General features: G+C 59.8%; 203 protein-coding genes, 1 pseudogene and 1 riboswitch (1 of these 205 cut by a window edge). Of the genes and pseudogenes, 142 read left to right on the top strand and 62 right to left on the bottom strand.

Translation table 11 applies throughout. The features are described 5' to 3' along the window. Positions 1-204 precede the first annotated feature (204 nt). From ACWIKB_RS11420 to speB, 4 genes are all read right to left on the bottom strand, one after another. Entirely contained in the window at positions 205-1,584 is a 1,380-nt protein-coding gene (locus ACWIKB_RS11420; protein ID WP_475266874.1) for a sodium:solute symporter family protein, read from the bottom strand. Between the two features lie 163 nt (positions 1,585-1,747). Next, positions 1,748-3,265 carry a purine-cytosine permease family protein gene (locus tag ACWIKB_RS11425; protein ID WP_475266877.1) on the bottom strand — a complete coding sequence of 506 codons (1,518 nt, stop codon included), beginning with the start codon at positions 3,263-3,265 and terminating at the stop codon, positions 1,748-1,750. A 54-nt stretch (positions 3,266-3,319) separates the two neighbouring features. Further along, entirely contained in the window at positions 3,320-3,742 is a 423-nt protein-coding gene (locus ACWIKB_RS11430; RefSeq protein ID WP_054049160.1) for a YybH family protein, read from the bottom strand. Positions 3,743-3,751: 9 nt separating this feature from the next. Beyond that, positions 3,752-4,702 (bottom strand): agmatinase, encoded by a 951-nt coding sequence (speB, locus tag ACWIKB_RS11435; protein ID WP_054049162.1) that lies wholly within the window; start codon positions 4,700-4,702, stop codon positions 3,752-3,754. 356 nt (positions 4,703-5,058) lie between these two features. Here speB and ACWIKB_RS11440 point away from each other — a divergent pair, with 356 nt between their 5' ends. Next, a complete protein-coding gene (locus ACWIKB_RS11440; protein WP_007945995.1) occupies positions 5,059-5,952 on the top strand; it encodes a LysR family transcriptional regulator in 894 nt (297 codons plus the stop codon). 4 nt (positions 5,953-5,956) lie between these two features. Next, positions 5,957-6,553 (top strand): tRNA-uridine aminocarboxypropyltransferase, encoded by a 597-nt coding sequence (locus tag ACWIKB_RS11445; RefSeq protein ID WP_475266879.1) that lies wholly within the window; start codon positions 5,957-5,959, stop codon positions 6,551-6,553. Positions 6,554-6,692: 139 nt separating this feature from the next. Here ACWIKB_RS11445 and ACWIKB_RS11450 read toward each other — a convergent pair whose 3' ends face one another. The 3 genes from ACWIKB_RS11450 to ACWIKB_RS11460 form a co-directional block, all read right to left on the bottom strand. Continuing rightward, complete coding sequence (locus ACWIKB_RS11450; RefSeq protein WP_475266880.1) at positions 6,693-8,060, bottom strand: HlyD family type I secretion periplasmic adaptor subunit; 1,368 nt, start codon at positions 8,058-8,060, stop codon at positions 6,693-6,695. Positions 8,061-8,069: 9 nt separating this feature from the next. Beyond that, complete coding sequence (locus tag ACWIKB_RS11455) at positions 8,070-10,229, bottom strand: type I secretion system permease/ATPase (protein WP_475266882.1); 2,160 nt, start codon at positions 10,227-10,229, stop codon at positions 8,070-8,072. Between the two features lie 74 nt (positions 10,230-10,303). Beyond that, positions 10,304-11,662 (bottom strand): TolC family outer membrane protein, encoded by a 1,359-nt coding sequence (locus tag ACWIKB_RS11460; RefSeq protein ID WP_475266883.1) that lies wholly within the window; start codon positions 11,660-11,662, stop codon positions 10,304-10,306. A gap of 591 nt (positions 11,663-12,253) precedes the next feature. Here ACWIKB_RS11460 and ACWIKB_RS11465 point away from each other — a divergent pair. The 4 genes from ACWIKB_RS11465 to ACWIKB_RS11480 all read left to right on the top strand — a co-directional run bounded on the left by ACWIKB_RS11465 (position 12,254) and on the right by ACWIKB_RS11480 (position 28,034). Beyond that, complete coding sequence (locus ACWIKB_RS11465; protein ID WP_475266884.1) at positions 12,254-20,878, top strand: retention module-containing protein; 8,625 nt, start codon at positions 12,254-12,256, stop codon at positions 20,876-20,878. Positions 20,879-21,226: 348 nt separating this feature from the next. Continuing rightward, complete coding sequence (locus ACWIKB_RS11470) at positions 21,227-23,176, top strand: hypothetical protein (RefSeq protein WP_475266885.1); 1,950 nt, start codon at positions 21,227-21,229, stop codon at positions 23,174-23,176. 126 nt (positions 23,177-23,302) lie between these two features. Further along, the gene (locus tag ACWIKB_RS11475) at positions 23,303-25,237 is read left to right on the top strand and encodes a hypothetical protein (RefSeq protein WP_475266886.1); all 1,935 of its coding nucleotides are present in this window, start codon (positions 23,303-23,305) and stop codon (positions 25,235-25,237) included. A gap of 352 nt (positions 25,238-25,589) precedes the next feature. Next, positions 25,590-28,034, top strand: a complete 2,445-nt coding sequence (locus ACWIKB_RS11480) for an autotransporter outer membrane beta-barrel domain-containing protein (protein WP_475266888.1) — start codon at positions 25,590-25,592, stop codon at positions 28,032-28,034. 51 nt (positions 28,035-28,085) lie between these two features. On the opposite strand, the gene ACWIKB_RS11485 is transcribed toward ACWIKB_RS11480, so the two are convergent. From ACWIKB_RS11485 to ACWIKB_RS11505, 5 genes are all read right to left on the bottom strand, one after another. Beyond that, positions 28,086-28,478, bottom strand: a complete 393-nt coding sequence (locus ACWIKB_RS11485; RefSeq protein WP_475266889.1) for a hypothetical protein — start codon at positions 28,476-28,478, stop codon at positions 28,086-28,088. Beyond that, positions 28,475-30,415: a cyclic di-GMP receptor LapD gene (gene lapD, locus ACWIKB_RS11490; protein ID WP_475266890.1), complete on the bottom strand. Its 1,941-nt coding sequence runs from the start codon at positions 30,413-30,415 to the stop codon at positions 28,475-28,477. The genes ACWIKB_RS11485 and lapD overlap by 4 nt, the downstream gene beginning before the upstream one ends. 22 nt (positions 30,416-30,437) lie before the next feature. Then, positions 30,438-31,142: a cysteine protease LapG gene (gene lapG, locus ACWIKB_RS11495; protein ID WP_475266891.1), complete on the bottom strand. Its 705-nt coding sequence runs from the start codon at positions 31,140-31,142 to the stop codon at positions 30,438-30,440. Between the two features lie 255 nt (positions 31,143-31,397). Next, positions 31,398-31,793 (bottom strand): YbaN family protein, encoded by a 396-nt coding sequence (locus ACWIKB_RS11500; RefSeq protein WP_475266892.1) that lies wholly within the window; start codon positions 31,791-31,793, stop codon positions 31,398-31,400. Positions 31,794-31,803: 10 nt separating this feature from the next. Continuing rightward, on the bottom strand, positions 31,804-32,391 hold the full coding sequence (locus ACWIKB_RS11505; protein ID WP_030130067.1) for a UPF0149 family protein: 588 nt from the start codon (positions 32,389-32,391) through the stop codon (positions 31,804-31,806). Positions 32,392-32,804: 413 nt separating this feature from the next. On the opposite strand from ACWIKB_RS11505, the gene recQ reads away from it, so the two are divergent. The 3 genes from recQ (at position 32,805) to ACWIKB_RS11520 (ending at position 37,375) form a co-directional block, all read left to right on the top strand. Then, positions 32,805-34,931, top strand: a complete 2,127-nt coding sequence (gene recQ / locus ACWIKB_RS11510) for a DNA helicase RecQ (protein WP_475266893.1) — start codon at positions 32,805-32,807, stop codon at positions 34,929-34,931. 119 nt (positions 34,932-35,050) lie between these two features. Then, a complete protein-coding gene (locus ACWIKB_RS11515) occupies positions 35,051-35,485 on the top strand; it encodes a MarR family transcriptional regulator (RefSeq protein WP_475266894.1) in 435 nt (144 codons plus the stop codon). A 129-nt stretch (positions 35,486-35,614) separates the two neighbouring features. Beyond that, the gene (locus tag ACWIKB_RS11520; RefSeq protein WP_475266896.1) at positions 35,615-37,375 is read left to right on the top strand and encodes a motility hub landmark protein FimV; all 1,761 of its coding nucleotides are present in this window, start codon (positions 35,615-35,617) and stop codon (positions 37,373-37,375) included. Between the two features lie 129 nt (positions 37,376-37,504). Here the strand turns inward: ACWIKB_RS11520 and ACWIKB_RS11525 are convergent, their stop codons facing one another. Then, the gene (locus ACWIKB_RS11525; RefSeq protein ID WP_475266898.1) at positions 37,505-39,694 is read right to left on the bottom strand and encodes a patatin-like phospholipase family protein; all 2,190 of its coding nucleotides are present in this window, start codon (positions 39,692-39,694) and stop codon (positions 37,505-37,507) included. 72 nt (positions 39,695-39,766) lie between these two features. Between ACWIKB_RS11525 and ACWIKB_RS11530 the strand changes: the two genes are divergently transcribed. After that, positions 39,767-40,054, top strand: a complete 288-nt coding sequence (locus tag ACWIKB_RS11530) for an Rdx family protein (RefSeq protein WP_475266899.1) — start codon at positions 39,767-39,769, stop codon at positions 40,052-40,054. Here the strand turns inward: ACWIKB_RS11530 and ACWIKB_RS11535 are convergent. Both ACWIKB_RS11535 and ACWIKB_RS11540 read right to left on the bottom strand, forming a co-directional pair. Then, a complete protein-coding gene (locus tag ACWIKB_RS11535) occupies positions 40,048-40,941 on the bottom strand; it encodes a DMT family transporter (protein ID WP_475266901.1) in 894 nt (297 codons plus the stop codon). The genes ACWIKB_RS11530 and ACWIKB_RS11535 overlap by 7 nt on opposite strands. Positions 40,942-41,108: 167 nt before the next feature. Next, positions 41,109-41,873: an AraC family transcriptional regulator gene (locus tag ACWIKB_RS11540; protein WP_475266902.1), complete on the bottom strand. Its 765-nt coding sequence runs from the start codon at positions 41,871-41,873 to the stop codon at positions 41,109-41,111. A gap of 127 nt (positions 41,874-42,000) precedes the next feature. Here ACWIKB_RS11540 and ACWIKB_RS11545 point away from each other — a divergent pair, with 127 nt between their 5' ends. Next, positions 42,001-42,816, top strand: a complete 816-nt coding sequence (locus tag ACWIKB_RS11545) for a UDP-2,3-diacylglucosamine diphosphatase (RefSeq protein WP_046055974.1) — start codon at positions 42,001-42,003, stop codon at positions 42,814-42,816. Positions 42,817-42,950: 134 nt separating this feature from the next. On the opposite strand, the gene ACWIKB_RS11550 is transcribed toward ACWIKB_RS11545, so the two are convergent. Further along, complete coding sequence (locus ACWIKB_RS11550; RefSeq protein WP_475266904.1) at positions 42,951-43,541, bottom strand: HD domain-containing protein; 591 nt, start codon at positions 43,539-43,541, stop codon at positions 42,951-42,953. Between the two features lie 98 nt (positions 43,542-43,639). Continuing rightward, positions 43,640-43,951, bottom strand: a complete 312-nt coding sequence (locus tag ACWIKB_RS11555; protein WP_475266906.1) for an Mpo1-like protein — start codon at positions 43,949-43,951, stop codon at positions 43,640-43,642. A gap of 160 nt (positions 43,952-44,111) precedes the next feature. On the opposite strand from ACWIKB_RS11555, the gene ACWIKB_RS11560 reads away from it, so the two are divergent. Next, a complete protein-coding gene (locus ACWIKB_RS11560; RefSeq protein WP_475266907.1) occupies positions 44,112-45,173 on the top strand; it encodes an AraC family transcriptional regulator in 1,062 nt (353 codons plus the stop codon). Here the strand turns inward: ACWIKB_RS11560 and ACWIKB_RS11565 are convergent. Then, entirely contained in the window at positions 45,130-46,584 is a 1,455-nt protein-coding gene (locus ACWIKB_RS11565) for a TrkH family potassium uptake protein (RefSeq protein ID WP_475266908.1), read from the bottom strand. The genes ACWIKB_RS11560 and ACWIKB_RS11565 overlap by 44 nt on opposite strands. A gap of 121 nt (positions 46,585-46,705) precedes the next feature. Between ACWIKB_RS11565 and ACWIKB_RS11570 the strand changes: the two genes are divergently transcribed. Further along, positions 46,706-47,272: an NAD(P)H nitroreductase gene (locus ACWIKB_RS11570; protein ID WP_475266909.1), complete on the top strand. Its 567-nt coding sequence runs from the start codon at positions 46,706-46,708 to the stop codon at positions 47,270-47,272. 111 nt (positions 47,273-47,383) lie between these two features. Here the strand turns inward: ACWIKB_RS11570 and ACWIKB_RS11575 are convergent, their stop codons facing one another. The 6 genes from ACWIKB_RS11575 to ACWIKB_RS11600 form a co-directional block, all read right to left on the bottom strand. After that, positions 47,384-48,724, bottom strand: a complete 1,341-nt coding sequence (locus tag ACWIKB_RS11575; protein WP_475266910.1) for a sensor histidine kinase — start codon at positions 48,722-48,724, stop codon at positions 47,384-47,386. A 226-nt stretch (positions 48,725-48,950) separates the two neighbouring features. Continuing rightward, the gene (locus ACWIKB_RS11580) at positions 48,951-49,400 is read right to left on the bottom strand and encodes a Spy/CpxP family protein refolding chaperone (RefSeq protein ID WP_123509089.1); all 450 of its coding nucleotides are present in this window, start codon (positions 49,398-49,400) and stop codon (positions 48,951-48,953) included. 274 nt (positions 49,401-49,674) lie between these two features. Further along, positions 49,675-50,352 (bottom strand): response regulator transcription factor, encoded by a 678-nt coding sequence (locus tag ACWIKB_RS11585; protein WP_123509090.1) that lies wholly within the window; start codon positions 50,350-50,352, stop codon positions 49,675-49,677. Positions 50,353-50,359: 7 nt separating this feature from the next. Next, complete coding sequence (locus tag ACWIKB_RS11590) at positions 50,360-50,773, bottom strand: SH3 domain-containing protein (RefSeq protein WP_475266911.1); 414 nt, start codon at positions 50,771-50,773, stop codon at positions 50,360-50,362. 110 nt (positions 50,774-50,883) lie between these two features. Beyond that, a complete protein-coding gene (locus ACWIKB_RS11595) occupies positions 50,884-51,183 on the bottom strand; it encodes a YciI family protein (protein ID WP_475266912.1) in 300 nt (99 codons plus the stop codon). A gap of 1 nt (position 51,184) precedes the next feature. Next, the gene (locus tag ACWIKB_RS11600) at positions 51,185-51,781 is read right to left on the bottom strand and encodes a septation protein A (protein ID WP_403018033.1); all 597 of its coding nucleotides are present in this window, start codon (positions 51,779-51,781) and stop codon (positions 51,185-51,187) included. 87 nt (positions 51,782-51,868) lie between these two features. Between ACWIKB_RS11600 and ACWIKB_RS11605 the strand changes: the two genes are divergently transcribed. The 6 genes from ACWIKB_RS11605 (at position 51,869) to rluB (ending at position 57,150) form a co-directional block, all read left to right on the top strand. After that, positions 51,869-52,732 (top strand): PHP domain-containing protein, encoded by an 864-nt coding sequence (locus ACWIKB_RS11605; protein WP_054049224.1) that lies wholly within the window; start codon positions 51,869-51,871, stop codon positions 52,730-52,732. A 13-nt stretch (positions 52,733-52,745) separates the two neighbouring features. Continuing rightward, positions 52,746-53,375 (top strand): L-threonylcarbamoyladenylate synthase, encoded by a 630-nt coding sequence (locus ACWIKB_RS11610; protein ID WP_054049612.1) that lies wholly within the window; start codon positions 52,746-52,748, stop codon positions 53,373-53,375. Positions 53,376-53,495: 120 nt separating this feature from the next. After that, on the top strand, positions 53,496-54,194 hold the full coding sequence (locus ACWIKB_RS11615; RefSeq protein ID WP_475267364.1) for a segregation and condensation protein A: 699 nt from the start codon (positions 53,496-53,498) through the stop codon (positions 54,192-54,194). A gap of 11 nt (positions 54,195-54,205) precedes the next feature. Then, positions 54,206-55,228, top strand: a complete 1,023-nt coding sequence (scpB, locus tag ACWIKB_RS11620; protein WP_475266913.1) for an SMC-Scp complex subunit ScpB — start codon at positions 54,206-54,208, stop codon at positions 55,226-55,228. A gap of 281 nt (positions 55,229-55,509) precedes the next feature. Then, positions 55,510-55,701 carry a DUF1289 domain-containing protein gene (locus ACWIKB_RS11625; protein WP_475266914.1) on the top strand — a complete coding sequence of 64 codons (192 nt, stop codon included), beginning with the start codon at positions 55,510-55,512 and terminating at the stop codon, positions 55,699-55,701. A 156-nt stretch (positions 55,702-55,857) separates the two neighbouring features. Continuing rightward, a complete protein-coding gene (gene rluB, locus ACWIKB_RS11630; protein WP_403018037.1) occupies positions 55,858-57,150 on the top strand; it encodes a 23S rRNA pseudouridine(2605) synthase RluB in 1,293 nt (430 codons plus the stop codon). A gap of 218 nt (positions 57,151-57,368) precedes the next feature. Here the strand turns inward: rluB and ACWIKB_RS11635 are convergent, their stop codons facing one another. Beyond that, positions 57,369-58,334: a M29 family metallopeptidase gene (locus tag ACWIKB_RS11635; RefSeq protein ID WP_475266915.1), complete on the bottom strand. Its 966-nt coding sequence runs from the start codon at positions 58,332-58,334 to the stop codon at positions 57,369-57,371. Between the two features lie 68 nt (positions 58,335-58,402). Beyond that, positions 58,403-58,537 (bottom strand): hypothetical protein, encoded by a 135-nt coding sequence (locus ACWIKB_RS11640; RefSeq protein WP_054049237.1) that lies wholly within the window; start codon positions 58,535-58,537, stop codon positions 58,403-58,405. Between the two features lie 929 nt (positions 58,538-59,466). On the opposite strand from ACWIKB_RS11640, the gene ACWIKB_RS11645 reads away from it, so the two are divergent. After that, a complete protein-coding gene (locus tag ACWIKB_RS11645; protein ID WP_475266916.1) occupies positions 59,467-60,888 on the top strand; it encodes an amino acid permease in 1,422 nt (473 codons plus the stop codon). A 229-nt stretch (positions 60,889-61,117) separates the two neighbouring features. On the opposite strand, the gene ACWIKB_RS11650 is transcribed toward ACWIKB_RS11645, so the two are convergent. Further along, entirely contained in the window at positions 61,118-61,960 is an 843-nt protein-coding gene (locus tag ACWIKB_RS11650) for an alpha/beta fold hydrolase (RefSeq protein ID WP_475266917.1), read from the bottom strand. A 373-nt stretch (positions 61,961-62,333) separates the two neighbouring features. Between ACWIKB_RS11650 and arfB the strand changes: the two genes are divergently transcribed. After that, positions 62,334-62,747: an alternative ribosome rescue aminoacyl-tRNA hydrolase ArfB gene (gene arfB, locus ACWIKB_RS11655; protein ID WP_010461917.1), complete on the top strand. Its 414-nt coding sequence runs from the start codon at positions 62,334-62,336 to the stop codon at positions 62,745-62,747. On the opposite strand, the gene ACWIKB_RS11660 is transcribed toward arfB, so the two are convergent. The 6 genes from ACWIKB_RS11660 to phhA form a co-directional block, all read right to left on the bottom strand. Further along, positions 62,744-63,943: an MFS transporter gene (locus ACWIKB_RS11660; RefSeq protein ID WP_475266918.1), complete on the bottom strand. Its 1,200-nt coding sequence runs from the start codon at positions 63,941-63,943 to the stop codon at positions 62,744-62,746. The genes arfB and ACWIKB_RS11660 overlap by 4 nt on opposite strands. A gap of 104 nt (positions 63,944-64,047) precedes the next feature. Beyond that, positions 64,048-64,230: a hypothetical protein gene (locus ACWIKB_RS11665; protein ID WP_123409247.1), complete on the bottom strand. Its 183-nt coding sequence runs from the start codon at positions 64,228-64,230 to the stop codon at positions 64,048-64,050. A 76-nt stretch (positions 64,231-64,306) separates the two neighbouring features. Beyond that, positions 64,307-64,438: a hypothetical protein gene (locus ACWIKB_RS11670; RefSeq protein WP_256207532.1), complete on the bottom strand. Its 132-nt coding sequence runs from the start codon at positions 64,436-64,438 to the stop codon at positions 64,307-64,309. Positions 64,439-64,816: 378 nt separating this feature from the next. Beyond that, positions 64,817-66,010 (bottom strand): amino acid aminotransferase, encoded by a 1,194-nt coding sequence (locus tag ACWIKB_RS11675; RefSeq protein WP_475266919.1) that lies wholly within the window; start codon positions 66,008-66,010, stop codon positions 64,817-64,819. Then, the gene (locus tag ACWIKB_RS11680; protein ID WP_123509107.1) at positions 66,010-66,366 is read right to left on the bottom strand and encodes a 4a-hydroxytetrahydrobiopterin dehydratase; all 357 of its coding nucleotides are present in this window, start codon (positions 66,364-66,366) and stop codon (positions 66,010-66,012) included. Before ACWIKB_RS11680 ends, ACWIKB_RS11675 begins: the two co-directional genes overlap by 1 nt. Positions 66,367-66,436: 70 nt before the next feature. Further along, the gene (gene phhA / locus ACWIKB_RS11685) at positions 66,437-67,228 is read right to left on the bottom strand and encodes a phenylalanine 4-monooxygenase (protein WP_054049250.1); all 792 of its coding nucleotides are present in this window, start codon (positions 67,226-67,228) and stop codon (positions 66,437-66,439) included. A gap of 407 nt (positions 67,229-67,635) precedes the next feature. On the opposite strand from phhA, the gene ACWIKB_RS11690 reads away from it, so the two are divergent. The 68 genes from ACWIKB_RS11690 to ACWIKB_RS12025 all read left to right on the top strand — a co-directional run bounded on the left by ACWIKB_RS11690 (position 67,636) and on the right by ACWIKB_RS12025 (position 142,727). Further along, the gene (locus ACWIKB_RS11690) at positions 67,636-69,195 is read left to right on the top strand and encodes a sigma-54-dependent transcriptional regulator (protein ID WP_403018046.1); all 1,560 of its coding nucleotides are present in this window, start codon (positions 67,636-67,638) and stop codon (positions 69,193-69,195) included. Between the two features lie 310 nt (positions 69,196-69,505). After that, complete coding sequence (locus tag ACWIKB_RS11695) at positions 69,506-70,246, top strand: flagellar basal body rod protein FlgF (protein WP_475266922.1); 741 nt, start codon at positions 69,506-69,508, stop codon at positions 70,244-70,246. A 46-nt stretch (positions 70,247-70,292) separates the two neighbouring features. Then, on the top strand, positions 70,293-71,078 hold the full coding sequence (gene flgG / locus ACWIKB_RS11700; RefSeq protein WP_475266923.1) for a flagellar basal-body rod protein FlgG: 786 nt from the start codon (positions 70,293-70,295) through the stop codon (positions 71,076-71,078). A gap of 52 nt (positions 71,079-71,130) precedes the next feature. Beyond that, positions 71,131-71,826 carry a flagellar basal body L-ring protein FlgH gene (gene flgH, locus ACWIKB_RS11705; protein ID WP_475266925.1) on the top strand — a complete coding sequence of 232 codons (696 nt, stop codon included), beginning with the start codon at positions 71,131-71,133 and terminating at the stop codon, positions 71,824-71,826. 45 nt (positions 71,827-71,871) lie between these two features. Further along, on the top strand, positions 71,872-72,942 hold the full coding sequence (locus ACWIKB_RS11710; protein WP_475267366.1) for a flagellar basal body P-ring protein FlgI: 1,071 nt from the start codon (positions 71,872-71,874) through the stop codon (positions 72,940-72,942). Positions 72,943-72,956: 14 nt separating this feature from the next. Continuing rightward, entirely contained in the window at positions 72,957-74,264 is a 1,308-nt protein-coding gene (gene flgJ, locus ACWIKB_RS11715; RefSeq protein WP_475267368.1) for a flagellar assembly peptidoglycan hydrolase FlgJ, read from the top strand. A gap of 23 nt (positions 74,265-74,287) precedes the next feature. Then, on the top strand, positions 74,288-76,330 hold the full coding sequence (flgK, locus tag ACWIKB_RS11720) for a flagellar hook-associated protein FlgK (protein ID WP_475266926.1): 2,043 nt from the start codon (positions 74,288-74,290) through the stop codon (positions 76,328-76,330). A gap of 13 nt (positions 76,331-76,343) precedes the next feature. Beyond that, the gene (locus tag ACWIKB_RS11725) at positions 76,344-77,921 is read left to right on the top strand and encodes a flagellar hook-associated protein 3 (RefSeq protein WP_475266928.1); all 1,578 of its coding nucleotides are present in this window, start codon (positions 76,344-76,346) and stop codon (positions 77,919-77,921) included. Positions 77,922-78,037: 116 nt separating this feature from the next. Beyond that, on the top strand, positions 78,038-81,634 hold the full coding sequence (locus ACWIKB_RS11730; protein WP_475266930.1) for a glycosyltransferase: 3,597 nt from the start codon (positions 78,038-78,040) through the stop codon (positions 81,632-81,634). Between the two features lie 134 nt (positions 81,635-81,768). Beyond that, positions 81,769-84,378 carry a beta strand repeat-containing protein gene (locus ACWIKB_RS11735; RefSeq protein WP_475266931.1) on the top strand — a complete coding sequence of 870 codons (2,610 nt, stop codon included), beginning with the start codon at positions 81,769-81,771 and terminating at the stop codon, positions 84,376-84,378. A 315-nt stretch (positions 84,379-84,693) separates the two neighbouring features. Then, positions 84,694-85,467, top strand: coding sequence for a glucose-1-phosphate cytidylyltransferase (gene rfbF, locus ACWIKB_RS11740; protein WP_259500671.1), 774 nt, complete (start codon positions 84,694-84,696; stop codon positions 85,465-85,467). After that, positions 85,449-86,531, top strand: a complete 1,083-nt coding sequence (gene rfbG, locus ACWIKB_RS11745; protein WP_475266932.1) for a CDP-glucose 4,6-dehydratase — start codon at positions 85,449-85,451, stop codon at positions 86,529-86,531. Before rfbF ends, rfbG begins: the two co-directional genes overlap by 19 nt. Continuing rightward, positions 86,528-87,088 carry a dTDP-4-dehydrorhamnose 3,5-epimerase family protein gene (locus ACWIKB_RS11750; protein ID WP_475266933.1) on the top strand — a complete coding sequence of 187 codons (561 nt, stop codon included), beginning with the start codon at positions 86,528-86,530 and terminating at the stop codon, positions 87,086-87,088. Before rfbG ends, ACWIKB_RS11750 begins: the two co-directional genes overlap by 4 nt. Beyond that, complete coding sequence (locus tag ACWIKB_RS11755) at positions 87,085-88,311, top strand: methyltransferase domain-containing protein (RefSeq protein ID WP_475266934.1); 1,227 nt, start codon at positions 87,085-87,087, stop codon at positions 88,309-88,311. The genes ACWIKB_RS11750 and ACWIKB_RS11755 overlap by 4 nt, the downstream gene beginning before the upstream one ends. Next, positions 88,308-89,165 carry an NAD-dependent epimerase/dehydratase family protein gene (locus ACWIKB_RS11760; RefSeq protein ID WP_475266935.1) on the top strand — a complete coding sequence of 286 codons (858 nt, stop codon included), beginning with the start codon at positions 88,308-88,310 and terminating at the stop codon, positions 89,163-89,165. Before ACWIKB_RS11755 ends, ACWIKB_RS11760 begins: the two co-directional genes overlap by 4 nt. Beyond that, a complete protein-coding gene (locus ACWIKB_RS11765; RefSeq protein WP_475266936.1) occupies positions 89,155-90,225 on the top strand; it encodes a class I SAM-dependent methyltransferase in 1,071 nt (356 codons plus the stop codon). Before ACWIKB_RS11760 ends, ACWIKB_RS11765 begins: the two co-directional genes overlap by 11 nt. A 17-nt stretch (positions 90,226-90,242) precedes the next feature. Next, entirely contained in the window at positions 90,243-90,980 is a 738-nt protein-coding gene (locus tag ACWIKB_RS11770; protein WP_475266938.1) for a cephalosporin hydroxylase family protein, read from the top strand. Between the two features lie 55 nt (positions 90,981-91,035). Beyond that, a complete protein-coding gene (locus ACWIKB_RS11775) occupies positions 91,036-93,954 on the top strand; it encodes a glycosyltransferase family 2 protein (RefSeq protein WP_475266939.1) in 2,919 nt (972 codons plus the stop codon). A gap of 30 nt (positions 93,955-93,984) precedes the next feature. Continuing rightward, on the top strand, positions 93,985-94,986 hold the full coding sequence (gene pseB / locus ACWIKB_RS11780; protein WP_475266941.1) for a UDP-N-acetylglucosamine 4,6-dehydratase (inverting): 1,002 nt from the start codon (positions 93,985-93,987) through the stop codon (positions 94,984-94,986). Then, entirely contained in the window at positions 94,983-96,140 is a 1,158-nt protein-coding gene (gene pseC, locus ACWIKB_RS11785; RefSeq protein ID WP_475266942.1) for a UDP-4-amino-4,6-dideoxy-N-acetyl-beta-L-altrosamine transaminase, read from the top strand. The genes pseB and pseC overlap by 4 nt, the downstream gene beginning before the upstream one ends. A 133-nt stretch (positions 96,141-96,273) precedes the next feature. After that, the gene (locus tag ACWIKB_RS11790; RefSeq protein ID WP_475266944.1) at positions 96,274-96,894 is read left to right on the top strand and encodes a pseudaminic acid biosynthesis-associated methylase; all 621 of its coding nucleotides are present in this window, start codon (positions 96,274-96,276) and stop codon (positions 96,892-96,894) included. Then, complete coding sequence (pseF, locus tag ACWIKB_RS11795) at positions 96,891-97,592, top strand: pseudaminic acid cytidylyltransferase (protein ID WP_475266946.1); 702 nt, start codon at positions 96,891-96,893, stop codon at positions 97,590-97,592. The genes ACWIKB_RS11790 and pseF overlap by 4 nt, the downstream gene beginning before the upstream one ends. Then, positions 97,589-99,094, top strand: a complete 1,506-nt coding sequence (gene pseG / locus ACWIKB_RS11800; RefSeq protein WP_475266948.1) for a UDP-2,4-diacetamido-2,4,6-trideoxy-beta-L-altropyranose hydrolase — start codon at positions 97,589-97,591, stop codon at positions 99,092-99,094. The genes pseF and pseG overlap by 4 nt, the downstream gene beginning before the upstream one ends. After that, on the top strand, positions 99,087-100,139 hold the full coding sequence (pseI, locus tag ACWIKB_RS11805; protein ID WP_475266949.1) for a pseudaminic acid synthase: 1,053 nt from the start codon (positions 99,087-99,089) through the stop codon (positions 100,137-100,139). Before pseG ends, pseI begins: the two co-directional genes overlap by 8 nt. Before the next feature lie 229 nt (positions 100,140-100,368). Next, positions 100,369-101,295 carry a ketoacyl-ACP synthase III gene (locus ACWIKB_RS11810; protein WP_475266950.1) on the top strand — a complete coding sequence of 309 codons (927 nt, stop codon included), beginning with the start codon at positions 100,369-100,371 and terminating at the stop codon, positions 101,293-101,295. A 206-nt stretch (positions 101,296-101,501) separates the two neighbouring features. Further along, the gene (locus tag ACWIKB_RS11815; protein WP_475266951.1) at positions 101,502-102,794 is read left to right on the top strand and encodes a motility associated factor glycosyltransferase family protein; all 1,293 of its coding nucleotides are present in this window, start codon (positions 101,502-101,504) and stop codon (positions 102,792-102,794) included. Then, entirely contained in the window at positions 102,791-103,057 is a 267-nt protein-coding gene (locus ACWIKB_RS11820) for a hypothetical protein (RefSeq protein WP_475266952.1), read from the top strand. Before ACWIKB_RS11815 ends, ACWIKB_RS11820 begins: the two co-directional genes overlap by 4 nt. Before the next feature lie 244 nt (positions 103,058-103,301). After that, positions 103,302-104,165, top strand: a complete 864-nt coding sequence (locus ACWIKB_RS11825) for a flagellin domain-containing protein (RefSeq protein WP_123409194.1) — start codon at positions 103,302-103,304, stop codon at positions 104,163-104,165. 80 nt (positions 104,166-104,245) lie between these two features. After that, positions 104,246-104,626 (top strand): flagellar protein FlaG, encoded by a 381-nt coding sequence (locus ACWIKB_RS11830; RefSeq protein ID WP_475266953.1) that lies wholly within the window; start codon positions 104,246-104,248, stop codon positions 104,624-104,626. Positions 104,627-104,708: 82 nt separating this feature from the next. After that, positions 104,709-106,130, top strand: coding sequence for a flagellar filament capping protein FliD (gene fliD, locus ACWIKB_RS11835; protein ID WP_475266954.1), 1,422 nt, complete (start codon positions 104,709-104,711; stop codon positions 106,128-106,130). 131 nt (positions 106,131-106,261) lie between these two features. Then, positions 106,262-106,657, top strand: a complete 396-nt coding sequence (gene fliS, locus ACWIKB_RS11840; protein WP_054049312.1) for a flagellar export chaperone FliS — start codon at positions 106,262-106,264, stop codon at positions 106,655-106,657. A 10-nt stretch (positions 106,658-106,667) separates the two neighbouring features. Further along, complete coding sequence (locus ACWIKB_RS11845) at positions 106,668-106,964, top strand: flagellar protein FliT (RefSeq protein ID WP_475266955.1); 297 nt, start codon at positions 106,668-106,670, stop codon at positions 106,962-106,964. Positions 106,965-107,133: 169 nt separating this feature from the next. Then, complete coding sequence (locus tag ACWIKB_RS11850; RefSeq protein ID WP_475266956.1) at positions 107,134-108,609, top strand: sigma-54 dependent transcriptional regulator; 1,476 nt, start codon at positions 107,134-107,136, stop codon at positions 108,607-108,609. Positions 108,610-108,737: 128 nt separating this feature from the next. After that, on the top strand, positions 108,738-109,931 hold the full coding sequence (locus ACWIKB_RS11855) for a sensor histidine kinase (protein WP_475267370.1): 1,194 nt from the start codon (positions 108,738-108,740) through the stop codon (positions 109,929-109,931). A gap of 5 nt (positions 109,932-109,936) precedes the next feature. After that, the gene (locus ACWIKB_RS11860) at positions 109,937-111,322 is read left to right on the top strand and encodes a sigma-54-dependent transcriptional regulator (protein ID WP_475266957.1); all 1,386 of its coding nucleotides are present in this window, start codon (positions 109,937-109,939) and stop codon (positions 111,320-111,322) included. A gap of 228 nt (positions 111,323-111,550) precedes the next feature. Next, on the top strand, positions 111,551-111,880 hold the full coding sequence (gene fliE / locus ACWIKB_RS11865; RefSeq protein ID WP_054049322.1) for a flagellar hook-basal body complex protein FliE: 330 nt from the start codon (positions 111,551-111,553) through the stop codon (positions 111,878-111,880). A 15-nt stretch (positions 111,881-111,895) separates the two neighbouring features. Beyond that, positions 111,896-113,683, top strand: coding sequence for a flagellar basal-body MS-ring/collar protein FliF (fliF, locus tag ACWIKB_RS11870; RefSeq protein ID WP_475266959.1), 1,788 nt, complete (start codon positions 111,896-111,898; stop codon positions 113,681-113,683). Then, on the top strand, positions 113,676-114,695 hold the full coding sequence (gene fliG, locus ACWIKB_RS11875) for a flagellar motor switch protein FliG (protein WP_003184041.1): 1,020 nt from the start codon (positions 113,676-113,678) through the stop codon (positions 114,693-114,695). Before fliF ends, fliG begins: the two co-directional genes overlap by 8 nt. 7 nt (positions 114,696-114,702) lie before the next feature. After that, complete coding sequence (gene fliH, locus ACWIKB_RS11880) at positions 114,703-115,521, top strand: flagellar assembly protein FliH (RefSeq protein WP_475266960.1); 819 nt, start codon at positions 114,703-114,705, stop codon at positions 115,519-115,521. Further along, positions 115,511-116,869 (top strand): flagellar protein export ATPase FliI, encoded by a 1,359-nt coding sequence (gene fliI, locus ACWIKB_RS11885; protein WP_475266962.1) that lies wholly within the window; start codon positions 115,511-115,513, stop codon positions 116,867-116,869. Before fliH ends, fliI begins: the two co-directional genes overlap by 11 nt. Positions 116,870-116,875: 6 nt before the next feature. Further along, positions 116,876-117,325, top strand: a complete 450-nt coding sequence (gene fliJ / locus ACWIKB_RS11890) for a flagellar export protein FliJ (RefSeq protein WP_475266964.1) — start codon at positions 116,876-116,878, stop codon at positions 117,323-117,325. 166 nt (positions 117,326-117,491) lie between these two features. Beyond that, positions 117,492-117,797, top strand: a complete 306-nt coding sequence (locus ACWIKB_RS11895) for an STAS domain-containing protein (RefSeq protein WP_475266966.1) — start codon at positions 117,492-117,494, stop codon at positions 117,795-117,797. Between the two features lie 5 nt (positions 117,798-117,802). Further along, entirely contained in the window at positions 117,803-119,509 is a 1,707-nt protein-coding gene (locus ACWIKB_RS11900) for a SpoIIE family protein phosphatase (protein ID WP_475266968.1), read from the top strand. Positions 119,510-119,540: 31 nt separating this feature from the next. Continuing rightward, positions 119,541-119,888, top strand: coding sequence for an Hpt domain-containing protein (locus ACWIKB_RS11905; RefSeq protein ID WP_475266970.1), 348 nt, complete (start codon positions 119,541-119,543; stop codon positions 119,886-119,888). Positions 119,889-119,993: 105 nt separating this feature from the next. Continuing rightward, positions 119,994-121,349 (top strand): flagellar hook-length control protein FliK, encoded by a 1,356-nt coding sequence (locus ACWIKB_RS11910; protein ID WP_475266972.1) that lies wholly within the window; start codon positions 119,994-119,996, stop codon positions 121,347-121,349. A gap of 219 nt (positions 121,350-121,568) precedes the next feature. Continuing rightward, a complete protein-coding gene (fliL, locus tag ACWIKB_RS11915) occupies positions 121,569-122,075 on the top strand; it encodes a flagellar basal body-associated protein FliL (protein WP_475266974.1) in 507 nt (168 codons plus the stop codon). Positions 122,076-122,084: 9 nt separating this feature from the next. After that, on the top strand, positions 122,085-123,053 hold the full coding sequence (fliM, locus tag ACWIKB_RS11920; RefSeq protein ID WP_475266976.1) for a flagellar motor switch protein FliM: 969 nt from the start codon (positions 122,085-122,087) through the stop codon (positions 123,051-123,053). Between the two features lie 68 nt (positions 123,054-123,121). After that, positions 123,122-123,580, top strand: a complete 459-nt coding sequence (gene fliN / locus ACWIKB_RS11925; RefSeq protein ID WP_475266978.1) for a flagellar motor switch protein FliN — start codon at positions 123,122-123,124, stop codon at positions 123,578-123,580. Further along, complete coding sequence (fliO, locus tag ACWIKB_RS11930; RefSeq protein ID WP_475266979.1) at positions 123,581-124,027, top strand: flagellar biosynthetic protein FliO; 447 nt, start codon at positions 123,581-123,583, stop codon at positions 124,025-124,027. After that, complete coding sequence (fliP, locus tag ACWIKB_RS11935) at positions 124,027-124,785, top strand: flagellar type III secretion system pore protein FliP (protein WP_169371016.1); 759 nt, start codon at positions 124,027-124,029, stop codon at positions 124,783-124,785. The genes fliO and fliP overlap by 1 nt, the downstream gene beginning before the upstream one ends. Next, positions 124,782-125,051, top strand: a complete 270-nt coding sequence (gene fliQ, locus ACWIKB_RS11940; protein ID WP_054049350.1) for a flagellar biosynthesis protein FliQ — start codon at positions 124,782-124,784, stop codon at positions 125,049-125,051. The genes fliP and fliQ overlap by 4 nt, the downstream gene beginning before the upstream one ends. Before the next feature lie 3 nt (positions 125,052-125,054). After that, positions 125,055-125,837 (top strand): flagellar biosynthetic protein FliR, encoded by a 783-nt coding sequence (fliR, locus tag ACWIKB_RS11945; RefSeq protein ID WP_475266982.1) that lies wholly within the window; start codon positions 125,055-125,057, stop codon positions 125,835-125,837. A 3-nt stretch (positions 125,838-125,840) separates the two neighbouring features. Next, a complete protein-coding gene (gene flhB, locus ACWIKB_RS11950) occupies positions 125,841-126,980 on the top strand; it encodes a flagellar biosynthesis protein FlhB (protein ID WP_475266984.1) in 1,140 nt (379 codons plus the stop codon). Between the two features lie 220 nt (positions 126,981-127,200). Continuing rightward, positions 127,201-127,866, top strand: a complete 666-nt coding sequence (locus ACWIKB_RS11955) for a hypothetical protein (RefSeq protein ID WP_475266986.1) — start codon at positions 127,201-127,203, stop codon at positions 127,864-127,866. A gap of 419 nt (positions 127,867-128,285) precedes the next feature. Further along, a complete protein-coding gene (gene flhA, locus ACWIKB_RS11960; protein ID WP_475266987.1) occupies positions 128,286-130,415 on the top strand; it encodes a flagellar biosynthesis protein FlhA in 2,130 nt (709 codons plus the stop codon). Between the two features lie 11 nt (positions 130,416-130,426). After that, positions 130,427-131,761, top strand: a complete 1,335-nt coding sequence (gene flhF / locus ACWIKB_RS11965; protein ID WP_475266989.1) for a flagellar biosynthesis protein FlhF — start codon at positions 130,427-130,429, stop codon at positions 131,759-131,761. Positions 131,762-131,877: 116 nt separating this feature from the next. Then, positions 131,878-132,708 (top strand): flagellar synthesis regulator FleN, encoded by an 831-nt coding sequence (gene fleN / locus ACWIKB_RS11970; protein ID WP_003222917.1) that lies wholly within the window; start codon positions 131,878-131,880, stop codon positions 132,706-132,708. After that, positions 132,705-133,445, top strand: a complete 741-nt coding sequence (gene fliA / locus ACWIKB_RS11975) for an RNA polymerase sigma factor FliA (RefSeq protein WP_007894214.1) — start codon at positions 132,705-132,707, stop codon at positions 133,443-133,445. Before fleN ends, fliA begins: the two co-directional genes overlap by 4 nt. Before the next feature lie 168 nt (positions 133,446-133,613). Continuing rightward, positions 133,614-133,985, top strand: a complete 372-nt coding sequence (locus ACWIKB_RS11980; protein ID WP_003183998.1) for a chemotaxis response regulator CheY — start codon at positions 133,614-133,616, stop codon at positions 133,983-133,985. A 22-nt stretch (positions 133,986-134,007) separates the two neighbouring features. Then, complete coding sequence (locus ACWIKB_RS11985) at positions 134,008-134,796, top strand: protein phosphatase CheZ (protein ID WP_403018090.1); 789 nt, start codon at positions 134,008-134,010, stop codon at positions 134,794-134,796. Positions 134,797-134,849: 53 nt separating this feature from the next. Next, positions 134,850-137,090, top strand: a complete 2,241-nt coding sequence (locus tag ACWIKB_RS11990; RefSeq protein WP_475266992.1) for a chemotaxis protein CheA — start codon at positions 134,850-134,852, stop codon at positions 137,088-137,090. Positions 137,091-137,139: 49 nt separating this feature from the next. Further along, positions 137,140-138,267, top strand: coding sequence for a protein-glutamate methylesterase/protein-glutamine glutaminase (locus ACWIKB_RS11995; protein ID WP_475266993.1), 1,128 nt, complete (start codon positions 137,140-137,142; stop codon positions 138,265-138,267). Beyond that, on the top strand, positions 138,267-139,007 hold the full coding sequence (locus ACWIKB_RS12000) for a flagellar motor protein (RefSeq protein WP_475266995.1): 741 nt from the start codon (positions 138,267-138,269) through the stop codon (positions 139,005-139,007). Before ACWIKB_RS11995 ends, ACWIKB_RS12000 begins: the two co-directional genes overlap by 1 nt. A 15-nt stretch (positions 139,008-139,022) precedes the next feature. After that, entirely contained in the window at positions 139,023-139,913 is an 891-nt protein-coding gene (gene motD / locus ACWIKB_RS12005) for a flagellar motor protein MotD (RefSeq protein WP_475266997.1), read from the top strand. 43 nt (positions 139,914-139,956) lie between these two features. After that, positions 139,957-140,745: a ParA family protein gene (locus ACWIKB_RS12010; protein ID WP_054049373.1), complete on the top strand. Its 789-nt coding sequence runs from the start codon at positions 139,957-139,959 to the stop codon at positions 140,743-140,745. 115 nt (positions 140,746-140,860) lie between these two features. Beyond that, on the top strand, positions 140,861-141,760 hold the full coding sequence (locus ACWIKB_RS12015; protein WP_475266999.1) for a CheW domain-containing protein: 900 nt from the start codon (positions 140,861-140,863) through the stop codon (positions 141,758-141,760). A gap of 88 nt (positions 141,761-141,848) precedes the next feature. After that, positions 141,849-142,334 (top strand): chemotaxis protein CheW, encoded by a 486-nt coding sequence (locus ACWIKB_RS12020; protein ID WP_008155806.1) that lies wholly within the window; start codon positions 141,849-141,851, stop codon positions 142,332-142,334. Continuing rightward, a complete protein-coding gene (locus tag ACWIKB_RS12025) occupies positions 142,335-142,727 on the top strand; it encodes a DUF2802 domain-containing protein (protein ID WP_403018096.1) in 393 nt (130 codons plus the stop codon). A 116-nt stretch (positions 142,728-142,843) separates the two neighbouring features. On the opposite strand, the gene ACWIKB_RS12030 is transcribed toward ACWIKB_RS12025, so the two are convergent. Together ACWIKB_RS12030 and fliK are read right to left on the bottom strand one after the other, a co-directional pair. Next, a complete protein-coding gene (locus ACWIKB_RS12030; protein ID WP_475267002.1) occupies positions 142,844-143,173 on the bottom strand; it encodes an EscU/YscU/HrcU family type III secretion system export apparatus switch protein in 330 nt (109 codons plus the stop codon). Next, the gene (gene fliK / locus ACWIKB_RS12035; protein WP_475267004.1) at positions 143,170-144,735 is read right to left on the bottom strand and encodes a flagellar hook-length control protein FliK; all 1,566 of its coding nucleotides are present in this window, start codon (positions 144,733-144,735) and stop codon (positions 143,170-143,172) included. Before fliK ends, ACWIKB_RS12030 begins: the two co-directional genes overlap by 4 nt. A 210-nt stretch (positions 144,736-144,945) precedes the next feature. Here fliK and ccmA point away from each other — a divergent pair, with 210 nt between their 5' ends. The 10 genes from ccmA (at position 144,946) to ACWIKB_RS12085 (ending at position 152,327) form a co-directional block, all read left to right on the top strand. Further along, a complete protein-coding gene (ccmA, locus tag ACWIKB_RS12040; protein ID WP_475267006.1) occupies positions 144,946-145,581 on the top strand; it encodes a cytochrome c biogenesis heme-transporting ATPase CcmA in 636 nt (211 codons plus the stop codon). After that, positions 145,578-146,246, top strand: a complete 669-nt coding sequence (ccmB, locus tag ACWIKB_RS12045) for a heme exporter protein CcmB (protein ID WP_007980754.1) — start codon at positions 145,578-145,580, stop codon at positions 146,244-146,246. The genes ccmA and ccmB overlap by 4 nt, the downstream gene beginning before the upstream one ends. Positions 146,247-146,339: 93 nt before the next feature. Beyond that, a complete protein-coding gene (locus ACWIKB_RS12050) occupies positions 146,340-147,095 on the top strand; it encodes a heme ABC transporter permease (protein ID WP_133839105.1) in 756 nt (251 codons plus the stop codon). Then, complete coding sequence (gene ccmD, locus ACWIKB_RS12055) at positions 147,092-147,268, top strand: heme exporter protein CcmD (protein ID WP_149657003.1); 177 nt, start codon at positions 147,092-147,094, stop codon at positions 147,266-147,268. Before ACWIKB_RS12050 ends, ccmD begins: the two co-directional genes overlap by 4 nt. Next, entirely contained in the window at positions 147,265-147,720 is a 456-nt protein-coding gene (gene ccmE / locus ACWIKB_RS12060) for a cytochrome c maturation protein CcmE (RefSeq protein WP_475267008.1), read from the top strand. Before ccmD ends, ccmE begins: the two co-directional genes overlap by 4 nt. A gap of 3 nt (positions 147,721-147,723) precedes the next feature. Next, positions 147,724-149,712: a heme lyase CcmF/NrfE family subunit gene (locus ACWIKB_RS12065; RefSeq protein ID WP_475267010.1), complete on the top strand. Its 1,989-nt coding sequence runs from the start codon at positions 147,724-147,726 to the stop codon at positions 149,710-149,712. Continuing rightward, a complete protein-coding gene (locus ACWIKB_RS12070; protein WP_475267012.1) occupies positions 149,709-150,245 on the top strand; it encodes a DsbE family thiol:disulfide interchange protein in 537 nt (178 codons plus the stop codon). Before ACWIKB_RS12065 ends, ACWIKB_RS12070 begins: the two co-directional genes overlap by 4 nt. Continuing rightward, complete coding sequence (locus ACWIKB_RS12075) at positions 150,242-150,712, top strand: cytochrome c-type biogenesis protein (RefSeq protein ID WP_475267013.1); 471 nt, start codon at positions 150,242-150,244, stop codon at positions 150,710-150,712. Before ACWIKB_RS12070 ends, ACWIKB_RS12075 begins: the two co-directional genes overlap by 4 nt. After that, positions 150,709-151,908 (top strand): c-type cytochrome biogenesis protein CcmI, encoded by a 1,200-nt coding sequence (gene ccmI / locus ACWIKB_RS12080; RefSeq protein ID WP_475267015.1) that lies wholly within the window; start codon positions 150,709-150,711, stop codon positions 151,906-151,908. Before ACWIKB_RS12075 ends, ccmI begins: the two co-directional genes overlap by 4 nt. Before the next feature lie 14 nt (positions 151,909-151,922). Next, complete coding sequence (locus ACWIKB_RS12085; RefSeq protein ID WP_265044128.1) at positions 151,923-152,327, top strand: hypothetical protein; 405 nt, start codon at positions 151,923-151,925, stop codon at positions 152,325-152,327. Positions 152,328-152,488: 161 nt separating this feature from the next. On the opposite strand, the gene ACWIKB_RS12090 is transcribed toward ACWIKB_RS12085, so the two are convergent. From ACWIKB_RS12090 to ACWIKB_RS12115, 6 genes are all read right to left on the bottom strand, one after another. Next, a complete protein-coding gene (locus ACWIKB_RS12090; protein ID WP_475267017.1) occupies positions 152,489-153,064 on the bottom strand; it encodes a PIN domain-containing protein in 576 nt (191 codons plus the stop codon). Then, positions 153,061-153,528, bottom strand: coding sequence for a helix-turn-helix domain-containing protein (locus tag ACWIKB_RS12095; protein WP_054049618.1), 468 nt, complete (start codon positions 153,526-153,528; stop codon positions 153,061-153,063). Before ACWIKB_RS12095 ends, ACWIKB_RS12090 begins: the two co-directional genes overlap by 4 nt. An 83-nt stretch (positions 153,529-153,611) precedes the next feature. Further along, positions 153,612-154,499, bottom strand: a complete 888-nt coding sequence (locus ACWIKB_RS12100; protein ID WP_475267019.1) for a LysR family transcriptional regulator — start codon at positions 154,497-154,499, stop codon at positions 153,612-153,614. Between the two features lie 156 nt (positions 154,500-154,655). After that, positions 154,656-155,375, bottom strand: a complete 720-nt coding sequence (locus tag ACWIKB_RS12105) for an SDR family oxidoreductase (protein ID WP_475267021.1) — start codon at positions 155,373-155,375, stop codon at positions 154,656-154,658. Positions 155,376-155,423: 48 nt separating this feature from the next. Beyond that, the gene (locus ACWIKB_RS12110) at positions 155,424-156,080 is read right to left on the bottom strand and encodes a peroxiredoxin-like family protein (protein ID WP_475267023.1); all 657 of its coding nucleotides are present in this window, start codon (positions 156,078-156,080) and stop codon (positions 155,424-155,426) included. A 205-nt stretch (positions 156,081-156,285) separates the two neighbouring features. Further along, positions 156,286-157,491: an MFS transporter gene (locus tag ACWIKB_RS12115; protein ID WP_475267025.1), complete on the bottom strand. Its 1,206-nt coding sequence runs from the start codon at positions 157,489-157,491 to the stop codon at positions 156,286-156,288. 235 nt (positions 157,492-157,726) lie between these two features. Here ACWIKB_RS12115 and ACWIKB_RS12120 point away from each other — a divergent pair, with 235 nt between their 5' ends. Beyond that, positions 157,727-158,356 (top strand): hypothetical protein, encoded by a 630-nt coding sequence (locus tag ACWIKB_RS12120; RefSeq protein ID WP_475267027.1) that lies wholly within the window; start codon positions 157,727-157,729, stop codon positions 158,354-158,356. A 194-nt stretch (positions 158,357-158,550) separates the two neighbouring features. Here the strand turns inward: ACWIKB_RS12120 and ACWIKB_RS12125 are convergent, their stop codons facing one another. The 8 genes from ACWIKB_RS12125 to gcl form a co-directional block, all read right to left on the bottom strand. Beyond that, positions 158,551-159,546 (bottom strand): sulfate ABC transporter substrate-binding protein, encoded by a 996-nt coding sequence (locus tag ACWIKB_RS12125; RefSeq protein ID WP_475267029.1) that lies wholly within the window; start codon positions 159,544-159,546, stop codon positions 158,551-158,553. 158 nt (positions 159,547-159,704) lie between these two features. Next, positions 159,705-160,529, bottom strand: coding sequence for an ion transporter (locus ACWIKB_RS12130; RefSeq protein WP_475267031.1), 825 nt, complete (start codon positions 160,527-160,529; stop codon positions 159,705-159,707). Between the two features lie 21 nt (positions 160,530-160,550). Beyond that, the gene (locus tag ACWIKB_RS12135; protein ID WP_475267033.1) at positions 160,551-161,465 is read right to left on the bottom strand and encodes an urea transporter; all 915 of its coding nucleotides are present in this window, start codon (positions 161,463-161,465) and stop codon (positions 160,551-160,553) included. 174 nt (positions 161,466-161,639) lie between these two features. Next, positions 161,640-163,055, bottom strand: coding sequence for a pyruvate kinase (pyk, locus tag ACWIKB_RS12140; RefSeq protein ID WP_475267035.1), 1,416 nt, complete (start codon positions 163,053-163,055; stop codon positions 161,640-161,642). Further along, on the bottom strand, positions 163,042-164,325 hold the full coding sequence (locus ACWIKB_RS12145; RefSeq protein ID WP_475267037.1) for a glycerate kinase type-2 family protein: 1,284 nt from the start codon (positions 164,323-164,325) through the stop codon (positions 163,042-163,044). The genes pyk and ACWIKB_RS12145 overlap by 14 nt, the downstream gene beginning before the upstream one ends. A gap of 153 nt (positions 164,326-164,478) precedes the next feature. Then, entirely contained in the window at positions 164,479-165,372 is an 894-nt protein-coding gene (locus ACWIKB_RS12150) for a 2-hydroxy-3-oxopropionate reductase (protein ID WP_475267039.1), read from the bottom strand. A gap of 154 nt (positions 165,373-165,526) precedes the next feature. Beyond that, positions 165,527-166,309, bottom strand: coding sequence for a hydroxypyruvate isomerase (gene hyi, locus ACWIKB_RS12155; protein ID WP_475267041.1), 783 nt, complete (start codon positions 166,307-166,309; stop codon positions 165,527-165,529). A gap of 137 nt (positions 166,310-166,446) precedes the next feature. Further along, entirely contained in the window at positions 166,447-168,222 is a 1,776-nt protein-coding gene (gene gcl, locus ACWIKB_RS12160; RefSeq protein WP_475267043.1) for a glyoxylate carboligase, read from the bottom strand. 267 nt (positions 168,223-168,489) lie between these two features. Here gcl and ACWIKB_RS12165 point away from each other — a divergent pair, with 267 nt between their 5' ends. Next, the gene (locus tag ACWIKB_RS12165; RefSeq protein ID WP_475267045.1) at positions 168,490-168,930 is read left to right on the top strand and encodes a GlcG/HbpS family heme-binding protein; all 441 of its coding nucleotides are present in this window, start codon (positions 168,490-168,492) and stop codon (positions 168,928-168,930) included. 215 nt (positions 168,931-169,145) lie between these two features. Next, positions 169,146-169,604 (top strand): REP-associated tyrosine transposase, encoded by a 459-nt coding sequence (locus ACWIKB_RS12170; protein ID WP_475267047.1) that lies wholly within the window; start codon positions 169,146-169,148, stop codon positions 169,602-169,604. Between the two features lie 111 nt (positions 169,605-169,715). On the opposite strand, the gene ACWIKB_RS12175 is transcribed toward ACWIKB_RS12170, so the two are convergent. Further along, positions 169,716-170,324, bottom strand: a complete 609-nt coding sequence (locus tag ACWIKB_RS12175; protein ID WP_046054318.1) for a TetR/AcrR family transcriptional regulator — start codon at positions 170,322-170,324, stop codon at positions 169,716-169,718. A gap of 194 nt (positions 170,325-170,518) precedes the next feature. On the opposite strand from ACWIKB_RS12175, the gene ACWIKB_RS12180 reads away from it, so the two are divergent. The 5 genes from ACWIKB_RS12180 to ACWIKB_RS12200 are packed head-to-tail and all read left to right on the top strand — an operon-like array spanning position 170,519 to position 180,351. After that, positions 170,519-171,640: an efflux RND transporter periplasmic adaptor subunit gene (locus ACWIKB_RS12180; RefSeq protein WP_475267049.1), complete on the top strand. Its 1,122-nt coding sequence runs from the start codon at positions 170,519-170,521 to the stop codon at positions 171,638-171,640. Between the two features lie 13 nt (positions 171,641-171,653). After that, positions 171,654-174,728, top strand: coding sequence for an efflux RND transporter permease subunit (locus ACWIKB_RS12185; RefSeq protein ID WP_475267051.1), 3,075 nt, complete (start codon positions 171,654-171,656; stop codon positions 174,726-174,728). Then, positions 174,725-177,844 (top strand): efflux RND transporter permease subunit, encoded by a 3,120-nt coding sequence (locus ACWIKB_RS12190; RefSeq protein ID WP_475267053.1) that lies wholly within the window; start codon positions 174,725-174,727, stop codon positions 177,842-177,844. The genes ACWIKB_RS12185 and ACWIKB_RS12190 overlap by 4 nt, the downstream gene beginning before the upstream one ends. Continuing rightward, the gene (locus ACWIKB_RS12195) at positions 177,845-179,392 is read left to right on the top strand and encodes an efflux transporter outer membrane subunit (protein WP_475267055.1); all 1,548 of its coding nucleotides are present in this window, start codon (positions 177,845-177,847) and stop codon (positions 179,390-179,392) included. Between the two features lie 44 nt (positions 179,393-179,436). After that, a complete protein-coding gene (locus tag ACWIKB_RS12200) occupies positions 179,437-180,351 on the top strand; it encodes a DUF808 domain-containing protein (RefSeq protein ID WP_475267056.1) in 915 nt (304 codons plus the stop codon). A gap of 190 nt (positions 180,352-180,541) precedes the next feature. Here ACWIKB_RS12200 and ACWIKB_RS12205 read toward each other — a convergent pair whose 3' ends face one another. Beyond that, entirely contained in the window at positions 180,542-181,330 is a 789-nt protein-coding gene (locus tag ACWIKB_RS12205; RefSeq protein WP_475267057.1) for an MlaA family lipoprotein, read from the bottom strand. Next, on the bottom strand, positions 181,323-182,621 hold the full coding sequence (locus tag ACWIKB_RS12210) for a serine/threonine protein kinase (RefSeq protein WP_475267059.1): 1,299 nt from the start codon (positions 182,619-182,621) through the stop codon (positions 181,323-181,325). Before ACWIKB_RS12210 ends, ACWIKB_RS12205 begins: the two co-directional genes overlap by 8 nt. A 224-nt stretch (positions 182,622-182,845) precedes the next feature. Here ACWIKB_RS12210 and ACWIKB_RS12215 point away from each other — a divergent pair, with 224 nt between their 5' ends. Next, the gene (locus ACWIKB_RS12215; protein ID WP_475267061.1) at positions 182,846-183,214 is read left to right on the top strand and encodes a hypothetical protein; all 369 of its coding nucleotides are present in this window, start codon (positions 182,846-182,848) and stop codon (positions 183,212-183,214) included. A gap of 121 nt (positions 183,215-183,335) precedes the next feature. Here ACWIKB_RS12215 and ACWIKB_RS12220 read toward each other — a convergent pair whose 3' ends face one another. Beyond that, positions 183,336-184,931 carry a glycoside hydrolase family 17 protein gene (locus ACWIKB_RS12220; protein WP_475267063.1) on the bottom strand — a complete coding sequence of 532 codons (1,596 nt, stop codon included), beginning with the start codon at positions 184,929-184,931 and terminating at the stop codon, positions 183,336-183,338. A gap of 301 nt (positions 184,932-185,232) precedes the next feature. Here ACWIKB_RS12220 and ACWIKB_RS12225 point away from each other — a divergent pair, with 301 nt between their 5' ends. From ACWIKB_RS12225 to ACWIKB_RS12235, 3 genes are all read left to right on the top strand, one after another. Then, positions 185,233-186,084: a glycine betaine ABC transporter substrate-binding protein gene (locus ACWIKB_RS12225; RefSeq protein WP_475267065.1), complete on the top strand. Its 852-nt coding sequence runs from the start codon at positions 185,233-185,235 to the stop codon at positions 186,082-186,084. A 294-nt stretch (positions 186,085-186,378) separates the two neighbouring features. Next, positions 186,379-186,690, top strand: a complete 312-nt coding sequence (locus ACWIKB_RS12230) for a DUF485 domain-containing protein (RefSeq protein ID WP_008148580.1) — start codon at positions 186,379-186,381, stop codon at positions 186,688-186,690. Next, complete coding sequence (locus ACWIKB_RS12235) at positions 186,687-188,345, top strand: cation acetate symporter (RefSeq protein ID WP_475267066.1); 1,659 nt, start codon at positions 186,687-186,689, stop codon at positions 188,343-188,345. Before ACWIKB_RS12230 ends, ACWIKB_RS12235 begins: the two co-directional genes overlap by 4 nt. A gap of 1,121 nt (positions 188,346-189,466) precedes the next feature. Here ACWIKB_RS12235 and gltA read toward each other — a convergent pair. Further along, a complete protein-coding gene (gltA, locus tag ACWIKB_RS12240; RefSeq protein ID WP_003222994.1) occupies positions 189,467-190,756 on the bottom strand; it encodes a citrate synthase in 1,290 nt (429 codons plus the stop codon). 362 nt (positions 190,757-191,118) lie between these two features. Here gltA and sdhC point away from each other — a divergent pair, with 362 nt between their 5' ends. From sdhC to ACWIKB_RS12300, 12 genes are all read left to right on the top strand, one after another. Then, on the top strand, positions 191,119-191,493 hold the full coding sequence (sdhC, locus tag ACWIKB_RS12245; protein WP_054049451.1) for a succinate dehydrogenase, cytochrome b556 subunit: 375 nt from the start codon (positions 191,119-191,121) through the stop codon (positions 191,491-191,493). Next, the gene (sdhD, locus tag ACWIKB_RS12250; RefSeq protein ID WP_475267068.1) at positions 191,487-191,855 is read left to right on the top strand and encodes a succinate dehydrogenase, hydrophobic membrane anchor protein; all 369 of its coding nucleotides are present in this window, start codon (positions 191,487-191,489) and stop codon (positions 191,853-191,855) included. The genes sdhC and sdhD overlap by 7 nt, the downstream gene beginning before the upstream one ends. A 3-nt stretch (positions 191,856-191,858) precedes the next feature. Next, a complete protein-coding gene (gene sdhA, locus ACWIKB_RS12255; RefSeq protein WP_475267070.1) occupies positions 191,859-193,634 on the top strand; it encodes a succinate dehydrogenase flavoprotein subunit in 1,776 nt (591 codons plus the stop codon). Positions 193,635-193,645: 11 nt separating this feature from the next. Then, positions 193,646-194,350: a succinate dehydrogenase iron-sulfur subunit gene (locus tag ACWIKB_RS12260; RefSeq protein WP_133836531.1), complete on the top strand. Its 705-nt coding sequence runs from the start codon at positions 193,646-193,648 to the stop codon at positions 194,348-194,350. 260 nt (positions 194,351-194,610) lie between these two features. Next, positions 194,611-197,442, top strand: coding sequence for a 2-oxoglutarate dehydrogenase E1 component (locus ACWIKB_RS12265; protein ID WP_475267071.1), 2,832 nt, complete (start codon positions 194,611-194,613; stop codon positions 197,440-197,442). 42 nt (positions 197,443-197,484) lie between these two features. Beyond that, the gene (gene odhB, locus ACWIKB_RS12270; protein ID WP_475267072.1) at positions 197,485-198,708 is read left to right on the top strand and encodes a 2-oxoglutarate dehydrogenase complex dihydrolipoyllysine-residue succinyltransferase; all 1,224 of its coding nucleotides are present in this window, start codon (positions 197,485-197,487) and stop codon (positions 198,706-198,708) included. Positions 198,709-198,806: 98 nt separating this feature from the next. Then, positions 198,807-200,243 carry a dihydrolipoyl dehydrogenase gene (lpdA, locus tag ACWIKB_RS12275; protein WP_475267073.1) on the top strand — a complete coding sequence of 479 codons (1,437 nt, stop codon included), beginning with the start codon at positions 198,807-198,809 and terminating at the stop codon, positions 200,241-200,243. 200 nt (positions 200,244-200,443) lie between these two features. After that, complete coding sequence (sucC, locus tag ACWIKB_RS12280) at positions 200,444-201,610, top strand: ADP-forming succinate--CoA ligase subunit beta (protein ID WP_008148602.1); 1,167 nt, start codon at positions 200,444-200,446, stop codon at positions 201,608-201,610. Beyond that, complete coding sequence (sucD, locus tag ACWIKB_RS12285; protein ID WP_008148605.1) at positions 201,610-202,491, top strand: succinate--CoA ligase subunit alpha; 882 nt, start codon at positions 201,610-201,612, stop codon at positions 202,489-202,491. Before sucC ends, sucD begins: the two co-directional genes overlap by 1 nt. Positions 202,492-202,885: 394 nt before the next feature. Next, the gene (brnQ, locus tag ACWIKB_RS12290) at positions 202,886-204,199 is read left to right on the top strand and encodes a branched-chain amino acid transport system II carrier protein (RefSeq protein WP_475267074.1); all 1,314 of its coding nucleotides are present in this window, start codon (positions 202,886-202,888) and stop codon (positions 204,197-204,199) included. Positions 204,200-204,445: 246 nt separating this feature from the next. Then, positions 204,446-205,183: a DUF599 domain-containing protein gene (locus tag ACWIKB_RS12295; RefSeq protein ID WP_133836535.1), complete on the top strand. Its 738-nt coding sequence runs from the start codon at positions 204,446-204,448 to the stop codon at positions 205,181-205,183. Next, positions 205,183-205,584 (top strand): MAPEG family protein, encoded by a 402-nt coding sequence (locus ACWIKB_RS12300; protein ID WP_475267075.1) that lies wholly within the window; start codon positions 205,183-205,185, stop codon positions 205,582-205,584. The genes ACWIKB_RS12295 and ACWIKB_RS12300 overlap by 1 nt, the downstream gene beginning before the upstream one ends. Before the next feature lie 68 nt (positions 205,585-205,652). On the opposite strand, the gene ACWIKB_RS12305 is transcribed toward ACWIKB_RS12300, so the two are convergent. Beyond that, positions 205,653-205,910, bottom strand: a complete 258-nt coding sequence (locus ACWIKB_RS12305; protein WP_475267077.1) for a hypothetical protein — start codon at positions 205,908-205,910, stop codon at positions 205,653-205,655. Positions 205,911-206,068: 158 nt separating this feature from the next. On the opposite strand from ACWIKB_RS12305, the gene ACWIKB_RS12310 reads away from it, so the two are divergent. From ACWIKB_RS12310 to ACWIKB_RS12325, 4 genes are all read left to right on the top strand, one after another. Continuing rightward, the gene (locus ACWIKB_RS12310) at positions 206,069-206,545 is read left to right on the top strand and encodes a PaaI family thioesterase (RefSeq protein WP_475267078.1); all 477 of its coding nucleotides are present in this window, start codon (positions 206,069-206,071) and stop codon (positions 206,543-206,545) included. Beyond that, entirely contained in the window at positions 206,542-206,994 is a 453-nt protein-coding gene (locus ACWIKB_RS12315) for a PaaI family thioesterase (RefSeq protein ID WP_475267080.1), read from the top strand. The genes ACWIKB_RS12310 and ACWIKB_RS12315 overlap by 4 nt, the downstream gene beginning before the upstream one ends. Positions 206,995-207,075: 81 nt before the next feature. After that, positions 207,076-208,980, top strand: a complete 1,905-nt coding sequence (gene htpG / locus ACWIKB_RS12320; RefSeq protein ID WP_475267081.1) for a molecular chaperone HtpG — start codon at positions 207,076-207,078, stop codon at positions 208,978-208,980. A 61-nt stretch (positions 208,981-209,041) separates the two neighbouring features. Next, positions 209,042-209,770: a dienelactone hydrolase family protein gene (locus ACWIKB_RS12325; RefSeq protein ID WP_475267083.1), complete on the top strand. Its 729-nt coding sequence runs from the start codon at positions 209,042-209,044 to the stop codon at positions 209,768-209,770. Between the two features lie 216 nt (positions 209,771-209,986). On the opposite strand, the gene ACWIKB_RS12330 is transcribed toward ACWIKB_RS12325, so the two are convergent. Both ACWIKB_RS12330 and ACWIKB_RS12335 read right to left on the bottom strand, forming a co-directional pair. Next, positions 209,987-210,850, bottom strand: a complete 864-nt coding sequence (locus tag ACWIKB_RS12330; protein ID WP_475267084.1) for a pirin family protein — start codon at positions 210,848-210,850, stop codon at positions 209,987-209,989. 61 nt (positions 210,851-210,911) lie between these two features. Beyond that, positions 210,912-211,328 (bottom strand): OsmC family protein, encoded by a 417-nt coding sequence (locus ACWIKB_RS12335; protein WP_475267086.1) that lies wholly within the window; start codon positions 211,326-211,328, stop codon positions 210,912-210,914. Positions 211,329-211,638: 310 nt separating this feature from the next. Here ACWIKB_RS12335 and ACWIKB_RS12340 point away from each other — a divergent pair. Then, positions 211,639-212,409: pseudogene (locus tag ACWIKB_RS12340) on the top strand (MCP four helix bundle domain-containing protein); the annotation flags it as partial. Beyond that, the gene (locus ACWIKB_RS12345) at positions 212,401-213,264 is read left to right on the top strand and encodes a methyl-accepting chemotaxis protein (protein ID WP_475267372.1); all 864 of its coding nucleotides are present in this window, start codon (positions 212,401-212,403) and stop codon (positions 213,262-213,264) included. The pseudogene ACWIKB_RS12340 and the gene ACWIKB_RS12345, both read left to right, overlap by 9 nt. A gap of 186 nt (positions 213,265-213,450) precedes the next feature. On the opposite strand, the gene ACWIKB_RS12350 is transcribed toward ACWIKB_RS12345, so the two are convergent. Genes ACWIKB_RS12350 through purM form a run of 3 tightly spaced genes read right to left on the bottom strand, consistent with a single transcriptional unit; the run spans position 213,451 to position 215,881 of the window. Continuing rightward, on the bottom strand, positions 213,451-214,164 hold the full coding sequence (locus tag ACWIKB_RS12350; RefSeq protein WP_475267088.1) for a DUF3108 domain-containing protein: 714 nt from the start codon (positions 214,162-214,164) through the stop codon (positions 213,451-213,453). Positions 214,165-214,172: 8 nt separating this feature from the next. After that, positions 214,173-214,823, bottom strand: coding sequence for a phosphoribosylglycinamide formyltransferase (purN, locus tag ACWIKB_RS12355; protein WP_475267089.1), 651 nt, complete (start codon positions 214,821-214,823; stop codon positions 214,173-214,175). Then, positions 214,823-215,881, bottom strand: coding sequence for a phosphoribosylformylglycinamidine cyclo-ligase (gene purM / locus ACWIKB_RS12360; protein ID WP_008148639.1), 1,059 nt, complete (start codon positions 215,879-215,881; stop codon positions 214,823-214,825). Before purM ends, purN begins: the two co-directional genes overlap by 1 nt. Positions 215,882-216,264: 383 nt before the next feature. Here purM and ACWIKB_RS12365 point away from each other — a divergent pair, with 383 nt between their 5' ends. The 6 genes from ACWIKB_RS12365 to ACWIKB_RS12390 all read left to right on the top strand — a co-directional run bounded on the left by ACWIKB_RS12365 (position 216,265) and on the right by ACWIKB_RS12390 (position 221,618). Beyond that, positions 216,265-217,323, top strand: coding sequence for a DUF2066 domain-containing protein (locus ACWIKB_RS12365; protein ID WP_475267090.1), 1,059 nt, complete (start codon positions 216,265-216,267; stop codon positions 217,321-217,323). Between the two features lie 39 nt (positions 217,324-217,362). Further along, the gene (locus tag ACWIKB_RS12370; protein ID WP_475267092.1) at positions 217,363-218,436 is read left to right on the top strand and encodes an AI-2E family transporter; all 1,074 of its coding nucleotides are present in this window, start codon (positions 217,363-217,365) and stop codon (positions 218,434-218,436) included. A gap of 230 nt (positions 218,437-218,666) precedes the next feature. Further along, on the top strand, positions 218,667-219,371 hold the full coding sequence (hda, locus tag ACWIKB_RS12375) for a DnaA regulatory inactivator Hda (RefSeq protein ID WP_054049492.1): 705 nt from the start codon (positions 218,667-218,669) through the stop codon (positions 219,369-219,371). A 226-nt stretch (positions 219,372-219,597) separates the two neighbouring features. Further along, entirely contained in the window at positions 219,598-220,236 is a 639-nt protein-coding gene (locus ACWIKB_RS12380) for a C40 family peptidase (protein ID WP_475267095.1), read from the top strand. Positions 220,237-220,402: 166 nt separating this feature from the next. Next, positions 220,403-220,942, top strand: a complete 540-nt coding sequence (locus tag ACWIKB_RS12385; RefSeq protein ID WP_475267097.1) for a C40 family peptidase — start codon at positions 220,403-220,405, stop codon at positions 220,940-220,942. Positions 220,943-220,964: 22 nt separating this feature from the next. Further along, positions 220,965-221,618, top strand: coding sequence for an O-methyltransferase (locus ACWIKB_RS12390; protein ID WP_475267099.1), 654 nt, complete (start codon positions 220,965-220,967; stop codon positions 221,616-221,618). A gap of 128 nt (positions 221,619-221,746) precedes the next feature. Here ACWIKB_RS12390 and ACWIKB_RS12395 read toward each other — a convergent pair whose 3' ends face one another. Together ACWIKB_RS12395 and ACWIKB_RS12400 are read right to left on the bottom strand one after the other, a co-directional pair. Next, positions 221,747-223,060 (bottom strand): PQQ-dependent sugar dehydrogenase, encoded by a 1,314-nt coding sequence (locus ACWIKB_RS12395; RefSeq protein ID WP_475267101.1) that lies wholly within the window; start codon positions 223,058-223,060, stop codon positions 221,747-221,749. A gap of 68 nt (positions 223,061-223,128) precedes the next feature. Beyond that, on the bottom strand, positions 223,129-223,713 hold the full coding sequence (locus ACWIKB_RS12400; RefSeq protein WP_475267103.1) for a hypothetical protein: 585 nt from the start codon (positions 223,711-223,713) through the stop codon (positions 223,129-223,131). A gap of 153 nt (positions 223,714-223,866) precedes the next feature. Then, a riboswitch (cobalamin riboswitch) is annotated at positions 223,867-224,098 on the top strand. A gap of 81 nt (positions 224,099-224,179) precedes the next feature. Here ACWIKB_RS12400 and cobO point away from each other — a divergent pair. The 7 genes from cobO to cobU all read left to right on the top strand — a co-directional run. Next, a complete protein-coding gene (gene cobO, locus ACWIKB_RS12405) occupies positions 224,180-224,791 on the top strand; it encodes a cob(I)yrinic acid a,c-diamide adenosyltransferase (RefSeq protein ID WP_054049504.1) in 612 nt (203 codons plus the stop codon). Further along, positions 224,788-226,188, top strand: a complete 1,401-nt coding sequence (locus ACWIKB_RS12410) for a cobyrinate a,c-diamide synthase (protein ID WP_475267105.1) — start codon at positions 224,788-224,790, stop codon at positions 226,186-226,188. The genes cobO and ACWIKB_RS12410 overlap by 4 nt, the downstream gene beginning before the upstream one ends. Then, a complete protein-coding gene (bluB, locus tag ACWIKB_RS12415) occupies positions 226,185-226,835 on the top strand; it encodes a 5,6-dimethylbenzimidazole synthase (protein WP_475267106.1) in 651 nt (216 codons plus the stop codon). The genes ACWIKB_RS12410 and bluB overlap by 4 nt, the downstream gene beginning before the upstream one ends. Continuing rightward, positions 226,832-227,740 (top strand): adenosylcobinamide-phosphate synthase CbiB, encoded by a 909-nt coding sequence (gene cbiB / locus ACWIKB_RS12420; RefSeq protein ID WP_475267108.1) that lies wholly within the window; start codon positions 226,832-226,834, stop codon positions 227,738-227,740. Before bluB ends, cbiB begins: the two co-directional genes overlap by 4 nt. Further along, on the top strand, positions 227,733-228,725 hold the full coding sequence (gene cobD, locus ACWIKB_RS12425; RefSeq protein ID WP_475267110.1) for a threonine-phosphate decarboxylase CobD: 993 nt from the start codon (positions 227,733-227,735) through the stop codon (positions 228,723-228,725). The genes cbiB and cobD overlap by 8 nt, the downstream gene beginning before the upstream one ends. Further along, positions 228,722-230,173 (top strand): cobyric acid synthase, encoded by a 1,452-nt coding sequence (locus tag ACWIKB_RS12430; RefSeq protein ID WP_475267112.1) that lies wholly within the window; start codon positions 228,722-228,724, stop codon positions 230,171-230,173. Before cobD ends, ACWIKB_RS12430 begins: the two co-directional genes overlap by 4 nt. Before the next feature lie 149 nt (positions 230,174-230,322). Beyond that, a protein-coding gene (cobU, locus tag ACWIKB_RS12435; protein WP_475267114.1) for a bifunctional adenosylcobinamide kinase/adenosylcobinamide-phosphate guanylyltransferase crosses the window boundary here: on the top strand, positions 230,323-230,686 show its 5' portion. 158 nt of this gene lie beyond the right edge of the window; 364 of the gene's 522 nt are visible here — the first part of the coding sequence; it begins with the start codon at positions 230,323-230,325; its stop codon lies beyond the right edge, outside the window.

Genomic DNA, 230,686 nt, shown 5'->3' on the forward strand with positions numbered 1-230,686 from the left:
CGCCCCCCACGAAATCAGCTCCGGCCCTCCGGGTTGTGCCTAAAAGCGAGCCAGGCTGCGTTGCAGTCCTTGGCAAGGAAACGACCCTTACCTACGGACTGCGCCTTGCCTGGCTCGCTTTTAGGCGCAACGCGGCGCATGAAATAAGGGAGGACACGCCCGTGCCACACCCGTCGAAGAAAGCATCAGTTCTTTATAGAAAGCTTAGATCGCGCTCGCCACCACTGCCGGGCGACGCGACATCAGACTCACCAGCACAAAACTCACCAGACCCACGCCCAAGCTGTAGTAGATCGGCGTGTTGGAGTCCAGACCATCCTTGAACATGAACACCAGCGCGGTGGCGAAGCCCATGCCCATGCTGGCGATGGCGCCGGCGGTGGTTGCGCGTTTCCAGAAAATTGCACCGATCAACGGGATCAGCATGCCGCCTACCAGCAGGTTGTACGCCAGGGTCAAGGCGCTGATCACGTCATTCACGACCAGAGCGATGCCGAGTACGACGATGCCGGTCAACAGCGTAAACAGGCGGTTCATGCCAAGGCTCGACTGTTTACCGCCACGCAGTTTCGGCAGCAGGTCTTCGGTCAGGGTGGTGGCAGCGGCGAGCAGGCCGGCACTGGCGGTGGACATCATCGCAGCCAGGGCTGCAGCGATCACCAGGCCACGGATACCGTCCGGCAGGGACAGCTTAACGATGGCGGCGAAGGCGTTGTTGACGTTGTCCAGGTCCGGGATCAGCACATGAGCGGCCATGCCGATCAGGGCGCAGGCCAGTCCGTAAAGGATGCAGTAGAAGCCTGCGAATGTACCGGCGACCTGAGCCACTTTGGCGCTCTTGACGGTGAACACACGCTGCCAGATGTCCTGGCCAATCAGGATGCCGAAGAAGTAGATCATGAAGTAGGTGATGATCGTGTCCCAACCGATGGTGGTGAAGCTGAAGGCGCTCGCCGGCAGTTTCAACACCAACTCATCCCAACCGCCGACGCGATACATGCAAATCGGCAACAGGATGAACATCAGGCCCACGGTCTTGATCACGAACTGGACGATGTCGGTCAGGGTCAGCGACCACATGCCGCCGATGGCCGAGTAGATCACCACCACGCCACCGCCGAGCAGTACCGAAACCCAGAACGGCAGACCGAACAGCACCTGCAGCACGGTGCCGATTGCCAGGATCGAGACCACGCCGATCATCAGCGCGTACGCCAGCATGATCACCGCACTCGCCGAGCGGGCCATCGGGTTGTAGCGTTTTTCCAGGACCTGGGTAACGGTGTAGATCTTCAGTTTCAGCAGCGGTTTGGCGAGGAACAGGTTCAGCGCCACGATCCCGCAACCCAGTGCGGCGCACAGCCAGAAACCGGAGATGCCATGCACGTAGCCCAAACGCACGGTGCCGACGGTGGACGCACCGCCCAGCACGGTGGCGGCCATGGTGCCCATGTACAGGCTCGGGCCGAGGTTACGACCGGCGACCAAAAAGTCTTCGTTGGTTTTGGCTTTGCGCATGCCGTAGTAGCCGAGTATCAGCATCGCGGCGGCGTAGATGAGTACGACGAATAAATCCAGTGCCATGATGGCGTGTCTCCGATTGTCTTTTTTATGGTGAAACAAAGGTGTTCTGTGGGGCTGCTCTCTGTGGGAGCGGGCTTGCTCGCGAATGCGGTTTTTCAGTCACATCGATGTTGGATGTGCCGCCGTCTTCGCGAGCAAGCCCGCTCCCACAGGTGGATCTGTGTCAGGCGGGCTGACGGAGTTCAGGCTTTGCGACGGTGTTGGTGCCCTTGCTACGCGCATCCTGCGGCCCAAACACTTCCCGTGGTTCCGGGAACAGGCTCAGCAATGTCAGGTACACCAGCGACGCCAGGCCCAACGTCACCGGCAGGCTGATGTCGATACCGCCGGCCAAATTGCCCAGCACACCGACAAACTGCCCCGGCAGGTTCACGAAGCACAGACCTACCAGTGCACTCGGGATCCAGGCACCCAGGCCACGCCAGTTCCAGCCGTGGGTGAACCAGTAGCGGCCACCTTTCTCGCCACGGGTGAACACTTGCAGGTCATCCGGGCAGTAGAAGCCGCGACGTACCACCAGGCCGATGATCATGATCACCATCCATGGGGTGGTGCAGGTGATGATCAGCACGGCGAAGGTCGACACGCTCTGCACCAGGTTCGCCGCAAAGCGCCCGATGAAGATGAAGGCAATCGACATCACGCCAATCAACAGCGTCGCCTTCACCCGCGACAGCACCCGAGGGAACACGCTGGACATGTCCAGCCCGGTGCCATACAGCGAGGTGGTGCCGGTGGACATGCCGCCGATCACCGCAATCAGGCACACCGGCAGGAAGAACCAGCTCGGCGACACTGCCAGCAGACCGCCAACGTAGTTGTTGGCAGCGATGTAGTCCGGTGCCTTGATCGCCACGATGGTCGCGGTGGCCAGGCCGAACAGGAACGGGATGAAGGTCGCAATCTGCGAGATCACCACCGCCGCCATGATCCGGCCTTTTGGTGTGTCGCGCGGGATGTAGCGCGACCAGTCACCGAGGAACGCACCGAAGGAAATCGGGTTGCTCATCGCCACCAAAGCAGCGCCGATGAATGCAGCCCAGAACCCTGGTTGCCCCATGCTCACGGTGCCGGCGTAGTTCACATCGAAAGGCCCGGCGAAGGCAAAGATGCCCAGCAGGAACAACAGGCTGGCGCTCCACACCGCGATCTTGTTGACCCACAGCAGGAAGCGGAAGCCGTAGATGCAAACGGTCAGCACCAGGATTGCGAACAGACCGTAGGCCAGGCCCAGGGTCAGGTCGGTTTCCGGTAAGCCGATCAGGCGTTTGGCGCCACCGATCAGCGCATCACCCGAACTCCACACCGAGAGCGAGAAGAAGGCGATGGCGGTCAGCAGCGACAGGAACGAACCGACGATCCGTCCGTGAACACCGAAGTGTGCACCGGAGGACACGGCGTTGTTGGTGCCGTTGATCGGGCCGAACAGGCCCATCGGCGCGAGGATCAGCGAACCCAGCAACACGCCCAGCACAATCGCCCAGACACCGGCCTGGAAGGATAGACCGAACAGCACCGGGAAACTGCCGAGCACGGCGGTGGCAAAGGTGTTGGAACCGCCGAAGATCATCCGGAACAAGTCCGTGGGGCCTGCGGTGCGTTCGCTGTCCGGGATCTGTTCGACCCCGTAGGTTTCAATTTGCGTAAGGCTTTGGTCTTTGTCTTTGTTGTTGTTATTCATGATCAGCTCCGATCATAAAGGCGCGCTCATCGTGTGTGAGCGTCACCTGTTTGGCTAAGGGGATGGCAGCCCTTCCGGCATTGCGGACAAATGTTCATGGCAGGCCAGCCATAGGCCTTGTTGTTCTTGGCCAGACGCTTGTTTCTTGAAAACAATCGTCTCGCGCTCCTGGCTGAAGTGTTGCTCCCCTTGCATGCGCAGCTCGGTGGCCACGTCATGGATGAAAATCGCCACGTCACCTTGCAGGCTGACAAAGGCGTTGCTCGACGTGCACGACAGCACTTCGAAGCCATCCTCGGCGCGCCAGTTGTCCCACAACGCCTGATAGGCATCGCGCGACAGCAGGGGCTGTTCGAGGGTGTAGAACACGAAGCTGGCATCGGCGCTGAAGGCGCCGAAGTAGGCTTCGCGATCGTTACGGGCAAAAGCAGTCACCAGATCGGCGGCGGCTTTCAAAACCTGATCGCGTTCGTTCATGACCAATCCTCAGCGGTGGGCCACGCCAGGCAGTACGCAGAGCATTTCGTACAGCAGGTTGGCGGCCAGCAGCGAGGTGTTGCCGGTGGTGTCATAAGCGGGCGAGACTTCTACCAGATCGCAACCGACCAGGTCGAGGCCTTGGCAGCCACGTACGATTTCAATCGCCTGAATGGTCGTCAGACCACCGATTTCCGGGGTGCCGGTGCCAGGTGCCCAGGCCGGATCGATGCCATCGATGTCGAAACTCAAGTACACCGGACCGCCGCCGACTTTTTCGCGAACTTCGGCCATCAGTGGCGCCAGGGATTTGTGCCAGCACTCTTCGGCTTGAACCACACGGAAGCCTTGTTTGCGGCTCCAGTTGAAGTCTTCGGAGGTGTAGCCCTGAGCGCGCAGGCCAATTTGCACCACGCGGTCCGGGTCCAGCAGGCCTTCTTCAACGGCGCGACGGAAGGTGGTGCCGTGGGCGATTTTCTCGCCGAACATGTGATCGTTCACATCGGCGTGGGCGTCGATGTGCACCAGGCCGACCTTGCCGTGCTTTTTATGGATGGCACGCAGGATCGGCAGGGTGATGGTGTGGTCGCCGCCCAGGGTCAGCGGGATCACATCGTGTTCGAGGATGCTGTGGTAGGACTCTTCAATGATCCGCACGGCGTCCAGCAGGTTGAACGTGTTGATCGCCACGTCACCGATGTCGGCGACCGACAGCGAATCGAACGGTGCAGCGCCGGTTGCCATGTTGTATGGGCGGATCATCACCGATTCAGCGCGGATTTCGCGAGGTCCGAAACGGGTGCCAGGGCGCAGGGAGGTGCCGATGTCCAGCGGCACGCCAATGAAGGCAGCGTCCAGGCCGGCAGCGGTAGTCAAATGGGGGAGTCGCATCATGGTGGCGATGCCGCCGAAGCGCGGCATTTCGTTGCCGCCCAGTGGTTGGTGAAGAATCTTGTCCACAGGTATGGCCTCATCGTCGTTGTTTTATTTATGTCAGTGCGCCGTTCACGGAAGGTGCGGGCACCGCTGTGGGCCGATCATGCGAAATGTAGTGAGCGAGAAGAATCGCTACGGGCAAATACTTAGTTCAGATTTTTCTAAACTAATGGCGGGAGCAGAGATAGACTCAGCGGCGATCATAGAACCCTTGTGGCGAGGGAGCTTGCTCCCGCTGGGCTGCGAAGCTGCCCCAAAACCAGTCACCTCATTGTGTCAGGCTGCCCGCGCTGTCAGGTTTACGACTGCTGCGCAGCCCAGCGGGAGCAAGCTCCCTCGCCACAAAAGCAACATGCATGACCTTGTAATCGGAGAACCCCATGGCCAACGCTTTACCCGACCTGAAACTATTGCGCATCTTCGTCAGCGTGGTCCGCCATCAGGGGTTTGCCAACGCCCAGCAAGAGCTCAACCTCTCGACCTCGGCCATCAGCACTTACATGAGCCAGCTCGAAGCGGCGTTGGGCCTGGTGCTCTGTCATCGTGGTCGCGGCGGTTTTAGCCTGACCAGCAAGGGTGAGTTGTTCCATCAGGAAACCCTGCGGCTGTTGGGCGAACTCGAAGGCTTCGAACAGTACGCGGCAGCGCTCAAGGGCGAACTGCGCGGCACCCTGAACCTGGGGGTCATCGACTCCACCGTCAGCGACAAGGCCTTGCCCTTCGCCGAAGCCATCGGCGCTTACAGCCAGGAACACCCGGCGGTGCATTTGCACCTGTCGGTGATGAGCCCGTATGAACTGCAACTCGGCGTGCAAGACAATCGCCTCGACCTGGCCATCGGTGCGTTTTCCACGCGCATGAGCGGACTGGTCTACATGCCGCTGTACCGCGAACAGCACTGGTTGTATTGCAGCAGCCGCCATCCGCTGTTCACAGAGCGGCGCATCCCCGAGCAAGTGATCACCCAGCAGCGGATGGTCGGTCGCGGCTACTGGAGCCAGGCGGAACTGGCGCGTCACGGTTTCAAACACAGCGCCGCCACCGTGGAAAGTATGGAAGCGCAACTGATCCTGGTGCTGTCCGGCGCCTACATCGGCTACCTGCCGGAGCACTACGCCCAGGCCTGGGCCGACAAGGGCGATCTGCGGGTGTTGCTGCCGGCAACGTTCGGTTATCAGGCGCCGTTCTCGATGATCGTGCGCCGTGGTCGCAGCCGCGAACCGCTGATCCAGACCTTCCGCGATTTGCTCAAAGCACAGCTCAACCAGGCTTAAGACTATGTCCAGAATCCAATGTCCACGCTGCCTGCGCCCGCAAACCCATTGCCTGTGCCCACTGATCCCGAGCCTCGACAGCCGCACCCGGGTGTTGCTGTTGCAGCATCCCAGTGAAGTGAGCCATGCGCTGAACACCGCGCGGCTGGCGGCATTGGGGCTGAAGAATGCCGAGTTGATCGTGGGCGAAGTGTTTGAGGATTTACCGGCGTTGTTGAACCGGCCGGGTTATCAGGCGCGGTTGCTGTTTCCTGCTGAGGATGCACAGCCGTTGCAGGCTTACACCTCAACCGATGAACCCTTGCTGCTGGTGGTCCCGGACGGCACCTGGCGCAAGGCGCGCAAGATGCTGCACCTCAATCCGTTGCTGGCGGCGTTGCCCCGGGTGACGTTGGTAGATGGCGGTGTGTCGCGGTATCGATTGCGCAAGGCACCGGGGCCGGGCGCGTTGTCGACGGTGGAGGCGATTGTGCAGGCGTTGCAGACCCTGGAGGCGCCGACCACGTTCGAGCCGCTGTTGAAGCCGTTCGAGGCGTTGATCGAGGGGCAGATTGCGGCGATGGGGGAGGAGGTTTTTCAGCGTAATCATGGGCCGAAATAGTCGGCGGCAGTGAGGGCCTCATCGCGAGCAAGCTCGCTCCCACAGGGGATCGCATTTCCCCAGGAGGAACGCGATCAAAATGTGGGAGCGAGCTTGCTCGCGATGGCGGCGGAACAATCACAGCAAGTTCCGCCAGGAATTACCGTTCCCGCATCGCTTCTGTCCGCGCCTTCAACACCGGTTTCAGCAGGTAATCCAGCACGCTTTTCTCCCCGGTAATAATGTCCACCGTCGCCACCATCCCCGGAATAATCAGCAACGGTTTCACATCCCCGCCCAAGTGGTTCTTATCGGTCCTGACCTGGATCAGATAGAAGCTGTTGCCCTTGTCATCGGTAATAGTGTCCGCGCCGATCAACTCCAGCTTGGCGCTCAGCCCGCCGTAAATCGTGTAGTCATAAGCGCTGAACTTGACCATGGCTTTCTGGCCGGGATGCAGAAACGCCACGTCCTGCGGCCGCACCTTGGCTTCGATCAGCAGGTTGTCCTCCAGCGGCACGATTTCCACCATGTCGCTGCCGGGCTGAACCACGCCGCCGATGGTGTTGACCTTCAACACCTTGATGATCCCGTGCACCGGCGATACCACTGTGGTGCGGGTCACGCGGTCGTCGATGGCAATGCTCGATGCGGTGATTTTCGACAGGTCGGTACGTTTTTCATTCAGCTCTTTGGCCGCATCGGAACGGAAGGACTGTTCCGATTCGTCGATCTTGCTTTTGATCTCGTTGATCGCCGATTCCGCCCGAGGAATTGCCAACGTCGTCGCATTCAACGAACCGCGAATCTCCACCGCGCTGCGTTTAAGCCGCAGGATTTCCACCGGCGACACCGCCCCGGTGCCCACCAGTGGCGCGGACATGTTCATCTCTTGTTGCAGCAACGCCAGGCTCGAACTGAATTGCCCCTGTTTCGAGCGGAACTCCGCCAGTTCCTGGCTTTTTTGATGAAGTTGCTCAGTCAGCGTCCGTTGTTCACTGGCCAGACGCCGTTGCCGTTGTTCGTACAGAGAGCGTTCGTCTTCGGCCACTTGCGGCGCTTTGGCGATCACCTCTTCTGACAGCTTGAACGGCCGCCCCTCAGCTTCGGCCGACAAGCGCTCGACCTTCGCGGTCAACGCATAGCGATCCGCCTCGCTTTCGCCCTTGTTCGACAGAAACCGCGTGTCATCCAGGCGCAGCAGGGTGTCGCCCTTGTTCACCATTTGCCCTTCGCGGACGAAAATCTCGGAGACGATGCCGCCCTCCAGGTTCTGGATCACCTGGACCTTGCTCGACGGAATTGCCTTGCCTTCGCCCATGGTGACTTCCTGCAGCACTGCGAACTTGGCCCAGACCAGCGCCGAAATCAGCAGTCCCGCCGCCAACCACACGGTGATCCGCGACAGGCGCGGAGAATCCTGCAACGCGGCGCCGGCGGTTTCCGGCATGTATTCGCTTTCCGCACTTTTGCTGAAGCTGCCGAAGTAGCCGCGATCCTTTGAGACATCGGACGATGAACGAGCCATGGGCAACTCCTAGACAGCCGCAGAGCCGACACGGCCCTTGCGCAGTGCATCGATGACCGCTTCTTTCGGACCGTCGGCGACGATCCGTCCGTTGTCCAGCACCACCAGCCGATCCACCAGGCTGAGCATCGAGGTGCGGTGGGTCACCAGCAGCAAGGTTTTGCCCTGGACCCAGCTATGGAGTTTTTGCCGCAGAACGTCTTCGCTGCTGTTATCCATGGCGCTGGTGGGTTCGTCGAGCAGCATGATCGGCGGGTCGAGCAACAAGGCCCGAGCGAGCAACACGGCTTGGCGTTGACCGCCCGACAGCAGTTGTCCGCGTTCACCCACGGGCCGATCGAAGCCTTGGGGGTGTTGGCGCGCGAGTTCGGTGACGCCGGTCAATTCCGCCACTTCGAGCATCCGCGAGTCGCTGACATAACGGGCGCCGAGGGTCAGGTTGTCGCGCAGGCTGCCGGCCAACAGCGGCAGGTCATGGGCGACATAACCGATCTGTTGGCGCAGGTCGGCGACGTCGAGTTGCCGCAGGTCCAGGCCGTCGAGCAGCAACTGGCCTTCTTCCGGCGCGTAGAAACCCATCACCAGCCGCGCGAGGGTGCTTTTGCCCGAACCGCTGCGACCGATGATGCCGATCCGTTCGCCAGGTTTGACGCTGAAGCTGATGTTGGCCAACGCCGGCGCGTTCTGGCCGTTGTAGTGGAAAGTCACGCCGCTGACGTCCATCGCGCCTTGCAGTTGCGTGCGCTCCAGTGGCCGTTGTTTGGGATCGCGTTCTTGCGGCAACGACATCAGCGCATCGGTGCTGCGCATGGTCAATTGCGCTTGCTGGTAGCGAGTGATCAACCCGGCGATCTGCCCCAGCGGCGCGAGCACCCGGCTGCCGAGCATGTAGGTCGCCACCAAGGCGCCGACGCTGAGGTTGCCGGCGATGATGCTGTAGACCCCGGCGACGATGGTCGCCATGCCGGAGAATTGCTGGATGAACAACGTGCCGTTGGTGGCCAGGGCCGAGAGGTTGCGCGCATGGCTGTCGAGGCGGGTGAGGGCGCCATGGGTGCTTTCCCATTTGTGCTGGCGCTCGCTTTCGGCGCTGCACGCCTTGAGGGTTTCCAGGCCGCCGAGGGTTTCTATCAGCAGTGCCTGGCGTTCGGCGCCGAGGCTCAGGCTTTTTTGCACGGTGTCGCGCAGACGTACCTGAATCACCATCGCGAAAATGATCGTGATCGGGAACGCCAGCAACGGAATCACCACCAGCCAGCCGCCGAGCAGGCCGATCACCACCAGCATCAGCACGGCGAAGGGCAGGTCGATCAGGCTGGTCAGGGTTACGGCGGTGAGAAATTCGCGCAGGCCCTGGAAGTCATGGATGCTCTGGGCGAAACCGCCGATGGTTGCCGGCCGGGCTTTCATCGCCATGCCGGTGATGCGTTCGAACAGGGTCGCGGAAAGGATCACGTCGGTTTTCTTGCCGGCGGTGTCCAGCAAGTGCGCGCGGACCACCCGCAGGACTAGCTCGAACCCGGTGCCGATCAGCAAGCCGATGGCCAACACCCACAAGGTCGAAGTGGCCTGGTTCGGCACCACCCGGTCGTAGGTCTGCATCACGAACAAGGGCACCATCAGCCCCAGCAGGTTGATCAGGAAACTCGCGAGGATCGCATCGCTGTACAGCCATTTCGATAGTTTCAGCGTGTCGCGGAACCACGCTTCGACGCGCGGTACGAGTGGCGAGCGCAGGTCTTCGAGTTCATGGCGCGGCCGGGCGAATAATGCCTGGCCGCTGTAATTGGCGGTCAGCTCTTCACGGCTGACCCATTGTTCACCGCCCTCGGCTTCGCTGGGCAGAATCAGCAACTGACCGTCATCGCCAAAGCGCCGCAGCACGGCGGTGCGGCCATTGTTGAGGATCAGTAAAACCGGCAGGTTGAGGGCGGAAATATCCGCCAGGTCCCGGCGTAGCAAACGTGCCTGCAAACTTGCCCGGGCGGCGGCGCGGGGCAGCAGGTCCAGGCTCATGCGTTGCTTGTTCAGGGGCAGGCCGGCACTCAGGCTGGCACGGCTGACCGCCGCGCCATGCAGTTTGCAGAGGATCAGCAGACCGTCCAGAAGCGGGTCATCGAAGCTCAGGCGCGGATCGACACCACTGTTGCCGGGTTCCATGCTGGTCAAATTGATCGCTCCTGTTGGCATAGGTAACAACACATCTCCCGACGTAGGAGCTGCCGAAGGCTCCTATGCGGGGGTTACTTCAGTTCAGGCAAGCGTGCTTCGTTTTTCACTTCCGAGGAGGCGACCGCATCGGCGGGCAGCACCACCCGTTGTTTGCTCAACAACTGACCCATGTTCGCCAGCACGCGGTACATCGAGTACTCCTCGGTGTAGCGCACTTCGGTGTAGCGGCGGTTGGCGTTGTAGAGCTCGTTTTCACTGTCGAGCAAGTCGAGCAGGGTCCGTTGGCCGAGGCCGAACTGATCCTGATAGGCCGCCCGCACGCGTTTGGTGGTTTCGGCGTATTCACGCGCCGTCGGGGTTTGTTTCTTTGCATTGACCATGGCGTTCCAGGCCAGGTGAATGTTTTCGTTGAGCTGGCGCAGGGCGTTGTTGCGGATGTCCATCGCCTGGTTGATCTGGTGCGCATCGGAAGCCAGGCGTGCCTTGTCGCTGCCGCCGCGGAACAGGTTGTAGTTCATGATCACGCCGACGCGCCATTCGTTGTCGTGGCCTTCATCGCCCTGCACGTTGTTGTTCGCGCCCACCGCGGCTTCGGCGTCGAAGCGTGGGTAGAACGGCGACTTGGCGACTTCGTACTGGCTCTCGGCCGATTGCACATCAGCCTGGGCGGATTTCAGGTATGGGTTGTTTTCCACCATGCTCTGCTGGGCTTCCGGCAGGCTGGTCGGCAACTCCCCACGAGTCGACGGCGGTGCTTCGAGTTCATCGGGGATGCGCCCGACGACGCTGTAGAAATTCGACTCGGCGTCGGCCAGGTCTACCTCGGCAGTGTCCAGGTTGTTCTGCGCCAGTGCCCGGCGAGCGGTGGACTGATCGGAGTCGGCGTTGCTGCCGACACCGCGCTGGGTACGCAGGCCGATCTGGTCGTTGACCCGCATGTGGGCTTGCAGGTTGTTGGTGGCCAGCGTCACCAGTTCACGGCGCTTGAGCACTTCGAGGTAGACCTCGATGGTGCGCAAGGCCAGATCCTGGGCGGTGCCCTGAGCGTAATAAGCCCGGGAGTTGGACACGCCTTTGGTGCGCTCGACCTCATTGGCGGTGTTGAACCCGTCAAACAGCATTTGCCGCAGACGCAATTCCGACTGGGTGTAATTGAGGATTTCGGTGTGGTGATTGCCGAAGGCTCGGGTGTTGGTGTTATCGCTGTAGCCGCGCCCGTATGCGGCGTTCAAATCCACCGATGGATAGAAGCCCCCTTTGGCGACTTTCACTTGTTCATCTGCCGACAGGCGCGCGTCCACGCGCGATGCAAGTTCGGGGTGCGTCGCGATGGTGCTTTGGATCGCTTCGGTCAATGACATGGCCTGAGCCTGAGAAGTGCAGGCCATGGCCAGCAAAACCGCGCTGCAGAGGGGGGTTAAAAGGCGCATGGGTACTTCTCCCTGGTTCCTGATGGTGCTTAGCTGTCGTCAAATACTTGACGATATTTTTAGGTGAAACCGTTTCACTCTTGTAACAACAGAGCTAAGAACATTCTGGGGAAAACCTAAGAAGTATTTCTCATAAGGGTTATGCCAAAAAAAACTTATGCGCTCTGAAAAATCCAGCACATTGTTCAAAGCGAAAGCCCTTGATTCATGAGCCTTAGGGAGCTTCAGAGGGTTTGAGGAAAGTTCCATCCACTTAGCGACATAGGGCGGAGAAGTGCTGGAGGGGAGGGAAGTGGGACGGTTTTGGAGCGACATTTTTTTGTCACTCGGTTGGTTCAGAACCGTTACGCATCGCTCGCAGGGAAGTTGTTCCGCAGTGGGAACCCGATGCCATTGATTGCATAGGGTTTTATGCCGAGCCGGACAAATGGCCCGCGAGTGACATGCTTGGCGTGAGCGTCGCCAGGGATGCGGTTTACTTCGGTAAACACGCATCCCGGCAGACGATCCGCCAGGCAGCCCGCTTTTCGCCATGAGCACGCTCTTCGCGCAAACAGGTGCCGACAGGTGTTGGCAGCGGAGGAGATGCACATGGCTACGCTCATCGGAATCGTCAGTAAGGTTATTGGTCAGGTGTTCGCGGTTGCGGCCGACGGTACTCGACGTGCGTTGGTCGAGGGCGATCGCTTGTTTGCCGGCGATCAACTGGTCACCGGGGCCGAAGGCGCGGTGGCGGTGCATCTGCAAAATGGCCAGGAACTGACGCTGGGGCGTGACAGCAGCCTGCAAATGACTTCTCAACTGCTTGCGCATCAGGCGCCCCATGTGGACGCCCCCGAGGCGGTGACGCCGACGGAAGCGCAGCTGACCGACGTGCAAAAACTCCAGCAAGCCATCGCCGCCGGCGCCGACCCGACCCAAACCGGTGAAGCCACCGCAGCCGGGCCGCAGGCGACAGGTGCCCCTGGCGGTGCCTTGGGTGGCGGTCACAATTTCGTGCTGCTGGAAGAAGTGGGCGGGCGGGTCGATCCGACCATCGGTTTCCCGACTGCCGGATTCGGTGGCATTCCGGAGATTCCTGAAGAACGGCACAACGCCGATGTTCAGCAAAACGACAACACCCCGCCGGTCGTGCCTCCGGTGAATAACATCGTCACCCTTGGCGGCCTCGACGCCGTGGGCGGTGAACTGACCCTCAACGAAGCCAATCTGCCCGACGGTTCGGCGGCCAATCCCGCAGCACTGACTCAGAACGGCACCTTCACCGTGAACGCGCCCGACGGTTTGCTGAACCTCAACATCGGCGGCATCAGCGTGATCAGTGGCGGGGCGGCTTCGGGCTTCCCGCAATCGATCACCACCCAACTCGGCAACACCCTGACCATCACCGGCTACAACCCGGCCACTGGCGTGGTGAGCTATAGCTACACCCTCAACGGCAACGAAACCCATTCGGCCGGCGATGGCGCCAACAACCTCAGCGAACAATTCACCGTGGTCGCCGGGGACACCAATGGCGATACGGCCACCGGTTCGCTGGACATCAACATCACCGATGACGTGCCCAAGGCTGTGGACGACAGCAACGGCACCGCGTCTGAAACACTGCTGACGTTGACCGGCAACGTGCTGACCAACGATGTGCAAGGTGCGGATCGCGTCGCTACTGGCCCAACCAGCGGCCCGATCACTCCCGGCACCTTCGTGGGGACTTACGGCACCCTGGTGCTCAACGCCAACGGGACCTACACCTACACGCTCAATACCAACGATGCGGACTTCAAAGCCCTGCACGGCGGCGGCAATGGCACGGAAACGTTCGCCTACACCCTCACCGATTCCGACGGCGACTCCAGCACTGCCAACCTGGTGCTGCAAATCCACAACAACGACGATCCGGTGACGATTGGCGGCTTGAACGTCGAGGGCGGCGAACTCACCGTTTTCGAGAAAAACCTGAGCCTGGGCAGTGCGCCGGATGCCACGGCATTGACCCAAAACGGTACTTTCACCATCACGGCGTTGGATGGCGTGCAGACGTTAAGTGTCGGCGGGATCACCGTCGTCAGCGGTGGTGTGGCGTCAGGTTTCCCGCAATCGATTTCCACCGGGTTGGGCAATACGCTGACCATCACCGGGTTTGACAGCGCCACGGGCGTGGTCAGTTACAGCTACACCTTGAACGGCAATGACGCGCATCCAACCGCTGGCGGCGCAAACAATCTGCCTGAGCATTTTGCGGTAACGGTGGTCGATGACAACGGCACCACGGCCAACGGTTCGCTGGACGTCAATGTGATCGACGACGTGCCAAAAGCGGTAGACGACAGCAATGCGAGCACTGCGTCCGAAACCCTGTTGACGCTGAACGGCAATGTGTTGACCAATGACGTGCAAGGCGCGGATCGCGTAGCGACCGGCCCAAGCGCGGGTCCTGTGACCCCCGGCACTTTCACCGGGACTTACGGCACGTTGGTGCTCAACGCCAACGGCACTTACACCTACACCCTGAACACCAGCGACGCGGATTTCAAAGCCCTGCACGGCGGCGGCAACGGCACCGAGAATTTCACCTACACCATCACCGATTCCGACGGCGATGCGAGTACTGCAACGTTGGTGCTGCAAATCCATAACAACGACGACCCGGTCATCATCAATGGCCTGAACGTCGAGGGCGGCGAACTCACCGTCTACGAGAAAAACCTCAGCCTCGGCAGCGCCCCTGACAGCACTCAACTGACCCAAAGCGGCACCTTCACCATCACCGCCCTCGATGGCGTGCAAACCCTCACCGTCGGCGGCATTACCGTCGTCAGTGGCGGCGTGGCCGCAGGCTTCCCGCAATCCATCCCGACCGGTCTGGGCAACACCCTGACCATCACCGGGTTCGATGCGACCACGGGCGTGGTCAGTTACAGCTACACCTTGAATGGCAATGACGCGCATCCAACCGCTGGCGGCGCGAACAATCTGCCTGAGCATTTTGCGGTAACGGTGGTCGATGACAACGGCACCACGGCCAACGGTTCGCTGGACGTCAATGTGATCGACGACGTGCCAAAAGCGGTGGACGACAGCAATGCAAACACCGCTTCGGAAACCCTGCAGACACTGAACGGCAACGTACTGACCAACGATGTGCAAGGCGCGGATCGCGTCGCTACCGGACCGGTAACCCCCGGCACTTTCGCCGGGACTTACGGCACCCTGGTGCTCAACGCCAACGGCACTTACACCTACACGCTGAACACCAGCGATGCGGATTTCAAAGCCCTGCACGGCGGCGGCAATGGCACCGAGAATTTCACCTACACCATCACCGATTCCGACGGCGATGCGAGTACTGCAACGTTGGTGCTGCAAATCCATAACAACGACGACCCGGTCATCATCAATGGCCTGAACGTCGAGGGCGGCGAGCTCACCGTCTACGAGAAAAACCTCAGCCTCGGCAGCGCCCCTGACAGCACCCAACTGACCCAAAGCGGCACCTTCACCATCACCGCCCTCGATGGCGTGCAAACCCTCACTGTCGGCGGGATTACCGTCGTCAGTGGTGGCGTGGCCGCTGGTTTCCCACAATCGATCCCGACCGGGTTGGGTAACACCCTGACCATCACCGGGTTCGATGCGACCACGGGCGTGGTCAGTTACAGCTACACCTTGAACGGCAATGACGCGCATCCAACCGCTGGCGGTGCAAACAATCTGCCTGAGCATTTTGCGGTGACGGTGGTCGATGACAACGGCACCACGGCCAATGGTTCGCTGGACGTCAATGTGATCGACGACGTGCCAAAAGCGGTGGACGACAGCAATGCGAGCACCGCTTCGGAAACCCTGTTGACGCTGAACGGCAATGTGCTGACCAACGATGTGCAAGGCGCGGATCGTGTCGCGACCGGACCTGTGACCCCCGGCACCTTCACCGGTACTTACGGCACTTTGGTCCTCAGCGCCAACGGCACTTACACCTACACCCTGAACACCAACGACGCCGACTTCAAAAACCTGCACGGCAATGGCAACGGCACGGAAACTTTCACCTACACCATCACCGATTCTGACGGCGATACCAGCACCGCCAATCTGGTGCTGAACATCCACAACAACGACGACCCGGTGACCCTCAACGGCCTTGATGTCGTGGGTGGCGAGCTGACGGTCTACGAGAAAAACCTCAGCGACGGCACCAGCCCCAACGCGCCAGCCCTGACCCAGAGCGGCACCTTCACCGTCACTGCACTGGACGGCTTGCAAACCCTCGACGTGGGCGGCATTCATGTCGTGGTCGGTGGCGTGGCGGCGGGCTTTCCGCAATCGATCGTGACACCGTTGGGCAGTACGCTGACCGTCACCGGTTACGACGCGACCACCGGCGTGGTCAGCTACAGCTACACCCTGGTGGGCACCGAAACCCACCCGACCGGCAACGGTGCCAACAGCATCACCGAAAACTTCAACGTGGTGGCCACGGACACCGACGGCAGCACGGCAACCAATCAAATCAACGTCAACATCGTCGACGACTTGCCCACTGCTCACGCGGACAGCGCGTCGGTGGCGGAGGGCGGGACAGTTTCGGGCAACGTGCTGGATAACGACATCGGCGGTGCCGACGGCCCGGCGCTCACAGGTGCCGTGGTCGGCGTTCGCGCCGGTAGCGACACCTCGACGTCGGCCATCGGTGGCCTGGGCTCGAACATCAATGGCACCTACGGTTACCTGACGCTGGATGCCAACGGCAACGCGGTCTATCACAGTAATCCCAACGCGGTGAACGCCCCGGGTGCGACCGATACCTTCGTCTACACCGTGCGCGACGCCGATGGCGATGAAAGCACCACCACCATCACCATCGACGTCTCGAACAGCTGCATCAAAGCGACCACCGATACCGACGTCACCGTCTACGAAAAAGCCCTGGACCTGACCAAAGATGGCCAGGACCTGGCGGCAGGCACTGTGGTCGGCAGCGACCCGACCAGCACCGGCGAAACCGCCAGTGGCACACTGGTTGGCTCGGTCACCGGAGCCATCGGCGCGATCACTTACACCCTGGTGGGCAGCGCCAATGGCAACTTTGGCCAGATCCAGCTGAACCCCAACGGCACCTACACCTACACCCTGACATCGCCGGCGAGCACCACGCCGCATGCCAATGACGGCGCCAATACGCTGACCGAAAGCTTCACCTACCAGGCTACCGATTCGCTGGGCAACATCAGCACCAGCACGATCGTCGTGCAGATCGTCGATGACGTGCCAAAAGCCGTCAACGACAGCAACGTCGGCACGGCGTCGGAGACCGCGTTGACGCTCAATGGCAATGTCCTGACCAACGACCTTCAGGGCGCGGACCTTGTTGCCACCGGACCGAATGCGGGGCCTGTCACCCCCGGCACCTTCACCGGGACGTACGGCACGCTGGTCCTCAATGCCAACGGCACCTACACCTACACGCTCAACACCAACGACGCAGACTTCAAAAACCTGCACGGCGGCGGCAACGGCACGGAGACCTTCGCCTACACCATCACCGATTCGGACGGCGACACCAGCACCGCCAATCTGGTGCTGAACATCCACAACAACGATGACCCGGTCGTCCTCAACGGCCTCAACGTCAATGGCGGCGAACTGACCGTCTACGAGAAAAACCTCAGCGACGGCAGCAGCCCGAACACGCCAGCGCTGACCCAGAGCGGCACCTTCACCGTCACTGCGCTGGATGGTTTGCAAACCCTCGATGTCGGCGGCATTCATGTGGTCGCAGGCGGTGTGGCGGCTGGCTTCCCGCAATCGATCGTGACGCCTTTGGGCAGCACGTTGACCATCACCGGTTACAACGCGAGCACCGGCGTAATCAGCTACAGCTACACCCTGGTGGATAACGAAACCCATCCGACCGCCAACGGCGCCAACAGCATCACCGAGAACTTCAACGTGGTGGCGACAGATACCGACGGCAGCACCGCGTCGGGGCAGATCAACGTCAATATCGTCGATGACCTGCCGACCGCAGCGCCCGACACCGGCACCGTCGCCGAGGGCGCGACCGTCAACATCAGCGTGCTCGGCAACGACGTGCTCGGTGCCGATGGTGCGGCAGCGGGCGGGGCGGTGATCGGCGTGCGCGCCGGTAGCAGCACCGCGACCTCGGCCGTGGGCGGCTTGGGCACCAACATCAACGGCACCTACGGTTACCTGACCCTGGATGCGGCGGGTAACGCCGTGTACCACAGCAACCCGAACTCGGTCGGCGTAGCGGGTGCCGCCGATACGTTTGTCTATACCGTGCGCGATTCCGACGGCGATGAAAGCACCACCACCATCACCATCAACGTTAACGACAGTGGCCTCAAAGCGGTGGTCGATCAGGACGTGACGGTCTTCGAAAAAGCCCTCGACCTGAGCAAGGATGGCCTGGACCTGGCACCCGGCACGGTCACCGGCAGCGACCCGACCAGCACTGGCGAAACCGCCACCGGCACCCTGGTCGGTTCGGTCACCGGCGGCACCGGTCCGTTCACTTACAGCGTGGTCGGCAGCGCCACCGGGACCTACGGACAAATCCTGATTAACCCGGACGGCAGCTACACCTACACCCTGACCTCGGCGCCGAAAACCTCGCCGGGTGCCAACGACGGGCCAAACACCCTGAGCGAAAGCTTCACTTACAAAGCCACCGATGCCCTGGGTAACAGCACCACCAGCACCATCGTGGTGAACATTGTCGATGACGTGCCAAAGGCCATGGCATCAGACCGTTCGGTGACGGCGGTGGAGGTCGATTCCAACCTGCTGCTGGTGATCGACGTCTCCGGCAGTATGGCCGACGCCTCCGGGGTGCCAGGCCTGTCGCGGCTGGAGCTGGCGAAGCAGGCGATCAGTGCCTTACTCGACAAATATGACGACCTGGGCGATGTGAAAGTGCAGATCGTCACCTTCAGCAGCAGCGCCACCGACAAAACCTCGGTGTGGGTTGATGTCGCGACGGCCAAGTCGATCATCGCCGGCCTTAGTGCCGGCGGTGGCACCAACTACGACGCGGCTGTGGCGGCCCTGCAAACCGCGTTCAATACGGACGGCAAACTCACCGGGGCGCAGAACGTCGGGTATTTCTTCTCCGATGGCAAACCGACTTCCGGCCAGGAAATCGGTACGGCGGACGAGACGGCGCTGAAAAACTTCCTCGACGCCAATGGCATCAAAAACTATGCGATTGGTCTCGGTAGCGGCGTCAGCAATGCCAACCTCAACCCGGTCGCCTATGACGGCAGCACCCACACCGACACCAACGCCGTGGTGGTCACCGACCTCAACCAACTCAACTCGGTGCTCTCGGGCACCGTGCAGGGTGCACCGGTCACCGGCACGCTGCTGGAGGGCGGCTCGTTCGGCGCCGATGGCGGCTTTATCAAAACCCTCGTGGTCGATGGCACCACTTACACCTATGACCCAAGAGGCAACAGCAACCAGGGCGCGCTGACGTTCAGTGGCACTAACCACGGCACGTTCAACACGGTGAACAACACCATCAGCATCGCCACCAACAACAGCGGCACGCTGGTGGTGAACCTCGACACTGGCGAGTACACCTACACCTCGCAGAAAACCACGGCAGTGGTGATCACCGAAAATATCGGCTTCACCGTCAGCGACAATGACGGCGACCTGGCCAGCTCGACGCTGACGGTCAAAGTCATCCCCAACTCGCCACCGGTGGCGGTCGATGACCACATCATCACCAACGTGCTGTCGGGCACCATCGTGGTGCCGGGCGAGCTGCTGCTGGCCAACGACACCGACGCCAATGGCGACCCGATGACGGCCACCCCGACCACGTTCAACACCGGTTGGGCCGCCAAGGGCGCGGACTTCGTCGGCACCGGCGCCATCAGCTTCGCCGGCACTGGCAACACCGCCGCCAACCAGGCACTGGCCGATGTGCGCAACTCCTTCGCGGCGAACTCGGCGGCAATGACCGCCGTGCTGGTGATCAGCGGCTACCTGGGCGCAGTTACCACGGCCAACGCCAACGATGAAGACCTCATCACCGTCAAACTGAAACAGGGCGAAACCCTCAACCTGGACCACAACCTGGCGGCCGGTCACGTCACCATGGAGTACTCGCTCAATGGCGGTGCGTTCGTGACTATCGCCGACGGCGGGACCATCACCGCGACGGCCGATGGCACCTACCAGATCCACGTCACCAACATCACCAACACCAGTGGCAGCAACCCCACGGGGTCCGAGAACTATCAGTTGACCATGACCGTCAACTACGCCGGGGCCCACGACCTCACCCCGGATTACCACGGCACCTACACCGCCAACGACAACCATGGCGGCAGCGACACAGCGAACGTGACCATCAGCTACCAGGACGGCCACACCCTCACCGGCACCTCGGGCGATGACGTGTTGGTGGCCGGCACTGGCAATAACATCCTCAACGCCGGCGACGGCAACGACGTGCTCACTGCGGGCAGCGGCAACAACGAATTGCACGGTGGTGCCGGCAACGACTTGCTGTTCAGCGGCCCAGGCAACGACCTGCTCGACGGCGGCACCGGCATCGACACCGCCAGCTATGCGCACGCCACGGCCGGCGTCACCGTCGACCTGAGCCTGCTCACTGCGCAAAACACGATTGGCGCCGGCACCGATACCCTCACGGGCATCGAGAACCTGGTGGGCTCCAACTTCAACGACACCCTGACCGGAGACAATAACAACAACGTGATCAACGGTGGCCTGGGCAACGACGTGCTCAACGGTGGTGGCGGCGATGACATCCTCATCGGCGGCATGGGCAACAACACCCTCACCGGCGGTGCGGGGGCCGACACCTTCCAGTGGCTGGCCGGCAACAGCGGCCACGACGTGGTCACTGACTTCACCCCCGGCACCGACAAACTCGACCTGTCACAACTGCTACAAGGCGAAAACGGCACCACCGCGTCGCTGGATGACTACCTGCACTTCACCGTCACCGGCAGCGGTGCGAGCCTGGTCACCAGCATCAACGTCAGCGCCATGGCCGGCGCCACGCCAACCCAGACCATCGACCTGGCCGGCGTCAACCTGGCCAGCCACTACGGCGTCACGCCGGGAGCGGGCGGGGTAGTCGCAGGCGGGCACGACACGGCGACCATCATCACCGGCATGCTCAACGACCATTCGCTGAAGGTGGACACCGTTTGATGCGCTAGAGCTGGAACGACAAAACCCGCCATTTCCGAAAGGGAGTGGCGGGTTTTTCACATCAAAAAATCTTCCCGTGGCGAGGACCCGCTCTCAAGGCATACACGTCGGCAGATTCTGGCGTAGCGGTGGGCTGCGTCAGTGTCTGGATATATCGATTAAACAGCTCTGTGTCTGTCGTTTCCCAAGCACGACCATACCCCGGTAATCCCCGACGAGCGGTAGCAAAACCTGTAATTTCTGACAGTAGCCAGCTCCTTCCCCCAAGCATTAAATGAAGCCATCAAGTGAGCGCCTACCTGCTGTAGGGCACTCGGTAAATGCGCTCTCATCAGGGAAGGGCTCAACATGGCATCCTCAGATAACTCCGTCGGTTCGCAAGCGCCGGACGATTCACTTTCGCCCGACACCGTTGCAATGGAAGCACCCAAAGTGCCGGCCGTCATTGATCAGGATGATCCTGAAGGTTTGTTGCACACAAATGCCTTGGGCGCGGACCTGGTTGTCAACTTCATGGAATTTAACCGCGGTGTCGGGCCCGGTGAATCCGACCTGGTAGAGTTGGGCTTCATGCCCGCAGGTACCGACTTCTCCGACCGCTATAAAGTCGATGAACGTTGGTACCCAAACACTGACGTTATCCTGTTTCCGCAATCACTTCGTGTTCCCAGAAATTCATTGCTACCGGGCGTCTATGAAGTCTCGGTAATGGTCTACCGTTCAGGGGTCAATGGGGTTGAGTCAGATAGAAAGAAGCTGACCATCGACACCACCCCCCCGGATTTTGGTCGCAAACCGCAACCGGTGATATTTCCGGTCGAGTTGGGGGGCACGATTACCGAAACCTGGTTGAGTGAGCACGGTGAGGTCGTCGTTCAGGTGCCCTGGTACAGCGATATCCGAGCCAAAGACCGTGCAGTGTATTACTGGACGGATCGTGATCCGCCACTTGATAGTGAAACGCCGATTCGGGAGCAGGAGTTCAGTCAGGACGACATCGATAACAGACGATTGCACATTACCGTCTATGCCGACGAGATAAGGTCTCGGTTATCAGGGCCACGATACCTGTACTACTTGTTAAGGGATCGTGCCGGGAACCCGGGGCCTCGATCATTTCTTTCCAAGATTGAAGTAGACCTGACCCCGGCGCCGGGCGCGCTGCCGCCTCCCAGAGTCCCGCTGTCAGCCAGAGGACTGGTTGATCGCCAACAGGCACGCGACGGTGTGCGTGTCGAGATCGACAGGTATGACTTCCCTGATGCCTCGCATTGGGTGGCGATTTTCTGGGACGACGTTGCACTTGATGAGTTTGAGGTCGACCCCAATGCTTTTCCTCTGGAGGCGACCGTGGGCTGGCCCACACTTCATGGCAAGGGCGACGGTCCTTTGCGGGCAAAAATTTATTACAAGATTCGCCAGGGCACTACCTACGGGCCACCCTCGCCGGAGATCTCGGTGGCCGTCAACTTGACGCTGGCCGGCCCGGACCATACCGACGCACCGGCATTGCTGAACCAGGACCTGCTCAAGGTAGAGGTCCGAGGGGCAATATCCGATATTCCCGATAAGTTGCGCACGGTCGATTACGGTTTCGATGCCAAGGCAACCCTGTTGCTGCATGACAATCCGAAGCCAATGGAGTTGATAGAGCTGTTTTGGGGACGCTATCCAGGGGCCGTAGATGTTTATCAAGTCAAGTACACGGATGTATCGGGTCAGCCCATTGAGTTCCAGATTCCGTGGCACGTTATCGACACCGATAAACAGAATCCCGACCTGCCGGTTTATTACACCACCAGCAATGGCGTGAATAAGCAGCAGTCATTGCCTAAGCCGGTGGATGTTTCGATTGTATTGATTGAAGGCCTCAAGGATCCGACGTTTCCTCACCAGGACAGAACCGGAACCCTTCATTGTTGTGCAGTGCCCAGGCTGTGGAACGGCGTTACAGTCCGCATCCCGGCGGACCCACGCTTCGATGAGGGGGACACTCTCACTTTGGTTTGGCAGGGCTGCAAAGGCGAAAATGGAAGCACGCCTATTGTGGGGGCCTATGACGAAATCCCCAAAGTGCTATTGGCATCTGACGTCGGCCACTATGTAGATATTGTCGTGACAGATTACGAAACACTGATTGCACCGATGGTCAATAAAGGTTCTGGCCTGGCTTACTACAAACTTCAAAAACTTGATGGAAGCAGGGGCGAGTCGAAAGCAGACTTTGTCATTATCAATCGCACTATGACTAGCGGTGCAATCTGTTCGCCGACGAATGATCTTTGTCAGGAAAACTAGTTTTAATACGGGTTTCAAATCATTCGTGAAAAGAGTTGTTGGTGTAAAAACAGATAGTCGTCAGTAATAAATACTCAGCCTGTGTCGCGGGTCGCAAAGCCCCGTCTCTAAATAAGGAGAAATGAAATGTCCGATCTGAAAGAAGTATTGCCCGCTGAGCTTGCCCGGCAAAAATTGTCTGAGTTGCGTCGGGCCCTGAGTGGGCCGAGTGACCCTCCAGAAGTGGATAATTTGCTACCGGCCCTACCGGAAGATAATATTGCGAAGTTACAAACGGCTCGTCAGGGGAAAGACTGTAAGGTCAACTTTGGTCATGTGCATATTCCAGATGGTGCACGGCCGGGCGATATTGATATTGTTTTGACAAAAGACGGGGTTGAAGTGTCGGAGTGGATCGAACTCCCGAATCCGGTTCTTCCTAGTTTTAGTATGACTTTGCCCGCATTGCATACTGCGACTCCGGGGCCGTTCAGGTTGGGCTTCTCCCTTCAATATGGAAGTAGTGAAACACCTTCGCCGACATCACTTTTTTATATCGATACGGTAGCGCCAAATCATGGTGCACCCGGTGTGGCTGCAAAAGCGCCGGCTGGAATCGTCGATAATATTATTTCCAGAGAGTACCTGGAGGCCGAAGGCGAAGTGGTCATGGAGATTGAAACTCCAGATGACGTCAAGCAGGGAGATATCGTCCGGGGGTATTATGGCTATAGTATTCCCAGTGTTGAAATTGGCTTTTTCGAGTTTGCTGATGACTTGACGGTGCCGATTACTATCAGTATTTCAAAAGCCGTTATTGAAAGTTCAGGAGAAGGCCCGCGGGTATTTTATTTTCGGTATTATGATCGGGTTGGAAATGTCGGCGACGTGTCAGATGACACCAAATTCACTGTTCAACTGACACCCGTTCCCAGCAATTTACAGCCCCCCGATGTACCAGCAGCATTAGATGGCCTGGTTGATCGTGTAGATGCGACTCCTGTCGTGGCGGTGGTTATCCCGACCTTCGATAACGGTCTGACGGGTGATCATGTGCGCGTAATCTGGGCGGGCCGGCCTCAGGTGTTGATCCCAACCAATGGTACTTCGCAGGTCATCGTCGATGTACCGTATGCAGACGTTGAAAATGGCGGTAATGGGCCTAAAGACGCATTAGTGAGCTATGTGATTGTTCGTAATGGTGTTGACTATCCCGAAACAACGGGCAAGACCGTCCGTGTGGACCTGACAATAGCAGGCCCTGATTTTCCCAACCCGGACCCGGAGGTGGGTAATCCAAATCTTGTTGCAGCCACGGTACAAGGTGCTGACACCACAGAGCCCAACAAACTGAAGGTCGGTGATATCGGTCAAGCCGCAACGGTAACGGCGCCTATCTATACCGGTGCCAAGCTAGGCGATAAAGTTCGGTTGTACTGGAATGGTGTGCCTGTACCGGATCCAGAAGGGCTGTATGAACCTACCGGGACTGAAGTTCCTGGTACGGATGACATGACCTTCAGCATTGCTTCAAGCATTTTTGAGGCAACCAATAACGGTTTTTTTAAAGTTCACTATGTTATTACTAACCCCGCGAATGGCAGTAATGCGAACCCATCGCTCCGTCAAGAAGTGGATGTTTACATTTATCCTGTCACGTTGCCGAATCCCGTCATTCAACATCTGTTTACCACCCCGACGGGAAGGGTCTCTCTGGCGTGTAGTTCGCTGAGAGAGATAGCCGTTATTGGTAAGGCTGCTATTGTTAGAGTGTCGGGGAGTTCACATTTTGCCGCGGATATGGAGCTGAGTTTTACGTGGTCGGGCATTCAATATGCAGCACCTGGTAATCCTGATATTCCAGTAGATGCATATCCGATTCTGAAAAAATTGCAAGGCAACGAGCATGCCGATGGGTTTGAGGTTTATTTGCCCTATAACGCTGCGCTGAAGCCGATTGCAGATGGGGTTGGAAGCATCATTTATATCGCTGAAATAAATGGTCATACGGAAACATCATTGCCACATGAAGTTCGGGTGATTGTGAAGGATACTGACGACAATTATTGCCCGGGTACTTAAGGTAAGTAATCTTGATGAATGCCTCGGGGTGGAGGGCTCAGTCCTCTGCCTTGCAGGTGTTTCTTTCTGTATGGAGTGTTTAATGTATCGAGCTATGCCTTTGTAGGTATTTATGTTGTGCCATGTTTTTTTTGGTTTTTCGTAAAATTAGAGACTATTCCTACAGAAACTCACGGTCGCTTTTCGTATGATGTGCCGGAAATTTTTATGCTTTTTGTTGTATTAAATGATTTTTCCAGTCGGGTTATAAGAGTAAGTTGTTATGAGCGCTGTATTACATTGCTTCCCGTTGTTGCGGCTCACCCATGTCATTTCGTTGGTTACATTCTGCCCCGTCCTGTTGATAAGCCCAATGACGTTCGCATTGACCGAGATCGATGCAGGTCAAACGCTGGACATTGATCAAGCAACAACGGCGGATAATTACCGTGTACGGAATGGCGGGGTGCTGAACGCCAACGGAGCGAATACTTTTGAAGTGCTCATCCAGAGTGGCGCTGTCTTTAATGCCGTGGGGGGAACGTATGCCGGGCGCCTTAGTAGCGCCGGGGTGACGCTCACCAACGCAACTGGCAACCTGACGAACGCAGTGATCACCAGTAACCGCGCCGGACTGTTGGTCAATCGTTTAGCGGGAACCAACAGTGGTTCCCATGCCATTGTCTCCGGCAGTCAGATCACTGGAGGCAGGAGCGGGATTGAAACCGGTGGTGGCAGTCTGATCGAATTGACGGATACACAGGTCACTGGCAGTGGTGCGAGCGGTATCGGGTTGATGTCTTTCGGCGCTGATGTTCGCGTCAACGGCGGGAAGATCATGGGCGCGGCGACCGGAGTTCGATTGAGTGCCGATGTCGAAAATGTCGGGGATGGGGCAAGGCTGATATTGAATAACGCCCAGGTGGAAGGACAAACGGGCGCAGCCATACTCGCCAACTCGGGCGTGACGGCCAGGATTGATGTCCTGAACCACTCCAGTCTGCTGGCCGGAAACGGCATTTTGCTCGACGTACAGGAGGCATCCACGGTGGCCATGAGCGTGGTCAACAGCACCCTTGAAGGCAACGTTCAAGTCGCTGGCAACAGCACCGTAAACCTCACCCTGAATCAGGCCCGTCTAACCGGCACCGTATTGGCAGACAGCGGCTCCTCCGCCAATGTCGTGTTGCAAAACCAATCGGTACTCGAAGGCAATGTCCACCTCACGGGAGCCACGGGCGATGTCACCCTGGATCAAAGCACCATGACCGGTGACGTATTGGCCGACAGCGGCGCCACCGCCGACGTATTGCTGCGCAATCAGTCGCAACTCAGCGGTAACGTGCAACTCATCGGCAATAGCACCGTCAACCTCGACCTTGACCAAAGTCGCATGACCGGTGATGTGTTGGTCGAAAATAACTCCATCGCCAATGTGTTGCTGCAGAACCAGTCGCAACTGATCGGACGTCTGGATGGGGTCAACGGCGTGACGATTAACAGCCAATCCAGCTGGACCCTGACCGACAACGACTCGATCGGCGCCCTGGCCATGAACAGTGGCTCGGTCAGTTTCGGCGCCGCTGGTACCACCACGTTCTACCAGTTGAACGTCGGCACCCTGGCGGGCAACGGCACCTTCGCGATGAAGGGCGATTTTGCCACTGGCGAGCGCGACGTACTGAACGTCACGGGCGTGGCCACCGGTGATTTCGACCTGGCGGTTCGCGCTTCGGGCCTCGATGCGACGTCACCTCAGCAACTGACGTTGGTGAACACCGCAGCGGGCGATGCGCACTTTTCATTGCGTAATGGCCCGGTGGACGTGGGGGCGTTCTCGTACGCACTGTCGAGCATCACCGATGGCGCCGGCGCCACCGAGTGGTTCCTCGATCCCACCACCAAAACCATCAGCCCTGGCGCGCAATCGGTGTTGGCCTTGTTCAATGCCACGCCGACTATCTGGAACAGCGAATTGACCTCGATGCGCAGCCGCATGGGCGAACTGCGGTTGAATAACGGACAGTCCGGCGCCTGGATACGCAACTACGGCAACAAGGTCAACGTCGCCGACGGTGCGGGGCTGGGCTATCAGCAGACGCAACAGGGGATGTCCCTCGGCGCTGATGCGCGGTGGGGCGATAGCCAATGGCTGGTCGGCGTGCTGGCGGGCTACAGCCGATCGGATCTGGACGTCAATCGCGGCACCTCCGGCACGATCGACAGTTACTACCTGGGGCCGTACACCACCTGGCTTGATGCCGACACCGGTTATTACTTTGATGGCGTGCTCAAGCTCAACCGCTTCCAGAACGAAGCGAAAGTCAGCCTCAGCGACGGCAGTCGCACCAAGGGCAATTACAACACCATGGGCGTGGGCGCTTCGGCGGAATTCGGTCGGCATATCAAACTGGACGACGGGTACTTCGTCGAACCGTTCACCCAATGGTCGGCGGTGGTCATTCAGGGCCGGCATTATGATCTGGATAACGGCATGAACGCCGACGGCGACCGCGCGCGCTCGCTGCTCGGCAAACTCGGGGCCACGGCCGGGCGCAGCATTCCCTTGAGCGGGGGCGGCGTTGTGCAGCCCTATGTGCGTGCGGCGATGGTGCATGAGTTCGCCAGGAACAACGAGGTGCAGGTCAACGACAACCGGTTCGACAACGACTTGTCGGGTTCCCGGGCGGAATTCGGGGCAGGGGCGTTGGCGGGGTTGTCCGAAAAGCTGCAGCTGCATGTTGATCTGGATTACGGCAAGGGCGAGCACATTGAACAGCCGTGGGGGGTGAATGTTGGGTTGAGGTATTTTTGGTAGGCATTAATTGAAAGCAAACCCCGCGTCCTGCGGGGTTTTTTTATAGCAGGGTTACCCCGGTACTACTTCGATATCGTCGATTTCGTAGTCATTACCTTCGCCTGTTGAGACATGGCTGAATACATCGAGCGTCACCCGTGTCGTCGTGGCGGTGAAGTATCCAGACAGGGTGATGAAATTGAACGACGTGATAGTGGTAGGACCCGCTACCGTAGCTCCGTCGGCTCTGATTGAAATTCTTGGGAACTCAAATCTTCCATCATGTCGGGCGATCTTGAGGGAGAAGCGATAGCGCTGTAGTGGACGCAAATTTGTCAGCGTTTTTTGGATGATGACGCCATTCGAATTGTTGGTATAGGTGTAGTTATTGAGCCGCCAGACCTGAGGCGTAAGGCGAAACGTGTAGGCGCAAGGCTTGCCCACGATACACGACGGCGAATTCACATCGGCTCGGGCGGCCCGATCAACCGGCCCATCACCCCGAACAATCCCAGCTCCCGAATCACCTCCAATTCCCCCTGCGTCTCGACCCTTTCCGCAATCAGCGGCAAATCGATGCTGTTGGTGGCGCGAAAAATCGCCTCGATGAACAGTCGTTTATCACCCTGTTCATCAATCCCCCGAATGTAGCTCCCATCAATCTTCAAGTACGCCAACCCCAACTGAGTGAGGTTGCCGATCTGGCTGAAGCTACCGCCAAAATGCTGCAAGCCGATGCGGTAACCGGTGCTGAGCAAGCTGTGGCTCAGGCGCTGCAATTCGTCTGGTGGCGGCAGTTGGCGTTCATCGATTTCCAGGACCAGCAGCGGAGCCAGTTCCGGCAGAGAGTCGAGGGTTTGCAGGATCAGTTGCAATGACTGCGGATCACGCAACGTGGTGCCGGACAGGCTCAGTGCGAGAGGCCAGCGGTTGACGGCGAGGTAGTCGAGGGTGGCGTCGAGCATGGCCAGGTCGAAACGGGCCGACCAACCGAGGCGTTCGATCCACGGCAGGAAGTGCCCGGCGGCAATCGCTTCACCGTGCGGGTCGAGCAGGCGCGCGAGGACTTTGTGGTGCAGCACCTGGCTGGTGTCGGCGCACTGCACCACCGGTTGGAAGTACAGCTGCAATTTGCCGTGGGTCAGGGCGTCGTCGATCCAGTTGCGCCAGTCGTGCTGAGACTGGTTCGGCGCGGTGTTGGCGTGATCGAGGTGCACCCACGGCCGCTCGGGATGCTGCTGCGCCTGGGTCAAGGCTTGATCGAGGCGCAGCAGCACGGCGCCGACCGGTTCACCCGGTTGGTAGGCGACGATGCCCAGGTGCGCCACCGGCATGCTGTCGCTGGCACCGGTCAGGCGCAGGTTTTCCAGGGTGGCGCTGATTTCGGCGCACAGGCGCGCGGCATCCTTGTCGTCGAGGCCCGGGGTCAGCAAGCTGAACTCGCCACCGCGATTGCGCGCCGCCAGCCAGGTGCGTCGCTCCGGGAGTTGCGTCAGGCGTCTGAGCAACTCGCCGACGGCACCGATCAAGGCATCGGTGCGCTGGCCGCCCAGGCGCTGGTTGAGGCCCGCGAGGTCGTTGATCCGCAGCATCAGCAAATGGCCGTCGCTGCTCTGTTCGCTGACCAGCAAGTGGTCGGTCAGTTGCTCATCCAGCAAGCGTCGATTTGCCAACCCGGTGAGGCTGTCCTGATAGGAGTCGGCCCGCAGTTTTTCACTGCGCGCCGCCTCTTCGGCAAACAGCGCCTTGAGCTTTTCGACCATCTGGTTCATCGCCAGCACCACCCGTTTCAACTCCGGCGTGCGCGGTAGTTTTGGCAGGCTCAGAAACTCCCGTTTGCTGATGGCCTCGGCCTGCTTGACCATTTTGTCCAGCGGGCGCAATTGCCGCCGCAGCAGCCAGCCGCCGAACATCGCACTGAGCAATCCGCACAGCAGCAACCAGATCAGGCTGCCAAGGGTGCTGTCCCAGAGTTTGGCCAGGGCGAACTGCGGATTGCTCAGCACTTCGACCCGCGCCACTTGCTCCCAGTCGCGCATGATCAACGCATCGCCACCTTGCGCGTGCAGGTTCACCAGGCGCACGAACCAGTCGGGCACGCCTTCGATTCGTGCAGGGGCGTCGCGCTCCACCAGCACCTGTTCATCGGCGATGTTGATGATGCGGATGCTGCTGAAATAACCGCTGTCGAAAATCGAGCTGACCATCAATTCGATCATCGCCGTGTCGTCGATCTGCGTGGTCAGCGACAGTCCCAACGCCGTGGCGGCGTCTTGGGCGTGGGAGCGCAACTGGCCGAGCATTTGCTCGCGGGAGCTTTCCAGGCTGACAAAAAAACTGCCGCTGAACGCCACCAGCAGAAACAGGCAAATGGCGAGAAACAATTGTTTGCGCAGTGACATAAAACGCTCCTTGCTATGGCGGCTAGCCGTCGCCCACGGCGAACCCTTCGGCCTGCATCTTTTTCAACACGTCTTGCCAGCGTGACAATTTTTTCGAGTCGCTGCTGCGCTTGCCGCCATTGGCACCGGGCAAATACAAGCCTTCGGCGTTGAAGGCGTACACCGGCAGCAGGTCTTTGCGTTGGGAAGCGGGACGGATCTCGCCGATCAGGTTGTCCAGCACCAGCGGATCGGCCGTAGGGCTGCTGTAGAAGGTCAGGACCATGTGCGCCTGGTTCTGGGTCAGGGCCTTTACGTAGGTGATGCGCAGTTTCTCGCTGGGAACCCCGAGCTGGCGCAGGCTGAAATATTTCGCCAGGGCGTAGTCCTCGCAGTCGCCGGCGCCCTTGATCAGGGATTCTTCCGGCGTAGCCCAGTAATCGATCTGCTGCCAGATGCGCGTGTCGTCCTGAAAACTCAATTGCTGATTGAAGAAGCGATTGACCGCGTTCAGTTGCTCGCGTTCTGGCTGGTTACGTTCGTTTTGCAGCATCTGGTTCCAGGCCTCGATCCGTCCCTTGGCCGGGCCGAGGGGGCCGTAGCGCTTTTCGGCGATTTGCAGGATCTGCGCGAAATCCCAGTCGGCGCACACACTGCCCAGCCCGGCCAGCAGAAAAACCGCCAGCAGCCAGCCGCCGAACCGAAGTCGGAGCGTTGGCCATCCTGGACGACGCCGACTGCTAGACATGTCTGGCTGCTCGGGTGCAGATGACTGAAGTCTAGGCGCAGTTTCGGGTGGGGGAGGGTTGATTGTCGGACGAGAGGGGTATTGCAAGACTGCTTTTGTGGCGAGGGAGCTTGCTCCCGCTCGGCTGCGAAGCAGTCGCAAAACCAGTCGGTGCGGTGTTTCAGGGGGAAATGGGTTGTCGGGTTTGGGGTCGCTTCGCAACCCAGCGGGAGCAAGCTCCCTCGCCACAAAAGCTCTTTCACCGCAGGAATGGGCTCAGGGTTTTTGCAGGGTTTTCTGTTTGAGGATGTAAATCGTCACCAGCACCGCGCTGGTCAACATAAACCCCCGCGCCCACGGCAGCGGCACCAGGTAGCAGGAGAACAGGATGCTCGCCCACATCAGGCCGATGGCGTAGACCTTGCCCTTGAGCGGAATGCCGTTGCCGTCCAGGTAGTCGCGAATCCACGGCCCAAGCCGCGGGTGCTCGACCAGCCATTGATAGAAACGCGGCGAACTGCGGGCGAAGCAGGCAGCGGCCAGCAGCAGGAACGGCGTGGTGGGCAATACCGGCAGGAAAATCCCGATCACCCCCAACGCTACGCTGAGCCAGCCGATGGCCAGCAGCAGGTAGCGCAACATCAGGGAGCGGTTGCCTATGGGGTGGTCCATAGGCAAAACCTTAGTGATGACGAGGCTTGAGGATCGCCGGTTTTTCGTCGGGTGCCTGGCACAGCAGGTAGAGCGCGGTCAGGGCTTCCGGGATCTGCACGATCATGTCGTCCATCAGGTTGGCGTCCTTGGCGATGTCTTCGAACTCAGGCTGTTCGTCGAACAGACCCGAACCGACCATGATCGGCAGCAGCATTTCGCTGACTTCGTCTTCGGCGGTTTCGAACCAGGCCGCTTCGCGCAGAAACACGCCTTCCATGAAACCGATGCACCAGCCGCGCAGGTCGGAATCATCCGGCTCTTCGCCCAGGTCCAGGTCGCATGGCAGCTCGAACTCTTCGTCGGACGCCAGTTGACGTGCGATGTGAGCCTTGAGGGCCAGCAGGGTGGATTCGATCGCTTCACGCTCGGTGTCGTCGGCGTAATGCGGCTCTTCGGCGAAGAGGGCGTCGATCCATTCACGGTCGGGAACGCTTTCGGAACAGATCGATAGCGCAGTGAGGTAGCCGTGGGCGGCCACGTAGTCCAGCGCCTCGTCATGCAGTTCATCGGCATCGAGGAAGACTTGCAGGCGGGTTAGTTGCTCAGCGAAGGACATTAAAAGCTACCTTGGGGAATTAAACAGATGCGGGAATTCTAGGCCTTCTTGAGCCCTCAGGCCAGCCGCGCGGGATATTTGCCCCATTGCGGCCCCGCGAAACACCGCAATCCCTGTGGGAGCGAGCTTGCTCGCGAAAGCGGTGGGTCAGTCAATGTAAATGTTGAATGTTAAGCCGCCTTCGCGAGCAAGCCCGCTCCCACAGGTCGCGCGCAGTGTTTGTCCTTATGTGTCTTCTCAGCGGCACCCTTTGCAGGGGAGGGGTCGGGTATACTCCCGCGTTTTGTGATGCCCTGCTGGCATCGCGGCTGAGATGTGAAGCGTCATGCAATGCGCACTTACGATTTGTCAGTGCAGCCTGCGTGGTTCTGAACCAGCCTTGCAGGGATGTTTCGGTGATTTTTGGAGTTTTTATGCTCGAACAGGCTCAACGCGTCCTCAAGGACATCTTCGGCTACGACAGTTTCCGTGGCCGTCAGGGTGCAATCATTGAGCGCGTGGCCAATGGCGGCGACGCTTTGGTGTTGATGCCTACCGGTGGCGGCAAGTCCCTGTGCTTCCAGGTCCCGGCGCTGTTGCGTGAAGGCCTGGCGGTGGTGGTGTCGCCGCTGATCGCCTTGATGGACGACCAGGTCGCGACGCTAGAAGAGCTGGGCGTGGCAGCCGCTGCGTTGAACTCGACCCTGAGCGCCGAACAGCAGCGCGACCTGGCCGCACGGATCAAGCGCGGCGAAGTGAAAATGCTTTACCTGGCGCCCGAACGCCTGGTGCAGCCGCGCATGCTGGCCTTCCTGCAAAGCCTTGAAATCGCCTTGTTCGCCATCGACGAAGCGCACTGCGTATCGCAATGGGGCCACGATTTCCGTCGCGAATACTTGCAACTGGGCCAGTTGGCGGAACTGTTCCCCAACGTCCCGCGCATTGCCCTGACCGCCACCGCCGACAAGCGCACCCGCGAAGAAATCGTCGATCGTCTGCATTTGCAGGACGCCGAACGTTTCCTGTCGAGTTTCGACCGTCCCAACATTTTCTATCGCATCGTCCCCAAGGAGCAGCCGCGCAAGCAATTGCTGGCGTTCCTCGCCGAGCGGCGCAGCGATGCCGGTATCGTTTACTGCCTGTCACGCAAAAAAGTCGACGAAGTGGCGGTGTTCCTCAGCGAACAGGGCTTCCCGGCGCTGCCGTACCACGCCGGTCTGCCCAACGAAACCCGCTCCCATCACCAGAAGCGCTTCCTCAACGAGGAAGGCCTGATCATGGTCGCCACCGTGGCGTTCGGCATGGGCATCGACAAACCCAACGTACGTTTTGTCGCGCACCTCGACTTGCCGAAATCCCTTGAAGCGTATTACCAGGAAACCGGTCGCGGCGGCCGTGACGGTCTGCCGGCAGACGCCTGGATGGCCTACGGCCTGCAAGACGTGGTGATGCTCAAGCAGATGCTGCAGAACTCCGAAGGCGACGAGCGCCACAAGCGTCTGGAGCAGCACAAGCTCGACGCGATGCTCTCGCTCTGCGAAGAAACCCGCTGCCGGCGCCAGACGCTGCTGGCCTACTTCGACGAAGACATGCCTGAGCCTTGCGGCCACTGCGACAACTGCGTCGACGGTGTGCAGACCTGGGACGCCACCGAGCCGGCCCGTCAGGCCCTCTCGGCGATCTACCGCACTGGCCAGCGCTATGGCGTCGGCCATCTGGTGGATGTGTTGCTGGGCAAGGACAACGAAAAGGTCCGCAGCTTCGGCCATCAGCATCTGTCGGTCTACGGTGTCGGCAAGGCGATGGGCGAGAGTGAATGGCGTTCCCTGTTTCGCCAACTGGTAGCCCGTGGTCTGGCGGACATCGACCTTGAAGGCTATGGCGGTCTGCGCTTGAGCGACACCTGCCGACCGTTGCTCAAGGGCGAAGTGACCCTGGAACTACGCCGCGACCTCAAGCCGCAAACCACCGCCAAAAGCAGCAAGAGCCAGGCGAGCCAACTGGTCCGTGGCGAAGAGCGCGAACAGTGGGAAGCTCTGCGCGCCCTGCGTCGCAAACTCGCCGAAGAACACGGCGTGCCACCTTACGTCATCTTCCCCGACTCGACGTTGCTGGAAATGCTCCGCAGCCAGCCGACCTCTTTGGCGGAAATGGCCACGGTCAGCGGCGTCGGTGCACGCAAGCTGGAGCGTTACGGCGAGGCCTTCCTCGAAGTGCTCGGCGGCCAGGTCGAGGCGCCGAAAGTGGTGGCCGACGTGCGCCACGAACTGATCACCCTGGCCCGGGCCGGCATGACGCCGCTGCAGATCGCCGGCCAACTGCAATGCTCGGAAAAGAACGTCTACACCATGCTCGCCGAGGCCATCGGCAAGCAGCAATTGTCGTTGGAACAGGCGCTGGATCTGCCGGAAGAGCTGATGGGCGAAATCCAGGACGCGTTCCTCGACGGCGAAGGCGAATTGCCGGCTGTGGCGGAGATTGCCGCGTTGTTTGCCGGTCGAGTGCCGGAAGGGGTTTTGTACTGTGTAAGGGCGGCGCTGCAATCTGAATTTGAAGTTTAAGTGACCGACAGCATAGATGTAACGATTCAGTACAGAGCAAGCCTTGCCTATAGCCAAAGGTCATGCTTAGCTGACTAATAATTAGTTTTTCTCTATTTCAGTCTAATCATGAGTTTTTTATGCCGTTAACCGACCAACACCGCTTTGGCATGCAACTGGCCCAGATGTCTCGTGGCTGGCGCGCCGAACTGGACCGCCGTCTGGCTGGCCTGGGACTGTCCCAGGCTCGCTGGCTGGTGCTGCTGCACCTGGCGCGTTTCGAGGAAGCGCCGACCCAGCGCGAACTGGCGCAAAGCGTCGGCGTTGAAGGCCCGACCCTGGCCCGACTACTCGACAGCCTGGAAACCCAAGGCCTGGTGCAACGCCAATCGGTGCTGGAAGACCGTCGGGCGAAAAAAATCGTGCTCTGTGCCCCGGCCCTGCCATTGATCGAACAAATCGAAACCATTGCTACTCAACTGCGCCACGAGCTGTTCGAAGGCGTCGATGAGGCGGATTTGAAGGTCTGCATGCGTGTTCACGGTCACATCCTGGGTAACCTCGAAAAGTCTTGAGGCAAAACCTTACGTCGTGTTTTTGAGATACCCCGTTGGGCAGACTATAAAGAACTACTAGGCAATATCGTGTTCGTACCGGATGTGCGAATGCGTACAGGTTGGTTCTGCTTAATCTAAGGGATGCTCATGCTCGACAGTTGGCACGTGGTTTTGCGGTATTGCACTCGGCTGCTTCTGGTCGGTGGTGCGGTCACTTACTCGGCATTGGCACCGGCCCTGGGGTTGGGTGACATCACCCTGCATTCGGCGTTGAACCAGCCGTTCAGCGCCGACATCGCCCTGGTGGATGCTGTCGGTCTGGCGGAAGGCGATCTGTCAGTCAGCCTGGCAACGGCCGATGAATTCAGCCGGGCAGGCGTTGATCGAGTGTTTTTTCTCAACAACCTGAAATTCACACCGATCCTGCGGGGCAATCGCACGCTGATCCGGGTGACCTCCAGCAAACCGGTCAATGAACCCTTTCTGAACTTCCTCGTGCAGCTCAATCAGCCCAACGGTCGTTTGCTGCGCGAATACACGGTGTTGATCGATCCACCGGGTTCCCCGGGGATTGTTCCCGCGACTGACGAACCTTCGGCCACCGCCCCTGCCTCCGGATTCCCGAGCGTCGAACCAACTGTTGCGCCGTCACCAGCCCCCAAGAACAAGGCGCCTGCGCCAGCCGCAAGCGTGGCGCCACCGTCGGCCGCGCCAGCAAACGATGAAGTGGCCGAACAACTGGCCGCCAGCGTGCTGCAAAACCAGCAATTGCAAAAAACCATCGACGAGTTGAATGCCAGGCTCAAGACTCAAGACGAGAAAATCGCCGATGAGAGAAAACAGGTCAGCGACTTGCAGACCCGCTTGTCCGAGGTCGCGCAGAAGCCCGTCGCTGCTCCAGTCGCCGTGGCGCCTGCGCCTGCCGTGGTTGAAGAGCCTGAGACCAGCCATTGGCAATTGATGGTCGGGTTGCTGGCGTTGGTGCTGCTGGTGGTGCTCGGTCTGTTTGTCCGCCGCCAACGCCAGCAGACCTTGACCGAAACGCTGTCGATTGCGCCGGAGCGCGATGAGCCTGTACGGGATGTGCAGGCACAGCCTGTCAGCATCGCGCCGGCTTCCGTTCATCGCGAAGAGGCACCCGCTGGCGATGTGCTGGAAGGCGTCGGTATTTACCTGGCTTACGGTCGGTTCTCTGAAGCCGCCGGCCTGTTACGTGAGGCGTTGGCAAAGGAGCCACAACGCACAGACTTGGCGTTGCAACTGCTGGAAGTGCTGGGCAAACAGGGTGACAAGCAGGCGTATGACGCGCAGGAAAGCAGCCTGCGTGACGCCGGGGTTGACCCGCAGCAGTTGGCGGACCTTCGCGCTCGATTTCCGAAACTGGCGAGTGCCGCACCGGTCGCGGCCATTGTGCCGGCCGTCGCGACCGTCGCGGCGGTGGTCCCCGAAGCTCCACCCGGCGATGACTTCCAGTTGAACCTTGACGACTTGTCGATGGATTCCAATTGGGATCTGGTCAGCCCTTTCGAAGATTCACCATCGCCGACGGCTAAACCACCGCTGCCAGACGAGCCTGCATTCACGTCAAACCTGCACGAAATGCCCGATGTCTACGAAATGCCCGACGAACCGGCGTTGGGCGAGCCCGAGCTGGAATGGGACGCCGAACCGGATTCACAATCGCTGGATGACGACTTTCTCGATGCGTTCAACGAGCCCGGCCAGTCGCTTGAACTCGAACCGCTGCCTGCTCCCGTGACCGCTGGTGCCGGCAAACTGGAGCAAGCCCAGACCTGCATTGATGACGGGGATCTGGATAGCGCCGTCGAGTTGCTCAACGAATTGCTCAAGGAAGGCGACGAGCCGCTCAAGCAGACTGCCCGGACTTTGTTGGCTGGTATCCGCTAGCACGGTCATTACATCTCTAATGTGGGAGCGGGCTTGCTCGCGAAGGCGGCTTAACTTTCAACATCTATGTTGACTGACACACCGCTTTCGCGAGCAAGCCCGCTCCCACATTGGCCAGTGGTGCTCGGGCTAAAACGTCTGTCCCAAATTCAGATAAACCGCCTGTTCATCCGCATCATTAAAGCCATAACTGAAGTTCAGCGGCCCCAACGGTGTGTCGAAACCAATGAATACACTGGCGGCGTTGATGTAGCCGCTGTCGAACTCATTGTCGTTGTTCCACGCCCGGCCACGCTCCAGGGAGCCGCCGATGTACAGCGGGAAATCCAGCGGCAGGTACGAGCGCGGTGTCAGGCGGCGGTAATAAACCCCGCGCATCAGGCTGATGTTCTGCCCGGAAATCGCATCCTCGCGAAAGCCTGACAACTGCCGCGCGCCGCCGAGCAAGTAACTTGAAGTCACGACGTTGGCCTCGTCCAGGGTGCGGCCATAACGTCCGCCGAGAATGAAGGTGTCCGGGCCGCTACTCATGGCTTTGTCCAGTTTGAACTCCCATTGGCGGTAACGCTTGTCCGAGCCCAGCCCCGGTTCGAACTGACGGAATGACAGGCCGATATCTTTGCCTTCGTGGGGGAAGTAGACGTTGTCGAACGAGTCGAACGAGTACTTGAGCTCATAGAAGCCCTCATTGAAGCTTTCACTCGGCAGATCCTGATCGCCGATGCGCACGTCAGCCTTGCCCCAGGCTTCGCCGACGCCGAAGCGGATCTCGCCACTGTTGCCGATCTGTCGGCCGACGTTCAGGCCGAAGCCGTAGCGTTCCACCCGGTACTGGGCGATCGGATCGTTATCGAGAATCGACTCAACGTTCTGCGCTTCAAAGGCTGCATAAGGCGCAATGAAGTACCGCGAGCCGACGTCGAGCGGTTGATAGAACTCGCTGTAGAGTTCCTGTTTATCGCCGATCTGCGCCCGGGTCAGCCATTCGGCGCCGAGGCGATTGATGCCGTTGACCCGGTAACTGGCACCGAGATTGAACGCGCTGTCGCCGCGCATATCGTCCGACAGGTTCAAGCCGACTCGCAGGTAATCGGTGCCGCTGCGTTTGCCCCGGGCGCTGATCACCAGGGTGTGATCAGCACCCTTGTGCACCACGCGGTATTGCACCTGCTCAAAATAATCGAGGCCGTAGAGGGTGCCCATGTCGGTTTGCAGGCGACCTATGTCCAGCGGTTCGCCGACGCGTTGGCGGATGTAGTAACGGATCACGTCGTCGCCGACTTTCGAGTCATTTTCCACTTTGATCGCGGTGATGACTGGGGTGCGCTGGCTCGGTGTGCGGGCGGCGGTCAGTTCTGCGTCCAGCGGTTGCGCCGGTTTGAGTTGGGCCAGGCGTGCGTCGAGGATCTTGGTCGCGCGGTAACCGGCGTCGATCATGTCCTGGGCGCGGCCAAAATCGGTCACGCCGAAACTCGCCAGCGACGGCTCGATCAACACGTCGTCCTTGTGCAGGGCGGCGAGTTGTTCTTCGGAGTTGCGCCGGGTCATCAAGGTGATCGACTGGTTCAGCACATCGACCACGGTGGTCAGTTGTTTGCGGTTGCGCAGCGGGGTGCCGATATCGACCACGATGGCGATATCGACGCCCATCTCCCGCGCCACGTCCAGCGGGATGTTGTCGGTCATGCCGCCGTCCACCAGCAGGCGGCCGTTCAGTTCGACCGGCGCGAACACCGCCGGGATCGACATGCTGGCGCGGATCACCTGAGGCAAATGGCCTTTGCGGAACACCACTTTTTCGCCAGTGGAAATGTCCGTGGCGACCGCGCGGAACGGGATCGGCAGTTTGTCGAAGTCGCGGGTGTCACTGGCATGGGCCAGCAGACTTTCCAGCAGCAGCGCCAGGTTCTGGCCCTGGATTACTCCCAGCGGCAGGCCGAGGCTGCCGTCATCGCGGAAACTGAGTTTTTGTTTCACCAGAAAGTCCCGGTCATCCTGCTTGCGCCGGAACGGCACGTCCTCGCGTGGCGGTGCGTCGGACAAAGCTTGTTGCCAGTCGATGTTCAGGGCGAGTTTTTCCAGTTCATCGATCTTGTAGCCCGACGCGTAGAGCCCGCCGATCACTGCGCCCATGCTGGTACCGGCAATCGCATCGATCTTGATGCCCTGTTCTTCCAATGCCTTGAGCACACCAATGTGCGCCAAGCCACGGGCCGCGCCGCCGGACAGCACCAGGCCGATTTTCGGTCGGGGCGCGTCAGCGGCTTGGACGATCAAGGGGAGGAGGCATAGCAACAAGCAGGAGAGCAAACGGCGCATCGTGAATCTCGGGGCGAGCGATAAAGGCGGCTATTATAGCGGCGCCCCTCTGGCTCAGGAGTTTCAGCGATCATGACCATGCAAAAACCGGAAATCGTCATCACCTATTGCACGCAATGCCAGTGGCTGTTGCGCGCCGCCTGGCTGGCCCAGGAACTGCTCAGCACCTTTGGCGATGACTTGGGCAAAGTATCCCTGGTGCCGGGCACGGGTGGGGTCTTTCATATTTTTTGTAACGAGGTGCAGATCTGGGAGCGCAAGGCCGATGACGGTTTCCCGGAAGCCAAGGTACTGAAGCAGCGAGTCCGGGATCAGATCGACCCGGACCGTGACCTCGGCCACAACGACCGGACTCAGTGAGAAGCGGCTTCGGCGGCCACGGTTTTTTTGCTGGAGTTGCCGGATAACCGACTGGACACCACGATGGCGACGATGATCAACGCGCCGCCGAGCAGCATGCGCAGGGTCGGGTTTTCATCGAATAGCAACCACGCCATGGTGATGCCGTAGACCGGTTCCAGGGCAAACACCACCGCCGCGGTCCGCGCCTTGATCACCGCCAGGCTGGCGACGAACAGGCTGTGGGCGACGCCGGTGCAGAACACACCGAGCAGGCCGATCCACAACCAGTCGAGGGCGCGTACCTCGCTCAACTGCGGCGCCGCCACCGGCAGCAGGCACAGCGCGACCACCACGTTCTGGCACAACGCAGCCTGCACCGCCGGGATGCGTGCGGAACTGGCGCGGTTGGTCAGGGACAGCAGGGCAAACAGCAAACCTGAACCCACCGCCCAGAGCAGGCCGACGGTCGCGCCGGTGCCCAGATCGAAGGCCGGCGTCACCAGCACCAGGCCCACGCTGACCAGCACCACCAGGAGGATTTCATTGGCGCGGATTTTCTCGCGGAAAATCAGGCCTTCGAGGATCACGGTAAACGCCGGGAAACTGGCAAAACCCAAGGTCGCAATCGCCACCCCCGCGACTTTTACCGCAATGAAGAAACTCACCCAGTGCCCGGCCAGCAGCAAGCCGCTGAGCAGCAGGCGGCGCCAGTCCACGGCTTCGAGTTTTTGCCAACGGGTGTTGCTGGCGAACCGCGCAAAAAACGCCAGGGCCAGCACCGCGAACGCCGCACGACCGAAAACGATGACCGCCGGGGTGGCGGCCGCGAGTTTGCCGAACACACCGGTCAGGCCAAACATCAGTGCGCCGATATGCAGGGCGCCAAGGGCGGTACGGGGAGTCATTGGAGTCCTTTGGAAAACGTAAAAATCAGGCGACAGATGATCGCCTGCAGGAGCTGCCGAAGGCTGCGATCTTTTGACTTTGTCTTTTTAAGATCAAGATCAAAAGATCGCAGCCTCCGGCAGCTCCTACATTGAACGTGTTAACGCCAGTTATGTCTGTCGGCAAACTATCGACTTTTGTCGCCAGCCTCGCGGCGCAATTTGCCGGGCGATGCGCCAAACTCGCGCAACACCGCCGCCGCAAACGCACTCTGGGAACTGTAACCGACCCGGCTGGCGATCTCGCCAATCGGCAGCGCCGAATCTCGCAACAAGCTAACCGCAATATGCAGCCGCCGACTGCGAATGTAGTCCATCGGTGTTTGCCCGCATTCCGCCATGAACCGCGCGTGCAGGCGAGCGCTGGAGAGATCGGCAATGCGCGCTAGGTCGGCCACCTGCAGCGGATAGGCCGCATGCTGATCGATGTGTGCATTCAGCGCCGCATACGGCAGGCGCCGTCCGCCGATGACGTCCGGTTTGATGTGGTTGAGGCTGGCCAATAACAGCACCGCACCTTGCTGGGCAATCAGCGGGTCGCTCACCGGGCTGCCCGCCAGCCAACTGACCAACTGGCTTTGCCCGGCATCCAGCGGCAACCGCCCGGCGTTGTCGAGCAAGCGGCGGCTGGCGTCGGCGTGTTCCCCCAACGACTGGGCAATCCATTGATCGTCGGGCACATCCAGCACCAGGCAACGACTGCCATGGGGGCTGCCGCAGGCATGGTGCATGCCGGCCGGGATCACCACGAAACTCTGTTGCACCACCTGGCTGCCTCGGCCGTCGACCTCGAAGTCCAGCGCGCCCGACAAGCCGAACACCAGTTGCGCGTGGTCGTGGCTATGGACGATCAGGTCGTGGCTGTAGTGGCGAAGCGTGAGGATCGGTCTCATCGCAGGTCTCCTGGCAAGATGCGGCCAGTCTACACCGGGTGGGCGCTGTCACAGGATTGACTCGTCACTGTCATGGGCAATTAACCCGACCGGCGCAAGCTTGTAAAAACATCCCAGAGGGTTGCCCATGACCAGCGCCGAGCTCGCCAAACCCAGCCGTAAACAACGTGTCCGCACCTTATGGATTTCCGACGTGCATTTGGGCACACGGGATTGCCAGGCTGAGCACCTGTCGCAATTTCTCAAGGGCTATCACACCGACAAGATCTACCTGGTGGGCGACATCATCGATGGCTGGAAACTGCGCGGCGGCATGTATTGGCCCCAGGCCCACACCAACGTGATCCGCCGCTTGCTGACCATGAGCAAGCGCGGCACCGAGGTCATCTACGTCACCGGCAACCATGACGAATTCCTGCGCCGTTATTCGAAGTTGATCCTGGGTAACATTCAGTTGGTGGACGAGGCGGTGCACGTGACCGCCGATGGTCGTCATCTGCTGGTGATCCACGGCGATCAGTTCGACGTCATCACTCGCTATCACCGTTGGCTGGCCTTTCTCGGCGACTCGGCCTACGAGTTCACCCTGACCCTCAACCGCTGGCTCAATCACTGGCGCGCCCGGTATGGCTACGGTTACTGGTCGCTGTCGGCGTACCTCAAGCACAAAGTGAAAACCGCAGTCAGTTTCATCAGCGACTTTGAAGAAGCCATCGCTCATGAATGCGTCAAACGCGAGTTGCACGGGGTGGTATGCGGGCACATTCACCATGCCGAGATTCGCAAGGTTGGTGGGGTGGACTACCTCAATTGCGGAGACTGGGTGGAGTCGTGTACGGCGTTGATCGAGCATTGGGATGGTTCGATCGAGTTGTATCGGTTGGCGGATGCCCAAGCGCGGGAGGCGGAGTTGAAAGCAGTGAAGGTCGCTGAACCGGCGTAACAAATTGGTGGTCACCACAGATCCCCTGTGGGAGCGGGCTTGCTCGCGAAAGCGGTGTGTCAGTCAACGAAGATGTTGAATGTGATACCGCTTTCGCGAGCAAGCCCGCTCCCACATTAGGTTCTGGTGTGTTTTCAGGCCGGCGCGTGTTCTTCCATTGCGGCCTTGTAAATCGAGTTCTTCGGATGGGCAAACAACCGCTCCATCATCGGTTCGAAGAAGCTCAGGGGCAACGTCTCATACGCCGGATCAAACGCCGCCGCATCGTATTTGGCACAGAACTCAATGGTCGCCTGATACTGCGGATGCCCGCTGAATTGCTCGCGCAGATGCCGATCCATGCCCAGGTGATGGAAGAAGTAGTAACCCTGGAAAATCCCGTGTTTCTCCACCATCCATAAATGCTCGGCACTGACGAATGGCTTGAGGATCGCCGCAGCGATGTCCGGGTGATTATAGGAGCCGAGGGTGTCGCCGATGTCGTGGAGCAGGGCGCAGACTACGTACTCTTCATCGCGACCATCGCGCCAGGCACGGGTGGCGGTTTGCAGCGAATGGGTCAGGCGATCCACCGGGAACCCGCCGAAATCACCCTCCAGCAACTTCAGGTGCGCCACAATCCGTGTCGGCAATTGCCTCGCGTAGGCACTGAAGTCTGCGGCGATGATCGCCCAGTCTTCCTGCGTGCCGTCCTGCATGTGTGTGAAGCGGGCATTGGCGTTCATCGGCGATCTTCTTGTTTTTTGCGAGGTGATGGATTGAGTGTAGAACTTGGATCCATTGGCGCACTGGCTGTACAGGACGCATTGCTGGCCCGGGAAGCCTAGAACGGCACGCGGCCCAGAATCATGTCGCGGTACATGACGAAATCGCCGAGCAGGCTGTAAAGCGGATGCTGGAAGGTGGCAGGACGATTCTTCTCGAAGAAGAAATGCCCGACCCAGGCGAAGCTGTAGCCGGCCAGCGGCAGGGCGATCAGCAGCGGCCAGGCTCCTTTGCCAATGGTCAGTGCCAGAATGAAAATAACCAGTGAGGTGCCGATAAAGTGCAGTCGTCGGCAAGTGCTGTTGCTGTGCTCGCTGAGGTAATACGGGTAGAACTCAGCGAAGCTGTTGAAACGTTTAGTGTTTTCCACGACTGCGATCTCTGTGGTTATTGTTCTGACGGCAAGTTGTTCTGCGGGTAGCTTATTTGAGTCTAGAGTGATCATTGGCATCAGCCAGTGACAATAGGCGCCACTTTAGTATCCTTCGGTAATTGGCCGTAGCATGCGGCTCATCATGTAAGTAGACGCCATGAGCGAACGAACGACTTCTGCAAGCTGGGCGATGGGGATTGTCAAAGCACTGGAAATGGACGGCCTGGATTGCCGGGTTCTGTTCAAACAGCTGGGGCTCGACTACGCGGCACTGGATGATCCGGATGCGCGCTTCCCGCAAGATTCCATGACGCGGCTCTGGCAGCGCGCGGTCGAGCTGTCCGGTAACCCGGCGATCGGCCTGAACATGGGCAAAGTGGTGCGACCGGCGTCCTTTCATGTCGCCGGTTATGCGTTGATGTCCAGCCAGACCCTGGCCGAAGGCTTCCAGCGGCTGGTGCGTTATCAGCGGATCATTGCCGAAAGTGCTGACCTGAGTTTCCGGTTGTTGGAAGAAGGTTATGCGCTGATTCTGACGGTCCATGGCGACCACCTTCCGCCGACCCGGCAAAGCGCCGAAGCCTCACTGGCCTGCGCCCTGGCGCTGTGCGGCTGGCTGACCGGGCGCACTCTGCAACCGCGCAAAGTGTTGGTGCAGGGCGACGAACCCGCCGACCTCGAACCCTATAAACAAGCCTTCCACGCACCATTGGTGTTTAACGCGCCTTACGACGCGTTGATCTTCGAGCGTGCCGACATGGAAGCACCGCTGCCGACGGCCAACGAAGCCATGGCGCTGCTGCACGACCGGTTTGCCGGCGAATACCTGGCGCGGTTTTCCGAAAGTCGCGTCACCCACAAGGCCCGGCAAGTCCTTTGCCGTTTGCTGCCTCAGGGCGAACCCAAGCGCGATACGGTGGCGCAGACGTTGCACTTGTCACAACGCACGTTGCAGCGACGCTTGCAGGAAGAAGGCACGAGTTTCCAGACGTTGCTGGATGACACCCGACGTGAACTGGCCGAGCAATATCTGGCGCAGCCAACGATGACCCTGCTGGAAATTGCCTACCTGTTGGGATTTGCCGATCCGAGCAATTTCTTCCGCGCTTTCCGCCGCTGGTTCGACGCTACGCCCGGCGAGTACCGGGCGCGGTTGCTGGACGCGCCAAAGCAGGTCAGTGACGCCAGAACGCCGGAATACACAGAACGAACACCGTAATGATTTCCAGGCGTCCCAACAGCATGCCGAACGAGAGAATCCACTTGGCGGCGTCCGGCAGGGTGGCGAAGTTGCCCGCCGGGCCAATCGTCTCGCCCAAGCCAGGACCGACGCCGGACACGGTGCTCGCGGCACCGGTCAGCGCAGTCATCCAGTCCACACCCAGCAGCGACAGCAGCAGCGCGATCACGCAGATGGTGATGGCGAAGAAGAACGAGAAGGTCAGGATCGAGCGCACGATCTCTTCGTCGAGTCGGTGGCCGTTGTACTTCTGTTTGATCACCGCCCGCGGGTGAATCAACTGGTTAAGGTTGGCCTTGAGCAGGATGTAGGCGACCTGAAAGCGGAAGATCTTGATCCCGCCCGCCGTCGAGCCCGAGCAGCCGCCGACAAAGCCCAGGTAGAAGAACAGCATCAGCGAGAAATTGCCCCACAGGCTGTAGTCCCCGAGTGCAAACCCTGTCGTCGTGACCACCGAGGTCACGTTCAGCGCCACATGCCGCAGCGCATCCAGCCAATGCAGATTGGTGGTCCACCAATACCAGGTGCCGAGCACCAGCCAGGTCACCAGCAACATGCCGAGCAAACCCTGGACCTGCTGATCCTTGATCAGGGCTCTGCGGTTACCGCGTAACGTCGCCACGTACAGGGTGAACGGCAGGCTGCCCAGAATCATGATCACCACCGCGACCCAGTGCACCGCCGGTTGCTTCCAATGGGCCAGGGACTCGTCGGAGGTGGAGAAACCGCCGGTGGAAATCGCCGACATCGCGTGGTTGATCGCATCGAACAGATTCATCCCGGCCCACCAGAACGCCAGGCTGCCGACGATGGTGATGCCGACGTAAGCCGCGACGATCAAGCGCGCCACCATGTGCGAGCGGGGCATGACTTTTTCGGAACGGTCCGAGGATTCGGTCTGGAACAGGCGCATGCCACCGATACGCAGCAACGGCAGAATCGCCACCGCCATGCCGATAAAGCCGATGCCGCCGAGCCAGTGCAGTAATGAGCGCCACATCAGGATGCCGGGGGACATGGTGTCCAGGCCGCTGAGCACCGTAGAACCGGTGGCGGTGATGCCGGACATGCTTTCGAAGAACGAGTCGGTATAGCTGATGTGCTGGGTCAGCAGGAATGGCAGCGCGGCGAAGATGCACACCACCAGCCAACTGCTGACGGTCAGCAGGTACATGTCTCGCGGGCGCAAGTGCACGTGTTCGGGGCGTCCGGGAATGACTAGTGCCAGGCCGGCGACGAAGGTGATCATGCTGGCCCAGAGGAAGGATGGAAGGTCGCTGGTGCGGTCGAAAATCACCAGGGTAGCCATAGGCACGACCATGGCGATGGCCAGGGTGATCAGGAAGATGCCGATGATGAAACCAATGATCCGTAAGGTCGGCAACGCCATGAAGTCCGCTCGGGCTGAAAGGGGGAAGGGCGCCATTCTACCTGCGAGGTCTGCCATGTAAACCGGCAGCCCGGAGCGCTTCTGGCTAGAATAGCCAAACATTTTTTACAGGAGGTGGCCGATGCAGGCTCTCGACGCTTTGCTCAACCGTGTTTCCGTTCCACGACTGCTGGACCCTGCGCCGACTGCCGAGCAACGGGAAGTGCTGTTCGCCGCCGCCATGCGTGCGCCGGATCACGGTCATTTGCAGCCTTGGCGCTTCCTGACCGTCGAAGGCGCGGCGCGTGAGCAAATGGGTGAGTTGCTGGCTGAAGCCGCGAAGTTGCAGGACAGCGAAGTGTCCGAAGCGGCGCTGGACAAAGCACGCAACGGTCCGTTGCGAGCGCCGCTGGTGGTGGTGGTGATTGCGCGGTTGCAGGATCACGTCAAATACCCGAAGTCCGAACAACTGCTGGCGGCGGGCTGTGCAGCCCACGGAATTTTGCTGGCGGCGTATGCCCAAGGGATTGGCGCGGTGTGGCGTACGGGAGACTTGGCTTATTCGGCGCATGTCGCCAAAGGGTTGGGACTGGCGGAAGGGGAGGAGGTGATTGCGTTCCTGTACCTCGGCACACCGCAAAAAGAGCCGCGGGTTGCAGAGAAGGTTGATCTGGCCGAATTCGTCAGCGCCTGGTCTGGTAAAGCTTAAAGATCAAGAGATCGCAGCCTCGTTTCACTCGACAGCTCCTACAGGCGTACACATAACCCCGTAGGAGCTGACGAGTGAAACGAGGCTGCGATCTTTTCGCATCACCCATGTTTACGGCTGAACAACAGCCCCCGGCACCAACGGCAATTCCAGGCTGGCGATAAACCCGCCATCCGGATGATTGGCCAGCACCAGGCTGCCGCCATGCCGTTCCGCGGCTCGCCGTGCGATGGCCAGCCCCAAGCCATGCCCGGCCGCTGTTTGCCCCGGCGCGCGGTAGAACGGCTCGCCCAGCAGGTTCAAGTGCTCGGCCTCGACCCCTGGCCCATGGTCGCGCACGCTCACCACCATCCGCTCGCCCTGGCGTGAAGCCTGCATTTCAATCGGTTGGCCCACCGGGTTGAAGCGCTGGGCATTACGCAGCAGGTTGTCCACGGCGCGCTCGATCATGGTTGGCCAGCCTTTGAGGTTCAACTGCGGCTCGGCTTCCAGGTGCACGGTTTGTTCCGGGTAGCCCAGTTGCGCGTCCTTCTGCAGGGTGTGCAGCAAAGCGTTGAGATCAACCTCTTCGGCACTGGCGTTATCCGCATCGACGCGCGCCAGAACCAGAATTTCGCTGATCAGCGCTTCCAGTCGGTCGCATTCGCGGGTCAGGCGCGGCCAGAGTTTTTCCCGTTCCTCAGGATTGGCCCGCTCAGCCAAGGCCAGGGCAATGCGCAATCGAGCCAGGGGCGAGCGCAATTCATGGGACACGTCCCGCAGTAGTTGCCGCTGGCTACCGATCAGGCTTTGCAAGCGCGCGCCCATGCGGTTGAAATCATTGGCGAGCACGCCGAATTCATCGCGGCGGTTGGCCAGTTTCACCAGGCTGTTCTGCTGATAGGTGGTTTGCCCCAGATCATGCACCGCGCCGCGCAATCGGCTGAGGGGGCGGGTGATCGAGAGCGTCACCAGCAGACTGAACAAGGTCAGCACCACCAACGCAATGCCCAGCGCACTCAACGGCCACAGCAGGCTTTCGCGGTGCCAGGAATCCAGTTCCGGGTGCGGGATGCGGTAGATCAGCAGGTAGGTGTTGCCGGTTTTGTCGCTGGTGTACTCGGCGGTCAGGCGCCGCCATGGCAGGCGACGATCGTCGTCGTTCTGCCGCGCTTCAAACGCCGCCGCCCGACGCGGGAAGGTGCCGCGCACCACCGGGTCGCCGCTCTCGTTGAGCACCTGGACGTCGATGTGATATTGGCGTTTGCGTTGTTCGAGGATGTCCTGGGCGGCGTCTTCGCCCTGGGCTTCGTACGTCTGCGTCCACTCTTCGGCCAGGGTGTTGAGGCCCGGATGGCGGCTGAGAATCCACGCATCCTGGTTGAGCATGTGCCCCAGCAGAATCGAAAGCCCTGCAACCAGAGCGATGGCCAGCCAGAAGCTGGCCAGGATACGCCAGAACAATGAGCGCACAGAAAATCCTCAAGCAAACACAAATCCCATGTGGGAGCGAAGCCCCTCTTGTAGGAGCGAGGCTTGCCCGCGAAAGCGATTTCATGATCAACAGAGATGTTGAATGTTAAATCGCTTTCGCGGGCAAGCCTCGCTCCTACAGGGGTTGGCAAGCTGGCTTGCTTCCACATTGAACAGAATGGCAAAAGACCCAACGGTGATGGCCGTTGGGTCCGGGGTTAACGCATTATTGCGCTTTTTGCGGCTGTTGCGCTTTCCAGGCCTTGAACTCAGCCCACTCGGCGCGGCGCTCGGCCTGTTTTTTCTGGATCTCGTCGAATTTCTTCTGTTGATCCGGTTTCAGCACGGCGCGCACATCGGCCTGGGCTTTCTGATGCTTGGTGGCCATTTCGTCTTTCATGGCTTTCTGGTCAGCCGGGGAGAGTTTCTCCAGGTATTTCTCGACCAGTTGTTTGCGATCATGCATCTGCTCGCCCATGATTTTGCGGATCTGCTCACGCTGTTCGCGGCTCAGGTCCAGCTGGCTGTAGGGGCCGCCTTTACCGTGGTGGTACATCTGACCGCCGTGGCGCGGGCCGTCCATCGGGCCACCCATCGGGCCGGCACCTTCAGGCATGGCCATGGCAACGGTCGGCAGGGCGGCGGCGAACATCAGAGCGATAAGAGTCTTGCGCATGGTGAATCTCCTTGTCTCGTTCCCGGTACGTTCCGGATGAGTTCAGATTACGGAGATCAAGGTCAGCGGCGGTCAGCGGAGCGTAAAGCTTGGGTAAAGACAATTTTGTACCGACCTGACAATTCCACCAAATTCGCCACCGGCCGATTTAACGCGGTCTGCGTAGGAACTGCCGAAGGCTGCGATCTTTTGATTTTGCTTTTAAAAGACAAGATCAAAAGATCGCAGCCTTCGGCAGCTCCTACAGGGATTTTTTGCGTTGGGCAGGTCCCGATCAGAGGCTGTAGTAGTAGCCGCGGCTACGCAGCGCCACGATGCGCGGACGACCGTCGGGGTGCGGGCCGATCTTTTTGCGCAGGTTGCTGACGTGCATGTCCAGGCTGCGGTCGTACAGGGTCAGCTTGCGACCGAGGGCGATCTGCGCCAGTTCCTGTTTATCCAGGGGTTCGCCGGGTTGCTTGATGAGGGCTTCGAGCAGGCGGCTTTCGGAGACGGTGAGGGTGAACTCCTGTTCATCGATGCTGACCACGCCGCGCACCGGGCTGAAGCACAGGTCGCCGAGTTCGAGCTGGCTGGACACCGCCGCCGGATGACTGCGGCGCAACACAGCGCGCAGCCGGGCTGTCAGTTCCCGTGGGTCGCAGGGCTTGGCCAGATAATCGTCGGCGCCGAGTTCCAGGCCGAGGATGCGGTCCAGCGGTTCGCCCCGGGCCGAGAGCATCAGCACGGGCAAGTCCGGATGGTCGCTGCGCAGTTGCTTGAGCAGTTCCAGGCCACTGCCGTCAGGCAGCATCACGTCCAGCACCACGGCGGCCGGGGAGGTTTCGGCCAGCGCACGGCGGGCACTCTGGCCATCGTGACAGGCACGGACCACAAAGCCTTCCTGGCTCAACCAACTGCTCAGGAGCTCGCACAGCTCCTGGTCATCATCAATTAATAACAGCTCGCTCATGACTCACTCAATTTAGCCATTGCCGACGTTTTCGACTTGCTCCACTAGCAAAGATACCGCAGAGCAGGGCCAATAGCGCTACTCCGGCTCCGGTGACGAACCATTGCTGCTGATCAGTCAGCAAGCGCGGCAGCGGACCGTTGGCCAGGGCTTCCTTGAGTTGCAGCTTCAGACGCTGGTTCTCCTGGCGCAACCGGGCCAGCTGGGCGCTTTCACGTTCAGCATCGGCATTTTGCAGTTGTTTGTTCAGCTCTTCTCGTTGCTGCTCGCTGACCTTCAAGCGTTGCTGCAACTCGGCGATCTGGCTGCCGGCGCTCAAGGACAGCGGCGTGGAATTGCTGCCAGTGGCAGCCTCTTCACCGTGTACGGGAGCCACGATCGACAACGTCACCAACATCAGACACAACGGACCCTTGCGCATCACGACTCCTGATTCCAATCGAGTTATTGGGCAAGTTGTCGGCAGGCAAACGAGAATAATGAGCGATTGAGAGCGCGATGAACCGACAAGGTTCATCGCGTAGGGGAAATTTACGGCAGGACTTGCTTGAACGGCTTCACGGAAACGTTGGCGTAGACGCCTGCAGCGACAAACGGGTCAGCCTCGGCCCAGGCCTGTGCGGCAGCCAAAGATTCGAATTGGGCGACGATCAGGCTGCCGGTAAAACCAGCGGCGCCCGGGTCATTGCTGTCGACGGCAGGGTTGGGGCCAGCCAATACGATGCGACCTTCGCTCTTGAGCTGGTTCAGCCGCTCAAGGTGTGCCGGGCGTGCGGCCAGGCGAGCTTCCAGGGAGTTGGCGACGTCTGTAGCAACGATTGCATAAAGCATGTCAGTCCTCGGTTTTTGGCGTAGTGGTATCGGCGTCATGCAGGTGGCGGGACAGGTAGATGCCCTGCGCGACCAGGAACAGCAGCGTCATGCCCAGACTGCCGAAGACTTTGAAGTCGACCCAGTAGTTCTGGAAGGTGAACGCGACGAATAGGTTGGCGGCGCCGCAGAACAGGAAAAAACCGATCCAGGCGATGTTCAGGCGAGTCCAGACCTGATCCGGCAGGGTCAGCGCGTGGCCCATGATGCGCTTGATCAGCAACTGGTCGCCGATGAAGTGGCTGCCAATGAAGGCGAGGGCGAACAGCCAGTTAACCACCGGGGCTTTCCATTTCAGGAAGGTTTCACTGTGGAACGCCAGGGTCAGGCTACCGAAGACCAGGCAGGCGATGAGGGTCAGCCATTGGCTTTTCTCCAGCTTGCGCTGTTTGATGAAGAGCGTGCCGTACACCACCAGGGAGCTGATGATCAACATCGCGGTGGCGCTGTAAATACCGCCTACAGTGACCTCATGACCGGCAATGTCGACGACCCGTGGATCGATTTTGAAGACGATGAAAAACAGCAGAAGCGGGATGAAGTCGATGAATTGTTTCACAGTGGCAGCCAGAAGCAGGATGTGTCGGCATAATAACAAACATATTGGCGCGCGATAGCGCCAGCTGATTTGAGGTTACAAAGCCCTGTGAATGTTGATTTGCACTGCCATAGCACGGCCTCCGATGGCGCCCTGGCGCCTGCGGTACTGGTTGCGCGTGCGTTCGAGAAAGGCGTGCGAGTCCTGGCCTTGACCGATCACGACACCCTTGAAGGCCTCGATGAGGCCCGCAGCGCCGCGACGGCGTTGGGGATGCAACTGGTCAACGGCGTCGAATTGTCCTGCACCTGGGGCGGCGCGACCATTCATGTGCTGGGCTACGGTTTCGACGTCAATGCCGTACCGTTGGTCGAGGCAATCGCCAAATTGCACGATGGCCGCTGGCTACGGTCCGAAGAAATAAGCCGCAAACTGGCGCTCAAAGGTATGCCAGGCGCGATGGACGGTGCCCGCGAGATGCAACAGGCGTTGGGCGACAGCGGCAATGCGCCGGCCCGCCCGCATTTTGCCGACTGGATGGTGCGCGAAGGTTTCGTCAAGGATCGCGCCGAAGCGTTCCGCAAATGGCTGGGTGCCGGCAAGCTGGGGGACGTCAAGCAACACTGGCCGACCCTGGAAGACACCGTCGCCACCCTGCGTGCCGCCGGCGCCTGGGTCAGCCTGGCGCATCCTTGGCACTACGATTTCACTCGCAGCAAGCGTCGTCGCCTGATTGCCGACTATATTCAAGCGGGGGGCCACGCTATCGAAGTGGTCAATGGCCATCAGCCCGCCGAACAGGTCGGCAGCCTGGCCATTCTTGCTCGCGAATTCGGTCTGCTGGTCAGCGCCGGCAGTGATTTTCATGGCCCTGGAGGCTGGTCGGAAATCGGTGAATACCGCCCGGTTCCGGAGGATCTGCCACCGTTATGGTGTCGATTCAAACATGACCCAATTATTGCCGCCGTCTGAACAGGTAGAGAATGTGAGTCAATTTTTCCAGATTCATCCGGAAAACCCGCAAGCGCGCCTGATCAAACAGGCTGTCGAGATCATCCGCAAAGGCGGGGTGGTGATTTATCCCACAGACTCGTCCTACGCCATTGGTTGCCAGATCGGCGACAAGAACGCTGTGGAGCGCGTGCGCCGGTTGCGTCAGCTCGACGACAAACACAACTTCGCACTGATTTGCAGTGACCTGTCGCAGTTGGGGCTGTTCGCCAAGATCGACACCGGCACCTTCCGTATCCTCAAGGCCCATTTACCTGGGCCTTATACGTTTATCCTCAACGCCACCCGCGAAGTGCCGCGCCTGTTGCTGCACGCCAAGAAGCGCACCATCGGCCTGCGGGTGCCGAGCCATCCGATTGCCCTGGCGCTGCTGGCAGAACTCGGCGAGCCGTTGATGAGCGTGACCCTGATCATGCCTGGCGACACCGATCCGTTGAGCGATCCACACGAAATGCGTCAGTTGCTGGAGCATCAGGTGGACCTGATCATCGACGGCGGTTTCGGCGGGATCAAGGCGTCCACGGTGATCAACCTGGCCGATGGCGAACCCGAAGTGATCCGCGTCGGTTGCGGTGATCCGACGCCGTTCATGGCCGAGGCGTAGATGTCTGCAGTAGAACCCGTCGACAGTCAGGCCGGAGCCCAGCAAGAGCTGCCCTTCGCCATGGTCTATGGCCAGGCGGTCATGGAAATGCCGCTGGACCTGTACATTCCTCCGGACGCTCTGGAGGTGTTCCTCGAAGCGTTCGAAGGTCCCCTCGACCTGCTGCTGTACCTGATCCGCAAACAAAACATCAACATCCTCGACATCCCGGTGGCGGAAATCACCCGGCAATACATGGGCTATGTCGAGTTGATGCAGTCGGTGCGCCTGGAACTGGCCGCCGAGTACTTGGTGATGGCCGCGATGCTGGCCGAGATCAAGTCGCGGATGCTGCTGCCGCGCGCGGAAACCATCGAAGCGGAAGAAGACGATCCGCGCGCCGAACTGATTCGCCGCTTGCAGGAATACGAACGCTTCAAGGCTGCGGCCGAGGGCATCGATGGCCTGAGTCGGGTTGGCCGCGACGTGGTGGTGCCCAAGCTCGACGCCCCGGAAGCCCGGGCGCGCAAGCTGTTGCCGGACGTGAGCCTGGAAGAATTGCTGATGTCCATGGCCGAGGTCCTGCGCCGTGGCGACATGTTCGAAAGTCACCAGGTCAGCCGTGAGGCATTGTCCACCCGCGAGCGCATGAGTGATGTGCTGGAACGGCTCAAGGGCGGCGGTTTCGTGCCCTTTGTCGAGCTGTTCACCGCAGAGGAAGGACGGCTGGGCGTGGTGGTGACCTTCATGGCGATCCTCGAACTGGTCAAGGAATCCTTGGTCGAGCTGGTGCAGAATGAGGCGTTCGCGCCGATCCATGTGCGGGCCCGAGCCGAATAACGAGTTGAATCATGAACCTGACTGAACCCCGCGAGCTGGCGCCACTGCTTGAAGCCTTTCTGTTGGCCTCGGGAAAACCGCAATCGCTTGAACGCTTGTTCGAACTCTTCGAAGAAGGCGAACGGCCGGAGCCGCCGGTCTTCAAAAAAGCCCTGACGATTCTGGCCAAGTCTTGCGATGGCCGCGCCTTTGAGTTGAAAGAAGTCGCCTCCGGCTACCGCCTGCAGATCCGTGAGAAGTTTTCGCCGTGGGTCGGCCGCTTGTGGGAAGAGCGCCCGCAGCGTTATTCCCGCGCCATGCTCGAAACCATGGCGTTGATCGCCTATCGCCAGCCGATCACCCGGGGCGAGATCGAAGACGTGCGGGGCGTGGCGGTTAACAGCCATATCGTCAAGACGTTGCTGGAACGCGAGTGGATTCGCATCGTCGGTTACCGCGATGTGCCAGGCAAACCGGCGATGTTCGCCACCACCAAGGTGTTTCTCGATCACTTCAACCTGAAGAACCTCGACGACCTGCCGCCGCTGGCTGAACTTCGGGAAATGGAGCCTGACCCGGTACTCGATTTCGACGATGCGCCGGTCCCGGCCAGGTTGCAGGAACTGGCCGACGCCAGCGCCGAGCCGGAAGAACCCAAGGAAGAAACCAGTTTCCATACGCTGTTGCTGGAGCTGGACACCATGGAGGAGGGGATCAAGACCGACTTCGACGATTTGTTGCGCGATGGGGCGTTGACTGAGACTGAAGAGGTTCAGGAGCATCCCGAGCCGGAGATCGAAGTTGAACTTCAGCCTGCGCCGGAAATTGAAGTTGAACTTCATCCTGAGCCCGAAGCCACAATCGACGAAGAGCCGGAAGAAGAGCTGGAAGACGATGTTCTCGGTGTCGCCGAAGCGCGCGAAAAACTCCTGGCCGCCGTCGCCGCCCTTGAGCAGCAAAAACCCGAACCCGAACCCGAGCTGAGCGACGAAGAAGCCGAAGCCCGCGCCCTCGCCGAAGCGATCGAAGCCGAGCGCCGCGAATTCGACGACTGACCCAAAACCTGCGGTCAACGCAGATCCCCTTGTGGGAGCGGGCTTGCTCGCGAAGGCGGCTTATCATTCAACATAGATATCGCCTGACACTGCGCATTCGCGAGCAAGCCCGCTCCCACAGGGGGTTTGTGATGTTCTCAAAGAACGTGTGCACCTCCGTCCCTCTGTAGGAGCGAAGCTTGCTCGCGAAGACGGCGGCCCATTCAGCATCGATGGGTCAGACACACCGCTTTCGCGAGCAAGCTTCGCTCCTACAGGAAGCGCGTTCACAGGAGTAATTGATGAGCTCAACCAAAGACCCCTGCATCAGCGTCTGCAAATTCACCGACGACATCTGCCTCGGCTGTGGCCGCAGCAAGCGTGAAATCAAGGCCTGGAAGAAACTCGACAAGACCGACAAGCGCACAGTGATGGCCGAAGCGGCGCTGCGATTGATCAAACTGGGTGCCACCGGTCGGCGGAAACACCAGTAAGTCTTCATTCATCAGCTAGTCTCTGATGCGCGAACGCTTGCATGAGCGTATGATTCGCGACCCTTCGGCGATCCCTTCGCCCAAGTACCAGTTTTTACATCGCTTCAGGACCTCACTTCAGAGCTTCCTGAACAGACCACACCGGGAGGTGCCCAGATGAGTATCAACGACCAGAAAGACGACCAGGAAATCGGCCCAGCAGGCGAAAAACTGCAGAAAGTCCTCGCCCGTATCGGCGTCGGCTCGCGCCGTGACGTGGAAGCCTGGATCAGCCACGGCCGCATCAAGGTCAATGGCAAAGACGCCACCCTCGGGCAGCGCGTCGACATGCACGACGCCATCACCATTGATGGCAAGGTGATCAAGCGCGAAGAAGCCGCCGAGTCGGTACGCCGCGTGATCATGTACAACAAGCCCGACGGCGAAATCTGCACCCGCCTCGACCCGGAAGGCCGTCCAACCGTTTTCGACAAGATGCCGAAACCAAAAGAAGGTCGCTGGATCAACATCGGTCGTCTGGACATCAACACCACCGGTTTGCTGATGTTCACCACCGACGGTGAATTGGCTAACCGCCTGATGCACCCTTCCTACGAAATGGACCGTGAATACGCGGTACGTGTACGTGGCGAAGTTGATGACGAAATGATCGAGCGCTTGAAAGCAGGCGTCGTCCTCGAAGACGGCCCGGCCAAGTTCACCGATATCAAGCAGGCGCCGGGTGGCGAGGGTTTCAACCACTGGTATCACTGCGTGGTGATGGAAGGTCGCAACCGCGAAGTTCGTCGTCTGTGGGAATCCCAGGGTCTGGTGGTCAGCCGTCTGAAGCGCGTGCGTTTCGGTCCGGTGTTCCTCAACTCCGACCTGCCGATGGGTCGCTGGCGCGAAATGAGCCAGTACGAAGTCGACATTCTGAGTGCTGAAGTGGGCCTGACGCCTGTGGCCATGCCGCAGATGAACGCCAAGAGCAAAGACAAGCTCGATCGCATGCAGCGTAAATCGTCGCGTCCGATGGGCAAGACCGAGCGCGTGCGTTCGTTGCGTCCAGCCATCGGTAACCAGACCGCTGCTACGCCGCGTGACTCCCGTGAGCCGCAAATCGAAGGCGAGCGTCCAGCCCGCAAACCAGCAGCGCCACGCGCTGATGGCGAGCGCGGTCCACGCACGCCGCGTCCGGCCAACGGTCGCACCGAGCGCGGCGAAGGCCGTGGTGCTCCGTCCGGTGGTCGTAGCGATCGTGGTGCTCCTCGTGGCGAGGCTCGTGGTGATTCGAGTCGCGGTACGCCAGTGGCAGACCGTCCGGCCGACACCAAGCGTCCGGCCAAGCCTGTCGGGAAGAAACGCCCAGGCATCGTGCTGGTCGACAAGGACACGCCATCGGGCAAACGCCGCGGTGCGCCAGCCGGTTCGGGCCAGCGTCCAGGCTTTGGTCGTCGCAAGCCTGAGTAATCGGTAAGCGCCACACGAAAAACGCCAACCTTCGGGTTGGCGTTTTTTTGGGGTCTGGCAAAACCGGTTTTCAGAGTGTGGATGTACCTGTGGCGAGGGAGCTTGCTCCCGCTGGGGCGCGAAGCGGCCCCAAAACCATTCAAATCGTGTCGGCTGGTTTTGCGACTGCTGCGCAGCCGAGCGGGAGCAAGCTCCCTCGCCACAGGGTGCGGTGTTGTTTAAAACACAAACCGCCCATCAAACAACGGCTCATCATCCAGCGCCAACACGCCACTGGAGAAGATCAAATCCAGGTGATGACTGCCCTTGGCTCCGCCGCCCAACCCCAGGTGCAAGCCGCAATGGCGCTCCTCGAAGCCGGCGTTGCGCGCATAGAGTTCCTTAACGCCTTCGTTGGTACCGATACCCAGCTCTTCGATCCGCCGGTTCGATGGATTGGCATCCAGGTATTTGTTGAAGTCATGCTCAAGCCCCGGCACGTCCGTAGCGATTTTGCTGATGGTCGAGTTCTCGATCCACAACTCCAGCGGCGACTCCAGCACCCCGTACTTACGGGCGAAAGGAATGGTGCTGAGGAACGTTCCCATGAACTTCACCCGGCCATTGATCTCCTCGCTGTGGGTCGCAATTTCTCCGGGCGCCAGATCAAAGTTGCCGACACCGTTAATGTCAGTCCACTTCTTGATACTGCTCAGCGGTGTTTCAAACCATGAGCCATGGTCATCTTTGAAACTGAGTGTTGTTGCGTGGGACATGCGCTGGATCAAGTGGCTGTTCAACCCGGCAATGCGTTGCGGGGTGACACTGAACGTGTCGTAAAAGTAATCGCCGTAATCCTTGAACAGCAACGACTTCTTCCAGTTCTCCGCCATCACCCCTTGCAGCGCGCGGACAAACTCCGGGCCGTCGGGACGTGGGTTGGGCAGGGTGGAAGAGTCGTAGAAGAAAATATACAGATCGCTGTCGGTAATTGCCCGGGCCAGCAAATCCGTGGGTTCGAGGTCCAGGCGCATGGCGCTGAAAGTGAACTGTGAGCTGTTGCCGGCCTGTTCGGCGATGGCGCCGGTCAGTGCCTCATAATCAGCGGTGTGGCCGAGCAGGACCTTCGCCGGGTTGATACCGACGAGGGCTGGGTGATGTTCGAGGTAGTAAAGGAAATGCGAGATAGCGCGTTGCTTATCCATGTAGTCCTCCCTGACAAACCGAGAAATGTGGCAGGCACGACCGGCCGGATCGTACCTGCCGGGATGGCTTACAGAGGCCACATCGCCGTGCCGAACGGAACAACCGCGTCGGCTTGCATCATTTCAACGGCGGCTTCATGGGTCGGTGCTTCAAACCAATCGTCCAGTTGCAGTTCAGTTTCCAAGTCTTTGTCCAGTTGCATAGTGAATCTCCTAGATGACTTTTGAGTAAGAACAGCGACGTGTTTTTCAATCAATGAATAACTCGCCAACTTGCCGGTCGATGCGGCTCGGCAAGTCGCTGAAAACCTAGTTCACAGGGTTTTAAAACGCAAAAAAATAATTAAATAAGATTTATTTGAACTATTTATTCCATTTTCGGCAGGCGAACTTCTTAATAAAAAACAAAAAACTAACTCGGCCTTTTCCTTAGGAAGCTTCCTAACGTCAATTTGCAGTCGGCCTACGGAGAGATCTGATTTGGCAAAATTTCGTTACGGTGTGTAACGCATATTTTACGAATTACGCGCTCAATGCCCTTGGAATAAGCTCCCTGTCAGGGCTGTAAGGAAAATCTTCCGCATGCCCATGCCGCAACGATTCCGCAAGGCTCTGGCGCGCTTGTTTCAGTAGCGTATGAAGGGTGAGATGCGCCCATGCCTGTCGTGCAGGTGCATAACAAGAAGGAGGCGCAATGAACGCCGTGACTCATCTCCATCTCTCCCCGTGGGCAGGTTTTTTACTCGCCTGCGTCGATGACCTGCAAAGGTCTGACTTCTTTTTTGCAGCCGCCCGGCACCCCCGAAGCGGACACAGGCAATCCCGGCAACCGACGCGCTGATTCAGCGGTGTCTGGCAGCAGGGGGTTAGCGGTGTACAATGCGCCGCGTTTTAACTGTGACCTCCTGCGCATCAGCGCAAATTTCAAGGCTACCCGTCTTGTTCACTCCGCCGCGCCACAAGCGTGTCGGGTTCGATTTCGTCACAGATAAAAACAAACAGGTGACGCATGACCGTTGTTAATACGCTGAACTCCTGGTGCTTGCGCTGGGGTTTGATCGGCGCTGCTTGAAATTGCAACCGAGCAGCAACGTCTACTGAACATCATCAAACCTTGCGTGAGACCCTTTTCATGAGTGGACAAAACTCGCATTCAGGCGAGCTGAAACGCGGCCTGAAAAATCGCCATATTCAATTGATCGCCCTCGGTGGCGCGATCGGTACCGGGCTGTTCCTCGGCTCGGCGGGCGTTCTGAAATCCGCCGGCCCGTCGATGATCCTCGGCTATGCCATCTGCGGCTTCATTGCCTTCATGATCATGCGCCAGCTCGGCGAAATGATCGTCGAAGAGCCGGTCGCCGGTTCTTTCAGCCACTTCGCGCACAAATACTGGGGCGGTTTCGCCGGTTTCCTGTCGGGCTGGAACTGCTGGATCCTGTACATCCTGGTGGGCATGTCGGAGCTGACCGCGGTCGGCAAATACATCCACTATTGGGCACCGGACATCCCGACCTGGGTCTCGGCGGCCGGTTTCTTCGTGCTGATCAACCTGATCAACCTGGCCAACGTCAAAGTCTTTGGCGAGGCCGAGTTCTGGTTCGCGATCATCAAGGTCGTGGCGATCGTCGGCATGATTGCCCTGGGCAGTTACTTGCTGGTCAGCGGTAACGGCGGCCCGCAAGCGTCGGTGAGCAATCTGTGGTCCCACGGCGGCTTCTTCCCGAACGGTGTGAGCGGACTGGTGATGGCCATGGCGATCATCATGTTCTCCTTCGGCGGCCTGGAAATGCTCGGTTTCACTGCGGCCGAAGCCGACAAGCCGAAAACCGTGATCCCGAAAGCCATCAACCAGGTGATCTACCGGATCCTGATTTTCTACATCGGCGCACTGGTTATCCTGCTGTCGCTGACGCCATGGGACAGCCTGCTGGCGACCCTCAACGCGTCCGGTGATTCCTACAGCGGTAGCCCGTTCGTGCAAGTGTTCTCGATGCTCGGCAGCAGCACCGCTGCGCACATCCTCAACTTCGTGGTCCTGACGGCGGCGTTGTCGGTGTACAACAGCGGCACTTACTGCAACAGCCGTATGCTGCTGGGCATGGCCGAACAGGGCGATGCGCCGAAGGCTTTGGCGAAGATCGACAAGCGCGGCGTGCCGGTGCGTTCGATCCTGGCGTCGGCGGCGGTGACACTGATTGCCGTGCTGCTGAACTACCTGATCCCGCAAAACGCGCTGGAACTGTTGATGTCGCTGGTGGTGGCCACCCTGGTGATCAACTGGGCGATGATCAGCTTCTCGCACTTCAAATTCCGGCAGCACATGAACAAGACCAAACAAACGCCGCTGTTCAAGGCCCTGTGGTACCCGTACGGGAACTACATCTGCCTGGCGTTCGTGGCGTTCATCCTGTGCGTGATGCTGCTGATTCCGGGGATCCAGATCTCGGTGTATGCGATCCCGGTGTGGGTCGCATTCATGTGGGTTTGCTATGGCATCAAGAACAAGCGCAGTGCGCAACACGCGCTGCAGACTGCAAGCTCAAGCGTGAAGTAAGCGCAGAGCGCAGCAACAACAAACCCGGCCATGTGCCGGGTTTGTTATTTCAGGATTTACACAAAACTCCCTGTGGGAGCGGGCTTGCTCGCGAAGGCGTCGTGTCAGTCGATGATGATGTCGTCGGACACTCCCTCTTCGCGAGCAAGCCCGCTCCCACACTGGATTTGTGTTGAACACACTACCCGCGAACACCACCCAACCCCTGTAGGCGCTGTGATGTCAGTGATTACTTTTCATCCAGGAAGCTCTGCACCGACGCATTGAAAAACGCCGGGTCCTGGATAAACGCGAAATGGCTGACATTTGGCAGGATCAGCAGGCCGGCACCGGGGATGGCCGATGCCATGTATTCGGTGTGTTCCCGTTTGATCGCCTCGTCATGGTCGCCATCGACGATCAGTACCGGGCTTTTGATTTTCGCCAGGTCTTCGCTGGTCCAGTTCGGTTGGCTCGCCCACATGTGGCTGATTTGCTCGACGAACGCGTCGTACTCTTTTGGGGTGGGCGACAGCTTCGCGTATTCCTTGCCGGCGCGTTCGATGTAGGCGGCGAAGGTCGGGTTTTTCTCGACACCTTCCTTGACCCCAGAGGTTTGGGTGTTGGCGGCGAAGGCGAACACTTTGCCGACACGCTGCGGATAGCGCATGGCCAGGTCCAGCCCGAGAATCGCGCCGTCACTCCATCCCACGAAGTCGGCACGTTCGATCTTCAGCTTGTCGAGCACCGCGATGACGTCGTCCGCCATCAAGTCATAGCCGAAAGGTCGCGCATCTCGCGAACTGCGACCATGGCCACGGCTGTCGAGGGTGATGACCGTGTGCTTCGCGGAGAGAGCCTTGACCTGGTTGCCCCAGTAATCGGAGTTGGCCAGGCCACCGTGAAGCAGTACGACGGGAGAGCCATGGCCGGTGATTGAGTAATAGAGCTTGATGCCGTTGACGTCGGCGTGACCGGTTTTGGCGCTGGTGATCGGGGCAGGAGTGGCCGGCAGCGTTTCCCATCGTTCGACGGCGTGAGCCGCATTGAATGACAGCAGCAGGCAGAAAGCAGCAAGCAAGCGACGAGGCATAGGTCTCTCCGTTAAAAAGGCCTGATCGGCGTGATCCGGATTCTTTAGCGTAGAACTCAACCGTCAGAAGGCCAGGAACTACGGAGCGCGGGGCTTATGCAAAACCCTGTGGGAGCGTGACTTACCCGCGAAAAGGCCGGCACATTCAACATTGATGTCGACTGACCCACCCCTTTCGCGAGCTAGCCCGCTCCCACAGTGGATTTGTGTTGAACACACTACCCGCGAACACCACCCAACCCCTGTGGGAGCGTGGCTTGCCCGCGAAGAGGCCGGCACATTCAGCATTGATGTTGTCTGACCCTCCGCCTTCGCGGGCAAGCCTCGCTCCTACAGGGTATTCTGGCGACTCTGAATACGGACGCTTTTTTCCATGCTGGTGATATCCAACAACGTGCATCTGCCGGATGCCGAGATCGAATTGACCGCCATTCGTGCCCAGGGCGCGGGAGGGCAGAACGTCAACAAGGTCTCCAGCGCGATGCACCTGCGCTTCGATATTCCGGCCTCATCCTTGCCTGAGTTCTACAAGGAACGGCTGCTGGCGCTGCGCGACAGTCGCATCACCAGCGACGGCGTATTGATTATCAAGGCCCAGCAATACCGCACGCAGGAAGCCAATCGCGCGGATGCGCTGGAACGACTGGTCGAGTTGATCCTCAGCGCCACCAAAGTCGAAAAGAAGCGCCGCCCGACCAAGCCGACCCTCGGTTCGAAGAAGCGTCGGCTGGAATCGAAGACCAAGCGCGGCAGCATCAAGGCCGGGCGCGGTAAGATCGACTTCTAGCGGGGCTCTCTTTCTTCGCGATACTTCGGTGCTTGCCGGTACAGATAAACGCTCAGCGCCAGACCGCTCAGCGCGGCGAGGGCGGCAAACAGGAAGATCGACGCAAAGCCGAATCCCGCCGCAATCGCACCGGCCAGTGGCCCGGTAATCCCCAGCGACAAATCGATAAACAACGAATAGGCCCCAACCGCCGCGCCGCGACTGGAGGCCGGCACCAGGTTGACCGCTTCCACGCCCAGCGCCGGAAACACCAGTGAGAAGCCGAAACCGCTCAGCGCCGCACCGGCCAGTGCCCAGTGGGCATCCGGCGCCAGCCACAGCAGCAACAGCCCCAGGGTTTCCACCGACAGGCAGGCAATCGCCACGCGAAACCCGCCAAGGCGGTTTATCAGGTTGCCGAACAACAGCCGCGCACCAATGAAGCTGGCGCCGAACAGGCTCAGGCAGAGCACCGCGTTCGACCAATGCTGCGTGGCGTAATACAGGGTAATGAAGGTGGCAATGGTGCCGAAACCGATGGAACCCAGCGCCAGGCCGCAGCCATGCGGTAGCACCCGGCCCAGCACATGCATGAAGGGCAGGCGTTCCCCGACCACAATCGGCGCGGCGGTTTTCGGCCACGCTAGCGCCAGGCCCAACACCGCCAGCAGCACAATACTTACGCCCATGCTCCACAAGCCCATTTGGTTGACCAGCAATACGCCCAGCGGCGCTCCAATAGCGATGGCGCCGTAGCTGGCGATGCCGTTCCAGGAAATCACTTTGGCGGTGTTCGCCGCGCCGACCCGGCCGATGCCCCAACCGATCGAACCCGAGCCCACGAGGCTTTCCGCGCTACCCAGCACCAGCCGGCCGATCAACAGGCTGATCAGGCTGAGCATCGGCAGGCTTTGGGTCCAGGCCGAAATCAGCATGAACACACCACTCAAACCGCAACCGGCGAGGCCGTACATCACCGCCAGTTTGCTGCCCTTGTTGTCGATGATGCGCCCGGCGTAAGGCCGGCTGAGCAGGGTGGCCAGGTATTGCACGCTGATTACCAGCCCGGCGATGACCGCGCCGAAACCCAGGTCGCTGTGGACGTAGCCCGGCAATACGGCCAGGGGGATGCCGATGTTGAGGTAGCCGATGAAGGTGAACAGGACGATGGAAACGACTTGCAGCGTGACCGCCAGGGGGCGCTGGTTTTCTGACATGGGTAAAGGTCCACGGGGCAGCAGGATAGATAGGCTGCTTATGATAGCGGCGCGAGGGGCGGGCGGTCGTGGAAAAGTAAAACTATTTGCCGGGCGGGGATGAATCAGGATTTGGCGGGGGCGACCAGTTGCGTGGTGACTAGCGCGGCCAGGGCGTTTTCTTCGCTACCGAAACGGGCGAGCAGAGCGGCTTGTTTTTCGGGGGAGAGGCGATTCCAGATCTCGATCATCTTCTCGGCGGTGCCGATCAGGACGCTGGCTTGCGTTTCGCTAAATTCGTCGGTCATGGCGGGGTGCTCGGGGTTCAGGCGGTGTGGAAAGCGCATGTTAGCGCTTTCCACACGGTCTGGCATTGCAGGTGTTTCAGTCTTCGCTGTCAGCCTTTCGACTGTCAGTGGCTTCTTTCGGCTCAGGCTGTTGGGCACTGGCTTGTTGCGGGGTTGTCTGCTCAGTTTCGTGCAGGCTTGGGAAGGGGAGATTAGGGATCTCGTGCATGTTCGCGCTCCTCGCAAAGTCTGTTGATAGATCTGGTAGATCCGCGCTTTTAAAAAGCTTGGGCAGGATACAGCAGGAGATATGACAAGCAGACTTTTATATCCATTTGTTTCGACGGATGGAGTTGTCTAGACAGGTCAATAGGAGAGACGTGATCGTTCCCACGCTCTGCGTGGGAATGCCTCAATGGACGCTCTGCGTCCGCTTTGGTAGGGACGCGGAGCGTCCCGGACTGCATTCCCACGCAGAGCCTGGGAACGATCAATGTGGGAGCGGGCTTGCTCGCGAATGCGGTGTGTCAGTCAATGTTGATGTCAACTGACACTCCGCTTTCGCGAGCAAGCCCGCTCCCACATAGGGATGTGTAATGGCTCGAGGTTACTTGCAGACTTCAGCAATCGCCTCGGCCAGCAGCGCCAAACGCGTCGCATCAATCCCCGCCACGTTGGCCCGACCGGAATTGACCATGTAAACGCTGTGATGATCACGCAGCTGTTTAACCTGGTCCGCCGTCAGCCCGGTGTAGGAGAACATCCCGCGTTGCACGCCGATGTGCGCAAAACGCTCACGCAAGCCGTGAGGCTCAAGGGCTTCGACCAGACCGCTGCGCAGTTGGGCGATGCGCAAACGCATGGCTTCCACTTCGTCGGCCCACAGGCTTTTCAGCTCCGGGTCGCCGAGGATGGTCGCCACTACCGCCGCGCCGTGATCCGGCGGTGTCGACCACAGGTTGCGAGCGATGTTGGCCAGTTGACTGCGGATATCCACCAACTTCTCGGCGGTTTTCGCGCAAACAATCAGCGCACCGGTGCGGTCGCGGTACAGGCCGAAGTTTTTCGAACAGGAACTGGTGATCAGCACTTCCGGCAACGCGTCGACGAACAATCGGGTGGACCAGGCGTCCTGTTCCAGGCCATCGCCGAAGCCTTGGTAGGCGAAGTCGATCAGCGGCAGCAGCTCGCGGCGGCGGACCACGTCGAGCACCCGGCGCCAATCGTCATGGGACAGGTCGAAACCGGTCGGGTTGTGGCAGCAGGCGTGCAGCAACACCACGTCGCCCTTGGGGGCTTCGTTGAGTACCGCGAGCATTGCTTCGACGTCGAGACGGTTGTCGCTGCCCACGTACGGGTAGTGACTGACTTTGACCCCAGCCGTGGCGAAAATCGTTTCGTGAATCGGCCACGTCGGGTTGCTCAGCCACACGCCACGGCCCGGCAGCATCTGCGCGATGAAGTCTGCGCTCAAACGCAATGCACCGGTGCCGCCCGGGGTCTGGGTGACGCCGGCCCGTTGCTCGGCGATCAGCGCCGAATCGGCACCGAGCACCAGCTCGTTCATGACTTTGCCGAACGCCGGATCGCCATGACCACCGATGTAGGTCTTGGTGGTCTGACGATCCACCAGTCGCGCCTCGGCAAGTTTCACCGCTTGAGGAATCGATGTCAGGCCCTGGGCGTCTTTGTAGACACCCACGCCAAGGTCGAATTTGCGCGGGTTGGGGTCCTGCGCATAGGCCTCCATCAGGCCGAGAATCGGGTCGCCGGGTACTCGGCCGATGGCGTCGAAATGCATTATTTGCGGCCCTCGGCGTCCTTGGCTACGTCGTCAGTGCGTGCGGCCATGATGAAGTCGTTGCGGTGCAGGCCCTTGATGGAGTGGCTCCACCAGGTCACGGTGACTTTGCCCCACTCGGTCAGCAGGCCCGGGTGGTGACCTTCGGCCTCGGAGATTTCACCGACAGCGTTGGTGAAGGCCAGGGCGTGCTTGAAATTCTTGAACAGGAAAACTTTTTCCAGCTGCATCACGCTGTCGCGGACTTCGATGTTCCAGTCAGGGATCTGCTTGATCAGTACTGGCAGTTCTTCGTCGCTGACCTGAGGGGCGCCGGCTTGGCAGGCTTCGCAGTGGGCTTGGTTCAAAGTGGACATGGTCTGTTTCCCGATTCGATTCTTGTTAGACGTTACTATTTTTCAGCGCTGACCGCGACTGCGGGTGCACTCAGGCCGCTTTGGGCTTTGGCGGAAATTTCGGTGCGTGCAAGCCCAACTGCATGCCTTGCTTGACCATGGCCATGATGTCTTCATGGGCCACGTCGAACAGGCGCTTGAGGTTGGGCAGCACAAAGTACAGCGGCTGCAGGATGTCGATGCGATACGGCGTGCGCATGCATTCCAGCGGATCGAAGGCTTGATGCTCCGGCTCGTCCGACATGCAGTAAACGGTTTCTTTAGGCGAGGACAGAATGCCGCCGCCGTAGATGCGCAGACCCTCTGGCGTATCGACCATGCCGAACTCGATGGTCATCCAGTACAGGCGCGCCAGGTACACGCGTTCTTCCTTGGTGGCCTGTAGGCCGAGTTTGCCGTAGGTGTGGGTAAATTCAGCAAACCACGGGTTGGTCAGCAGCGGGCAGTGACCAAAGATCTCGTGGAAAATGTCCGGTTCTTGCAGGTAATCCAGCTCTTCGCGGGTACGGATAAACGTCGCCACCGGAAACTGCTTGTTGGCGAGCAATTCGAAAAAGGTCTGGAAGGGGATCAGCGCCGGAACCCTGGCAACTTGCCAGCCGGTGGTTTCACCGAGGACTTTGTTGATCTCGCCCAGTTGCGGAATGCGGTCGTGGGGCAGACCGAGTTTTTCGATACCGTCCAGGTACTCCTGGCACGCACGGCCTTCGATCACTTTCAGTTGGCGAGTGATCAGCGTGTTCCACACCGCGTGTTCTTCGGCGGGGTAGTCGATAAAACCTTGCGCATCGGGCTCGCGAGCCACGTATTGCGTCTGCTTCATGCTGCTCTCCTGCTAGGGGGAAGTCGTTCTTGTTATGTACAGCTATGGACCTAGAGATACCCCAAGGCGTGCCGTGATGCAGCAGGTGGTTTGGGTCGTGTGTAGGAAAAATCAGCGATTTTCGTAAAGTTTTCGTTACGGATTGACGGTTGTGGCGCAGGTATTGAGTTTTCCGGGTTTGAAAAGCGCTCCGGCTGTCACATAATCGTGACGACTATCTGAGTGTCCTTGCAGAAAAATACCCCCGAGGACACCGCAATCCCCCTTGTGGGAGCGGGCTTGCTCGCGAAGAGGGAGTGTCAGTCGACATCATCATTGGCTGACACGACGCCTTCGCGAGCAAGCCCGCTCCCACAGGGTTATGTGTTTGGCATTCAATTCACTCACCGCTTTTTCAGGCCTTTTATATGCGTATCAAAGTCCACTGCCAAAACCGCATCGGCATCCTGCGTGACATCCTCAACCTGTTGGTGGAATACGGGATCAACGTCGCGCGCGGCGAGGTCGGCGGTGAGCATGGCAACGCGATCTACCTGCACTGCCCGAACCTGATCAACATTCAGTTCCAGGCGTTGCGTCCGAAGTTCGAGGCGATTGGCGGGGTCTTCGGCGTCAAGCGGGTAGGGCTGATGCCCAGCGAGCGTCGGCATATGGAGCTCAACGCCTTGCTCGGTGCCCTGGAGTTTCCGGTGCTGTCGATCGACATGGGCGGCTCCATCGTCGCGGCCAACCGTGCGGCGGCGCAGTTGCTCGGGGTGCGGGTGGACGAGGTGCCGGGGATTCCCTTGTCCCGTTACGCCGAGGATTTCGATTTGCCGGAACTGGTGCGCGCCAACAAGTCGCGGATCAACGGGCTGCGGGTGAAGGTCAAGGGTGACGTGTTTCTCGCCGACATCGCCCCACTGCAATCGGAGCATGACGACAGCGAAGCCATGGCCGGCGCGGTGTTGACGTTGCACCGAGCGGACCGGGTCGGCGAGCGCATCTACAACGTGCGCAAACAAGAGCTGCGCGGTTTTGACAGCATCTTCCAGAGTTCGAAAGTCATGGCCGCCGTGGTGCGCGAAGCCCGGCGCATGGCGCCGCTGGATGCGCCGCTATTGATAGAAGGCGAAACCGGCACCGGCAAAGAGCTGTTGGCGCGGGCTTGTCACCTGGCCAGCCCGCGCGGCCAGTCGCCGTTGATGGCGCTTAACTGCGCCGGTCTGCCGGAATCCATGGCCGAGACCGAGTTGTTCGGTTATGGCCCCGGCGCCTTCGAAGGGGCGCGAGCCGAAGGCAAGCTCGGGCTGCTGGAACTGACGGCCGGCGGCACGTTGTTTCTTGATGGCGTAGGGGAAATGAGCCCGCGCTTGCAGGTGAAATTACTGCGCTTTCTGCAGGATGGCTGCTTCCGCCGCGTAGGCAGTGATGAAGAGGTTTACCTGGACGTGCGGGTGATCTGCGCGACCCAGGTGGACCTGTCCGAGTTGTGCGCGCGCGGTGAGTTTCGCCAGGATTTGTATCACCGCTTGAACGTGCTGTCGTTGCACATCCCGCCGCTGCGCGAATGCCTCGACGGTTTGACGCCGCTGGTGGAGCACTTCCTCGACCAGGCCAGTCGGCAGATCGGTTGCCCTCTGCCGAAACTGGCGCCGGCAGCCATGGAACGGCTCAGTCATTACCATTGGCCGGGTAATGTGCGGCAGTTGGAGAACGTGTTGTTCCAGGCGGTTTCGTTGTGTGAAGGCGGGACGGTCAAGGCTGAGCATATTCGATTGCCGGATTATGGCGTGCGTCAGCCGCTTGGCGATTTCTCGCTGGAAGGCGGGCTGGATGCGATTGTCGGGCGTTTCGAGAAAGCGGTCCTGGAGCGCTTGTATTCCGAGCATCCGAGCAGCCGGCAGTTGGGCAAGCGGTTGGGGGTTTCGCATACGACCATTGCCAACAAGTTGCGCGAGTATGACGTCGGCAAGACTGAGTCATAGCCAATGGTGGCTGGGGCTGTCAGGGCCCCTTCGCGAGCAAGCCCGCTCCCACAGGTGACCGCATCTCCCTGTGGGAGCGGGCTTGCTCGCGAAGGCGGTCGTCCTGGCAACCTACAGATCAATCTTTGCCACTTTCCGGCATAACACCGCCGGTTTTTCGACTTTGACACAATCCCCTAATCCCCTCTAAACCCCTCAAGTCCTTTGTTTACCGGGCCCCGTGCCGCCAGAAAAAAGTTGGTCTGCAAATTGCTTAAGGCTCATCAGTACAGCGGTGGGCGGCAAACGTCCGGCATGCAGAGGATTGAGTGTGGACAAGTACCTTTATGTGGCAATGACCGGCGCCAGCCAGAATGCACTGGCGCAGAAGGCTCATGCGAACAACCTGGCGAACATCTCCACCAACGGTTTTCAAAAGGACCTGGAACAGGCCCGTTCGATGCCGGTGTTTGGTGACAGCTTTCCGGCGCGTGCCTATGCCATGACCGAGCGTCCGGCCACCGACTTCTCCGCGGGTTCGATGGTGGAGACCGGTCGTGACCTCGACGTGGCAGTGACCGGCAACGGCTGGATCGCGGTGCAGAGTCCCGACGGCAGCGAAAGCTACGTGCGCACCGGCAGCCTGAACATTGACGCCCTGGGCGTGTTGCGCGCCGGCAACGGTATGCCGGTGATGGGCAATGGCGGGCCGATTGCCGTGCCGCCCGAGCAGAAAATCGAAGTGGGCGAGGACGGCACCATCAGCATTCGTTCGATGGGTGAAGGCCCGCGAGTGATGGCCGAAATCGACCGCATCAAACTGGTCAACCCTGACCTGAAGAACATGACCAAAGGCCTGGATGGTTCGATCCACACCAAAGACGGCAAGCCGGCGCAAGCCGATGCGGGCGTCAAACTGGTGTCCGGGTTCCTGGAGTCGAGCAACGTCAACGCCGTGGAAGAAATGACCTCGGTGCTGGCTTTGTCGAAGCAATTCGAGCTGCACATCAAGATGATGAACACCGCCAAAGACGATGACCAGGCCATGGCTCGGGTCTTGCAGATCAGCTAATTACCAGAACGTCGCGCCGTAAAACAGGCGCACGAGGAGAATCGAAATGCTTCCGGCTCTATGGGTTGCCAAAACAGGTCTGTCCGCCCAGGACACCAACCTGACCACCATTTCCAACAACCTGGCGAACGTATCGACCACGGGTTTCAAACGTGATCGCGCCGAGTTCCAGGACTTGCTGTACCAGATCAAACGCCAGCCTGGCGCCCAGTCGACCCAGGACAGCGAACTGCCGTCCGGTCTGCAATTGGGTACCGGTGTGCGCATCGTTGGCACCCAGAAAAACTTTTCCGCCGGCAGCCTGCAAACCACCGAGCAGCCGTTGGACCTGGCGGTCGACGGTCGCGGTTTCTTCCAGATTCTGCAACCGGATGGCACCACGTCCTACACCCGTGACGGTACCTTCCACCTCGACTCCAACGGCCAGATCGTGAACTCCAGCGGTTTCGCCCTGGAGCCGGCGATTGTCATTCCGAACAACGCCCAGACCTTCACGGTCGGTACTGACGGCACGGTGTCCATCACTGTTCCCGGCAACGCCGCCTCCCAGGTGATCGGCAACCTGCAGACCGCCGACTTCATCAACCCGGCCGGCCTGCAAGCGGTAGGTAACAACCTGTTCCTGGAAACCGCTGCCAGTGGCGCGCCGCAAGTCGGCACCCCGGGCCTGAACGGTTTTGGTACCACGCTGCAGAACACCCTGGAAGGCTCCAACGTCAGCACCGTTGAAGAGATGGTCAACATGATCACCACTCAGCGCGCTTACGAGATGAACTCCAAGGTGATCTCCACCGCCGACCAGATGCTCTCGTTCGTAACGCAGAATCTGTAATCAAGTCTATGGGGCGACCATGAGGTCGCCAGCAACACCGTGAGGTAGGGTCATGAATCGCTTTGTATCTGTTCTGGCACTGAGTGGGGTGGTCGCGCTCGCGGGCTGCGTCGCGCCGACGCCCAAGCCCAATGACCCTTATTACGCCCCGGTGTTGCCGCGCACGCCGCTGCCGGCTGCCGCCAATAATGGCTCGATCTACCAGGCCGGTTTCGAACAGAACCTGTACAGCGACCGCAAGGCGTTCCGGGTCGGTGACATCATCACCATCACCCTGAACGAGAAGACCCAGGCCAGCAAAGGTGCCAACTCGCAGATCGACAAGACCAGCAAGACCGGCATTGGCCTGACCTCGCTGTTTGGTGGTGGCTTGAACACCAACAACCCGGTGGGCAGTGGTGACCTGAGCCTGGACGTCGGCTACAGCGGCGACCGTGCCACCAACGGCGCCAGCAAGTCCGGCCAGAGCAACAGCCTGACCGGTTCGATCACCGTGACCGTCGCCGACGTCTTGCCCAACGGCATCATCGCCGTGCGTGGCGAGAAGTGGATGACCCTCAACTCGGGCGATGAACTGGTGCGGATTGCCGGTCTGGTGCGCGCCGATGACATCGCTACCGATAACACCGTGTCGTCGACCCGCGTCGCCGATGCACGTATCACCTATTCGGGCACCGGTGCGTTTGCCGATGCGAGTCAGCCAGGCTGGTTCGACCGTTTCTTCCTCAGCCCGCTGTTCCCTTTCTAGGTGGCTACGTTGAATCTTAAACACCTGTTGGTGGCCGCATGCCTGATGTCCGCAGCCTTTGGCGCTCAAGCCGAGCGACTGAAAGACATCGCCAGTATTTCCGGCGTGCGGACCAACCAATTGATCGGTTACGGCCTGGTGGTCGGGCTTAACGGCACCGGTGACCAGACGACGCAGACCCCGTTCACCCTGCAGACCTTCAACAACATGCTCTCGCAGTTCGGCATCAAGGTGCCGCCAGGTTCGGGCAACGTGCAGTTGAAGAACGTCGCGGCAGTGTCGATCAGTGCTGATCTGCCGGCGTTTGCCAAGCCGGGTCAGTTGGTGGATATCACGGTTTCCTCCATCGGTAACTCCAAGAGCCTGCGTGGCGGCACCTTGCTGTTGACGCCGCTTAAAGGTATCGACGGCAACGTCTACGCCATCGCCCAGGGCAACCTGGTGGTCGGTGGTTTCGATGCTGAAGGTCGCGACGGTTCGAAGATCACCGTCAACGTTCCGTCGGCCGGTCGTATCCCCGGTGGTGCGTCGGTTGAACGTTCGGTGCCGAGCGGCTTCAATCAGGGCAACAGCCTGACCCTGAACCTCAATCGTTCGGACTTCACCACCGCCAAGCGCGTGGTCGACAAGATCAACGACATGCTCGGCCCTGGCGTCGCACAGGCTATTGATGGCGGTTCGATCCGCGTCACCGCGCCACTGGACCCGAGTCAGCGGGTCGACTATTTGTCGATCCTCGAAAACCTCGAAGTCGATCCGGGTCAGGCGGTGGCGAAAGTCATCATCAACTCCCGAACCGGCACCATCGTGATCGGCCAGAACGTAAAAGTTTCCCCGGCCGCCGTGACCCACGGCAGCCTGACCGTGACCATTACCGAAGACCCGATTGTCAGCCAGCCCGGCCCTCTGTCCAACGGGCAGACGGCTGTCGTACCGCGCTCGCGGGTCAACGCCCAGCAGGAAGCCAAGCCAATGTTCAAGTTCGGCCCGGGCACCACCCTCGACGAAATCGTTCGTGCGGTGAACCAGGTCGGCGCGGCGCCGGGTGACTTGATGGCCATCCTTGAAGCACTGAAACAGGCCGGCGCGTTGCAAGCCGACCTGATCGTGATCTGAGGACGGCGACCATGGTGGATATGCGCAAAGGCAGCTTGGTCGGTACTGGCGATTCGGGTTCTTACTCGGACCTCAATCGTCTGAATCAGCTCAAGGTCGGCGACAAGAACAGCGACGCGAACATGCGCAAGGTTGCGCAGGAATTCGAATCGCTGTTCCTCGGTGAAATGCTCAAGTCCATGCGCTCGGCCACCGAAGCGTTGGGCAAGGACAATCCGCTCAATACACCGGCCGCCAAGCAGTACCAGGAAATGTCTGATCAGCAGATGGCCGTTTCCATGTCTCGCGAGGGCGGTGGTATCGGTCTGGCGGACGTGCTGATGCGCCAGATGTCGAAGAACAAACCGCTGGCGCCGGGTGAAGCAGCGGCGAATTCGGCGGCCAAGCAGGAAGCGGCGAAAGCCAAGGCTGCGGCAGTCACGACGCCGGTGGCTGCCGGTACGGTCGCCACTAACGGTCCGCTGTCGCGCCTCAACGGCGAGCGTCCTTTGTGGGCCTCGCGCGGGGTCAAGTCGCCGACGGCGACGGCTGCTCACAGCAATGATGTGGCGCTGCTCAATCAGCGGCGCCTGGCTTTGCCGCCGAAACTGGCGGACCGCTTGCTCGCCGGCCTGGTGCCATCCACCGCGACCAGCACCACGACTGCCGCGCCGACCCTCAAGAATGTGTTGCCTGAGCGCGCCACCGCCACGGCGACCGGCGCCGGCCCGCTGTACAACGGCGATTGGCTACCGTCGGCAACGGCATCGGCGTCGAGCGGGCAGATGCAGATTTACGGTCGCGCGATGGCGCAGATTCCTCTAGCACCGGCGAAGAAAGCTTTCAGTTCCGCCGACGAATTCGTCAACACCATGCTGCCGATGGCCAAAGAAGCCGCCGCTCGCATCGGTGTCGATCCGCGTTATCTGGTGGCTCAGGCCGCCCTGGAAACCGGTTGGGGTAAATCGGTCATGCGCGCCCAGGATGGCAGCAGCAGCCACAACCTGTTCGGCATCAAGGCCGGCAGCAGTTGGGCGGGCGATTCGGCGCGGGCAATCACCAGCGAATTCAGGGATGGCGCGATGGTCAAGGAGACGGCCGAGTTCCGTTCCTATGCCTCGTACAAGGACAGCTTCCATGACCTTGTGACTTTGCTGCAAACCAACAATCGCTATCAAGATGTGGTGAAGTCGGCCGATAACCCAGAACAGTTTGTACGCGAGTTGCAAAAGGCCGGTTATGCAACCGACCCGAACTACGCAAACAAGATTTCGCAGATAGCCAAGCAGATGACGAGTTACCAAAACTACGCTGCGGCGGGCGCTTCCACCACGCCTTTATAGGCACAAGGCATAAGGTCTGAACCATGAGTTTGCTCAATATCGGGATGTCGGGTCTGGCGGCTAGCCAATCCTCTCTGGCTGTGACAGGCAACAACATTGCCAACGTCGACACCGCCGGTTATTCACGTCAGCAAACCGTGCAGGGCACCAAGGCCTCGCAGCAGTACGGGAATGTCTTCATCGGTACGGGCACGACTCTGGCGGATGTTCGCCGGGTGTATAACTCCTACCTCGATGCGCAGCTGCGTACCGCCACCTCGCTCAACAGCGAAGCAGCCTCTTACCAGGCTCAGGCTACGCCGCTGGACGCCACGCTTTCCGACACCAATACCGGCCTGACCGGCGTGTTGCAGAAGTTCTTCACTTCGATGCAGGGCGTCTCGACGTCCGCGACCGACGATACTTCGCGCCAGTCGGTGTTGACCGGTGCTCAAGCGTTGAGCAATCGTTTCAACACCATCGCCAAGCAACTGAATGATCAGAACACCACGCTCAACGGCAGTCTTGGAGACATGGCGGCGCAGGTGAATAAACTGGCCACCTCGATTGCCAACCTGAACCAGAAGATTGGTGAAATCTCCACCAGCGGCGGCCAGCCGAACGACCTGCTCGATACCCGTAACGAGACGGTGCGCCAACTGTCCGAGTTGGTCGGTGCGCAGGTCGTCGAGCGCGGTACCAGCTACGACATCTACGTCGGCAGCGGCCAGCCATTGGTGATGGGCAACACCACCAACACCCTGGAAACCGTTCCGACCAAAGATGACCCGTCGCGCATGGGGCTGCAGATGAACCGTGGCTCCAGCACCATCGACATCACCTCGGTGGTCAGCGGTGGCGAAATCGGTGGTCTGCTCACTTACCGCAAAGACGTGCTCGACCCTTCGCTTAATGAACTGGGGCGTGTGGCCCTGGTGGTGGCTGACCAGATCAATAGTCAGCAAGCGCAAGGCATCGACAAGAACGGTGAGTTTGGCGCGGCGATTTTCAACAACATCAACAGCGCCGCAATGCTCAGCCAGCGCAGCGTCGCCCAGCTCAATAACAGCGCCGGTTCTGGCAACCTGGATGTCACCATCAAGGACTCCGGCAAGCTGACCACCAGCGATTATCAGGTGACGTTCACCACCGCCACCGACTACAGCGTCAAGCGTTCCGATGGCACCAATATGGGGGCCTTCAGCACCTTGACCACGCCGCCACCGGTGATCGATGGTTTCAGCCTGGCGCTGAATGGCGGTGCCATGAGCGCCGGCGACACCTTCAAGGTGACCCCGACCCGCGGCGCCGCAGCCAGTATCCAGACCGTGCTCACCGACCCGAAAAAAATCGCGGCGGCAGCTCCATTGAGCGGCGTGGCCAGCTCCAAAGCCACCGGCACGTACACCCAGCCGACGCTGACCAGCACCATCGATATCTACAGTCCGGCGGCCCAGGCTGACATGCAAACCGGACTCAAGTACTCGACGCCGGTCAAGATCACTTTCGGTACTCCAAGCGGTGGCAGCCAGACCTATAAACTGAGCGACGCCCAAGGCAATCCGCTGGGCAGCGGCACTATTGTCCCGGGCCAGAACAACACCCTGAACCTTAATGTCCCGATGGTCGATGCCACTGGCACTGCGATCACGGATGGCGGTACGCCGCCGGTGCAGAAAACCTTCACCGTGCAGACCACCGTGGGTGGTTCACCTGCCGATGGCGAAAGCTTCTCGATGTCCCTGACCGGCGCGGCGTCCTCGGACAACCGCAACGCTCAAGCGCTGGTCGGCCTGCAAACCAAACAGACCGTAGACACCGGTTCGTCGAGCAAGGGCATCAGCCTCACCGACGCCTACAACACGCTGGTGACCAACGTTGGTAGCAAGGCTGCTCAAGGCAAGTCTGACAGTGACGCCACCACGGCGATCCTGACGCAAGCCAAGGGCGCTCGTGATTCGCTCTCCGGGGTCGACCTGGATGAGGAAACCGGCAACCTGGTCAAATACCAGCAGTACTACACCGCCTCTTCGCAGATCATCAAGGCTGCGCAGGAAACTTTCAGCACGCTGATCAACAGCCTTTAAGGAGTCGTAATTCATGCGCATTTCTACCGCCCAGTATTACGAGACAACCGCTGCCAACTATCAGCGCAACTTCAACAAGGCGATCGCGACCAGCAACGAAGCCAGTAGCTTGCAACGCATCAACACCGCTGCCGATGATCCGATCGGCGCCGGTCGTTTGCTGCAACTGGGTCAGCAGAGCGCGATGCTTGATCAGTACACCGGCAACATCAGCACGACCAAGAGTTCGTTGAGCTTGCAGGAAACGACCCTGGACTCCATTGGCACCGCCTTGCAGCGCGCCAAGGAAATCGGCCTCAGTGCCAACAACGGCATTGCCACCGATGATGACCGCAAAGCGTATGCGGCGGAACTGGGCCAGATCCAGCAACAAGTACTGGGCCTGATGAACTCCAAGGATGCGTCCGGCAACTTCCTGTTCTCCGGTTCGAAAACCGACACCCCGCCGTACTCGCAGAATTCCGACGGCACCTACACCTACAACGGTGACCAGACCAGCATCAACCTGGGCATTGGCGATGGTTTGACCGTGGCTACCAACACCACCGGCTGGGACGCGTTCCAGCAGACCATCAATACCAGCCGCACCCAGGCCGCCATGACTGCCCCGGCGGTGGATGATGGTCGCGTGGTCCTGTCCAACGGCCAGGTGAGCAACAGTGCAACGTACGACTCCAAGTTCGCCAGCGGCCAGCCGTACACGGTCACCTTCCTGAGCAGCACCCAGTTGAAGATCACCGACGGACTGGGCAACGACGTGACGACCGAGGCCAGCCAGAACGGTGCGTTCAGCAACAGCAACGGCGCCAACCAGGTGGTCAACTTCCGTGGCGTCGACCTGAACCTGAACATCAACCTCAAGTCGGGCGATGTGCCGGACACGGTCATTGCCGGCCACACCTTCCAGTTGACGGCCAACCCGGACACCATCGGTGCCGTGCGCAGCGCCGGCAACTCGTCTACAGCCGTCATCACCGGTTCCTCCGTGACCAACCCGACAGCCTACAACGCGGCGTTCCCGTCGGGCGGGGCGGTCCTCAAGTTCACCAGCGCCACCGCGTTCGATTTGTACGCAGCGCCAGTGACGGCCGATAGCCGTCCGGTATCGTCGGGCGCTGTTGTGGCCGGTCCTCCCGCCACGGCCACGGCGGCAGGCGTGACCTTCGCCCTGGGCGGCGGCACACCGGCCGCCGGCGACCAGTTCGCCGTGCAGGCCAATGATCACCAGACCCAGAACGTGCTCGACACCTTGGGCAAGATGATCACGGCACTGAAGACGCCGATCGATGGCAACACCGTGGCCAAGCAGCAATTCCAGGCGGCCATGGATTCGGGCCTCGCGAATCTGGACAGCGCCAGCGACCAGTTGGGCGCGGCCGTCACCTCGATTGGTGCGCGCGGTCAGTCGCTGGACGATCAGTCCACGACCAACCAGAGCCTGAGCCTGGCGAACACCGCCACCCAAGGTTCGATTCGTGACTCCGACCCTGCCGAAGTGATGACCCGTCTGACGCTGCAACAGACCATGCTGCAAGCCGCACAATTGGCGTTCAGCAAGATCACGTCATTGGGCCTGTTCAACAAGATCTGACCGTCGCCGGGCGCCCAGGCGCCCGGTGAGTGCTGCCCCTCCAATATCTACTGTCTTTTTCCGCGGTTCAAAGGGCTCGCTTTCCTGGGCGAGCTCTCGCCGCCTGCGAGTCCGCCGTGAATTCACTCCCGCTTGTCAGCCTTGTCATCCCTGCCTTCAATCCGCGCTTTTTCAGTCGGGCGTTGCACAGTGCCGTGAGTCAGGGTTATGGCAATCTCGAGATCATTGTGTGCGACGACAGTCGTGGCACTGAAATCGAAGAGGCGGTCATTTCCGTTTCCGAGCAAACGGGGGTTGCCGTGCGCTATGTGCGCAACCCGCGCACGCTGGGAATGGTGGGTAATTTGCAGGCCTGCCTGGAAGAAGCGCAGGGCGAGTTCATCAAGTTTCTCTGTGATGACGATCATCTGTTCACCGCCTGCATCGAGCAGCAGGCCCATGAGCTGATGACGCGTGATGAAGTGAGTCTGGTGCTGGCCCAGCGTTTGTTCTGGGATGCCGACGATATGCTGCTGCCTTCGCGCCTGGAAAACACGTCGCTCTCGCCAGTAAGTGGCCTGTTCAAGGGCGACGACCTGCTGGCGATTTTCGAGAATTTCCCGGTCAACATCCTCGGTGGTTTCAGCAATGCGCTGTTCCGTCGGGCGGACGTGCTGGAATTGTTGCCAGCGCTGTCCCAGGCGGGCCACTGCTTTGTGGCGACCCTCGATTTTGCCTTGTATGTGTGCCTGTTGCGGCGCGGCAATCTGGTGATGTCCAACAATGTGCTCAGTGTCGAGCGCCTGTACCCGGAGCGATTGAGCGCTCAACAGGCGATGAAAGACGCTGTAGAGGTTGAGCGTGAATGGGTATTGCAGATGCTCAAGGCTCGCAGCGGCGAGTCTGCGCCGGCGCCGGGCTGGGTTCGTTATCTGCCGTTGACCCGGACCGAAGAGTCGCCCCGGGTCTGGGAAGAGTTGCCCTTGAGCCGAACCCTGGGCACCAAGCAAAGTGCTCAGGAATGGCTTGTCGGCATTGCCAGCACGAGTTTTTCCGAGCTCTATGCGCAGTGGCTCGCATGCCGTGTCCTCAACGATGGTCAACGGTTGCTATTGCCGGACACCATTGCCGGCTGGACCCATACCCCTAAAATCGTTCCGGTCATCATCGATGAGCTCGGCAGCCGGTCAGCGCTGGACCTCACACTGCAGTCGCTCGCCGCGCAAGACTTCGCGCCCGAGCTGACACTGGTGTTGTCCGCTTCTTGCACCGAAGCCGTTCTGGATGAACGGGTTTTCCGTTTGCCGTTGCAAGCGGACTGGCTGGCGCAGGTCAATGAACTGTTGCCGCAGTTGCAAGGTGCTGACTGGTTTTACTTGCTGCGTGCCGGTGATCGCCTGGTGGCCCCGGCCTTGCTGGCCATGGCAGAGCGGATTGTCCTGTCGCCCTCCCTGACGTGCCTGTACAGCGACGAAGGCAGCTTGCGTCAGGGGGAATCGGCCGAGCCTGCATTCAAACCCGACTTCAATCTCGACCTGATGCGCAGTTACCCCTACGTGGGGCGAGCCCTGGCATTCGAGCGCGAACGTTTTCTGGCCCTGGGCGGTTTTGACTCGGTGCATGGGGAACTCGCGCCACACGATGCGCTTTGGCGCATGGTTGAGCAGGATGGCACCCAAGTCATCGGGCACATCGCCGAGGTGTTGCTGGAGTCGACGTTCGATCTGGCCAAGTGGCTGGCTCACCCTGACGTGGTGGATAACAGCCCGTTGCTACTGGACGCGCACTTGCAGCGTTTGGGTGTGCGCTATGAAAACCGCAGTGCCAGCGCCGAGCTGATCAACCGTGTCGACTATCAACATGCGGCTCGGCCGTTGGTGTCGATCATCATCGTCAGCAAGGATCAGACCGTCGCTGTGCAGCGCTGCGTCGAAAGCCTGCTGGAGAAAACGGCCTACAGCGATTACGAGTTGTTGTTGGTCGACAATGGCAGCGAAAGTGCCGAAGCGCGTGCCTGGCTGGCCGGTATGGCAGGGCTGGGCAGCGAGCGGATTCGCGTGCTGACGTCTGCGCAGCAAGGCAATGCCGCGGCGCTGTACAACTTCGCGGTGAAGCAGGCCGTCGGTGACTACGTCCTGATGCTCAACCCCTACACGGTGATTACTCAGGGCGACTGGCTGGATGAGCTGCTCAATCACGCCCAGCGCCCGGAAGTCGGCGTGGTCGGTGCCAAGTTGTTCAACCCGGACGGTCGGGTGCTGCACGCGGGTTTGATTCTGGGGTTGCAAGGGCCGGCCGGTGTGCCGTTTTACGGCGAATCCCTGCAGGCGGCGGGCTACATGTTCCGGTTACAGGTCGCGCACAACCTGAGCGCTGTCGGCGGCGATTGCCTGATGGTGCGCAAGGCTGTGTTCGAGGCGGTCGGTGGGCTGGACGAGCAACACCTCGCGCAAACCCTCAATGAAGTGGACTTGTGCCTGCGCATCGGCCAGGACGGTTACCTGGTGGTGTGGACGCCCTACGCCAAACTGGCGCTGGGCGCACGCCCGGTCGTGGCCGCGCAGGACGGTGAGCAGGCGTTGCGCAGGCAGGAACAGGAAGTGTTCTACAAGCGCTGGCTGCCGATTATCGCCCGTGACCCGGCTTACAACATCAACCTGTCATTGCAAGGGGTGGGTGGATCGAGCTTCAGTCTTGAACCGGGTTTGCGTACCGGATGGAGCCCATTTTCCAAGGCGCAGTTGCCGAAGATCCTCGCCGTGCCGATCAATGCCTCCGCCATTGGCCATTACCGCGTGACGCAGCCGATGATCGAGCTGGAAGCCGCGGGCCGGGCCGAGGGGCGCATTCACTACAACATGCCCTCGATGATTGAAATCGAGCGCCAGTCACCTGATGTAATCATCCTGCAGGGACGGTACTCCGAAGGCACGATCAACGAAATCGTGCCGCTGCAAACCTACTCCAATGCCCGACGGATCTACGAGCTGGATGACTATGTCATCCACGTTCCCCATCGCAACGCGCATATCCGCAATATGCCGAACAAGGACGAGATGGAGCGTTTGGTGCGGCGGGCGATCGGTATGTGCGACCGCGTGGTGGTCTCCACCGAGGCGCTGGGTAATGCATTGTCGGACATGCATCAGGACATTCGCGTGGTGCCGAACATGCTGTCTCGGCACTTGTGGAACGATATGCGCAGCCAGCGCCGCACCTCGAAAAAACCGCGGGTCGGCTGGGGCGGCGGCACCAGTCACCACGGCGACCTGGCGGTGATTGCCGAGGTGGTCCGCGAACTGGCGAATGAAGTCGATTGGGTATTCTTCGGCATGTGCCCGGATGATTTGCGCCCGTACATGCATGAGTTCCACGGAGTGATCGGGCTGGATGTCTACCCGGCCAAACTGGCCAGCCTGAACCTCGACCTGGCGTTGGCACCGCTTGAGTTCCACATCTTCAACGACTGCAAGAGCAACCTGCGCCTGCTGGAATACGGGGCTTGCGGTTACCCGGTGATCTGCACCGACACCGAGGCTTATCGCGGGTACTTGCCGTGTACTCGGGTCAAAACCAACAGCACCGATGAATGGCTGCAAGCCATCCGCATGCACCTCGCCGACCCGGACGCCAGCTACCGGATGGGCGATGAGTTGCGCGAAGTGGTCCTGCGCGACTACGTGTTGCGCGGCGACAACCTGCGTTACTGGGAGAACGGTTGGTTGGCGGACTGAGTGTTTCAACCTGTTCTTGAAAAGAAGGCGACCCAGGGTCGCCTTTTTTTTGCCTGCGGGTTCAAGCTTCCGGTTCCAGCAGTCGATAGTTGCCCAAGGATTTGGTTTTTTCACACCAAGGCAAGGAAGAAGACATGGCAGTTATAAACGGAACAAATGGCACGGATACGCTGATCGGTAGCAATGAGGATGACGTGATCAACGGACGGCGCGGCGATGATGTCCTGATCGGCGGCGCTGGCGCGGACACGCTCGACGGTGGCGCAGGGTTCGATACGGCGGATTACTCCTGGTCCTCGGCCGGCATCAATATCGACCTGCGCAGCGGCGTCAGCCGGCCGGGTATCGGCGGTGACGCTGAAGGCGATACGCTGAAGAATATCGAGAAGGTCATTGGCAGTGACTACGACGACACTTTCACCACCACGTTGGCCGGTCGGACTCTTGAAGGCGGGCGGGGCAATGACACCTACATCGTCAATGCCGCTGGCACCAAGATCATTGAAGAGAGCGGCTGGGCAGGTGGTAATGACGATCAGGTGCTGACCGGCCTGTCCCATTACACCCTGGATGCCAACATCGAACGCCTGACCTATACCGGCACCGGCAAATTCACCGGCTACGGCAATGCCAGCGATAACGTGATCACTGGCGGTGCCGGCAACGATGTGTTGTTGGGCGGCGGCGGGGCCGACCATTTGATCGGCGGCGCAGGGTGGGACACCGCGAGCTATACCGACAGCGCCGAGGGTCTGACCCTGGACATTAATCTGAAGTACGGTAACAACAGCTCCGGAATCGCCGCCGGCGATACATTTACCGATATCGAAGCCATTCGCGGCTCCAACCACGATGACGTGTTTTTGGGCGGAACAGCGTTCAAGTCAGTGGACGGCGCCGACGGTTTTGACACGGTGGATTACTCGATGTCGGAGGCCGGGATCACCCTCGATATCCGCAATGGTACGGGTAAGCCGGGCATTGGCGGCGATGCTGAAGGCGTTACGCTGAAAAACATCGAACACGTCGTTGGCACCATCTGGGATGACGTCTACGTTATCAACTCTCGCGGTATCACGATCTCCGAGCGCAACATTCCTGTGGGCAACGACGAGATCCGTACCAGCCTGGCTTCCTACACCATGGACGCTAACATTGAGTCGCTGACCTACACCGGGAAGGGCTCGTTCACCGGTTACGGTAATGTCGGCAACAACACTATTACCGGCGGCGTCGGTAACGATGTGCTGGTGGGCGGGGAGGGCGCGGACCACTTGATCGGCGGTGCGGGCCTGGACACTGCGAGCTATGCCGACAGCACCGAAGGTGTCGCGGTAGACCTGCTGACCGGGCAAATGAGCACAGGCATAGCGGTGGGGGATACCTACACCAGTATCGAGCTGATTCGTGGCTCGAATTTCGACGACTATTTCCGGGCGAATGATGAGCCGAACGGCTTCGATGGCGGGACCGGTTTCGATACCGTGGATTACTCCTGGTCCAATGGCGCGGTGAGCGTCGATATCCGCGAAGGTGTCGGCATGCCCGGCGTTGGCAACGGAGCTGAAGGCGACACCCTGGTCAATGTGGAAAAGGTCATCGGTTCGCTCGGTGCCGACACCTTCACCAGCTCCGTCGGCGGCGTGACGTTTGAAGGTGGCTGGGGCGACGACATCTACAACATCAGTGCCGAGGGCGTGACAATCATCGAGCAGGATTTCCCCGTCGGCAACGATGAGGTGCGCACCAGCCTGGCGGTGAAGACCCTGGAATCATTCATCGAGAACCTGACGTATACCGGCACCGGTGACTTCACGGGTTACGGTAATGATTCGATGAACACTCTCCAGGGCGGCGCGGGTAACGACCTGCTGTTTGGTGGCGCTGGCGCAGACCTTTTCATCGGTGGTGAAGGTGTGGATACCGTCAGTTATGGCGACAGCATTGTGGGGGTCAGCATCGATCAGCAGACGTTGCAGAACTCGGGTATCGCTGACGGTGACCAATATTTTGATATTGAGATCCTGCGTGGCAGTCACTTCAACGACACGCTGACCGGTAGAAACATTGAAAGTAATTACTTTGAAGGTGGCCTGGGCGATGACGTCATCCATGGTGGTTGGGTCGCCGATCACCTCTATGGCGGTTTGGGGCCGGTAAACGGGTCTTCGACCGAGACCGATACGGGCAAAGTTGCTCAGGCCGACATGCTGTACGGCGGCAACGGTGACGACGTTATTGTTACCGCGGTCAATGATCGGGGAAGTTTCGCCTATGGCGAATATGGCAATGACACCATCACGGTCGCCAGTGGAACGGCCGATGGGGGGAGTGAGGACGATGTGTTGACCGGTACGGGCAGCAACTTTGTATTGCTGGGCGGTGAGGGTTACGACCAATTGATCATGAACGCCGGCGGCTTTGCCAATGGCGGGGAGAATGACGACACCTATATCGTCAACACCAGCAATCTGGTGACGATCAGGGATGACGGCCAGGGCTATTTCACCAACGACACGCTGATCCTGAACAACGTCGCCACCGCCGCCGACCTGAATGTCACACGGGTGGGCGATGATCTTTACCTCAGCAGCACCAGCCCTGCGTCCGGAGCAGTTCCGGATAACGGCGTGAAGCTTCAGGATTGGTTCGCCGGTTTCGCCAGCATCGAACACATCCAGACCGCTGACGGCCAGGCCTTCAATTTGCCGACCAGCGCCGATGCTTTCGCCATGCTCGGCTAACAACCTGATCTAAACCCCACCACCATCCCCTGTGGGAGCGGGCTTGCTCGCGAAGGCGGGGTGTCAGGCAACACTTACGTCCCTGACACCCCGCCTTCGCGAGCAAGCCCGCTCCCACAGGTTCTCTTCCCTCTGGGTGGCTTCCAGCCCACAGAGCTGGCGCGTTTCCTGCAAGTCCCCCTTCATATCGCCATAAAACGAGCACTCGCGCCTCGGCGGGCAGTGCACACAGCGGCGTTGAGCGTTTTATCCAGAAGGCCTGCAAAAGCTTGATACAGCTTGGCTGAGCCCTGTGACGAACAAGAGGGGAAGAGGATGAAGGCAGTTATTTTGGCGGGTGGCCTGGGCACGCGAATCAGCGAAGAGTCGCACCTCAAGCCCAAGCCGATGATCGAGATCGGCGGCAAGCCAATTCTCTGGCACATCATGAAGCAGTACTCCGCGCACGGAATCCACGATTTCGTGATCTGCCTTGGCTACAAGGGCTACGCGATCAAGGACTTCTTCGCCAACTACTTCCTGCATACCTCCGACGTCACCTTCGACATGTGCAACAACCGCATGGACGTTCACCAGAATTACAGCGAACCGTGGCGCGTGACCCTGATCGACACCGGTGAAGACACCATGACCGGTGGCCGTCTGCGCCGTGCCGCGCGTTATCTGGAAGGCGAGCAGGCCTTCTGCTTCACCTACGGCGATGGCGTCTCAGACCTCAATATCGGTGCGTTGGTGGACTTTCACCTGGCCCACGGCAAACTCGCGACCGTGACCGCCGTGCAACCGCCAGGCCGCTACGGCGCCCTGGAGCGCGACGGCGACAGCGTCAAAGGCTTCGTCGAGAAACCGCGCGGTGATGGCGGCTGGATCAATGGTGGTTTCTTTGTCCTTTCGCCCAAAGTGCTGCCGTACATCGCCGACGATCAGACCTCTTGGGAATCCGAGCCGTTGGCGGCGCTTGCCAGCGAAGAACAATTGCAGGCCTTCCAGCACGACGGCTTCTGGCATCCGATGGACACCCTGCGTGACAAGAATCACCTCGAAGCATTGTGGTTGAGTGGGGAGGCCCCATGGAAACAATGGGACTGAGCCCGGAATTCTGGCGCGGCAAGCGGGTTCTGGTCACCGGGCACACCGGTTTCAAGGGCAGTTGGCTGACGCTGTGGCTGCAAAGCCTGGGGGCCGAGGTCAGCGGGTTTGCCCTTGACCCGTCTACCGAGCCCAGCCTGTTTGAACTGGCGCGGGTGCATGAAGGCATCAACGATCAGCGTGGTGACCTGCGAGATTTGGGCGCCTTGCTTGAAGTGATCGCCGACACCGAGCCGGAAATCGTTTTGCACCTGGCGGCGCAGCCGTTGGTGCGTGAAGGTTATCGCGACCCGTTGGGCACCTATTCCAGCAACGTCATGGGCACCCTCAATCTGCTGGAGGCGATCCGCCAGGTCGGTTGCGTGCGTGCCTGCGTGCTGGTGACCACCGACAAGGTCTACGCCAACAAGGAATGGCTGTGGCCGTACCGCGAAGACGAAGCCCTTGGCGGTCACGATCCTTACAGCAGCAGCAAGGCCTGCTGCGAATTGTTGGCGCAGTCTTATGCGGCGTCGTTCTTCCCGGCCGACAAGCATGACGAACACGGTCTGGCCCTGGCCACGGCACGCGCTGGCAACGTATTGGGCGGTGGCGATTTTGCCCCGGAACGCTTGATTCCCGACGTGCTGAAAGCCTGGTCCGCCGACGAACCCGTGACCCTGCGCTACCCGCAGGCCGTGCGCCCCTGGCAGCACGCGCTGGAGCCGTTGGCCGGTTATCTGCAACTGGCGGCCGGCCTCTACGAACAAGGCCCGGAGTATGCCGGTGCGTGGAACTTCGGCCCAAGCGAAGCGGACATGTGCAGTGTCGGCGAAGTCGTCGAACTGCTTGCCAACCGCTGGCCGCAAGCCCGTGGTTTGCGCATCGAGCCGAGCGAGTTGCATGAGGCTGGCCTGCTGCGTCTGGACAGCAGCCGCGCCCGTCAATTGCTCGGCTGGCAACCGCGCTGGTCGTTGCAGCAGTGTCTGACCCAGACCCTCGACTGGCACCTGGCGTGGCAAAACGGCGACGACATGCGTGGCGTTACCCTGCGTCAGTTGAACCTGTACCGAGGCGCGTTGTGAGCGAGTTTCTACTGAAAGCGTTGCCGCTGAACGGCTTGTTCAGCGTGCAGCACAAGCGCTTTGAAGACGATCGCGGGCACTTCGCCCGGTTGTTCTGCGAAGGCAGCCTGAGCGCGTTTGGCCAGGCGTTTCATATCCGCCAGATCAACCATTCCTGCACCCGCGCGCGGGGCAGTGTGCGTGGCTTGCATTACCAGAACGCCAACGCGCCGGAAGCCAAGCTGATCACCTGCCTGCGCGGTGAAGTCTGGGACGTGGCGGTGGATTTGCGCCCTGACTCCGAGACCTTCCTGCACTGGCACGCCGAACACCTGCGGGCCGGTGACGGTCGCAGCCTGTTGATCCCGGCCGGGTTCGCCCATGGTTTCCAGACCCTCACCGATGACGCCGAGTTGCTGTACCTGCACAGCGCTGATTACGCGCCGGCGCACGAGGGCGGTTTATCGGTGAACGATCCACGGCTGGCAATCGCCTGGCCGTTGCCTGTCAATAATCTGTCAGCCCGGGACGCCAGCCATCCCGTGCTCGATGAACACTTCGCCGGAGTGCGTCTATGAACTGCCGTGGTTGCGCTACGCCGCTGGCCTTGCCGCTGATTGACCTCGGCACTTCGCCGCCGTCCAACGCCTATGTGCGTGCCGATCAACTGGAGCAGGCCGAGCAGTGGGTGCCGTTGAAAGTCGCGGTGTGCCAGCACTGCTGGCTGGTGCAGACCGAGGATTACACCAGCGCCGATAGCCTGTTCGACGCCGAGTATGCGTATTTCAGTTCGTTCTCCAGCACCTGGCTGGCCCATGCCGAGCGCTATGTGAGCGAGATGGTCGAGCGCTTTGGCTTGAGCGCCGACAGCCGTGTGGTGGAAATTGCCGCCAATGACGGTTACCTGTTGCAGTACGTCGCCGGGCGCGGCATTCCGTGCCTGGGCGTCGAGCCGACCCGCAGCACCGCGCAAGCGGCGCGGGAAAAAGGCCTGGAGATTCGTGAGCTGTTTTTCGGTCGCGACACCGCGGCGCAACTGGTCAGTGAAGGCTGGTCCGCCGACCTGATGGCCGCCAACAACGTGCTGGCCCATGTCCCGGACATCAATGATTTCCTCGGCGGTTTTGCGACCCTGCTCAAACCAACCGGCGTGGCGACCTTCGAGTTTCCGCAACTGCTGACGCTGATGGCTGGCCAGCAGTTCGACACGCTGTATCACGAGCACTATTCCTACCTGTCCCTGACCGCCGTGCAAACCCTGTGCGCGCGCAATGGCCTGGAAGTGTTCGACGTCAGTCAGTTGCCGACCCATGGCGGTTCGCTGCGGGTATTCGTGCAGCGCCTCGATGGTCAGCGTCGTGAGGTGCAACCGGCGGTGCAGCAACAGTTGCAAGCCGAACTCGCTGCGGGCGTGAAAACCCCCGAGTACTACGCGACCCTGGCGCCGGCGGCCGAACGCATCAAGCACGAACTGCTGCGCTTCCTGTTGCAGGCCAAGGCCGACGGCAAACGCGTGGTCGGCTACGGCGCGGCAGCCAAGGGCAACACTTTGCTCAACTACGCCGGAGTCAAGCCAGACCTGTTGGCCTGGGTCGCCGATGCCAACCCGCACAAGCAGGGCAAGTACCTGCCGGGTAGCCGCATCCCGATTGTTTCGCCGGCGCAGATCGACATCGAAAAACCGGATTATGTGCTGGTCCTGCCATGGAACCTGTTGCATGAAGTCAGCCAGCAACTGGCCCAGGTCCGTGAGTGGGACGGCCGCTTCGTGATCGCCGTGCCCGAGTTGACTGTCCTGTGAAGGTACTGGTCACCGGCGCTACCGGGTTCGTCGGCCGGCATCTGGTTGCGGCATTGCTCGCACGTGGCTGCGAGGTCCGCGCCGTGGCGCGCAATGCTGAGACCGCTGCAGGTTTGCCGTGGATCAATGACGTGGAATTCATCGCGGCGGATATTCACGCCGCCGACCTGGATATCCCGGCGTTGACCGAGGGCGTCGATGCCCTGGCGCATCTGGCCTGGCCCGGTTTGCCGAACTATCAGGCGCTGTTCCATTTTGAGCACAACCTGATGGCCGACTACCGGTTCATCAAGGGTGCGGTCGAAGCGGGCGTGTCGCAGGTTTTGGTCACCGGCACCTGTTTCGAATATGGCATGCAGAGCGGGCCGCTCACCGAGCAATCCGCGCCGCAGCCGAGCAATCCCTACGGTTTGGCCAAAAACACCCTGCGTCTGTTCCTCGAAAATTTGCAGCAAACTCAACCGTTCACCTTGCAATGGGCGCGGCTGTTTTACCTGCACGGCGCAGGCCAGAACCCCAACAGTTTGTTGGCGGCGCTGGACCGGGCGATTGATGCCGGGGACAACACCTTCAACATGTCGGCCGGTGAACAGCTACGCGATTACCTGGCCATTGATACCGCTGCCGGTTACCTGGCGGCGATTGTGCAACAGCGGGATTTCAACGGGCTGGTCAATTGTTCCAGCGGCCAGCCGATATCGGTCAGAGCACTGGTGGAGCGGCGACTGCAAGAACGCGGCGCTTCGATCAACCTGAACCTGGGCCACTATCCATACCCGACCCATGAGCCGATGGCGTTCTGGGGCGTGGCGGAGCGTTTGCAACAGCTGTTGGGAGGCAATCATGAAGCATGAGTTGTATCGGGTCGCTGACCTGCCGGTGTTGCAGAATCGCACCTTCGCCGACCCGCAATCGGCTCGGGCTTCTGCCAGCGCCGACATGGTCCTGGTGCAGGATGAACAGAGCGGGTTGGTCTTCAATCAGGCCTTCGATGCCGACAAGCTCAGCTACGATGCCGATTACCAGAACGAGCAGGCGCATTCCGGCCAGTTCCAACAGCACCTGAGCGATGTGGAAGGGATTATTGCCCGTCACTTCAAGGGCCAGGAGCTGATCGAAGTCGGTTGCGGCAAAGGCTATTTTCTCGAACTCCTCAAAGGTCTGGGCTACGCCATCACCGGCATCGACCCGGCCTACGAAGGCAGCAATGCCGACGTGATCAAGGCTCCGTTCACGCGGGGTTTGGGCCTGGCGGCGGACGCCATCGTGCTGCGCCATGTGCTGGAACATATCCAGGACCCGGTGAATTTCCTCGCGCAAATGGCCGAGGCCAATCAGGGCGGGCAGATCTACATCGAAGTGCCGTGCTTGGACTGGATCCTGGAGCACCGCGCCTGGTTCGACCTGTTCTACGAGCACGTCAATTATTTCCGCCTCGATGACCTGCGCCGGATGTTCGGCACTGTGCATGAGGCCGGTCACCTGTTCGGTGGCCAATACCTGTACATCGTCGCCGACCTTGCGACCTTGCGCCTGACTCCGGAACAGCCGGTGCCGCGCCTGGACCTGCCGGACAACTTCACCCGCAGCCTTGAGCGCGCGGTGCAGATCATCCAGGCCAATCCAGAGCAAGGCTCGGCGATCTGGGGCGCGTCGTCCAAAGGCGTGATCTATTCGCTGTTCCTGCAACGGGCCGGCGTGGCGGTGGATCGCGTGGTGGACATCAACCCGGCCAAACAGGGACGTTACCTGCCCCTGAGTGGCGTGCGGGTGTCCTCGCCCCAAGAGACCCTGGATGCCTTGCCTGAAGGCGCCCACCTGTTTGTGATGAACTCTAACTACCTCGAAGAAATCAAGCGGATGACCGGTGGACGCTACGTCTATCACGCCGTAGACAGCGCTTCGTTCCAGTGACTATTGAGACTTTTAAAATGACCGACAACACCATCAATAAAGCCTTCGAAGCCGAGTGCCAGGCAGAAATCGCGCGTCAGGGCGATGACCAGAAACTGACCGGTCTGGCCCGGGATTTCTTCAACGAATCGGCCAAGCACAAGTACAGCTACCACTTCTCGTGGATGGGCCGCCCGATCATCCAGTTGCCGCAAGACATGATGGCGATGCAAGAGATCATCTGGAACGTCAAACCGGACCTGGTAATCGAATGCGGCATCGCCCACGGCGGCTCGATCATCTACTACGCGTCCCTGCTGGAACTGCAAGGCCACGGCGAAGTACTGGGCATCGACCTGGACATCCGCCCGCACAACCGCGAAGCCATCGAAAGCCACCCGATGAGCAAACGCATCAAGATGATCGAAGGTTCGAGCATCGACCCGGCAATCGCCGCCCAGGTCCGCGCTGCGGCCGAAGGCAAGAAAGTCATCCTGGTGCTGGACTCCAACCACACCCACGACCACGTGCTGGAAGAGCTGCGCCTCTACGCACCACTGGTTTCCGTCGACAGCTACTGCGTGGTGATGGACACCGTGGTGGAAGACATGCCGGCCGACTTCTTCCCGGACCGTCCATGGGGCCCGGGCGATAACCCGAAAACCGCCGTGTGGAAGTACCTGGAAGAAAACCAGGACTTCGAGATCGACCAGCAGATGCAAAACAAGCTGCTGCTCACCGTTGCACCGGACGGCTACCTGCGTCGCGTTCGTTAATTTCGGCACATCATTAAAGCGTTAACCAGGCGTTTCGCCGGTTGTGGGAGAGGTTATGCAAGGCAAGTCCGTTTCTGAGCACATGTTGCCGTTGAATGAGCTGCTGACGGTGGTGTTGATTTCCCACAACCGTCCGGCTTTTTTGCGCAGGGCGATGAAGTATTACGGCGACTTGCCTTGCAAAGTGCTGGTGCTCGATTCCGCCACAGAGCATTTCAAGGGCGAGATCCCCGACGTCGAATACCGGCACGTGTCGCAGTTTGCCTACAGTGGCTTCCAGGCCAAAATCGCCTATGGCGTGGAGCAAGTGACCACTCCGTACATGGTGCTGGCAGCCGACGATGACTTCATCGTGCATGAGGCGCTGGCCGAGTCGGTGGACTTCCTGGAAGCCAACGGCGACTACGGGATGTGCCACGGCTATTGCCTGATGTACCTGACCCTCGCCGGCAGCGTCAGCTACTACCGTCGCGACAAAAAGGTGTGCGAGGACTATTCGTCCGAGCGGCCTCAAGATCGCGTGGTCGAGTACATGCGCCAGTACCTGCCGCCGTTCTACGCGGTGACCCGTACCTCGCTGATGAAGTCCTGGTATTCGCTGCTGCCGCCGGGCACCAGTTTCCAATGGCAGGAAATCGGCCACGTCTACTACATGCTGGCATGCGCCAAGGCGCGAATCCTGCCGACCGCTTACGTGGTGCGTGAGATCAACTACGGCAACTCCGAGCACAACACCGAGGTGTATCACTCGCTGACCTACACCGATAGCAAATCGGTGGCCGAGCGTGAGGCCTTTGTCGAGTTCCTGGTCTCCTTGCCAACCGGCATCAAGGACCTCGATCCGGCGCAGGGCAAAGCGTTTGTGCAAGAAAGTTTCGATGCCATGATCGACAGCCTGCAAACCGGCCGGGCCCTGACGGCCGAGTTGATTTTCGGGTCCATCTGGAACAATGCCCTGAAGGAGCCCAAGCGTCGTTTCGGGCCCCAGCAGTACGTTGAGATGCCGTTCTACAATCAGGCCTTTTTCGATCAGTTGACCCGGTTCGAATTCCTGCTTCACACCTTGCCGGCCGGTCGTCTTCAACTCGAAGAGCTGGAAGGCGTATGGGCTCGCCAGGAACATTTGCTGGCCCCGCGCAACAACGACACGCCGGAAAGCGTGGTCGACCGTTTGTGGCAGGCGTACGACGCCAATGCGTTCAACCGTACGGTGGTCAAGCGTCTGGTGGCGCAACTGGAACTGCTGGGCGAAGACGAAGACGCGCAATCGATGCGTGACTGGATCGAGCGCATTGAAACCGTGTCGGTCGACGATCATCACCCGACGTTCGACAAGATGCTGTCGGGTCGCCTGCTCAAGTGGCTGGCACCCCGTCAGCCTGACACCGAACAGGCCGAGTCGATTGCCCGGCACTTGGCGGCCAATGATGGTGGCCCACAGTTCGGCATCTTCCTGCTTGACCTGGATAACAACGTCGACAAATTGCAGATCACCCTCGACAGCTTGCTCGAAGGCCACAGCAAAGCGTTCAAGGTTGTGGTCTTCACCACCGGCGAAGCACCGGCGGCAACCACGGCGCAAAATACCCTGCACTTTGTCCGGGTCACGCAGAGCAATTTTGTCGATAAGCTGAATCTGAGCGCCAACCAGTCGCCTTGCGACTGGCTGCTGCTGGCCGAGGCCGGCGATGAGTTCACCGCCGGCGGCCTGTTGCGCGCGAGCCTGGAGCTGCTGTCCGCCACCGACGTTCGCGCCGTGGCCACCGATGAAATCCAGCGTACCGATAACGGCGCATTGGTGGATGTGTTCCGCCCGGGTTTCAATCTTGACCTGTTGCAGAGCCTGCCGGCCCTGATGGCGCGCCACTGGCTGATCCGTCGGGACGTGTTGATCGATGCCGGTGGCTACCAGCCTGACTTCAGCAAGGCCCTGGAATTTGACCTGCTGTTGCGCATCATCGAAGAGGGTGGCCTGAGCGGCCTGGCTCATCTCGACGAGCCCCTGCTGATCGCCCAGGCCCCGGTGCTGGAAGAAAATGCCCATGAACGCCTGGCGTTGCTGCGTCATCTCGGCAACCGTGGCTACAAGGCCAAAATCACGTCGGCCACACCGGGTACCTACCAGATCGATTACCGCCATACCGAGCGTCCGCTGGTGTCGATCATTATCCCGGCCGGGGACGATCTGGCTGTGCTGCAACGGTGCCTGCAAGGCGTGTTGCTGCGTACCCGCTACACCCGCTACGAAGTGCTGATTGCGGTCAACCCGAATCAGTCGGCCGAGGTCAACGATTGGCTGGGCGCTCATCAGCATCCGAAAGTGCGCGTCCTGTGCGCTGACCGACCGCTGAGCAACGTGGCGCTGTACAACGCCGCCAGTCAGGAAGCAAAAGGCGAATACCTGGTGCTGCTGGCTACGGACGGTGAAGTGGTTAATCCGAACTGGATCGAGTCACTGCTCAACCACGCCCAGCGTCCGGAAGTGGGCATCGTCGGTGCCAAACTGGTTGATCGCGAAGGCAAGGTCACACAGGCCGGTTTGATTCTGGGAATGAATGGTGGCGTCGGTTCGGCCTTTGTCGGCGAACGCCACGACGCCAGCAGCAGCTACTTGCAAAGACTGGTGCTGGAACAGAATTACTCGGCAGTGTCGAAGGTGTGCCTGATGGTGCGCAAAGAACTGTTCGGCGCCCTCGGTGGCCTGGATGATGTGACGTTTGCCCAAGGCTTGAGCGATGTCGATCTGTGCCTCAAGGCAGGTCAGGCCGGTTACCTCACTGTATGGACGCCGCAGGTCCAGGTGATTCACCCGGGCGTGGTGTCACAGGCTCCAGAGGTGCTCGACGCCCTGCGTGAAAAATGGACCGCTGCCTTCGTGCAGGACCAGGCCTACAACGCCAATCTGGCGTTGACCGGCAAGGGTTTTGCCCTGGGTGAAAGTGCCCTGGTGAATTGGGCGCAGTTGCTCGCATAAACCTGGCTGACAGGCAAAAGGACTCAAGGCATGTTCAACGGTAAATCGATTTTCATCTCGGGCGGCACAGGGTCGTTCGGGCGCAACTTCATCCGCCGTTTGCTGGAGCAATACCAGCCCAAGCGCGTGGTGGTGTTCTCCCGTGATGAGCTCAAGCAGTACGAGATGCAGCAGACGTTCAACGCGCCGTGCATGCGCTATTTCCTCGGGGATGTGCGCGACGCCGAGCGTTTGCGCCAGGCCATGCGCGGTATCGATTACGTGGTGCATGCCGCCGCCTTGAAGCAGGTGCCGGCCGCCGAGTACAACCCGACCGAATGCATCCGCACCAACGTCAACGGCGCGGAAAACATCATCGCTGCGGCCATCGACAACGGCGTCAAGCAAGTGGTCGCGCTGTCCACCGACAAAGCGGCCAGTCCGATCAACCTGTACGGCGCGACCAAGCTGCTGTCGGACAAACTGTTCGTCGCCGCCAACAACATCGCCGGCGAACAGCAAACCCGGTTTTCCGTGGTGCGCTACGGCAACGTGGCCGGTTCGCGGGGCTCGGTGGTGCCGTTTTTCAGCAAGCTGATCAATGAAGGCGCCACCGAACTGCCGATCACCGACGAACGCATGACGCGGTTCTGGATCACTCTCGATCACGGCGTGCAATTCGTGCTCGACAGCTTTGCCCGGATGCACGGTGGTGAAGTGTTCGTGCCGAAGATCCCGTCGATTCGTATCGTCGATCTGGCGCGGGGCATGGCCGAGCACTTGCCGCACAAACACGTGGGGATTCGTCCGGGTGAAAAGCTGCATGAGCTGATGGTGCCGCTGGACGATGCGCGCATGACTCTTGAGTTCGCTGATCACTACACCATCCAGCCCTCGATTCGTTTCACCAGCGTCGACGTGGATTTTGCCGTGGACAAGCTGGGCGAGCAGGGCAAGCCAGTGAGCGAAGATTTCGAGTACCGCTCCGACACCAACCCGCATTACCTGTCGGTCGGCCAGATTGCCGATCTGCACGCGGACCTGTCGGCATGATTCCCTACGGTCGGCAGAGTCTCGATCAGGCGGATATCGATGCGGTAGTCGCCGTGTTGCAGTCTGACTGGCTGACCCAGGGCCCGACCATCGAGCGTTTCGAACAGGCCATGGCCGAACGTTGCCAGGCCGATTTTGCGGTGGCGGTGTGTAACGCCACGGCGGCGTTGCACATTGCTTGCCTGGCCGCCGGCCTCGGGCCAGGCGATCGCTTGTGGACCACACCCAATACCTTTTTGGCCTCGGCCAATTGCGGTCGCTACTGTGGCGCCGAGGTGGATTTCGTCGACATCGATCCGCTGACCTGGAACCTTGATGCCTACGCCTTGAAGGCGAAGCTGGAAGCGGCTGAAGACAACGGCACACTGCCCAAAGTGTTGGTGGCAGTAGCGTTCTCCGGGCAGAGCTGCGACATGCGCATGATCGCTGAACTGGCCGAGCGTTATGGTTTCACGGTCATCGAGGATGCCTCGCACGCGGTCGGCGCGTCCTATGCCGGGCGCCCGGTGGGTTGCGGTGAATTCGCCGCGATGACGGTGTTCAGTTTTCATCCGGTGAAAATCATTACCAGCGCCGAAGGCGGCATGGTGCTGACCAATCGCCGCGACCTGGCCGAGCGCCTGCAACGCCTGCGCAGCCACGGCATGACCCGCGACCCCGGGCAGATGACCGAACCCAGCCACGGCCCCTGGTATTACCAGCAAGTGGAGCTGGGCTTCAATTACCGCATCACTGACCTGCAAGCGGCCCTCGGGCTGTCGCAGTTGAACAAACTGGATGACTTCATCGCGCGTCGGCGTGAACTGGTGGCGCGTTATGACCGCTTGCTCGCGTATTTGCCACTGACCTTGCCCAGCCCCCAGCCCGAGGCCGAGTCGGCGTGGCATCTGTATGTGGTGCGCTTGCAACTGGATCGCATCAGCCTCAGCCATCGGCAAGTATTCGAAGGGTTGCGAGCGGCCGGCGTGGGGGTGAACCTGCACTACATCCCGGTGCATTTGCAGCCGTATTACCGCGACCTGGGTTTTGCCGAAGGGGACTTCCCCGAGGCCGAGCGTTACTACGCCGAGGCTATCAGCTTGCCGCTGTTTCCGTTGCTCAGTGATGAACAACAGGATTATGTGGTCGAGCAGCTGCGACGACTGACCGAATAACGCCGTAGCGCCCAATGTGGGAGCGGGCTTGCTCGCGAAAACGTCCTGTCAGCCAACATTAATGTCGCTGATACACCGCTTTCGCGAGCAAGCCCGCTCCCACAGGGTTCAGTGCTTTAAATGAGAGTGTGCAATGCGTGAACTGAGTGAGCAGGAAAAATTCTGGCAGGGCGACTTCGGTAATCAGTACGTTGATCGTAACGTCGGGCAACCGCTGGTGGCCGCCAACCTGGCGTTGTTTGCCAAGGCGTTGACCCGGGCCGGGCGGATTGAAAGCCTGGTGGAGTTGGGCACCAACGCCGGCAACAATTTGCAGGCGTTGCATCAGCTCTTGCCACAGTGCGAGCTGTTCGGTGTGGAGATCAATGCCAGCGCCTGTGCTCAGGCACAGGCATTGGGGATCGCACAGATCTGGCAAGGCTCGCTGTTCGATTTCCCCCGCGAGCGCAGCTTTGACCTGACCCTGAGCAAAGGCGTGCTGATTCATCTGGCGCCGGAGTTGCTGTCGGCAGCCTATGCGCAGCTGTATGAATTGAGCCAGCGTTACATCCTGATCGCCGAGTACTACAACCCGGCGCCGGTCGAGGTCTCGTATCGTGGCAACAGCGGCAAGTTGTTCAAGCGTGATTTTGCCGGTGAGATGCTCGATCGTTATGATGACTTGCAACTGGTGGATTACGGCTTCGGTTACCACCGCGATCCGCAATTCCCGGTGGATGACATCACCTGGTTTCTTCTGGAAAAGCGCCCTTGAATAACGTCGCAATCATCCCGGCCCGCGGTGGCAGCAAACGCATACCGCGCAAGAACCTCAAGCCGTTCGACGGCGTGCCGATGATTGCCCGTTCGATTCAAACCGCCCTCGATTCGGGCTTGTTCGCCCAGGTGGTAGTCAGCACCGACGACGAAGAAATCGCTGACCTTGCCCGGGCTTGCGGTGCGCAAGTACCGTTTATGCGCCCGGCGGCACTGGCGGATGATTTCACCGGCACGGCGCCCGTCATTGTCCATGCGCTGCAAGCGACGCAGGAGCAGGAATTTGATTTCGCCTGTTGCATCTACGCCACGGCGCCGCTGCTGCAAATCCGGTTTCTGCAACAGGGCCTGGAATTGCTGGAGCAGCACCCGGACAAATCCTTCGCGTTCTCGGTCTGCGACTTCGGTTTTGCGGTGCAGCGTGCTCTAACTCTTGATGAAGAAGGCGCCTTGACCGCGTTGTACCCGCAGTTTCGCGACACGCGCTCCCAGGACCTAACTCCGGCTTATCAGGATGCCGGGCAGTTCTATTGGGGGCGCAGCAGTGCCTGGCTGCGTGGCGAGGTGTTGTATTCGCCGCAGAGCCTGCCGGTGTTCCTGCCCAGATACCTGGTGCAAGACATCGACACCGTTGAGGACTGGAAACGCGCCGAGTACCTCTACGCGGCGCTGAAGGCTGGCGGTGAATTGCAATGAGGGTGCTGATTCGTTCCGACGCGTCACCGACTATTGGCAGCGGCCATATCGCCCGTTTGCTGCCCTTGGCCAGGACCTTGCGCAAGCAAGGCGTGCACGTGGCTTTTGCCTGTCGCGAGTTGCCGGGTCATCGACTGGACAGTCTGGCAGCCGAAGGTTTTGAAACGTTGCGTTTGCCCGATCGCTACCCCGACGAGGACCCGCAACAGGCCATCGAATCCATGCTGCCGTGGCAGGCGGACATTGCCGCGTTGGGCCTGGCGCTGGAAAACCACACGCTCTTCGACTGGATCATCGTCGACCATTATGGCCTCGATCATCACTGGCAGACCGCGGCCCGCCGCTGGGCGCCACGGATCGCGGCGGTGGACGATCTGGCGACACGCACTTATGACGTCGATCTGCTGCTCAATCAGAATTTGTCGGGTACGCCAGAAGCTTATGCAGGACTGATTGCCCCCGATTGCCGAACCTTGTTCGGGCCTCGCTTCGCTATGCTGCGCGAAGAATTCTGCTGCCCGGCGATAGACATCAAGCCTCAGGCAAAGCGCGTGCTGGTCAATTTCGGCGGCTTTGATGCGGCGAGACAAACCCATCACGCGATGCTGGCGCTGGCGGATTTTCATGAGCTGGACGTCAACTTCGTCGCCGGTGCCGACAATCCGGCCTGGGACGAGATGCAAGCGCTGGCGACTGATCGTCCGAATTGGCGCCTGCACAGTTTTGTCAGTGAGTTTTATCGATTGATGACCGAGGCCGACCTGTTTATCGGTGCCGGTGGCGGCACCAGTTGGGAACGGGCGGCCATGGGGCTGCCGACGATCTGTATTGCCGTGTCGAATAACCAGCAGGCCAACGGCGAGGTCATGGCGACTGCCGGTGCTCATGTGTTTCTTGGGGCACGTGAGCAGGTCAGCGTCGAACAGTTGCGTCAGGCCATCGGTTTTGTCGCGGGCAATCAGGGTTTGCGCCAGAGCATGGCCGAACGTTCCCGGCAGTTGGTCGATGGCCGTGGTGCGCAACGGGTGGCGGCCGCGCTGGTGGGTGCGGTGTTGCCGGTGCGCGAGGCGACCCTGGACGATGCGCGATTGTTGTTCGAGGGCCGCAATGCCGACGCTGTGCGGCACTGGTCGCTGGACAGCCGCGTCATCGATTGGCCTACGCATCAGGCTTGGTTGGCCGCAAGCCTGGACAATCCGCAGCGGTTGCTGTTGATTGCCGAAGCGGATGACGGCCCGGTCGGTGCGCTGCGTTACGACCTTCACGGCGTTAGCGCAGAAGTTTCGATTTATCTCTTCGAAGGCCGCTTTGGGCTGGGCTGGGGCAGGGCGCTGCTGGCTCGCGGCGAAGCATTCGTGAAGGCCCGTTGGCCGCAGTTGCAAACCATCACTGCTCAAGTATTGCCCGCCAACCAGCCGTCGCTGAGTCTTTTTCGCGAAGCAGGTTTCACCCAGCATGCTTGTGCGTTTACCCGCGCTTTAAAGGATCACCGCGATGACTAGCTTCAAGATTGGCGAGCGCTTGATCGGCGCCGAGGCCCCGCCGTTTATCATTGCCGAGATGAGCGGCAACCATAACCAGTCCCTGGAGGTGGCGCTGCAAATCGTCGAGGCTGCCGCGAAGGCCGGTGCCCACGCCTTGAAGCTGCAAACCTACACTGCCGAGACCATGACCCTGGACCTTGATGAAGGCGAGTTCTTCATCAAGGACCCCAACAGCCTGTGGGCCGGCACTTCGTTGTACGCGTTGTACGAGAAGGCCCATACGCCGTGGGAATGGCACGCGCCGATTTTCGCCCGCGCCAAAGAGCTGGGCATGCTCGCCTTCTCGACGCCGTTCGACGACACCGCCGTGGACTTCCTCGAAAGCCTCGACGTGCCGGCCTACAAGATTGCCAGTTTCGAAAACACTGACTTGCCGCTGATCCGCCGGGTCGCCGCCACCGGCAAACCGCTGATCATCTCCACCGGCATGGCCAGCATCGCCGAGCTCGACGAAACCGTGCGTGCCGCCCGTGAGGCCGGTTGCAAGGACCTGGTGCTGCTCAAATGCACCAGCACCTACCCGGCGACGCCGGCCAACAGCAATGTGCGAACGATTCCACATCTGCGCGAATTGTTTGGTTGCGAAGTCGGGTTGTCGGATCACTCCATGGGCGTCGGCGTTTCTGTCGCGGCGGTGGCGCTTGGGGCGACGGTGGTGGAAAAACACTTCACCCTCGACCGTGCCGCCGGCGGGGTGGACGCCAGTTTCTCGCTGGAGCCGGCCGAACTGGCCAGCCTGGTGATCGAAACCGAGCGCGCCTGGCAGGCCATGGGGCAGGTGCGTTACGGCGTGACCGAGGCCGAGCGCAAATCGCTGGTGTACCGCCGCTCGCTGTACGTCACCCAGGACATGGCTGCCGGCGAAGCCTTCACCGCCGCCAATCTGCGGGCCATCCGCCCGGGCCTGGGGCTGGCGCCCAAACACGCTGAAAGCCTTCTGGGCCGCCGCGCTCGCCAGGCAATCAAGCGTGGCACAGCGCTGGACTGGTCATTGGTCGAATAACCCTTGGCGGGTTGATTCGGCAAAATAGCGTGACCTGTGAGTCATAACGCGCATCTTCACTGTATTGTATTGACCGGGGAGATGGCGCCTGGCCCGTTATCGGGTCCAGTGATAGCCCTTGACGCTTCCCGCTGTCGCCCGTGTCGGGCGGCTGAAAATCTCTGAATGTCGGCGCCCCTCGAATCATTGCGAGCGGTGGTATTGGGCTGTTTATTATTGGGAAGCCGTAATGATTGGCATAAAAAGCATTGCGAGCTACGTTCCTGTAGCCGGCGTGGACAATTACGCACAAGGTGCAAAATTCGAGAAGGATGAAGAGTTCATCCTGGGCAAGATCGGTTCGGCCTTCCTGCCGCGCAAAGACGCTGAGCAAGAAACCTCGGACCTGTGTGTCGAAGCGGCCAATGCGCTGTTCGCCAACAACCCCGATTTGAAACGTGAAGCCGTCGACGTGCTGATCGTCGTCACCCAGAACGGTGACGAAGAAGGCCTGCCACATACCGCCGCCATCGTTCAGGACAAACTGGGCCTGTCGACCAACGTGGCCGCGTTTGATATTTCCCTGGGCTGCTCGGGTTATGTCTATGGCATCTACGCGATCAAGGGCTTCATGGAAGCCACTGGCCTGAAAAACGGTCTGCTAATTACCGCCGATCCGTACTCCAAGATCGTCGATCCGGAAGACCGCAACACCACCATGTTGTTCGGCGATGCCGCCACCGCGACCTGGATGGGCGAGGGCGCGCCGTGGCAACTGGGCAAGGCCAAGTTCGGCACCGACGGTTCTGGCGCGCCGCATTTGAAGGTTTCCGATGGGGTGTTCTATATGAACGGTCGTCAGGTCTTCAACTTTGCGCTGCTTAAAGTCCCGGCGCACTTGCATGAGTTGCTCGATGAGTCTGGCCTGAAAGCCGATGATATCGATGCCTTCTGCATCCACCAGGGCAGTGCGGCGATTGTCGATGCCGTGGCCCGCCGTTTCGAAGGCGAGCCGGAGAAATTCATCAAGGACATGGTCGAGACCGGTAACACCGTGTCGTCGAGCATTCCGTTGTTGCTGGAAAAACACGTCCTGGACTCGGACTGGAAGCGCGTGGCGCTGAGCGGTTTTGGTGTAGGGCTGTCGTGGGGCTCGGCGATCATCTATCGTCCTTGACCCCGCTCTCGTAGGAGCTGCCGAAGCTGCGATCTTTTGATCCTGCTTTTCGGCAACCTTGAAAAGATCAATATCAAAAGATCGCAGCGTGCGGCAGCTACAGGGTTGCACAGTGGTCTTTAAGATCAGAAGAGCCGATACAAAAATAGCGTTCAAGGGTTAACCTTGAACGCTATTTTTTTTGCCTGTGAAAAAAGCGAGGCAGCATGAGCGAAAGCTTTGACGACAATGCTCGGGTGATTGAGCGGCGCTGGCCGGCGCTGCATACGCGGTTGATGCTGGAAGACAGTACTTCGGTCCAGGCTGAACTGTGCGAAGGGCTGGGCTCGACGCTGAGTATCGGCGGCATACAACTCACCAGTCGTCATGATCGTGTCCGCGAAGCCCGTGTTCAGGCGGCCAGCCTGCCGACGGACAAGCCGCAGTTGCATGTTTACGGCACCGGTCTGGGCGACTTGCCGACCGTCCTGCTGGAGCGCGACGAGCTAGAGCGCTTGTATGTGCATATTCTCAATGGCGCGCTGTTTGCGCTGGTGCTGCAGTTGCTCGATCAGCGGCAATGGCTCGATGACCCGCGGGTAGAGCTGTTGTATGCCGGTGATCAAGCGGATATCTACACACCGTTTTTTGCGCTGCCTTGCGAGATGGTGCTGGCAGACGACTTCAACGCGAAGATTCGTGATCGACTGGTCAGCGAAGTGCACCTGAGTTTCAACAACCGCGAGTTCGATCCGCAGTCCCCGATGATTCTCCAGCGTTTGCAGGACAGCCTAGAGCTGCTGCTCGCCGATGATGACGTTGCGCGGCTGTTCGGCACATGCGCGGGCCAGGAAATCTATGTGATCGCCACCGGGCCGAGCCTTGAAAGCCATTTCAAGCAATTGGCGGCGATTCGCGAACAGGCGCAGCGGCCACTGTTCATTTGTGTCGACACCGCCTATCGACCGCTGCGAGAACACGGGATCAAGCCTGACCTGGTGGTGAGCATCGACCAGCGCATCAGCTTCCGGCACTTGCCCTTCGAGGATTCCGACGGCATCCCGCTGGTGTACTTGCCCATGAGCGACCCCCAAGTGTTGAAGGCCTGGAAGGGCAAGCGCTATGGCGGCTACTCGGCCAGCCCGATCTACGCCACGCTGCGTCGCCAGCACGTCCGGGCGCAACTGTACGTGGGCGGCAGCGTGATTCATCCGGCGGTGGATCTGGCCGTGAAGATGGGCGCCGAGCGCATTACCTTGTTTGGCGCCGACTTTGCCTTCCCGATGAACAAGACCCATGCCGGCTGGGGTGACGGTGATCTGGGGCCTGGGGTGAACCTGGCCCGGCACTGGGTGCGCGACGGGCATGGCGAGCGGGTCAGGACGCAGTTGAATTTCCGCAGCTACCTGTGTGAGCTGGAGCGATACATCGCCGGTCACCCCGAGGTGAGTTTCTTTAACAGCAGCCGGGCGGGCGCCATGATCGCCGGCACACAGTTCAATCGGGAATTCGTGCAATGAGTGAGCTTTCGCAATGCATCAATGAATGCCGGCAATGTGCGGGGTTGTTTCGTCTGGGCCGGGATGTCGAGGCGGCATTGACCATGGTCGATGTATTCGATGAGGCGCAGCGCTTGTTATTGACCGCGCCTCAAGATGTGCAACTGAAGTGGGCGCAGGTGCTCACGCAAATGCTGGCCTGCCAGGAACGCCAGGATTGGTTGGGGCTCGCCGACTTTATGGAATATGAAGCGGTGGATTTGCTGGAAAACGTTCAGGTCTGAAAGGCAGGCGACGGCTCTGGTTGGGATGTTTGGGTGTCGGACGGTTTTATGGCGTCATTTTTCGGGTGGCAGGGGGCCGCTAAGCCTTTGTTTTCTAGGGGGTGGCAGTGTGATGGCAATATTTTTTTAAAAAGCCCTCAAGCAACCTGCATTCCCGACGATAACTATTACGAAGGTTCTCTAGGCCATACCCGGCGGTTGCCAGGGCCGGAAGCCGCAGTACCCAACCAACGAGGAATTCGTCATGGCTTTAACAGTAAACACCAACACCACGTCGTTGAACGTTCAGAAAAACCTGAACCGCGCTTCCGACGCTCTGTCGACTTCGATGTCTCGTCTTTCTTCCGGCCTGAAAATCAACAGCGCTAAAGACGACGCTGCCGGCCTGCAGATCTCCAACCGTATGTCCTCGCAGATTCGCGGTCAGAACGTTGCGGTTAAAAACGCCAACGACGGTATCTCGATGGCTCAGACCGCTGAAGGCGCTCTGCAAGAATCCACCAACATTCTGCAACGTATGCGTGAACTGGCTGTACAAGCACGTAACGGCACCAACGGCACTGCTGACCAGACCGCAACCAACGCTGAATTCGCTCAGATGTCTGACGAACTGACTCGTATCGCGGCTTCGACCAACCTGAACGGCAAGCAACTGCTGGACGGTTCGGCTGGCACCATGACCCTGCAGGTTGGTTCCAACACTGGTACCGCCAACCACATCGACCTGACCCTGAGCTCCAAGTTCGACGCCGTCAGCCTGTCGGTAGGTAGCGGTACTGTAGCTCTGACCGGTACTACCGCTGTTTCGGGTGCTGGCTCCGCTGCAACCAACATCGATAACGCGATCACCGCAATCGACGCTGCAATCGCTGCCATCGGTGCAACCCGTGCAAACCTGGGTGCTTCGCAAAACCGTCTGACCAGCACCATCTCCAACCTGCAAAACATCACTGAAAACGTTACTGCTGCTCAAGGTCGCGTACAAGATACCGACTTCGCCGCAGAAACCGCTAACCTGACCAAACAGCAAACTCTGCAACAAGCTTCCACCGCTGTTCTGGCCCAGGCTAACCAGCTGCCATCCGCTGTACTGAAACTGCTTCAGTAATATCGGATTGAGTTTTGGCGGGGGAGTGCGCTTGCGTGCTCTCTCGCTTTTTCCGTTTAAAAGGTTAAGAGGTGATGGTCATGGACATGAGCGTGAAGCTGAACTTGTCTTACCCGGCCCCGAAACCGGCGGTCAGCACTACCGATAAGCCGGCGGATGCGCCTCGCACCGAAGTTCCCCAGGCTGTCGCGGCAACTGCAAAAAGCTCGAATTCAGACAACTCGGACACTTCGGACAACTCGGATAAGTTGAAAATGGCCGTTCAGGAGATCGAAAAGTTTGTTCAGTCGGTCAAGCGTAACCTCGAATTTTCTATCGACGAAACGTCCGGCAAAGTCATCGTCAAGGTGATTGCCAGCGAATCCGGTGAAGTGATTCGACAGATTCCGTCGGCCGAAGCGATGAAACTGGCTGAAAGCCTGCACAACGCCAGTAATGTTTTGTTCGATGCCAAAGCCTGACACTGGCATGAAACGTGTTTGTACGATCATTGACCGCGCATAGTGGTCAAAAGACCGGCGACACATAGATAGGGAGATGCACATGGCAAGTCCAATTCTACCGGGTTCGGGTCTAGGGTCCGGTCTCGACATCGGTGCGATCGTGACCGCGCTGGTCAACTCCGACAAATCGGCCAAACAGACGCTGATCACCAATCAGACGACTATCAACACGGCCAAGATTTCTGCAACCGGTTCGTTGAAGTCGGCTCTGGCAGCGTTCCAGACCGCAATGACCAACCTGGGCAAAAAAGACGCGCCTGCGTTTTCCGGTTTTACCGCGACGTCGAGCGCACCAACGACATTGACTGTCACCTCGGATAACACGGCGGTAAACGGTAGCTATAGCGTTGTAGTAAACAACCTGGCAACCGGCTCGAAAGTGGCCAGTGCGGCATTTGCCGGCGGAGCCACCAGTGCCATTCCGACTGGTACGTTGAAAATCAGTCAAAATGGTATTGATTACCCGGTGACCATTGCTGCAGGCGCCACCCTGCAGACCACTCGTGACGCGATCAACACCACGCTGCAAAGCAAAGGCATCAGCGCCAACATCGTGACCGATGCCAATGGTTCACGATTGGTGATTGGTTCTACGGTGACGGGCGCAGGCTCTGACCTGAGCGTCAGCGGTATTGCCGGCCTGGAAATCGATGGCACCAACAGCCTGGGGAACACTCCAGCTGCCGGTGCTTCCGGCAACATCGGTGGTTTGGCCACGGATGCCAAGGTCACGATCGATGGTTTGACCGTCACCAGCAAAAGCAACACGATCAGCCAGGCGGTCGGTGGTCTCAACATGACCCTGGTAGCGGCCAATGCCACACCGGTTACGGTCAGCGTCGGCACCAACACAGATGGCCTGAAGACGTCGTTGCAGTCGTTCGTCGATGCCTACAACACCGTGATCAACACTCTGACCACGCTCACCAAGCCTAGCCTGGATGATGAGGGCAATCCGACCATCGGCGCGGCCATGACCGGTGACTCCCTGCCACGTAACCTGATCACTGCCGTGCGCAATGAGCTGGTTGCTCCGGGGGCGGGCGGTCAATTGTCGGTGCTGTCGCAGTTGGGTATCCAGACCGATCAGAAGACCGGTACGTTGACCATTGATGCGACCAAGTACGCCAAGGCGATGGCAACCCCGGGGATGAGCAGTTCGGTACAGAACCTGTTCACCGGCACTGACGCAAAAAATGGCCTGCTGGCGCGCATGTCGGCGGCGATCACACCGTACTCCCAGACCGGCGGCATTCTCGATCAGCGCAACACCAGCCTGAGCAAGGTCCAGAAGGACCTGAGCACTCAGCAGACGGCACTGGACCTGCGCGTGACCAACCTTACGGCGTCCCTGACTGCCAAGTACAACGCAATGGACCTGTTGGTCGGCCAGATGAAGGCCACCGCCAGCAACATCACTGGTTTCTTTGCGTCGTTGAACGCTCAGCAGTCCGCCAAGTAGTCATGGGCTGACGACAAAAACCCGGCTTCGCTTTCAGGCGTGCGCCGGGTTTTTGTCTTCTGATCTAAAGTTTTCAGGCTCGCAGACGATACACTGGTCATACGAGTCATTGAGTGGCAATGAGGTAGAACATGAATCCGATGTTAGCCCTTCGGCAATATCAGAAGGTTGGGGCGCAAGCCCAGACGTCCGAAGCCAGTCCGCACCGTCTGGTGCAAATGCTGATGGAAGGCGGCCTGGATCGCATTGCTCAGGCCAAAGGCGCGATGGAGCGCAAGGACATTCCTGGTAAAGGAACGTCGATCAGCAAGGCCATCGGCATCATTGGTGGCTTGCGTGAAGGCCTGGATCTGGAAAAAGCCGCCGATACCGTCGGTGAGCTCGACCGTCTCTACGCTTACATGATGAAGCGCCTCGCCGAGGCGAACATCAAGAGCGATCCGCGGATTCTCGATGAAGTCGCTGGTCTGCTGCGCACGGTAAAAGAAGGCTGGGATGCCATCGCCGCGCCTGGTCCGCAGTTTTAAGGAGATCATCATGAGTCTTGTATTGCAGCGAATCGAACAAACCCGCGAAGCGCTGGTCGGTGCACTGGCCGAGCGCAACTGGGAGGCTATCGGTCAATTGGACCTGGATTGCCGTTCCTGCATGGAAGATGTCTTGAGTGAAGCTTCATTGGACGAGGTGGCATTGCGCGCCAATCTTGAGGAGCTGCTGGGGGTCTACAAGGAGCTTCTTGAGGTGGCGATAGGGGAAAGGCAGGCGATAGTCGATGAGATGTCTCAGATCCACCAAGCACAGAATGCCGCAAAGGTTTACCATCTGTTTGGTTAATCCGCGGTTAATCCAAACATAGTGCGCCATAAATTTGACTGTGCACGGTTTTTTGACTTAACTAGTGGCTGGTTCCAGATTTCAGGCGTCTACAGGCATAACGTGTCTGCAAGCGTCTAGCTTGCCCCCTCATTTCGGGCATTGAGTTGACTAGGGAAGTTGCTATTGCATGTGGCGTGAAACCAAAATTCTGCTGATTGATGACGATAGCGTCCGTCGCCGCGATTTGGCGGTGATTTTAAATTTTCTCGGTGAAGAAAATTTACCCTGCGGCAGCCATGACTGGCAGCAGGCGGTCGGCTCGTTGTCATCAAGTCGTGAAGTCATTTGCGTACTTATCGGGACGGTCAGTGCTCCTGGTGCGCTTTTGGGCCTGTTAAAGACACTCTCAACCTGGGATGAGTTCCTTCCGGTTTTGCTAATGGGCGATAATTCTTCCGTTGACCTGCCGGACGACCAGCGTCGCCGGGTGCTTTCGACCCTCGAAATGCCGCCTAGTTACAGCAAGCTGCTCGACTCCCTGCACCGTGCCCAGGTCTATCGCGAGATGTACGACCAGGCCCGCGAGCGCGGTCGTCACCGTGAACCCAATCTGTTCCGCAGCCTCGTCGGCACCAGTCGGGCGATTCAGCACGTGCGTCAGATGATGCAGCAAGTGGCCGACACCGATGCCAGCGTGCTGATCCTCGGCGAGTCCGGCACCGGCAAGGAAGTGGTCGCGCGTAACCTGCACTATCACTCCAAGCGGCGTGACGCGCCGTTCGTTCCAGTCAACTGCGGGGCGATCCCGGCCGAGTTGCTGGAGAGCGAACTGTTCGGCCACGAGAAGGGCGCCTTCACCGGTGCGATCACCAGCCGCGCCGGGCGTTTCGAACTGGCCAATGGCGGTACGCTGTTCCTCGACGAAATCGGCGATATGCCGTTGCCGATGCAGGTCAAGCTGCTGCGTGTCCTGCAAGAGCGCACCTTCGAACGCGTGGGCAGCAACAAGACCCAGAGCGTCGATGTACGCATCATCGCGGCGACCCACAAGAATCTCGAAAGCATGATCGAGATCGGCACCTTCCGCGAAGACCTCTACTATCGCCTGAACGTGTTCCCGATCGAGATGGCGCCGTTGCGCGAGCGTGTCGAAGACATCCCGCTGCTGATGAACGAGTTGATCTCGCGCATGGAGCACGAGAAGCGTGGTTCGATCCGTTTCAATTCGGCAGCGATCATGTCCCTGTGCCGTCACGGCTGGCCGGGCAACGTTCGTGAGCTGGCCAACCTGGTGGAGCGCATGGCGATCATGCACCCGTACGGGGTGATCGGCGTGGTCGAGTTGCCGAAGAAATTCCGCTACGTCGATGACGAAGACGAACAACTGGTCGACAGCCTGCGCAGCGATCTGGAAGAGCGGGTGGCCATCAACGGGCATACCCCGGACTTCAGCGCCAATGCACTGCTGCCGCCTGAAGGCCTGGACCTGAAGGACTATCTCGGTGGTCTGGAGCAAGGGTTGATTCAGCAGGCGCTGGATGATGCCAATGGCATCGTGGCGCGCGCCGCCGAACGCCTGCGTATTCGCCGCACCACCCTGGTGGAGAAGATGCGCAAGTACGGTATGAGTCGTCGTGATGGTGATGAACAGGCGGATGATTGACGCCTGTTTTTCAAGCCATTAATTTTTAAGCGGTTTTTTTTCGGCACGGGTATTGCTACATCCCTCGCAACGTTCCGTTTCACTGACGGTCAGCCAAGCGAGAGAGCACGATGCCCCAAGCCGCCCAGATGTCTTCTGCCCTTGACGCTCCGGGGCAACCGTCGTCCGTAGAGCAGGCAAGCCGACTCGGCCTCGAGCAGGCGTTTGCCCTGTTCAACCAGATGTCGAGCCAATTGACTGACTCTTACAGCATGCTCGAAGCCCGGGTCACCGAGCTCAAGGGCGAGCTGGCGGTGGTCAGTGCTCAGCGCATGCAGGAGCTGGCGGAAAAAGAACGCCTGGCCAACCGGCTGCAAAACCTCCTTGATCTGTTACCCGGCGGCGTCATTGTTATCGACGCCCACGGCATGGTGCGTGAGGCTAACCCGGCGGCCTGCGAGCTGCTCGGCTTGCCGCTCGAAGGCGAGCTGTGGCGCCAGGTGATTGCCCGCTGCTTCGCGCCCCGTGAAGACGACGGTCATGAAATCTCCCTCAAGGACGGTCGGCGCCTGTCGATCGCCACCCGTTCGCTGGATGCCGAGCCTGGTCAGTTGGTGTTGCTCAATGACCTGACTGAAACCCGTCAACTGCAAGGTCAACTGGCGCGCCATGAACGCTTGTCGTCCCTGGGGCGCATGGTGGCCTCGCTGGCGCATCAGATTCGCACACCACTTTCCGCTGCTCTGCTGTACGCCAGTCATTTGACTGAGCAAGAGTTGCCGGTCGCCACCCAGCAACGATTTGCCGGCCGCTTGAAAGAACGCCTGCATGAGCTGGAACACCAAGTGCGCGACATGCTGGTATTCGCCCGTGGCGAACTGCCGTTGACCAATCGCGTCACCCCCAAAGAACTGATGCAGTCGCTGCAGGCGGCGGCGCTGACCCATGTTCAGGAACTGCCAATCCGCTGGCAATGCGACAGTCATGCCGGGGAGCTGCTGTGCAACCGCGACACCCTGGTCGGGGCGATTCTGAATTTGATCGAGAATGCAATTCAGGCCAGTAACGGTGCAGTACGCCTGAAGGTTCACCTTTATACCCGTGGCAACAACCTGCGCCTGTGTGTAAGCGATAGCGGTAGCGGGATCGATGACACGGTGCTGGCGCGCCTGGGCGAGCCATTTTTTACCACCAAGACCACTGGAACCGGGCTGGGCCTGACCGTGGTCAAGGCGGTGGCACGCGCCCATCAGGGAGAATTGCTGTTGCGCTCACGGCTCGGTCGCGGCACCTGTGCGCTAGTGTCCCTGCCGTTGTTTTCCAGCGCATTGGATGCGGAGTGAAGGACATGGCAATCAAGGTTTTATTGGTCGAGGATGATCGCTCGCTGCGGGAGGCACTGGCGGATACGCTGCTGCTCGCGGGGCATGACTTCAAGGCCGTCGGCTCGGCAGAGGAGGCATTGGCGGCAGTCGGCGTCGAGGCGTTCAATCTGGTCGTGAGTGACGTCAACATGCCGGGCATGGACGGGCACCAATTGCTCGGGTTGCTGCGGGCTCGTCAGCCGCAATTGCCGGTGCTGCTGATGACGGCGCACGGCGCCGTGGAGCGGGCAGTCGATGCCATGCGCCAGGGCGCGGCGGATTATCTGGTCAAGCCGTTCGAGCCAAAGGCCTTGCTCGACCTGGTGGCGCGTCATGCCTTAGGCAGTCTTGGCGCCACCGACGGCGAGGGGCCGATTGCCTTCGAACCGGCCAGTGCGCAATTGCTGGAGCTGGCGGCGCGAGTTGCGCGCAGTGATTCGACCGTGTTGATTTCCGGCGAGTCCGGCACCGGCAAGGAAGTGTTGGCGCGCTACATTCATCAGCACTCCCATCGCGCCAGCCAGCCGTTCATCGCGATCAACTGCGCGGCGATCCCCGACAACATGCTTGAGGCCACGCTGTTCGGTCACGAGAAAGGCTCGTTCACGGGGGCCATCGCGGCCCAGGCCGGCAAGTTTGAACAGGCCGATGGCGGGACCATCTTGCTCGACGAGATTTCCGAAATGCCCATGGGCCTGCAGGCCAAGTTGCTGCGCGTGTTGCAGGAGCGGGAAGTCGAGCGCGTTGGCGCGCGCAAACCGATCACCCTAGATATCCGGGTCGTGGCCACCACCAACCGTGACTTGGCGGGCGAAGTGGCGGCGGGGCGTTTTCGTGAAGACCTTTACTATCGGCTGTCAGTTTTTCCACTCGCCTGGCGTCCGCTGCGCGAGCGAACCGCCGACATCCTGCCGCTGGCTGAGCGCCTGCTGACCAAACACGTCAATAAAATGAAGCATGCGGCGGCCAGACTCTCGCCCGAGGCGCAGGCGTGTCTGATCGGTTATCCGTGGCCGGGCAATGTTCGCGAGCTGGATAACGCGATCCAGCGCGCGCTGATTCTGCAGCAGGGCGGTTTGATTCAGCCGCAGGATTTCTGCCTGTCGGGGCCGGTCGCTTGTGCGCCGTTGCCGATATTGGCCACCGCGCCTGTGCGGGTCGTGGAGGTCGAGGCTGAATCGGCCAGCGCCCTGGGCGACGACCTGCGCCGTCATGAATTCCAAATGATCATCGACACCTTGCGCGCCGAGCGCGGCCGTCGCAAAGAGGCTGCCGAGCGCCTGGGTATCAGCCCTCGCACCTTGCGCTACAAGCTGGCGCAAATGCGCGATGCCGGAATGGATGTGGAAGCGTATTTGTTTGCTACCTGATCCAACTGTGGGAGCGGGCTTGCTCGCGAAGGCGGTGTGTCAGGTACACAAATGTCGACTGACACTCCCTCTTCGCGGGCAAGCCCGCCCCCACAATGGTTTTGCAGTGATTCACGGCCCGGACGGCTTTTGTGAAGCAATGCCACGGAGCTGGCACCCTTGTTGCTAACACCTCAGTACCCGCCGAGTGAGTGTCAAAAAATTGCGGGTCGCCAGAGAGAGTAGACCATGAGCCAAGGTATTGAATTTAATCGATTGATGTTGGACATGCGTTCCATGCAAATGGATGCCATGTCTGCGCCAAAATCGACTGCCGCTGTTCCCGAACTGGGTGGCAGCAGCTTTGCCGACATGCTCGGTCAGGCCGTCAATAAAGTGAACGACACCCAGCAGGCGTCGAATCAGCTGTCCAGTGCCTTTGAAATTGGCAAGAGCGGCGTTGATCTGACGGATGTGATGATTTCCTCGCAGAAGGCCAGCGTGTCTTTCCAGGCGTTGACCCAAGTGCGTAACAAGCTGGTTCAGGCTTACCAAGACATCATGCAGATGCCGGTTTAAGGACGAGATTGAGTCATGGCAGAAGCAGTCGCCGATAATGTTCCGGCCAAGGCCACTCCAATAGACGGCAAACCGCCGCTGTTCGGGTTGTCCTTCCTGGAAAACCTCTCCGAGATGACCATGTTGCGTCAGGTGGGCCTGTTGGTCGGCCTGGCTGCAAGCGTGGCGATTGGCTTTGCCGTAGTGTTGTGGTCGCAGCAGCCGGACTACCGGCCTCTGTACGGCAGTCTTGCCGGTATGGACGCCAAGCAGGTCATGGAAACCCTGGCCGCCGCTGACATTCCTTACACCGTTGAACCCAACTCCGGTGCCTTGCTGGTCAAGGCCGATGATGTGTCCCGTGCGCGGCTCAAGCTCGCAGCGGCTGGTGTCACTCCCAGCGACGGCAACATCGGTTTTGAAATCCTCGACAAGGACCAGGGCCTGGGGACCAGCCAGTTCATGGAGGCGACCCGTTATCGTCGCGGCCTCGAAGGCGAACTGGCTCGCACCATTTCCAGCCTGAACAACGTCAAGGGTGCCCGTGTGCACCTGGCGATTCCGAAAAGCTCGGTGTTCGTGCGTGATGAGCGCAAGCCAAGTGCGTCGATCCTGGTTGAACTGTATTCCGGCCGCTCCCTGGAGCCAGGCCAGGTATTGGCGATCATCAACCTGGTCGCCACCAGCGTTCCCGAACTCAGCAAGTCGCAGATCACCGTCGTCGACCAGAAGGGCAACCTGCTGTCCGATCAGGCGGAGAACTCCGAACTGACCATGGCCGGCAAGCAATTCGATTACAGCCGCCGCATGGAAAGCATGCTGACCCAGCGCGTGCACAACATCCTGCAACCGGTGCTGGGCAACGACCGCTATAAAGCCGAAGTCTCGGCCGACGTGGATTTCAGTGCCATCGAGTCGACCTCCGAGCAGTTCAACCCGGACCAACCGGCGCTGCGCAGCGAGCAATCGACTTCTGAACAACGTACCGCCAGCAATGGCCCGCAAGGCGTGCCGGGTGCCCTGAGCAACCAGCCGCCGTCGCCAGCCTCGGCGCCGCAAACCACCGGTGGCGCTACTGCGTCGGCCGGCATGGTGCAGCCAGGTCAGCCGTTGCTGGATGCCAATGGTCAGCAAATCATGGACCCGGCCACCGGCCAGCCTATGCTTGCACCTTACCCGGCAGACAAGCGTCAACAATCCACCAAGAACTTCGAGCTTGATCGCTCCATCAGCCACACCAAACAGCAACAGGGCCGTTTGAATCGCCTGTCGGTGTCTGTGGTGGTAGATGACCAGGTCAAGATCAACGCGGCCAACGGCGAAACGACTCGTGCGCCATGGAGCGCCGACGAATTGGCGCGCTTCACTCGCCTGGTCCAGGACGCCGTCGGTTTCGACGCCAGCCGTGGCGACAGCGTCAGCGTGATCAACATGCCGTTCTCCGCCGAGCGCGGCGAAGTGATTGCCGATATTCCGTTCTACTCGCAGCCTTGGTTCTGGGACATCGTCAAACAAGTGCTGGGTGTGTTGTTCATCCTGGTGCTGGTGTTCGGCGTGCTGCGTCCGGTGCTCAACAACATCACCGGTGGCGGCAAAGGCAAACAGCTTGCTGGCCTGGGCAGCGACGTCGAGTTGGGTGGCATGGGCGGCCTGGACGGCGAACTGGCCAACGACCGCGTCAGCCTCGGCGGTCCGCAAAGCATCCTGCTGCCGAGCCCGAGCGAAGGCTATGACGCACAGTTGAATGCAATCAAAAGTTTGGTGGCAGAAGATCCGGGTCGTGTGGCCCAGGTCGTGAAAGAGTGGATTAACGCAGATGAGTGATAACCGAGCCGCTGTCGCCAAACTGTCCCGGGTCGATAAAGCCGCGATTCTGCTGCTGTCCCTGGGTTCGACTGACGCCGCCCAAGTGCTGCGCCACATGGGGCCTAAAGAGGTCCAGCGTGTGGGTGTGGCCATGGCGCAAATGGGTAACGTGCACCGTGAGCAGGTCGAGCAGGTGATGAGCGAGTTCGTCGACATCGTCGGCGACCAGACCAGCCTGGGCGTCGGCTCCGACGACTACGTGCGCAAAATGCTCACTCAGGCCCTGGGCGAAGACAAGGCCAACGGCCTGATCGACCGCATCCTGTTGGGCGGCAACACCAGCGGCCTCGACAGCCTGAAGTGGATGGAACCGCGCGCCGTCGCCGACGTGATCCGTTACGAGCACCCGCAGATCCAGGCGATCGTCGTGGCGTACCTCGACCCGGATCAGGCCGGCGAAGTGCTGGGCAACTTCGACCACAAGGTGCGTCTGGACATCATCCTGCGCGTCTCGTCGTTGAACACCGTGCAGCCAGCGGCCCTGAAAGAACTCAACCAGATTCTCGAGAAGCAGTTCTCCGGCAACTCGAATGCCTCGCGCACCACCCTGGGTGGCATCAAGCGTGCGGCCGACATCATGAACTTCCTCGACAGCTCGATCGAAGGTCAACTGATGGACTCGATCCGCGAAGTCGACGAAGACCTGTCCGGTCAGATCGAAGACCTCATGTTCGTGTTCAACAACTTGTCCGATGTCGACGACCGCGGCATCCAGGCGTTGCTGCGCGAAGTGTCTTCCGACGTGCTGGTGCTGGCCCTCAAGGGTTCGGACGAAGGCGTCAAGGAAAAGATCTTCAAGAACATGTCCAAACGAGCGGCCGAACTGTTGCGCGACGACCTCGAGGCCAAAGGCCCGGTGCGTGTCAGCGACGTGGAAACCGCGCAGAAAGAAATCCTCACCATTGCCCGCCGTATGGCCGAAGCCGGAGAAATCGTTCTCGGCGGGAAGGGCGGCGAAGAGATGATCTAAGGTCACTATGTCGTCCAAACATGATGAGTCCAACACCGACCTGATCCGTGGCACCGGGGTCAGTGGTTTCGACGTGTGGTCGTTGCCCAGCTTCGACCCGCATGTGCCCGAGCCCGAGCCGGAACCCGAGCCCGAACCGCCGGAAATGGAAGAAGTGCCGCTGGAAGAAGTCCAGCCACTGACCCTCGAAGAACTCGAAAGCATCCGTCAGGAGGCCTATAACGAAGGCTTCGCCACGGGCGAGAAAGAAGGTTTCCACAGCACCACGCTTAAGGTCCGCCAGGAAGCCGACGTGGCCCTGGCCGCCAAGATCGCCAGCCTGGAACAACTGATGGGGCACCTGTTCGAGCCCATCGCCGAGCAAGATTCGCAGATCGAAAAGTCGCTGGTCGACCTCGTGCAGCACATCACCAAACAGGTGATTCAGCGCGAACTGGCCATCGACTCCACGCAGATCGAAAGCGTCATGCGCGAAGCTCTCAAGCTGTTGCCGCTGGGCGTGGGCAATGTGCGGCTGTACATCAATCCCCAGGATTTCGAACAGGTCAAAGCCCTGCGCGAGCGCCATGAAGAAACCTGGCGCATCGTCGAGGACGAGGCGCTGTTGCCCGGCGGTTGCCGGGTTGAAACCGAACACAGTCGCATCGACGCCACCGTCGAAACCCGCGTTGCCCGGGTCATGGATAAGCTGTTCGATCAGTTGCATGAACAAGCCCTGCACCCGGCCGAGCCGGACATGAGCCTTGAACTGCCCACCGAAGCCAAGCCTGCGGCCGCGCCAGAATCGGAGTTGCCGCCAGAGTTGGACACCCCCGATGCGCCTTGACCGCACCAGTTTCGCCAAGCGCCTGGGCGGCTATGCCGAGGCCACGGAACTGGCGGGCGCACCGATCCTTGAAGGTCGCCTGCTGCGCATGGTCGGCCTGACCCTTGAAGCCGAAGGCTTGCGCGCCGCCATGGGCAGTCGCTGCATGGTCATCAATGACGACAGTTACCATCCGGTGCAGGTCGAAGCCGAGGTTATGGGCTTCTCTGGCAGTAAAGTCTTCCTGATGCCGGTCGGCAGCGTCGCCGGCATTGCGCCGGGTGCGCGTGTGGTGCCGATGGCCGATACCGGGCGCTTGCCGATGGGCATGAGCATGCTCGGTCGGGTGCTCGATGGCGCTGGCCGCGCGCTCGACGGCAAGGGCGGGATGAAAGCTGAAGACTGGGTGCCGATGGACGGCCCGACGATCAACCCGCTCAAGCGCCATCCCATCAGCGAACCGCTGGACGTGGGAATTCGCTGCATTAATGGTTTGTTGACGGTCGGTCGCGGCCAGCGTCTCGGCCTGTTCGCCGGTACTGGTGTCGGTAAGTCGGTGCTGCTGGGCATGATGACCCGCTTTACCGAGGCCGACATTATCGTGGTCGGACTTATCGGTGAGCGGGGTCGCGAAGTTAAAGAGTTCATCGAGCACATCCTCGGTGAAGAAGGGCTCAAGCGTTCAGTCGTCGTCGCCTCGCCGGCGGACGATGCGCCGCTGATGCGCCTGCGCGCCGCGATGTATTGCACGCGCATCGCTGAGTATTTTCGCGACAAGGGCAAGAACGTCCTGTTGCTCATGGATTCGCTGACCCGTTTCGCCCAGGCCCAGCGGGAAATCGCCTTGGCCATCGGCGAGCCGCCAGCGACCAAGGGTTATCCGCCCTCGGTGTTCGCCAAGTTGCCGAAACTGGTGGAGCGGGCCGGTAACGCCGAGAAGGGCGGCGGTTCGATCACCGCGTTCTACACCGTTCTGTCCGAAGGCGATGACCAGCAGGACCCGATCGCCGATGCTGCGCGAGGGGTGCTCGACGGGCACATCGTATTGTCCCGGCGCCTGGCCGAGGAGGGGCATTACCCGGCCATCGACATCGAAGCCTCCATCAGCCGGGTCATGCCGTCGGTGGTCACGCCGGAACACATGATGCGTGCCCAGTATTTCAAGCAGTTGTGGTCGCGTTACCAGCAGAGTCGCGACTTGATCAGCGTCGGTGCCTACGTGGCCGGCGGCGATCGGGAAACCGACCTGGCAATCTCGCTGCAGCCACAATTGGTCCGCTACCTGCGCCAGGGCCTGAACGACAGCATCAGCCTGGGCGAGAGCGAAGCCTACCTCGGTACGATCTTCGCCCCTGCGGCCGGCGGTTAACCGGCCATGGCCCAGAGTCGCGCAGGGCGTCTGGCACCGGTGGTGGAAATGGCCGAAAAGGCCGAGAAAGCCGCGGTCCAGCGTCTGGGGCACTTTCAGGGTCAGGTTCGTCTGGCTGAAAGCAAACTCGCCGACCTTGAAGCCTTTCGCCTTGATTACCAGGAACAATGGATCGTGCGCGGCAGCAGTGGTGTTTCCGGCCAGTGGCTGCTGGGTTATCAAGGCTTCCTGGCGCAACTGGGCACGGCCATCGATCAGCAGCGACAGAGCCTGGTCTGGCACCAAAACAACCTGAACAAGGCGCGCGAGTCCTGGCAGGAGGCATTTGCCCGGGTTGAAGGTTTGCGTAAGTTGGTCCAGCGATACATGGACGAAGCACGCAAGCTTGAAGATCGGCGTGAACAGAAGTTGCTGGATGAATTGTCCCAGCGGTTGCCGCGTCAGGATCCTTATTAAGTCAGATCAGCCACGCAGATCCCTTGTGGTAGCGAGCTTGCTCGCGAAGAGGCCCTCACATTCACCGAGAATGTGTCGATTCACAGACACTTCCCGCCTTGCCCCCGCCCCCGGCAGGTGCTAAACCTTGTACACGCATGTTCGCCAATGACAAGGAAGCCGTTAAATGTCAGTCGTTACAGAAGTCTCCCAAGATGGGCAAAAGCTGACGATTTCGATCAGAGGACGATTCGATTTTGCCAAGCATCAGGAATTTCGCGAGTCCTACGAAAATCTTCAGCCAAAACCCGAGTCCTTCGAAGTCAACCTGAAGGACGCCACTTACCTCGACAGTTCGGCGCTCGGCATGTTGTTGCTGCTGCGTGATCACGCCGGTGGCGAGAATGCCGAGATCACGTTGACCAACGCCAACGCCGATGTTCGCAAGATACTGGCGATCTCCAACTTTGAACAAATCTTCGACGTGGCGTAATCGCCATGCAATCGTTGTTTGAACCGCTGACGATCCTGATCGCCGAAGACAGTGCGGCCGATCGTATGCTGCTGTCGAGTATCGTCCGGCGTCAGGGTCATGAAGTACTGACGGCCGGCAACGGTGCCGAGGCGGTCGAAGCATTCCGTCAGCAGCGCCCGCAACTGGTGTTGATGGACGCGATGATGCCGGTGATGGATGGTTTCGAGGCGGCGCAGCAGATCAAGGCGCTGGCTGGCGAAACCTTGGTGCCAATCATCTTCCTGACGTCGCTGACCGAAAGCGAAGCCCTGGCCCGTTGTCTGGAGGCTGGCGGTGACGACTTTCTGGCAAAACCCTACAACCAGGTAATCCTCGGCGCCAAGATCAAGGCGATGGACCGTTTGCGGCGCTTGCAGGCCACCGTGCTCGAGCAGCGTGACCAGATCGCCAGGCACCACGACTATTTGCTCAACGAACAGCGTGTGGCCAAGGCTGTGTTCGACAAGGTGGCTCACTCCGGCTGCCTGAATGCGCCGAACATCCGTTACCTGCAATCTCCCTATGCACTGTTCAATGGTGATCTGTTGCTGGCTGCGTTTACCCCGGCCGGCGACATGCATGTGCTACTGGGCGATTTCACCGGCCATGGCTTGCCGGCCGCCGTTGGCGCGATGCCCCTGGCAGAAGTGTTCTACGGCATGACCGCCAAGGGCTACGGTTTGTCCGAAACCCTGCGAGAGATGAATGCCAAGCTCAAGCGCATCTTGCCGGTGGACATGTTCTGCTGCGCGACCCTGCTGTGCCTGAGCTTCCAGCGTCGTTCGGTGGAAGTCTGGAATGGCGGGATGCCGGACGGGTACCTGCACAGCAACGCCACTGGCGAGCGCACACCGCTGACAGCACGGCATTTGCCCCTGGGGGTATTGAGCCCGCAAACGTTTGACGATCGCACGGAAGTGTTTCCGATGGCGGTCGGCGATCGGGTGTTCGTGTTGTCCGACGGGGTGATCGACACCTGTGATGCCAGCGAGCAATTGTTTGGCGTGGAGCGTCTGGAGCAGGTGTTTACCGCCAACCGCCAGCCGGATGCGCTGTTCGAAGAGATCGAGCAAGCCCTGCGCGACTTCCGTGGCGAGGCCCGGGACGATGTGAGCATGGTCGAAGTCAGGCTGCTGGACGCGGCGCAATTGAGCCCGCCGGCGCTGGTGTATTCCGATAGCGGTCAATCCTGCCCGCTGGACTGGTCGGTGAGTTTCGAGTTTCGCGCCGCCACCCTCAAGCGCTTCAACCCGCTGCCATATCTGTTGCAATTGCTGCTTGAAGTCCATGGGCTGCGAGCGCAAAGCGGCGCGTTGTATAGTGTTCTGGCCGAGCTGTATTCCAATGCCCTGGAGCATGGTGTGCTGGGGCTGGACTCCAGCCTCAAACGCGATGCTTCAGGTTTTGCGCGCTATTACCAGGAACGCAACACTCGTCTCGATCAACTGCAGGACGGCTATGTGCGCTTGCATTTGCAGGTGACGCCAAAGGGCGAGGGCGGTTGCCTGACGATTCGGGTTGATGACAGCGGCAAGGGTTTTGATGTGGCGCGATTGATGGCCCAGCCCGTGGACGGCGTCCGTCTGTCCGGGCGCGGTGTCAGTTTGATCCGCCAGTTGAGCCGCAAGGCGAGCTGGTCAGACGATGGTCGTAGTGCGCACGTGGAGTTTTATTGGGAGGCTCTGGCATAATCCCGCGAATTCTTGATCAAGGAGTGAACAAGTGGCTGACACACATCTGGATCGCGACGTACTGAGTGCGTTGCAGGAAGTGATGGAGGACGAGTATCCGGTCTTGCTGGATACCTTCATCGCCGACTCCGAAGAGCGTTTGCGCGTTCTGCGAAAGGCAGAAGATGCCGCGCAACTCATGAATGCCGCCCATAGTTTCAAGGGCAGCAGCAGCAACATGGGGGCTATTCGCCTGGCCGAGCTTTGCAATGAGCTGGAGCAACGCGCCAAGCAAAAAAGCCTCGCCGGTATCGAAAAACTGGTCGGGGAAATTGACGGTGAATTCGCCATCGTCCGTCCGCTGTACGAAGCGGAGCGTCAGCGTTCCCTGGCGGAGTAACTCGACCGTCCGGCGCTACATGTGCCTATTGAGCAAACCTGGCTCGACCTTTGCAGATACTTAGATCAACTGTACAAACGATCCCAGTGCAGCGGAGACCGCGTCATGCCCGTTACCCCCAACTCGCTTCTTCAGGCCACTGCAAAGGCCAAGCCTCCAGCCGTCCCTGCCAATACCCCGGTGGTGGCCGCTGAGCCTGGGGATAAGGCCTCCAGCTTCGCCAATGTCTTCGCCAATCAGGCTCAGAAAAAGCCTGCTGTATTGGCTGACGCGCCGCTCAAACCGGCTCGGGACAAGACCCCGGACAGCCCCGCCAAAAAGGACGTGAGTCAGGATAAGCCTGCCGCTGCGGACCAGGCCGTTGCCGATAGCGGCAAATCCTTGCCCGCCGACAAACCGGCGTCGTCTTCAGCGGATGACAAGAGCGCCAGCGATAGCGATGCCGATACTGCCGATACGCCGGTCGCCGTCGATACTCCGCCGGTTGACCCGACGCTGGACCCAGCCCTGATGCAAGCCGTTCAACCGGTGGCGCCCGCGCCGGCACCAGAGGCGCCGCCCGCGGTGGCTATCGCGCAACCGCAAGTCGAGGCGCCGATTGCCGCCGCTGTGGCCGCCGCACCGGTCCAGGTCGCCGCGACCACTGACACGGATTTCGATCCAGAGGCCGATCCCCTTGATGCGCTGCCAGCCTTGCGCATGGCCATGGAGCAAAGCGGTCACGTTTCCGCCACAAGCCAGGCTCAACCCAAAGCGACCCCCGCCCAGGCCTCCGCTGATGGCGATCTGACCTCGGCGCAGAACTTTGCCGCAGGCATGGCGACCATGCTCGACGTGCAAGCCGACAAGAACAGCACCAGTCAGGGCGGTGACAAAGCATTCAGTGGTTTGATCAATGAAGGGCTCAAGGACCTGACGTCCTCCAGCAGCGATACCCGTGTTGATGATTTCGCCAGTCGTCTGGCGGCATTGACCCAGGCTGCCACGCCGAAAACCGCTAATGCGCTGCCGGTCAATCAGCCGATTGCCATGCATCAAAGTGGTTGGACCGAGGAAGTGGTGAACCGGGTTATGTACCTGTCGAGCGCCAATCTCAAGGCGGCCGACATTCAATTGCAGCCGGCTGAACTGGGGCGCCTGGATATTCGGGTGAACATGGTGCCGGATCAGCAGACCCAAGTGACGTTCATGAGCGCTCACCCCAGCGTTCGCGAAGCACTGGACGGGCAAATGCATCGTTTGCGGGACATGTTCGCGCAGCAGGGCATGGGCCAGGTCGATGTCAACGTATCCGACCAGTCCCGTGGCTGGCAGGGTCAAGGCCAGGGGCAGGGCGGTCGTACCAGCGCCAGCGGTGGTCGGGTGGACGCCATGGACGATGAGATTGTGCCGAGCGTTGCCGAAGTAGCCGCCAGCACCACCAGCGTCATCGGCTCCAGCGCCGTCGACTATTACGCCTGACCCCTGTAGGAGCGAGGCTTGCCCGCGAAGAACGGTGATGCGTTTTAACCGATAAACCGCTGCGGCTTCTTCGCGGGCAAGCCTCGCTCCTACATTAATTCCCCACTACTTCAACTCCTGTGATCGTTCCCTCGACTCCTTCCCCGACACTTCTGGCATAACACTTGCTCTTGCCTTGCCGTGCGACTGTGAAAACCTGAATAGTGACGGATTATTGGCATGGCGAAGAGCGAAGCAGCAGCAGCGGTAAAAGACCCTGCAACCAAAGGCAAACTCAAGCTGATCATTGCGATCGTGGTGGCGGTGCTGCTGGCGATCGGTTTGTCCGTGGGGGCCACCTGGTACTTCATGCACAGTGCCCAGAGCAAACCTGCCGTCGCGGCTGAAACGGCCCCGACCGGCAAGCAACCGGCGATTTTCGAGCCCATGGCTCCGGCCTTCGTCGCCAACTACAACCAGAACGGTCGTCAGCGCTACATGCAGGTGAGCATCACCATGCTGGGCCGCAACCAGGCCGATCTGGAGGCGCTCAAGGTGCACATGCCGGTCATCCGCAATAACCTCGTCATGCTGTTCTCGGGCCAGGATTTCGCTACCCTCGCGACGCCGGTTGGCCAAGAGATGTTGCGTCAGAAGGCCACCGCCAGCGTGCAGGAAGTGGCGCAGAAAGAGCTCGGCAAAGTGGTGATCGAACAGTTGCTTTTCACTAATTTCGTACTGCAGTAGGAACACGACATGGCCGTGCAGGACCTGCTGTCCCAGGATGAGATCGATGCGCTGTTGCATGGCGTCGACGATGGTCTGGTACAGACCGATACCGCTTCCGAACCCGGCAGCGTCAAAAGTTACGACCTGACCAGCCAGGATCGGATCGTCCGCGGACGCATGCCGACCCTGGAAATGATCAACGAGCGTTTCGCCCGCTACACCCGCATCAGCATGTTCAACATGCTGCGCCGCTCGGCGGACGTTGCCGTCGGCGGTGTGCAGGTGATGAAGTTCGGCGAATACGTGCACTCGCTGTACGTGCCGACCAGTCTCAACCTGGTCAAGATCAAGCCGTTGCGCGGCACCGCGTTGTTCATCCTCGACGCCAAACTGGTGTTCAAACTGGTGGACAACTTCTTCGGCGGCGATGGCCGTCACGCGAAGATCGAAGGGCGTGAATTCACCCCGACCGAGTTGCGTGTGGTGCGCATGGTGCTGGAGCAGGCCTTCGTCGATTTGAAAGAAGCCTGGCAGGCGATCATGGAAGTGAACTTCGAGTACATCAACTCGGAAGTGAACCCGGCCATGGCCAACATCGTCGGCCCGAGCGAAGCGATTGTGGTGTCTACGTTCCACATCGAACTCGATGGCGGTGGCGGCGACCTGCACGTGACCATGCCGTACTCGATGATCGAGCCGGTGCGCGAAATGCTCGACGCCGGTTTCCAGTCGGACCTCGACGACCAGGACGAGCGCTGGATCAACGCCCTGCGCCAGGACGTTTTGGACGTGGACGTGCCGATTGGCGCTACCGTTGCCCGTCGTCAGTTGCGCCTGCGCGACATCCTGCACATGCAGCCGGGAGACATTATCCCGGTCGAGATGCCGGAAGAAATGATCATGCGCGCCAACGGCGTGCCTGCGTTCAAGGTCAAGATGGGTTCGCACAAAGGCAACCTCGCGTTGCAAGTGATCGAACCGATCGAGCGCCGTTGACCGGCGCTCCAACCCCTATTTGCCAAATGACTGCTTCTGATTGAAGAGTTGCACGCCGAGGACACATGATGAACGACGATATGAACGCCCAGGACGACCAGGCACTGGCTGATGAATGGGCTGCTGCACTGGAAGAAACCGGTGATGCCGGCCAGGACGATATCGATGCTTTGCTGGCCGCTGATACCGGTGGCTCGGCGTCCAACCGTCTGCAGATGGAAGAATTCGGCAGTGTGCCGAAAAACAACGACCCGGTGACCCTCGACGGTCCGAACCTGGACGTGATCCTCGACATTCCGGTGTCGATTTCCATGGAAGTCGGCAGCACCGACATCAACATCCGTAACCTGCTGCAACTCAACCAGGGTTCGGTGATCGAGCTCGATCGTCTGGCCGGTGAGCCGCTGGACGTGCTGGTCAACGGCACGCTCATCGCCCACGGCGAAGTGGTTGTGGTCAACGAGAAGTTCGGCATTCGCCTGACCGACGTGATCAGCCCAAGCGAACGCATCAAGAAGCTGCGCTAAGTGAAAAAGGTTCTGGGGTTGTTGCTGGCGCTGCCATTCAGCGTGCTGGCGGCCGAGCCGGTCGCGACGGCTGCGGCGACGGCTGCGCCGGTGGTCAACAACGGCGTGGCCGGGCAATTGACGCAATTGGTGTTCGGCCTGTTGCTGGTGCTGGGGTTGATCTTCTTCCTCGCCTGGTTATTGCGCCGGGTGCAGCAGGCCGGGCCCGCCGGCAAAGGGCAGGTGATCGAGATCATCGGTTCCCGCGCTTTGGGGCCTCGCGACCGGTTGATGCTGGTGCAGGTCGGCAACGAGCAGATTCTGCTCGGCCTCAGTCCTGGCACCATCACCGCGTTGCATGTGCTCAAGGAGCCGGTGCACGTGCCGAGTGCGACTGAAAAAACGACCCCGGAGTTTGCCCAGCGCCTGATGGAGTTGTTGGGCAAGGATCAGAAGGATAAGAAGTAATGGGTGCGCTACGCATCGTCTTGACGCTGGCCCTGATGCTGGCGGCGCCGCTGGCGTTCGCCGCCGATCCGTTGTCGATCCCGGCAATCACCCTGGGCACCAATGCGCAGGGTGCACAGGAATACTCGGTCAGCCTGCAAATCCTGCTGATCATGACGGCGCTGAGCTTTATCCCGGCGTTCGTCATGCTGATGACCAGTTTCACCCGGATCATCATTGTCTTTTCGATCCTGCGTCAGGCCCTGGGCCTGCAGCAAACCCCGTCGAACCAGATCCTGACTGGCATGGCGCTGTTTCTGACCATGTTCATCATGGCGCCGGTATTTGATCGGGTGAACAACGATGCCTTGCAACCGTACCTGGCGGAGAAGCTCACCGCCCAGGACGCCGTGCTAAAGGCGCAAGTGCCGATCAAGGACTTCATGCTCGCCCAGACCCGCACCAGCGATCTGGAGCTGTTCATGCGCCTGTCCAAGCGCACTGATATCGCCACCCCGGATCAGGCGCCGTTGACCATCCTCGTGCCGGCGTTCGTGACTTCGGAGCTTAAAACCGCGTTCCAGATCGGCTTCATGATCTTCATTCCGTTCCTGATCATCGACCTGGTCGTGGCCAGTGTGCTGATGGCCATGGGCATGATGATGCTGTCGCCGTTGATCATTTCCCTGCCGTTCAAGATCATGCTGTTCGTGCTGGTGGATGGCTGGGCGTTGATCATAGGTACATTGGCCAGCAGTTTCGGAGGTGTTTCGCCATGACGCCAGAAGTCGCCGTAGACATCTTCCGGGATGCGCTGTGGTTGACCACGATGATGGTCGCGGTGCTGGTGATTCCGAGCCTGCTGGTGGGCCTGTTGGTCGCAATGTTCCAGGCGGCGACCCAGATCAACGAACAGACCTTGAGCTTCCTGCCGCGCCTGTTGGTGATGCTGGTGACGCTGATCGTCGCCGGCCCGTGGCTGGTACAGACCTTCATGGAATACATCCAGCGGTTGTACGGCAGCATTCCTATGGTCATCGGCTAAGCCATGTCACTGCTGCAACTGACTGATACCCAGATCAGCACTTGGGTGGCGACGTTCATGTTGCCGCTGTTTCGCGTCGGTACGATGCTGATGGTCATGCCGATTTTTGGTACAACCCTGGTGCCCCGGCGTGTGCGGGCGTACTTCGCCCTGGCGATAACAGTCGTCATCACGCCGGCCTTGCCGCCGATGCCACCGGTCAATCCGCTGGACCTCAGCGGTCTCCTGCTGATCGGCGAGCAAATCATCATCGGCGCGGTGCTGGGCTTCTCCTTGCAGTTATTCTTCCAGGCGTTCGTTGTTGCCGGGCAGATTGTCGCGATCCAGATGGGCATGGGCTTCGCGTCCATGGTCGACCCCACCAACGGCGTGTCGGTGGCGGTGATCGGGCAGTTCTTCACCATGCTGGTGACGCTGATGTTCCTGGGGATGAACGGCCACCTGGTGGTCTTCGAAGTGCTCACCGAAAGCTTCACCACGCTGCCGGTCGGTAGCGGGTTCATGGTCAATCATTTCTGGGAACTGGCCGGCAAGCTCGGCTGGGTGCTGGGGGCGGCGCTATTGCTGGTATTGCCGGCGATCACGGCGTTGCTGGTGGTCAACATCGCATTTGGCGTGATGACCCGGGCGGCACCGCAACTGAACATCTTTTCCATCGGTTTTCCGCTGACGCTGGTGCTCGGGATGTTCATCCTCTGGGTCAGCCTGGGGGATATTCTCAACCAGTATCAACCCATGGCCGTCGAGGCCTTGCAGTTTTTACGCGAACTGGCACAGGCGCGCTGAGTCATGGCTGAGAGCGAAAGCGGTCAAGACAAAACAGAAGACCCCACAGACAAGCGCAAGAAAGACTCTCGCGACAAAGGCGAAGTGGCGCGCTCCAAGGAACTCAACACCCTGGCGATCATGCTCGTCGGTGCCAGCGCGCTGTTGATTTTCGGCGGTGCCCTGGCTCAGGACATGATGGAGTTGATGCGCATCAACTTCTCCCTGCCGCGGGAAGTGATCATGGATCAGAGCTCCATGACCCGTTACTTGCTGCACTCCGGGCAAATCGGTTTGTGGGCGATTCAGCCGATCATGATCTCGCTGGTACTGGCGGCGATCATCGGCCCTATTTCTCTCGGGGGTTGGCTCTTTGCGTTCGGCTCCATGGCGCCGAAGTTCAGCCGCATGAACCCGCTCAGTGGCCTCAAGCGGATGTTTTCCACCAAAGCCCTGATGGAGCTGCTCAAAGCGTTCGCCAAGTTCATCATTGTCCTGTTTGTCGCGCTGGCGGTGTTGTCCTCGGACATCGACGACTTGCAGCGCATTGCCCACGAACCGCTGGAAATGGCGATCATTCACAGCCTGCAAGTGGTGGGCTGGAGCACGTTGTGGATGGCGTGCGGGCTGATCATCATCGCTGCGGTCGACGTGCCGGTGCAGTTGTGGGAAAGCCATAAAAAGCTGCTGATGACCAAGCAGGAAGTGCGCGACGAGCACAAGGATCAGGAGGGTCGGCCGGAGGTCAAACAGCGGATTCGTCAGTTGCAGCGCGATATGTCCCAGCGCCGGATGATGGCGGCGATCCCCGATGCCGACGTGGTCATCACCAACCCGACGCACTACGCCGTGGCGCTCAAGTACGACCCGGAGAAGGGCGGTGCGCCGATGCTGATCGCCAAGGGCAGTGACTTCCTGGCCTTGAAAATCCGCGAAATCGCCGTGGCCAACGAGGTGCTGCTGCTCGAATCGCCAGCCCTGGCGCGTTCGATCTATTACTCCACCGAACTCGACCAGGAAATCCCGGGCGGCCTGTACCTGGCGGTTGCCCAGGTGTTGGCCTACGTCTACCAGATCCGCCAGCACCGCGCCGGCAAGGGCAAGCGCCCGGATCCGCTCAAGGACGACCTGCCGATCCCGCCGGATTTGCGTCGCGATTCTTAAAGGATCGCAGCCTCGTTGCACTCGACAGCTCCTACACAGCTCCCATATGAGATGCGATCCCCTGTAGGGGTTGTCGAGTGCAACGAGGCTGCGATCGATTGACCTTCCAACAACCTCCCGCCTGTCCGAAAAGCCATCGTACCTGTTAGTTCTGACAGTAGACGGCTCTCCTCTTGAGGGATGTCATTAGTCGACATCCATCAAGGCTGGGAGATTGATCATGGCAGCAGTTGAATACAGAAAGCTTCAAGGCATGGAGTTGAAGTTTGTTGCGGGGCGGCTGGAGGAAAATCGCGCAGAGCGGGCTATTGGCTATTCAGTCACCTTCGACATGACCCTGGACTTCACGCACTTTGTGCAGATGGCGAATGTGTACATTGCGCGTTACCTGGACAGCCCGATCAATGCCATTCGGCCAGAGTTGAATGGGTTGGCCTATCACTATTCCTATGACTATTTCTCTGGCGCGGCGGGAAACATTCATAGCAGCAAGGCACTTTGCGACATCTTCACGCGAACCGAGAACTACATGGATGATTGGTCAAGCGGCGACATGGATCACCGTTATGGAAAGCCCGAATTTGCTTTCGTAAACGGAGCGTTGCGAATCACCGCGCGGGCGTACTTTCGATGGGAAGACCCGGCGCGGCAGATTGAAATCGCAGATCTGCCGACCGTCAGCTTTCAATGGGCGCTCAATCTGATGGAGGGGCATTCGAAGACGGATGAAGTGTTGGCGCCCTTCTCTGTGGTGGCGCTTATGTATGCCCATGAGGATCTCGTTGAGGTAGACGGCATTCAGATGTTCAGGGGGATGCGGTACATGAAGGCCCGCGAGCTCAGTTTTGGGCCTATCTCGCCCGAGCAGATTCTGACGGCAGGGTGATTGGCGGGCTTTAACCTGTGGGAGCGGGTTGTGTAGGGCGAGTAAGTGGCTGGAGATGTTTAAAAGCAAAAGATCGCAGCCTTCGGCAGCTCCTACGGGACGGGTTTGCACCGCAACATCGCGGGCAGCGCGCAATCCCTGTAGGAGCTACCGAAGGCTGCGATCTTTTGATCTTTCAGGCCTGCATAAATCTCTATTTTAAGATCATTAAGATCGCTCCCACGCTCTGCGTGGGAATGCCTCTTTGGACGCTCTGCGTTCGGCTTTTGATGGGACGCAGAGCGTCCCGGGCTGCATTCCCACGCAGAGCGTGGGAACGATCATTCAGAACCCGGCAAAAGTTGGAAGGCTTCTTGCAGTAGCCGCTCTGCGTCTGCTTCAGGCGTCAAAAGTTTGCTTTAAAGGAACGGGGAAAACCGGTGGATCGCTCTCAGTTACTCAACAGTGCTCGCACAAACGTCGCCGACTTGAGTCGGGGCAATCTGGGTGTGCCGCTGTTGCTGCTGGTCATGCTGGCCATGATGATGTTGCCAGTGCCGCCGTTCCTGCTGGACGTGTTCTTCACGTTCAACATCGCCTTGTCCATCGTCGTGCTGCTGGTCTGCGTCTACGCTTTGCGTCCGCTGGATTTCGCGGTGTTCCCGACCATTTTGCTGGTGGCGACGTTGATGCGCCTGGCGCTGAACGTGGCCTCCACGCGAGTGGTGATGCTCCACGGTCAAGAAGGGCATGCCGCCGCCGGTAAGGTGATTCAGGCCTTCGGTGAGGTGGTGATCGGCGGTAACTACGTGGTCGGTATCGTGGTCTTCGCGATTTTGATGATCATCAACTTCGTCGTGGTGACCAAGGGCGCCGGGCGGATTTCCGAGGTGAGCGCGCGCTTCACCCTCGATGCGATGCCCGGCAAACAGATGGCCATCGACGCCGACCTCAACGCCGGCCTGATCGATCAGAACCAAGCCAAATTGCGCCGGATGGAAGTCGCCCAGGAAGCCGAGTTCTACGGTTCCATGGATGGTGCCAGTAAGTTCGTGCGCGGTGACGCCATCGCCGGCCTGCTGATTCTGTTCATCAACCTGATCGGCGGTATGGCGGTCGGTATCTTCCAGCACGGCATGAGTTTTGGCGACGCCGGTAAGGTTTACGCGCTGTTGACCATCGGTGACGGTTTGGTGGCGCAATTGCCATCACTGTTGTTATCCACAGCGGCCGCAATCATGGTGACTCGTGCTTCCGGCTCGGAAGACATGGGTAAGCAGATCGGTCGCCAGATGTTCGCCTCGCCGAAAGCGTTGGCGGTGGCCGCAGGTTTGATGGCAGTCATGGGCCTGGTGCCCGGCATGCCGCACTTCTCCTTTCTCAGCATGGCGGCCCTGGCGGCTGGCGGCGCGTACCTGTTCTGGAAGAAGCAGAACGTGGTCAAGGTCCAGGCCCTGCAAGAGGTCAAGCGTCAACAAGAGCTGCTGCCATCCCCGGCCCGCGCCCAGGAAACCAAGGAGCTTGGCTGGGATGACGTGACCCCAATCGACATGATCGGCCTGGAAGTGGGCTATCGCCTGATTCCGCTGGTGGATCGCAACCAGGGTGGTCAGTTGCTCGCGCGGATCAAGGGCGTGCGCAAGAAGCTGTCCCAGGATCTGGGCTTCCTGATGCCGACTGTGCACATTCGTGACAACCTCGACCTGGCGCCCAGCGCTTATCGCCTGACCCTGATGGGCGTGATCCTCGCCGAAGCCGAGATTTACCCGGATCGCGAACTGGCGATCAACCCGGGACAGGTCTACGGTACGCTCAACGGCATTACCGCCAAAGATCCGGCTTTTGGCCTGGAGGCGGTCTGGATCGAAATCAGCCAGCGCGCCCAGGCTCAGTCCCTCGGCTACACCGTGGTCGATGCCAGTACGGTAGTGGCGACCCACTTGAACCAGATTCTGTACAAGCACTCCAGTGAGCTGATTGGTCACGAGGAAGTGCAGCAACTCATGCAATTGCTGGCCAAAAGCTCGCCGAAACTGGCTGAAGAGCTGGTACCGGGTGTGGTTTCGCTGTCGCAACTGCTCAAGGTCTTGCAGGCGTTGCTCGCCGAACAGGTGCCAGTACGCGACATTCGCAGCATTGCCGAGGCCATCGCCAACAATGCCGCCAAGAGTCAAGATACTGCCGCTCTGGTGGCCGCGGTTCGCGTTGGTGTAAGCCGCGCAATCGTCCAAAGCATTGTAGGGACTGAGTCGGAGCTGCCAGTTATCACCTTGGAACCAAGGTTGGAACAAATATTGCTCAATAGTCTTCAGAAGGCAGGACAAGGCTCGGAAGAGGGCGTTCTGCTGGAGCCAAGCATGGCAGAGAAGCTGCAACGTTCGTTGATCGAAGCGGCGCAGCGTCAAGAGATGCAAGGTCAACCGGTGATTCTGCTGGTAGCCGGTCCGGTTCGCGCGATGTTGTCGCGCTTCGGCAGGCTGGCAGTCCCGGGTTTGCACGTGTTGGCGTATCAGGAAATTCCTGACAACAAGCAAGTGACCATCGTTGCGACAGTAGGGCCCAACGGCTGAGGTAGTGGTTTATGCAAGTTAAGCGTTTTTTCGCCGCCGATATGCGTCAGGCCATGAAACTGGTTCGTGATGAGCTGGGGGCTGATGCCGCCATTATTGGCAACCGCCGGATCGCCGGCGGTGTCGAGCTGACGGCTGCCCTGGATTACAAATTGTCGGCGCTGGCCCCGCGCGTTCCGAACATGGAACTCGAGGATGAGCTGCGCAAGACCCAGTCGCGCATCGTCACTGCCCAGGCCGAGCTGAGCCTGCGTGGCGAAGGCGAAACCGACGGTGACAAGACCACCAATCGCCAGTTGTTCGCCGGCCTGCCGTTGACCGCCGCCGAGCCATTGATCGAACCGACTTACGCTCAACCACGCCGTGCGGCGCCGGCCCCTGCGCCAGCCTCCGGTGGTGTTGATCCGCGGGCTTTCGATTCGATGCGCTTCGAGCTCAACAGCCTGCGCGAACTGATGGAAGTGCAACTCGGCTCCCTGGCCTGGAATCAGCTGCAAGGCAGTCGTCCGGCCCAGGCCAACCTGTGGCGTCGCCTGCAACGCATCGGCTTGTCCGGCCCGTTGTCCCGCGACCTGCTGGCGCTGATTACCGATATTGAAGAGCCTCGTCAGGCCTGGCGCATGTTGCTGGCGCACCTGGCGCGGATGATCGCCACACCGGAAGTCGAGCCACTGGAAGAGGGCGGCGTGATTGCCATGGTCGGCCCTGCCGGCATGGGCAAGACCACCACCCTGGCCAAACTCGCGGCCCGTTACGTGCTCAAGTACGGCGCGCAGAACATCGCGCTGGTGAGCATGGACAGCTACCGTATCGGCGCTCAGGAACAACTGAAGACGCTGGGCCGGATTCTCAATGTGTCAGTGACCCACGTCGATCCGGGGCAATCCCTGGTGCAGGCGCTGGACCCACTGCTGCGCAAGCGCGTGGTGCTGATCGATACCGCCGGCCTGCAGGCCAGCGATCCGGCATTGCGCATGCAGCTCGAAAGCCTGGCCGGTCGCGGGATCAGATCGAAAAATTATCTGGTCCTGGCAACCACCAGCCAGAAACAGGTTCTAACCGCTGCTTATCACAGCTACAAGCGGTGCGGGCTGGCCGGCTGCATCCTGACTAAACTGGATGAAACGGCGAGTCTGGGCGAGGTGTTAAGCCTGGCCATCAGTCATGAATTGCCGGTGGCTTACCTCACCGATGGCCCGCGGATTCCAGATGATTTGCATCTGCCACGGCGTCACCAGTTGGTCAGTCGCGCGGTCAGCGTGCAAATGCAGGAAGAACCCAGCGAAGAAGCCATGGCTGACATGTTCGCTGATATTTACCACAGCCCGACCAAGCAGGTTGGCTGAGGTACTAATGAACAGTTTTTGTACCTACATCGATGGTCTGCCATGCATTGTTCAGTTGATGAACGCGCAGCCAGTAATGTGGCCTCCGTCTATGCAAGACAAGGTAAAGAAATAACATGGGCAGCATGCATCCCGTACAGGTGATCGCGGTGACCGGCGGCAAAGGTGGCGTCGGGAAGACTAACGTGTCAGTGAACTTGTCCCTGGCTCTAGCTGAGCTCGGCCGGCGCGTCATGCTGCTGGATGCCGATCTGGGGCTGGCGAACGTCGACGTTCTGCTGGGACTGACTCCCAAACGTACCCTGGCCGACGTTATCGAAGGCCGCTGCGAGCTGCGCGACGTTCTGTTGCAGGGCCCCGGCGGTATTCGTATCGTCCCGGCCGCGTCCGGCACCCAGAGCATGGTTCATCTGAGCCCGGCCCAACACGCCGGCCTGATCCAGGCTTTCAGCGATATCGGCGACAACCTCGACGTATTGGTGATCGACACCGCTGCGGGTATTGGTGACTCGGTAGTCAGTTTTGTCCGCGCCGCCCAGGAAGTGTTGCTGGTGGTCTGCGACGAGCCGACCTCCATCACTGACGCCTATGCCCTGATCAAGTTGCTGAACCGCGATTACGGCATGAACCGCTTCCGCGTCCTGGCCAACATGGCCCAGAGCCCGCAAGAAGGTCGCAACCTGTTCGCCAAGTTGACCAAGGTCACAGACCGCTTCCTCGACGTCGCCTTACAATACGTCGGCGCCGTGCCTTATGACGAAAGCGTGCGCAAGGCCGTGCAGAAGCAACGCGCCGTCTACGAAGCCTTTCCACGCTCCAAGTGCGCCCTGGCGTTCAAGGCGATTGCGCAGAAGGTCGACACCTGGCCGCTGCCGGCGAACCCGCGCGGGCACCTGGAATTTTTCGTCGAGCGTCTCGTGCAACAGACCGCAGGACCCGTCCTATGACAGCCAGTGGCTACAACCTCTACAAGAAATCGGCACGTGATGCGCAATACGAGCTGATCGAGCGTTACGCGCCACTGGTCAAACGCATTGCTTACCACTTGCTGGCGCGTTTGCCGGCCAGTGTCCAGGTGGAAGACCTGATCCAGGCCGGGATGATTGGCCTGCTTGAAGTGTCGACCAAATACGACGCCAGCAAAGGCGCGAGTTTCGAAACGTACGCGGGCATTCGAATCCGTGGCGCGATGCTCGATGAAGTACGCAAGGGGGACTGGGCACCACGTTCGGTCCACCGCAATACCCGCATGGTCAGCGACGCAATTCGCTCGATTGAAGCTAAAACCGGCCGTGATGCTAAAGATCACGAGGTTGCGGCCGAACTCCAATTGAGTCTCGACGATTATTACGGGATTTTGAACGATACCTTGGGCAGCCGCCTGTTCAGTTTCGACGACCTTTTGCAGGACGGCGAACACGAAGGGCTGCACGAGGATGGCGCCAGTGCTCATCTGGAGCCGTCACGCGATCTGGAAGATGAACGCTTCCAGGCTGCATTGGCGGACGCGATTGCCAATTTGCCGGAGCGTGAGCGACTGGTGTTGGCGCTGTACTACGACGAAGAGCTGAACCTCAAGGAAATCGGTGAAGTCCTTGGCGTCAGTGAATCGCGTGTCAGCCAGTTACACAGCCAGTGCGCGGCCCGTTTGCGGGGGCGTTTGGGGGAGTGGCGAGCGCGCTGAAGGCAGTGTGGGGACACTGCGAACGAGGCTGGTGTGGTGTTGAACTGCAGCGGTCTCGATCTGTTGTGCTCCAGACAGTCATTTGAGTGCTTTGCCGGATTGATTGAAATGGCGCGTCCAGGTGCTGGGCGCGTTTAAGACTGCTTGGAGGTCGAATTGGACAAGAACATGAAAATCCTCATCGTTGATGACTTCTCAACGATGCGGCGGATCATTAAAAACCTGTTGCGTGACCTTGGGTTCACCAACACGGTCGAGGCTGACGATGGCACTACTGCCATTCCGGTTCTCAACAGCGGCAGCATCGACTTTCTGGTAACAGACTGGAACATGCCTGGCATGACCGGTATCGACCTGCTGCGCCACGTGCGCGCCGATGAAAAACTCAAGCACTTGCCAGTGCTGATGGTGACCGCTGAAGCCAAGCGCGAACAGATCATCGAAGCGGCCCAGGCCGGTGTTAACGGCTATGTGGTCAAACCCTTCACGGCCCAGGCGTTGAAAGAAAAAATCGAGAAGATTTTCGAACGCATCGGTTGAGCAACTGCGCCACGGGGGAGCTATGGAGCATAACGAATCTTCACAGGGCGATTTTGAATCGACCCTGAAAAAACATGCGGTCGAATTGGTCGAAAGCCTTGAAAAAGGCAGGTTCGGCGACGCTGTGCAACTGATCCATGAGCTCAACCAGACCCGTGACCGCGGCCTGTACCAGGAAGTGGGCAAGCTCACTCGTGAGCTGCATAGCGCGATCGTCAATTTCCAGATTGACCCAAACATGCCGCAAGCCGAGGAAGTCTCGCAGATCACGGACGCCACCGAGCGTCTGGGTTATGTGGTCAAGCTCACCGAGGCCGCTGCCAACCGCACCATGGACCTGGTGGAAAACGCCACACCGCTGGTCAATGGCCTGAGCCAGGAAGCCCAGGCGTTGAGCACCGACTGGGGACGGTTCATGCGTCGCGAAGTCGGGGCTGAAGAGTTTCGCGAGCTGGCGCGGCGGGTCGACGGTTTCCTGACACGCAGCAGCGAAGACAATCGCACGGTGTCGAGCAACCTGAACGACATTCTGCTGGCTCAGGATTACCAGGACCTCACCGGTCAAGTGATCAAGCGCGTGACCCAATTGGTCACCGAAGTTGAAAGCAACCTGCTCAAGCTCGTGCTCATGGCCAGTCAGGTAGACCGCTTTGCGGGTATCGAACATGACCGTGAAGCGATGCTGGCTGAAAAAGATCCGCAAAAACATCTCTCGCAGGGTGAAGGTCCGCAGATTCATGCCGATAAAAGAGAAGATGTTGTGTCCGGTCAGGACGATGTGGACGATTTGTTATCCAGCCTGGGATTTTAGAGTTTTAGAATTTTAGGTTTTTTAGGTTTTTAGACCTTAGGAGCACCCCCTTAATGAGCTTCGGCGCCGATGAAGAGATCCTTCAGGATTTCCTGGTTGAGGCCGGCGAGATTCTAGAGCAACTGTCCGAACAGCTGGTCGAGCTGGAAAGCCGACCTGATGATGCGGACTTGCTCAATGCAATTTTTCGCGGTTTTCACACTGTAAAAGGGGGCGCCGGCTTCCTCCAGCTCAATGAACTGGTGGAGTGCTGTCACATCGCCGAGAACGTGTTCGACATCCTGCGCAAGGGTGAACGACGCGTCGACTCGGAACTGATGGACGTGGTTCTCGAAGCGCTGGATGCGGTGAACGGCATGTTCACCGAAGTCCGCGAACGCAGCCCGATCACGGCTGCCACTCCGCAATTGCTTGAAGCCTTGGCCCGTCTGGCCGAGCCACAAACCGCCGATACAGCAGCCCCGGTTGCTGAAGCGGTGGAACCGACCGCTGAAAGCGAGTCGGGCGACATCACCGATAACGAATTCGAACAACTGCTGGACTCGCTGAACGCCGTCAAGGCTCAGGCAGAAGCGCCGGTAGCTGCGCCAGCCCCGAGCAGCAATGCTGCGGCCAGCGACGAAATCACCGACGCCGAGTTCGAGTCGTTGCTGGATCAGTTGCACGGCAAAGGTCAGTTCGCTGCCGATGCGGTAGCGGCTCCAGCGGCACCGGCTGCCCCGAAAGCGGCAGGCGACAGCTCTGACATCACCGACGACGAATTCGAAGCACTGCTCGATCAACTGCATGGCAAGGGCAACTTTGCCGTCGATGCGTTGGAAACGGCGATTGCCTCGGCACCGGTCCCGGCTGCGCCTACCGCCAAAGTGGCCGGCGGCGATCTGATCTCCGATCACGAGTTCGAATCGCTGCTCGACGAATTGCACGGCAAAGGCAAGTTCACCGAAGTCGGCACCGGCACTGTAGTAACAGCGCCTGCCGCCAAGGCACCTGCTGCTGCACCGAAACCGGCGGCCAAAGCGCCCGAGCCTAAGGCTGAAGCGCCGAAGCCGGCAGCTGCGGCTGCACCGGCACTTGCTCGCGCCGCGCCTTCCGCGCCGCCACCGGAAAAACCGGCCAGTGAAGCCGAGACCACCGTGCGGGTTGATACCGCGCGCCTCGACGAAATCATGAACATGGTGGGCGAACTGGTACTGGTGCGTAACCGCTTGGTCCGTCTGGGCCTCAACAGCGGCGACGAAGCCATGTCCAAGGCTGTGTCGAACCTCGACGTGGTCACCGCCGACCTGCAAACCGCGGTCATGAAGACCCGGATGCAACCGATCAAGAAGGTCTTCGGGCGCTTCCCGCGTCTGGTTCGCGACCTGGCTCGCCAGCTCAAGAAAGAGATCAACCTGGAACTGGTCGGCGAAGAAACCGACCTCGACAAGAACCTCGTCGAGGCCCTGGCCGACCCGCTGGTCCACTTGGTGCGCAACTCGGTCGACCACGGTATCGAAGAGCCGAGCGAACGCGAAGCGATGGGCAAGCCTCGCAGCGGCAAGGTGATTCTGTCTGCCGAACAGGAAGGCGACCATATCCTGCTGTCCATCTCTGATGACGGTAAGGGCATGGATGCCGATGTCCTGCGCGGTATCGCGGTCAAGAAAGGCTTGATGGACAAGGATGCGGCGGACCGTCTCAGCGAGTCGGACTGCTTCAACCTGATCTTCGCACCGGGTTTCTCGACCAAAACCGAGATCTCCGATGTGTCGGGTCGTGGCGTGGGCATGGACGTGGTGAAAACCAAGATCGCCCAGCTCAACGGCACCATCAATATCTACTCGACCAAAGGCAAAGGCTCGAAGATCGTCATCAAGGTGCCGTTGACCCTGGCGATCATGCCGACGCTGATGGTCATGCTCGGCAACCAGGCGTTTGCGTTCCCGCTGGTGAACGTCAACGAGATCTTCCACCTCGACCTGTCGCGCACCAACGTGGTGGACGGTCAGGAAGTGGTGATCGTGCGAGACAAGGCACTGCCCTTGTTCTACCTCAAACGCTGGCTGGTCAGCTCCGCCGCTCACGAAGAGCAGCGCGAGGGCCATGTGGTGATCCTTTCGGTAGGCACACAGCGGATCGGCTTTGTCGTCGATCAACTGGTGGGCCAGGAAGAAGTGGTCATCAAGCCATTGGGCAAAATGCTCCAGGGAACCCCGGGCATGTCCGGCGCCACCATCACGGGTGACGGCCGCATCGCACTGATTCTCGATGTCCCGAGCATGCTCAAGCGTTACGCCGCACGGCGTATTTGATTCTGCCGCGGCGGGGCGACAACGCCCCGCTGCGTCTAACGGAGTGTTTATGGTAGTCAAAGTCCTGGTGGTGGACGATTCGGGGTTTTTCCGCCGCCGCGTCTCGGAAATTCTTTCAGCGGATCCGAACATCCAGGTTGTCGGTACGGCAACCAACGGAAAAGAGGCGATTGATCAGGCGCTGGCCCTCAAGCCAGACGTGATCACCATGGACTACGAGATGCCGATGATGGATGGCATCACGGCAGTGCGGCACATCATGCAGCGCTGCCCGACACCGGTCTTGATGTTCTCCTCGCTAACGCACGAAGGCGCCCGGGTCACCCTGGATGCGCTGGACGCCGGTGCGGTTGACTTCCTGCCGAAGAATTTCGAAGACATCTCCCGTAACCCGGAGAAGGTCAAGCAACTGCTGTGCGAGAAGATTCTGAGCATTTCGCGCAGTAACCGTCGCGCCAGTACCTACAGCGCTCCGGCCCCGGTGGCCGCGCCTGCACCGACGCCTTCGAGCGTCAGCAGCTACGGCAGCAGCGCGCCTGTGCGTCCGGCCCCGGCACCTTTGCCGACCCGTGCGCCAGCGTCTAGCGGCCCGTCGTCGCCAGCCCCGAAACGCAAAGCCTACAAACTGGTAGCCATCGGTACGTCCACCGGCGGCCCGGTTGCCCTGCAACGGGTGTTGACCCAGTTGCCGGCCAACTTCCCGGCACCGATCGTGTTGATCCAGCACATGCCGGCGGCCTTCACCAAGGCCTTCGCCGAGCGTTTGGACAAGCTCTGCCGCATCAACGTCAAGGAAGCCGAGGATGGTGACATCCTGCGTCCGGGCCTGGCGCTGCTGGCACCGGGTGGCAAGCAAATGATGATCGATGGCCGTGGCGCGGTGAAAATCCTGCCGGGTGACGAGCGTCTGAATTACAAGCCGTGCGTGGACATCACGTTCGGTTCGGCAGCCAAATCCTACGGCGACAAAGTTCTGGCGGTCGTACTGACCGGCATGGGGGCCGACGGTCGTGAAGGCGCGCGTCTGCTCAAGCAGGGTGGCAGTGCGATCTGGGCCCAGGATGAAGCCAGTTGCGTGATTTACGGCATGCCGATGGCCATCGTCAAAGCTGACCTCGCGGACGCGATTTACAGCCTGGACGACATTGGCAAGCATTTGGTTGAGGCCTGTATCTGATGGATGTACTGAGCCTTATCGGGATCATCATGGCGTTTGTCGCCATCATCGGCGGCAACTACCTTGAAGGCGGTCATCTCGGCGCACTGGCCAACGGCCCGGCGGCGCTGATCGTGCTCGGTGGGACCATCGGTGCGGCGTTGTTGCAATCGCCAATGAGCGCGTTCAAGCGCTCCATGCAGATCCTTGCCTGGATTCTGTTTCCACCGCGTGTGGATCTGGCCGGTGGCATCGATCGCGTCGTCAACTGGAGCCTCACCGCTCGCAAGGAAGGCCTGCTCGGTCTGGAAGGGGTGGCCGACGCCGAACCGGACAACTACTCGCGCAAGGGCTTGCAATTGCTGGTCGACGGCGCCGAGCCGGAAGCGATTCGCAGCATCCTGGAAGTGGATTTCTACACCCAGGAAAGCCGCGACATCGAGGCCGCTAAAGTCTTTGAAAGCATGGGCGGCTACGCGCCGACCATCGGCATTATCGGGGCGGTGATGGGCCTGATTCACGTCATGGGCAATCTCGCCGATCCATCGCAACTGGGCAGCGGCATTGCCGTGGCGTTCGTTGCGACCATCTACGGCGTGGCCAGTGCCAACCTGGTGTTGCTGCCCGTCGCGGCCAAGCTCAAGTCCATCGCGTTGCGTCAGTCGCGTTATCGCGAAATGTTGTTGGAAGGGATTCTGTCGATCGCCGAAGGTGAAAACCCTCGCTCTATTGAGTTGAAGCTTCAGGGCTTCATGGATTGATGGGAGACATGGACCATGGCACGTCGTCGCCAACCTGAAGAACATGTAAACCATGAACGTTGGCTGGTGTCCTACGCCGACTTCATCACCTTGCTCTTCGCCTTTTTCGTGGTGATGTACTCGATCTCTTCGATCAACGAAGGCAAGTACAAGGTCATCTCGGAAGCGTTGATCGGCGTGTTCACCGACTCGGACCGTGCGCTCAAGCCGATCCCGATTGGTGAAGAACGGCCGGTGACCGTGACCCCGGCCAAGCCGCTGGTCAAGGACAGTGAACAGGTTGACGCCGGTATCTCCGGTGCCAGCGATCCTTTGAAAAGCATTGCCGATGACATCAGTGCCGCGTTCGGCGACTTGATCAAATCCAATCAGATGACCGTGCGTGGCAACGAGTTGTGGGTCGAGATCGAACTCAACTCCAGCCTGTTGTTCACCAGCGGCGATGCGATGCCCAGCGACATGGCGTTCAACATCATCGACAAGGTCGCGGCGATCCTCAAGCCGTTCGACAACCCGATCCACGTCGAAGGCTTTACCGACGATCAACCGATCCGCACCTCGCAGTACCCGACCAACTGGGAACTGTCCTCGGCCCGTTCGGCGAGCATCGTGCGCATGCTGGCGATGCAGGGTGTAAACCCCGGGCGCCTGGCCTCGGTGGGCTACGGTGAATTCCAGCCGGTGGCCAACAACGCCACCGCCGAAGGCCGGGCGCGCAACCGTCGGGTCGTACTGGTTGTTTCCCGAAATCTCGATGTACGCCGCAGCCTGACGGGCACCGGAACCGCGAATGCGAAACCGGATGCCGCGTTGAAGCGTGCTGGCACACAAACTGCACCGACCCCGGTCAAGTCGCCGGGACGAGAGAGCGCCGTCAATTCTCCGTCACCCGCATTAACACATTGAGCTATTTCTCGGTCGAGCTGATCGACCGGGAGGAACAATCCGAATGAGAGTCTGGGCAGTTGCCAATCAAAAGGGTGGTGTTGGTAAAACCACTTCCTCTATCGCTTTAGCCGGGTTGCTGGCCGAGGCGGGCAAGCGCGTGGTCATGGTGGACCTTGACCCGCACGGCTCGATGACCAGCTACTTTGGCTACGACCCCGACAGCCTGGAGCACAGCAGCTACGACCTGTTCCTGCACAAGGGTAGCGTGCCCCAGGGCTTGCCCGGCCAGTTGTTGATGCCCACCAGTCACGAGAATATTTCCCTACTGCCGTCGAGCACCGCGCTGGCGACCCTTGAGCGCCAGTCGCCCGGCCAGAGTGGCCTGGGCCTGGTGATCGCCAAGAGTCTGGCGCAATTGTGGCAAGACTTCGATTACGCGGTGATCGACAGCCCGCCGTTGCTTGGCTTGTTGATGGTCAACGCCCTGGCCGCGAGTCAGCAGTTGGTGATCCCGGTGCAGACCGAGCACTTGGCCGTCAAAGGCCTGGAACGCATGGTCAACACCTTGGCGATGATCAACCGTTCACGCAAACAGGCGTTGCCATTCACTATCGTCCCGACCCTGTTCGACCGTCGCACCCAGGCGTCCCTCGGGACCTTGCGCGTATTGCGCGACAAGTACCCGGAAGAAATCTGGCAAGGCTACATTCCGGTGGATACCCGCCTGCGTGATGCAAGCCGCGCCGGTGTCACGCCTTCGCAATTTGACGGCAAGAGCCGTGGCGTTCTCGCCTATCGCGCGCTGCTCAAGCATCTGCTGACCGCACAACTCGTTCCGGCGGTGGCCTGATGAACCCAATCCCTGTAGGAGCTGCCGCAGGCTGCGATCTTTTGATCTTGCTTTGTGTCACCGTCGAATCCGCCAAAAGATCGCAGCCTTCGGCAGCTCCTACGGTGAAGCACGCATGAACCGCCCGGTAAAAACCACTTCGCGTCCACAATTGGCGCTCCAGTCTTATCTGGACAACCTGTTGATGGAGGCGACTGAAGAGTTGCCGCTGGAAGTCGAAGCGGTGGCGCAAGTCATCGAGGTCGTTGAAACGGTCGAGGTCGAAGCGGCGCTGGACGAGTTCCAGTTGGCGGTGCTCGAAGAACAGGCCCGTGATGCGCGCCCGGCTGCTGCCGTTGCTGCGCCAGAAGTGGCGCCAGAAGTGGCGCCAGTGATTGCGAAAGCACCGGTCGCATTGATCGAAGCCCCGGCACCGATCCTCGCGCCGGTTTCGACCATCGCACCGTTGCTGCAAGCCCTGGTCCCGCCGGTGGTCGAAGTCCACCTGCCGCCGAGCAACACGCCGCCACCGGTGGAAACCGATGGCCGGCCGTCCTGGGCCGCCGAGCCGTTCGAATGCCTGTTGTTCGACGTCGCCGGGCTGACCCTGGCCGTGCCGCTGGTGTGCCTGGGTTCGATTTATTCCCTGGCCGGTCACGAGCTGACGCCACTGTTCGGTCAGCCGGAATGGTTCCTCGGGATTCTGCCGAGCCAGGCCGGCAACCTGAAAGTGCTGGATACCGCGCGCTGGGTCATGCCGGATCGCTATCGCGACGACTTCCGCCAAGGCCTGCAATACGTTATTTCGGTGCAGGGCTACGAGTGGGGACTGGCGGTGCATCAGGTCAGCCGCTCGTTGCGCCTGGACCCGAACGAAATCAAATGGAGAAGTCATCGAGGTCAGCGGCCATGGCTCGCCGGCACGGTGATTGAGCACATGTGTGCATTGCTGGACGTTTCCGCACTGGCCGAGTTGATCGCCAGCGGCGGGGCAAAGCACATGGGCAGCAGCAAGGCGCTACACAAACCGACATAGCTGCCGACATAACAAGTATGCGACGGCGTTGTTGAACGCCGCCAACAGAACACACACCGCCAGAAGCGGTTTTTCGAGGGGTCAGGGTATGAGTAATCAAGCGACGAATGCAAAAGGTTCTGAAGATCCGATCCTGCAATGGGTAACCTTCAAACTGGACAATGAAACCTACGGCATCAACGTGATGCGCGTTCAGGAAGTCCTGCGTTACACCGAAATCGCCCCGGTCCCGGGTGCCCCGAGCTACGTGCTGGGCATCATCAACCTGCGCGGCAACGTGGTCACCGTGATCGACACCCGTCAGCGCTTCGGCCTGATGAACGCTGAGATCAGCGACAACACCCGTATCGTCATCATCGAAGCCGACAAGCAAGTCGTCGGCATCATGGTCGACAGCGTCGCCGAAGTGGTTTACCTGCGTCAGTCGGAAATCGAGACCGCGCCGAACGTCGGTAACGAAGAGTCCGCCAAGTTCATCCAGGGCGTGTGCAACAAGAACAACGAACTCCTCATCCTGGTCGAACTCGACAAGATGATGAGCGAAGAAGAATGGTCGGATCTGGAGAACATCTGATTGATTCTTGAGGTTGCAGTCATTGTCCTGTTCCTGTTTTGGGCAGGCACGCTGGCGATGTTCCTGGCGTACATCCGCGGTCAGCGACTGATCGCGGCGCAACAGGCCGAGGGCGATGCGCTGCGCGATCAGCGCATCAAGGACCTGGCCAAGCGCGTCGACAACTACCAGAGCGGCAACGTGCGCATGGGTGAAGACCTGCACGAACTGCGCGCGGTGGTTTCACCGTTGCCGGACAAACTGGCGCAGCTGGAACAGCGCGACCCGTCGAGCCTGTCGTTTGCCCAAGCGGCGCGACTGGTGGGGATGGGCGCTACGGTTGACGAGTTGACCCAGTCCTGTGGCTTGACCCAGGCTGAGGCGGAGTTGATGCGTAAGTTGCACAAGAACTGAGAAAGATCAAAAGATCGCAGCCTCGTTTCACTCGACAGCTCCTGCATTGGGATTGCATACACCCTGTAGGAGCTGTCGAGTGAAACGAGGCTGCGATCTTTTGCATTCAACACACATCAATAATCATCCCCGCGCTCGGTGATGTCCTTCTCCACCTGCGGCGCATTCGGATCCTGTCCCTCAGGAAACTTGCCCTTCAGGTTCCAGGCAAACGCAATAATCTCCGCAATCGTGCGATACAACTCCTCCGGAATACTGTCCCCCAGTTCCATCTTCGCCAGCAACCTCACCAGTTCGGGGTTCTCGTAGATCGGCACTTCGCATTCGCGAGCAATCTTCAGAATGGCTTCGGCCAGTTCTTCGTCGCCCTTGGCGGTGAGGGTCGGGGCGTGGCTGCCGTCGTACTTGAGGGCGATGGCCTGGCGTGGGGCGTTGGGGTTTCTCATGCGGTTTCGTCGACCCAGCGTTGTTCGAGGCGGGTTTGCGCGCCTTGGGGGGGTGTACCGAGGTGGCAATCCAGATCGCCGACGTTCAGGCCGGACGCCAGCAAGCGCTCGCGCAGGGCGGCCAGATTGCTTTCGATCAGGCTCGCGGTGTATGGCCGTTCGGCCCACAACTGGCTGGACAGGCTGCCCTGGATCAACTGCGCCTGAACCTGCAACGGGCCGAGGGGTTCCATGTCGAACGCCAGCTCGACTCGCCACAGCTGCTGTTTCGGTTCGCGTTCTTCGCGGCGTTCGTTTTGCGGTTGCTTTTCCGGGGCTTCTTCGCGCTGGAACTTGACCTGCAACGGCACGATGTCCTGCATGTTGCGCATCGGGATTTCCAGCTGCCAGGTGCTCATCAGCCGGCCATCGTCGGTGACGCCGGTTTGTTCCAGGCTCGACAGTTGATGGCTTTGCAGGCGCGAAACCGCCGCGGCGGCCAGGCGCAACAAATGCTCGAGATCGCCTTCACCGTCCTGGCTCTGTAACAGCCGGTCAGGCAGCGGAAAACTGGTGGGTGACGGTTTGGCGCTGACCTGACCGAGCATGCCCAGCGCGCTGCGCACGAAACTCGGCATCGCCTGGGCCAGGGTGTTGGCGGCGATGATCGCGGTGAGGTTGGTGTTGGGCGGGGTCAGTTGCGCGATCAGCTTGAGCAGGTCAGCCTTCATGTCCGGGGCCAGCGCCGGGGTCTGGCCGGTCAGCAATTTCGTTTCGAGGAACAGGCCGCTGTTGGCCAACGCCAGGGCCAGGCCCTTGGGCGTGCTCAGTTGTTGCACGTCGGGCAGGCCGGCGAGCAATTTGTTCACGGCGGCTTGCAGGTCGGCGGAGGTCTCGTCGGACTGTGGCAGGTTCTGCAAGGCGCTGAGCAAGCCGTCCAGCGAACCCTGGCGGCTCTGCTGAGTGGTCAGTTGCTGCGACACCGCCAACTGGTCCTGGCGATTGCTCAGCGGCAGGAATTTCAAAGTCTGTGTGTCCTGCACCAAGGCACTCAGCAAGGTGCCGATGCGCAGCGGTTGCGGGCTATCGATGGTCAGGGTGCTGCCACTCAGAGCGGTGTTGAGCAAACTCACCAGTGATCGAAACACCGTGGGCTGGCCCGGCGTCTGCGGCAATACCTGGGAAGTCAGCACTTTGCCTTGCAGCAGGGTGCCGACCGGTAGCTGCGTGGTGTCGATGCGGGTGAGGGTGGCGACACTGGAGGCGATAGCCTGTTGCACCGTGATCGCCAGGTTGCTGGCGGACGGCTGGGTGATCGCCAGGTTGGTGCCAGTGGGCAGCGGTTGCGTGCTGGTGGCCTGGACCGTGGTCTGGCGGCCGCCGTCGACGGTGACCTTGAGCAACAGTTGAAAAGTCTGATCCGCCTGCTTCAGCGACAGCACCTCGGCGCTGGCAGTCTGGCCGGCACTGATCAGGCCCTCCATCGGCGTCAGCAGCTTGAGCAAGTCGCCGCTGACCACCATCGGCCGCGTGGCCGTCGGTGTGGTCTGGGGGACCGGGAGGATGTTCATTTCGCCTGTCATACGCGGTCACAACCTTCGGAAAATGCGCTCTTTAGAGTAAGGCATGGCATGTATAATGCCGCCCGTCTTTGAGAGAGCGGTGAAAACATTGCAATTGTTTTGACGCAGCTCTCTAAAACCGGCCGCCGATGCATCTATGCTGCATCTCTTTAGCGGCCGCGCCACTGCCGACTTGAACCGCCGATTTGAAACGAAAAGGCCCGTGATCTCTTGAACAGTCCAGTCCTGCAAACCGTCGACCTCGCGTGTGAGCGAGACCTTCGGCTGCTCTTCGAAAATCTCGAATTGAGACTGTCCAGTGGCGAAATGGTGCAGATCAGTGGCCCCAATGGCAGTGGCAAGACCAGTTTGTTGCGCTTGTTGTCCGGGTTGATGCAACCGACCGCTGGTCAAGTGTTGCTCAACGGCCAGCCGTTAAATGAGCAACGCAGTGAACTGGCGCGCAACCTGCTATGGATCGGCCATGCCGCCGGGATCAAGGATTTGCTGACCCCGGAAGAAAACCTTAGCTGGCTTTGCGCCTTGCACCAACCGGCAACACACGAAGCGATCTGGCAAGCCCTGGCGGCTGTCGGGCTGCGCGGTTTCGAGGATGTGCCTTGTCACACCTTGTCCGCCGGTCAGCAACGTCGCGTGGCGTTGGCACGGCTTTATCTCGACAGTCCACCGCTGTGGATTCTCGACGAACCCTTCACCGCGCTCGATAAACAGGGCGTGGCGCAACTCGAAGAACACCTGGCCGCCCACTGTGAACGCGGCGGCATGGTGATTCTGACCACCCACCACACCCTGAGCCGGATGCCGGCCGGTTATCGCGACATAGATCTGGGGAACTGGGCCGTATGAGTGTTTTCGGCCTGTTGGTCGCCCGTGAGGCTCGCTTGTTGTTTCGCCGTCCGGCGGAGCTGGCTAATCCGCTGGTATTCTTCGCGATCGTGGTATCGCTGTTCCCGCTGGCGGTAGGACCCGAGTCTCAATTGTTGCAAACCTTGTCTCCGGGACTGGTCTGGGTGGCAGCCCTTTTATCGGTCTTGCTCTCGCTGGACGGGCTCTTCCGCAGTGATTTCGAAGACGGATCCCTTGAACAGTGGGTCCTTTCGCCGCACCCCCTGGCTCTTCTGGTTTTGGCCAAGGTACTGGCACACTGGGCCTTCTCGGGTCTGGCACTGGTTTTGCTCGCTCCACTGCTGGCGTTGATGCTCGGTTTGCCTGCCGCTTGTCTGCCAGTGTTGCTGCTTTCGTTATTGCTGGGTACACCGGTGCTGAGCCTGCTCGGTGCGGTGGGCGCGGCCCTGACGGTCGGATTGAAGCGCGGCGGCCTGTTGTTGGCGCTGCTGATTCTGCCGCTGTACATCCCGGTGTTGATTCTTGGCAGTGGCGCCTTGCAGGCCGCACTCCAAGGCATGCCGGCGACTGGTTATCTCTTGTGGCTTGGTAGCCTGACCGCCCTGGCGATAACCCTGACACCTTTTGCAATAGCTGCTGGCCTGAAGATCAGCGTCGGCGAATAATAATGAGGTCTGGTTATTTTTTAACCGCTTTTTGTTAAAAAAAGCAGACCCTTGGCTCTTCAATAGCGAAGAGCACCCGTGATGGAAACAGTAATGAACTGGACCTGGTTTCATAAGCTCGGCTCGCCAAAATGGTTTTACGGCATCAGTGGCAAACTGCTGCCGTGGCTGAGCGTCGCGGCGTTGCTGCTGATTAGCGTCGGCGTGGTCTGGGGCCTGGCCTTCGCGCCACCCGACTACCAGCAAGGCAACAGCTTTCGCATCATCTATATCCACGTTCCGGCCGCCATGCTGGCCCAGTCCTGCTACGTGATGCTGGCAGTGTGCGGCGTGGTCGGGCTGGTGTGGAAGATGAAACTGGCCGACGTCGCCCTGCAATGCGCGGCGCCCATAGGTGCCTGGATGACCGCCGTGGCGCTGGTCACCGGCGCGATCTGGGGCAAACCAACCTGGGGCTCGTGGTGGGTCTGGGATGCGCGACTTACGTCCATGCTGATTCTGCTGTTCCTGTACTTCGGTCTCATTGCGCTGGGCAACGCTATCAGCAATCGTGACAGCGCGGCCAAGGCCTGCGCGGTGCTGGCGATTGTCGGCGTGATCAACATCCCAATCATCAAATACTCGGTGGAGTGGTGGAACACCCTGCACCAGGGCGCGACGTTCACTCTCACCGAAAAACCGGCGATGCCCGCCGAGATGTGGCTGCCGCTGTTGCTGACGGTGTTGGGTTTCTACTGTTTCTTCGGCGCGGTGCTGTTGCTGCGCATGCGCCTTGAAGTGCTCAAGCGCGAAGCCCGGGCGAGTTGGGTGAAAGCTGAAGTGCAGAACAGTCTGGAGGCTGCTCGATGAGTTTTGCTTCATTCGGCGATTTCCTCGCCATGGGCCATCATGCCCTGTATGTCTGGTCAGCCTATGGCATCTGCCTGGCGGTGTTGGCCTTCAACGTGGCGGCGCCGATCCTGGCCCGCAAGCGGTATCTGCAACAAGAGGCGCGTCGTTTGCGCCGGGAGAACGGCAAGTGAATCCGCTGCGCAAAAAGCGTCTTATCATCATTCTCGCGATCCTGGTCGGTGTCGGCGCCGCCGTCGGCCTGGCCCTGAGCGCCCTGCAGCAGAACATCAATCTGTTTTACACCCCGACCCAGATCGCCAACGGCGAAGCCCCGCAAGACACGCGCATCCGCGCCGGTGGCATGGTCGAGAAGGGCTCGCTGCAACGCTCCGGCGATTCCCTGGACGTGAAATTCATCGTCACCGACTTCAACAAATCCGTAACCATCAGCTATCGCGGCATCCTCCCGGACCTGTTCCGCGAAGGGCAGGGCATTGTCGCCCTGGGCAAACTCAACGCTGACGGCGTGGTGGTGGCCGACGAAGTGCTGGCCAAGCACGACGAGAAATACATGCCGCCCGAAGTGACCAAGGCCCTGAAAGACAGCGGTCAGTCGGCGCCTAGCCAAGCCAAAGAGGGCTAACTGATGACATCAGCAATCTTCATTCCCGAATTGGGCCAGTTGGCCATGATCCTGGCGCTGTGTTTCGCGCTGGTTCAGGCCGTGGTGCCGCTAATGGGCGCCTGGCGCGGTGACCGCTTGTGGATGAGCCTCGCTCAACCAGCGGCCTGGGGTCAGTTCGCGTTTCTGGTGTTCGCCTTCGGTTGCCTGACCTACGCCTTCATGACCGACGATTTCTCGGTCGCCTATGTGGCCAGCAACTCCAACAGCGCATTGCCGTGGTATTACAAGTTCAGCGCGGTGTGGGGCGCCCACGAAGGTTCGTTGCTGCTGTGGGCCTTGATCCTCGGTGGCTGGACCTTCGCGGTGTCGGTGTTCTCCCGGCAGTTGCCGCAAGTCATGCTCGCCCGCGTACTCGCGGTGATGGGCATGATCAGTACCGGCTTCCTGATGTTCCTGATCCTGACCTCGAACCCGTTTGCGCGGATTCTGCCGCAGATTCCGGCGGACGGTCGTGACCTCAATCCATTGCTGCAAGACATCGGCCTGATCGTGCATCCGCCGATGCTGTACATGGGTTATGTCGGATTCTCCGTGGCTTTCGCCTTCGCCATCGCCGCGCTGCTGGGCGGTCGACTTGATGCCGCATGGGCGCGCTGGTCCCGTCCGTGGACCATCGTTGCCTGGGCTTTCCTCGGTATCGGTATCACCTTGGGCTCCTGGTGGGCCTACTACGAACTCGGCTGGGGTGGCTGGTGGTTCTGGGACCCGGTGGAAAACGCATCCTTCATGCCTTGGCTGGTGGGTACGGCGCTGATTCACTCGTTGGCGGTCACGGAAAAACGTGGCGTGTTCAAGAGCTGGACCGTGTTGCTGGCTATTGCTGCGTTCTCGTTGAGCCTGCTCGGGACTTTCCTGGTGCGTTCCGGCGTGCTGACCTCGGTTCACGCGTTTGCCTCCGATCCTGAGCGTGGCGTGTTCATCCTGATCTTCCTGCTGTTTGTGGTCGGTGGTTCGCTGACGCTGTTTGCCCTGCGCGCGCCAGTGGTGAAGAGTCACGTCGGCTTCAACCTCTGGTCCCGGGAAACCCTGTTGCTGGGTAACAACCTGGTGCTGGTGGTGGCCGCGTCGATGATCCTGCTCGGCACCTTGTACCCGCTGATCCTCGATGCAATGACCGGCGCCAAGCTGTCCGTCGGCCCGCCGTACTTCAACGCGCTGTTCATTCCGTTGATGGCGTTGTTGATGGTGGTGATGGCAGTCGGCATGCTGGTGCGCTGGAAAGACACCCCGGTCAAATGGCTGATGAGCATGCTGACCCCGGTATTGCTCGGCAGCGCCGCGTTGGCCGTGGTGGCTGGCGTCGCTTACGGCGATTTCAACTGGGCGGTGATCGCAACGTTCATGCTCGCCGCTTGGGTGTTGCTGGCCGGCGTGCGTGACATTCTCGACAAGACCCGCCACAAAGGCCTGATCAAAGGCCTGCCGACCCTGACCCGCAGCTACTGGGGCATGCAGGTCGCGCATTTGGGGATCGCCGTGTGCGCCCTCGGTGTCGTGCTGTCGAGCCAGAACAGTGCCGAGCGCGACTTGCGCCTGGCGCCGGGCGAGTCCATGGACCTGGCCGGTTACCACTTCATCTTCGAAGGCGCCAAGCACTTCGAAGGGCCGAACTTCACCTCCGACAAGGGCACCATCCGGGTGATCCGCGACGGCAAGGAAGTCAGCGTGCTGCACCCGGAAAAACGTCTCTATACGGTGCAGAACTCGGTGATGACCGAAGCCGGGATCGACGCCGGTTTCACCCGTGACCTCTACGTCGCCCTCGGCGAACCGCTGGGCGATGGCGCCTGGGCTGTGCGCGTGCACGTCAAACCGTTTGTGCGCTGGATCTGGTTCGGTGGGCTGCTGACCGGTTTTGGCGGGTTGTTGGCGGCGCTGGATCGCCGTTATCGGGTCAAGGTGAAAAGCCGCGTGCGTGAAGCACTGGGCATGACAGGAGCCACTGCATGAGACGTTGGTTGATGCTGTTGCCACTGGCGATTTTTCTGGTGGTGGCGGTTTTCCTTTATCGCGGTCTGTACCTGGACCCGGCCGAGTTGCCCTCGGCGATGATCGGCAAGCCGTTCCCGGAGTTTTCCCTGCCAGCGGTGCAGGGTGACAAGACCCTGACCAAGGCCGACATCCTCGGTAAACCGGCGCTGGTCAATGTCTGGGGCACCTGGTGCATTTCCTGCCGGGTCGAGCACCCGGTGCTGAACAAACTGGCCGAGAAGGGCGTGCTGATCTACGGCATCAACTACAAGGACGTCAACGCCGACGCCTTGAAGTGGCTGGTGGAATTCCACAACCCGTACCAACTCGATATCCGCGATGACGAAGGCACCCTGGGCCTGAACCTCGGCGTGTATGGCGCGCCGGAAACCTTCTTTATCGACGCCAAGGGCATCATCCGCGACAAGTACGTCGGCGTGATCGACGAACAGGTCTGGCGCGAAAAACTGGCCGCCAAGTATCAGGCGCTGGTCGATGAGGCCAAACCATGAAGCGCTGGATCGCCGCCGCTGTATTGGGCTTGAGCATGACCGGCATGGCGCACGCGGCCATCGACACCTACGAGTTCGCCAAAGAAGGCGACCGTGAGCGTTTCCGCGAGCTGACCAAAGAGCTGCGTTGCCCCAAATGCCAGAATCAGGACATTGCTGATTCCAACGCACCGATTGCCGCCGACCTGCGCAAAGAGATTTTCCGCATGCTCGGCGAGGGCAAGGACAACCAGCAGATCATCGATTTCATGGTCGATCGCTATGGGGATTTCGTCCGCTACAAACCCGCTCTGAACGCCAAGACCGCATTGCTCTGGTTCGGCCCCGCCGGCCTGTTGCTGGGTGGCTTCGTGGTCATCGCCGTGATCGTCCGCCGTCGTCGCGTGCAACGCGCTGACACCCCGGACACGCTTTCTGCCGAGGAGCGTGAGCGCCTCGACCACCTGTTGGATAAAAACCAAGAATGATTGATTTCTGGCTCGCTGCAGGTCTGCTACTTCTGGTTGCCCTGAGTTTTCTGTTGATCCCGGTTTTGCGCGTTCGTCGCGCTCAACTTGAAGAGGATCGTACTGCCCTGAACGTCGCGCTGTATCAAGAGCGCGTGGCTGAGTTGCAGACTCAGCAGGAAGAGGGTGTGCTCGACGCCGCGCAAATGGACAGCGGTCGTGCCGAAGCGGCGCGAGAGTTGCTGGCCGACACTGAAGGCGTTGCCGCGCCGCGCGTGTCTCGCCTGGGTAAATCGCTGCCGTTGCTGGCGGCGATCCTGGTGCCGGTGTTGGGCCTTGGCTTGTACCTGCATTTCGGCGCCAGCGACAAGGTTGAACTGACCCGGGAATTCTCCCAGGCACCGCAGTCGATGGAAGAAATGACCCGTCGCCTGGAGCGTGCAGTCGCCGCCCAGCCGGATTCGGCGGAAGGCTTGTACTTCCTCGGCCGCACCTACATGGCTCAGGATCGTCCGGCCGATGCGGCGAAGATTTTCGAGCGCACGGTGAACCTCGCCGGTCGCCAACCGGAGCTGCTCGGCCAATGGGCCCAGGCCCAGTACTTCGCGGATGGCAAGAAGTGGTCGGACAAGATCCAGGCCCTGACCGACGAAGCGCTGAAAGCCGATCCGAAAGAAGTTACCAGCCTCGGCCTGCTCGGCATCGCCGCGTTTGAAGCCCAGCGCTATCAGGACGCCATCGACTACTGGAATCGCCTGTTGGCGCAACTACCGCCGGAAGACAATTCCCGTGGCGCACTGCAAGGCGGGATTGCCCGGGCCACCGAGAAGCTCGAAGCCAGCGGCGGCAAGGTTGTTCAGGCGCCGGCCGTCAAAGGCGCGTTGCTCAAGGTCCGTGTGGACCTGGCGGCCGACTTGAAAGCCAAGGTGCAACCGGGTGACAGCGTGTTCATCTTCGCCCGCGCCACCTCCGGGCCACCGGCACCGCTGGCCGCCAAACGCCTGACCGTGGCCGACCTGCCGGCCACCGTTGAGCTGGGCGATGCCGATGCAATGATGCCGCAGTTGAAACTGTCGAACTTCCCTGAAGTCCAACTGGTTGCGCGCATCTCCCGCGCTGGCAAACCGACTGCCGGCGAATGGATAGGTCGCAGCCAGCCCCTGGCCAGCAGCACCACCGCGCCACAAAAACTGACCATCGACAGCCCGGACAAATGACAGGAAGCGCCACCATGACCGCCATCGCTCGTATTACCCTGCTCAGTCTCGTTCTGGGGTTAAGCGCTTGTGCGGTCCAACGGCCACCGCAACAGACCCTGCCGCCGATTCCGCCGTCGCAACCCAGCCCGACGCCGTCCCCGACGCCAACGCCGAGCAAGCCAAGTATTCCGGCCAAACCCGCAAAACCGCTGCCCCGCACCTCCGCCAGCTTCGCCCCGCCACCGGGGGGCAACAGCCATTGGGATGCGAAGATGGGCGTCTACGTCCTCGACGACCAGCCCAACACCTTCTACCGCCAGCGCACCTACTACCGCTGGAACAACGGCTGGAGCCGCTCGATCAGCCCGAACGGGCCGTGGGAAGACACCGACATCCACGGCGTGCCGGGGGGGTTAGGCAGGCAGTTTGGGGAGTGAATAAGAACGGCGATCTTTGGATCGCCGTTTTGCTGTCTGGAATTTAAAAAGATCGCAGCCTTCGGCAGCCCTTACGGTACCGCGTACAACGATGTACCCGGTTTATGTAGGAGCTGGCGAAGCCTGCGAACTTTTGATTTTCGATTGAGCGCACTGAGACATCAAAGAATGCTGCGGTAGTTGGTCAGCGTCTCGACTGACCGAACCAAGCCTTGTCGTGACAGAAGATCGAGATAGGTACTGACATCCATCGGCGGCATTTTCAGTTGTTTGCGTTGCCGTTGAGCTGCACCGACAACGGCTGCCGGGTCCAGATCAAAGAGATTGTCGACGAACTCGTCAGGGTGCTGTGCCTCGACACCAAATGGCTCCAGCGATGTGCAGGGAAAGTCTTTCTGGTTGAAAGTCACGATGACGCTGGCATTGCTGCGAATGGCAGCTGCCAGGACATGGCGGTCATTCATGTCCGGCAACGTTAGTCCTTCAATCAGGTCTTCGTATCCAGAGACATTGGCGTCGGGGATGGCTTGATCCATTAACTCGGAGGTTCGATCCAGTTGTTCCGTGGTCAGGTCTGGACGGTTCTTCAACAGATTGCGCTTCCATTCGTTGTGTATCTCCAGTGACCATCGCGCCCTGAAACGTCCCGAGAGCGCGAGCCACATCAGGAAGTCTCTCAAAGGGGCAGGGTACAAAACACATGCGTCATATACAGCGGTAAACGGGGAGTGCCTCACTCGTATCCTGTCCTTAACGCTTGTGCTTGCTCGGCGAGAAGCGTCATTGCTTGCTCGCTGGCGGTGTCGCGCCGGTTTTTATAATCCATCAAATCGGCAAAGCGCACACGTCGGTGCTTGCCTGTTTTGTGGTAGGACAACTCGCCGGACTCCAGCAGTTTGATGAGGTGCGGACGTGAGACGTTGAGCAGGTCCGCCGCTTCCTGGGTGGTCAGTTCCGCGTGGACCGGGACGACTTTGACAGCGTTGCCTTCGGCCAATGCGGCCAGGATGTCGACCAGTAATCGCAGGGCTGAAGTCGGTAGCTCGACGTTGTGAGCTTCATTTTGCTCGTCGAAAATCTGGATGCGTTGGGTTTCGAATTGCGTCGCGAGATACGCGGAGAGCGCGCGTTGACCTTCGATGGCAGCTTGAACTTCGCGGGCTATGGGCAGGTTGATCGGTGGATGGATGACTAAAGACATGATGGTTTCCAACATTCTGAGTATCGATGCTGGAAGGCTATTCGAATCAAACGAAAATCGCAATAAACGAAACTGAAGCGTGTTTAAGACTCTTTCGCCAATAACGCCTGAACGTAATCCACAAACGCCCGCGCCTTCGCACTGGCCATCCTTCCCGTCGGAAACACCGCCCACAGGTCCTGATTCGGCAACTCCCAATCGCTCATCACTTCTACGACTGCGCCACTGGCCAGTTCCGGCGCGAACATCCACTCGGACGCCATGGTCAGCCCCAGATGAGCCAGCACTGATTCACGCAGGCCTTCGGCGGCGTTGACGCGGATGCGGCCGCTGATGATCACGGGGTGTTCTTCGCCGGTTTTCTTGAACTGCCAGTTGGCACCGCCGCCCAGGCTGTAGACAACCGCCTGGTGTTTGGTCAGGTCGGCAGGGCAGGCCGGTTTGCCGTGTTTCTCGAAGTACTGCGGTGTACCCAGCACTACGCGCCGACACTGGGCGATCTTGCGAGCGGTCAGGCCGGAATCGTTCAGGGCGCCCATGCGCAGGGCCACGTCGACGCCTTCTTCCACCAGGTTGATGTTGCGATCATCGAGCATCAGGTCGATGTTCAGCTCGGGATTCTGATCAAGAAACGGCCCCAGGTGCGGCACGATGTGTTGCCGGCCGAAGGTGACGGCGGCGCAGATCCGCAAGTTGCCGGTCAGCCCGCTGGCGGCACCGCGGGCAGCGTTGTCGGCCTCGTCAGCTTCTTCGATGGCGCGTTTGGCCCGGTCGAAGAAAGCCAGTCCGGCTTCGGTGGGGGTCAGGCCACGGGTGGAACGCAATAGCAGTCGTACGGCGAGCCGGGTTTCCAGTTGCGCAATGGTTTTCGACACGGCGGGCTGGCCGATATTCAGGCGCCTGGCCGCGGCGGAAAACGAGCCGGTTTCCACCACATAGACAAAGGTTTCCATTGCGGCGAGGCGGTCCATCCAAAATCCTTGTGCAAATGTAATGACGTGCGGAGATTCAATGTGGGAGCGGGCTTGCTCGCGAAAGCGGTGTGTCAATCGATACCAATGTTGCTGACATACCGCCTTCGCGAGCAAGCCCGCTCCCACACTGGATTTGTGTGAGATCAAAACGCGTCAAAACGCCGCTTTACCTACCGAAGCACCACCATCGACAAACAGCGTTTGCCCGGTGATGAACCCGCTCTGCTCGGATAACAGAAAGACAATCGCCGCAGCAATCTCTTCAGGTTGCCCCAGCCGGCCCATCGGTACGCCAGCCAGATAACGCGCTTCACCTGCACTGCCAATCGGGTTGTTCGCGCGGAACAGTTCTGTCTCCGTCGGGCCGGGGGCCACGGCGTTGACCGTGATCCCGGTTTGCGCCAGTTCCAGCGCCCAGGATCGAGTGAAGCTGACCATTGCCGCTTTCGCCGCGGCATAAGCGGTGCGCTGGGTAATCCCGAGCACCGTCAGGCTGGAAATATTCACCACTCGTCCCCAGCCCTTGGCGCGCATGTTCGGCAGCAGTGCCTGGGTCGCTTGCAGGGCGGAGTGCAGGTTGACCCGCATCACGTCATCGAAGGCATCGAGGTCAATTTCTCCCAATACCTGAGGACGGACCAGGCCAACGTTGTTCACCAGTCCATCAAACTCATAGGTGCTGGCCAGACCCGCCAGCACTTCCTGGGTTAGCGCCCGGTCGCTGAGGTCCAGTGGGAACAACGTGCCGGGGAACGTCAGGTCGGGTGTCCGGGCAATGCCGACCACGCGATGACCGGCACGGTCCAGGTGCTCGGCCACGGCACGGCCAATGCCTTTGCTGGCGCCGGTGATGAGAAATGTACGTCGGGTCATGACAACTCCTATCAGGACGTGCCGCGGGTAACGCGGCACTTGATCGGTTCAGCCGCGAAGCGCATCCAGCATCGCTTCAGGCTCTGGTCGCTGAGTGTAATCCGGGTTGACCTCGGCGTAACGGATCACACCATCCTGACCGATCACATAACGCGCCGGCATCGGCAGGGTCCAGGACGGATCATCGTTGAAGGTGGGCAGGTCGTTACGCAGGTTCTTGTACAACTCGATCAGGTAATCCGGCAACGCGAAGCGCAGTCCGAAAGCGTCCGCCACATCGTTGTGAGTGTCGCTCAAGATCGGGAACTCCAGCCCATTGGTACGCACCGATTTGCGGCTGTTGGCGGCGATCTGCGGCGAGATCGCTACGAGGCTGGCGCCAACCTCTTGCAACGTCGGCAGGAAGGCCTGCAGAGCTTGCAGCTCCATGTTGCAGTACGGACACCAGACACCGCGATAGAACGTCAGCACCAACGGACCCTTGGCCAGCAGATCGGCGGAGGACACGGGGTTGCCGTCGGGGTCCTTGAGGGTAAACAACGGCGCCTTGTCCCCGACCTTCAGGGCTTTGTTCGCCGCGCCGGAAGCGACCAGCTCGGCGGTGGCACGCTCCATCACCGGATGGATTTCCGCAGGGGCGTTGTAGGGCGGTTTGCCGGCCTTGAAGTCGGCTTTGAAAGCATCGAGTTTTGCTTGCAGGGTCATGATCGTAATCCTTGAAGAGGAAGCCGGTTGGCTGGGATCAATGGTGACCTTGTGCGGGGGAGGGCGGAACGTGGGTGGGGGGCATAGGATTCATTCTTGGGAAGAATGAGGCGCCTGATAAATCGCCTTCGCGGGCAAGCCACGCTCCAACAGGAAATCACATTCCCCTGTAGGAGCAAGGCTTGCCCGCGAAGCTTTTAGGGCTTTACGCCGTAGCCAGCGAACGCTTTTCCGAAACACTCAAAAACCGCAACAACGCCAACAACGGAAACGCGCTACCGACAATCACGATCCACAACCAGCCGCCATGCTCATACACCGCACTGGCCACCGAGGAACCGAATGCGCCGCCGATGAAGATGCTGGTCATGTACAGCGCGTTCAAACGGCTGCGGCTCTTGGCGTCGAGGGCGTAGACCGCGCGTTGGCCGAGGACCATGTTCATCTGCACGCAGAAGTCGAGCACTACGCCAGTGACGGCCAGGCCGATGACGCTGTAGGCCGGGTGGATGAACGCCGGCAGGAAGCTCAGGCTGGCGAACACCAGGGCCAGCAGCGAAGCGATGCGGGTGTGGCCGGCATCGGCCAGGCGACCGGCAATCGGCGCGGCGATGGCACCGATGGCGCCGACCAGGGCGAAGATCGCGATCTGGGTTTGGCTCAGGCCATGATTACGTGCGAGTTCCAGCGGCACGGCGGTCCAGAACAGGCTGAAGGTGGCGAACATGCAACCCTGGTAAAACGCCCGCTGACGCAACACCGGTTGCTGGCGCAGCAAGGTCCACAGCGAACCGAGCAACTGACCATAAGAAGCGCTGTGATCAGGCTGGCGCTTGGGGATCGTCAACGCCAGCACGATGCTGATCGCCGCCATCAACGCGGCGGCAATGATGAACATTGCCCGCCAGCCGAAGTGGTCAGCCACCACGCTGGACACCGGCCGTGCCAGCAGAATCCCCAGCAGCAAGCCGCCCATGATTCCGCCGACGACTCGGCCGCGAGATTCTTCCGGCGCCAGATGTGCGGCCAAGGGAATCAAGATTTGCACCGACACCGAACTGAAGCCCACCAGCAATGAGATCAACAGAAACACGTTTGGCTGATCGGTAAAGGCTGCACCCAACAGGCTGGCAATCGCCACCACAGTGGTGATGATCATCAGCTTGCGGTTTTCCAGCAGGTCACCCAGCGGCACCAGGAAAAACAGGCCCAGCGCATAACCAATCTGGGTCAGCGACACGATGAAGCTGGCCATGGTGCTGGTCAGGCCGATGTCCGGCGCGATCAAACCAATGATCGGCTGGGCGTAATAGATGTTGGCAACGATGGCGCCGCAGCAGAAGGCGAACAGCAGCACCATGCCTTTGGTCATTGTCGTGGCGCCGTGGGGCACCTGGGTCGCTGGGTTCATAACGTGTCTCGCTGAGCAAAAGGGAATGCGCGCAGGCTAATGGGCTGACGGGAACGGCGGAAGAGAGGTTGAAGTGATAGTAATCATTCCATTGCGGAATGAGTGACGGACGAGTGTGATGTCCCCCGATGAACCTGGCGTCAAAACTTTGAGGTCCGATGATACATTCACTTACATCTTGTTCGATAGCGTGCTTATGTTCTCTTTTCACGTTTCATAACAGGAAGGCACTTCCATGAATGCGATGTTCCGTCACCTGATTCGCAGTGCGTCAGTGGTTACCCTGATCAGCTTGTTCACGGCAGGCGCCGCCCAGGCTGCCGAAGCACCGGGCACGCGCATCGGCGTGCGTGGGGAAATTACCGGCGTCAGCGCCGACAGCTTGAAAGTCCACGCCAACAGCGGCGAAAACGTGGTCATCAACCTGACCAAGGACACCAAGGTCCGCGCTGTCACCTTGGCCAATATCGAAGACATCAAACCCGGCAGCTACATCGGTTCGGCGGCCATCCCGCAGGATGACGGCACCCTCAAGGCGCTGGAAGTCCACGTATTCCCGCCAGAACTGGCCGGCAGCGGCGACGGCCATCGGCCCTTTGATCTGGCCAAGGGCAGCAGCATGACCAATGGCAGCGTGGGGGATCTGGTGGTCAGCAATGGCCGGACCCTGACGGTCAACTACAAGGGCGGGCAGCAGAAGATTCTGGTGCCGGAAGATGTGCCGATCGTCAACCTGATGCCGGGGGATCGCAGCTTGCTCAAGGTTGGGGTGAAAATCGTGACGTTCGTGACCCAGAGTGCGGACGGGACGCTGACGGCTCAATCCATCTCTGCCGGCAAGGATGGCGTGACACCACCGATGTGATGACTGGCGATAATCCCCCTGTGGGAGCGGGCTTGCTCGCGAAAGGGGCTTCACATTCAAAAGAGATGTTGAATGACACACCGCCTTCGCGAGCAAGCCCGCTCCCACAGGGGATCTTCAGTGGATACAAATCTGTTGTTCGGGCATAAAAAAGGCGACCTCCGCAGGTCGCCTTTTTCATGGCTGTTTAGCCCTTACTGAGCATAAATCTGATCAAAGATCCCGCCATCATTGAAGTGGGTTTTCTGCACCGTGCGCCAGTCACCAAAAGTCTTCTCTACCGACAGAAAATCTACTTTCGGGAAGCGATCGGTGTACTTGGCCAATACCGCCGGGTCCCGCGGACGCAGGTAGTTTGCCGCGGCAATTTCCTGGCCTTCCGGCGACCACAGGTATTTCAGGTATTCGTCAGCAGCGGCGCGGGTGCCTTTTTTGTCGACGACTTTATCGACCACGGACACCGGCGGCTCGGCCTCGGCGGAAACGCTCGGGTAGATCACTTCAAACTGGTCGCGACCAAACTCGCGGGCAATCATTTCTGCTTCGTTTTCGAAGGTCACCAGTACATCGCCGATCTGGTTGGTCATGAAGGTCGTTGTGGCTGCACGGCCGCCGGTGTCCAGCACAGGTGCTTGTTTGAACAGTTTGCCGACGAAGGCTTTGGCCTTGTTTTCGTCGCCGCCATTCCTCAGCACGTAGCCCCAGGCCGAGAGGTAGGTGTAGCGACCGTTGCCCGAGGTTTTCGGGTTTGGCACGATTACCTGCACGCCGTCCTTGAGCAGGTCGGGCCAGTCTTTGAGGGCTTTCGGGTTGCCTTTACGGACGATGAACACAGTGGCCGAGGTGAACGGCGCGCTGTTGTTCGGCAGACGGGTGACCCAATTGTCCGGGACCAGTTTGCCGTTGTCCGCGAGGGCGTTGATATCGGTGGCCATGTTCATGGTAATGACGTCAGCCGGCAGGCCGTCGATCACCGAGCGCGCTTGTTTGCTGGAGCCGCCGAAGGACATCTGCAGGGTGATGTTTTCGTTGTGCTCGGCTTGCCAGTGTTTCTGGAACGCAGTGTTGTAGTCCTTGTAGAAATCTCGCATCACGTCGTAGGAAACGTTAAGCAGGGTTGGTGCGGCCTGAGCCACGCTGGTCAGTGCCAGGCCAGCGGCCAGAAGTGAGGCGCCAAAAAGTTTTTTCACTGCGCATTCCTTGTTTTGCGTAGGAGCTGCCGAAGGCTCGGGCCGCGTTCGGCAGCTCCTACGGGTTATTTGTTAGTCATTGAAGAAGTGTTGCCACCGTTTTGCCAGCGACTATAGCCGGGCTCGCATAGTCCTTTAAAGATTAAAAAGCACTTTGCTTATTCCAGTTTTTTGAATAACGCATTGCCACACTGCGAGCAAAATGCCGCGCCGTGCTCGTGGCTGTTTTTCTTGCACACCGGGCAGTCGTGTTGCAGTTGTTCGCCGCGCATGGCGTTGGCCAGTTCGGCGGTGAAAATCCCCGTCGGCACGGCGATGATCGAGTAACCGGTGATCATCACCAGGGACGAAATCACCTGGCCCAATGGCGTCTTCGGCACGATGTCGCCGAAGCCCACGGTGGTCAGCGTCACGATAGCCCAATAGATGCCTTTGGGAATGCTGGTGAAACCGTGTTCCGGGCCTTCGATCACGTACATCAAGGTGCCGAACACCGTCACCAGCGTGCAGACACTGACCAGAAACACCACGATCTTCTGCTTGCTGCCGCGCAGCGCCGACATCAGATAGTTGGCTTGCTTGAGGTACGGGCTGAGCTTGAGCACGCGGAAAATCCGCAGCATCCGGATGATCCGGATAATCAGCAAGTACTGCGCATCGGCGTAATACAGCGCGAGAATGCCCGGCACAATCGCCAGCAAATCCACCAGCCCGTAAAAGCTGAACGCATAGCGCAACGGCTTGGGTGAGCAGTACAGGCGCAGGCCATATTCGATGGCGAAGATGATGGTGAAGCCCCACTCGATGTACGCCAGCAGGTTGGCGTAGTTCTGGTGGACCGCATCGATGCTGTCGAGCATCACGATGATGATGCTGGCGAGGATGATCAACAGCAGGATGCCGTCGAAACGCCGCCCGGCCTTGGTGTCGCTCTGGAAAACCATGACGTAAAGCTCTTCACGCCAGTTTTTACTGATGTCCATGGATAACGCCTGAATCGAGAATCAGCGAAGCCTAGGTTGATTCTCCCCAGGAGCGCAAGGCTCACGGGCGACCGCGGCTTTGCCGAGCTTTTGAGTGGCGGCACGAACCAGCCAGCAGGCGAGGATGAACGGCGCGGTTAGCGTGGGCAGACCAATGGCGGCAAACACCGGCGTCAGCAACAGCGCTGCCGTAATGCCGAGCAAAGGCAGCCACGGCTGCTGGCGCTGCGAGCTGAAGGCGAGGGCGGCAAGTACGGCGTTATAGCTGCCGAGCCCCAGCAATGCGCTGTAGAAGTCGTGGTGCAGCAGGCTCCAGCCCATGCCCGTGACGGATGCGAACAACGCCCAGCAGAAGGCGCGGCGATCAGCGATCAGCAAACCGGCGGCAATCATCGAACCGGCCAGTGGATGGCCAAGGAACATCACCTGCCCGAGGCCTTTGAGGGGGGCCACGAGCATGTTTAGCGTGTTGATTTCGATCAAATGTGCCGTGGTCGACGGTGTGGCGAAGCACAGCAGCAACCAGCTCATCCCGACAAAGGGGGTGGTGTAGGCCGGCAAATAACGGCTGACCCGCGCGCGTTTGAGCCACTGTTGAGTCAGCATCGCGCTCAGGCCACCGCAGGCAATGATGACCAAGGGCAACATCGCGGACCAGGGGAAATACAGACTCAGCAGGATGCCAAGCAAAACGCCGTTATAGCTGAACAGCCCGGCCTGGCGATCAACCTTGGCATAGCCGCGGCGTTGCGCGGTGAGCAACCCGGCGACCCCGCCCAGCAGCGCACCGCCGAGCAGCGTCGGCGCGGTAAAAAGAATCGCCAACAGGCACAGCAGACCGCACAGCGGATGGCGCTGGAGGAAGATCTGACTGAAACCGTTGAGCAGGGCAGTGGCCCAGTCGGGGCAGTGGGTGTTGAAGTGGTTGGCAGGCATGAAAGTAAATACCAGGGACTTGCACAAAACCCTGTGGCGAGGGGGTTTACCCCCGTTGGGCTGCGAAGCGGCCCCAAATCGGCGAATGCGGTTTCTCTGTGAAAACCGTCATGCCAAACAGACGACTGCTGCGCAGTCGAACGGGGGCAAGCCCCCTCGCCACAAAGGTTGTTTTTAGATCAAAGTTTCGATTCGCAGTGAGTTAGTCGACCCCGGCTGCCCAAACGGCACACCTGCGGTAATCAACAACGTATCGCCGCGCTGGGCCATGCCCTGTGCCTGGGCAATCTCCAGCGCCGTCGAGCACACCTCATCCACTTGGCGCAGCCGATCATTCACCACCGAGTGCACGCCCCACGCCACGGTCAAGCGGCGTGCGGTTTGCAGGTTGGGCGTCAGGTTGAGGATCGGCACTGTCGGCCGTTCCCGCGCCGCACGCAGACTCGACGTCCCGGACTCGCTGTAATTCACCAGCACCGCCACCGGCAGCACGTTACTGATGCGACGAATTGCGCAGCTGATCGCGTCGGACACGGTCGCTTCAGCCTTCGGCCGGCTCACGTCCAGTTGCGCCTGATAGTCGGGACCGTTCTCCACCTGGCGAATGATCTTGCTCATCATCTGCACCGCTTCCAGCGGGTATTCGCCGGATGCGGTTTCCGCCGACAGCATCACCGCATCCGCACCTTCCGCCACGGCATTGGCAACGTCAGTCACCTCGGCACGGGTCGGGGCCGGGGAGAAACGCATCGATTCGAGCATCTGCGTCGCCACGACCACCGGTTTACCGAGTTCGCGGCAAACGGTGATGATGTTTTTCTGGATCTGCGGCACGCTCTCGGCGGGCACTTCCACGCCCAAATCACCGCGCGCGACCATGATCGCGTCGCTCAATTCGGCGATCTCTCGCAGTTGAGTCACCGCCGACGGTTTTTCGATCTTCGCCATCAAAAATGCTTTGTCACCAATCAGTGCGCGGGCTTCCTCGATATCTTCCGGACGCTGCACAAACGACAGCGCGACCCAGTCCACACCCAGCTCCAGACCAAAGCTCAAATCGCGACGATCCTTGGCGGTCAGCGGGCTCAGGTCGAGCACCGCTTGCGGCACATTCACGCCTTTGCGGTCCGACAATTCACCACCGTTCAACACCGTGGTGTCGATCGCGTCGGCGTACTTGGTCACCACCCGCAGACGCAGCTTGCCGTCATCCAGCAGCAAGTCCATGCCTGGTTCCAGGGCGGCGATGATTTCCGGGTGCGGCAGGTTGACCCGGCGCTGATCGCCCGGCGTCGGGTCGAGGTCCAGGCGCAGGGCCTGGCCGCGATGCAGCTGCACTTTGCCGTCAGCGAACTTGCCTACCCGCAGTTTCGGGCCTTGCAGGTCCATCAGAATCCCGAGCGGGTAATTGAGCTGACGCTCGACTTCACGAATCCACTGATAGCGCTGGGCATGATCGGCGTGATCGCCGTGGCTGAAATTCAGGCGGAAGATGTTGACCCCGGCCTGCACCAGTTCACGAATGTCATCGATGCCGTCGGTGGCCGGGCCGAGGGTGGCGAGGATTTTGACCTTTTTATCGGGCGTCATTTTTTGTGCTCTCGAGGATCAGGATGGCGCGGAAGTCGTTGACGTTGGTGCGGGTCGGCTCGGTGACGATCAGGGCGTCGAGCGCCTCGAAATAGCCGTAGCCATTGTTGTTGTCCAACTCGTCGCTGGCGCTCAGACCGAGGGCGACGGCGCGGGCGTAGCTGTCCGGGGTCATAATCGCGCCGGCATTGTCTTCGGAGCCGTCGATGCCATCGGTGTCGCCGGCCAGGGCGTAGACGCCGGGCAGGCCTTTGAGGCTGTCGGTGAGGCTCAGCAGGAACTCGGCGTTACGCCCGCCGCGCCCATTGCCGCGCACGGTGACCGTGGTTTCGCCGCCAGACAGAATCACGCACGGCGCTGCCAATGGCTGCCCATGCAGGACGATCTGCCGGGCAATGCCGGCGTGGACTTTGGCCACTTCCCGGGATTCGCCTTCCAGGTCGCCGAGGATCAGCGGACTGAAACCGGCCTGACGGCATTTCACCGCCGCCGCTTCCAGGGATTGCTGCGGACGGGCGATCAATTGGAAATGACTGCGGGTCAGGCTTGGATCGCCGGGTTTGACGGTTTCCGACTCGGGGCTTTGCAGCCAGGCACGCACCGAGGCCGGGACTTCGATGCTGTAGCGCTTGAGGATCGCCAAGGCTTCGGCGGACGTACTCGGGTCGGCCACGGTCGGCCCGGAAGCGATGACCGTCGCGAGGTCGCCCGGTACATCGGAAATCGCGTAGGTATAAACGGTTGCCGGCCAGCAGGCTTTGCCGAGTCGGCCGCCCTTGATCGCCGAGAGGTGCTTGCGCACACAATTCATCTCGCCGATGGTTGCGCCGGATTTGAGCAGGGCTTTGTTGATCGACTGCTTGTCGGCGAGGGTGATGCCTTCGGCTGGAAGCGCGAGCAGCGCCGAACCACCGCCTGACAGCAGGAAGATCACGCGGTCGTCTTCGCTCAGGTTGCTGACCAGATCCAGCACGCGTTTGGCCACGGCCAACCCAGCGGCGTCCGGTACAGGGTGCGCGGCTTCGACCACTTCGATTTTTTCGCACGGGGCGCCGTGGCCGTAGCGGGTGACCACCAGGCCGCAGACTTCGCCCTGCCAGCAGCGCTCGACCACTTGGGCCATGGCGGCTGCGGCTTTGCCGGCACCGATCACGATCACACGACCGCTGCGATCTTTGGGTAAATAGGCTTCGAGGACTTGCTGCGGATGGGCCGCGTCGATGGCTGTGGCAAACAGCTCGCGCAGCAGTTGTTGCGGATCGACCGACATGGCGGGCTCCCGGAATTTCTTGTTATTTGGAGGGCAGCTCGGTTCCTTGTGGGAGCGGGCTTGCTCGCGAAAGCGGTGTGTCAGGCGACATCAATAGTGACTGTGCCGGCGCCTTCGCGAGCAAGCCCGCTCCCACAGGGTTTTGTGCAGGGCTTATTTTTTGTCGCGAATCGAGAAATTCGCCATGTGTTCCAGGCCCTTGATCAGCGCCGAGTGGTCCCAGTTGCTGCCACCGATGGCCGCGCAGGTGCTGAACACTTGCTGGGCGTTGGCGGTGTTCGGCAGGTTGATGTTCAGTTCCTTGGCGCCTTGCAGGGCCAGGTTCAGGTCCTTCTGGTGCAGGCTGATGCGGAAGCCCGGGTCGAAGGTGCCTTTGATCATGCGCTCGCCGTGCACTTCGAGGATCTTCGACGAAGCGAAACCGCCCATCAGCGCTTCACGCACCTTGGCTGGATCGGCACCGTTTTTCGAGGCGAACAGCAGGGCTTCGGCCACAGCCTGGATGTTCAGCGCGACGATGATCTGGTTGGCCACTTTCGCGGTCTGACCGTCGCCATTGCCACCGACCAGAGTGATGTTCTTGCCCATGGCCTGGAACAGCGGTAGGGCGCGTTCGAAGGCATCGGCATCGCCGCCGATCATGATGCTCAGGCTCGCAGCCTTGGCGCCGACTTCACCGCCGGACACTGGTGCGTCGAGGTACTGGGCGCCTTTTTCGTTGACCTTGGCGGCGAACGCTTTGGTGGCAGTCGGCGAGATCGAACTCATGTCGATTACGACTTTGCCCTTGCCGACACCGGCGGCAATGCCGTCAGCGCGGAACAGCACGTCTTCGACCTGCGGGGTATCCGGCACCATGATGATGATGAATTCGGCTTCTTGCGCGACTTCTTGCGGGTTGGCCAGGGCGACAGCGCCACCGGCAATCAGATCAGCCGGGGCAGCGTCGTGGTGCGCCGACAGGAACAGGCTGTGACCGGCTTTCTGCAGGTTCAACGCCATTGGGTGGCCCATGATGCCAGTGCCGATAAATCCGATTTTAGCCATGAGAAAATCCTCTTGTTTTTGTGTTGCTCAAGCAAATAGGGGAGTGCTGCTTTGGGTGGGAGCGGGCTTGCTCGCGAATGCGGTGGAACATTCAATATCCGTGTTGACTGAACCACCGCATTCGCGAGCAAGCCCGCTCCCACAGGGATCTGTGTCAGATCGCGTTATGGGTTTTCAGCCAGCCGAGGCCCGCTTCTGTGGTGGTCAGCGGCTTGTATTCGCAACCCACCCAGCCCTGATAACCAATGCGATCAAGGTGTTCGAACAGGAAGCGGTAGTTGATTTCACCGGTGCCCGGTTCGTTGCGCCCAGGGTTGTCCGCCAACTGCACGTGGTTGATCTCGCTCAGGTGCGATTGCAGGGTGCGGGCCAAGTCGCCTTCCATGATTTGCATGTGGTAGATGTCGTATTGCAGGAACAGGTTGGCGCTGCCCACCTGTTCGCGAATCGACAGGGCTTGCGCCGTGTTGTTCAGGTAGAAACCCGGGATGTCGCGGGTGTTGATCGCTTCCATCACCAGTTTGATGCCCGCCGCTTGCAGCTTGTCGGCGGCGTACTTGAGGTTGCTGACGAAGGTTTTTTCCACGGTGGCGTCATCGACGTTTTGTGGACGGATACCCGCCAGGCAGTTGATCTGGGTATTGCCCAGCACCTTGGCGTAAGCGATGGCCAGGTCGACCCCGGCGCGGAACTCTTCGACCCGATCCGGCAGGCACGCGATACCGCGTTCGCCCTTGGCCCAGTCACCGGCCGGCAGGTTGAACAGCACTTGGGTCAGACCGTTGGCGTCGAGCTTGGCCTTGATCTCAGCGGAGCTGAAGTCGTAAGGGAACAGGTATTCGACACCACTGAAACCGGCCTTGGCGGCCGCTTCAAAACGGGCAAGAAAATCCTGTTCGGTGAACAGCATGGACAGGTTGGCTGCGAAACGCGGCATGGTGGTCTCCCGTGTATGTGTGGGGTCCCTTGTGGGAGCGGGCTTGCTCGCGAAAGCGGTGTGTCAGGCGGCATCAATGTTGAATGTGCCGCAGCCTTCGCGAGCAAGCCCGCTCCCACAATGGGGACGATCAGCTGTTAATCCAGCAACGAAATTGCGGTTGGTGCGTCGTTGCCGACCAGCGCCAGGTCTTCGAATTCGTTGACGGCGTTGATCTCGGTGCCCATGGAAATGTTGGTCACACGCTCCAGAATAATCTCGACGATCACCGGTACCTTGAACTCCTCGATCAGTTCCTGGGCCTTGCGCAGGGCAGGCTGGATCTGACCCGGTTCGAACACACGCAGCGCCTTGCAACCGAGGCCTTCGGCGACCGCGACGTGATCGACACCGTAACCGTTGAGTTCCGGAGCGTTCAGGTTATCGAAGGACAGTTGCACGCAGTAGTCCATGTCGAAACCGCGTTGGGCCTGACGGATCAGCCCCAGGTACGAATTGTTTACCACAACGTGGATGTACGGCAGTTTGAACTGCGCGCCCACCGCCAGTTCTTCGATCATGAACTGGAAGTCGTAGTCGCCCGACAGAGCCACAACCTTGCGGGTCGGATCAGCCTTGACCACGCCCAGCGCCGCCGGAATGGTCCAGCCCAACGGGCCGGCCTGGCCGCAGTTGATCCAGTGACGCGGCTTGTAGACGTGCAAGAACTGCGCGCCGGCAATCTGCGACAGACCGATGGTGCTGACGTAGCACGTGTCTTTGCCGAACACCTGGTTCATCTCTTCGTACACGCGCTGCGGCTTGACCGGCACGTTGTCGAAGTGGGTCTTGCGTTGCAGGCTGGCTTTACGCTGCTGGCAGTCTTGCAGCCAGGCGCTGCGGTTTTTCAGCTTGCCGGCGGCTTGCCATTCGCGAGCGACTTCGATGAACACGGTCAGCGCGGCAGCAGCGTCAGACACGATGCCCAGGTCCGGGGTGAACACGCGGCCGATCTGGGTCGGTTCGATGTCAACGTGGATGAACTTGCGACCTTCGGTGTAAACGTCGATCGAGCCGGTGTGACGGTTGGCCCAACGGTTACCGACGCCCAGCACCACGTCCGACTTCAGCATCGTCGCGTTGCCATAGCGGTGCGAGGTTTGCAGGCCGACCATGCCGACCATCAGCGGGTGATCATCCGGGATCGTGCCCCAGCCCATCAGGGTCGGGATCACTGGGATACCGGTCAGCTCGGCGAACTCCACCAGCAACTCGCTGGCGTCGGCGTTGATGATGCCGCCACCGGCGACCAGCAACGGACGTTCGGCCTGGTCGAGCATGGCCAGGGCCTTCTCGATTTGCACGCGGTTAGCGGTGGGTTTGGCCAGCGGCAGCGGTTCGTAGGCGTCGATGTCGAATTCGATTTCGGCCATTTGCACGTCGAACGGCAGGTCGATCAGCACCGGGCCTGGACGGCCGGAGCGCATTTCATAGAAGGCTTTCTGGAACGCATACGGCACCTGGCCTGGCTCCATGACGGTGGTTGCCCACTTGGTCACAGGCTTGACGATGGCGGTGATGTCGACGGCCTGGAAGTCTTCTTTATGCATGCGGGCCCGCGGTGCCTGGCCGGTAATGCACAGGATCGGGATCGAGTCGGCCGAGGCGCTGTACAGGCCGGTGACCATGTCGGTGCCCGCCGGGCCGGAAGTGCCGATGCACACGCCGATGTTGCCGGCCTTGGTGCGGGTGTAGCCCTCGGCCATGTGCGAAGCGCCTTCAACGTGGCGAGCGAGGACGTGATCGATGCCACCGACCTTCTGCAAGGCGGAGTACAGCGGGTTGATCGCGGCGCCCGGGATGCCAAAAGCGGTATCAACCCCTTCACGGCGCATCACCAGAACGGCGGCTTCGATTGCTCTCATTTTGCTCATGGTTTTGGTGCCTCTTACGTTTTGTAATTGTATACAAGTGGCTTTGCGCAGAGTGTATTCACGGCGGACGGCGCAGGTCAATCCATTTTCTCAAGCGTCTGTTTCATTCGTCGGAAGCCTGTTGCGCTGTGGCTTTTCGTCGCATGTGGCGCTTTTCGAGAATTATTGTATACAAATAAATAATCTATTGTGTTCTATTTGTTGCATCGGACTTCTGAACAAAAAGAAGCCCAACAGCTTTCCCAAAAACAAAATGAGGACGGCACCATGAGCGCTTTAACCTTGAAAGACGCAGTCAGCCTGACCACCCAGGCCATCGCCGCAGGGCGTGCAATCTCCGCCGCACCACTGACCATCGCGGTACTCGATGCCGGCGGCCATCTGCTCTCTTTGCAACGCGAAGACGGCGCCAGCCTGCTACGCCCGCAAATCGCCATCGGCAAAGCCTGGGGCGCCATCGCGCTGGGCAAAGGCTCCCGTTTGCTGGCGCTGGACGCTCAGCAACGGCCGGCGTTTATTGCTGCACTCAATAGCCTGGGGCAGGGCAGCGTCGTGCCGGCACCGGGCGGTGTGTTGATTCGGGATCAGGACGGGAATGTGCTGGGCGCGGTGGGTATCAGCGGCGATCTGTCGGATGTGGATGAGCAGTGTGCGATCAGTGCGATTGAAGCGCAGGGGTTGCGGGCGGATGCGGGGGTTACTGCTTAAGATTTTTGTTGATTGATCTGGCGCATTCGCGAGCAAGCCCGCTCCCACAGTGGTTCGGAGGTGGACACAAATTGTGTGAAGACCACAAATCCACTGTGGGAGCGGGCTTGCTCGCGAAAGCAATCTCCCAGACACATCTAGCTAAAAGTCCGCCCCTCGGTCTTCTGTTCTCAGGTCTAGCCTTTTCATGACTTAATCATGAGAGAGGCAAAGGAATGCCTGAACTATCAGCTTCACACCGATTGCGCATCGGCCGCTATGCCGAGCAAAACCGCATTTATCTTCTAACTGCCAACACCCTCAAGCGAGAACCTGTTTTCAGGGATTACACCTTGGGCAGGATGGTCGTACACCAATTCAAACAAGCACAGGATCAGGGGTTTGCCGACACCTTGGCCTTTGTCGTCATGCCTGATCATTTTCATTGGTTGATACAGTTGAAAAAAGGATCGCTGGGTCAATTGATGTGCCAGACCAAATCTCTGAGTGCACGAGCGATCAATGAGGCCTCGGGCAGAACAGGCAGTCTCTGGCAGCAGGGATTTCATGATCGTGCTTTGCGGCGGGAGGAGTGTTTGGTAAGGGTTGCGCGATATGTGGTATCCAACCCGTTGCGGGCGGGATTGGTGGAGCGGTTTGGCGAGTATTCGTTGTGGGACGCCGTTTGGCTTTAGGCTTTGGACTGAGTTGCCTCATTCGCGAGCAAGCCCGCTCCCACACTCGATCTCCGTAACACTGAAGATCCCCTGTGGGAGCGAGCTCGCTCGCGAAGGGGGCACCGCGGTCTACCGATCCGGCTCACATCCCTTCAACACCAACCGAATAATCGTCTGCGCCGCCGCCTCATAATCCGCCTCGTCCAGCTTCGCCTTACCGGTCACCGCCGAGATCTGCCAGTCGAAGTCGGCGTAGGTCTGGGTTGCGGCCCAGATGCTGAACATCAGGTGGTTGGGGTCGATGGGGGCGATTTGGCCGCGGTCGATCCAGGTCTGGATGCAGTCGATGTTGTGCTTGGCCTGGCCGTTGAGGCGTTCGACCAGGTCGGCGCTCAGGTGCGGGGCGCCGTGCATGATTTCGCTGGCGAACACCTTGGAGGCGAAGGGCAGGTCGCGGGAGATGCGGATCTTGGAGCGAATGTAGCCGCTTAGCACTTCGCTGGGCACGCCGTCGGCGTTGAAGGGCGTCGAGGCCTGCAGGATCGGCTCGATGATGCTTTCCAGGACCTCGCGGTAGAGGTTTTCCTTGGATTTGAAATAGTAGTAGACGTTGGGCTTGGGCAATCCCGCCTTGGCCGCGATATCACTGGTTTTAGTCGCAGCGAAGCCCTTGTCGGCAAATTCTTCACTGGCGGCACGCAGGATCAGTTCTTTGTTGCGCTCGCGGATAGTGCTCATAAACCAGGTGGTTCCTTGCCTGTTCTGGCGGTTGCGCATGGTAGCACCGGCCTCGCGCGGCGCTCAAGAATGCGCGGGTCGAGGTACTCGTCGCGTCAGGCTGTCGCCCGGCTGAACAAACTCGCCATCCTTCAGACTCGGAGCAGGGGCGCTGCTAGAGTCTAGGCAGCAATCAGTGCAAGGGGCGGGCGGCCGTGGAGAAACGCAGGCGAGGCAAGTTCGTGCTGATCTTCGGCGTCGTGCTGTTGCTGGTGTTCGCCCTGTGGTTTTACCTGATGGGCAACCAGCACAAGACCAAACCACCGCCACCTGCCGAGCCGGTGGCAGTGGTGGCGGTGAAGTTGCAGGACGTGCCGGTCTACATCGATGCCCTCGGCACGGTAACGCCGACCCGCACCGTCACGGTCGTGAGCCAGGTCGATGGCATTCTCAGTGCCGTGGAATTCAAGGAAGGCCAGCACGTCAGCAAGGGGCAGGTTATCGCCCGAATTGACGACCGCGCGCTCAAGGCGCAACTGGCCGTGGCCAAAGGCACCCTGGCCCACGATCAAGCGGTGTTGAGCAACGATCAGCGCGACCTGACGCGGTTTCGCGAACTGATCAAAGTCGGCTCCACCAGCCAGCAAACCCTCGACACCCAGACCTCCCTAGTCCAGCAACAACAGGGCACGGTCGCGGCCGATCAGGGCAATGTGCAAAACCTCGAAGTGCAGCTGAGTTATTGCACGATCCTGTCGCCCATCGACGGCGTGGTCGGCTTGCGTCTGGTGGACCCAGGCAACTACGTGACCAACGGCAGCACCACCGGGATCGCCGTCATTACCCAGATGAAACCGGCCACAGTGGTGTTCGCCGTGCCCGAGGATGACCTGGGCTCGATCAATCAAGCTTTGTCCCGAGGCTCGGTGACTGTGCTTGCCTACGACCGCAACAAACACAGCCTGCTCGCCACCGGCAACCTGTTGGCCCTCGACAACCAGGTGGACATCAGCACCGGCACGATCAAGGTCAAGGCGCAGTTCGACGACTCGGGTAACGCGCTGTTTCCCAATCAATTCGTCAACGCCCGGCTCAAGGCCGACACCCTGAGCCAGACCCCGGTAGTACCGACCACTGCAATCCAGCACGGCAGCAAGGGGGATTTCCTGTTTGTGGTCAACGGCGACAAGGCCAGCCTGCGCAACATCAAGGTCGGCCCGGCGATGGGCGATGTCACGGCAATTCTCGACAACGGCGTCAAGAACGGTGAGCAGGTGATCACCGAGGGCGGGGACAAACTCGACGATGGCTCGATGGTGAAAGTCGTCGCGCAGTGAGGAGCCGCCCGCCATGAATGTCTCGCGTCCCTTTATCGAACGGCCGGTCGCCACCACGCTGTTGATGATCGCGGTGCTGTTGGTGGGGATGCTCGGCTATCACTTGCTTTCGGTCTCGGCCCTGCCGGAAGTCGATTACCCGACGATTCAGGTGTTTACCCAATACACCGGCGCCAGTCCGCAAGTGGTCAGCTCTTCGATCACCGCGCCGCTGGAGCGACAACTGGGGGAAATGCCCGGCCTCAAGTCGATGAATTCCACCAGCTCCGACGGCGCTTCGGTGATTACTCTGCAATTCGATCTGGCGCTGTCCTTGGACGTGGCCGAGCAAGAAGTGCAAGCCGCGATCAACGCCGCCGGGACCTTCCTGCCGACCAACCTGCCGTACCCGCCGGTGTACAGCAAGGTCAACCCGGCAGACGCTCCGGTGCTGACCCTGTCACTGACCTCCGATGTGCTGCCGCTGACCAAAATAGAAGACTTGGCCGACACTCGTCTGGCGCAGAAAATCTCCCAGATCACCGGCGTCGGCCTGGTCACTATCAGTGGTGGCCAGCGCCCGGCGGTGCGGGTCCAGGCCAACACTTCGGCGCTGAATAATCTCGGGTTGTCGATGGAGGATTTGCGCACGGCGCTGAGCAACGCCAACGTCAATCAGGCCAAGGGCAATATCGACGGCAAGTTCCAGGCGTATTCGATTGGCGGCAACGATCAACTGCAATCCGCCGAGGAATACCGCGACTTGGTAATCGCCTACAAAAACGGCGCGCCGATCAGGTTGGCGCAAATCGCCAGTTCGATGCAGGGGCCGGAAAACCCACGGCAAGCGGCGTGGACTGACCGCACGCCATCGATTGTGCTGAACATCCAGCGCCAGCCCGGCGCCAACGTTATTGACGTGGTCGACCGGGTGCAGCAACTGCTGCCGAAACTGCGCGCCAGCCTGCCGGGCACGCTCAAGGTCGCGGTGCTCACCGACCGCACCCAGACCATCCGCGCCTCGGTCACCGACGTGCAATATGAGTTGGGCGTGGCGGTGCTGCTGGTGGTGATCGTAATTTTCATCTTCCTGCGCAACGTCGCGGCCACGGTGATTCCGGCGGTGACCGTGCCGCTGACCCTGATCGGTACGTTGGCGGTGGCCTACGTTCTGGGCTTTTCCCTGAACAACCTGACGCTGATGGCGTTGACCATCGCCATCGGTTTTGTGGTCGACGATGCCATCGTCATGATCGAGAACATCACGCGCTACATCGAGGCCGGCGACTCGCCGCTGGACGCCGCGCTCAAGGGCTCGGAACAGATCGGTTTCACCATTATTTCGCTGTCCATCGCCCTGATTGCGGTGATGATTCCGCTGCTGTTCATGGGCGATGTGGTCGGCCGCTTGTTCCGCGAATTCGCCATGACCGTGGCGGTGACCATCGTCATTTCCGCGCTGATTTCCCTGACCCTGACACCGATGATGTGTTCGCGAATGCTCAAGGCCAAAACAGGTGAGCGCCGGGTGGATTTTTTCGACCGAATCAACGCTTATTACGTACGCGGACTGGACTGGGTGCTGGTCCATCGCACCCTGACGTTGATCTCGGTGGTGTGCACCGCGCTGCTGACGCTGTTGATCATCGTGATCATGCCCAAGGGCTTTTTTCCCGAGCAGGACACCGGCCTCATCCAGGGGATTTCCCAGGCAGCACCAACCATCTCTTTCCAGCAGATGCAGGTTGAGCAACAACGCCTGGTCGACCGCATCTTGAAGGATCCGGCGGTGGCCAGCCTGTCGTCCTTCGTCGGTATCGACCAGACCAACCCGACGATCAACCAGGGCAATCTGCTGATCAACCTCAAGCCCCGTGGCGAACGCGACAGCAGTGCCGCAGTGATCCGCCGACTGGCGGACGCCAACGCTGATGATTCTGGGATTCGCCTGTACCTGCACGGGGTGCAAGACCTGACCCTCGACGCCACCGTGTCGACCACCAGTTACCGCCTCGGCCTGCAAGCCACCGACCCGGACGTGCTGGAACAGTGGACCGGCAAACTGCTGGCGGCGATCAAGAAAGACCCGATGTTCACCGACGTGCAGAGCCAGGCGCTGCAATTCGGCAATCAGATCCAACTGACCTTCGACCGCGCCACCGCCTCGCGGCTGGGCATCACGCCCCAGGCCATCGACGATGTGCTGTACGACGCGTTCGGCCAGCGCCAGGTGTCGACCATTTATACCCAGCTCAACCAATATCACGTGGTCATGGCCACCGATCATCCGCCGCACAACCTCTCCGACCTGTTGACCGGGCTCTACGTCGACATCCCCGGCGGCGGGGTGGCGCCGTTGTCGAGCATGGCGACCCTGCAAGTGCTGCGCACGCCGATCACGATCAATCGCCTTGGGCAGTTTCCCTATGCCGACGTCTCGTTCAACCTCGCGCCGGGCCAGACCCTCGGCGCGGCGGTCACGCGTCTCAAGGACATCGAAACCCAATTGGCGTTGCCGCTGACGGTGCAGGCGTCTCTCGAAGGCGCGGCGGCGACGTTCGAGGCGTCGTTGTCCAATCAGGTGTTTCTGGTACTGGCGGCGATTGTGGTGGTGTACCTGATGCTAGGGATTCTCTATGAGAGCTTCGTGCACCCGGTGACGATCCTGTCGACGCTGCTGTCGGCGGCCCTCGGCGCCTTGCTGGCGTTGCTGATCACCGGCACGCAGTTCGACATCATCGGCTTGATCGGCATTGTGCTGCTGATCGGCATCGTCATGAAGAACGGCATCATGATGGTCGACTTCGCGTTGGAGCTGGAACGCAAGGGCGGGCTCGACCCGGTGGCAGCGATCCGCCAGGCTGCCGAGCTGCGGTTTCGGCCCATTCTGATGACCAGCATGGCCTCGCTGTTCGGCGCGGTGCCGTTGGCGCTGGGTACCGGGATCGGCTCCGAGCTGCGCCATCCCCTGGGCATCGCGATCATCGGCGGCTTGTTGCTGAGCCAGTTGCTGACGCTGTTTTCCACCCCGGTGATCTTCCTCGCCATGCACTCGCTGGAACGGCGTTTCAGTGGTCGGCGTCCTGCTGAAGCAGAGCCACGGCCATGAACCTCAGCGCGCCGTTCATCCAGCGACCGATAGCGACGACGTTGCTGGCGGCGGGGCTGGCGTTGTTCGGCGCGCTGGCGTTTACCCTGTTGCCGGTGGCGCCGTTGCCGGAGGTGGATTTCCCGACCATCAGTGTGCGCGCCTCGCTGCCCGGAGCCGATCCGAACACCGTCGCAACCTCCGTCGCGACGCCGCTGGAGCGGCAGTTCGGGCAGATCGCCGGGGTCACGCAAATGACTTCGGCGAGCACCTTGGGCTCGACCCGGATCACCCTGCAATTCGATCTGAATCGCGACATCGACGGCGCCGCCCGGGACGTGCAAGCGGCGATCAACGCGGCGCGGACCAACCTGCCGAGCGACCTGTCCGGCAATCCGACCTACCGCAAGGTCAACCCCGCCGATTCACCGATCCTGATCATCAGCCTGACCTCCGACAACGCCACGCCGGGGCAAATGTACGATGTGGCTTCGACGTTGCTGGAGCAGAAACTGTTGCAGACCACCGGCGTCGGTGACGTCACGGTCGGCGGCGGCGCGTTACCGGCGGTGCGCATCGAACTCAATCCTGATCGGCTCAACCATTACGGCGTCAGCCTGGAGCAGGTGCGGGCGGTGATTTCGGCGTCCAACGCCAATCTGCCCAAGGGCTCGGTGGCCATCGGCGCCCAGACCCACGGCATCGCCGCCAACGACATGCTCTACCAGATGCAGGACTACCAGCCGCTGGTGGTCAAGCAAAGCAACGGTGATGTGGTGCACATCGCCGACCTCGGCTACGTGCGTGAAGACGTCGAGGACCTGCGCAATTTTGGCCTGTCCAACGGCAAACCGGCGGTGCTGCTGGTGGTGTTCAAGCAGCCGGGGGCCAACGTCATCGAAGCGGTGGATGCGGTGAAAGCGGCGCTGCCGTTTCTGCAGAGTTCGATCCCGGCCAACATCAGGCTCAACCTGCTGATGGACCGCACCACGACCATTCGCGCCTCGCTGCGTGATGTCGAGATTTCGCTGATCGCCTCGATTCTGCTGGTGACGCTGGTGACGTTCGTGTTCTTCCGCGACTGGCGCAGCACGCTGGTGCCGGCAATTGTGGTGCCGCTGTCGCTGCTAGGAACGTTTGGCGCGATGTATTTTCTCGGCTACAGCCTGAACAACCTGTCGCTGATGGCGTTGACCATTTCCACCGGGTTCGTGGTGGATGACGCCATCGTGGTCGTCGAAAACATCATGCGTCACCTGGAGAACGGTGAAAGCCGTTTACAAGCGGCGTTGGCGGGGGCTCAGGAAGTCGGCTTCACGGTGCTGACGATCAGTGTGTCGCTGGTGGCGGTGTTTATTCCGCTGCTGTTGATGGGCGGGATTGTCGGGCGGCTGTTTCGCGAGTTTTCGATTTCGTTGTCGGTGGCCATCGTCATCTCGATGCTGATCTCGCTGACGGTCACGCCGATGCTGTCCAGCGTGCTGTTGCGCAGCAAGGGCCAGGCTAGCGGCGACAGCGATCATCCGGATTCGCGGTTTCATCGTTTTTATGATCGGACGTTGGGCTGGGTCATTGAGCATTCGATTTTGATGGGGCTGGTCACGGTGTTGGTGATCGTCTTCGCGGGCGTGCTTTACGTGCTGGTGCCCAAAGGATTCTTTCCTCAGGAAGACACGGGACGACTGTCGGGCAGCATTGTGGCGCCGCAGAGTGTTTCCTATGCGGCGATGCAGCAGCAGTTCAGTGAGATCAATCGCAAGGTCATGCAAAACCCGAATGTGCAGACCGTCGGCGGGTTTGTCGGCGGCGGGGGCGGCGGTGGTGGGGCGATCAACAGTGCGCAGTTGTTCATTACCCTCAAGCCGCTGAACCAGCGCAATGACAGCGCCGATCAAATCATTGGTCAAATTCGCCGCACCCTCGGCGACATGCCCGGCACTCGCCTGTATTTGCAGTCGGCCCAGGACATCACCGTCGGCGGCCGGCAGAGCGGGGCGCAGTACCAATACACCATGACTGCCGACGATCAGAGCAGCCTCGATGAGTGGGTGCCGAAAGTGGTTGCAGTGCTGCACACCTTGCCGCAACTGACGGACATCAATACCGATCAACAGGACAACAGCCTACTGGCCAACGTGAAGATCAATCGCGATGCAGCGGCGCGACTCGGCGTCAGCATTTCGGCCATCGACCAGACCCTCTACGACGCTTTCGGCCAGCGTCAGGTCTCGACCATCTACCGCGCCGCCAACCAATATCATGTGGTGATGGAAGTCGCGCCAACCTACTGGACTGACCCGAGCACTCTCGGCTCGATTTATGTGCCGGTGGGCACCGTTGCCGCGACCAAGGGCAGCAGCGCCGCGCCGAACCTGAGTGCCACGGCCAATCCGCAACTGGTGCCGTTGTCGGCGATTGCCGATTACTCGGTGGATCGCACGGCGATTTCCATCAGTCACCAAGGCACATTTCCCGCAGTGACCGCATCCTTCAATCTGGCTCCAGGCGTGTCAATCGGCCAAGCCACAGCGCTGGTGGACAACGCCGTGGCCCAGTTGCGGATGCCCGCCAGCGTGGTCGGTCAGTTTGCCGGCACGGCCCAGGTGTTTCAGTCATCAGTAGCCAGCGAACCGTTGTTGATCGTCGCGGCGCTGCTCTCGGTGTATCTGGTGCTGGGGATTCTTTACGAGAATCTGGTGCACCCGCTGACCATCCTCTCGACCTTGCCCTCGGCCGGCGTCGGCGCGCTGATCGCGTTGCTGCTGACCGGCACCGAGTTGTCGATCATCGCGTTGGTCGGGGTGATTCTGCTGATCGGCATCGTCAAGAAAAACGCGATCATGATGATCGACTTCGCGATTACCGAGCGCAAACAGCAAGGCCTCGGCGCCAAGGACGCGATTCGCCGTGCCTGCCTGATTCGCTTCCGGCCGATCATGATGACCACCCTGGCGGCAATTCTTGGCGCACTGCCGCTGGTGCTGGGTACAGGGTATGGCTCCGAACTGCGCCGGCCCTTGGGTATTTCGATTATTGGCGGGTTGGTGTTCAGCCAGTTGCTGACGCTGTACACCACACCGGTGATCTACCTCTGGCTGGACCGGGCGTCGCAACGCCTGCATGGCAAGGAGACATAAATGAATTGTCGAAACGCTCTTGCTGCCAGTGCACAAGACCCTGTGGGAGCGGGCTTGCTCGCGAAGGCTGCTTCACATTCAACAATGTTGTTGGCTGACCCATCGCTTTCGCGAGCAAGCCCGCTCCCACAGTTGTTTGTGGTGTTTTTGCTTTTTGCGTTCTTGAGCGGCTGCATGGTCGGACCGGATTATCAAAAACCGGCCATCGAGTTGCCGGTGTCGTTCAAGGAAGGCACGCAATGGCAGCGCGCGGTGGCCAACCCGCAAGGGGTGCTGGACAGTCAGTGGTGGCTGGATTATCACGACCCGATTCTCAATGACCTGGTGAGTCGATCGGCCAAGGCCAATCAGTCGATCATCGCCGCAGAGGCGGCTTACCGTTTGGCCCAGGCGCAGGTGGCGTCGAGCCGTGCCGGATTGTGGCCGACGGTGGGCGTCGGGCTGAGCGGGTCGCGAGGTGTCGGCGGCGGGGCGAATGGCAGTAGTTCCAACACGGTTTCTGGCAGCAGCTCCGGCAGTGTTGAACAAACGGTCAGCGCGACGTTGAGCGCCAGTTGGGAGCCTGACCTTTGGGGCGCGGTGCGCCGCAGCATCGAGTCCAGCAAGGCTTCGGCCGAAGGCTCCGATGCGCTGCTGGCGGGTGTGCGGCTGTCGATCAGCGCCAGTGTGGCGAGCAACTACCTGGGGCTGCGGCAGCTCGATATCGATATTGGTTTGTTGGAGCAACAGCAGCGGATCAATCTGCAATTGCTCGACATGATCCAGGTCGATTTCGTCCAGGGCACCGCCTCCAACGATCAACTGTTGGTGGCCCAGGATCAACTGACCACGGTAGTCGCCGCGTTGCAGACCGCCCAGCGTTCACGGGAGCAGTTCGAACATGCGTTGGCGGTGTTGGTGGGCGTCGCGCCGGCGGATTTCACGCTGCCACCCAAAAGTCAGTACGTTTTTATTCTGCCCAAGCCTCCCCTGACGTTACCGTCGGCGTTGGTGCAACGCCGACCAGATGTGGTGGCCGCCGAACGCACGGCTGCGGCGGCGAATGCCCGGATCGGCGTGGCCGAGGCTGCGTTCTTTCCGACCCTCGACCTCACTGCCGAGGTCGGCTTTCGCGGCACAGCCCTCGGCGGTCTGTTCTCGGTGCCCAACCGCATCTGGACCCTCGGTCCCGCGTTGGCGGAAACGGTTTTCGACGGCGGCGCCCGGGAAGCAGCGGTGCAGCAAGCCCGAGCCAGTTACGATCAGGATGTCGCCAATTATCGCGGCACCGTGCTCGTGGCGTTGCAGAACGTCGAGGACAACCTGTCGGCGATCAATCACCTGCAACGCCAGGCCGAGGCGTTCGGGCAGATCTATCAGCGCAATCAGCAATTGTTCGGCAGCCAGGAGGCGCAAAAACGCGCGGGCACGGTCAGCCAGCAAGCGGTGTTGACCCAACAATTGGTGTTGCTGCAAGCCGAGCAAAGTCTGCGCGACACACAAGGGGCGCTCAGTCAGGGCAGCGTCGCGTTGATTCAGAGCTTGGGCGGTGGCTGGCAAACGCCGTGAGCGTTATGCTTCGCGCACTTTTTTTATGTAGGGAAGCCTGACCCATGGCAGGAAGCAGTTTGCTGGTGCTGATCGACGACATCGCCGCCGTACTCGACGATGTGGCGTTGATGACCAAAATGGCCGCGAAGAAGACTGCTGGTGTGCTCGGCGACGATCTGGCGCTCAATGCCCAGCAAGTCAGTGGCGTACGCGCCGAAAGGGAAATCCCGGTGGTCTGGGCCGTGGCCAAGGGCTCGTTCCGCAACAAACTGATCCTGGTGCCGTCGGCGTTGGCCATCAGCGCGTTCATCCCGTGGCTGGTCACGCCGTTGTTGATGGTTGGTGGCGCGTACCTGTGTTTCGAAGGGTTTGAAAAACTGGCCCACAAGTTCCTGCACAGCAAGGCTGAAGATGACGCCGAGCATGCGCAACTGGTCGAGGCTGTGGCTGATCCGGCGACCGATCTGGTGGCGTTCGAACAGGACAAAATCAAAGGCGCGATTCGCACTGACTTCATTCTGTCGGCGGAAATCATCGCTATCACCCTCGGCACCGTGGCCGACGCTTCGCTAACCCAGCAAGTAATCGTGCTGTCGGGCATTGCCATTGTCATGACCATCGGCGTCTATGGCCTGGTGGCCGGTATCGTCAAACTCGACGACCTGGGCCTGTGGCTGACCCAGAAGCCGGGGCAGATGGCCAAAAGCATCGGCGGGGCGATCCTGCGTGCGGCGCCTTACATGATGAAAAGCCTGTCGGTGATTGGTACCGCAGCGATGTTTCTGGTCGGTGGCGGGATTCTTACCCATGGCGTGCCAGTGGTTCATCACTGGATTGAAAGCGTCAGCGCAGGGGCGGGCGGCGCCGGGTTTATCGTGCCGACGTTGTTGAATGCGGTGGCGGGGATTGTGGCGGGGGCTGTAGTGTTGGCTGGCGTCATGATCGCAAGCAAAATCTGGCGCTCAATCAAAGGCTGAACCTGTAGGAGCGAGCCTGCTCGCGAAGGCGGTGTAACAGTCAATATAGATGTTGAATGTAAGGGCCTCTTCGCGAGCAGGCTCGCTCCCACAATGGATCGGTGCTGTTCGGTCTGCCACACATGAAAAAGGCCATTCGACTCGCATCGAATGGCCTTTTTTGTTGCCGCCAGATTGTGTACCGCCAGAGTTACTCGGCGATCTGCAACTTGCGCGACTCGGTGTACACGTAACGCACCTTTTCATACTCGAACGGCGAGTTCAGCTGACCGTAGCGGAAGCTGGTCTGGTAGCGTTTGTCGACGCCGCGCAGGACCCAGATTTCCGGGTGGTTGGAGCTGACTTCGGAGACGTTCAGGAAGTTGACGGCTGCCTCGCCGGTGTAGTCGACCACCAGGCCTGCTGTGTCGCGCAGGTTGGATGGACCGAGGATCGGCAGGACGAAGTAGGCGCCACCCGGTACACCGTAGAAGCCCAGGGTCTGGCCGAAGTCTTCGCTCTGGCGCGGCAGGCCCATGGCGGTAGCCGGGTCCCACAAACCGGCGACGCCGATGGTGGTGTTGAGCAGCAGGCGCGCGGTGGTTTCCAGCGAGCGATGGCCCTTGAGCTGCAACATGCTGTTAAGCAGGTTGGGTACGTCACCCAGGTTGTTGAAGAAGTTGCTCACACCGGTGCGCAAAAAACTCGGTGTGATGTAGCGATAGCCGTCGACCACGGGCAGGAACACCCATTGGTCGAAGCGGTAGTTGAAGTGGTAGACCCGGCGGTTCCACTCTTCCAGCGGGTCGTAGACGGCCAGCGCGTTGAGCGTCGAACGCTCGAACTCGCGCTGGTCCAGGCCCGGGTTGAACTTGAGTTTGCTCAACGGTTCCTTGAAACCGTCATTGTCGATCACGACCGGCGCGTTGGCTTTGCTGTTGTCGGCATTGGCGACGCCTGCACAGAGTAACGCTGCGATAAGCAGGAGATATTTAGCCACGGAAGAACTCCAGCATGGCGTCGCTGTTGACGCGATAGTTAAGGTTGCCGCAATGGCCGCCCAATGGATAAACGGTCAGGCGGTCGCCGAAGGTCCGGCGCAGGAAGCCCAGGTCGCCAGGGCCGAGGATCACGTCGTCGGCGTTGTGCATGACCGAGATTTTCGGGCTGTCGTGCAGATAATCCTTCAGCGCATACAAACTCACCTGATCGATCAGTTGCAGCAGGCTGCCGCCGTCGGTGCGGGCGCGCCACATCGGGATGACTTGCTCGGTGATGTAGCAGTCGAAGTCGCACTGCAGCGCACGCTTGAGGAACGGCGTAAGGCTGGTGCCTTCGGTGATCGGGTATTTCGGCGGCGTGATCAGGCCACGGCGGTTGATCAGGTCCGAGGTAAAGGCAATGTCGGCCGCCGAGAAGCGGAACGAGGTGCCGATCAGCATGGCCATCTGTTCGTTGGTCAGATGCTGCTTGGACTGCTGGAAGTCATAGAGCAAGGCATCGTTGAGGTCGATGTAGCCTTTTTGCTGGAAGTAGCGGGTCAGTTTGTTCAGCACCAGTTCATAGAAAGTGGTGCTGTTGTTGATGCCCTTGACCTCGGTTTGGACCAGCTTGTCGAGGTTGGTGATCGAGGTGTAGAGGTTGACCGGCGGGTTCAGCAGCAAGACTTTCTTGAAGTTGAAGCTGCGACGGGTTTCGTCCAGGTGCGCGACGAACGCGGCATCCAGTGCGCCCAGGCTGTAGCCGGTCAGGTAGTACTCGGTGACTGGCGTTTTCGGGTTTTGCGCCCGCACGGCCTGCATCACCCGGTACATGTCTTCGGCATCTTCCTTGGTAATACCGGGCGTGGCGAAGCGTGAAGCGGCGCTCATGAAGTCGAAGCTGGTGGGCGATGACAACTGCACCACGTGATAGCCGGCCTTGTAGTAGAGCTTTTTCAGGTATTCGTTGAGGCTGCTGTCATAGCGCGCGCCGGTGCCGGCGATCAGGAAAATCAGCGGAGCCGCGTGATCCTGGGTGGCGATGCGGTAGGTGAGTTTCTTCACCGGCCAAAAGTTGTCCGGCAGGCTGAATTCGCGCTCCGGGCGCAAACGCACGCTGCGGTCCTGCTGATGGATGTCTTCGTTGGCCGGCAACTCCGGGCGCAATTCCGGTGGAGTCGTGGCAATGGTCGCCTCGAACGGGTTGGTCAAGGGGAAGCCATAGCTGGCGGCGTCGATGTCGACCGCCAGTGCGGACGCACTCAAAATAAGGCCGCCAAACAGGGCGGCGAAGCGCAAGGAACGGAGCATGACTAAATCCCTTAGAAAAAGGTGCCGAATGAGGTTCGCAGGCTATGACCACGGGGTTTGCGCCAAAGTGCCATGTATCGGCACCAATCAGGGCTAAATTCGGAGTAATAGTAGCTGGACGATACACTTTGCAGCGATTCGTTGCCCAGTTAACTGTTGTTAACGCTTGCACAAGGCCGCCGGGAGATTAAGCTGGCCGCCGTTTTCGTTTATTGGAGTGCTTCATGTCCCGCCGTCTGCCCGTGATTCTGTTGCTTGTTTTACTGCCTTTATGGCTGGCCGCCAGTTATGGCGCGCGTTATGGCTTCATGGAGGATGCGCAATGGGTTGGCCTGTGCGTGGACGAGGCGAGCCGTTGGGAATGCCAGGTTCGCTCCAACCTTGGGCTGATGATTCACTTCAAGGTCTTGGGCTGGAGCGCATTGGCTGCGGCGCTGATCGGTTTTGTCGTACCGGGCCGGGCAGGGTGGTGGCTGGCGGTGTTGGCGCTGGTGCTGGGGTTCCCGGCGTTAGCGTTGTACAACACGACGCTGGCGGTGTTTGCGGTGGTGATTGCGGCTTTGCGGTTGGTGCGGGCGTCTCGTAGCGTCTGACAGTCAGTCTTCGCGGGCAAGCCTCGCTCCTACAGATTTTTGTCATCCACATCATTTGTGTACGGCGTAACACTGTAGGAGCGAGGCTTGCCCGCGAAGAGGCCGGCAGCAGCGCTGAAAATCAGCCCTTGCGAACCCGCAAGCAGCGCCACAACGCAGCCACCATCAACACACTCACCAGCGCCCAGCCCCAGGCCTGCTGGTTCTGCAAGCCTTCACGGAACAGCTGCGGCGCAATGCCGACACCGATAATGAAGGTCAGCACGGCAATCTCCCGACGCGGCACATTCACCGGGCGGCATAGATACACCAGCGCTGGCAGGATGAACGCGACACTCGGGAAACTGCGATAACGCGGATCGAACACCAGCTCCAGCATCATCACCGCCGCGGCAAATCCTGACGCCGCCACTAGCCAGCCGGCCCGACGCTCCAGCAGATTGAACGCACGTTCACGCCAGCCAGTGCGAGCACTCAGCGTCAGCGCGGCATGGGCCAGCACCAGCAGATTCAACGCCGTCAGCAAACCGACCCATAGCCATTCACTGGCAAACCGGGTGGTCACCCGTGCCAGATCGCCCCAAGCCCCGATCGAGCAGGCCGCCAGCGCACCCAGCAGCGGCAGCACCAATGCTGCGCGGGTGCTGCGAACCCGACCGCCCAGCAGCAAGGTGCCGAGGAAGATCAAACCGCCCACCGCCAGCCATTGCGACCAGTAAGGAACGTTCGACACCGGACCTGCCAACACACCTTTGTCCTGGCGATCGGCATCAAACAGCCCCCAATAACCACCGACCGCCCCTTCACTGGCACGCTTCCACGGCTGATCAAAGGCTTCGATCAGGTTGTAATGCCAGCCTTGTTGCTCGGCCATGGCAACAAAACCACGAATGAACTTGGCCTCGTTGACCCGGCTCGGCAGGGCGGTTTCACGCTGACGGCCTTCGCTCGGCCAGCCGGTTTCGCCGATCAGCACATCCTTGGGGGCGAATTTGTTGCCGAATACCTGACGCACTTCGGCCACATGTTGCAGGGCGGCGTCGATGTTCGATGGATCATCTTCCCAGTACGGCAGCAAATGGATGGTCAGGAAATCCACCGCCGGCGCGACTTCCGGGTGCTTGAGCCAGAACTCCCAGACATCCGCATAGGTGACGGGCTGCTTGATCTGGCTTTTGACTTTATTAATCAGCGTCGCCAGTTGCGCGCCGGTGACCTCCTTGCGCAGCAAGGCTTCGTTGCCGACGATCACCGAAGTCACCACGTCCGGGTTGGCGTTGGCTGAGGCAATCAGCAGGTCGACTTCCTTGGCGGTGTCCACCGGGTTGCTGTTGACCCAGGCGCCGATCATCAGCTTCAACCCGTGCTTGCGCGCCAGGTCGGGCAGGGCTTCGAGACCGGTCATGGAATAGGTGCGGATGCATTCGAAGCTTTTGGACAGCAGCGCGAGGTCTGCGTCCATGCGCTCGGGGCGCAGCTTGAACGGCTGATCGAACGGCGACTGGTCTTTGTCGAACGGGGTGTAGGAGGCGCATTGCAGTTTGTGCGACGCGCTGGCCACATCCGGCAGGATCACCGGTTTACCGAGGCCGTACCAGAAGCCACCGAGGGCAAACAGCCCCAGAAGGCAGGCGAAAAGATAAGCCAAAAAAGGAAAGCGTGATGTCGCGGGCATGGTCAGGCCGTCTGGGAGCAAAGGCGCGCATGTTACCTGCATTTGCCTTGGGCTTGGTGGCCTGCATGATTTTGACATGCAAAGTTCGGGCGGATCGGGGCAGGGTGTTTACGCTGGTCACGATTAATGGCGTTCTGATGTCGTTTCTCGATGCCTTGAGGTCGCTGGCAGCACAGGTCGCTGTTGTCGTGAGGTTGATTATCGAAGCGTCAGTGTTCTCATTGATAAACCACGCTGATGATCGAACGAGTTTGCGGTGAGGCGTGATGGGGCGCTTCGCACCATAACAATACGTTGACGCCGCTCGGCATCCGTCGGGCGCAGCACTTTCGGGGAAGTAACGATGAAGATGCGACGACTTTTAGGCGCGAGTGCCGCGTTGGTACTTGCGATTGGCTCCACATTCGCCAATGCCGAGAGCAAAACCCTGAGCATCGGTTACGTTGACGGCTGGTCCGACAGCGTCGCGACCACTCATGTGGCCGCCGAAGTGATCAAGCAGAAACTCGGTTATGACGTGAAGCTGCAAGCCGTCGCGACCGGGATCATGTGGCAAGGCGTGGCCACCGGCAAACTCGACGCCATGCTGTCCGCCTGGCTGCCTGTGACCCACGGCGAATACTGGGCCAAGAACAAGGATCAGGTCGTCGATTACGGCCCGAACTTCAAGGACGCGAAAATCGGCCTGATCGTGCCGGAGTACGTGAAAGCCAAGACCATCGACGATCTGAAAACCGATGACAGCTTCAAGGGCCGCATCGTGGGTATCGACGCCGGTTCGGGCGTGATGCTCAAGACCGATCAGGCGATCAAGGACTACGGTCTGACCAACTACACCCTCAAGGCCAGTTCCGGCGCGGGCATGATTGCCGAGCTGACCCGTGCCGAGAAGAAAAACGAATCCATCGCCGTCACCGGTTGGGTGCCGCACTGGATGTTCGCCAAGTGGAAACTGCGCTTCCTCGACGACCCGAAAGGCGTGTATGGCGCTGCTGAAACCGTAAACAGCATCGGCAGCAAAGATCTGGCGACCAAAGCACCGGAAGTGGCCAAGTTCCTGAAGAACTTCCAGTGGGCGTCGAAAGACGAAATCGGCGAAGTCATGTTGGCGATTCAGGATGGTGCAAAACCTGAAGCCGCCGCCAAGGATTGGGTAGCCAAACACCCGGACCGCGTAGCCGAGTGGACCAAGTGATTTGACCGCAAGCGTCTAGTCAGTACCTCTCAAGGCCCCTTGGCATAAATGCCAAGGGGCCTTTTGTTTTTCCCTGTGGGAGCGAGCCTGCTCGCGAATACGGTGTGTCAGTCATCGGCGATGTTGATTGACCCACCGCATTCGCGAGCAGGCTCGCTCCCACATTGTTTAATACCTGCTGAAAATTGGCGAAACCGTCATGTCGTTCTAATACTAAGGTCGTCTGGAACCCGTCCCGCAGCCGCATAAAGTGGATACGTTCTAACAATAATCTGTGCTGCGAGGATAAAAACAATGAACGACAGCATTTACCTCTCGATTCAAAACAGCCCGCGTTTCAAGGAGCTGGTTAGTAAGCGAGAAAAGTTCGCCTGGATTCTTTCGGCGATCATGCTTGGGCTTTACTCCGGATTCATCCTTTTGATTGCTTACGGGCCGCATATTCTCGGGGCGAAAATCAGTCCTGAGTCTTCGATTACCTGGGGGATACCGATTGGTGTCGGGCTGATTCTTTCGGCCTTTATCCTGACTGCAATCTATGTACGACGCGCCAATGGCGAATTCGACGACCTGAACAATGCGATTCTCAAGGAGGCTCAGCAATGATCCGGCGTCTAATGGCTCTATTGAGCATCGCAGCCTTTGCACCTGGCGCCTGGGCGGCTGAAGCCCTGACCGGCGAAGTGCACAAACAACCCCTCAACGTGTCCGCGATCTTGATGTTCGTCGCGTTTGTCGGCCTGACCCTGTGCATCACCTACTGGGCCTCCAAGCGCAACAACTCGGCGGCCGACTACTATGCGGCGGGCGGCAAGATCACCGGTTTCCAGAACGGTCTGGCGATTGCCGGTGACTACATGTCGGCGGCGTCCTTCCTGGGTATTTCCGCCCTGGTGTTCACCTCCGGCTACGACGGCCTGATCTACTCGATCGGCTTCCTGGTGGGCTGGCCGATCATTTTGTTCCTGATCGCCGAGCGCCTGCGTAACCTGGGCAAGTACACCTTTGCCGACGTGGCGTCCTACCGCCTCGGGCAAACCCAGATCCGCACGCTGTCCGCCTGTGGTTCGCTGGTGGTGGTGGCGTTCTACCTGATCGCGCAAATGGTTGGTGCCGGCAAGCTGATTCAGCTGCTGTTCGGCCTCGACTACTACGTGGCAGTGATCCTGGTCGGTATCCTGATGTGCATGTACGTGCTGTTCGGCGGCATGCTGGCGACCACCTGGGTGCAGATCATCAAGGCTGTGTTGCTGCTGTCCGGCGCGTCGTTCATGGCGCTGATGGTGATGAAGCACGTCAACTTCGACTTCAACATGCTGTTTTCCGAAGCGATCAAGGTCCACCCTAAAGGTGAGGCCATCATGAGCCCGGGCGGGCTGGTGAAAGATCCGGTCTCGGCGTTCTCCCTGGGCTTGGCACTGATGTTCGGTACCGCGGGCCTGCCGCATATCCTGATGCGCTTCTTCACCGTGAGTGACGCGAAAGAAGCCCGCAAGAGCGTGCTGTATGCAACCGGCTTCATCGGTTACTTCTACATCCTGACCTTCATCATCGGCTTCGGCGCGATCCTGCTGGTCAGCACCAACCCGGCCTTCAAAGATGCGGCGGGCGCACTGTTGGGCGGTAACAACATGGCGGCGGTGCACCTGGCTAACGCGGTAGGTGGCAGTATTTTCCTGGGCTTCATCTCGGCAGTCGCCTTTGCCACCATTCTGGCGGTTGTGGCCGGTTTGACTCTGGCGGGTGCTACGGCGGTGTCTCACGACCTGTATGCCAGTGTGATCAAGAAGGGCAAGGCTAACGACAAGGATGAGATCCGCGTTTCGAAAATCACCACCATTGCTTTGGGTGTGTTGGCGATTGGCTTGGGCATTTTGTTCGAAAGCCAGAATATTGCGTTTATGGTTGGTTTGGCGTTCTCCATCGCGGCGAGCTGTAACTTCCCGGTGCTGTTGCTTTCCATGTACTGGAAGAAGCTGACCACTCGCGGTGCGATGATCGGTGGCTGGTTGGGGCTGGTGAGTGCTGTTGGTTTGATGGTGCTTGGGCCGACCATTTGGGTGCAGATTCTGCATCACGAGAAGGCTATCTTCCCGTATGAGTACCCTGCGTTGTTTTCGATGGCGATTGCGTTTGTCGGGATTTGGTTCTTCTCGATTACTGATAAGTCGGCTGCTGCTGATAATGAGCGGGCGTTGTTTTTCCCGCAATTTGTGCGTTCGCAGACTGGGTTGGGGGCGAGTGGGGCGGTTTCGCACTAAGGCTTCTGGCTTTTATATATAAGCTGCGTTGAATGGAAATGCCCCGGTCGAGAGATCGGGGCATTTTTTTGGCTTTGGCTTTGGCTTTGGCTTTGGCTTTGGCTTTGGCTTTGGCTTTGGCTTTGGCTTTGGCTTTGGCTTTGGCTTTTGGACTTTGCTTTTGTAGGAGCGAGGCTTGCCCGCGAAGGCGTCCTTCTGGTTGATCGTATTTTTGGATGGTGTACATATCCGTTTCTGCGGTAACGGCGGCTTAGGGTTTCGCCCTTACGGCGACTCACTTTTTTTTCAAACGCCAAAAAAAAGTAAGCAAAAAAAGGCTCGCCCCGAGCGTCCGGCCCCTCGCTTAGGCTCGGCGTTCCTTCGTTCCGGTATTCATCTGGGGGCATCGCCTACGGTCGGCTTCGCTTCGACCTCCTCTCGATGTGTGCGGCTCCGCCGCACGGCGCTGCGCGCCCACCCCCCAGATGAACACCTCCACTCAGCCTCCCGAAGGGGCGGGCAAAGCAAGATCACGAGCTGCAGGCGAGCTAACGCTCGGCCTGTTGAGTGGTGAAAGGCACGCGGCGCACACACAACCCTGTAGGAGCTGCCGAAGGCTGCGATCTTTTGATCTGGATCTGGATCTGGATCTGGATCTGGATCTGGATCTGGATCTGGATCTGGATCTGGATTCGACCTCAACCTAGCTGTGGCTGTGGCTGTGGCTGTGGCTTTTGACGTTGATTTTGATCTTGATCTCTCGCCCCTTCGGCAGGCCGAGCGTAGGTGTTCATCAGGGGGTTAGGCGCGTAGCGCCGTGCGGCGAAGCCGCACACATCGAGAGGAGGTCGTCGCGAAGCAGACCGTAGGCGATGCCCCCTGAGGGACACCGTAGCGAGGGTACATTGAGCGAAGCGAGATGCCGTACGCCGGGGCGAAGCCTTTTGCTTACTTTTCGGCGTCTGGAAAAGTGAGTCGCTGTAAGAGCGAAACCGCCAGCCGCCATCACCGCAGCAACGGATATACACCCAACCAAAAACCCAGTCGGCCCACAGGCCGCTGAGACCGCACAAACAAAAACGGCCTCTATATAAATAGAGGCCGTTCCCGGTACAACTTAAGACGTTATCGCAAGACAGGTCTTATTTGCGGTCTTCCAGCTTGGTAATGTCACGCGACTCATAGCCGGTGTACAGCTGGCGCGGACGGCCAATCTTGTACGGGCTGGAGAGCATTTCTTTCCAGTGGGAGATCCAGCCGACAGTCCGCGCCAAGGCGAAGATCACGGTGAACATGCTGGTTGGAATGCCGATCGCCTTGAGGATAATCCCCGAGTAGAAGTCGACGTTCGGGTACAGCGAGCGCTCGATGAAGTACGGGTCGGTCAGGGCGATCTCTTCCAGGCGCATGGCCAGTTCGAGTTGCGGATCGTTGTTGATCCCCAGTTCTTTCAGTACTTCGTCGCAGGTCTGCTTCATGACGGTAGCGCGTGGGTCGCGGTTTTTGTAAACCCGGTGACCGAAGCCCATCAGTTTGAACGGATCGTTCTTGTCCTTGGCCTTGGCGATGAACTTGTCGATGTTCGACACATCGCCAATCTCGTCAAGCATGGTCAGAACAGCTTCGTTCGCGCCGCCGTGGGCAGGGCCCCACAGTGCGGCGATACCGGCGGCGATACAGGCGAACGGGTTGGCACCCGAGGAACCTGCCAGGCGTACGGTGGAAGTCGATGCGTTTTGCTCGTGGTCGGCATGGAGGATGAAGATCCGGTCCATGGCCTTGGCGAGTACCGGGCTGATCGGTTTGATCTCGCACGGGGTGTTGAACATCATGTGCAGGAAGTTTTCCGCGTACGTCAGGTCGTTGCGCGGGTACATCATGGGTTGACCCATGGAGTACTTATAAACCATCGCTGCCAGGGTCGGCATCTTGGCAACCAGGCGGATCGCGGAGATTTCGCGATGCTGCGGGTTATTGATGTCCAGGGAGTCGTGGTAGAAGGCCGAGAGGGCACCGACTACACCGCACATGACGGCCATTGGGTGGGCGTCGCGACGGAAGCCGTTGAAGAAGGTCTTCAACTGCTCGTGAACCATGGTGTGGTTCTTCACGGTGCTGACGAACTGGGCCTTCTGTTCTGCGGTCGGCAGTTCGCCGTTGAGCAGCAGATAGCAGGTTTCCAGGTAGTCCGACTTTTCAGCCAGCTGTTCGATCGGGTAACCGCGGTGCAGCAGGATGCCGTTGTCGCCGTCGATATAGGTGATCTTCGACTCGCAAGAGGCGGTCGACATGAAGCCAGGGTCAAAGGTGAAACGGCCCGTGGCCGTCAGGCCCCGAACATCAATTACATCGGGACCAACGGTGCCGGTTAAAATGGGCAGCTCGACGGGGGCTGCGCCCTCGATGATCAACTGCGCTTTTTTGTCAGCCATGTGGCCTCCTATTTATGCTTGAAATCATCAGACAGACCCCCCACGCAGGGCCCGCACCACTATAGTGAGATAAATTCGAATGTCAATTTGCCTAAAGTCTTGCTCCAGAAGGCTTTAACCGGACTTTTTCCTCGAAATTACCTGCCATTTACGCCTTTTATCCGACTTGTGCAATGAGCTATTAGGGGAAGGTGATTGCGTTGTCATTAGTAGCCTAACTGTCTATACTCGGCCACCGACCGCCAGGGGCTTTTGGGCCTGCTTTGCTGGGGGTCGCATCCCTGGGTGGTGGTTACCTGACCAGTGCACTCCCCAACAACTTTGCCCTGATTGTTAGGGGCTCTTCAGTGTGAAAAAAAGCCGTGAAAAGCCAACGACCTGTAAACCTAGACCTAAGGACCATCAAACTCCCCATCACCGGCGTTACGTCGTTTCTTCACCGTGTTTCCGGCATCATCCTCTTCCTGGGCATTGGCTTCATGCTGTACGCATTGAGCAAATCCTTGGGTTCCGAGGAAGGTTTTGCCGACGTGAAGGCAACCTTGACCAGCCCGCTGGCCAAGTTCGTAGCATGGGGCCTCCTGTCCGCTCTGCTGTATCACCTGGTAGCCGGTGTGCGCCATTTGATCATGGACATGGGCATCGGTGAGACGCTGGAAGGCGGCAAGCTGGGCTCGAAAATCATTATCGCCGTGTCTGCGGTGCTGATCGTTCTGGCGGGAGTTTGGATATGGTAACCAGCGTAACGAACCTGTCGCGTTCCGGTCTCTATGACTGGATGGCGCAGCGTGTGTCTGCGGTTGTTCTCGCGGCTTATTTCATCTTCCTGATCGGATACCTCGCTACGCACCCTGGCATTGGCTATGCCCAATGGCATGAGCTGTATGCAAGCAACGGAATGCGTATCTTCAGTCTGCTGGCCCTGGTGGCCCTGGGCGCACACGCCTGGGTTGGCATGTGGACCATCGCGACCGACTACCTGACGCCGATGGCGCTGGGCAAGTCCGCGACTGCAGTACGTTTCCTCTTCCAGGCAGTATGCGGCGTTGCGATGTTCGCCTACTTCGTCTGGGGTGTGCAGATTCTTTGGGGTATCTGATTCATGTCTACTACAGTTAATACGCTTTCGTTCGACGCCATCATCGTTGGCGGCGGCGGTGCCGGCATGCGCGCTGCGCTGCAGCTGGCACAAGGTGGTCACAAGACTGCCGTGGTAACCAAGGTTTTCCCGACTCGCTCGCACACCGTATCCGCTCAGGGTGGCATCACCTGCGCCATCGCGTCCGCTGATCCGAACGATGACTGGCGCTGGCACATGTACGATACCGTCAAGGGTTCCGACTATATCGGTGACCAGGACGCTATCGAATACATGTGTTCCGTAGGCCCGGAAGCGGTTTTCGAGCTCGAGCACATGGGCTTGCCGTTCTCCCGTACCGAACAGGGCCGCATTTATCAGCGTCCGTTCGGCGGCCAGTCGAAAGACTTCGGTAAAGGTGGCCAGGCTGCCCGTACTTGCGCCGCTGCCGACCGTACCGGTCACGCACTGCTGCACACCCTGTATCAGGCCAACCTGAAGGCCGGCACCGTATTCCTCAACGAATACTACGGCGTCGACCTGGTGAAGAACGAAGACGGTGCCTTTGTCGGCATGATCGTCATCTGCATCGAAACCGGCGAAACCTCCTACGTCCGCGCGAACGCCACCGTATTGGCGACCGGCGGTGCAGGCCGTATCTACTCGTCCACCACCAACGCCCTGATCAACACCGGTGACGGCGTCGGCATGGCTCTGCGTGCTGGCGTGCCGGTACAAGACATTGAAATGTGGCAGTTCCACCCAACCGGCATCGCCGGCGCCGGTGTACTGGTTACAGAAGGCTGCCGCGGTGAAGGCGGTTACCTGATCAACAAGCACGGCGAGCGTTTCATGGAGCGTTATGCTCCGAACGCCAAAGACCTGGCTGGTCGTGACGTAGTTGCTCGCTCGATGGTTAAAGAAATCATCGCCGGCAACGGTTGCGGTCCCGATGGCGACCACGTAATGCTGAAACTCGATCACCTCGGTGAAGAAGTTCTGCACAGCCGTCTGCCAGGCATCATGGAACTGTCCAAGACCTTCGCCCACGTCGATCCAGCCGTGTCGCCGATCCCGGTCGTTCCAACCTGCCACTATATGATGGGCGGCGTGCCGACCAACATTCATGGTCAGGCAATCACCCAGGATGCTGAAGGCGTCGACCAGATCATTCCAGGCCTGTTCGCTGTAGGCGAAGTGGCTTGCGTATCGGTTCACGGTGCCAACCGTCTGGGCGGCAACTCGCTGCTCGACCTGGTGGTATTCGGTCGTGCTGCCGGCCTGTTCCTGGAACAGACCCTGAAAGAAGGCGTCGACTACGCTCGCCCACGCCAGTCCGACATCGACGCTGCCCTGGCACGTCTTGACGGTCTGAACGCGCGGACCGAAGGCGAAGACGTCGCCACCCTGCGTAAAGAACTGCAAAGCTGCATGCAGAACTACTTCGGTGTATTCCGTACCGGCGAATACATGCAGAAGGGTATTGCCCAGCTCGCTGACCTGCGTGGCCGCATCGCCAACGTCAAGATCAACGACAAGAGCCAGGCGTTCAACACCGCTCGTATCGAAGCCCTGGAATTGCAGAACCTGCTGGAAGTGGCTGAAGCTACCGCCATCGCCGCAGAGATCCGCAAAGAGTCCCGCGGCGCTCACGCCCGTGAAGACTACGAAGACCGCGACGACGAAAACTGGCTGTGCCACACCCTGTTCTTCCCGGGTGACAAGCGCGTAACCAAGCGTGCCGTGAACTTCTCGCCGAAGACTGTTCCGACTTTTGAACCTAAGATTCGGACTTATTAAGGGTGGCTGCCATGTTGAAAGTCAGTGTTTATCGCTACAACCCTGATCAGGACGCCGCGCCGTTCATGCAGGAATTCCAGGTCGATACCGGTGGTAAAGACCTGATGGTGCTGGACGTGCTGGCCCTGATCAAAGAGCAGGACGAAGGTTTCTCCTATCGTCGCTCTTGCCGTGAAGGTGTTTGCGGTTCCGACGGCATGAACATCAACGGCAAAAACGGTCTGGCGTGCGTCACGCCGCTGTCCGCTGTCGTAAAAGGTAACAAGCTGATCGTTCGTCCGCTGCCAGGTTTGCCGGTAATCCGTGACCTGGTCGTCGATATGAGCATCTTCTACAAGCAATACGAGAAGGTGAAGCCATTCCTGCAGAACGATACGCCGGCTCCGGCCATCGAACGTCTGCAGACCCCTGAAGAGCGTGAAAAGCTCGACGGTCTGTACGAGTGCATCCTGTGCGCTTGCTGCTCGACCTCTTGCCCGTCCTTCTGGTGGAACCCGGACAAGTTCCTGGGTCCAGCTGCCCTGCTGCAAGCGTACCGCTTCCTGGCAGACAGCCGTGACACCAAGACTGCCGAGCGTCTGTCTTCGCTGGATGACCCGTTCAGCGTATTCCGCTGCCGCGGGATCATGAACTGCGTCAACGTCTGCCCGAAAGGCCTGAACCCGACTAAGGCCATCGGACACGTACGTAACATGCTGCTGCAAAGCGGCGTGTGATTCAGGCTGTAAACGCAGCACCGCTGTACCCGTAGATGCTACGGCGCAGGCTTCAACCGGCGCCGTAGTTTTAACCTGAGCAGCAGCTCATAAAGCTGCCGCTCTTATTTTGAAGAAATGAGACAAGCAGGGGCATCCGGGCTGGTACCCGGACTATCAGCGTGATCCTAAGTGGCTTGTTTTGGTCGCTGCATTCGGACTTTTGCAAGTTTGCTCGGTGTCTTCGCCGGTGGTGTTCCCCTAACCGAGGGTGACCAAGCATGCAAGAAAGCGTGATGCAGCGCATGTGGAACAGCGCCTACCTATCCGGTAGTAACGCTGCCTATGTGGAAGAGCTCTATGAGCTCTACCTGCACGACCCTAACGCTGTGCCAGAAGAGTGGCGCACCTACTTTCAGAAGTTGCCTGCTGACGGCAACACTGCCACCGATGTTTCGCACTCGACAATTCGCGATCATTTCGTCTTGCTGGCAAAGAACCAGCGCCGCGCCCAACCGGTTTCCGCCGGCAGCGTGAGCAGTGAGCACGAGAAGAAGCAAGTTGAAGTGCTGCGATTGATCCAGGCCTACCGTATGCGTGGCCACCAGGCAGCCCAGCTTGACCCGCTGGGGCTGTGGCAGCGTCCTGCACCTGCAGACCTGTCGATCAATCATTACGGCTTGACCAATGCCGATCTTGATACGACCTTCCGTGCCGGCGACCTGTTCATCGGCAAAGAGGAGGCGAGCCTACGCGAAATTCACGAAGCGTTGCAGCAGACATATTGCCGCACCATCGGCGCTGAATTCACGCACATCACCGATTCCGAGCAGCGCCAGTGGTTCCAGCAACGTCTGGAAAGCGTGCGCGGCCGTCCGACGTACTCCGCCGACATCAAGAGCCACCTGCTCGAACGCGTCACCGCCGGCGAAGGTCTGGAAAAATACCTGGGTACCAAATACCCGGGTACCAAGCGTTTCGGTCTGGAAGGCGGCGAGAGCCTGATTCCGATGCTCGACGAGCTGATCCAGCGTTCCGGCTCCTACGGCACCAAGGAAATCGTGATCGGCATGGCCCACCGTGGCCGTCTCAACGTGCTGGTCAACACCTTCGGCAAGAACCCGCGCGAGCTGTTCGACGAGTTCGAAGGCAAGAAGAAGGTCGAGCTGGGTTCCGGTGACGTTAAATACCACCAGGGCTTCTCGTCCAACGTCATGACCGCCGGCGGTGAAGTTCACCTGGCCATGGCCTTCAACCCGTCCCACCTGGAAATCGTTTCTCCAGTGGTCGAAGGTTCGGTTCGCGCCCGTCAGGATCGTCGTAACGACCCTACCGGCGAAAAGGTTCTGCCGATCTCCATCCACGGTGACGCGGCATTCGCCGGTCAGGGCGTGGTGATGGAAACCTTCCAGATGTCGCAGACCCGCGGTTTCAAAACCGGCGGCACCGTGCACATCGTGATCAACAACCAGGTCGGTTTCACCATCAGCAACCCGCTGGACTCGCGTTCCACCGAGTACGCAACCGACGTCGCGAAAATGATCCAGGCGCCGATCCTCCATGTGAATGGTGATGATCCGGAAGCCGTATTGTTCGTGACCCAGCTGGCCATCGACTACCGCATGCAGTTCAAGCGTGACGTGGTGATCGACCTGGTCTGCTACCGTCGTCGCGGCCACAACGAGGCCGACGAGCCAAGCGGCACCCAGCCTCTGATGTATCAGCAGATCACCAAGCAGCGCACCACCCGTGAGCTGTACGCTGATCGTCTGACTCAGGCCGGCGTGCTGGACGTAGAGCGTGTTCAGGCGAAAGTCGACGAATATCGCAACGCGCTGGACAACGGTCTGCATGTTGTAAAAAGCCTGGTCAAAGAGCCGAACAAAGAGTTGTTCGTGGACTGGCGTCCGTATCTGGGCCACGCCTGGACTGCGCGTCACGACACGCGTTTCGACCTGAAAACCTTGCAGGAACTGTCCGCCAAGCTGCTGGAAATTCCGGAAGGCTTCGTGGTTCAGCGCCAGGTTTCGAAAATCTACGAAGACCGTCAGAAAATGCAAGTCGGCGGCCTGCCGATCAACTGGGGTTACGCCGAAACCATGGCGTACGCGACCCTGGCGTTCGAAGGTCACCCGATTCGCATGACGGGTCAGGACATCGGTCGCGGTACGTTCTCGCACCGTCACGCTGTTCTGCACAACCAGAAAGATGCGGGCACCTACATCCCGCTGCAACACCTGTACAACGGCCAGCCACGTTTCGACCTGTACGATTCGTTCCTGTCCGAAGAAGCCGTACTGGCGTTCGAATACGGTTACTCGACCACCACGCCTGAGGCGCTGGTGATCTGGGAAGCCCAGTTCGGCGATTTCGCCAATGGTGCCCAGGTGGTTATCGACCAGTTCATCACCAGTGGCGAGCACAAGTGGGGCCGTCTCTGCGGTCTGACCATGCTGTTGCCGCACGGTTATGAAGGTCAGGGTCCGGAGCACTCTTCGGCACGTCTTGAGCGTTACCTGCAACTGTGCGCCGAGCACAACATTCAGGTAGCGGTTCCGACTACGCCGGCTCAGATCTACCACTTGCTGCGTCGTCAGGTTATTCGCCCTCTGCGCAAGCCATTGATCGTTCTGACTCCGAAGTCGCTGTTGCGTCACAAGCTCGCCATATCGACCCTGGAAGATCTGGCCGAAGGTTCGTTCCAGACCGTCATCCCGGAAATCGATGCTCTGGATCCGAAAAAGGTCGAGCGCATTGTTCTGTGTAGCGGCAAGGTCTACTACGACCTGCTGGAAAAACGCCGTGCCGAAGGTCGTGATGACATCGCCATCGTGCGTATCGAGCAGCTGTACCCATTCCCTGAGGACGACTTGAACGAAGTCCTGGCTCCGTACACCAACCTCAGACATATCGTTTGGTGTCAGGAAGAGCCGATGAACCAGGGTGCCTGGTACTGCAGCCAACACCACATGCGTCGCATCGTTGGCAATCACAACAAGGCACTCGTTCTCGAGTACGCCGGCCGTGATGCTTCTGCTGCACCTGCTTGTGGTTATGCATCGATGCACGCTGAGCAGCAGGAAAAACTGTTGCAAGACGCCTTTACTGTTTAACGCCTTCGCGCACCTGAAACCGAATTTAAGGACCCACAGATAATGGCTATCGAAATCAAAGCCCCCACTTTCCCGGAATCGGTTGCCGATGGCACCGTTGCCACCTGGCACAAAAAACCAGGCGACGCCGTCAAGCGTGATGACCTGATCGTCGATATCGAAACCGACAAAGTGGTACTGGAAGTGTTGGCCACCGCCGACGGCGTGCTGGGCGCTATCGTCAAGAACGAAGGCGACACCGTTCTGTCCGACGAAGTCCTGGGCTCCATCGAAGCGGGCGGCGCTGCTGCCGCTCCGGCTGCTGCCGCTGCTGCTCCGGCCGCTGCACAAGCTGCTGCCCCGGCTGCCGAAGGCGAAGACGATCCTGTTGCTGCACCGGCTGCTCGCAAGCTGGCTGAAGAAAACGGCATCAACATCGCTTCCGTTGCCGGCACCGGCAAAGGCGGTCGTGTGACCAAGGAAGACGTCGTAGCCGCTGTTGCCGCCAAGAAAGCCGCTCCGGCTGCCGCACCTGCCAAGGCTGCAGCTCCTGCTGCCGCTGCTCCTGTGTTCGCCGCTGGCGACCGCATCGAGAAGCGCGTACCGATGACCCGAGTGCGGGCTACCGTTGCCAAGCGTCTGGTAGAAGCCCAGTCGAACATGGCGATGCTGACTACTTTCAACGAAGTCGACATGACCGAAGTCATGGCCCTGCGTTCGAAGTACAAGGACCTGTTCGAGAAGTCCCACAACGGCGTACGCCTGGGCTTCATGTCGTTCTTCGTTAAAGCGGCCACCGAAGCGCTGAAACGCTTCCCGGCTGTCAACGCGTCGATCGACGGTGCTGACATCGTTTACCACGGTTATGCCGACGTCGGCGTTGCTGTTTCCAGCGACCGCGGCCTGGTTGTACCGGTTCTGCGTAACGCCGAACTGATGAGCCTGGCTGAAATCGAAGGCGGCATCGCCGCTTTCGGCAAGAAGGCGCGTGACGGCAAACTGTCGATGGACGAAATGACCGGTGGTACGTTCACCATCACCAACGGTGGTACCTTCGGTTCGATGATGTCGACTCCGATCGTCAACCCGCCGCAAGCGGCCATCCTGGGCATGCACAACATTCTGCAGCGTCCTATGGCGATCAACGGTCAGGTCGTTATCCGTCCGATGATGTACCTGGCTCTGTCCTACGATCACCGTCTGATCGATGGCAAAGAAGCTGTGACCTTCCTGGTTACCATCAAGAACCTGCTGGAAGACCCGGCTCGTTTGCTGCTGGATATCTGATAGAAGCAGCTGCAGGTTTCAAGTTTCAAGCTGCAAGCAATTGCAGCTTGGCTTGAGGCTTGCGGCTTCAAGCTTGTTGCCAAAAGAGGATTTTTTGAATGTCGCAGAAATTTGACGTAGTAGTGATCGGTGCGGGCCCTGGCGGCTACGTGGCTGCCATCAAAGCAGCGCAACTGGGTCTCACCACTGCCTGCATCGAGAAATACACCGACAAGGAAGGCAAACTGGCTCTGGGCGGTACTTGCCTGAACGTCGGCTGCATTCCATCCAAGGCGCTGCTGGACAGCTCCTGGAAATACAAGGAAGCCAAAGAAGGCTTCGCGATCCACGGTATCAATCACGCTGGCGTGACCATGGACGTGTCTGCAATGGTTGGCCGTAAAGCCAACATCGTCAAAGGCCTGACCTCTGGCGTTGCAACCCTGTTCAAGGCTAACGGCGTTACTTCCCTGCAAGGCCACGGCAAACTGCTGGCCGGCAAGAAAGTCGAGCTGACCAAGCCAGACGGCACCGTCGAAATCATCGAAGCCGAGAACGTGATTCTGGCTTCGGGCTCGCGTCCGATCGACATTCCACCGGCTCCGGTTGACCAGAACGTGATCGTCGATTCGACCGGCGCGCTGGAATTCCAAACCGTACCTAAGCGTCTGGGCGTGATCGGCGCTGGCGTTATCGGTCTGGAACTGGGTTCGGTCTGGTCCCGTCTGGGCTCCGAAGTCGTGGTTCTGGAAGCGCTGGAGAAGTTCCTGCCAGCCGCTGACGAAGCCGTTTCGAAAGAAGCCTTCAAGACCCTGACCAAACAAGGTCTGGACATCAAGCTGGGCGCTCGCGTCACCGGTTCCAAAGTGAATGGCGACGAAGTCGTTGTGAACTACACCGATGCCAATGGCGAACAGAACATCACGTTCGACAAGCTGATTGTTGCCGTTGGTCGCCGTCCAGTGACCACCGAGCTGCTGGCAGCTGACAGCGGCGTGAACATCGACGAACGTGGTTTCGTTTTCGTTGACGACCAGTGCGCGACCAGCGTTCCGGGCGTTTACGCAATCGGTGACGTGGTTCGCGGCATGATGCTGGCGCACAAGGCATCCGAAGAAGGCATCATGGTTGTAGAGCGCATCAAGGGCCACAAAGCCCAGATCAACTATGACCTGATCCCGTCTGTTATTTATACTCACCCGGAAATCGCGTGGGTCGGTAAAACCGAGCAAACCTTGAAAGCTGAAGGCGTTGAAGTTAACGTCGGCACTTTCCCGTTCGCAGCCAGTGGCCGTGCCATGGCAGCCAACGACACCGGCGGTTTCGTGAAAGTCATTGCTGATGCCAAGACTGACCGCGTACTGGGCGTCCACGTGATTGGCCCGAGCGCTGCAGAACTGGTTCAGCAGGGCGCGATCGGTATGGAATTCGGCACCAGTGCTGAAGACCTGGGCATGATGGTTTTCTCCCATCCGACCCTGTCCGAAGCCTTGCACGAAGCTGCTCTGGCAGTGAATGGCGGCGCCATTCACATCGCCAACCGCAAGAAGCGTTAAGACAAGACAATAAGAAACCACGGCGGAAGGCCCGTCGTGAGCCTTGCGTGCAAGACTCACCGCGGAATGTCCGCCGGACGCAGCCTTGCGTAGTCTCACCGGTTATCCGGAACACCTACGCAAGCAGCAGTCACAGGTGGTGCGGCACTTAAACGAGTGCAGCACCGAATGCGCAGTACCTAACGAAGACGGTAATAAGCATGAATCTTCACGAGTATCAGGGTAAGCAGCTGTTCGCTGAGTACGGCCTGCCAGTATCCCAGGGTTTCGCCGTAGACACCCCGGAAGCAGCAGCAGAAGCGTGCGACAAAATCGGCGGGACCGAATGGGTTGTCAAAGCCCAGGTTCACGCAGGTGGTCGCGGTAAAGCGGGCGGCGTTAAGCTGGTTCGCAGCAAAGAAGACGCCAAAGCATTCGCTCAACAGTGGTTGGGCAAGCGTCTGGTGACTTACCAGACTGATGCCAATGGTCAGCCAGTCACCAAGATCCTGGTTGAATCGTGCACTGATATCGCTAAAGAGCTGTACCTGGGCGCTGTCGTTGACCGTTCGAGCCGTCGCATCGTGTTCATGGCTTCCACCGAAGGTGGCGTGGACATCGAGAAAATCGCTCACGACACTCCAGAAAAAATTCTGAAAGCCACTATCGATCCACTGGTTGGCGCTCAGCCATTCCAGGGTCGCGAGCTGGCATTCCAGCTGGGTCTGGAAGGCAAGCAAGTTGCTCAGTTCGCCAAGATCTTCGTAGGTCTGGCCAAGCTGTTCAAGGATCACGACCTGGCTCTGCTGGAAGTGAACCCGCTGGTGATCAAGGCTGACGGCGATCTGCATTGCCTCGACGCCAAGATCAACATCGACGCCAACGCCATGTACCGTCAGCCTAAGCTGAAAACTTTCCACGATCCGTCGCAAGACGATCCGCGCGAAGCGCACGCTGCCAAGTTCGAACTGAACTACGTAGCACTGGAAGGCAACATCGGTTGCATGGTCAACGGTGCTGGCCTGGCCATGGGTACCATGGACATCGTCAACCTGCATGGCGGCAAACCAGCCAACTTCCTCGACGTGGGCGGCGGTGCTACCAAAGAACGCGTTACCGAAGCGTTCAAGATCATCCTGTCCGACACTAACGTCGCTGCAGTATTGGTCAACATCTTCGGCGGCATCGTTCGTTGCGACATGATTGCCGAAGGCATCATCGGTGCAGTGAAAGAAGTCGGCGTGAAAATCCCGGTTGTTGTTCGCCTTGAAGGCAACAACGCTGAGCTGGGCGCTAAAGTACTGGCAGAAAGCGGTTTGAACATCATCGCTGCTACCAGCCTGACCGACGCTGCTCAACAAGTTGTCAAAGCTGCGGAGGGCAAATAATGAGCGTCCTGATCAATAAAGACACCAAAGTTATCTGCCAGGGTATTACCGGTTCGCAAGGTAGTTTCCACACCCAGCAAGCCATCGAATACGGCACCAAGATGGTTGGTGGCGTTACTCCTGGTAAAGGCGGCACCGAACACCTGGGTCTGCCAGTGTTCAACACCGTGAAAGACGCTGTAGCTGCCACTGGCGCCACCGCCAGCGTTATCTACGTTCCAGCTCCTTTCTGCAAAGACTCCATCCTGGAAGCAGCATTCGGCGGCATCAAGCTGATCGTTTGCATCACTGAAGGCATTCCTACCCTGGATATGCTGGATGCCAAGGTCAAGTGCGACGAGCTGGGCGTAGTCCTGATCGGTCCTAACTGCCCAGGCGTGATCACTCCAGGCGAATGCAAGATCGGCATCATGCCAGGTCACATTCACTTGCCAGGCAAGGTCGGTATCGTTTCCCGTTCCGGCACCCTGACCTACGAAGCTGTTAAGCAAACTACTGACGCCGGTTTCGGTCAGTCGACTTGCGTCGGCATCGGCGGTGACCCGATCCCGGGTTCGAACTTCATCGACATCCTGAAGCTGTTCCAGGAAGACCCGAAGACCGAAGCGATCGTAATGATCGGCGAGATCGGCGGTTCGGCTGAAGAAGAAGCGGCTGCCTACATCAAGGCACACGTGACCAAGCCGGTTGTTTCCTACATCGCTGGTGTGACTGCCCCTGCGGGCAAGCGCATGGGCCATGCTGGCGCAATCATCTCTGGCGGCAAAGGCACTGCAGACGAGAAGTTTGCTGCCCTGGAAGACGCAGGCGTTAAAACCGTGCGTTCGCTGGCAGACATCGGCAAGGCTTTGTCCGAGCTGACCGGTTGGGCGATCAAGTAAGCCTCGCGCTTAGCTTGTAACTCTGCTGACAAAGGCCACCTTCGGGTGGCCTTTGTTGTTTCTGAAGATCAAAAGATCGCAGCCTTCGGCAGCTCCTACAGTTGGAACGCAATCCCATGTAGGAGCTGCCGAAGGCTGCGATCTTTTGATCTTTGCTGTTTTTGATGAAATTTAGATATGTAAACGCGACACGGAAATGTCGCGTATCGGATAGTTCGCCCTCTAACAGTGCGTTCGTCGGGCAAATTCGTTAGGCTAGCAGCCATTTTTGCGTCCGCAGCCCACAAGGCCGCTACGCGCTAACGGGTTGGTCCTATTCGGATCGACAGCATTTCCCTCACCCATAAGGGAAATCCCTCTCTAAATTCCGATTCAGTAGTGTGGTATTTCCTTAATGAAAGTGTTGAAAGGCCAGGACATCCTGGCACTTGGTTTTATGACGTTTGCCCTGTTTGTCGGGGCTGGCAACATCATCTTCCCGCCTATCGTCGGTTTGCAGTCCGGGCCTAATGTCTGGATGGCGGCGTTGGGTTTCCTGATCACGGCGGTCGGCCTGCCGGTGATCACCGTTGTCGCCCTGGCCAAGGTCGGCGGTGCAATGGATGCGTTGAGCAGCCCGATCGGTAAAGTCGCCGGTGGCCTGCTGGCCGCCGCATGCTACCTGGCGGTCGGCCCGTTGTTCGCCACGCCGCGCACCGCCACCGTGTCCTTCGAAGTGGGCCTGGCGCCGCTGACCGGCGAGAGCCCCCTGGCGCTGTTCCTCTACAGCTCGGTGTACTTCCTGCTGGTGTTCTTTATCTCGCTGTATCCAGGCCGCTTGCTGGACACCGTAGGACGTTTCCTCGCACCACTGAAGATCATCGCCCTGGCCGTACTCGGCATCGCCGCGTTCGCCTTGCCGGCCGGTGATATCGGGGTGGCCACGCCGGAATACGTGGCGGCACCGTTCTCCCAAGGCTTCATCAATGGTTACCTGACCATGGATACCCTCGGCGCGCTGGTGTTCGGCATTGTCATCGTTAACGCGATTCGCTCCCGTGGCGTCGAGTCGCCGGCGTTGATCACCCGTTACGCGATCATTGCCGGGATGATTGCCGGCGTCGGTCTGGCGCTGGTGTATGTCAGCCTGTTCCGTCTCGGTTCGGGCAGCCATGAAGTGGCCGCTGGCGCTGCAAACGGCGCGGCCGTCCTGCATGCCTACGTGCAACACACCTTCGGTTCGTTGGGCAGCGGGTTTCTTGCGGTGCTGATCTCGTTGGCCTGTCTGGTGACAGCAGTCGGCCTGACCTGTGCCTGCGCCGAATACTTCAGCCGTGTGCTGCCACTGTCCTACAAGACACTGGTGATCATCCTGGCCGTGTTCTCGCTGTTTGTGTCCAACCTGGGCCTCACCAAGCTGATCGCGTTCTCGATCCCGGTGCTGACCGCGATCTACCCGCCGTGCATCGCCCTGGTCGCCCTGAGCTTCTGCAAGGACTTCTGGCGTGAACAGAGCCGCATCGTCGGCCCGGTGATGCTGGTGTCGTTCATTTTCGGCATGATCGATGCCCTGAAGGGCGCCGTCCTGGCGGACTGGATGCCGACTCAGTTGTCTCATTTGCCGTTGAGCGAGCAAGGTCTGGCGTGGCTGGTGCCATCGGTCATGACCCTCGTCGTGGCCGCCGCGTGTGACCGCATGCTCGGCAAGCGCGACGAAGCCCTGGCGTAAACCTGATCACCCGTCACAAGCGGGCAGTCGGTTAAACAGAAATGCCCCGTATCAATCGATACGGGGCATTTTTTATGGGGATGAGGCAGTGTCTTTTTCCGCGAGCTAACGTCGAACCACTACCTTGTAGGAGCGAGGCTTGCCCGCGAAGGCGGTGTGTCAGTCGACGGATACATCGCATGTGATACCGCCTTCGCGGGCAAGCCTCGCTCCTACAGACTCCACCAACGTCTCACAAGGACCTGCATGTCGTTCATCCACGCCAACCTGATCCACCTTCTCGCCGCGCTCTGGTTTGTTATCTGCTGGGGCGGTTACACCCGTTATGCGACGTGGAAGGGCCGTGATACCGCGTGCCTGGCCAGCGTGCTGCACCTGTATCGCGAAGACTGGATGCGCCGCATGTTGCTGCGCGACAACCGCATCGCCGACGCCAGTGTGATCGGCAATCTGGAGCGCAACGCCTCGTTCTTCGCCTCCAGCACCCTGATTATTCTGGCGGGCATTCTCACGGTGCTCGGGGCTTCCGAAAGGGCGGTGTCGTTGCTGGCGGACATTCCCATGGTCCAGCAAGCGTCTCAGGGCATGTCGGAGATCAAGTTGCTGTGCCTGGCGCTGGTGTTTGTCTATGCGTTCTTCACCTTCAGTTGGTGCATGCGCCAGTACAACTTCGCGGCAATCCTGGTCGGCTCGGCACCGATGATCGGTGAACGGCATGTTTCCGAGCAGGAGCGCAAAGCCTTTGCGGCAAGGGCTGCGCGGGTGATTTCGATGGCGGCCAACCAGTTCAACTTCGGCCTGCGCTCTTACTACTTCGGCATGACCATGCTGGCGTGGTTCGTCAGCCCCTGGTTGTTCATGTTGATGAGCGCCGGCGTCGTGTTGGTGTTGTATCGCCGGGAGTTTCACTCCGACGTTCTCGACGTGATGGTCTATACCCCTACAGAGGCGCCATTGCCCGAAGCCAACAAAGAGGCCGCTTGATGAGTATTCCGTTCTGGTGTGTGTTTATCAGTGCATTGCTGATCTACGTGGCCCGCATGCCCGTGGCCAGGGCCATGAAAGAGCAGGGCGGCTACAACAATCACTTGCCGCGCCAGCAGCAGGCACAACTGACCGGCTTCGGCGCTCGGGCGGTGGCGGCCCATCAGAATTGTTTCGAGGCGTTCATATTATTTGCGGTGGGGGTGTTGATGGCGCACACCACGCAGACGGCAGGGTGGCTGATCGATTCGCTGGCGATCATCTTTGTGATCACGCGCATCATCTACTTACTGTGTTATTGGGCTGATCTTGCCTGGCAGCGCAGTCTGGTGTGGCTCATCGGATTAGTCTGTTCGTTATTGCTGATGATTAGTCCGACTTTTAGAACCGTGTTGCTCTAGTCCACCAACTAACAGGCAAAAGAAAACCCGCACTTGGCGGGTTTTCTTTTATCACGCTAAAAACTGTTTTAGTTTTTAGGTGCTTCGGTAGGAGTGGCCGGAGCGGACTCCTGAGTGGCTGCTTTGTTCGATTCAGCCTGAGCTTTGGCAGCTTCGGCGTTTTCTTTCGCAGCGTCGTTCACTTTATCCTGAGCTTTGTTCATGTCTTGCTGAGCTTGCTCAGCATGTTGGTTAGCATCTTGAGCTTTGTCCTCGGATTTTTTATCGCAGGCAGCGAGACCGAGGGAAGCGGTCAACATCAAGGCAATAGCTAAAGTCTTACGCATGGGGTGTTTCTCCTTATGGAAAATATCTACTGGCCTTTCGAGCACAGCCGTCAGCGATAAGTTCCTCATTTCATACAGATATATAAGTTTTAAACACGACGGAACTTTTGCCTGATTCATCTGAGGCGTTGGCTGGATACTAAGAAGGGATTTATCAAATGGCCGAAAACCCCGTTTTTGAGCGTGCAACACGATTTCTATCAGCGCTGCGGCATTGTCAGGTGCTGGGCTTGCGAATTCACAGCGCGAGTACTGACGGACTAACGGTGATCCTGCCCTACAGCCCGCAAATCGTTGGCAACCCGCAAACCGGTGTCATCCACGGCGGCGCCCTGACGTCGCTGATGGACACCGCATGCGGCATGTCCACCCTGTGCGTGTTGCCGGAATTCGAAGTCTGCCCGACCCTCGATTTGCGCATCGACTACATGCACGCCGCCGAACCCCACAAGGATGTCTACGGCTTCGCCCAATGCTACCGGGTGACCACCGACGTGATCTTCGCCCGGGGTTTCGCTTACCAGGACGACCCGGAACACCCCATTGCCCATGTCGTCGGCACGTTTATGCGCATGGGAAAGAATATAAAAGGCACTAGAGGCTTTGGTGGCGCTATTGCGGGAGGCGCGAAATGACTGACTCTTTCAAGGAGCAACTTCAACAGGCCCACGAGCAAGGAGACTACGCCTCGCTACTGCACCTGATTCCTTATGCCAAGTTGATTGGCGTTGAGTGCTCGAGGGTTGGCGATGAACTGTTGTTTCGCCTGCCGGCCAACAAGGACAACATTGGTAACCCTTTATTGCCGGCGATTCATGGCGGCGTGATCGCCGGGTTCATGGAGCTCTCGGCAGCGTTGCACCTGCTGATTTTCACTGGCTCGCCGGGTGTACCGAAGATCATCGACTTCTCCCTCGATTACCTGCGCGCCGGGCAATTTCGCGATACCTGGGCGCGTTGCCAGGTGTGCCGGCAAGGGCGGCGCGTGGCCAACGTGGCGATTACGGCCTGGCAAACCACCGAAGCCGAGCCGATTGCCACGGCCCGGGGGCATTTCAAAATCGAAGAGCCCTTGAAATCCTGAACTCAGCCCCAAACTCTGATGACAACCCGCCGTCGACCCTGAAGGTCGCGGCCACTGCCATCTGATTGGAGTTTGATGACCATGAGTGTGGAAACTCAAAAGGAAACCCTGGGCTTCCAGACCGAGGTGAAGCAACTGCTGCACCTCATGATCCATTCGCTGTATTCCAACAAGGAAATTTTCCTTCGCGAATTGATCTCGAACGCCTCTGACGCTGTCGACAAATTACGTTTCGAAGCCCTGTCCAAGCCTGAGTTGCTGGAAGGTGGCGCCGAACTGAAAATCCGTGTGAGCTTCGACAAAGACGCCAAAACCGTCACCCTCGAAGACAACGGTATCGGCATGAGCCGCGAAGACGCGATCACCCACCTGGGGACGATCGCCAAGTCCGGCACCGCTGATTTCATGAAACACCTGTCTGGCGATCAGAAAAAAGATTCGCACCTGATCGGTCAGTTCGGTGTGGGTTTCTACTCCGCATTCATCGTTGCCGACAAAGTCGACGTGTTCAGCCGTCGTGCCGGTGCTGCCGCCAGCGAAGGCGTGCATTGGTCGTCCAAGGGCGAAGGCGATTTTGAAGTTGCCACCGTTGAGAAAGCCGAGCGCGGCACCCGTATCGTCCTGCACCTGAAATCCGGTGAAGACGAGTTCGCCGATGGCTACCGTTTGCGCAACATCATCAAGAAGTACTCTGATCACATCGCTTTGCCGATCGAGTTGCCGAAAGAAGTGGCAGCCGCCGAAGGCGAAGAGAAACCGGCCGTTGAATGGGAAACCGTCAACCGCGCCAGCGCCCTGTGGACCCGTCCTCGCACCGAGATCAAGGACGAGGAATATCAGGAGTTCTACAAGCACATCGCCCATGACTTCGAGAACCCGCTGAGCTGGAGCCACAACAAGGTCGAAGGCAAGCTGGAATACAGCTCGCTGCTCTACGTGCCGACCCGTGCTCCGTTCGACCTGTACCAGCGTGAAGCGCCGAAAGGCCTGAAGCTGTACGTGCAGCGTGTATTCGTGATGGATCAGGCCGAGTCGTTCCTGCCGCTGTACCTGCGCTTCATCAAAGGTGTGGTCGATTCCAACGACCTGTCGCTGAACGTGTCGCGGGAAATCCTGCAGAAAGACCCGATCATCGATTCCATGAAGTCGGCACTGACCAAGCGCGTTCTCGACATGCTGGAAAAACTGGCGAAGAACGAGCCTGAGCAATACAAAGGCTTCTGGAAAAACTTCGGCCAGGTCATGAAAGAAGGCCCGGCTGAAGATTTCGCCAACAAAGAAAAAATCGCTGGCCTGCTGCGTTTCGCGTCCACTCAGGGCGAAGAAGGCGAGCAAGTGGTCGGTCTGGCTGACTACCTGGCGCGCGCCAAGGAAGGTCAGGACAAGATCTACTACCTGACCGGCGAAACCTACGCACAGGTCAAAAACAGCCCGCACCTGGAAGTCTTCCGCAAGAAAGGCATCGAAGTGCTGCTGCTGACCGACCGTATCGACGAGTGGCTGATGAGCTACCTCAGCGACTTCGACGGCAAGAGCTTTGTCGACGTGGCACGCGGTGACCTGGACCTGGGCAACCTGGACTCGGAAGAGGACAAGAAAGCCGCGGAAGAAGTCGCCAAGTCGAAAGAAGGCCTGGTTGAGCGTCTGAAAACTGCACTGGGCGATTCTGTCGCTGAAGTGCGGGTTTCCCACCGTCTGACCGATTCCCCGGCGATTCTGGCCATCGGCGAGCAGGACCTGGGCATGCAGATGCGTCAGATCCTCGAAGCCAGTGGGCAAAAGGTTCCGGATTCGAAGCCGATCTTCGAATTCAACCCGGCTCACCCGCTGATCGAGAAACTCGATGCTGAACAGAGTGACGAGCGCTTCGGCGACCTGTCGCACATCCTGTTCGATCAGGCGGCCCTGGCGGCCGGTGACAGCTTGAAAGACCCGGCGGCCTACGTGCGCCGTCTCAACAAGCTGCTGGTTGAACTGTCGGTTTAACTGAGTTGTACAAAAACCCGCTTCGGCGGGTTTTTTCATTCTTGAGACTTAGGAGTTTGAGATGAGCCAAGTCACTGTGCGTTCCGTGGTCTATCAGGTTGATGGCCAGTCCTATGAAAGCCGCCTGGCTTTCGATGCCGCCCATAAAGGCCCGCGCCCGGGTTTGCTGATGGCGCCGAACTGGATGGGTGTCAGCGCCGGCGCCGAGGAGATCGCCAAGTCTGTGGCGTCCAAGGGCTACGTAGTGCTGCTCGCGGACCTGTATGGTCAGTCGGTTCGCCCACAGAACGGTGACGAGGCGGGCGCGGCGATGATGCCGTTGAAGAATGACCGTGGTTTGTTACGCAAGCGTATGCAGGCCGCATTTGATCAGTTGCAGGGGCAGGGTGAGGCGGCGGTCGATACCTCGAAACTGGCGACGTTCGGTTTCTGCTTCGGTGGTTGCTGCGCGTTGGAACTGGCCCGTAGCGGTGCGCCAGTGAAAGCGGCGGTGTCTTTCCATGGCTCGCTGGATACGCCGAACGTCAACGATGCGAAAAACATCAAGGGTTCGGTGCTGGTGTTGCATGGCGCGTCCGATCCGTTGGTGCCGAAAGAACAACTGCCGGCGTTTGAAGCTGAAATGAACGCAGCAGGCGTGGACTGGCAACTGTTGAGCTACGGCGGCGCCGTGCACTCGTTTACCGACCCGCATGCCAATGTGCCGGGCAAGATGATGTATGACGCGAAGACCGCAGGGCGGGCATTTGTGTCGATGCATAACTTGCTGGATGAAGTGTTCCAGCGCTAAACGCGAAAAGCAAAAGCACCCTCACCCTAACCCTCTCCCGGAGGGAGAGGGGACTGACCGAGGTGTTCTTGGAGCTACATCGACCTGAAACACCGAGTCGAACTCAGCCCCTGAGTAACATGAAGATCTGCTCCCTTTCCCCCTCTCCCCTCTGGGGAGAGGGCTGGGGTGAGGGGTGGATTTTCAGTCAAGCACAAACCTCAATGCCAACACACTCTATCGGGGCAATTCGATCCGCTCACTTTCCCCCGGCACCGTCGGCCAATCCCCGGCCGCCCAACGCCGACGCGCCTCATCGATGGCCGCCGGATCGCTTGCCACAAAATTCCAGTTGATCCGCCGTGGCCCATCCAGTGGCGCACCGCCGAACAGCATGACGTGACAATCGCTCTCGGCAAACAACGTCATCTCTTCCCCGACCGGCAACACCACCAGCGAATTCAGCTCCAGCGTCTCGCCATCAAGCTGTGCATCACCGCTCAACACATACAGTGCCCGTTCTTCATGCTCGGTAGGAATCAGCAATGTCGTCGCGGTTTGCAGGTTCAGTTCGGCATACAACGTAGGAGAAAGCACCGGTACCGGTGATTCCAGGCAAAAGCCTGACCCGGCGATCATGCGGATCTTCACGCCGAGGTTATCGCTGATCGGCAACGTGGCCGCCGGGTGATGACTGTAATGTCCCGGACCTTGCTCATGCTCCTTGGGCGACGCCAGCCAGATCTGCAAACCGTGCATCGTGAAGCCGCTGTCTTTCAACGTCTCAGGCGTGCGTTCAACGTGGGCAATCGCGCTGCCCGCAGTCATCCAGCTGACATCGCCGGTGTCCACCACCTGATCGGAACCGAGGCTGTCCTTGTGCTGGATCTGGCCCTGGAACAGGTAGGTGAGGGTCGACAGACCGATGTGCGGATGTTGTCGGATATTCATGCCTTTACCCGCCGGATAGCGGGTTTCGAGCATGTGGTCGAAAAACACGAAAGGCCCGACGCTGCGGCATTTGGCTGACGGCAACGGGCGAAGAATCGGTTGGCCTTCGACATCTTCGGCGCGGGGGCGGATCACGAGAGTCGTGTTCATGCTGCATTCCAGGCTGAGCGGGTGATGCGTGGAGCATAACCCGCCGCTGGCATCGTCGTAATTACTGGCTGTCGAAGCCCTGTGGGGCGTGGGTTTCGATGGTGACGTCGGTGGTGGTCATCAGTTTGTGAATCGGGCAACGGTCAGCGACTCGCAATAACTCCTCACGCTGGGCGTCAGTGAGCACACCCTTGAGCGTGAGGGTAACGTGCAGGACGTATTTGCCTTTCTGCTCTTCGCTATTGTCGCGTTTGACCTCGACACCCACGCCAGTCAGCGGGATGTCTTTCTTCTTGGCGTACATCTTCAGGGTCAGGGCCTTGCAGGCACCCAGCGCGGCGTCGAAGTAATCGTGAGGCTCCGGTGCCGAGCCTTCGCCGCCGGCGGACTTCGGTACATCGGCAAACAGTTCGTGGTCATCGATCTGGACAGTGTGACGAAAGCCTTCGCTGGAAACGGTATTGACGGTAACAGTCATGGGAAACCTCTTCGGCAGTAGGAAAAGTCATTCGAGCAAAAACGGACCATGAAGGTATAGAGCATTCGTGCTGTGCTGCGTTCCTTTAAAAAATCGCAGCCCTCGTCAGCTCCCACCGCGCGCAGGAGCTGCCGAAGGCTACGATCTTTTGACTTTGCTCTTTTGCGCTGAATCGTTCCCGCCCGACGATCGAAGTAGTAAGGCGTTTTGATATCACGTTTTGGTCTTACGCAAATTTTCGCCGGGCCGATACCTTCTAAAGCAACCCGCTGCAGGGATATGCAGTGCATTTTTGGAAGGAACCAAAGCAATGAGCATCCGTAGTCTCAATATTGCGCCGCGCGCGAGCCTGGGTTTTGGCCTGTTGGCGTTGATGGTGTTTGGTTTGGGGGCGTTTGCGTTGGCGCAGATGTCGAACATGCGCGCCCAGTCCGATCAGGTCGATAACAATTGGTTGCCCAGCGTGATGGCGGTCGGGGAAATGAGTCAGGACATGCTGCGACTGCGCGCCCTGACCATGCGCCTGTTGATCAACCGCGATCCCGCAGCGCTGGCGCAGAACGTCGGCAAGCTCAATGAGCTCAAAGGCGTTCTCGGCGATGCGCAGCAGCGCTACAACGCGTTGATCGTGCTGCCCGAGGAGCGCTCGCTGTTCGATCGCTTCAAGGCGTCGGAGCAAAAGTACCTGCAATTTCAGGGGCAGGTGATGAATCTGTCTGCCCAAGGGCGGGTTGAAGAGGCGGCGGTCATCGTCAATGGCGAGATGAGCCCGTTGGCCGATGATATTGCCGTCACCCTCAAAACCCTGGTGGAGTTGAACAAACACAACGCCAATCTGGCCACCGAGGCGGCACGTCTGGTGTTCAGCAACTCGCGGGTGTGGGTCGGGGTGATGGTCGGGCTGGCCGCGTTGATGACCGTCGGCCTGGCCTTGCTGCTGACCCGCAGCATCGTATTGCCGTTGTCCCAATCGTTGCGGGTGGCTGAGGTGGTGGCGGGCGGCGACCTGACCGGCGACATCAGCATCACCGGCAAGGACGAACCGGCGCGGCTGCTGCACGCGCTCAAGAGCATGCAGCAGAGCCTGCGGGAAACCATTCGAAGAATCTCCGATTCCTCCAGCCAATTGGCCTCGGCCTCGGAAGAACTCAGTTGCGTCACGGAAGACGCTACTCGTGGGCTGCATCAGCAGAGCCTGGAAATCGAGCAGGCCGCCACGGCGGTTAATCAGATGACGGCGGCGGTGGAAGAAGTGGCAAGCAATGCGGTGGCCACCTCCGAAGCGTCCCGGGAGTCTGACCGGATCGCCCAGCATGGCCGCGCGCAGGTGCATCAGACGGTCCTGTCCATCGAGTCGCTGGCGGACGATGTCACGGCCAATGCCTCGCAGGTTGAAGACTTGGCGCAGAAGGTCTACGGCATCAGCAAGGTGCTGGATGTGATTCGCTCGATTGCCGAGCAGACCAATTTACTCGCTCTGAATGCGGCAATCGAAGCGGCGCGCGCGGGTGATGCCGGGCGCGGCTTTGCCGTGGTGGCGGATGAGGTGCGGGCGTTGGCCCACCGCACTCAGCAATCGACTCAGGAAATCGAACAGATGATCAGCGGCATCCAGCAAGGCACCGATTCTGCCGTCAGCTCGATGCAGCAGAGCAATAGCCGGGCGCGCTCGACCCTGGAAGTGGCGAAAGGCGCAGGCATAGCGTTGGAAGAGATTGCCTCGGCGTTCACCTTGATCAACCAGCGCAACATCGTGATCGCCAGTGCCTCGGAAGAACAGGCCGCGGTAGCGCGGGAGGTGGATCGCAACCTGATGAACATTCGTGATCTGGCGTTGCAGACCTCGGCGGGGGCGAACCAGACCAGTGCGGCGAGCCAGGAGTTGTCGCGGTTGGCGGTGGATCTGAACAGCATGGTGGCGCGGTTTTCGGTCTGATCCCTTAGTTGAGAGCAACAGTGAACCCTGTGGGAGCGGGCTTGCTCGCGAAAGCGGTGTGTCAGCCAACATCAATGCTTAATGTCACACCGCATTCGCGAGCAAGCCCGCTCCCACAAGGCCCTGCATCTTTTTTCAAGACGAAAAAAAGCCCCGCAATCGCGGGGCTTTTGGTGTGGAGCCGGATCAGCTGCCTTTGACAGCCTTGCCGTTGACCGTACCGTCCAGGAGCATGATGTTGTACTCCTTGCCGTCGGTTTCAACCTGTTGCAGACGGACCAGCAGGTAATCCCAATCCTTGGCGAACCACATGACGGTGATGCGCTTGCTTTGTGTCGGGTCGCGCACGCGCTCGACCTTGATCGCATCGATCTGACCAGCCTTGGTATCGACTTTTTCCGAACCCAGCACGCGGAAGTCATAGGTATCGACTTCGCCGTCATCGACGACCTGGTAGCTCATGCTTTTCTTGCCAGCGGCCACGTCGTGTTGCAGGGCCAGTTGGTAAGTGGATTTGTCGACCATGCCGCGGTTGAGCGGGATCTTGACCGCGTCACCACGATCGGTGCCGGTGACCATTTTGGTGGTCCAGTCGAAGTCCAGGTCAGCCTTCTTGGCTTTGCCCAGGCCCCCTCGTTCGAAGTGGTAGGACTGTGGCAGCAAGGTGTCTTTGTCCAGGGTCAGGGTGCTTTGTTCGGACAGGCTGGCGATCATCATCGACGCCTTGAAGCTGAGTGTCCAAACACCGTTGGCGCCCTTGGTCAGGCTGCGCTCGGCGGTGCCGCTCATGGGCAGCTGTTTCCAGTCGGCGGTGTAGCTGGCGGAGAAGGGTTGAAGGTCTGCGGCCTGTGCCAGAGGCAGGGCGAACAGAGCGCAAGCGAAGAGCAGGGCGCGACGCATAAAATCTCCTAGGTTCGAATCAAGTGGCCGCTGGCCGCGAGTAACTTTTCATCCAGTAAAGCACCTTGTTCGCCGAGTGATAAACGACCTTCGGCAAACCAGCGTACGGCCAGCGGGTAGATCAGGTGTTCCTGAACGTGGACCCGCTGCGCCAGACTCTGCGGCGTATCGTGCAACTCTACCGGTATTACTGCCTGTACGACCAGTGGTCCGCCATCGAGTTCCTCGGTGACGAAGTGCACGGAGCAGCCGTGCTCGGTGTCGCCGGCCTCCAAAGCGCGCTGATGAGTGTGTAACCCTTTGTATTTGGGCAGCAGCGAGGGATGGATATTAAGCAGGCGACCCTGGTAGTGACGCACGAAACCAGCGCTGAGAATGCGCATGAAGCCGGCGAGTACCACGAGTTTGGGGTTGAAGGCGTCGATCAGTTCGATCAGCGCGGCGTCGAAGGCTTCGCGGCCTTCGAAAGCCTTGTGATCCAGGGAGCGGGTGTCGATACCCGCGTCCCTGGCGCGTTGCAGGCCGTAGGCGTCGGCGCGGTTGGAAATCACCGCAGCGATGCGGACCGGGCTGTCGCCGGTCCGCGTGCTGTCGATCAAGGCCTGCAAGTTACTGCCGGTGCCGGAGAGCAGCACCACGACATCACAGGTGGCGGACATTAGTGCGCCTTAAGGTTCTTCAGTTCGACCTGAGCCGCGCCTTCGGCAGCGGTGGAGATCTGACCGATGACCCAAGGTTGCTCGCCGGCTTCACGCAGGACGTTCAGGGCGGTTTCAACGTGCTCTTGAGCAACGCAGATCACCATGCCAACGCCGCAGTTCAGCACGCGGTGCATTTCGTTTTCGTCGACGTTGCCTTTCTCTTGCAACCAGTCGAATACGGCCGGGCGAGTCCAGCTAGCCACGTCAACCACCGCTTGAGCGCCTTTAGGCAGAACGCGCGGGATGTTGTCGAGCAGGCCGCCACCGGTGATGTGGGCCATGGCTTTGACGGCGCCGGTTTCCTTGATCAGCTTGAGCAGCGGCTTCACGTAGATACGGGTCGGGGCCATCAGCAGGTCGGTCAGCGGTTTGCCGTCGAGCTGGATGTTTTCGATGTCGGCACCGGACACTTCGATGATCTTGCGGATCAGCGAGTAGCCATTGGAGTGCGGACCGGAAGACGGCAGGGCGAGCAGGGCATCGCCGGCAGCGACTTTGGAACCGTCGATGATTTCGGATTTTTCCACGACGCCAACGCAGAAGCCGGCCAGGTCGTAGTCTTCGCCTTCGTACATGCCTGGCATTTCAGCGGTTTCGCCGCCGACCAGGGAGCAGCCGGACAGTTCGCAGCCGGCGCCGATGCCAGTCACGACCTGGGTCGCGGTTTCGACGTTGAGTTTGCCGGTGGCGTAGTAGTCGAGGAAGAACAGCGGCTCGGCGCCGCACACCACCAGGTCGTTGACGCACATGGCGACCAGGTCGATGCCGATGCTGTCGTGCTTGTTCAGGTTCAGCGCCAGGCGCAGCTTGGTGCCGACGCCGTCAGTACCGGAAACCAGCACTGGCTGCTTGTAGCCGGCCGGGATTTCGCAGAGGGCGCCGAAACCGCCCAGGCCGCCCATGACTTCCGGGCGCGCAGTGCGCTTGGCGACGCTCTTGATGCGTTCGACCAATGCTTCACCGGCGTCGATGTCTACACCGGCGTCCTTGTAGCTCAGGGAGGGTTGCTTGCTCATGATCCAGGCCTTTAGGGGGGATTCAGGGGTAACGACCGAGTCCATTAGGGCCGCCGAAACAGCGTAGGCGAAAGCCTTGCGCGCTATTCCGACACTGCCCGGCTGTTGCCGGTCTGCGAAGGCGCGCGATTTTATCAGGCTTGAGAGGCAGCGGCCATCCTCGCGCCGACGGCAGGGCCATATCAGGTTAAAAAAACCGTTATTGCCCGTGTTGGTGGCGTCCCTCATGCCTGTATAAGGTATCGCCATTAACCGTCTATCGTTATGACAGTGCCAAAAACTTATCGGGGCCGGGTGAATGTTTTGCCCAGGGCGATGGTCACAGCCTTGCTCAACACGTTCACGCGGCCAGTTCCAGCCGCTCTTGTCGTCAGGAATCTTCCATGCGTTTTTTCTCCAAATATCTAGTTGTGGGTTGTTTGTCGCTTTTCAGCCTGGCGAGTCATGCCGAAACCGTGAAAGGCCTTTATCAGGTCCGTCAGCCAGTCAGCGGCCAGAGTGCCGAGGTACGAGATCAAGCGACCCAGGCGGCGCTGGATACGCTGGTGTTGCGCCTGACCGGCGATCCCAAGGCCGTGCAAAATCCGGGGTTGGCGGCGATTCGCAAGGACCCGCAGCAAATCATCAGTCAGTACGGCTTTGACGCCGGGCCGCCGGAAGTGTTGAAGGTCGATTTCGACCCGGCGACCACCGAGCAGGCGCTGCGACGTGCCGGGCTGTCATTGTGGGGCGCGAATCGGCCGTCGATCCTGGGTTGGTGGCTGAACGACTCCGCCGAGGGGTCGAGTCTGGTGGGCGATGCTCAGGCCACCGCTGGGCCACTGCGTCGCGCGGCCCAACACCGTGGTTTGCCTTTGCGTTTGCCGCTGGCGGATTTGAGTGAGCAGCTGGTCGCTACGGCGCCGAACCTTGAAGGTACGGATGCGGCGCCATTGCGCGGTGCATCGGAACGCTACAACGCGGATGCCTTGCTTGCGGTGCATGCCCGTGAAGAGGGCGGCCAGTGGCAGGCCAAATGGCATTTGTGGCTCGGCGACCAGAAGGAAGCGGGCAGTGTGCAGGGCGCCGATCAAGCCGCAGTGGCCGATGCGGTCATGTTGGCGGTCGCTGAGCGACTGGCGCCACGGTTTGTCGTCAAGGCGGGGGCTTCGGGCGAGCAATTGCTCGAAGTACAGGGTATGAACCTGGAGCGCTATGCGGCGCTGGGGCGATTGCTGGACCCATTTGGCGCGCGTTTGGTCAGCGTCGATGGCGACCATATTGTCTATCGGGTCAGTGGCAGCGCCGAGCAGTTGCGCTCGCAGTTGTCGCTGGCGAAGTTGCAGGAGGTGCCGGCTGGTGAAGCGCCAGCACCCGTCGCACCGGTTCAACCGGCCGAAGGTTCGGCGCCCGTCGTAGCGCCGGCCCCGGCACCGGTGCCGCAATTGCGATTCCGTTGGTAACGGTTTTCTTTCTTTATATAGAAGCATAGGGAGTTGTACATGGCCGATACGCGGCGTTGGTTCTGGTTGGGCGGGGTGGTCCTGCTCTGCGCGTTTGTCTGGCTATTGCATCCGATACTGACGCCATTCCTGGTGGCGCTGTTGTTGGCCTATCTGTTCGATCCATTGGTGGATCGCCTGGAGAGGGCCGGTCTGTCGCGAACCTGGGGTGTGGTGGCGGTGTTTGCGCTGTTTACCCTGATCTTCACAACGTTGCTGTTGGTGCTGGTGCCGTTGCTCGCCAAGCAGTTATTTCGCTTGTATGAACTGGCGCCGCAGATGCTCGACTGGTTGCAGCACACGGCGCTGCCGTGGGCGCAGTCGAAATTCGGGCTGTCGGATAATTTCTGGAAGTTCGACAAGCTCAAGGCGGCGATCAGCGAGCACATGGGCCAGACCACCGACATTGTCGGCGTGGTGCTGAGTCAGGCGACGGCCTCCGGGCTGGCGTTGATCGGCTGGTTGGCGAACCTGGTGCTGATCCCGGTGGTGAGTTTCTACCTGCTGCGTGACTGGGACCTGATGATGGCCAAGATCCGCAGCCTGTTGCCCCGTGATCGCGAAGAGCGCGTGGTGTCGTTGGCCGGTGAATGCCATGAAGTGCTTGGGGCGTTTGTACGCGGGCAATTGCTGGTGATGCTGGCGCTGGGCGTGATCTATGCCGCGGGCCTGATGCTGGTCGGGTTGGAGTTAGGGCTGTTGATCGGCCTGATTGCCGGTCTGGCGGCGATTGTGCCGTACATGGGGTTTGTCATCGGGATTGGCGCGGCGTTGATTGCCGGACTGTTCCAGTTCCATGGCGACCTGTATCCGATGCTCGGTATCGCTGCGGTGTTCATGGTCGGGCAGGCGCTGGAAGGCATGGTGCTGACGCCGTTGCTGGTCGGGGACCGGATCGGCCTGCACCCGGTGGCGGTAATTTTCGCGATTCTGGCCGGTGGCGAGCTGTTCGGCTTTACTGGCGTGCTGCTGGCGTTGCCGGTGGCGGCGGTGATTATGGTGCTGGTGCGTCATGTGCATGATTTGTATAAAGATTCGGATATGTACAGTGGGGCCGATGAGCCCGAGCTTTAAGTCGATCTGATCGCTCCTCGCGGGTGGCCTGGTTTACCGCCAGGCTGGCCCGTTTCCCTCTCGCGGCTGTCACATGCGCCGCCAAAGAATCTGTCATAAAACCAGCGCATTAACGCAAACCTTTGATTTTGCTTGTGGTCTGCTGCATTGTGCGGGCTGCCTCACGGGTATAAACTTCGCAAACTTTACACAGAGGCCACTAACGGTTCCTTTGGAACTGTTCAGTCAGCATGAAACCGATTCAGCTGCCCCTAGGTGTGCGTCTGCGTGATGACGCTACCTTTATCAATTACTACCCAGGCGCCAATGCCGCTGCACTCGGCTATGTCGAGCGGCTATGCGAAGCCGATGCCGGCTGGACCGAAAGCCTGATTTACCTCTGGGGCAAGGACGGGGTAGGGCGCACGCACTTGTTGCAGGCCGCCTGCCTGCGGTTCGAGCAGATGGGCGAACCGGCGGTGTATCTGCCGTTGGCCGAGTTGCTGGATCGCGGCATCGAAATCCTCGACAACCTCGAACAGTACGAACTGGTTTGCCTCGACGACTTACAGGCAGTCGCCGGGCGAGCGGATTGGGAAGAGGCGTTGTTTCACCTGTTCAATCGTCTGCGTGACAGCGGTCGGCGCCTGCTGATTGCCGCATCGACCTCGCCGCGTGAACTGCCGGTGAAGCTGGCGGATCTCAAATCCCGGCTGACCCTGGCGCTGATCTTCCAGATGCGTCCGCTGTCCGATGAAGACAAATTGCGAGCCCTGCAATTGCGCGCATCCCGTCGCGGTTTGCACCTGACGGACGAAGTCGGGCATTTTATTTTGACCCGCGGCACCCGCAGCATGAGTGCGTTGTTCGAGCTGCTTGAACGTCTCGACCAGGCCTCCCTTCAAGCTCAGCGCAAGCTGACGATTCCTTTTCTGAAAGAAACCCTGGGTTGGTAGCGACACCAGTAAATCCAAGGCCTATAGCGGGTTTTGGCATATTCCAGGCGCCAGAAAATCCGCTTTCCTGCAGGGCTGCAGGCTGCGTAAACATTCAAAGTGGGCTTAAGCGCTTAGATGTAAACGAGAAACCGAGAAGTCACAAAAAGATCGATTGAATTTGCAAATGAGGTTGATAGCGGGCATAGTCTCGGCTTCTTTACAACTATCAGCCACGGTCGTGCCCATGCTAAATCGCTTCGCACCCCTCGTGCCTCTCGCACTCGTCACCCTGTTGTTCGGTTGCGCTGCTCACTCTCCAGTGTCCCAGCAAGAGCAACAACAGCAGGTCAAAAACTCTGTTACCGCCCAATCTTCCGTCCTGTATCAGGACACTCTTTTCCAGGAAGAAACGGCCACCGAAAAAGAACTGGCAAGCTTCGCCGACGGCAAGTCTTACCAGCTTCCGGTTCTGGCTGACAGCATCCTCGAACGCGGCATGTCCCTGATCGGTACCCGTTACCGTTTCGGCGGTACCTCTGAAGCCGGTTTCGACTGCAGCGGTTTTATCGGCTACCTGTTCCGCGAAGAGGCCGGCATGAACCTGCCGCGCTCCACTCGCGAAATGATCAACGTGGATGCCCCGCTGGTCGCGCGCAACAACCTCAAGCCCGGTGATTTGCTGTTCTTCGCCACCAATGGTCGTCGCGGTCGTGTCAGTCACGCCGGGATTTACCTCGGTGATGACCAGTTCATCCACTCCAGCAGCCGCAAAAGCGGTGGCGTGCGAGTCGATAGCCTGGGCGACAGCTACTGGAGCAAGACCTTCATCGAAGCCAAGCGCGCACTCGCGATGGCGCCGACCGTGGTCACCGCTCGCAAGTAAGCACACTTTATGTAAGGCGAACTTAAAGTCTTACTTGAAGTTTGGCGCATAGGCGCTAGAATCCTGATCTATTATTGATGGCAAACCGCCTGCGCTCTGCGCAGGCGGTTTTCTTTTCTGTCTTCCCGGCAGAAAAAAGCCGCAGCCAGATCAGGATGCTCTGCTTATGACGATGTCGGCCCGCCTCACCCTGATGCTCTTCGCAGCGCTGCTCAGCGCCTGCGCCAGCCGTACACCGCCGCCGCCCGCGCCGGTGGTTCGAGCGCCGATTATTTTTGGCCCCGCCCAAGCATTCTCCCCTGAAGCGGAAGACGTGTTGTTTCGCGCCCTCGGCCTGGTGGGCACGCCATATCGCTGGGGCGGCAATACACCAGATTCCGGATTCGATTGCAGTGGCCTGATCGGTTACGTCTACCGTGACGTCACCGGCATTTCCCTGCCGCGCACCACTCGCGAAATGATCAGCATGCAAGCGGCCAATGTCGGCAAGGAAGGCCTGCAAACCGGTGACCTGATTTTCTTCGCCACCAATGGTGGCTCCCAGGTCAGCCACGCCGGCATCTACGTCGGTGAAGGCCGCTTTGTTCACGCCCCGGCCACTGGCGGCACCGTGAAGCTCGACAGCCTGTCCAAAGCCTATTGGCAGAAAGCCTATCTGAGCGCCAAACGCGTCTTGCAACCTGAGCATCTGGCGCGTAATCAGTAGGTTTTCCGCGCAAGGGGTTGTGATGACCAATCGCACGCTCAATCTCGACGATTCCCTGTATCAGTACCTGCTCGACGTTTCCCTCAGGGAAACGCCGCTGCTCAAGCGTTTGCGTGACGAAACCCAATCTCTGCCCATGGCTCGCTGGCAAGTGGCGCCAGAGCAGGGGCAGTTCCTCGCCTTGTTGGTCAAACTCACCGGCGCCAGGCGTTTGCTGGAAGTCGGCACCTTCACCGGTTACAGCGCCTTGTGCATGGCGGCGGCGTTGCCGGACGACGGCTCGTTGATCTGTTGCGATATCCCCGGCGACTACAACGCCATCGCGCGGCGATACTGGCAGGAGGCGGGCCTCACTGAACGCATCGACCTGCGTCTGGCGCCCGCGCTGGAAACCCTCGCACAGCTGCAGCAGCCAGAGCAGTTTGATCTGGTTTTCATCGACGCTGACAAAGCCAATTACCCGAGCTATCTGGAACATGCCTTGCGTTTGCTGCGGGTGGGAGGCCTGGCGGTGTTCGATAACACCTTGTGGAGCGGGCGGGTGCTGGAGAGCAATCCCGAGAGTGCGGACACGCGGGCGATTCAGATGCTCAATCGGGCGTTGAAGGAGGATGTGCGGGTGGATTTGTCGCTGTTGCCGATTGGCGATGGATTAACGCTTTGCCGTAAACGCTGATGCTTATAAATGTGGGAGCGGGCTTGCTCGCGAAAGCGGTGTGTCAGTCGACATTATTGTTGAATGACACACCCTCTTCGCGAGCAAGCCCGCTCCCACATTGGGTTTTGGTGTTGGCAGGAAGCGTTTTATTTGGCCGCAGAAACCCGCCAAACTTTGTTCCCTACGTCATCCGCCACCAGCAAGCCTCCTTGATGATCAATCACCACACCCACCGGCCGGCCCATGGCTTTCTCGTCTTTATCGAGGAACCCGGTCAGCACATCCACCGGCTGCCCGGTTGGTTTACCCGCCGCGAATGGCACGAAAATCACTTTATAGCCGCTGTGCGGTTTGCGGTTCCATGAACCGTGCTGGCCAATGAAGGCGCCGTGGGTAAATGGTGTCGGCAGTTTGCTGCCTTCGGCAAAGGTGAAGCCCAGCGAAGCGGTGTGCGGGCCGACGGCGTAATCCGGGGCGATAGCCTTGGCGACCATTTCCGGGTTTTGCGGCTCGACGCGCACATCGACGTGCTGCCCGTAATAACTGAACGGCCAGCCGTAGAACGCGCCGTCCTTCACTGAGGTGATGTAGTCCGGCACCAGGTCGCTGCCGATCTCATCCCGCTCGTTGACCGACGTCCATAACGCGCCGCTGCTCGGTTCCCAGCCCATGCCGTTGGGGTTACGCAGGCCCGAGGCGAAGATTCGGTGATTGCCGGTGGCACGGTCCACTTCCCAGATCGCCGCGCGACCTTCTTCGGCGGCCAGGCCGTTTTCGCCGACGTTGCTGTTGGAGCCAACTGTCACGTAGAGCTTGCTACCGTCCTTGCTGGCGATGACGTTTTTGGTCCAGTGGTGGTTGATCGTCCCGCCCGGCAAATCGACGACTTTGGTCGCTGGCGCGGTGATGGAGGTTTCGCCGTCCTTGTAGGGGAAGCGGATCAACTTATCGGAATCAGCCACGTACAGATCGTTACCGACCAGGGCCATGCCGAACGGCGAGTTGAGGTTTTCCAGGAATACCGTGCGGGTTTCGGCCACGCCGTCGTGGTCCTTGTCCCGCAACAGCGTGATGCGGTTCGGGCTCGGTACGCCGGCACCAGCGCGGCCCATGACTTTCTTCATCACCCAGCCGCGAATGCCGCTGGAGTCATCAGGCTTGGGCGGGGCATTGGTTTCCGCCACCAGCACATCACCGTTAGGCAACACGTAGAGCCAGCGCGGATGGTCGAGCCCTTCGGCAAATGCCGCGACCTGGGTCCCCGCCGCAGCGGTAGGTTTTGCGCCGGCCGGCCAGCCGATCGCCGGGGCAATGTTCACCGTCGGGATCAGGGTTTTGTTCGGTTCTGGCAGCTTGGGCGACGGGCCGGTGCCATCCGAAACTTGCAGGCTGGAAGTCTCGCCGCAGGCGACAAGGCCTCCGGCGAGCGCGATGACGAGAACGAGCTGGGGCTTGCGCATGCTGATCTTCCCTATGAATGCATTGACCTTATCAATAGAGAAGCGCAAACGCGCGATGGTTCAACCCATCAACCACGGGCTTCTTTGAACAGCACCGCGATGCCCGGGTGATACTGGCCACCTTCGTTGCGCAACTTGCGGTAGGCATAGGGGAAATACCAGGCGACGGCGCAGGTGTGTTCCTTTTGCAGGTCGTCGACCATGTCCTGGAGTTCTTCCGGGGTCGCACTTTGCTGGGCCTTTTGCGGGGCGACGAACAGGCAGCCGAGTTTCAGGTCGCTGGCGTAGCTGATTCGCTTGGCGTCGGCGGTGATATCGGCCAGGGCTTGTGTCAGGTTCAAGCTGTTGACCTTTGGCCAACGCTGCGTGGCTTGAAAGTAGGCGCGTTCTTCGGTGGTGGCGATAAACAGATCGGCGCGGGCGTTACGCTCACCTTCTTCGGTCTGTTTACGGGTCGGCGTCTGTTGCAGCGTGACCATTTCCGCCATCCAGGCCGCTGCCGACAGCAGGCCGAGATTGGCCTTTTCGTCAAACCAGTACGGCGTATCGTTATCGCCGCGCACGGCGTTGTAGCGGTCGATACAGTCAAACCAGCGTTCCAGCAGCGGGCGCAGGAATTCCAACTTCGGATTGCTGATGATCATGCCTTGCATGTGGCTCACCCTTGTTATTGTGTTGTGAGATGTGGCTCTTTGATATCACTGCTCGGAGTGTGGCACAAGAATGACGTCGGATAATTGATCGACGGCAGATATTCGCCCGGCGGCGCCCCGGCTTTAATTGACGCTCCACCCCCAACCCTCTAACCTTCGCGACTTGTTTCAGGTGCTCTGTGGCTGCGGTCGACAGAGTGAAACAGGGAAGCCGGTGAGTCCTCTCTTCAAACGAAGAAGTTCACGATCCCGGCGCTGCCCCCGCAACGGTAAATGAGTAAAGGCTGCGCCTTGAGCCACTGTGTCGACTGTCGATATGGGAAGGCGCGCAGTCCGGTGCAAACCGCTCATGAGCCCGGAGACCGGCCTGATCCATCCAGCGGCATCACGGTGGGCGATGCCAGGCTTCTTGCCGTCTATTCTTGTGCCTGCCCGCCGTTATCCAGCCTCAACGGAGAGCTCCCCCATGACTGATACCCCCGATCGTGACGAACGCCACCTGGCGCGCATGTTGCGCAAAAAAGCCGTGATCGACGAACGCATCGCCAACTCGCCAAACGAATGCGGCCTGCTGCTGGTGCTGACCGGCAACGGCAAAGGCAAAAGCAGCTCGGCCTTCGGCATGCTGGCCCGATCCATGGGCCATGGCATGCAATGCGGTGTGGTGCAGTTCATCAAGGGCCGCAACAGCACCGGCGAGGAATTGTTCTTCCGTCGCTTCCCGGAGCAAGTGCGCTTTCATGTGATGGGCGAGGGCTTCACCTGGGAAACCCAGGACCGCCAGCGTGACATCGCCGCCGCCGAAGCGGCGTGGGCCGTGTCCCGCGAACTGCTGCGCGATCCATCGATCGGCCTGGTAGTGCTGGATGAACTGAACATCGCCCTCAAGCACGGCTACCTCGATCTCGATCAAGTGCTCAGCGACTTGCAGGCCCGTCCGCCGATGCAGCATGTCGTCGTCACCGGTCGCGGCGCCAAGCCGGAAATGATCGAGCTGGCCGACACTGTCACCGAAATGAACGTGATCAAGCACGCCTTCCAGGCTGGGATCAAAGCGCAAAAAGGCGTCGAATTGTGAGTCAGCCTCGTCATTGCCCGGCGGTATTGATTGCCGCGCCGGCCTCCGGTCAGGGCAAGACCACCGTCACCGCCGCGCTGGCCCGGTTGCACCGCAATCAGGGGCGCAAAGTGCGCGTGTTCAAATGCGGCCCGGATTTTCTCGACCCGATGATTCTCGAGCGCGCCAGTGGTGCGCCGGTTTATCAATTGGACATGTGGATGGTCGGCGAGCAGGAAAGTCGTCGGCTGTTGTGGGAAGCCGCAGGTGAAGCCGATCTGATTCTGATCGAAGGCGTCATGGGCCTGTTCGACGGCACGCCGTCCAGTGCTGACCTGGCGCGGCATTTCGGCGTACCGGTGCTCGGCGTGATCGACGGCACCGCCATGGCCCAGACCTTTGGCGCGTTGGCGTTAGGGTTAGCGAAGTATCAGCCGGATTTGCCGTTCGCCGGCGTCCTGGCCAACCGCGTCGGCACTTTGCGTCACGCACAATTGCTCGAAGGCAGCCTGACCGAAGGCTTGCGCTGGTACGGCGCATTGTCCCGGGAAACAGGGATCGAATTGCCGAGCCGTCACCTTGGCTTGGTGCAGGCCAGCGAGTTGAACGACCTCGATGTTCGCCTCGATGCGGCGGCCGATGCGTTGGCCAGCAGTTGTGAGGTAGCGCTGCCACCGGCCGTCGAATTCGCCGCCCCGGACGTGATCGCTGCCGAGCCGTTGCTGGCGGGCGTGCGCATCGCCGTGGCCCGTGACGAAGCGTTTGCCTTCACCTACGGCGCGAGCCTGGATCTGTTGCGGGCGATGGGCGCTGAACTGGCGTTTTTCTCGCCGATTCGCGATACCGAATTGCCCGAAGCTGACAGCCTCTATCTGCCGGGCGGTTACCCCGAGCTGCACCACGTCGCCCTGGCGCAAAACACCTCGATGCTGACCGCGATTCGCGCGCATCACGCCGCCGGTAAACCGCTGTTGGCTGAATGTGGCGGCATGCTGTATCTGCTCGATTCGTTGACCGATGTCGACGGTACTCGCGCTGAATTGGTTGGGTTGCTGGCTGGGGATGCGGTGATGCAAAAGCGTCTGGCGGCATTGGCGTTGCAAGCGGTCGAGTTGCCTGAAGGCTTGCTGCGCGGGCACACCTATCATCACTCGTTGACCAGCACTGAACTTGAGCCGATTGCCCGGGGCCTGAGCCCTAATGGCGGGCGCGGGGCAGAGGCGGTTTATCGTGAGGGGCGGATGACGGCCTCTTATGTGCACTTTTATTTTCCGTCCAATCCATCGGCGATTGCCGCGCTGTTTGCGCCTGATCTTGAGGACGCCTTCGCGAGCAAGCCCGCTCCCACAGTTGAAGCTAAATTACCTGAAGAAATGCGATCTACTGTGGGAGCGGGCTTGCTCGCGAAGAGGCCATGACCGACAACGCCTTCTCCGAGGACGAACGCGCCGCCGTCTACCGAGCCATCGCCGAACGCCGCGACATGCGCCACTTCAGCGGCGGCACTGTCGAACCTGAGCTGCTGCGCCGCCTGCTCGAAGCCGCCCATCAGGCCCCCAGTGTCGGCCTGATGCAACCGTGGCGCTTCATCCGCATCAGCGATAAAGCCCTGCGCGGGCAGATCCAGCAACTGGTGGAAGAAGAACGCATCCGCACCGCCGAGGCCCTCGGCGAGCGCACCGACGAGTTCATGAAGCTCAAGGTCGAAGGCATCAACGATTGCGCCGAAGTGTTGGTCGCTGCGCTGATGGACGATCGCGAGCGCCATATTTTCGGCCGCCGCACCTTGCCGGAAATGGACATGGCCTCGCTGTCTTGCGCAATCCAGAACCTGTGGCTGGCCTCCCGCGCCGAAGGGTTGGGGATGGGCTGGGTTTCACTGTTCGAGCCGCAAGCCCTGGCGGACCTGCTGGGTTTGCCCGCCGGCGCCAAGCCGTTGGCCGTTCTTTGCCTCGGCCCGGTCAAGGAATTCTATCCGGCGCCGATGTTGGTACTCGAAGGCTGGGCGCAGGCGCGTCCACTCAGTGAACTGTTGTATGAGAATTTTTGGGGAGTGAGTCAATGAGTGTGGCGTTGTTGAGTGTCGCCGCGGTTGCGCTGGATGCGCTGCTGGGTGAACCCAAACGCTGGCATCCGCTGGTGGCGTTCGGCCGTTTTGCCGATCGCATCGAACAACGTTTCAACTCCGGTGGCCGTGGCTGGCGCAGTCATGGCGTCACCGCTTGGGTGATCGCGGTGTTGCCGCTGACCTTGCTGGCCACGGCATTGTCCTGGGCGCCTTATGTCGGTTGGCTGGTCGAGATCCTGGCGCTGTATTGCGCCCTCGGCATGCGCAGCCTCGGCGAACATGTCGAGCCGGTGGCCAAGGCCCTGCGCAGCGATGATCTGGACGAAGCGCGCAAACGCGTGGGCTATCTGGTCAGTCGCCAGACCAGCGAACTGGACAAGACCGAAGTCGCCCGCGCCGCCACCGAATCGGTGTTGGAAAACGGCAGCGACGCGGTATTCGCTGCGCTGTTCTGGTTTGCCGTGGCCGGTGCGCCGGGCGTGGTCCTCTATCGATTGAGTAACACCCTCGACGCCATGTGGGGTTATCGCAACGAACGCTTCGAACGGTTCGGCTGGGCGGCGGCAAAAATCGACGACGTCCTCAACTACATTCCCGCGCGCCTGGTGGCGTTGACCTACGCACTGCTGGGCAAAACCCGACTCGCATTGAAATGCTGGCGCACCCAGGGCCCGACCTGGGACAGCCCGAACGCCGGGCCGGTGATGGCGGCCGGTGCCGGTGCGCTGGGTGTCGAGTTGGGCGGGGCGGCGATTTATCACGGTGAACTGCATCAGCGTCCGCAACTGGGCGAAGGCCCGGCGGCGGATGCCGACTCCATCGACCGTGGCTGGCAATTGGTCCAGCGCGGCGTATGGTTATGGCTGCTGATTCTCTGCGTGGGAGCTGAATTCTATGCTTGAGCACGGTGGTCGGCTGCGTAAGGCGGCACTCGAATACGGCATTGCCGAAGCTGATTGGCTCGACCTCTCCAGTGGTCTGGCGCCCTGGCCGTTTCCTGTCCCGGAAATTCCGCTACGGGCCTGGGCACGTTTGCCGGAAACCGACGACGGGCTGGAGCAGGCTGCTTGCGATTACTACGGCGCGGCGCAAGTGCTGCCGGTCGCCGGTTCGCAGATGGCGATCCAGTTGCTGCCGCGTTTGCGTCGGGCCGGCAAGGTCGGCGTGCTGTCGCCGTGTTATGCCGAACACGCCGAAGCCTGGCGCCGTAATGGCTACATCGTGCGCGAAGTGCTGGAGCAGGAAGTCGACTTCTTTCTCGACAGCCTCGACGTGCTGGTGGTGGTCAACCCGAACAACCCCACGGGCCTGAGCCTGAGCCCGAGTCGCCTGCTCGACTGGCATTCGCGACTCGCCCAGCGCGGAGGTTGGCTGGTGGTCGACGAAGCGTTTATGGACAACACGCCGCAACTGAGTGTGTCGCCGTTTGCCAATCAGGTCGGTTTGATTGTGTTGCGCTCGTTCGGCAAATTTTTCGGTCTTGCAGGCGTGCGTTTGGGCTTCGTCCTGGCCGAGCGCAAGTTGCTCAAATTGCTCGCCGAGCAAGTCGGACCGTGGGCGGTCAGTGGCCCGACCCGGGTGCTGGGCCAAGCCTGTTTGCAGGATACCGAAGGCCACGCCCGGCAACGGTTGCGCAGTGACGAGGCCAGTCAACGCTTGGCCGCGCTGCTGGAGCGTAACCATTTCAAACCCCAGGGCGGTTGTGCCTTGTTTCAATGGCTGATCACCGAGCGCGCTGAAGAACTCCATGAGTTCATGGCCCGGCGCGGCATCCTGCTGCGGTTGTTTATCCACAACAGCAGCCTGCGTTTCGGTTTGCCGGCCGACGCTGCCGAAGAAACCCGTCTCGAGCAAGCCTTGCAAGCCTTCGCCAAGGAAATCCAATGACTACGTTGATGGTGCAGGGCACCACGTCCGACGCCGGTAAAAGCACCTTGGTGACGGCGTTGTGTCGCTGGGTCACGCGCCACGGCGTGCGCGTTGTGCCGTTCAAGCCGCAGAACATGGCGTTGAACAGTGCCGTGACCGCCGACGGTGGCGAGATCGGTCGCGCGCAAGCGGTGCAGGCCCAGGCCGCCAACCTTGAACCGCACACCGACATGAACCCGGTGCTGCTCAAACCCAACAGTGACACAGGCGCCCAAGTGATCATTCATGGTCGCGCGGTCACCACCATGAATGCGGTTGCCTATCACGACTACAAAGCCATCGCCATGCAAGCGGTGCTGGCCTCCCACGAACGGCTGAGCGCGGCGTATCCGGTGGTGATGGTCGAAGGCGCGGGCTCGCCGGCCGAGATCAATCTGCGTGCTGGCGATATCGCCAACATGGGTTTTGCCGAAGCGGTGGATTGCCCTGTGGTGCTGATTGCCGACATCAATCGCGGTGGGGTTTTTGCCCATTTGGTCGGTACGCTGGAGCTGCTGTCACCCAGCGAACAGGCGCGGGTCAAAGGCTTCATCATCAACCGTTTTCGCGGCGACATTGCTTTGCTGCAACCGGGCCTCGACTGGCTGGAACAGCGCACTGGCAAACCGGTGATCGGCGTCCTGCCTTATGTGATGGACCTGCACCTGGAAGCCGAGGACGGCATCGATCAGCGCCAGACCGACAAGGCTGATCAAGTGCTCAAAGTGGTGGTGCCGGTGCTGCCGCGCATCAGTAACCACACCGATTTCGATCCGCTGCGCCTGCACCCGCAAGTGGACCTGCAATTCATCGGCCCCGGCCAAGCGATTCCGGCGGCTGACCTGATTATTCTTCCCGGCTCGAAAAGCGTACGTAGCGACCTTGCGTACCTGCGGGCCAATGGCTGGGACACGGCAATCTCCCGACACCTGCGCTACGGCGGCAAAGTGCTGGGGATTTGCGGCGGGCTGCAAATGCTTGGCGAGCAGGTGCATGACCCACTGGGCCTCGAAGGCGCGCCGGGTTCCAGCGCTGGTTTGGGTTTGCTGGCGTTCGAAACGTTGCTCGAAGAAGAGAAGCAATTGCGCAATGTGCGTGGGCGATTAGCGTTGGAGAATGCTGAAGTCAGCGGCTATGAAATCCATGCCGGCGTAACCACGGGGCCGGCGTTGGAAAACGCGGCCGTGCAGTTGGACGATGGTCGCTGCGACGGCGCACAAAGTCTCGATGGGCAGATTTTCGGCACCTACCTGCATGGGCTGTTTGAATCACCGGCAGCGAGCAGCGCGTTGTTACGCTGGGCCGGTTTGCAGAACGTGCAGGAAGTGGATTATCACGCCTTGCGCGAGCGCGATATCGAGCGGTTGGCGGATTTGGTGGAGAAGCATTTGGATACCGCGCTATTGCGTGGGCTCTGCGGGTTTTAAGGTGGGTTTGATGGCCTCTTCGCGAGCAAGCCCGCTCCCACATGGTTTTGGGTTAACCACAGGTTGAGTGGTCAATAGAGATCCACTGTGGGAGCGGGCTTGCTCGCGAAGACGGCAGTCGCCTCACCGCACATTTATAGGACGTCACCATGCTCCAACTCATCCTCGGCGGCGCCCGCTCCGGCAAAAGTCGCCTGGCGGAAAAACTCGCGGCAGACAGTCAACTCCAGGTCACCTACATCGCCACCAGCCAACCCCTGGACGGCGAAATGAACGACCGGGTCGCCCATCACCGCGCCCGCCGGCCCGCCGAATGGGCGCTGATCGAAGAGCCGCTGGAACTGGCCCGCGTCCTGCGCGAAAGCGCCAGCGCCGAGCGTTGCCTGTTGGTGGATTGCCTGACCCTGTGGTTGACCAATCTGCTGATGCTCGACAACCCCGAGCGCCTGACTGCCGAACGCGATGCCTTGCTGGACTGCCTGGCCGGGCTGCCGGGTGAAATTATTTTTGTCA

The sequence above is a fragment of the Pseudomonas sp. 5Vm1k genome (genome assembly GCF_056161485.1).

What these genes read in the sequence shown, in the direction of transcription:
- ACWIKB_RS11420 (WP_475266874.1), bottom strand. Translation starts at nt 1,584, where the DNA reads ATGGCACTGGATTTATTCGTCGTACTCATCTACGCCGCCGCGATGCTG.
- ACWIKB_RS11425 (WP_475266877.1), bottom strand. Translation starts at nt 3,265, where the DNA reads ATGAATAACAACAACAAAGACAAAGACCAAAGCCTTACGCAAATTGAA.
- ACWIKB_RS11430 (WP_054049160.1), bottom strand. Translation starts at nt 3,742, where the DNA reads ATGAACGAACGCGATCAGGTTTTGAAAGCCGCCGCCGATCTGGTGACT.
- ACWIKB_RS11440 (WP_007945995.1), top strand. Translation starts at nt 5,059, where the DNA reads ATGGCCAACGCTTTACCCGACCTGAAACTATTGCGCATCTTCGTCAGC.
- ACWIKB_RS11445 (WP_475266879.1), top strand. Translation starts at nt 5,957, where the DNA reads ATGTCCAGAATCCAATGTCCACGCTGCCTGCGCCCGCAAACCCATTGC.
- ACWIKB_RS11450 (WP_475266880.1), bottom strand. Translation starts at nt 8,060, where the DNA reads ATGGCTCGTTCATCGTCCGATGTCTCAAAGGATCGCGGCTACTTCGGC.
- ACWIKB_RS11460 (WP_475266883.1), bottom strand. Translation starts at nt 11,662, where the DNA reads ATGCGCCTTTTAACCCCCCTCTGCAGCGCGGTTTTGCTGGCCATGGCC.
- ACWIKB_RS11465 (WP_475266884.1), top strand. Translation starts at nt 12,254, where the DNA reads ATGGCTACGCTCATCGGAATCGTCAGTAAGGTTATTGGTCAGGTGTTC.
- ACWIKB_RS11470 (WP_475266885.1), top strand. Translation starts at nt 21,227, where the DNA reads ATGGCATCCTCAGATAACTCCGTCGGTTCGCAAGCGCCGGACGATTCA.
- ACWIKB_RS11475 (WP_475266886.1), top strand. Translation starts at nt 23,303, where the DNA reads ATGTCCGATCTGAAAGAAGTATTGCCCGCTGAGCTTGCCCGGCAAAAA.
- ACWIKB_RS11480 (WP_475266888.1), top strand. Translation starts at nt 25,590, where the DNA reads ATGACGTTCGCATTGACCGAGATCGATGCAGGTCAAACGCTGGACATT.
- lapD (WP_475266890.1), bottom strand. Translation starts at nt 30,415, where the DNA reads ATGTCACTGCGCAAACAATTGTTTCTCGCCATTTGCCTGTTTCTGCTG.
- lapG (WP_475266891.1), bottom strand. Translation starts at nt 31,142, where the DNA reads ATGTCTAGCAGTCGGCGTCGTCCAGGATGGCCAACGCTCCGACTTCGG.
- ACWIKB_RS11500 (WP_475266892.1), bottom strand. Translation starts at nt 31,793, where the DNA reads ATGGACCACCCCATAGGCAACCGCTCCCTGATGTTGCGCTACCTGCTG.
- ACWIKB_RS11505 (WP_030130067.1), bottom strand. Translation starts at nt 32,391, where the DNA reads ATGTCCTTCGCTGAGCAACTAACCCGCCTGCAAGTCTTCCTCGATGCC.
- recQ (WP_475266893.1), top strand. Translation starts at nt 32,805, where the DNA reads ATGCTCGAACAGGCTCAACGCGTCCTCAAGGACATCTTCGGCTACGAC.
- ACWIKB_RS11515 (WP_475266894.1), top strand. Translation starts at nt 35,051, where the DNA reads ATGCCGTTAACCGACCAACACCGCTTTGGCATGCAACTGGCCCAGATG.
- ACWIKB_RS11520 (WP_475266896.1), top strand. Translation starts at nt 35,615, where the DNA reads ATGCTCGACAGTTGGCACGTGGTTTTGCGGTATTGCACTCGGCTGCTT.
- ACWIKB_RS11525 (WP_475266898.1), bottom strand. Translation starts at nt 39,694, where the DNA reads ATGCGCCGTTTGCTCTCCTGCTTGTTGCTATGCCTCCTCCCCTTGATC.
- ACWIKB_RS11530 (WP_475266899.1), top strand. Translation starts at nt 39,767, where the DNA reads ATGACCATGCAAAAACCGGAAATCGTCATCACCTATTGCACGCAATGC.
- ACWIKB_RS11535 (WP_475266901.1), bottom strand. Translation starts at nt 40,941, where the DNA reads ATGACTCCCCGTACCGCCCTTGGCGCCCTGCATATCGGCGCACTGATG.
- ACWIKB_RS11540 (WP_475266902.1), bottom strand. Translation starts at nt 41,873, where the DNA reads ATGAGACCGATCCTCACGCTTCGCCACTACAGCCACGACCTGATCGTC.
- ACWIKB_RS11545 (WP_046055974.1), top strand. Translation starts at nt 42,001, where the DNA reads ATGACCAGCGCCGAGCTCGCCAAACCCAGCCGTAAACAACGTGTCCGC.
- ACWIKB_RS11550 (WP_475266904.1), bottom strand. Translation starts at nt 43,541, where the DNA reads ATGAACGCCAATGCCCGCTTCACACACATGCAGGACGGCACGCAGGAA.
- ACWIKB_RS11560 (WP_475266907.1), top strand. Translation starts at nt 44,112, where the DNA reads ATGAGCGAACGAACGACTTCTGCAAGCTGGGCGATGGGGATTGTCAAA.
- ACWIKB_RS11565 (WP_475266908.1), bottom strand. Translation starts at nt 46,584, where the DNA reads ATGGCGTTGCCGACCTTACGGATCATTGGTTTCATCATCGGCATCTTC.
- ACWIKB_RS11570 (WP_475266909.1), top strand. Translation starts at nt 46,706, where the DNA reads ATGCAGGCTCTCGACGCTTTGCTCAACCGTGTTTCCGTTCCACGACTG.
- ACWIKB_RS11580 (WP_123509089.1), bottom strand. Translation starts at nt 49,400, where the DNA reads ATGCGCAAGACTCTTATCGCTCTGATGTTCGCCGCCGCCCTGCCGACC.
- ACWIKB_RS11585 (WP_123509090.1), bottom strand. Translation starts at nt 50,352, where the DNA reads ATGAGCGAGCTGTTATTAATTGATGATGACCAGGAGCTGTGCGAGCTC.
- ACWIKB_RS11590 (WP_475266911.1), bottom strand. Translation starts at nt 50,773, where the DNA reads ATGCGCAAGGGTCCGTTGTGTCTGATGTTGGTGACGTTGTCGATCGTG.
- ACWIKB_RS11595 (WP_475266912.1), bottom strand. Translation starts at nt 51,183, where the DNA reads ATGCTTTATGCAATCGTTGCTACAGACGTCGCCAACTCCCTGGAAGCT.
- scpB (WP_475266913.1), top strand. Translation starts at nt 54,206, where the DNA reads ATGAACCTGACTGAACCCCGCGAGCTGGCGCCACTGCTTGAAGCCTTT.
- ACWIKB_RS11625 (WP_475266914.1), top strand. Translation starts at nt 55,510, where the DNA reads ATGAGCTCAACCAAAGACCCCTGCATCAGCGTCTGCAAATTCACCGAC.
- rluB (WP_403018037.1), top strand. Translation starts at nt 55,858, where the DNA reads ATGAGTATCAACGACCAGAAAGACGACCAGGAAATCGGCCCAGCAGGC.
- ACWIKB_RS11635 (WP_475266915.1), bottom strand. Translation starts at nt 58,334, where the DNA reads ATGGATAAGCAACGCGCTATCTCGCATTTCCTTTACTACCTCGAACAT.
- ACWIKB_RS11640 (WP_054049237.1), bottom strand. Translation starts at nt 58,537, where the DNA reads ATGCAACTGGACAAAGACTTGGAAACTGAACTGCAACTGGACGATTGG.
- ACWIKB_RS11645 (WP_475266916.1), top strand. Translation starts at nt 59,467, where the DNA reads ATGAGTGGACAAAACTCGCATTCAGGCGAGCTGAAACGCGGCCTGAAA.
- ACWIKB_RS11650 (WP_475266917.1), bottom strand. Translation starts at nt 61,960, where the DNA reads ATGCCTCGTCGCTTGCTTGCTGCTTTCTGCCTGCTGCTGTCATTCAAT.
- arfB (WP_010461917.1), top strand. Translation starts at nt 62,334, where the DNA reads ATGCTGGTGATATCCAACAACGTGCATCTGCCGGATGCCGAGATCGAA.
- ACWIKB_RS11660 (WP_475266918.1), bottom strand. Translation starts at nt 63,943, where the DNA reads ATGTCAGAAAACCAGCGCCCCCTGGCGGTCACGCTGCAAGTCGTTTCC.
- ACWIKB_RS11665 (WP_123409247.1), bottom strand. Translation starts at nt 64,230, where the DNA reads ATGACCGACGAATTTAGCGAAACGCAAGCCAGCGTCCTGATCGGCACC.
- ACWIKB_RS11670 (WP_256207532.1), bottom strand. Translation starts at nt 64,438, where the DNA reads ATGCACGAGATCCCTAATCTCCCCTTCCCAAGCCTGCACGAAACTGAG.
- ACWIKB_RS11675 (WP_475266919.1), bottom strand. Translation starts at nt 66,010, where the DNA reads ATGCATTTCGACGCCATCGGCCGAGTACCCGGCGACCCGATTCTCGGC.
- ACWIKB_RS11680 (WP_123509107.1), bottom strand. Translation starts at nt 66,366, where the DNA reads ATGTCCACTTTGAACCAAGCCCACTGCGAAGCCTGCCAAGCCGGCGCC.
- phhA (WP_054049250.1), bottom strand. Translation starts at nt 67,228, where the DNA reads ATGAAGCAGACGCAATACGTGGCTCGCGAGCCCGATGCGCAAGGTTTT.
- ACWIKB_RS11690 (WP_403018046.1), top strand. Translation starts at nt 67,636, where the DNA reads ATGCGTATCAAAGTCCACTGCCAAAACCGCATCGGCATCCTGCGTGAC.
- flgG (WP_475266923.1), top strand. Translation starts at nt 70,293, where the DNA reads ATGCTTCCGGCTCTATGGGTTGCCAAAACAGGTCTGTCCGCCCAGGAC.
- flgH (WP_475266925.1), top strand. Translation starts at nt 71,131, where the DNA reads ATGAATCGCTTTGTATCTGTTCTGGCACTGAGTGGGGTGGTCGCGCTC.
- ACWIKB_RS11710 (WP_475267366.1), top strand. Translation starts at nt 71,872, where the DNA reads ATGTCCGCAGCCTTTGGCGCTCAAGCCGAGCGACTGAAAGACATCGCC.
- flgK (WP_475266926.1), top strand. Translation starts at nt 74,288, where the DNA reads ATGAGTTTGCTCAATATCGGGATGTCGGGTCTGGCGGCTAGCCAATCC.
- ACWIKB_RS11725 (WP_475266928.1), top strand. Translation starts at nt 76,344, where the DNA reads ATGCGCATTTCTACCGCCCAGTATTACGAGACAACCGCTGCCAACTAT.
- ACWIKB_RS11735 (WP_475266931.1), top strand. Translation starts at nt 81,769, where the DNA reads ATGGCAGTTATAAACGGAACAAATGGCACGGATACGCTGATCGGTAGC.
- rfbF (WP_259500671.1), top strand. Translation starts at nt 84,694, where the DNA reads ATGAAGGCAGTTATTTTGGCGGGTGGCCTGGGCACGCGAATCAGCGAA.
- rfbG (WP_475266932.1), top strand. Translation starts at nt 85,449, where the DNA reads ATGGAAACAATGGGACTGAGCCCGGAATTCTGGCGCGGCAAGCGGGTT.
- ACWIKB_RS11755 (WP_475266934.1), top strand. Translation starts at nt 87,085, where the DNA reads ATGAACTGCCGTGGTTGCGCTACGCCGCTGGCCTTGCCGCTGATTGAC.
- ACWIKB_RS11765 (WP_475266936.1), top strand. Translation starts at nt 89,155, where the DNA reads ATGAAGCATGAGTTGTATCGGGTCGCTGACCTGCCGGTGTTGCAGAAT.
- ACWIKB_RS11770 (WP_475266938.1), top strand. Translation starts at nt 90,243, where the DNA reads ATGACCGACAACACCATCAATAAAGCCTTCGAAGCCGAGTGCCAGGCA.
- ACWIKB_RS11775 (WP_475266939.1), top strand. Translation starts at nt 91,036, where the DNA reads ATGCAAGGCAAGTCCGTTTCTGAGCACATGTTGCCGTTGAATGAGCTG.
- pseB (WP_475266941.1), top strand. Translation starts at nt 93,985, where the DNA reads ATGTTCAACGGTAAATCGATTTTCATCTCGGGCGGCACAGGGTCGTTC.
- pseC (WP_475266942.1), top strand. Translation starts at nt 94,983, where the DNA reads ATGATTCCCTACGGTCGGCAGAGTCTCGATCAGGCGGATATCGATGCG.
- ACWIKB_RS11790 (WP_475266944.1), top strand. Translation starts at nt 96,274, where the DNA reads ATGCGTGAACTGAGTGAGCAGGAAAAATTCTGGCAGGGCGACTTCGGT.
- pseG (WP_475266948.1), top strand. Translation starts at nt 97,589, where the DNA reads ATGAGGGTGCTGATTCGTTCCGACGCGTCACCGACTATTGGCAGCGGC.
- pseI (WP_475266949.1), top strand. Translation starts at nt 99,087, where the DNA reads ATGACTAGCTTCAAGATTGGCGAGCGCTTGATCGGCGCCGAGGCCCCG.
- ACWIKB_RS11810 (WP_475266950.1), top strand. Translation starts at nt 100,369, where the DNA reads ATGATTGGCATAAAAAGCATTGCGAGCTACGTTCCTGTAGCCGGCGTG.
- ACWIKB_RS11815 (WP_475266951.1), top strand. Translation starts at nt 101,502, where the DNA reads ATGAGCGAAAGCTTTGACGACAATGCTCGGGTGATTGAGCGGCGCTGG.
- ACWIKB_RS11820 (WP_475266952.1), top strand. Translation starts at nt 102,791, where the DNA reads ATGAGTGAGCTTTCGCAATGCATCAATGAATGCCGGCAATGTGCGGGG.
- ACWIKB_RS11825 (WP_123409194.1), top strand. Translation starts at nt 103,302, where the DNA reads ATGGCTTTAACAGTAAACACCAACACCACGTCGTTGAACGTTCAGAAA.
- ACWIKB_RS11830 (WP_475266953.1), top strand. Translation starts at nt 104,246, where the DNA reads ATGGACATGAGCGTGAAGCTGAACTTGTCTTACCCGGCCCCGAAACCG.
- fliD (WP_475266954.1), top strand. Translation starts at nt 104,709, where the DNA reads ATGGCAAGTCCAATTCTACCGGGTTCGGGTCTAGGGTCCGGTCTCGAC.
- fliS (WP_054049312.1), top strand. Translation starts at nt 106,262, where the DNA reads ATGAATCCGATGTTAGCCCTTCGGCAATATCAGAAGGTTGGGGCGCAA.
- ACWIKB_RS11845 (WP_475266955.1), top strand. Translation starts at nt 106,668, where the DNA reads ATGAGTCTTGTATTGCAGCGAATCGAACAAACCCGCGAAGCGCTGGTC.
- ACWIKB_RS11850 (WP_475266956.1), top strand. Translation starts at nt 107,134, where the DNA reads ATGTGGCGTGAAACCAAAATTCTGCTGATTGATGACGATAGCGTCCGT.
- ACWIKB_RS11855 (WP_475267370.1), top strand. Translation starts at nt 108,738, where the DNA reads ATGTCTTCTGCCCTTGACGCTCCGGGGCAACCGTCGTCCGTAGAGCAG.
- ACWIKB_RS11860 (WP_475266957.1), top strand. Translation starts at nt 109,937, where the DNA reads ATGGCAATCAAGGTTTTATTGGTCGAGGATGATCGCTCGCTGCGGGAG.
- fliE (WP_054049322.1), top strand. Translation starts at nt 111,551, where the DNA reads ATGAGCCAAGGTATTGAATTTAATCGATTGATGTTGGACATGCGTTCC.
- fliF (WP_475266959.1), top strand. Translation starts at nt 111,896, where the DNA reads ATGGCAGAAGCAGTCGCCGATAATGTTCCGGCCAAGGCCACTCCAATA.
- fliG (WP_003184041.1), top strand. Translation starts at nt 113,676, where the DNA reads ATGAGTGATAACCGAGCCGCTGTCGCCAAACTGTCCCGGGTCGATAAA.
- fliH (WP_475266960.1), top strand. Translation starts at nt 114,703, where the DNA reads ATGTCGTCCAAACATGATGAGTCCAACACCGACCTGATCCGTGGCACC.
- fliI (WP_475266962.1), top strand. Translation starts at nt 115,511, where the DNA reads ATGCGCCTTGACCGCACCAGTTTCGCCAAGCGCCTGGGCGGCTATGCC.
- fliJ (WP_475266964.1), top strand. Translation starts at nt 116,876, where the DNA reads ATGGCCCAGAGTCGCGCAGGGCGTCTGGCACCGGTGGTGGAAATGGCC.
- ACWIKB_RS11895 (WP_475266966.1), top strand. Translation starts at nt 117,492, where the DNA reads ATGTCAGTCGTTACAGAAGTCTCCCAAGATGGGCAAAAGCTGACGATT.
- ACWIKB_RS11900 (WP_475266968.1), top strand. Translation starts at nt 117,803, where the DNA reads ATGCAATCGTTGTTTGAACCGCTGACGATCCTGATCGCCGAAGACAGT.
- ACWIKB_RS11910 (WP_475266972.1), top strand. Translation starts at nt 119,994, where the DNA reads ATGCCCGTTACCCCCAACTCGCTTCTTCAGGCCACTGCAAAGGCCAAG.
- fliL (WP_475266974.1), top strand. Translation starts at nt 121,569, where the DNA reads ATGGCGAAGAGCGAAGCAGCAGCAGCGGTAAAAGACCCTGCAACCAAA.
- fliM (WP_475266976.1), top strand. Translation starts at nt 122,085, where the DNA reads ATGGCCGTGCAGGACCTGCTGTCCCAGGATGAGATCGATGCGCTGTTG.
- fliN (WP_475266978.1), top strand. Translation starts at nt 123,122, where the DNA reads ATGAACGACGATATGAACGCCCAGGACGACCAGGCACTGGCTGATGAA.
- fliP (WP_169371016.1), top strand. Translation starts at nt 124,027, where the DNA reads ATGGGTGCGCTACGCATCGTCTTGACGCTGGCCCTGATGCTGGCGGCG.
- fliQ (WP_054049350.1), top strand. Translation starts at nt 124,782, where the DNA reads ATGACGCCAGAAGTCGCCGTAGACATCTTCCGGGATGCGCTGTGGTTG.
- fliR (WP_475266982.1), top strand. Translation starts at nt 125,055, where the DNA reads ATGTCACTGCTGCAACTGACTGATACCCAGATCAGCACTTGGGTGGCG.
- flhB (WP_475266984.1), top strand. Translation starts at nt 125,841, where the DNA reads ATGGCTGAGAGCGAAAGCGGTCAAGACAAAACAGAAGACCCCACAGAC.
- ACWIKB_RS11955 (WP_475266986.1), top strand. Translation starts at nt 127,201, where the DNA reads ATGGCAGCAGTTGAATACAGAAAGCTTCAAGGCATGGAGTTGAAGTTT.
- flhF (WP_475266989.1), top strand. Translation starts at nt 130,427, where the DNA reads ATGCAAGTTAAGCGTTTTTTCGCCGCCGATATGCGTCAGGCCATGAAA.
- fleN (WP_003222917.1), top strand. Translation starts at nt 131,878, where the DNA reads ATGGGCAGCATGCATCCCGTACAGGTGATCGCGGTGACCGGCGGCAAA.
- fliA (WP_007894214.1), top strand. Translation starts at nt 132,705, where the DNA reads ATGACAGCCAGTGGCTACAACCTCTACAAGAAATCGGCACGTGATGCG.
- ACWIKB_RS11980 (WP_003183998.1), top strand. Translation starts at nt 133,614, where the DNA reads ATGAAAATCCTCATCGTTGATGACTTCTCAACGATGCGGCGGATCATT.
- ACWIKB_RS11985 (WP_403018090.1), top strand. Translation starts at nt 134,008, where the DNA reads ATGGAGCATAACGAATCTTCACAGGGCGATTTTGAATCGACCCTGAAA.
- ACWIKB_RS11990 (WP_475266992.1), top strand. Translation starts at nt 134,850, where the DNA reads ATGAGCTTCGGCGCCGATGAAGAGATCCTTCAGGATTTCCTGGTTGAG.
- ACWIKB_RS11995 (WP_475266993.1), top strand. Translation starts at nt 137,140, where the DNA reads ATGGTAGTCAAAGTCCTGGTGGTGGACGATTCGGGGTTTTTCCGCCGC.
- ACWIKB_RS12000 (WP_475266995.1), top strand. Translation starts at nt 138,267, where the DNA reads ATGGATGTACTGAGCCTTATCGGGATCATCATGGCGTTTGTCGCCATC.
- motD (WP_475266997.1), top strand. Translation starts at nt 139,023, where the DNA reads ATGGCACGTCGTCGCCAACCTGAAGAACATGTAAACCATGAACGTTGG.
- ACWIKB_RS12010 (WP_054049373.1), top strand. Translation starts at nt 139,957, where the DNA reads ATGAGAGTCTGGGCAGTTGCCAATCAAAAGGGTGGTGTTGGTAAAACC.
- ACWIKB_RS12015 (WP_475266999.1), top strand. Translation starts at nt 140,861, where the DNA reads ATGAACCGCCCGGTAAAAACCACTTCGCGTCCACAATTGGCGCTCCAG.
- ACWIKB_RS12020 (WP_008155806.1), top strand. Translation starts at nt 141,849, where the DNA reads ATGAGTAATCAAGCGACGAATGCAAAAGGTTCTGAAGATCCGATCCTG.
- ACWIKB_RS12030 (WP_475267002.1), bottom strand. Translation starts at nt 143,173, where the DNA reads ATGAGAAACCCCAACGCCCCACGCCAGGCCATCGCCCTCAAGTACGAC.
- fliK (WP_475267004.1), bottom strand. Translation starts at nt 144,735, where the DNA reads ATGACAGGCGAAATGAACATCCTCCCGGTCCCCCAGACCACACCGACG.
- ccmB (WP_007980754.1), top strand. Translation starts at nt 145,578, where the DNA reads ATGAGTGTTTTCGGCCTGTTGGTCGCCCGTGAGGCTCGCTTGTTGTTT.
- ACWIKB_RS12050 (WP_133839105.1), top strand. Translation starts at nt 146,340, where the DNA reads ATGAACTGGACCTGGTTTCATAAGCTCGGCTCGCCAAAATGGTTTTAC.
- ccmD (WP_149657003.1), top strand. Translation starts at nt 147,092, where the DNA reads ATGAGTTTTGCTTCATTCGGCGATTTCCTCGCCATGGGCCATCATGCC.
- ACWIKB_RS12065 (WP_475267010.1), top strand. Translation starts at nt 147,724, where the DNA reads ATGACATCAGCAATCTTCATTCCCGAATTGGGCCAGTTGGCCATGATC.
- ACWIKB_RS12070 (WP_475267012.1), top strand. Translation starts at nt 149,709, where the DNA reads ATGAGACGTTGGTTGATGCTGTTGCCACTGGCGATTTTTCTGGTGGTG.
- ACWIKB_RS12075 (WP_475267013.1), top strand. Translation starts at nt 150,242, where the DNA reads ATGAAGCGCTGGATCGCCGCCGCTGTATTGGGCTTGAGCATGACCGGC.
- ccmI (WP_475267015.1), top strand. Translation starts at nt 150,709, where the DNA reads ATGATTGATTTCTGGCTCGCTGCAGGTCTGCTACTTCTGGTTGCCCTG.
- ACWIKB_RS12085 (WP_265044128.1), top strand. Translation starts at nt 151,923, where the DNA reads ATGACCGCCATCGCTCGTATTACCCTGCTCAGTCTCGTTCTGGGGTTA.
- ACWIKB_RS12095 (WP_054049618.1), bottom strand. Translation starts at nt 153,528, where the DNA reads ATGTCTTTAGTCATCCATCCACCGATCAACCTGCCCATAGCCCGCGAA.
- ACWIKB_RS12100 (WP_475267019.1), bottom strand. Translation starts at nt 154,499, where the DNA reads ATGGACCGCCTCGCCGCAATGGAAACCTTTGTCTATGTGGTGGAAACC.
- ACWIKB_RS12105 (WP_475267021.1), bottom strand. Translation starts at nt 155,375, where the DNA reads ATGACCCGACGTACATTTCTCATCACCGGCGCCAGCAAAGGCATTGGC.
- ACWIKB_RS12110 (WP_475267023.1), bottom strand. Translation starts at nt 156,080, where the DNA reads ATGACCCTGCAAGCAAAACTCGATGCTTTCAAAGCCGACTTCAAGGCC.
- ACWIKB_RS12115 (WP_475267025.1), bottom strand. Translation starts at nt 157,491, where the DNA reads ATGAACCCAGCGACCCAGGTGCCCCACGGCGCCACGACAATGACCAAA.
- ACWIKB_RS12120 (WP_475267027.1), top strand. Translation starts at nt 157,727, where the DNA reads ATGAATGCGATGTTCCGTCACCTGATTCGCAGTGCGTCAGTGGTTACC.
- ACWIKB_RS12130 (WP_475267031.1), bottom strand. Translation starts at nt 160,529, where the DNA reads ATGGACATCAGTAAAAACTGGCGTGAAGAGCTTTACGTCATGGTTTTC.
- ACWIKB_RS12135 (WP_475267033.1), bottom strand. Translation starts at nt 161,465, where the DNA reads ATGCCTGCCAACCACTTCAACACCCACTGCCCCGACTGGGCCACTGCC.
- pyk (WP_475267035.1), bottom strand. Translation starts at nt 163,055, where the DNA reads ATGACGCCCGATAAAAAGGTCAAAATCCTCGCCACCCTCGGCCCGGCC.
- ACWIKB_RS12145 (WP_475267037.1), bottom strand. Translation starts at nt 164,325, where the DNA reads ATGTCGGTCGATCCGCAACAACTGCTGCGCGAGCTGTTTGCCACAGCC.
- ACWIKB_RS12150 (WP_475267039.1), bottom strand. Translation starts at nt 165,372, where the DNA reads ATGGCTAAAATCGGATTTATCGGCACTGGCATCATGGGCCACCCAATG.
- hyi (WP_475267041.1), bottom strand. Translation starts at nt 166,309, where the DNA reads ATGCCGCGTTTCGCAGCCAACCTGTCCATGCTGTTCACCGAACAGGAT.
- gcl (WP_475267043.1), bottom strand. Translation starts at nt 168,222, where the DNA reads ATGAGCAAAATGAGAGCAATCGAAGCCGCCGTTCTGGTGATGCGCCGT.
- ACWIKB_RS12165 (WP_475267045.1), top strand. Translation starts at nt 168,490, where the DNA reads ATGAGCGCTTTAACCTTGAAAGACGCAGTCAGCCTGACCACCCAGGCC.
- ACWIKB_RS12170 (WP_475267047.1), top strand. Translation starts at nt 169,146, where the DNA reads ATGCCTGAACTATCAGCTTCACACCGATTGCGCATCGGCCGCTATGCC.
- ACWIKB_RS12175 (WP_046054318.1), bottom strand. Translation starts at nt 170,324, where the DNA reads ATGAGCACTATCCGCGAGCGCAACAAAGAACTGATCCTGCGTGCCGCC.
- ACWIKB_RS12185 (WP_475267051.1), top strand. Translation starts at nt 171,654, where the DNA reads ATGAATGTCTCGCGTCCCTTTATCGAACGGCCGGTCGCCACCACGCTG.
- ACWIKB_RS12190 (WP_475267053.1), top strand. Translation starts at nt 174,725, where the DNA reads ATGAACCTCAGCGCGCCGTTCATCCAGCGACCGATAGCGACGACGTTG.
- ACWIKB_RS12195 (WP_475267055.1), top strand. Translation starts at nt 177,845, where the DNA reads ATGAATTGTCGAAACGCTCTTGCTGCCAGTGCACAAGACCCTGTGGGA.
- ACWIKB_RS12200 (WP_475267056.1), top strand. Translation starts at nt 179,437, where the DNA reads ATGGCAGGAAGCAGTTTGCTGGTGCTGATCGACGACATCGCCGCCGTA.
- ACWIKB_RS12210 (WP_475267059.1), bottom strand. Translation starts at nt 182,621, where the DNA reads ATGCTCCGTTCCTTGCGCTTCGCCGCCCTGTTTGGCGGCCTTATTTTG.
- ACWIKB_RS12215 (WP_475267061.1), top strand. Translation starts at nt 182,846, where the DNA reads ATGTCCCGCCGTCTGCCCGTGATTCTGTTGCTTGTTTTACTGCCTTTA.
- ACWIKB_RS12220 (WP_475267063.1), bottom strand. Translation starts at nt 184,931, where the DNA reads ATGCAGGTAACATGCGCGCCTTTGCTCCCAGACGGCCTGACCATGCCC.
- ACWIKB_RS12225 (WP_475267065.1), top strand. Translation starts at nt 185,233, where the DNA reads ATGAAGATGCGACGACTTTTAGGCGCGAGTGCCGCGTTGGTACTTGCG.
- ACWIKB_RS12230 (WP_008148580.1), top strand. Translation starts at nt 186,379, where the DNA reads ATGAACGACAGCATTTACCTCTCGATTCAAAACAGCCCGCGTTTCAAG.
- ACWIKB_RS12235 (WP_475267066.1), top strand. Translation starts at nt 186,687, where the DNA reads ATGATCCGGCGTCTAATGGCTCTATTGAGCATCGCAGCCTTTGCACCT.
- gltA (WP_003222994.1), bottom strand. Translation starts at nt 190,756, where the DNA reads ATGGCTGACAAAAAAGCGCAGTTGATCATCGAGGGCGCAGCCCCCGTC.
- sdhD (WP_475267068.1), top strand. Translation starts at nt 191,487, where the DNA reads ATGGTAACCAGCGTAACGAACCTGTCGCGTTCCGGTCTCTATGACTGG.
- sdhA (WP_475267070.1), top strand. Translation starts at nt 191,859, where the DNA reads ATGTCTACTACAGTTAATACGCTTTCGTTCGACGCCATCATCGTTGGC.
- ACWIKB_RS12260 (WP_133836531.1), top strand. Translation starts at nt 193,646, where the DNA reads ATGTTGAAAGTCAGTGTTTATCGCTACAACCCTGATCAGGACGCCGCG.
- ACWIKB_RS12265 (WP_475267071.1), top strand. Translation starts at nt 194,611, where the DNA reads ATGCAAGAAAGCGTGATGCAGCGCATGTGGAACAGCGCCTACCTATCC.
- odhB (WP_475267072.1), top strand. Translation starts at nt 197,485, where the DNA reads ATGGCTATCGAAATCAAAGCCCCCACTTTCCCGGAATCGGTTGCCGAT.
- lpdA (WP_475267073.1), top strand. Translation starts at nt 198,807, where the DNA reads ATGTCGCAGAAATTTGACGTAGTAGTGATCGGTGCGGGCCCTGGCGGC.
- sucC (WP_008148602.1), top strand. Translation starts at nt 200,444, where the DNA reads ATGAATCTTCACGAGTATCAGGGTAAGCAGCTGTTCGCTGAGTACGGC.
- sucD (WP_008148605.1), top strand. Translation starts at nt 201,610, where the DNA reads ATGAGCGTCCTGATCAATAAAGACACCAAAGTTATCTGCCAGGGTATT.
- brnQ (WP_475267074.1), top strand. Translation starts at nt 202,886, where the DNA reads ATGAAAGTGTTGAAAGGCCAGGACATCCTGGCACTTGGTTTTATGACG.
- ACWIKB_RS12295 (WP_133836535.1), top strand. Translation starts at nt 204,446, where the DNA reads ATGTCGTTCATCCACGCCAACCTGATCCACCTTCTCGCCGCGCTCTGG.
- ACWIKB_RS12300 (WP_475267075.1), top strand. Translation starts at nt 205,183, where the DNA reads ATGAGTATTCCGTTCTGGTGTGTGTTTATCAGTGCATTGCTGATCTAC.
- ACWIKB_RS12305 (WP_475267077.1), bottom strand. Translation starts at nt 205,910, where the DNA reads ATGCGTAAGACTTTAGCTATTGCCTTGATGTTGACCGCTTCCCTCGGT.
- ACWIKB_RS12310 (WP_475267078.1), top strand. Translation starts at nt 206,069, where the DNA reads ATGGCCGAAAACCCCGTTTTTGAGCGTGCAACACGATTTCTATCAGCG.
- ACWIKB_RS12315 (WP_475267080.1), top strand. Translation starts at nt 206,542, where the DNA reads ATGACTGACTCTTTCAAGGAGCAACTTCAACAGGCCCACGAGCAAGGA.
- htpG (WP_475267081.1), top strand. Translation starts at nt 207,076, where the DNA reads ATGAGTGTGGAAACTCAAAAGGAAACCCTGGGCTTCCAGACCGAGGTG.
- ACWIKB_RS12325 (WP_475267083.1), top strand. Translation starts at nt 209,042, where the DNA reads ATGAGCCAAGTCACTGTGCGTTCCGTGGTCTATCAGGTTGATGGCCAG.
- ACWIKB_RS12330 (WP_475267084.1), bottom strand. Translation starts at nt 210,850, where the DNA reads ATGAACACGACTCTCGTGATCCGCCCCCGCGCCGAAGATGTCGAAGGC.
- ACWIKB_RS12335 (WP_475267086.1), bottom strand. Translation starts at nt 211,328, where the DNA reads ATGACTGTTACCGTCAATACCGTTTCCAGCGAAGGCTTTCGTCACACT.
- ACWIKB_RS12345 (WP_475267372.1), top strand. Translation starts at nt 212,401, where the DNA reads ATGCAGCAGAGCCTGCGGGAAACCATTCGAAGAATCTCCGATTCCTCC.
- ACWIKB_RS12350 (WP_475267088.1), bottom strand. Translation starts at nt 214,164, where the DNA reads ATGCGTCGCGCCCTGCTCTTCGCTTGCGCTCTGTTCGCCCTGCCTCTG.
- purN (WP_475267089.1), bottom strand. Translation starts at nt 214,823, where the DNA reads ATGTCCGCCACCTGTGATGTCGTGGTGCTGCTCTCCGGCACCGGCAGT.
- purM (WP_008148639.1), bottom strand. Translation starts at nt 215,881, where the DNA reads ATGAGCAAGCAACCCTCCCTGAGCTACAAGGACGCCGGTGTAGACATC.
- ACWIKB_RS12365 (WP_475267090.1), top strand. Translation starts at nt 216,265, where the DNA reads ATGCGTTTTTTCTCCAAATATCTAGTTGTGGGTTGTTTGTCGCTTTTC.
- ACWIKB_RS12370 (WP_475267092.1), top strand. Translation starts at nt 217,363, where the DNA reads ATGGCCGATACGCGGCGTTGGTTCTGGTTGGGCGGGGTGGTCCTGCTC.
- hda (WP_054049492.1), top strand. Translation starts at nt 218,667, where the DNA reads ATGAAACCGATTCAGCTGCCCCTAGGTGTGCGTCTGCGTGATGACGCT.
- ACWIKB_RS12380 (WP_475267095.1), top strand. Translation starts at nt 219,598, where the DNA reads ATGCTAAATCGCTTCGCACCCCTCGTGCCTCTCGCACTCGTCACCCTG.
- ACWIKB_RS12385 (WP_475267097.1), top strand. Translation starts at nt 220,403, where the DNA reads ATGACGATGTCGGCCCGCCTCACCCTGATGCTCTTCGCAGCGCTGCTC.
- ACWIKB_RS12390 (WP_475267099.1), top strand. Translation starts at nt 220,965, where the DNA reads ATGACCAATCGCACGCTCAATCTCGACGATTCCCTGTATCAGTACCTG.
- ACWIKB_RS12395 (WP_475267101.1), bottom strand. Translation starts at nt 223,060, where the DNA reads ATGCGCAAGCCCCAGCTCGTTCTCGTCATCGCGCTCGCCGGAGGCCTT.
- ACWIKB_RS12400 (WP_475267103.1), bottom strand. Translation starts at nt 223,713, where the DNA reads ATGCAAGGCATGATCATCAGCAATCCGAAGTTGGAATTCCTGCGCCCG.
- cobO (WP_054049504.1), top strand. Translation starts at nt 224,180, where the DNA reads ATGACTGATACCCCCGATCGTGACGAACGCCACCTGGCGCGCATGTTG.
- bluB (WP_475267106.1), top strand. Translation starts at nt 226,185, where the DNA reads ATGACCGACAACGCCTTCTCCGAGGACGAACGCGCCGCCGTCTACCGA.
- cbiB (WP_475267108.1), top strand. Translation starts at nt 226,832, where the DNA reads ATGAGTGTGGCGTTGTTGAGTGTCGCCGCGGTTGCGCTGGATGCGCTG.
- cobD (WP_475267110.1), top strand. Translation starts at nt 227,733, where the DNA reads ATGCTTGAGCACGGTGGTCGGCTGCGTAAGGCGGCACTCGAATACGGC.
- ACWIKB_RS12430 (WP_475267112.1), top strand. Translation starts at nt 228,722, where the DNA reads ATGACTACGTTGATGGTGCAGGGCACCACGTCCGACGCCGGTAAAAGC.